This is a genomic window from Albibacterium profundi (assembly GCF_042159835.1).
Taxonomy (GTDB): domain Bacteria; phylum Bacteroidota; class Bacteroidia; order Sphingobacteriales; family Sphingobacteriaceae; genus Albibacterium; species Albibacterium profundi.
Genome location: NZ_JBBVGT010000002.1, coordinates 1,211,101 through 1,441,786 on the forward strand (window position 1 = coordinate 1,211,101; position 230,686 = coordinate 1,441,786).

Consider the following 230,686-nt stretch of genomic DNA (forward strand, 5'->3'; position numbering starts at 1 on the left):
TTTACAGCTCGAACAACGCCGCAATATCGATTTTTGGCAGGACACCGTAAAAGAAATTCTTGTTAAGAACGGACGCGCCGTCGGTGTAAAAACTTCACTAGGGATGGAGATCTCTTCCGATGCGGTTATTCTTACCAACGGAACCTTTCTAAATGGACTAATTCATATCGGAGAGAAAAAACTAGGGGGTGGTCGTGCAGGAGAAAAAGCCGCGACGGGGTTAACTGAGCAATTAGTAGAATTAGGATTTACATCGGGTCGAATGAAAACGGGCACACCGCCACGAGTAGATGGAAGGACGCTCAACTACGATTTAATGGAAGAGCAATGGGGTGATGAAAAGCGTGGACGTTTCTCCTTTTCAGATATTGCTCTACCAGAGGAACAACGTTGTTGCTGGATTACATACACTAATGATAGTGTTCATCAAACGTTACGAGAGGGATTCGAAAAATCCCCAATGTTCACAGGAAGAATTAAAGGATTGGGTCCAAGGTATTGCCCATCTATTGAAGACAAAATAAACAGATTTGCAGAAAGAGATAGGCACCAAATATTTGTTGAACCAGAAGGATGGAATACTGTAGAAATTTATGTAAACGGATTTTCTACTTCTCTTCCGGAAGATGTCCAATATAGAGCACTTCAAAAAATACCAGGTTTCGAAAACGCTAAAATGTTTCGGCCAGGTTACGCGATTGAATATGACTTTTTTCCCCCAATGCAACTCGATGCCACATTAGAGACTTTTTTAATCAAAAATCTATTTTTTGCGGGTCAAATCAATGGCACAACTGGGTATGAAGAAGCAGCTAGTCAAGGACTCGTTGCCGGTATCAATGCACACCAGCGAATTAACGATCATCATGAATTGATATTAAAAAGATCAGAATCATATATAGGTGTATTAATAGACGATCTCGTAACAAAAGGCACAGATGAACCGTATCGCATGTTCACTTCACGAGCCGAACACAGGTTACTACTTCGGCAAGACAATGCGGATGAGAGGTTAACCCCAATGGCGTTCCAATTAGGTTTAGTTTCTAACGAACGCTTCGATAAAGTAAATGAAAAAATTAAGAATACTAACCGCATTATTTCCTACCTTCAAAAGACATCGATTGATAAGGATAGTATCAATCCGATTTTAGAACGTAAACACAGTAGTCCACTAACGCAGAATATTAAAATGATCAACTTGTTAACTAGACCACAGTTGAATATTTACGATCTAGCGGAAGCACATCATTCGTTTAAAGAATTTTTACATCCATTAAACGAAGAAACTATTGAACAAGCCGAAATTAAAATAAAATACAGTAGTTATTTTGAAAAAGAAGTTGAACTTGTGAATAAAATGAAAAAAATGGAAGACCAGAGTATCAACCCGGATTTTGATTATTCGATTCTCAAATCCCTGTCGAAAGAAGCGCGCGAAAAATTGACACGAGTAAAACCACGAACCATTGGACAAGCATCGCGGATTTCGGGCGTGAAACCCTCAGATATTAGTGTTTTAATGGTTCATTTATCGTAACTGATTAAAAATCAATACATTACAGAATATAATAAACAACTTATTTTAAAGCGATGTCATCGATTATTTTAAAAAATATGACTTGTAGTATTAAAAAACATATAAATCGCTTAAAACGCTTAAAAATAAGTATGCGGGCGTTTACACTCTTTTTACTGATATTAACGGTAGGCTCATCGTTTATCACTGGTTGCGCCAGTATACAACAGCCTACTGGAGGTCCGAAAGACTCTATACCTCCGAATGTCATAAGTGAAACCCCTAAAAATCTTACACGAAATTTCACAACACGTGAAATAGTAATCGAGTTCGATGAATATATAAAGCTTAATAACCAATTTCAGGAATTTAGTATTTCACCAGACTTAGATGAGGCGCCCGAGTATAAAATCAAAAAGAAATCACTTATTATTACCCTTCCAGATACATTGGCTGAAAATACTACCTATTCTATTAACTTCGGAGAGGGACTGGTCGACTTCAATGAATCAAATCCGCTAGTGAATTATCGATATGTCTTTTCAACCGGAGATGAAATTGATTCCTTATCAATTTCAGGAACCGTCATCAACTCCATTTCTCTTGAACCGGAAACTGACATAAATGTACTCCTAATTCCTGTTTCACAAGATTCGATTTTCGGAAAAAGAAAAGCAAATATTTTCACCAAAACAGATAGTTCGGGTAATTTCACTTTACAGAATTTAAGTGAAACTGCATATCGTATTTATGCGTTGAAAGAAGAAGCTTCAGATAGAATTTATAATAACCCAGGAGAGCTGATAGCATTCCAACAGGACAGCATATACCTTGACCGGAATATCACGGGAATTAAACTTAAAACATTCAAAGAAATACCGAAAGACTTCCGGGTACTTGATAGAAAGATAGAAAGCAGCGGGAGAATTATGTTCGTATTCAATAAATCGCTAAAGAATCCTTCGTTAACAATATTAGACGATAACGAACTAAATACTAATAAAATAGCTAAATTCACACCGACGCGAGACAGTGCTTACATTTGGCTACCAATACTTGAATTCGATTCCGTTAATGTGGAGATAGCCGACGAAAACATCGCGCTTGATACGATTACCTTAAGACGGAACCAAAACGACGAATATGATCGTTCCATTACGATTACTGATAATTTAAGCAATCAACGAGTAGACCAAGTCCGGAATGTTATTTTTACAGGATCAGCACCTATCCAATCGGCAGATCTATCCAAAATTACTCTAATAGAGGATACTACAGCTCAAACTAACTTCCAATTATCACTCGATAACGAGAATATGAGGAAGGCCTATCTACGATATAGATGGAAACCAAAAAGGACCTATATACTTGAACTACAAGAGGGTGCATTTATCGGTCGCTTTGGAGAATTATCTAAAGCAGGGCAAAGAAAATTCACATTCGATGATTCGGGTAACTATGGAGATATTGTCTTAGATATTAAGCTACCCGATTCTAATAATTATATTGTCGAAGTAATAAAAGAAGATAAATCACAGGTTATAAAAGCAGATGTAATCAACCGCTCGCAAAAAATCACATACAAACAATTACCCGGTCAGAACTATACAGTACGCGTAGTTTACGACGAAAACAAAAATAATAAATGGGATACAGGTAATCTCGAAACAAAAACGCAACCAGAAGAACTATGGTATTGGAATAAAATTATCACAGTCCGACCGAACTGGGAACAGGAAGAAATTGTAACCGTACCTAGTTTGGAAACAACAAAAACTTTAATTCCGGAAAACAAACCAGATACTACGAATCAAAGTAAATCAAAGGATGATTCTAATAATCCATTAAATGAACCTTATATAAAATCGGGTACCGTAGTTCCTGCGACAAATCAAACCAATTCCCAGCAACCAGAAGAAAAAATAATTGAGGGTGTCGAAACACGAACAGAAGAAGAAGAAGTTCAGAAGTATTAATCTTCTTTGAACCAAGTTGAGTACATGACATAGTTATGAGGTAGTTTATCAAGCATCTCTCTTTGTTCATTTGTAATTGCTTTTATCTTTTTAGCAGGGATACCGGCGTATATATAACCTGATTCACATCGAGAATACTCTAATACAACAGCGCCTGCCGCTATGATTACATATTCCTCTATGATGGCATGATCCATAACAATCGCGCCCATCCCAACTAATACATGATCTTTCAAATCACAGCCGTGTATAAGTGCTTGATGCCCCACCGAAACGTAATTCCCTATTTTTGTTGATGCACCTTTGTAAGTACAGTGGATAACCGAACCGTCCTGAATATTACAATAATTACCAATCCTAATTGAATTAACGTCACCTCTAACGACCGCATTAAACCAAATAGAACAAAACTCTCCAACAACGACGTCTCCAACAACTGTAGCATTATCAGCTATAAAACAAGTTTCCGAAATGCTAGGCCGAAGGCCTCTTACCGAACGTATAAGTGCCATAATCTATTTAAAAAATTGTATCATGAATTTCCTGAGCATGCTTAGCGTAATCAGTTGTAAAATGTAATCCTCTGCTCTCTTTTCTAAGTAATGCACTTTTAATAACAATGAAAGAGACTTGAATTACGTTCCTTAATTCGCAAAGTTTCACCGAAAGGCGTGTATTTTTATAAAAGCTCTCGGTCTCCTCATACAATAAGCCCAATCTCCTCATAGCACGATCCAAACGAAAATCAGAACGGACTATGCCTACGTAATCACTCATAATCTTTTGAGTTTCGCGTAAATTATGCATAACCAAAATATCCTCGTTAGAAAGTTGCGTATTGGATTCATCCCAATCCGGAATATTAGTTGGAAAATTATAAGTACTAAATTTCCTCGAAGAATCCTCATAAATTCTGTGCGCAAAAACTGTAGCCTCTAATAAAGAGTTTGATGCTAATCTATTAGCACCATGCAAACCTGTAGATGCACATTCGCCACATGCATAGAGTCTATTAATACTTGTTTTTCCCCATTCATCTACACAGATTCCACCACACAAATAATGTGCAGCTGGAGCCACTGGAACATAATCTTTCGTTAAATCAATTCCAATACTTAAACATTTCGCGTATATATTAGGGAAATGAGATAATATCTCGTCTTTTGATCGATGCGTAACATCTAAATAAACATAATCTTCTCCTGATTTTTTCATTTCTGCATCAATCGCACGTGCTACTATATCTCTGGGTGCAAGTGATCCACGATCATCATATTCATACATAAATTCATCCCCATTCAACCGCCTTAATATAGCACCAAACCCTCTCAATGCTTCTGAAATAAGAAATGCTGGATACTCACCCGGATTGTAAAGAGATGTAGGATGAAATTGTATGAACTCCATGTTTCTAACCTTTCCTTTTGCGCGGTAAACCATTGCTATTCCATCGCCCGTTGCTATTACCGGATTGGTTGTACTTGAATAAATGTGGCCGGCACCACCACTGGCCATAACGGTGACTTTACTCAAAAACTTTTCTACTTTATTATCCTTAGTATTTAATGCGTAAATACCGTAACAATCTATATTTTCCGAATCTTTACCCACATACTCACCCAAATGATGTTGTGTAATCAAATCTATAGCAAAGTAATGGGTTAATACCGTAATATTCTTATTGTCATGTACCTTAGCCAGTAAAGCTCGCTCAATCTCAAAACCGGTAATATCTTTATAATGAAGAATCCTATTTTCTGAATGTCCTCCCTCTTTCGCAAGATCGTATTGTCCCGTTCCCATTTTATCAAAATGGGTTCCGTACTCGATAATTTCTTGCACTCGCGATGGCCCTTCCTTAACAACTATTTCCACAATATCAGGGTCGCATAATCCGTCTCCAGCAGCCAGAGTATCAGCGATATGCTTTTCAAACGAATCAGACTTATCAACAACCGCTGCTACACCTCCTTGTGCATACTTCGTATTGGATTCATCTTCATTTGATTTCGTAATGATAAGAACCTTACCATGTTGCGCAGCTTTTAGCGCGTAATTTAATCCGGCTATTCCTGAACCGACAACTAAGAAGTCAACATTGTGCATTAAAAAAAAATCTATTTACTATTTATTCACGATCACGGTGAATAACCCGATGATATATGTGAAATGAATGTGAATTAATCGTTAACTAAAACTCTCAAACAATAAAATTAGACAAAAAACATAAGTACTGAACAAAACACATACAAATTATACAGCGAAAATAGTCATTTATTAACGTTCGTCAGCTCTTACTTTATTCCACATAACAACTTTTCTAAATAAATATTTGAAATGAACTATCGTTATATATCAGTATTTTACAAACGAGCACCTGTTAACAACCTGTGGATAAAAATAGAATAAACAAAATAACAATTTTTAAACCTCTTATCTTTTCACAATACCAACATCCTAATAAACAATAAGATTCTTTTATAAAAATAAATTATTATTTATTGTTGGCTATGTGGACAAGAGGGTTGGCTCTAAAAGCGGTAATTCATTTTCTTTATGTATTTTTGTGAAAGGGACAATATAAAAATGGAAACAGGATACGAGATTGATTTAAATGAAAAAGGATTTATTGATGAACCGATAGATCCGAGTTTAGATATTGTAAAAGCTATACAACAGCTGAAAATGGAAAAGAACGCTGTTATTTTAGCTCATTATTATCAAGAATCAGAAATACAAGATATTGCGGACTACATTGGAGATAGTTTGGGCTTATCACAACAAGCTGCGAATACCGAGGCGGATGTGATTGTCTTCGCTGGGGTTCATTTTATGGCTGAAACAGCTAAAATCTTATCGCCAAGCAAAAAAGTATTATTACCAGATTTAAAAGCTGGTTGCTCTTTATCCGATAGTTGTCCACCGCATTTGTTTGCTAAATTTAAAGAGCAATATCCCGATCATTTAGTTATTACGTATGTTAATTGCACAGCAGAGTTGAAGGCGTTAAGTGATATTGTATGCACTTCATCCAATGCGGTTCAAATAGTGGAAAGCCTACCGGACAATCAAAAAATTATCTTTGGTCCCGATAAAAATTTAGGTGATTATGTCATAAAAAAAACCGGCAGAGATAATATTGTACTTTGGAATGGTGCATGTATGGTTCATGAGATATTTTCGGAAGAAAAAATAGAAGCGATTCGGGAAGAATATCCCGAAGCAAAATTAATAGCTCACCCAGAATGCGAGAACCATATATTGGATAATGCCGATTTTATTGGTTCAACGTCAGGACTACTAAAATATACTAAAGAAAATCCTTCTAAGGTGTTTATCGTTGCGACCGAGAGTGGGATTATCTATCAGATGCAAAAAGCTAATCCAGACAAAACTTTCATTCCTGCACCGCCAACAAATGCTTGTGCATGTAATGACTGTCCTCATATGAAATTAAATACCTTAGAGAAGCTCTATAATTGTATGAAATATGAGTTACCTGAAGTTACCTTGGAACCGAAACTAATTGAACGAGCTCGTAAACCGATCGAACGTATGTTAGAAATTTCTGCACGTTTGGGATTATAAGCTCATTCTTTATATTAATATAAGCTCATATGTTTGACAATAGCGAGAGAACAAATTTAGAAGAGTTAGGGGAATTCGGGTTAATTAGACACCTGACTGAAGCCATTAGCCTTAGCCAACCAACTACAGTAAAAGGCGTAGGCGATGATGCTGCCGTTCTCGATTTCTCTAATAAAAAAACGCTAATATCTACTGATCTTTTATTAGAAGGTATTCATTTTGATTTACGTTATGTTCCTTTAAAACATCTAGGCTATAAAGCTGTTCAAGTGAACCTTAGTGATATTTATGCTATGAACGGAATGGCTTCGCAAATTACGTTTTCTATTGGGTTGTCGAGTAAGTTTCCATTGGAAGCAATAGAAGAGATTTACGAGGGCGCGTTATTAGCATGTAAACATTATCAAGTCGATCTTATCGGGGGGGATACTTCATCATCTGCGCAAGGTTTAGTTATTAGTGTTACCAGTATTGGTTATGTTGACGAAAATAAGGTAGTCTATCGAAACGGAGCGGCGGAAGGCAATCTTATCTGTGTTTCTGGCGATTTAGGTGCTGCTTATGTTGGCTTACAATTACTAGAGAGAGAAAAGAAGATATTTCTCGAAAATCCTAACATTCAACCAGATTTAGAGGGTAAAGACTACATCGTAGAAAGACAATTAAAGCCCGAAGCGAGAAGGGATGTTATTGAACTTTTGGACGAAAAAGAAATATTACCTACTTCCATGATCGATATATCAGATGGGTTAGCTTCAGATATATTGCATATATGTTCTCAATCTAAAAAGGGCTGTAAAATATATGAAGATAAAATACCAATCGATCAGATGACTTTTGATACAGCTTTTGAATTCGGATTAGATCCAACTGTCTGTGCGTTGAGTGGCGGGGAAGATTACGAACTGCTTTTTACGATTTCTCAAAATGACTATGAAAAGGTGAAAAATTTGATGGATATTACGGTGATAGGTCATATCACTGAGGAAGCAGCCGGTTGCGAGTTAATATCAAAATCCAATAAGGTTCATCCACTTAAAGCTCAAGGATGGAACGCCTTTAATAAATCAGAATAACATATTTTAAATAATATTTTTATCGCAGGATTTTATCAGTCTTCATCTAATAAGCTAGGATCGAGCTGTTTAGTTGTTTTTGCACCAAGTTTTTTTAATTTTTCAATTTTCGAAATGAGATTACCACGACCGCTATCCAACTTTCGTCTAGCTTCTTCGTGAGTCCTACTTAAAATTGAAATCTGTTTTTCAACTTTATCCATATCTTCGATAAAACCGACAAACTTATCATACAGCAGCCCTGCTTCCCTGGCAATTGCTATCACGTTTCTGCTTTGTTTCTCTTGTTTCCAAAGACCAGCAATGGTTCGTAATGTAGCTAAAAGAGTGGATGGACTAACTAAGACAACTCGTCTGTCCCAAGCAAAGTTGAAAAGATCGTTGTCCATACTGATAGACATACTAAAGGACGACTCTATAGGAATAAACAATAGTACAAAGTCCGGCGAATTTATTTGATAGATATCGCAATAATTTTTTGAGGACAAATCTACTATATGATTTCTAAGTGATTGTAAATGTTGTTTCGCAAAAGATGCTTTCTCTTCCTCCATCTCTGTAGCTACCCACCGCTCGTAAGCCACTAAAGATACTTTTGAATCGATTATTAAGTTTTTATTATCGGGTAAGTCGATAATGGCGTCTGGCTGTAGTCGTTTACCTTGATTGTCCGTGAAACTAGCTTGTAAATGGTATTCCTGATCTTTCAACAAGCCAGAGCGTTCCAGTATGCGTTCTAAGATAATTTCTCCCCAATTTCCTTGTTTTTTACTGCTCCCTTTTAGTGCTTTAGATAGGTTATTCGCTTCATCTTGTATTTGCTTACTTTGTTCTATCAGTAAATCTACAGCCCCTTTCAGGGAGTTTCTATCTTTGGTTTCTTCATTGTAGACTCGTTCTACTTTGTCCTCAAAACTTTTTAAATTTTCTTTAAGAGGATTTAAGATTTGAAAGATATTTTTTTGGTTAGTTTCCGTAAATCGCTCAGACTTTTCTGTAAGAATCTTATTAGCTATTATTTCGAAATCCCTTACCATTTGAGTTTTCAGATCATCTATTTCCTTACGTTGATCCCTAATTTTTTCTGCCTGTGCGTCATAATATGATTGTGTCTTATCTAAATTCTTTTGTACTTCTAGGTATTTATCTCTTTCACTTTCTAAATCGTTCTGTAATGCAATGATTTGTTGTTTCAATAGCGAGGTCATTGTCTCTTTTTCTTTCTCTAATCCGTTGACTTCCTGTTCAGAACGAGCAAGATCTACAATGAGATTTTCTCTCTCATTGTTCATTGCTTCTATTTTGGCCTTGTAACCGTTGGATATTCTTTTAATAATAAGTAGAAAAATCACGACCGTGCCGATTAACAATAAAAAATGTAGTAAATAATCCATTGATAAATTTATTAGTATTACAAAGCTAATAAATTTAGTTTACCAATAAAATCGGATATTTTGTCAGTTTTTTCCAAAACACTTAGTAAATGTGAGAAAACTATTACGTTATTATTTATCCGATTAGGTTTTTTTGCGCTATTTTTATTGCGGTATATAAATTGATAATGGTTTTTGTAAAACACTAAAACAAAAAGGAAAATAAAATGGGATTGATATTATTTATCGTCATTGCAATCATCAGCTTTGGCGTGCAATGGAAGTTTAAAAATAAATTTAAAAAGTATTCGGAGACTCCGCTCATGAGCGGAATGAGTGGAAAAGATATAGCATTAAAGATGCTTCATGACAATGGTATTTATGATGTACAAGTACAATCCGCTCAAGGTAGATTATCGGATCACTACAATCCGGCCGACCGTACTGTAAATTTAAGTCCGGAAGTATACGAAGGAAGAAGTGTCGCCGCTGCCGCCGTTGCAGCACACGAATGCGGACACGCTGTTCAACATGCTAAGGCGTATTCGTGGTTAACGTTGCGTTCAGCAGTCGTTCCAATAGTGAGCATCGCGTCCAATTTAACTTCGGTAGTATTAATGATTGGTATTTTCATGTATTTCGCTTCAGGAAATATTCTTTTACTAGGTATTGGAGTGGCTGCTTTGGCCATTACAACTCTATTCGCATTTATCACACTACCGGTTGAATTTGATGCTTCTAAACGTGCTCTAGCATGGTTAGATATGAATCCATCAGTTATGGGTGATAGTATTGAGCATAGAGGTGCTAAAGATGCCTTAAAATGGGCTGCTATGACTTACGTAGTTGCTGCATTATCAGCTTTAGCGACATTAGCATACTATGCAAGTTTCCTGTTTGGCGGACGTGACTAATAGAAGATGTCTGTCAAATAATAAACGTAACATTAAAAGAAAAAGGATAATACATTGTTCATGTATTATCCTTTTTCTTTTAATGGTCAACAGTAATATTCCTAAGGATTAGATAATAAATTGGTTTACATATTACCGCATTCCTTCCGCATTTCACCCGCATTCCATCCGTATTTTAGGCTCAAAATGCGGATTTGATATATATGAGATAGACTTGGATTTTCGGATAAGGTAAGACAAGAGTTTATGAAGTTATTAAAGACGTTGGGTCAAATAATAGTCTTCCTTGGATGTCATAATTACTTTTTCTTCTCTTTTTTTATCCGGATAGCCCATCAGATGCAATACGCCATGGATCATGACTCGATGGAGTTCGTTATCAAAATTAATTTGAAACTTTTCTGCATTTTCAATAATCCGGTCAATGCTAATAAAAATATCACCTGAAATGATTTCGCTAAGCTCGCTATTATCAAAGGTTATGATATCTGTGTAGGTATCATGTTTTAAATACTCTTGATTTATTTGCAACAAATAGCCATCTGAACAAAAAATGAAATTTAATTCCCCGAGCTTAAAACCTTCATTTTCTATCGATTTTCTGATCCATTTTCGTATTTGGATCTTATTCTTTAAGGTAAATTGAATATCTTCGTTGAAGAAATTAATTTTCTGACTCATAATATGCTGTTTATTCAGCGAATTTATAGTTTTTTATTTCAACTTTCCACTGACACAGATTCTTTCGTTTTAATCTTATCTTTGCCAGTCTATGAAAGCAGAATTTTATAATCCATTTGAAGACTTTACCTTTGATGGCACGCGCTGTTTTTTAACTGGGGAGAAGTTAGAAAGACCTTTATATTTTCCGGTCTTCCCACGTTGGATACTAAAAGAATACGGGCTGGAAGAAATGGCGTTTAAAATGCTAGATGAAAATTTTAAACGCTATGGTGAGCTTACTCTTCCTTGTTGCAGCGAAGTTTATAATCGTCTAGAAATTCTTGACAGACAAGCCGAAGAGGGTTTTAAAGGGGGATATGAGAAGGTCGTCCGGTTAGATTCGGTCTTTCTTTTCAAATGGATTGCTAAATGGGTATATGGAATTATTTTCAATGAAATTCAGATGGGTATCCGCCAACAAGTAATGAGCGGAGAACCGTTGAATTTTTCTCAAACCTTAATGCATAAATTTAAGAACCTTCATACGATGCTCCAGTCGCTTATTTACGATGTTGAGTTTGAAAGTCAGAACCCTTTTAGTATACGGGTTTTTGAGATAGACAGCCCAGAAGACACATATAATTACCGCGATGAAATTAATACACTGGTATTCTCTTTGAAAGTGAAGAATCTTGGTATTATCGCTTGTTTACAGGATAACGAAGCAAATCTTCGCTACCATGAACAGGTTCTAAAAGATGTGGAAGGCGAAAAGTTGCATCCTATTCAATTCGAAGAATTATGCGGGCGGTTTTTTTACTCTAGTTATCTATTTAACCGTCTTCCAGACTATATGATTTCATTTTTAGAAAATAAACTGTATATCGAACCGATGTCTCTTTTGGGCGTAAATTCGAGACCAGTTTTTGATCACTGGCAAGTGAAAACGTATGGACAGGTATTGGAAAATTTTTGGAAACCATGGGGGTATACTTTATTTGAAATTATCAAAGATCCAGAAAATCCGATGTCTTTTATTTATAACGAGGACAGGGAATTTATTCAAGTAAAGGATGGAGATATTCCAACCATCTCTGTATCTAATTAGAAATTCTTCAGTCTATGTAAAACTTGGGTTAAAACATGTTACCCAGTTCATTTATAAAGTTTCCTAGAACCTGCGGATAAAGAATGATCGTAATAGCGACTCCTGTTAATGCTCCGTAAAAATGGGCATCGTGATTAATGCTATCATTAGCTGAGTTTGCCGCCCAAACACAATATGCCAAATAGAGTGGCCCAAAAATGACGGCCGGAATTGGTATTGGGATGAAAAAGAGATAGATGGACATACTCGGGTCAAATAATATATAACTAAAAAGTACTGCCGAAATAGCTCCCGAAGCACCAAGGCTATGATAACCGTAATTGTTTTTATGCTTAAAAATCGTAGTAATGTCGCTCAAAATTAAAGCTAACACATAAATCACAAGAAACTGGATATGTCCCCAGGAGCTCACGCTCGCTAAAATACGTTCCAAAGGAAATCCGAAAAAGAAAAATGTCAACATATTGAACAACAAATGCATCCAATCACGATGGATTACACCGCTGGTAATCACCGTATAAAGATTTTTTCCCCTGCTAACACTATAAGGGTGTAACATAAATTTTCCAAATAGTTGAGGGCTAGAAAAAGTATAGATACTGGTGATTAATGTAAATACGAGTATAAAGCTTGCGACAGGATTATAAAGAATGTATTCTTGCATTGTCTGTTCTGATTATTATCTGATTTTGAAAGGTAATAAAAATACTTCAATCCGGTATTTTAATCGCCGAACAAATTTAATTGCTTTCCTTTTTTGGGTATGAATAAATCGGTTCGAAGTGGACCAGGTGTCCTGCCTTTCATATAGCGGTCTTTAGCAATCTTGAACAGAGAGTGTATACTTTCGGCCAGATGACCATCGCCTCGCATCCTTCTGCTCCAATCACTATCATTTAAATGACCTCCATGCGAAGATTGAATGCCATGTAATATTTTTTCAGCGCGATCGGGGAAAGTTTTGTTTACCCAATCTGTGAATATATCAGCTATAGCACCATTTAGTCTGACCATGGTAAACGACGCAGAACAGGCGCCTGCATCGGCAGCAGCTTTGATCAATTTTGGCATTTCATCACTATTTAATCCGGGAATAATTGGTGCGCACATCAACATGACCGGGATTCCTTCTTTGCTGAGCTTTTCAATGACGTTAAGTCGTCCTTTTGCTGTAACTGTACGTGGTTCCATTTTTTGCCGCAAGCTTTCATTTAATGAATTAATTGTGATAGCAACGCTAATCAGATTTTTTGCCGCTAACTCCTTCAATAAATCGCTGTCGCGTAGGATAAGATTATTTTTTGTAATAATCGACACTGGGTGTTGATAATCATTGAAAATCTCCAGAAGTGATCTTGTAATTTTAAGCTTTCTTTCTATCGGCTGATAGCAGTCGGTATTACCTGAAAGGACGATGGTCTTTGCTATATACCCTTTTTTATTTAATGCATCCTCCAAAAGTTGTGCTGCATTGTGTTTTACAATGATTTTTCGCTCAAAATCTAATCCCGCGCTGAAACCCCAATATTCGTGTGAGTTTCGTGCATAACAGTAGATACAACCGTGTTCACAGCCCTGATAAGGATTGATGGACTGACTAAAAGAGAGATCCGGACTATTATTAATACTGATTATTTTTTTTGGGGTTTCCTTGAAGAATTTCGTCGGATTATTTTTAATGAACTCTTCATCGAGCCCCTCAACAAATTCTTGTACGTATTTCTTTTCCAAGAATTTGTTATTTGGGTTAATCTGCGATCCGCGACCTTTTATAAATTCAGTATGTATACTCATTCAATAAAAATCCTAAATATTTTAGTATTTTTGTTGAATGAGTATTTTTATTAAGCTTCGTGTTTTGTAGCGATAGAGTCGTCGAGAAGAAATACAAAAAGTTCACGCGGTCCGTGAGCACCCAGAACCAATGTTTTCTCAATATCTGCAGTTCTACTCGGTCCAGTAATTAAATTGACCATAGAGGGTAACTTGTAATTGTATTTCTCTTTCATAAAGTCTAGGCCATCTTTGATGTCTGGTAAAAGCTGTGATGTATAGGCTATAACGATGTGGATATGCGGGAAGATGGCCAATCTCCTTCCCATCGGCGTTCCGTTGCTGATTAGGATGCTCCCGTTTCGTGCTATGAGTGCTTCACAAAAGGTAATACCAGCATCTGCTTTATCAAAATCGGTATCAGTGCTGTAGTAGGGGAAGTCGTATTGATCCAACAGCTTTTTCAACTGTGGCTCCCAAGCATACATTTTTCGTAAAGTAAACTGGTCTGCTAGTAGGATCAAGTTCTCCACTAAGTCGAGTTCATCTTCACAGAAAATAAATTTTCCCGATACAGCAGAAAACTGTTTAGCGAATTCAATTTCCAAAGGTTCTGTAAAAGGAAGATAGAGGGACGTTTCTTCCATATTCAAATACGGATTATCTCTTTTTTGCAATAAAGCAGCCCTAACTTTTTTTAAGATTTTTTCTTTGGATGTGGATTGCTTCATAGTTTAGTCTCGCTTGCTGTATCGTCCTTTTCTGGCTTATCAAACGTATCGGAATTATCACCTACACCGTCATGGATCAAGTTCTCTGCAACCGGTTTCTGGTCGGCTTCATCGTTGCCGCTATTTACAAATTCGTCGTAAGCGGTACGTTTATCAAACGGTCGTTTGCCCAAGATTTCTTCGAGATCCGATTGGAATAAGATTTCTTTATCGAGTAATTTTTCGGCAAGTTTTTCTAAACCTTCTTTATTAGTTTGCAACAACTTCTTAGTCCGGTCGTAGCATTCAGCAATAAGCATACGAACTTCATCGTCAATCAGTTCCGCAGTTTTTTCAGAATACGGTTTACTAAATTGATTGCCTTCTTGAGCCTCGTTAAAAGAAACGTTTCCTATCCGGTGGTTCATACCATAGACTGTTACCATAGCATATGCCAGCTTCGTAATACGTTCCAAATCATTCTGAGCGCCCGTTGAAATTTTACCAAAAGTCAAGTCTTCTGCTACACGACCACCCATAGTCATACAGATTGAATCAATTAACTGTTCCGTAGTGTATAAGAATTGTTCCTTAGGCAGGTATTGTGCATATCCTAAAGCAGCTACCCCGCGCGGAACGATCGAAACCTTAACAAGCGGATCAACGTGTTCTAAGAACCAGCCGGCTATGGCATGTCCCGCTTCATGATAAGCTACAATGCGCTTTTCCTCAGGAGAGATAATTTTATTTTTCTTTTCAAGCCCACCAATTACCCGGTCGATCGCATCTTGGAAATCTTGCATATCTACAGCTTCTTTGGCCCTTCTAGCTGCAATTAGTGCGGCTTCGTTACAAACGTTGGCGATTTCTGCACCTGCGAAACCGGGCGTTTGAGCCGATAATTTTTTGGCATCGACGTCTGAAGCTAGCTTTATTGGTTTTAAGTGTACTTTAAAGATCTGTTCGCGACCTACGAGATCTGGTTTATCAATAGAGATCTGTCTGTCGAATCGTCCCGGCCGAAGTAGTGCGGCATCCAATACATCTGGGCGGTTCGTAGCTGCCATAATGATAATTCCAGAATCAGTTCCGAAACCATCCATTTCAACCAAGAGTTGATTTAATGTATTTTCCCGCTCATCATTCCCCCCCATCATACTATTTTTTCCACGTGCGCGACCGATAGCGTCAATCTCATCAATAAAAATTATGCAAGGTGCTTTTTCCTTGGCTTGTTTAAATAAGTCCCGAACGCGAGACGCACCAACGCCGACGAACATTTCGACGAAGTCAGAACCTGAAAGAGAGAAGAACGGAACCTGTGCTTCCCCTGCAACAGCTTTTGCTAACAAAGTTTTACCTGTTCCTGGCGAGCCTACTAATAATGCTCCCTTAGGGATTTTACCTCCCAAATTCGTGTATTTTTTTGGATTTCTAAGGAAATCGACAATTTCCATTACCTCCTGCTTGGCTTCTTCCAGCCCCGCTACATCATTGAATGTGATGTTAACTTGAGATTCTTTATCAAACAGTTTGGCTTTTGATTTACCGATATTGAAGATCTGTCCACCTGGGCCGCCACCACCGCTGCCCATTCTGCGCATAAGGTATATCCAAAATGCGATAAGCAACACAAAAGGCAATAAAGTCAATAACCAACCGGTCCATGGACTATTTCGCTCTTCTAACTTAACACTCACACGCTCATTGGCCGGTAAATCAGCTTGTGCTGCATTAAGCTTTCTCTCCAAAGCATCAAAAGAACCCTCTTGAAAGACATATTGTGGGCCTTGTGCGTTGCTTAGATTAAGCGGACTCTCTTGCGGTTGTACCTCTTTGTACTTGTCTGTTGATAGTTTGTCCTTTTTTATAAATACTTCTACTGCAATTAACTCGTTTTTTTTGTAAGCAATTAGATGATCTACATCTCCTGGCTTTAACATATGCTCTTCGAAGCGTTGATAAGTTATTTGTTTGGCGGTGTCACCACTGAAAACATATTGAAGTACGAAAAACCCTAATAATAGGATCATCCACAGCCACATAATGTTAAACCGAGGCGGTTTAGGCGTTATCTTTTTACTAGGTATTTTCTTATTACCTCTTGCCTGGTTTGAAAACTTTTCTTCCATTCTTAGTCTTTATATCACAACTTGTTGTTGTTTTTCTTTTTTATCTTAATATGATTATTTATTATTTTATGCGCTTTGGTAGTTTTCTGTTTTAGCGTCGCCCCATAGATCTTCGATGCCGTAATATGAACGTTTTTCAGTTTTGAAAATATGAACGACGACATCGACGTAATCTAATAAGACCCATTCTCCTAACTCATAACCCTCTTTTCTCCATGGGTTTTGCTTTAATGAATTATATATTTCCTTTTCCACGCTGTCTGCTAGGGCACGTACTTGCGTAGACGAGTCCGCATGAGCGATTACAAAAAAATCAGTTACAGATGCTTGAAGTTTTCTCAGATCAACACGCACAATTTCGTTCCCCTTCTTCTCTTGGAGGCCATGGACGGCTATCTCCGAAATATAAGTGGATTCATTAGAGTTTTTATTTTTTGTCATTAAAAATATTAGTTTTGACAATTATTAACATATAATAAGTACTCTTGCAAAGTAACACTTTTTCAGCATTTTTTTCGGGTCAAAAATTAATTACACTGAATGAGGTTTCATCTACAAATGACTACTTGAAAGATAGACTGTCAAAATCTGCGCCATTTAAGGAAGGGACTGTAATAATGGCAGTTGACCAGTGGAAGGGGCGAGGTCAACGTGGCAATAAATGGTTAAGCGAGCCCGGCAAAAATCTTACCTTTAGTCTCCTACTCAAGCCGACATTTTTAAATATAGAAAGGCAATTTGACTTAAATATTGCAATTAGCGTCTCCGTAATTCAGTGTTTACAGATGCTGCTTGGTAATCGGATATTGATAAAGTGGCCGAATGATATTTATATTGGTGACCAAAAGCTTGGTGGTATGTTGATTGAGAATACGATTTCTGGTGCGGAATGGAAAGAGTCTGTCGTTGGAATTGGTATTAATGTCAACCAAGATCATTTTGGAGAGTTGACTCGGGCTTGCTCTATAAAGCAATTATTACAGGAAGAATACATTATAACCGACTTATTGTACGAACTTTGCGGACGGATTGAAGCAAATTATCTTGAGCTGAAAGCAACAGGTATTTCACAGCTTAAGTCAATTTATATCCAACATCTTTTTGGACATAATCAAGTTCGTGAATATAGTATTGATGGTGTTCGGGTACTGGGAAAAATTATTGACGTATCCGGTGAGGGTCACTTGATATTGGACTTTCAAGGGCATCATGCGAGTTTTGACTTTAAAGAAATAGTATTTGTTTTTTAAATTTTGTTTATGAAGAAGTTTTTAGTATCGCTGGTTTTTAGCTTACTAAGCCTAAGTTCGATTGCACAGATTTATGATCCGGTCGATTGGAAGTTCAGCGTTAGAGATATCGAAGGCAATGAGGCGACTTTGGTAATCACGGCTCATATAGAACCAGGTTGGCATGTTTATTCCCAATTTATTGATGAGGGAGGACCGATCCCGACTAGCTTTAGATTCGATCCTGATGATGGATACGAGCTTAAGGGGACAGTGAGCGAAAGTCCGAAAGCGATCTCGGCTTTTGATCCGAATTTCAATATGCAGATTGCTTGGCATAAAACAAGAGTAGATTTTCGCCAGAAAGTTAAACTTAATGAACCAGTGATGACCATTAATGGTACACTTGAGTTCATGACTTGTAATGATACAAACTGTTTGCCGCCAGAAGAAGTTCCTTTTTCTATTGATATAGATGCTTCTGAATCGTTCGCATCATCGCAGTCTGCTCCCGCTGCTAATAATACCTCCAGCGAAGCCATTGTTGAAAATAAAGAGATTGCCTTGGATGTTGATGAGAAGAAGCAAGATACATTGGAAAGTCAACTTATAGCTGCCAGTCGGGATTCAATTGCCGAAGACACCTTGTTGGCAGCAGCCAACTCACGGGATGTAGTTGCACGGGATATGGAGGCGGAAACTACCAAATCCCAAGGTAATGAAGAAAGAAGTCTATGGGCTATTTTTATTGCTGGTTTAGTGGGGGGATTTGCAGCATTTCTTATGCCTTGTATTTATCCGATGGTACCTTTAACTACTTCCTTTTTTACGAAACAGAGTGGCAGTCGGTCGAAGGGTATTTGGAACGCAATTGTCTACGGTGTATCTATTATTGTGATCTACGTCGCATTGGGGATGGTTATCACATTGATATTCGGCGCCTCCGCTTTAAACCAAGCCGCTAGTAGCGCTTGGTTTAATCTCGCCTTTTTCGTCATTATCGTCATTTTCGCCATTTCATTTCTAGGTGCATTTGAAATTACGCTACCATCTCGTTTTGTCAATAAGATCGATAACCAGTCGAACCGTGGAGGATTGATTGGTATCTTTTTTATGGCATTTACATTGGCTTTGGTGTCATTCTCGTGTACTGGTCCGATAATAGGCTACTTGTTGGTAGAAGCTGTTTCTAAGGGCTCGTTATTAGGTCCTGCTGTTGGTATGTTAGGCTTCTCGGTAGCACTGGCGATACCATTCATCATCTTTGCGTTATTCCCAGCTTTTTTAAAAGAAATGCCGAAATCTGGTGGGTGGCTGAACACAATTAAAGTTTCTTTAGGGTTTCTAGAATTAGCTTTAGCCTTTAAATTCCTTTCAAATGTCGATTTAGCTTATCATTGGGGGATCTTAGATCGAGAGATATTTTTAGCTATCTGGATTGTCATCTTTGCGATTTTTGGGTTTTATCTAATGGGTAAAATTAGATTATCAGAAGCAGATCAAATTAAAATAATTTCTCTTCCCCGACTATTCGTAGCGATGTTGGTATTAACTTTTACGGTCTATATGGTTCCGGGATTATGGGGTGCACCGTTGAAAGGCATTAGTGCGTGGTTGCCTCCACAGCCCACGCAGGATTTTGATCTGAATAAATTAACCTACGGGGGTTTCAGCTCTGTAGAATCGGGCGGAGAATCGGCCGTAGAAAAGAAATATGCAGATATTTTCCATGCTCCGCACGGACTTGAAGCGTTCTACGATTATGAAGAAGGTTTAGCATACGCTAGGAAAGTGGGCAAACCTGCGCTAATTGATTTTACCGGATGGAGTTGTGTAAACTGTAGAAAAATGGAAGCGTCTGTTTGGCCAGAACCCGAGGTGCTTAAAAGATTAAAAGAGGATTATGTGCTTATTTCCCTGTATGTTGATGATCGGACGGAACTCGACGACTATGAAAAATACATTTCGGATTTTAGTGGAAAGAAAATCTCGAGGATTGGTCAAAAATGGAGTGATATGCAAGCTTCGGTATACGGTACGAATTCACAACCCTATTACGTTATCGTAGACCATGACGGCAATAAATTGGTTCCTCCGCAGGCTTTTAACTTGGATGTACAAAATTACGTAGATTTTCTTCAGTCGGGGATCGAAATGTTTAAAAAAAGTAAGTAAAAAATCCGTGTTTATAGTTAAGATTCCTTATTATAGCAGTTATATTAAAACACCAGCAGTACATGAATAAAATTAAAAGTATAGGCATTTTAACTTCGGGAGGTGATTCTCCTGGAATGAATGCTGCCATTCGAGCTGTAGTGAGAACAGCGTTATATTATGATCTAAATGTATATGGGATAACGCGAGGTTATGATGGATTAGTGAAAGGCGATATTGTTGAAATGGGAGCAAAGTCTGTTGCTAATATTATTCAGCGTGGGGGGACTATCCTTAAAACCGCTAGAAGTCAAGAGTTTCTTACCGTGGAAGGAAGAGCGAAGGCTCGCGAACAACTTCGTAAACACAATATAGATGCTTTGGTAGCGATTGGCGGCGATGGGACCTTTACTGGAGCTAAAGTGTTTATGGAAGAGCAGGATATACCGGTTATCGGAATTCCCGGCACAATTGATAATGATTTACAAGGAACTGATTTTACTATTGGTTACGATACGGCAATCAATACAGTTGTGGATGCAGTTGATAAAATACGTGATACAGCTGAATCACATGACCGCGTATTTATCGTCGAAGTAATGGGTCGAGATTCTGGTTTAATTGCATTGCGTAGCGGCATAGGAATAGGAGCTGAGGCGATCTTGATTCCGGAGGCTAAAATAGATTTTACCGATGTGCTCAACCGGATGGATAGCATACGTAAAAATAAGTCTTCAAGGATTATTATTGTTGCTGAAGGGGAGAATGAAGGAGGAGCATTTGAAACTGCAGAAAAGGTAAAAGGTCGTTTTCCGCACTATGATGTTAGGGTTTCCATTTTGGGACATATTCAGCGTGGAGGCAAACCTTCTTGTATGGATAGAGTGCTAGCGAGCCGCTTAGGTGTCGCCGCGGTAGAAGGATTGATTGCTGGCAAATCTGGTGAAATGGCGGGGATTATATGTGGCGATATTGCGTTCACACCCTTTGATAATGCCATTAAGCATATTCATACCGTGAACCCCAATTTATTGAAAATCGCTGACATTCTTTCTTTATAGTGGCTCTACCTGATTAGGTTTTACTCCTCTTCTCTCGATCTTGAAAAGTTGGGTGGGAACTATTCTCGTCCTCTTCAATTTCTTGTTGAACTACCCTTACTGCAAATTTGGAAGGATGTATTTCGCCACACTTTCGTTTGGTGTAAACCTTGGTAAACTCAGCACCGAAATAGAGGATAGCTGCGGTGTAGTAAACCCACAATAGGATAATAATAATAGCGCCTGCCGCCCCGTAGGCACTTTCTGGTGCGGTATATTGCATGTATAGGCTAATTAAAAATTTCCCGCCGATAAAAAGTAACGCAGTAAAGATAGCGCCACTCCTTACATATTTCCATTTTACCTGGGCGTCGGGTAGAAATTTAAAGATGATCGCAAATAAGGACGAAATCACGAGAAAGGTTATTCCGAAATTTACTAAGTTGAACAAGGGACCCATGATGTCTGGTAATATCTTGATTAGATAATCACTTAATATTTCAATAATCGTACTAACTAATAACGATACGATTAATAGGAACCCCAAGCCGATAATCATAGAAAATGAAAGGACGCGGTCGAGCAACATTTTCCTCCATCCTTTCTTGGGTTTGGCTTTGACTCCCCAAATAGCATTTATCGAATCTTGGATTTCGATGAAGACGGTTGTTGAGCCAACAATCAGTGTTCCAACTCCAATTATAATCGCCATTCCTGATTTTTCAGATAGGCTGATCTGTTTAATAATGTCTTGAATTTGGGCAGCGGCTTTGGCTCCAACAAGCTCATTTATTTCCGAGAAAATCTGGCCGTTAGTGGCATCTTCGCCATAGAAAAACCCGACAGTCCACATGAGAATGAGTATAACCGGTGCCAAAGAAAAAATAGTGTAGTAGGCTAAAGATGCACTTTTTTTCATCACCTTGTCGTCTGAAAAACCTGAAAATGTTTCTTTAAGGAGTGAAAAAATACTTGTGAAGAATTGCTTATTTAACGCCATATACTAACTCAGTTTTAAAGGATAAACGGTGAGATCGTAATTTGGTTTGTATTATCTTTGGGAGAAAGCAATCAATTCAAGGTCTTTCGGGCTCATATTAAATCTTTCTCCAATGTCTTTATTCGTTAGTGAACCTTGATATAAATACACAGCATTACGTATACCCGGCCGATTCCAAATGAGATTCATCATGCTGCCTCGTTCGCCTATCTCTAAAAGAATAGGAGTGAAAATATTGGTTAATGCATAGGTTGCAGTACGTGCTACTCGAGATGCAATGTTGGGAACACAATAATGGATGACGTCATGTTTCCGGAATGTAGGTTTTAAATGATTTGTGATCTGTGATGTTTCGAAACAACCGCCCTGATCAATGCTTACGTCGATCAATACAGAGTTAGGTTTCATTTTTTCAACTGTGGCCTCATCAATAATGCAAGGACAACGCCCATTATTGGAGCGTACTGCCCCGATGACAACATCTGAGTTAAGCACTGCTTTGCGTAGGACTATCGGTTGAATAACGGATGTAAATACTAAGCTGCCAATATTGGTTTGCAGTCGACGCAGCCTGTAAATGGAACTGTCGAAAACTTTAACTTGTGCGCCCAAAGAAAGGGCTGTTCTTGCTGCATACTCAGCAACTGTGCCCGCGCCGAGGATAACTATTTCTGTTGGCGGAACACCGGTAATGCCTCCCAACATCAGGCCCTTTCCTTCGAAAACATTGCTAAGATATTCAGCAGCAATTAGAACAGACGTTGCACCGACAATCTCGCTCATGGCACGTACCACAGTTAGGATGTTCCCCTCGTCCCGTAGATACTCATAGCTAATGGCCGTAATCTTTTTCCTCATCATAGCTTGGAGATGGTTTAGGCTTAGGAGGGAAGGTTGTTGTGATGAAAAAAGAACCTGCCCGTTTTTCATCAAATCGATCTCTTCCATCGTTGGAGGCGCGATTTTCACGATGAAGTCTGCTTTGTATACACTCGCTTTATCAGGTACAATTTCAGCTCCTTGTTCGCTGTAATGGTGATCAAGAAAGTTTGCTGATTTCCCTGCACCACTCTCCATCACTACTCGATGTCCATTTTCTACTAGAAGTGCGACTGATAGTGGAGTAAGAGCAATCCTCTTTTCCTGAAACGAGACTTCTTTTGGAATTCCGATAAATAACTCATTTTTTTTCCTGCCCGTTTCCTGCAACATTTCTTGTGGTTGCCTCAATGCCTGTTTAGCTAATTTGGAAAACTCATTCATACATGAAATTATTCATAAACGGGGATTAAGATACGAAAAAGAAACCGTAAATATTTTAAAACGAACGCAGAACTAATCTAATAACTTGATTATACGAGTTTCAGAGCCAGTTACTTCTATCTTAACAGAAAGTGCGTCATCGGGGATGAGATTGGATATTTTCTGTGGCCATTCGATGAAACAATAATGGCCGGAATAGAAATATTCCTCATATCCTAAATCATAAGCTTCTTTCTCATCTTTTATCCGGTAAAAATCGAAATGATAGACAGGCCCATCAATCCCGCGGTATTCATTTACGATTGAGAATGTTGGACTACTTACATTTTCTTGTACTCCAAGATACCGACAGAGAGCTTTAATGAATGTCGTTTTTCCTGCACCCATCACAGCATCAAATAAGAAAATTCGACTTTTGCTATTGACGGTCTCAAGAATTTTCTGGGCAGCGTGATGCAGGTCCTCTGGATTATTAACAACTATTTCTTTCAATTTACTTCGAACTATATGTTATATATGGAATGATAACCTCCTCCATTGAAATGCCTCCGTGTTGGAATGTCTCATTATAATAATTGACAAATTGATTATAGTTATTTGGATAGACAAAATAGGTGTCTTCTTTAGCGAAAATAAAACTGGAGCTAACGTGGAGCTTAGGAAGCATCGCATCATGTGGGTTTTTAATATGGAACACGTCCTTTGCGATATAATTGAGGTTCTTGCCTTGTTTGTATCTCAGGTTTGTGTTCGTATTTCTGTCGCCGATTACTTTACTCGCATGTTTCACTCGTATTGTTCCGTGGTCGGTTGTGACTACAACTCTGACATTTTTTTGCGATAATTTTTTGATGGCCTCTAGCAAAGGCGAGTGTTCGAACCAAGATAGCGTCAAAGAACGATAGGCAGACTCGTCGTTTGCAAGCTCACGGATCATGGCCATATCAGTCCGAGCATGGGATAGCATATCAACAAAGTTATAAACTAACACATTGAGGTCATTATCCATTAGGTTGTATATGTTATCGGCTATTTCACGACCCTGTTCTAAAGTAAGGATCTTATTGTATGAAAATTTGCTGCTTTTCCGTAATAGTCGCTTAATTTGGTCGGCTATGAAATCTTCCTCATGCAGGTTTTTTCCGCCTTCATCTTCATCGTTCTGCCACATATCTGGATATCGTTTTTCCATATCCAATGGCATTAATCCACTAAATATAGCATTTCGAGCATATTGGGTAGCAGTAGGAAGGATACTATAATAATGGTCTTCATCATCCAAACGGAAGTAATTGCTGATGATATTATTGATAATACGCCATTGGTCATAGCGTAAGTTATCGATTAAGAAGAAGAACGTCGGTTTATCGGTTTCTAATGATGGGAATAATTTTTTAGAAAAAAGTTGATGAGACATAACCGGTCCATCCTCAGGTGACTTTATCCAGTCGAGATAGTTGTTTTCGATAAACTTTGAAAACTGGGCATTCGCTTCTGCCTTTTGTAAGGTTAATACTTCGTGCATACCTGCATCTTCCAGTTTCTCTAATGATAGTTCCCAGTAAACTAACTTTTTATAGACCTCTGCCCACTGTTCGTGATTCAAGCGGTCGTTGAGGGTCATACCCAGTATTCTGAAATCCTGCTGGTATGCTGTAGACGTTTTTTCGCTTACCAAGCGTTTATTTTCAGTAAGCTTTTTGATTGTTAAGAGTATCTGCTTGGGATTAACGGGCTTTATTAAATAATCATCTATTTTTGATCCAATAGCATCTTCCATCAAGTGTTCTTCCTCGTTTTTTGTGACTAGAACCATCGGTACCGCCGGGTTGATACTTTTCAATTCAGCGAGCGTTTCAAGTCCGGTTAATCCCGGCATATTTTCGTCTAGAAAGACTAAATCAAAGTACGCATTTTTGAAGGCATCGACCGCATCTCTTCCATTTGTAACCGTTTTAACAAAGTATCCTTTTTCGTTTAAAAGAAAGATATGGGGTTTTAATAAATCTATTTCGTCATCTGCCCACAATATGTTGGTTTCTTGCATTGTCTTATTTTTATTTGTAAGTTCACGAACTTAAGGGAATGTTAGCTGATCTCGCTTATTTTTAACAAAGATTAACAAAATATTTCCGTCTACCGTAAATAAAAATAGGTATTTACTCAACCTTATGCAAACGAAAGCTAAACGTCTCTTGTCTCTCGATGTTTTTCGAGGTGCGACTGTTGCTGCAATGATATTAGTGAACAACCCCGGCAGTTGGGGAAATATTTACGCAACCTTGAAGCATGCGGAGTGGAACGGATGTACGCCGACAGATTTAATTTTTCCATTTTTTCTTTTTATTGTAGGTGTCTCAATAGCCTATGCATATGGTACTAAGAAGATGGATAAACCCCTACACCCGGCGTTGTTATTAAAAGCCGGTAAACGGACGCTTATCTTGTTTGGTTTGGGGCTGATGCTGTCTTTATTCCCACGGGTTTTCGTTGATCCGATCGGGGCTTTTGAAGTTGTGCGTATACCTGGCGTTTTACAAAGAATTGCCGTCGTCTTTTTTATTTCCGCATTTCTTTTTCTTAAGCTACCACCCAAGAAAATCTTATTTGTTGGCGTGGCCCTATTGGTAATTTACTGGATTATTATGACGTTTATTCCTGTACCCGGTATCGGTCCTGCGAATCTTGGTAAAGAAACCAATATGGGTGCATGGCTTGATCGGACACTCTTAACAGAGGCACACTTGTGGAAGTCCGTGAAAACATGGGATCCAGAAGGTATTTTAAGTACAGTTCCTGCAATTTCTACGTGTTTATTTGGAATTTTGGTGGGCGTTTATTTAAAGAGAACTGATGTTGACCACCCCACAAAGGTTGCTTGGCTATGTTTTTATGGGTTCCTTACATTTATCATAGGGATGGCATGGGCATTGCAATTCCCCTTGAATAAATCATTGTGGACGAGCTCGTTTGTTTTGTATACTGGAGGGTTGGCCACGCTGGTTTTAGCTTTGACGTATTGGATTATCGATTATAAGGGTTATAGACGATTTACTAAACCATTTGTTATATTCGGTATGAATGCCATTACGGTTTTCTTTTTATCGGGGATTATGGCGCGATGTCTAGGTTTGATAAAAGTATCGGAAGACCTCAGTTTAAAGGCGTGGATATATAATACATTCATGACTCCTTATTTTTCGCCGACGAATGCATCTTTGGTATATGCTCTTTTCTTTGTTTCAATTTGGGGAATCATCGCGTTGATTATGTTTAACAGAAAGATCTTCATAAAAGTTTAATCCTAAAACAGCACTTTTGTATCAAGCATTTTAAAAATTGAAGAAGAAAAAAATCATCAACGATCCGGTTTACGGCTTCATATCTCTACCTAGTGGTCTGATTTATGAGCTAATAGAGCATCCTTATTTTCAGCGTTTACGGAACATTAAGCAGGTTAGTCTAACTCATATGGTCTACCCAGGAGCGCTGCATACCCGTTTTCAACATGCTTTGGGCGCAGTACACCTGATGGGTCTTGCTATTGAAACATTAAGAGGTAAGAATGTTGAAATTAGCGGTGAAGAAGAGGAGGCCGTTACAGCGGCGATTCTGTTGCATGATATTGGGCACGGGCCGTTTTCTCATTCCTTAGAGCACTCGATTGTAGAAGGCGTATCGCATGAGTACATTTCAGGTCGTATCATGGATGACTTGAATAAAAGCTTCAATGGGCGACTCGATTTGGCGATTGCAATCTTTCGGAATGCGTATTCAAAAACGTTTCTTCATCAATTGGTGTCAAGCCAACTTGATACTGACCGAATGGATTACCTGATTCGTGATAGCTTTTATACAGGTGTTACGGAGGGTGTGATCAGCTTTAATCGCATTATAAAAATGCTGACTGTTGCCAATAATGAATTGGTTGTAGAAGAGAAGGGTATTTATTCGATTGAGAAATTTTTGATTGCACGTAGGCTTATGTACTGGCAGGTGTATCTGCACAAAACGGTTGTGAGCGCCGAGCACATGTTGATTAAAATCTTGCATCGTGCAAAGCAATTAGGCTTAGCGGGCGAGACATTATTTGCAACGCCTCCTTTGCAACACTTTTTAAATACGCGGGTTACCAAAGAGTCCTTCGAAGTAGACCCCTTGCATTTGGAAACCTTTCTGAAGTTAGATGACGTTGATATTCTAGCTAGTATGAAGGTTTGGAGTTCTCATCAGGATAAAACATTATCTCTATTGTGTAGACAATTATTGAGTAGGCGTCTTAACCGAGTAGAAATTATGAATAACCGGCCAGACAAGGATTATCTAATGCGGATAAAAGATGCGGCCATGAGTTACTATTCGCTATCCGATGATGAAGTGGATTACTTTGTTTATTACAATATTATATCGAATAGCGCCTATGATATTGGGAACGAAAGCATTAAAATTCTAATGAAAGATGGGGCACTAAAGGATATAACAGAGGCTTCGGATTTATCGAACTTGGAGGTTCTATCTCAAAAAGTAGAAAAATATATTGTTTCCTTTCCAAAGGAACTTCATTCAAAAGCTTTAATTTAGCGTCTTGATTATTTGATTTTAATTGTTTGTTCATAAATTAATAACATTTAGATTTGCAGATGCAATTTACCGCACAACAAATTAGCGATATCGTTAACGGAACTGTTGAAGGAGATGTAGGCCGAACGGTTTCAGAGATGTCGAAAATCGAAGAAGGGCAAGCTGGGAGCATATCCTTTTTGGCGAACCCTAAGTATGAAAATTATTTATATACGACAAACGCATCTATTGTAATCATAAATGAAGACCTCATACTGAAGCAAGCGGTTAAACCTACTCTTATCCGAGTTAAGAATGCATATACTGCCTTCTCAATCTTGTTAGATGCATATAACCAGCTAAGAGCAGATAAGAGTGGGATTGAAGAGCCTTCGTTTATTCACCCCACAGCTACCATCGGAAAAAATGTATACATAGGAGCCTTTGCTTACATCGGTCCTAATGTTCGTATTGGTGATCACACAAAAATTTATCCGAATAGCTATATAGGGGACTCTGTGGAGATAGGCTCCTTTTGTACGATTTACGCAGGGGTGAAAATCTATTTCGACAGTATTATTGGTGAACGGGTTATCATTCATGCCGGTGCGGTCATTGGAAGCGATGGTTTCGGATTTGCCCCCCAGGATGATAGATCGTATAAAAAGATTAGCCAAATCGGGAACGTGCTTATAGGAGATGACGTCGAGATCGGAGCTAACACAACTATCGATCGTGCTACATTAGGGTCGACGAAAATCAATAATGGAGTGAAGTTGGATAATTTGATTCAGTTGGCTCATAATGTTGAAGTTGGGAAGAATACTGTGGTTGCGGCACAAACTGGAATTTCCGGTAGTACCAAAGTTGGAGAAAATGTAGTTTTAGGTGGACAAGTCGGAGTTGCCGGCCACATTACTGTGGCAAATGATTCACAAGTACAGGCGCAATCTGGAATCAACCGATCTATTACCGAAGTCGGAAAAAAATGGGCTGGTACTCCAGCTATTAAATATACCTCTCAAATGCGAATACAGGTTACGTTGCAGAAGCTGCCTGGGCTTGAGAAGCGGATAGAGCAATTGGAAAACTTAATAAATAAAAGTTAACTTTAATCTAGAATCGAAAGCGAAGTTTGAAAGAATGAATGCTAAACAGAGAACTATTAGAAATGAAGTGAAGATCTCAGGCGTAGGATTACACACCGGAAAGCCTGCTTCTTTAACATTTAAAGCCGCTCCGGAGAACCACGGATATAAATTCAAAAGGGTTGATTTAGAAGGAACTCCTATTATTGACGCCGATGTTGATAATGTTAGCGATACTTCAAGGGGGACTACTATTTCACAGAACGGTGCTAGTGTTAGTACAATAGAGCATTTATTGGCTGCATTGGTTGGTATGGAAATCGATAATGTATTAATCGAGATCGATGGGCCTGAGGTTCCTATAATGGATGGAAGCTCATCTTTCTTTGCCGACGCCATTGAAGAAGCGGGCTATGTTACGCAAAATGTAGATCGTGAGTACTATGTAATCCCACACAATATGCACTATTCGGAGCCGGACCGGAAAGTGGAAATGGTAGCGATGCCTCTTGATGATGGTTATCGATTGACTTGTATGATTGACTACAATTCTCCGGTATTGGGCAGCCAGCACGCATCTATATCAAATATTGACGAGTTCAAGACGGAGATCGCTTCATCTCGGACTTTCTGCTTCCTTCATGAATTAGAAGCTCTCGTAGAGCATAATCTTATTAAAGGAGGAGATCTTAATAACGCTATTGTTATTGTTGATAAACAGGTTAATGAGGACGAACTTACAGAGCTTGCTAAACTGTTCAACCGTAAAGATATCAAAGTTGCTAAAGAAGGAATTTTAAATAATATAGAGTTAAGGCACCAGAATGAACCAGCTAGGCATAAGCTCCTAGATATGGTGGGTGATCTTGCTCTGATTGGAATGCCAATAAAAGGGCATATTATGGCGGCAAGACCTGGTCACGCCGCAAATGTTGCATTCGCTAAGAAAATTAAAGCTGCCATTAAAAAGGAAAGAAATAAAAAACGGGTTCCGACATATGACCCATCCGCGAAACCATTGTATGACGTGGTTCAAATTATGGATATTTTGCCACATCGGCCACCGTTCTTGTTTATTGATAAAATAATGGAGCTGTCTAAAACTCACGTAGTCGGAGTGAAAAATGTGACAATGAATGAAAGTTTCTTTCAGGGACATTTTCCGGGAGCACCTGTTTTCCCAGGTGTAATTCAGGTCGAAGCGATGGCACAAACGGGTGGGATTTTAGTATTAAGTACGGTGCCGGATCCTAGGAATTACTTAACTTTGTTCTTAAAAATCGATAACGTAAGGTTCCGTGCGCAAGTTTCTCCTGGAGATACTGTTGTCTTTCGTTGTGATCTGATGGAACCTATTCGAAGAGGTATTGCACAAATGAAAGGTGTTGGGACTGTCGGTGAGAAGGTAGTTGTAGAAGCCGAGATGATGGCTCAAATAGTTAGAGTAAAAGACAGCGAAACTACGTAAATATGATTCAACCATTAGCTTATATTCATCCTGAAGCAAAAATCGCTAATAATGTAGTTATTGAGCCTTTTGTTACGATTCACAAAAACGTTGAAATCGGCCAAGGTACTTGGATTGGTTCCAATGTTACTATTATGGAAGGCGCTAGGATCGGTAAGGGGTGTAAGATTTTCCCCGGTGCTGTTATTTCGGGAATACCACAAGATTTGAAATTTGACGGTGAAGAGACTACTGCTGAGATTGGTGACAATACAACGATCCGGGAGTGCGTAACCATTAACAGGGGTACAAAAGATAGATGGAAAACCGTTGTCGGCAAAAACTGTCTGATTCAAGCCTACAGTCATATTGCACATGATTGTGTTGTTGGTGATAATTGTATCTTTTCAAATAGCAGTACATTGGCTGGACACATAACGGTAGGAGATTATGTGGTTTTGGCAGGAATGGTGGCTGTACACCAATTTTGTAGCATTGGCTCTCATGCTTTTATTGCCGGAGGCACGTTAGTACGTAAAGATGTTCCGCCATTTGTGAAGGCTGCAAGAGAACCTATTGCCTATGTTGGCATCAACTCAGTGGGACTCCGTAGAAGAGGCTTTTCATCAGAGATGATTAATGAAATCCAAGATATCTACAGAACATTGTTCGTGAAAAACAATAATTTGTCAAAAGCGCTAGGGATTATCGAGACCGAATATAAACCAACGGAAATACGAGATGAAATTATAGATTTTATCAGAAATTCTAACCGTGGTGTAATGAAGGGCTTTGGACAAGGCAAATTAGGGGTCATGTAGATAAATGGACATTATACTTGAAAATGTCGGTAGACGATTTAATCAAGAATGGATCTTTAGGAAGATTAACTGCCATTTCATTCAAGGAGAATCTTATGCGATTCTGGGTCCTAATGGCTCTGGGAAGTCAACTCTATTGCAAATTTTATCGGGCAGTCTAAGCGTATCGGAAGGCAAGATTAACTATTTATCTAACTCTAGGCCTGTCGACATCGAGTCTGTGTTTGGTTATCTCTCAATCGCTACACCTTACCTTGAGCTGATAGAGGAATTCACATTGAGTGAGTTAATCACATTTCATTTTCGGTTCAAAAACATCCTTGAAGGGTGGGACGTTCAGCGAATGGTCGACTTTCTCGGGCTAGTACGATCAAAGAATAAAGAAATTCGATATTTCTCTTCCGGAATGAAACAGCGTGTCAAGTTACTGTTAGCTTGTTGCACAAACAGTCCGGTTTTATTGCTTGACGAACCGACCACTAATCTTGATCGAGAAGGCGTTGATTGGTACCTTCATTTAATAGAGAAGTTTTCACAAAATCGTTTGCTTGTTGTCTGCTCAAATCAACCGGAAGAATATACTTTTTGTAATAATCACTTATTGATTGATAGTTATAAATAAACTTGTCGGCAGGCCTGTTTATTGATGAAAAAACTATCTTTGTATAAATGATCAATGTTAAATTAAATTAAAGGAAAAATGGCAAAAGCATCTGATGTAAGGACGGGAAATGTTTTACGGTTTAACGGCGAGTTGGTTACAGTAGAAGAGTTTATTCATCGAACGCCTGGTAACCTCCGTGCATTCTATCAGGCCAAAATGAGGAATGTAAGAACCGGTAAGTTGGTTGAATACCGTTTTAGAACGGACGAGGAAGTAGAAATTGCAAGAGTAGAAACCAGCGATTATCAATACTTATATGACGAGGGTGATTTTTTCGTGGTGATGGATAACAATACATTCGATCAGTATAATATACCAAAGCATTTATTTGGTGATTCTGCCAAGTTTTTGAAAGAAGGTATGAATGTAATCGTAGCTTTTGAAAGCGAAGAGCCCATCATAGCCAGCATACCTGCTAACATAGAACTTGAGATTACCTATACCGAACCAGCGGTTAAAGGAGACACATCAACCGGTGCGATGAAAAATGCAACTGTTGAAACGGGAGTTGAGATTAAAGTCCCATTGTTTATAAACCAGGGCGACCGGGTTAAAGTGGATACGCGTACCGGAAGCTATGTTGAAAGAGTAAAATAGTTCACTTTTATAGATTCAAAGAGGATTCCTGCTATTGTTGGGTCCTCTTTGTTGTTTTGTGTAAAATGGAAGGTACTAAAAAGGAATTACGAGCCTTTTTTAAGGAAAGACGATCTAAGTTAACTGGTTCGGAGGTCGACCTATTCAATGATGGACTGCTTACTCAATTTCAGCAATTTGATTGGCGAGGACTGGAATATGTGCATACGTTCCTTCCTATCAAAAAGCAAATTGAGCCCGATACTTATCGCTTGATAGATTGGCTCCGGAAAGCTTTTCCAGAACTCAAGCTCGTTATCTCAAAATCGGATTTGAAGACAAATTTAATGGAACACTTTGTCTGGGAAGATGATCTTGCTTTTGAAGTAAACCTCTGGGGAATTGAAGAACCTATCGAAGGCAAATCGATTGTTCCTCAGCAGCTTGACGCCGTTATTGTTCCCTTGCTCGCCTTTGACCAAACGGGGCATCGCGTTGGTTTTGGGAAAGGCTTTTACGACCGGTTTCTGGCTGCATGTAGACCTGATTGTCTAATCATTGGCCTTTCCTTTTTTGCTCCCATAGCAAAAATTAAAGATATAAATCCCTTTGATATTAAGTTAGATTTTTGTCTAACACCAGAGCGAATACACAAATTCGAAAACAATCGGACCTAGCTAATACACCTCTTGCGGAACACAGGTCGTTGTTTTTGTCTTATGCAGTCGAAAAGGATTATGACTGAATCGGTTTTCTAGCGACAGGGAGTCCTTTGTCTGTTTTATGATCTTAAAACGAGGGAGGTATTGGCCGATGTGATGGCAACCGCTGAGCTTTTGGCGCCAATTCTCATGTGTGTACGTAGCTTGGATAAATAAGCTATCGTCGCGGACTTCATAGACTCCACGTGCATATTCAACCCACTCACCATTGCCATAGCAAGAGTCGACATCCATTTTTGCTTTCGAGTACGTTTTGATTTTAACGAATACCGAGTCGCAATTAAAACGGAAATCGATCTCTTCATATCGAAGAAGCTGATCTTGGTTAGGTATCGAATCAGTGGTCCAATTGCCCTGAAGAAAAACTGCTCCTTCTCCTTGCATATCTGAATTGCGCCTACACGAACTGATAGCAATAATCAGCATACAAGAAAAAATAATTCCGTATGCTGATTTAAATGATCTTATTGAGCTGATTCCCATCTTTATTTTAAACCACCGATCATGTCTTCGGGGCGAACCCATTCGTCAAACTGTTCATTTGTTAATAAACCTAAGGACAAAGCAGCGTCACGCAACGAAGTGTTCTCTTTATGCGCTTTTTTTGCAATTTTTGCCGCATTTTCATAGCCGATATGAGGGTTTAAAGCCGTAACTAACATAAGTGAGTTGTCGAGATGTTTTTTAATACCATCATAGTTTGGCTCAATCCCTGAAGCGCAAAGTTCAGTAAATGAAACGCAGGCTTCTCCTATCAAACGAGCACTTTCTAAGAAATTCGACGCCATCATGGGTTTAAAAACATTTAACTCGTAATGGCCATTTGAGCCACCAACAGAAATCGCCACATCATTCCCTATTACTTGAGCAGCAACCATAGTTAATGCTTCACATTGTGTTGGGTTCACTTTACCTGGCATAATCGAAGATCCCGGCTCATTTTCAGGGATGATGATTTCACCAATCCCGGAACGCGGACCAGAAGCTAATAAGCGAATATCATTAGCTATTTTCATCAAAGAAACAGCCAGTTGCTTTAGAGCACCGTGGCTTTCTACGATCGCATCATGTGCTGCTAAGGCTTCGAACTTATTTTCAGCGGTAACAAAAGGTAGTCCTGTGAAATCAGCGATATATTTAGCAACATTAACGGCATAACCTTTTGGCGTATTGATTCCCGTCCCTACAGCAGTGCCTCCCAAAGCGAGTTGTGATAAATGATCCAGAGTATTTTTTAGAGCTTTTAAACCGAAGTTTAACTGAGCTGTATAACCGGAAAACTCTTGTCCTAAAGTCAGCGGCGTAGCGTCCATAAGATGTGTTCTTCCGATTTTTACAACATCCTTGAAAGCTTCGGACTTTGCTTGTAATGAATCGCGAAGCTTTTCGACTCCTGGAATAGTTGTCTCGACAATCATTTTATAAGCAGCAATATGCATCGCTGTAGGGAACGTGTCGTTTGAGGATTGTGATTTGTTAACATCATCATTAGGGTGGATAAAAGGGCTGCCTTTCCCCAGTTCATTTCCTTGGATTACATGGGCACGGTTGGAAACCACCTCATTCACATTCATATTTGACTGTGTGCCCGAGCCAGTTTGCCAAATTACAAGTGGAAACTGGTCATCTAATTTGCCATTGAGGATTTCGTCGCACACTTGCGCTATTAAATCACGCTTTTCATCAGGTAAAACCTTCGCATCAGCATTCGTAAATGCAGCTGCTTTCTTCAGGTATGCGAAAGCGTTTATTATTTCTTTCGGCATGGATGAAGGCGCGCCTATTTTAAAATTGTTTCTAGACCGTTCTGTCTGGGCTCCCCAGTATTTATCAGCAGGTACCTGGACTTCACCCATGGTATCATGCTCAATTCTGTATGACATAGTATTAAGATTTATTTAAGCAAAGTTAACAATAGTAAACGTTTAGGAGGAATGGACCACATTTTAAATTGTATTTAAAATGATATAAACTCGTGTATTTAAAAATATTTACGCATTTTCGTTATTTCAAAAATCAAGTTTCCACGATTACATGCTTAGAAAGTTAAAATTACTATTTTTTATTGTTCTATGTGTTTTTGTCGCCTGCTCCTCTGCTGAAAGCAAACGGATTAAGGCGGAAAAAAAGCAACAACTAACCGATAGTATACGGCTTATTTACGATCCTGCAAAGGCGGATGCTCGCATTGACGATTTTATGCAACGATTGCATAGTCGATCCGGTTTCAACGGAAACGTTTTGGTCGCTAAAAAAGGAAAGATCATATATCAGAATTCGTTTGGTTGGGCAGATTACTTGTATCGAGATAGTCTTGATATCGATTCCCAATTTGAGTTAGCATCGGTATCGAAACCGTTTACTGCTACGGCAATTCTAATGCTCGTCGAACAAGGTAAAATAAATTTAAGTCAAACAGTCAATGAATTTATACCTGACTTCCCTTACGAGGGAGTCACCATTCAGCAATTGTTGACTCATCGCTCAGGTCTTCCGAATTACATATATTTTATCGATGGCATTTGGAAGGATAAAACAAAAGGTCTTACCAATAAGGAAGCTATAGATTTGCTTATCGAAAAAAAACCAGCCAGATATAACACTCCCGACACTCGCTTTTTATATAATAATAGCAATTATATGGTCCTTGCGGCTATCATCGAAGTGGTTTCTAAACAGTCTTTTACCGTATTCATGCAAGAAAACCTGTTTCGGCCTTTCGGTTTAAAGAATACCGCGGTTTATTCTAAGGCTGATTACGAGGAGATTCCAACAGACGTGGTAGGTCACGACAAAGTTTTTCGACGCTCTGTGGTTCAGAATTTTTTAGATGGGCCAGTCGGAGATAAGGGCATCTATAGCACAGTGGGTGATTTGTTCCTGTTTGACAGAGCCCTTTCTGAAGGAAGAATAATAGGGAAGGAGTTATTAGATTCGGCTTATCAAGGCTATAGCGAACCTGTCCGTGGAGTTTTTAATTATGGGTATGGGTGGCGGCTCTATAAAGAAGGTGACCATACAGTGGCCTATCATACTGGTTGGTGGCATGGCTTTAAAAATCTTTATGTCAGAGATCTGAAAAATGATATCACCATTGTGCTTCTCTCCAATATGGCCAATAGTAGCTTAAATCATTTGGATGAAATATATGAGATATTGGACATGCCTGTTATTAGGCGTGGAGCATATAATAGCAATGGAGAGCTAATAGAGTAATATTAAGAACAATTAGTTGAATACAGTGTTTAATCGTTGAAAAACCGAATGTTATGTTTGATAAATTAATGCAGGCTCAGCAGAAAGCTGAAGAGGTAAAAAAGAGGCTTGACGGGATCAGTGTCTTTGGAGAGGTAGAAGGTGGAAAAATCAAAGTGATAGCCAATGGCAATAAGGAGATAAAAGAGATTTCGATTCAGTCGGATTTTTTAGAAGGGGCTGATAAAGAGGAACTAGAGGAGTTACTTGTCATTGCCGTAAACAAGGCGCTTTTACAAGCCGATCAGGTAAGTCAAAGTGAAATGCAAGCGGTAACTAAGGATATGTTAGGTGGGCTAGGAGGGATGTTTAACAAATAAAAAATAATAGCGGAATGAAAGCAACATATTTTGGTCATTCGACGGTTCATTTGGACCTAAACGGGACTCGGATTTTATTTGATCCTTTTATTACGCCGAATGAGCTTGCAAAAGACATTGAAATAGGCTCGATTAATCCTCATTATATTTTTTTAAGTCATTGTCATGGAGACCATGTCCATGATATGGCGCAAATACAACAGCAAAGTGATGCCCAGGTCGTCGCCATTGTTGAAACTGGGGACTGGGTACAAAAACAAGGAGTTCCTGAAGATAAGGTTACTGCAATGAATTTTGGAGGGACTATGAACGGTGGGTTTGGGTCGGCCAAAATAGTCTATGCATTACATACGAACGGAGCGCCGGATGGGAGCTATGCGGGTGCACCTGCGGGATATTTGCTTAAATCACAAGGTAAGACAATTTATTTCGCTGGGGATACTGCCCTAACACTCGAAATGCAACTGTTGAAAGACGAACAAATTGATTGGGCTTTTCTGCCGATTGGGGGATACTTCACAATGGATGTAAATGACGCCATTCAAGCCGCTAAGTTAATTAATTGCCAAAATATTATCGGAATCCATTATAACACGTTTCCGCCAATCAAGATTGACGAAGCAGATGCACAAAAGCGGTTTCAAGATGTGGGACTTAATCTGCATCTATTAGAAATAGGATCTTCGATCGATTTATAAGGGCAGACGAAAACTTAAAAGGCTTGTCCAGCTAAACTGGACAAGCCTTCGTATACAAGTTGCTCAATTACCTTATTCAACATTAAAAGAAAGCACGGCGTCACCCCAAAGTAGATTCACTTTGCCTTTTTTATCAACGCGTATCGTAAACTGTTCTACCATCGGATTCCCCAGACTTGTGGTAGTTTTTACCCGTAATGCATCTGCTGCTTCATCGTATTTAGTACCCCACTGATTCCAGGTTTTGTTAAATATAATAGTAGATTGGCTCTCTCCGGGTATCGTGTATAGACTATATTTTCCCGCTGGTAATTTCTGGCCGTTAACTTTGACATCCTTGTCGATTTCAAAAGTCGTAGCTTCGTTTGCACCAGTTCGCCATACCTTGCCAATTGGGGTCAATGTAGCCAAATCACGTCCTTTTAGATAAGGGCGACTGTAATCGATTGTTATTGTAACTCCATTGTCGGTTGTCACCGTTATTGAGTCGGGCGGGCTTGCCCTTTTTGTTTTGTCCTGCTGTGCCATAGAATTTAACGTAAATCCGATGGTCAGCGCTAGGAGGAAGATTATTTTTTTCATAATTAATGGGTTATTTGTGATACCTAATTTAGCAAAAGAAAAATAAAAATAGCAATTTTTCATATTGCAGAGATCAACTTATTTTACAATGGACTGTAATGATTACCTTTGCGAATATGGCAAAGATAAAACCATCAATACCGAAAGGCACACGTGACTTCTCCCCATTGGAAATGGAGAGACGTAATTATATATTTGATACAATAAAAGGCGTTTTTAGAAAGTTTGGTTATAGTGAAATACAAACACCTTCTTTTGAACACTTGACAACACTCACCGGAAAGTATGGAGATGAAGGCGATCAGTTGATATTCAAAATATTAAATTCAGGGGAGTTCCTATCGAAGCTTACAAAGGGCCAACTGACCACAGTTGATTCTAAAACTCTGATACCTTTCATATCAGAAAGAGCACTTCGTTACGACTTGACCGTGCCATTCGCTCGCTATGTGGTTATGCACCAAAATGATATAACTCTTCCATTTAAACGTTTTCAGATACAACCTGTCTGGCGCGCAGACCGCCCGCAGCGCGGTAGGTATAGAGAGTTCTATCAGTGTGATGCGGATGTCGTTGGTTCAGACAGCCTACTTAACGAGGCTGAGTTTATTGCGATTTATTATGAAGTACTTACATCATTAGGACTAAGAGATTTTAGCATTAAGATCAATAATAGGAAGGTTTTAGCTGGTATTGCGGAAGTGTTGAATCAGACGGATCGTCTAATTCCTATGACAGTTGCGATTGATAAGCTGGATAAGATCGGCGTGGAAGGTGTAATTCGTGAACTATCGTCTAATGGCTTCGGTGAAGAAGAAATTAGTCAGCTACGGCGAATTCTAGAATCATCGGGGAGCGTAGAGTCACAATTACAGGTTTTAAAAGATACATTGAAGACTTCAACTATTGGGCAAAAGGGGATTGATGAGATTGAGCAAGTGCTGGAATATGTCACACTTCTTAACAAAGATATCTTCAAGTTTTTGGAACTCGATATTACTCTGGCGAGAGGCTTGAACTATTATACCGGGACCATTCTGGAGGTCAAAACTAACGAGGTTCAAATGGGGAGCATCGGAGGGGGAGGAAGATATGATGACCTGACAGGAATGTTCGGCACATCGGGACTTACTGGAGTAGGTATTTCTTTCGGCGCAGACCGGATATACGATGTATTATTGGAGCTTGGTCTCTTTCCAGAAGAGACTAGTATCGGAACGCGTGTCTTGATAACTAATTTTGATAGTGCAACCGAGGCCTACGCCTTACCCTTGTTGACGAAGCTACGGACACACGGGGTATCAGCTGAACTTTATCCTTCGGCGGCCAAGCTAAAAAAACAAATGACCTATGCGAATGCCAAGAATATACCTTTTGTCGTGCTCATCGGTGAAGATGAAATGAGAGCCGGTATCTATACTCTAAAGAATATGATTGACGGCTCCCAAGTGCAAGTTTCCGAAGCCGATCTGTTTAAATTGATTTAAAGATAGAGAACGCTTCTTTTTCAATTTGTTCTTGATGGTCAGGGTGAGCGATTCGAATCAATTCTTTTGCACGATCGCGAAGGTTTTTTCCGTGTAAATAGGCTACACCGTACTCGGTAGCAACATAATGGACATGAGCACGCGTGGTAACCACGGATGCTCCAGGTTTTAATAGAGATACAATCCTTGAAATCCCTTTATTTGTCACGGAAGGAATCGCAATAATGGGCTTGCCTCCTTTTGAAAGAGCAGCCCCTCTCATAAAGTCCACCTGGCCTCCTACACCGCTATATTGTCTGGTCCCAATGGAGTCAGCACATACTTGACCAAAAATGTCCACTTCGATTGCACTGTTGATTGCTGTCACTTTCGGATTTTTAGAAATGGTAACAGGATCATTTACATATTCGATGTCCAGCATTCTTACCAAAGGGTTATGGTCTAGAAAGTCGTATAGTTTTTTTGATCCAATTGAAAAACTGGAAACAATAGCTCCGGGATGACTTTTCTTTTCACGGTTATTTATAATTCCTTTTTCAAACAAAGGCACAACACCGTCCGAAAACATTTCAGTATGGATGCCCAAGTTCTTATGATTGGTCAAACACTGGAGTACTGCATTAGGGATACCACCGATACCCATCTGCAGAGTAGCTCCATCTTCAACTAGTGCAGCCACGTTCCTTCCAATAGCTAATTCAATCTCAGTCGGCTCTTTTAGTTGTTGTGCATAGATTGGATAATCTACGTCAACATATGCAGTTATTTCGGAAATATGAATTACTCCATCGCCCATTACAACTGGCATATGCGGGTTTACTTCTGCAATGATGATGGATGCTTTCTCAACAGCTGCGCGTGAAATATCACACGAAACACCCATGGAACAATACCCATTCTTGTCTGGTGGTGAAACGGATATTAACGCAACATCCAACGGAACTAGGCCGCTTCTGAAAGCCTTGGGTATCTCACTCAAAAACATAGGCACATAGGCCGCACGTCCTTCGTTGATAGCTTTGCGTATATTGGCTCCTACAAAAAAGGCATTGATGTCAAATGATTCGGCGTGTTCGGCATCTCCATATGGAGCTTCCCATTCCGTATGCATACTATACACTTTCACATTTTTAATTTCAGAGCTTCGATTAGACATCGCCTTCACTAATTCGCGCGGCGTAGCAGCTGCTGAATGAATAAAAACACTATGATTTGACTCAATTAGCTTTACAGCTTCTTCTGGATTCTGATATTTCATGAGGCGTTACTTTACAAGATTCTCAATTGCAGTATGTACTTTCTCAAAGTTAAACGAATTATAGACTTGGGTGAAGTCTTCACGAATTTCTTTATGGCACAAATTGCCAATACTCCCTTCATGTGTGTGCTTAACCGCGCGTATCGGCTGGAAAGTTCCAGACTCGATTGCTGCACCAATGTTTTTATATGCTTCACGGAACGGAACGCCGTTTAAAACCTCATTATTCACCACTTCCACACTAAATAAATAGTCATACTTTGAGTCGTCGAGTATGTTGTCTTTAATAATGATGTGTTCGAGCATATATTTGCTTATCAACAGACATTCATTGAGGGACTCGAAGGCCGAAAATAGATTTTCCTTTAAAAGTTGTAGGTCGCGATGATAGCCTGACGGTAAATTAGTTGTCATCATCGCGATTTCATTCGGTAGTGCCTGAATTTTATTGCAGCGAGAACGAATTAATTCAAAAACATCTGGATTTTTTTTATGCGGCATAATGCTTGACCCAGTAGTTAATTCGTCCGGAAATGAGATGAACCCAAAGTTCTGATTGATGTATAAACATACATCCATTGAGAACTTTGCCAGAGTTGCGGCAATTGATGAAATGCCCTGTGCAATAATTCGTTCTGTTTTGCCTCGTCCCATTTGTGCGTACACAACATTATAGTTTAAACCATCAAAGCCCAACAGTTCAGTAGTGAGCGTTCTGTTTAAAGGGAAAGAGGATCCATAGCCAGCTGCAGATCCTAAAGGGTTTTTATTGCTCACTTTCCACGCGGCTAACATCATCTCTAAGTCATCAATCAGACTCTCGGCATATGCGCCAAACCATAGTCCGAATGAAGAAGGCATGGCTATTTGTAGATGCGTATAACCCGGGATCAGTACATCCTTATATTCTTCACTCAAGTTGTTCAGCTGATCGAACAGAAGCTTGCTATTGTTTACAATTTTTTCGATCTCAGATCTAAAAAATATTTTCAAGTCGACCAGTACTTGGTCATTTCTGGATCTACCACTATGAATTTTCTTACCTGCGTCGCCAATGCGCTGTGTTAGGATGAGCTCAACCTGAGAATGGATATCTTCGACACCCTCTTCAATCTCAAAGTTTCCATCGTTGATCTCACGATAAAGCTTTTTTAACTCCTTATGGATACTTTCTAGTTCGCTCAACGATAATAATCCAATAGTATGGAGCATCTTCGTATGAGCAAGAGAGCCAATAACATCTGCTGTGGCTAATTGGAGGTCAAGTTCGCGATCATTACCTACAGTAAATTTTTCTATTATATTTTCAGTTTGACTACTTTTTTCCCAGAGTTTCATTTTTTAGAGTGTTTTATTAGATAAGTACGGCTTTAAGCATCTCGATATATAAATTAATGCCGTCCTCGATTTCGTGGATGTAAATATACTCATTTGCCGTATGGGACCGCGCGGAATCACCCGGCCCTAATTTTAGCGAAGGAACATCCAAAAGTGCTTGGTCGCTTGTCGTCGGTGAACCATAGGTTTTCCTGCCAAGATCTAAGCCTGCCTGCACGATCGGGTGTTCGGGTGCGATTGCGGACGGTTTCAAGCGAGTAGACCTTGCCACCGCATTTGATTTGATACTCGCTTTGATAATCTCGAGCACCTCTTCATTCCGATAGGCATCCGTTACTCGGACATCTACCGTAAATTTACAGCTTGATGGGATAACATTATGTTGAGACCCTGCCTCTATTATTGTAACGTTCATTGAGATTGGGCCAAATAAAGTCGATTCTTTAGGGAACCTATGATTTCTAAACCAATTGATATCCTCGATTGCGTTATAAATCGCGTTATCTCCTTCATTTCTGGCTGCATGTCCCGCCTTGCCAGGTGCTTCACAATCAATAACCATAAGTCCTCTCTCAGCAATAGCAAGATGCATCAAAGTCGGTTCTCCGACGATCGCAAAACTGATTTCACCAATTTCGGACAGGATCGATTCTATTCCGTTTCTTCCAGAAATTTCTTCTTCAGCTGTCGCAGCATAACATAAGTTGTATTTTAAATTTCGTCCGTCATAAAAGTACAGAAAGACAGCCAGCAAGGAAACGAGGGCACCTCCTGCATCATTACTTCCCAGTCCATATAACTTTCGATCATCTACTATTGGACTAAAAGGGTCATGAGTGTATCCAGCGTTAGGCTTTACCGTGTCGTGATGTGAGTTGAGGAGAATTGTAGGTTTACTTTCATCGAAATGTTTATTGTAACACCAAACATTATGATCCTTGCGGTGGGTTTTCACTTTTCTGTCGGCTAAAAAACTAGCAATTGCATCAGCTGTATTTTTTTCCTCTCGACTGAAAGAAGGAATACTAATAAGCCTTTTAAGAAGTTCAATGCTGTCGTTTGTAAGCGTTTGTAAGGATTTCATCACATTTTGTTTTCGTTCTGATATAGACCGCCAGCTTTTTGCGCAGATAGTTTAATCCCTTTGATCATGGATGAACTAAATCCGTTGTGTTCCATTTCGTTGAGACCTGCAATCGTACAACCCTTTGGCGATGTTACTTTGTCGATTTCACTTTCTGGGTGACTTTGCATTTGTAATAATAAATCTGCAGCGCCTTTAGCGGTTTGTATTGCCATCTTTAAGGCCTCATCTGCATGGAATCCGACCTCTACACCCCCTTGGGATGCTGCTCTAATAGATCTTAAAAAAAATGCAATTCCACATGCACATAATGCAGTAGCAGCTGTCATTAGTTCTTCATTGATTTTGATAACTGAACCAACCGTTTTAAAAAGAGTTGCTGCCTCTTCGATAGCTTCAGGAGGGGCATGGTCGCCCGCAATACAGGTCATCGACTGTCCAATTGATATCGCCGTATTAGGCATGGCGCGGATAACCTCAACATTGTTGCCCAATTGGCTACGGATGTCCTGACATGTTACACCTGAAACTACAGATACTACCAACTGCTTTTCGGGAATGATATTCCCGTCGATTTGACTAATAACTTCATTCAATTGCTGAGGCAAGACAGCTAATACGATGATATCAGCTCCTTTGATAGCATCAGCGTTGTTGTCGCTTGTCAAATAGCCTTCTGCCGATTGTGCAGAAAGATGTTTGAGGTTTCTTCGGGTGAGTGTAATGTCTTCTGCCTTACAATACGACCTATTTACCAACCCACTGGCTAATGAGAGGCCGATATTTCCGGATCCGATGATCGTAACTTTTTTCATTTTAGGTTTTTATTTTATGATTCGTGTGCCAAACTGGCTGCTATCTACAAATTTTAAATCGGACGCCTGGCCAACTAGGACCTCACAAACCCCCTTGTCAATCGCATCAAAGGCGTTATGAAGCTTCGGAATCATTCCACCAGCAATTACCCCTTCCCTTTGTAAATTGTCGAAATCTTCCCTTTTGATTTCAGTTACGAGCGATTTTTCATCGTTTACATCTCGCAACACTCCTTTTTTTTCAAAACAATATATTAGTGATACTGAATATGAAGTAGATAGTGCGGTGGCAATACTGGATGCTATTGTATCTGCATTCGTATTAAGAAGTTGGCCTTTCCCGTCATGGGTTATCGCAGAAAACACTGGAACGAGACCATTCTCTAGAAAAATAGACAATGTGTGTGTGTCAACCGAATCGTCCTGAATATCGCCCACCAAGCCATAATCAATTGACTTCACCGGACGTTTAATTACTCTGATAGAATTTGCATCAGCTCCCGAAAGACCCACAGCATTACAGCCAGTAGCTTGCAATTGAGCAACGACCTTTTTATTTACCAACCCCGCGTACACCATCGTCACTATATCCAACATGGCCTCATCTGTGATTCGTCGACCCTCAACCATTTTTGCCTCAATACCCATCTTAGAAGCAAAATCGGTTGCAATCTTACCGCCTCCGTGAACCAATATCTTTTTCCCTTCTATTGCATTGAAGTCCGATAAAAACTCTGTTAATAGAGAAGGGGAATCGATAATATTTCCCCCAATCTTGATAATTCTTAGTTTATCTTTATTCATTTGCTAAGAATCAGAAGTTAATATTTCTTTTAAAACCGTTTGAGCGGCCCACAAGCGATTTCCTGCTTCTTTTTGAACAAGCGACTGAGGCCCGTCTAATATAGCTGAAGCCAATTCCACATCGCGGCGCACCGGCAAGCAATGCATTACCTTGGTGTTTTTTGATAATTGATCTGGAGCGATCATCCAATTTTTATCTGTGCTAATGACCTTGCCGTAGTCATGGTAGCTCGACCAGTTCTTAACATACACAAAATCGGCGTCATTGATCGCTTCTTCTTGATCGTAGATAATGCGGCTGTTTCCCGTAAATTCATCTGCCAGTTCGTATCCTTTCGGATGAGTAATACAAAAATCAATCATTCCTTCTTTTTCAGCTCGATTCATCCATTCAGCAAACGAATTCGGGACAGCCTGAGGTAGCGCTTTTACATGCGGAGCCCAGGAAAGTACAACTTTTGGTTTGGTGACCGTTTTGTGCTCTTCTATGGTTAAAAGGTCGGCAAAACTTTGTAGAGGATGTCGAGTTGCGCTTTCTAGGCTTATTAATGGAACCGCACAAAACTCCATAAACTTGTTGAATAGTGTTTCATTATAATCTTCCTCACGATCTTTCAGTGAGGGGAATGACCGAAATCCAACCACATCACAATACTGGCCAATAACGCCGGCTGCCTCTCGTATATGTTCCACGGTCGTGCCGTCCATAGCAACACCGTCGCGTGTCTCGAGCGCCCATCCTTCTTGCCCCATATTCATTACCATTACCTGCATCCCTAAATTTAACCCTGCTTTTTGAGTACTCAAACGGGTTCTCAAGCTGGGATTCAAAAAGATGAGCCCTAATGTTTTATTTTCTCCAAGTGTTTTATCCTCAAAAGGAGATGCTTTTACCGCCTTTGCTTTTTCAACAAATTGTTTTAGGTCAGGTACATCGTTTACAGAGAAGAAATTTTTCATATTATATTGTTTTGAGATTTGGATCTAAGAAAAGTGAATTAAGCCATGGATAAACGCTTGTTTAGTGCCTCTAGAAAAAAATCAGCATCCTTTTTGGTGATATTCAAAGCCGGAAGCAGACGTATAACATTGGGGTTGGCTGTTCCGGTGAATATATGATCCTTAAAAAGGAGATCCTTTCTGATGTGCTTTAATTCTTCAGGGAGATCGATTCCAATCATTAACCCGCGACCTCTGACCGCAAGAGTTTTATCAAAAGTCCGTAATTCATCTAATAGGTACGCTCCTATATTTTTAGCGTTGTCAATTAAGTTTTCAGTTTTGATCACTTCGAGAACCGCGATACCGGCAGCACAGGCTAGATGACTGCCACCAAAGGTCGTCCCTAACATGCCATGCCAAGGTGTAAATTTAGGAGACAGTACGATGCCGGCGATTGGATATCCATTGCCCATACCTTTCGCCATAGTGTAAATGTCGGCTTTGAGATTAGAATCATCCTGCGCATAAAACCGCCCTGAACGGCCATATCCGCATTGTACCTCATCGGCTATAAACACCGCATCATAGGCGCTCGTAAGTTCTCTGATTTTTGCAAGAAATAGGGGGGTAGCTTCTTGGATACCTCCGACCCCCTGTATACTCTCAACGATTACCGCTGCGATCTCTTCTCCATATGTTTTAAATGCACTTTCTAATGCATCTTCGTCATTGAACGGAAGAAACTCAATATCATGCTGATTTACCGGCGCAACAATTTTTGGATTGTCGGTGCAGGCCACTGCCAAGGATGTACGACCATGGAATGCACCTGTAAAAGCGATGATTTTTTTTCTGTTATTATAAAAAGAAGCAACCTTAAGCGCATTTTCGTTGGCTTCGGCACCTGTCGAGCAAAGGAATAGCGAATAATCTTGTTTATCAGAAGCTTCTCCTAGGAGGCGCGCTAATTCTTGTTGAAGAGGATTTAGAACCGAGTTGGAATAAAAAGCAACGGCATTTAACTGATCGGTTAGCTTTTGTACATAATGGGGGTGTGTATGCCCGATAGAGATAACAGCGTGCCCTCCATATAGGTCGAGGTATTTTTGACCAGCAGCATCCCAGACATTGAGCCCAGCAGCCTTTGCGATCTCAATAGGGTTCAGTGGATATACGTCAAAAACTTTCATAGGTTTCTAATATACAATAGATTTCAAATTCAGTCCTGTTTTTTCTTCGAAACCAAACATTAAGTTCATGTTTTGTACTGCCTGACCGCTTGCTCCTTTGAGGAGATTGTCGGTCATGCTGATAATGAGTAACAGATCTTCATGTTTAACGAGATGCAACAACGACTTATTGGTGTTAACGACTTGCTTCAAGTCAATATTTCTTTTACTTACATGTGTAAAAGGATGATCTGCGTAGTAGGTTTCATATAGGTCATAAGCTTCCTCAATACTCAAGTCGCTTTTCAGGTAATTCGTTGCGAATATGCCGCGGGGGAAGTCACCTCGCTGTGGTATAAAGTTAATTTGTGGACGTGGCATCGATGGCTGGGAAAGAACCTCACCTATTTCTGCCAAATGTCGATGCTGAAACATATTATAGGTGGATAAGTTATTGTTCCGCCAGCTAAAATGCGTTGTAGAGCTTGGACTCTGACCTGCGCCGGTAGCCCCAGTCGTTGCATTCACATGAACTTCGCTTTGTATCAAGTCATTTTGAGCCAGCGGCAATAAAGCCAATTCTATTGTAGTCGCAAAGCAGCCAGGGTTAGCAATATTCTTGGCAGATTGAATTGCCCTTCGCTGTAGCTCAGGCAACCCGTACACAAACTCACGACCCTCAAAATGCGCATTGTCTTTTAACCTGAAGTCCTGACTTAAATCAATGATGCGAACCTCTTCCGATATTTTATGATTTGATAAGAATTTTCGTGCATTGCCATGTCCTACGCATAAGAACAATACATCAATATCCTGATTAAGGCTCGTTGAGAAATGGAGATCGGTCTCCCCCAACAAATCCAGATGGATGTCGGATATCGGGTTACCACCATTGCTTTCACTGTGAGCGAAGGCTATTTCTACCGACGGGTGATTTAAAAGTAATCTAATCAATTCGCCGCCAGTGTAGCCTGCAGATCCGACGACACCTACTTTCAGTGGCTGTTTACTCATTTCTCACCTCCTTTATTCACTTTATGCCAAATCATGACCTGATTCCCAAAAATCTTAGAGAAGCCTTTCACATCGTCTCCTGTCCATGCATTATTCATTTCACCATAACTGCCAAATTTATTAGACATCAAATCGTTTTCAGACTCAATCCCAATTATATGGAAGCGGTGTGGGTTTAGTTCGATCGAAACAGTGCCGTTTACAACCTGTTGTGAACTGGTTAAAAACGCCTCGATATCGCGCATAACTGGATCGTGGAACTGTCCTTCATGTAGCCAGTTACCATAGAATCCGGCAAGTTGGTCCTTCCAGCTCAATTGCCATTTTGTTAGTGTATGTTTTTCTAAGGTGTGGTGTGCTTTAATAATGATGATAGGAGCAGCCGCTTCAAAGCCTACTCGGCCTTTTATTCCAATAATCGTATCGCCGACGTGAATATCTCGACCGATGCCATAAGGCTGGGCGATTTCTTGTAATCTCTGAATCAAGGAAACCGGTTTTAGTCGTTCGCCGTCTAATCCTACAGGCTCTCCTTGTTCGAAATCAATTCGCACAGTCCTTTTTTCTTTAGCTGTTAAAGGAGTTGGCCATGCCTCTTCCGGTAATGTTTGGTCGGATGTTAATGTTTCTTTTCCTCCAACAGAGGTTCCCCAAATCCCTTTATTAATTGAATATTTAGCTTTTTCTGCATTCAGCTCTATTCCGTGCTGCTGCAGGTATGCTATTTCTTCTTCCCGGCTCAGTTTCTTATCTCGTATCGGTGTGATAATCTCAATATTCGGTATCAATATATTGAAAATCATATCGAATCGGACTTGGTCATTCCCAGCTCCGGTACTGCCGTGTGCCACATAGTCGGCATCAATTTCTTGAACGTATTTAGCGATTGCTGTTGCTTGCGAAACACGTTCTGCGCTTACTGAGAGAGGGTATGTCGCATTTTTAAGAACATTACCGAAGATTAAATATTTGATACTTGATTCGTAATAGTTTTCAGACTCGTCGACGGTATGATGGGATGTTACACCCATCGCATAGGCGCGTTTTTCAACTTGTTTTAATTCGTCCTCAGTAAAGCCACCTGTATTCACCAAAACAGAATGTACTTCTAGATCTAGTTCACGCGTTAAATAAACGACACAATAAGAGGTGTCAAGACCTCCGCTATATGCTAATACTACTTTTTTCTTCATTGCTAAATTTATGTTTTAATGCAGAATCATTGTAAAAATCATTTTTGTTGACCGCCGGAGCTTTATTCCAAGTCTCTTCAGGAGTGACGATTTCTTTGTTATTTGCTTTAGACGTTCTCGCGCACGCGCTTTTTCCTCAATTTTCAGGCGGATTTCTTTTTCCTTTTCCGCCGGATCCCAAAGCATAGCAGTGCAAAGACAATTCTTGCGGCCTTTACTTTGCAAAACATCGTAATTTACACAGCTTTGGCAGCCTTTCCAAAATTCTTCGTCTTGAGTTAATTCTGAATAGGGGACAGGCTCATAACCTAAATCTGAGTTGATTTTCATAACAGCAAAGCCCGTCGTCAGTCCAAAAATTTTAGACTTCGGATATTTTTCTCTCGAAAGGTTGAAAATCCGTTTTTTAATGGCTTTGGCTAATCCAACATTCCGATATTCCGGGTTTACTATTAAACCTGAATTTGCAACATATTCGCCGTGACTGAATGTTTCAATATAACAGAAGCCAGCCCAGAGGGAATCTTCTCTAGTTAAAGCAATTACGGCTTTACCTTCCCGCATTTTCTGACTGACATATTCAGGTTTCCTACGAGCTATACCCGTACCACGTGCTTTTGCCGATTCGGCCATTTCATCGCATATTTGCTCTGCATACTTGATATGTTGCTCCGTCGCGGGGATCACAACAAAATCTGAAAGATTCATTGACAAAGACTCATTAATTGTTAATTACAATTGTTTACTAAATATTTTTTGTGAGAGCTTCCAGTAGACGGGGCTTATCTATGGAAGATGAAGAAAGATTGCCAAATACTAAGCCCTTGGCTTTAGCGGTCGTCGGACTCTAAAGGTTAAATTATCAATAGAACGAGGATCATAAATACCAGCATGCGGCGTCCGTAATGGAGCCTGCAAGGCATGATATGTATCGTTTAATAATAATTCCATTGTCTTTTGAATTGCCAAAGATACAAATGTAGTGATTATTATTTATAAATCTCCATATAAATTGCTATATTTTTAATAATATCATGTAGCTATTAATAAAATGTTAGCTCTTTAAGTTGACTTATTGTTTTTTTTCATCTAAATAGCAGCATTGTAATGAAAGTTACAACAATGTTTTTCTCACACCAGATTGGGATTTATTGATACTTGCTTGTTATCTTTGACGTCATTATAAAAATGTTATGAAAATTAGGCTGGTATTTTTGGTCGGACTGTTTTTATCTTTTAATAGTCTTGTTTCAGGTCAACAGCGACCGAATTTCGTTGAGTTTATTAATAGCCAGCACGACTGGGTAGACTCCGTATACAATAAATTGAATAAAAAGAAGCGAATCGCGCAACTTTTTATGGTTAGAGCTCATACGAATTTGGGACAAAATTATATCGACTCAGTCGCTAAAGTCATTAAGAAAGAAGGGTTGGGTGGAGTTGTGTTATTCCAGGGAGGACCGGTTAGGCATGCTAACCTGATCAATGAATATCAGGCTGTTTCTGAAGTTCCTCTTTTGTTCGCACTTGATGGAGAGTGGGGTTTAGGTATGCGTTTGCCTGATTCTACCGTTTCTTATCCTTACCAGATGGCTCTAGGCGCGATACAAGATAATGATCTCATTTATCGGATGGGTCGCGAAATAGCAAAAGATTTTAAGCGTTTGGGCTTGACTGTGAATTTCGCACCTGTTGTCGATGTAAATAACAATCCACGGAATCCGGTGATAAATTATCGTTCTTTTGGAGAGGATAAAAGAAATGTTACTCGAAAAGGAGGAGCCTATATGAAAGGAATGATGGATGAGGGCATCATTGTATCGTTGAAGCACTTTCCAGGACACGGCGACACTGATGTAGATTCGCACCATGATCTGCCGGTACTTTCCTTCAGTCGCGAGCGGCTCGATTCTCTCGAAATGTATCCATTTAGAGAACTAATTAAAGAAGGGGCGTCGGGCGTCATGGTCGCTCATATGAATATTCCAAGCTTAGACAATACGCCTAATTTGCCCTCGTCTTTGTCCGAAAAGGTGATTAGTGAGATACTAAAAGGCGAATTAGGGTTTAAAGGCCTCACATTTACGGATGCGATGGACATGCGAGGTGTAGTCAAATACTTTAAAAATGGCGAAGCTGATGTTCGTGCTATCATCGCGGGAAATGACATCCTTGAACTTTCACAAGATAGTAAACGTGCGATTAAAGCAGTTCGTAAAGCAGTTCGTCAGAAGCGCATCGATAAAGACGACCTAGAGCGCCGTGTTAAAAAAGTATTAGCATCGAAATATTGGTTGGGCTTGGATAATATTAAGCCTGTAAATCTTCAGAACCTGTATTCCGATCTTAACAGGCGAGCGTCTTTGCAATTAAGCCAAACATTAGCTGATCACGCAATTACGGTGTTGAAAGGAAAAAGGAAACTGTCTGAGCTTTCGTTCACTCGAAAAACAGCAATTATTAGTATTGGCACAAATGAGCTTAGCCCATTCCAGAGAATTCTCAACGATCGTTTAGACAATGAACTTCCATTCCTTCTAAGCGAAAATGCTACCGCCGATGAAGTTTCAAGGGTGAGTTCTGCGCTAAGGAACTACGATCAGGTGATCGTCGCCTTACATGATTCTAGGACAAGACCAGGTAGTACACTCCGTTACAATAGCACGGTTAAGTTGTTTATTAGCCAGCTCGCAAGTACGAGTGCTCATTTTGTTTTGTTTGCGAATCCTTATACACTAGCATCCTTGCCTGGGATCGAAGCTGCTAACTCGCTGATGATAGGCTATCAGAACGACGAAACTTTACAACGGGCTGCAGCAAAGGTGATTTTGAGAGAAATTGAAGCTACCGGAAAGTTGCCGGTTACCGTCAATACTTTTTTTAAATATGGAGATGGTCAATAGATGCGAGTCGCTAAAAAATGACGTGTTATTTGCTTTTTCTTAAAATATAATTTTGTCAGAATTTCTGTTTATAGATATTTTTTGTGCATGTTTGTACTTTATTAATATTATATTTAAAATCATGCAAGAAGGAGTAGTAAAATTCTTTAATGAAACTAAAGGTTTCGGTTTCATCATCCCTAATTCCGGAGAGAGTGAAATCTTTGTTCATTCAACAGGTCTAATTGACAGCATACGTGAAAACGATAACGTAAGTTTCGACGTAGAGCAAGGCAAAAAAGGACTTAATGCGGTAAATGTTAAAGTTATCTAAGACTAAATCATAAATCGTTTAAAGAGGCCATCCATCGGGTGGCCTCTTTTTTTATTCTCAAAATGTGGTGTTTACAATTAGTTTGGCTTTTTTGGCAAACAGTTTGTAATAAAATTTGTATTATTAAATAAAGATTATTCAACAATTTTTAAAGAACAACCTTATGAATGATAACGCAAAAGTAGTAGCGGCGCTATTAGCAGGATTGGCTGCGGGAGCTGCGGTGGGTTTGCTTTTCGCACCAGAAAAGGGTGCAGACACACGTGAGAAATTAAATGAATCATTGAAAGATCTAGGCGATGCTATCAAAGAACGCTCAGCAGAACAAAAGGAACATTTAAACGAGCTGAAAGACAAGCTTGTCTCTACGATAAGAGGTAAAGTAGACCGTGGGGTCGATAATCTGGAAAGTGAGATTGACGAACACGCCTGAATATAAATGAAAGAGGAACGTATCGAGCGTAGGTTCCTCTTAAAAAACACACTATGGAAGACCAAAAATTCTCACTTCATGGAACAATCCAGAAGTTTAAAGAATACCTTGAAAATACAAAGAATATAACGATTCTAAAGATCGTCGAAAAAATTTCCAGCGTCATCGCTACCGTTATTACTGATGGGTTAATGCTGGTATTTGCCGTCTTTATTCTTTTGTTTGCAAGCATTGGGCTCGGCTTCTATTTTGGAGATTTATTCGATAGTGATGCACTCGGATTTTTAGCATTAGCCGGTGTTTACCTACTTCTGATTATTATTCTTTTAATTTCAAAAGGTGGTGTCGAAAAAGGATTAATGAATCTTTCTATACGGAAACTACTAAAAAAATGGAACGAAACTGATGGCGACAAATAGAAATATTACTAACCTAGATGAATTGCGAGCGGAAATAGCGCGACTAGAATCTTTAAAGAAAGAACAGGAAGGTTACCTAGGGGATCAGATGGGATTGTTACAGTATAAAGTGGAGGCTCCTGTACGGTTCATTAAAAGATTCACTTCATGGCGCCCTACCCCCAATAATATATCGCGCAAGCTAAAAGGAGATAATGATCAATCCGATTGGTTAACGAAGGCGCTCCGTGTTGGCCTACCAGTAATTTTCAATCGAGTTCTATTTAGAAAAGCGGGATTTATTAAGAAGACACTTCTACTCCTTGCATCACAGAAGGCTGCAGGAGCTATCAATCAGGATCGCCTTACCAGCTTCATTAATAAACTGGCTACCATTATTCGTCCGTCAGAAGGCAAGAAGAGAAAGAAAAGAAAACAGCGCGATTACGGTATCCCCCCGGATAGTGAGACCTATTAATTCCCTAGGAAATCTTTATACGCTGCTCTGACACCCTGCTTCAGATCAATCTTATATTGCCAGCCTAACTCAGTCAGTTTTGAAACATCCATGAGTTTGCGAGGTGTCCCATCAGGCTTACTAGAGTCAAAGCTTATATTTCCTGTATACCCAATCGTAGTTTTAATCAATTCGGCTAAGTCGCGAATAGAGATATCGATGCCTGAACCTATATTAACAAACTCTTTCCCATCGTAATGGGTCATTAGGAAAACGCAGGCGTCAGCCATATCATCTGCGTTCAAAAATTCACGTAGAGGCGTGCCTGTCCCCCAAATAACTACTTGTTCTTTTTGATGTATTTTCGCTTCATGAAAACGTCGGATAAGAGCTGGTAATACGTGGGAGTTTTCGGGATGATAGTTGTCATTTTTACCATATAGATTGGTAGGCATAGCAGATATGAAATTACATCCATATTGATCACGATACGCTTCACAGAGCTTAATACCGGCTATTTTGGCAATCGCATAAGGCTCATTGGTCGGCTCTAATTTGCCCGTTAATAAATATTCTTCTTTTAACGGCTGCGGAGCTAGTTTAGGATAGATACAGCTAGATCCAAGAAATAAAAGCTTGTTGACTCCGTTGATAAACGAACTATGGATAACGTTGTTCTGTATACATAAATTGTCATGGAGGAATTCTGCTCGGTACGTGTTGTTAGCATGGATGCCACCTACTTTAGCCGCTGCCAAAAAAACGTAGTCGGGTTTTTCTTCTTCAAAGAAGTTACTTACCTGCTGTTGGTTCCTCAAATCAAGTTCGCTCGACGTTCGCAAGATAAAATTAGAATAGCCTTTTTGAATTAAATTTCGATGGATCGCCGAGCCAACCATCCCGCGATGCCCCGCAATGTATATTTTAGCGTCTTTTTCCATATTTTAAAGCGTATATCCAAAGATAAAATTAATTTTGTCGGCAGAAACAAATAATCATATACAAGACTCACAATGGGTAAAGATAAGTTAAGGAAATTCGCGGAAATCGGGACCTTCCCAAATGTATATCAACTTGAGGCTGGAGCAATCAACAAAGGACAGTGGGCCATGAAACACTTTAGAAACAATAAGCCGATTGTTCTTGAATTAGCTTGTGGGAAAGGGGAATATTCAGTGAATATGGCAAAGGCGTTTCCTGAAAGAAATTTTATTGGTATCGATTATAAAGGTAATAGAATTTGGAGGGGTGCAAAGACTGCTATTGAAGAGGGGATTCAGAATGTGGCTTTTCTCAGAATCCAAATTGAGGATATCCTTACTTATTTTTCACAGGGAGAAGTCTCAGAAATATGGATAACGTTTCCAGACCCGCAACCACAATTAGGCAGGGAAAAGAAACGTCTTACTTCGGATCGTTTTTTAGATAAATATCAGGAAATCCTGATTCCAAATGGATTTATTCATTTGAAAACGGATAATGACGGCTTGTATCAATATACTCTCGGTAAACTGCATGAAAGGAAAGAGACCGTCCTTGAAGCAACGGAGGATCTGTACCACGACGCAATTCTTGACGATATTCTTTCTATAAAGACGTATTATGAGAAAAAATACCTGATGGTAAATAAGAGTATCAATTATCTTAAATGGTCATTTTCAAAGTAATCAAAAAGTTCTTCGCTGATTGAACGAAGAACTTTTTGATTAATTTTATTTTTGTGGAGTCTCGAGTAGTTTAAAGAACTGATCGAGTTCCGGGAGAATCACAATTCTGGTCCTTCTATTTTCGGCCTTTCCGTCTTCAGTTGCATTGCTTGCAATCGGAACGTACTCGCCGCGACCAGCCGCGGTCATTCTAGCAGGATCTAAGTTATAAGTGTCCTGAAGAACCCGTACAATCGTAGTAGCTCTTTTTACACTTAAGTCCCAATTGTCTAACAAGACTCCTTTTCTATAAGGCACATTGTCGGTGTGTCCCTCGACCAAAAACTCAATATGAGGCTGGTTCGCCAATACTTTTGCTACTTTGCCGAGTACCTCTGGGGCTCTTCCGCTGAGTTCATAACTTCCACTTTTGAACAAGAGCTTATCCGAAATATCAATGTAAACAACACCTTTATCAACTTTAATATTGATGTCTTCGTCATCTAAATTTCCGATTGCTCCTTTTAGATTCATTACGAGCGCCATGTTTAATGAATCTTTACGAGAAATAGCGGACTGTAAATCTTGAATGTATGCGTCCTTGTTGCTGATATTTTCCAAGGACTTGTTGATACTTTCAGCCTGTGAACTTGAAATTACTGAAAGGTTCTTCAATTGCTCTACCATCTGGTTATTGCTAGACTTCTGATCTTGCAATAAACTTTCAAGGCGTTCATTTTCGTTTTTATACCGACTGGTAGAATCCTTGTATTGCGCTAACTCCTGTTGAGTCATTCTATAACTACTGTCAAGCTGAGAATATCTATTCTCTGCGTCTTGCAGTTTCTTTTTTGCGCCGCATGAGCTCAAAACAACCATGACGGCGGCTGTGAATAGGAACAAATATTTAGTTTTCATATCACTTTTTGTTGATTACAGACGAAAAAGTACAAAGACCGTGCAAAATCATTTTTATAAAAGAATAGCACCTAAAAAAAGGTGCTATTTAACAGTATTTAACAGAAAAATGATTTCTGTTAAAACATATCTTTCATTTTATCGATAAAGCCTCCGCCATTTTCTTTGTTTTGATCGGATGATTCAGTCGACGAATTACCTCCTTGATTGAAAAGGTTGGTCAGGTCTGAAAGTTGGAATTTGCCATCTGGACCCGCCACTTGTGTTACGATATCCTGAAAGTCAAATGAGCTGTCGTTCGGGTCATTTGTCTTTTGATTAAATTTAGCTAAAATTGCAGGTATAATAGACGCTGCCACCGCTTTTGCAGAGTCCATATTAATTCCCAACCCCTGTAATTTATTTGTAAATGTATCGCTAACTTGATTTGCTGTAGCGCTCTGTTCTGAAGGGTTTTTAAAGGAGTTGACCAAACCATTAATATCACCCGAAGATACCTTTTGGCGTAGCACGTCTATGATCGACGTAGAAGCCGCTTCAATAGCCGCTTCGTTTTTTTCATTTGGAATCTCATTGTTATCAACAATGGCCGCTTGTGCATTTTCCCGCACTAGGTTTTCTAAATTCTTTAACATAACAAAATTGTTTTTTCTTGCATAGAAGACAAATGAAAAGTAAGAAAAGTTTTAAGTCGAATATTAACCCTTTGTTACTTAGTTGATTAAACTATATCTCATTGGGAAGCCAGTGCGAGTCGGATCAAAACTTATTAATTTCGCAATTTTATATTACTTTTGGGAGTCAATAATATCAATTTAATAAAACACCATTCATGGAAGTAAAAGATAGTAATGGCAATCCACTAAATGATGGGGATACTGTTGTTACCATTAAAAGCCTAAAAGTAAAAGGTTCGTCGTTAACGATAAAGAAGGGAACAGTCATTAAGAATATTCGTTTAACAGATGACGAGGATGAAGTAGATTGCAAAGTCGACAAAATGAAGGTCGTCCTTAGGACAGAGTTTCTAAGAAAAAAATAAAAAAGCAGATTTCCTAATTAAAAAAACAACCAATGAACAGTAAATCTTTTTTAAGTATTACAAGCATCCTTTGCGTTTTGATTTTTTCTGCCTCGTGCAAAGAAGGTCAAAATGACGTTTCCTCATCGCCATCCACAAATGATCGTGAATTTGCCGATCTGCAAATCTTAACTTACGAAGTGCCTGGTTGGGAAAACCTCGATGCCAAACAAAAGGAGCTAGCCTATTATTTATATGAAGCGTCGCTCTCGGGAAGAGATATTATCTATGATCAACGCGGTAAATACAACTTAATGGTTCGTAAAACTATTGAAAGTATTTGGGCAAATGACGAGACGGATAAGAACCACGCTGATTGGGATTCTTTTAGAACCTATTCTGGCCAAGTATGGTTTGCTAATGGCGTTTATCATCACTATTCCAACGATAAATTTGCCCCTAATTTCAGCAAAGACTATTTCGTTAGTCTGGTAAAGGCTGCAGATTCCACATTGCTTCCCCTTCAAGAAGGTGAATCCGTTGATGAATTTATTACGAAAATAGAACCGATAATCTTTGATGCCACCTTTATGCCTAAGATGGTTAACCTAACGGCAGGCGTCGATAATGTTAAAGAATCTGCAAATAATTTTTACGAAGGCGTTAGTGCAAGCGAAGTTGAAGAGTTTTACGCTAGTTTTCCACAAAGCGACCATGAACCTGAATGGGGGCTAAACAGTAAGGTTGTTAAAGAAGACGGCCAAGTTGTGGAAAAAGTTTGGAAGTCGGGAGGGATGTACGGCGCTGCTATTGATAAGATGATTTTCTGGCTTGAAAAGGCAGTAACCGTTGCTGAAAATGACCAACAAAAAAACTCGTTGGAATTATTGATCGAGTATTATAAAACAGGCGACCTGAAAATCTGGGATGAATATAATATATCATGGGTCAAAGATACAACCAGCGTAATTGACTTTGCCAACGGTTTTATAGAAGTTTATAATGATGCTTTGGGTATCAAAGGAAGTTTTGAAAGTGTCCTTTCCTTACGTGATTTCGAAACGACCAAACGAATTAAAGCCATTGCCGACGAAGCACAATGGTTTGAAGACAATTCGCCTTTACTTCCACAGCACAAGAAGGCCGAAGTAAAAGGTATCAGTGCAAAAGCAATCACTGTGATTGTTGAGTCTGGCGATGCAGCTCCAAGCACGCCGATCGGAATTAACCTGCCAAACTCAGATTGGATTCGCAAAGAATATGGTTCTAAATCTGTTTCTCTCAGCAATATTATTCACGCTTATAATGAGAGCAGCGCTAACAGTGGCTTCCTTGAAGAGTTTGTGGCCGATCAAGCGGTGATTGATCGAATGAAGAAGCATGGAAATCTAGCTAGCGACCTTCACACAGATATGCACGAATGTATTGGTCATGCATCGGGGCAGATCAATCCAGGCGTGGGTACACCTGATAAAACACTAAAAACTTATGCTTCTACATTGGAAGAAGCGCGGGCCGATTTGGTAGCCCTGTATTATCTACTGGATGAAAAGTTGATCGACATCGGCGTCATGGAAACATTAGAGGTCGGTAAGGCTGAATACGATAGCTACATGATGAACGGTTTGATGACGCAGCTATCGCGTTTAAAATTAGGTGATAATATTGAAGAATCACATATGCGTAATCGTGCCCTGAACGCCTACTGGGTATATGAAAAAGGAAAGGCTGATAATGTGGTTGAGTTCGTAAAAAAAGACGATAAAACCTATGTTCAAATCAATGACTACGAGAAGCTACGGGAGCTGTTCGGCAAATTACTTGCAGAGATTCAGCGAATTAAATCGGAAGGCGATTATGAAGCAGGCAAGGCCCTTGTAGAAACTTATGGAGTAAAGGTAGACCATGAGCTTCATAAAGAAGTGTTGGAACGCTATGAAAGCTTAAACCTTAAACCCTACAAAGGCTTTATTCAACCTCGTTTAGTCGCAGAAACGCAAGACGGCAAGGTTGTAGATGTCAAGTTGGAATATCCAACATCATTTTTTGAGCAAATGATGGAATACGGCAAGAATTATTCGTTTCTACCCGTGGTAAACTAGCGCATACTATAATTTAGATAAAAGACCATCTTAATGTGCATTGAGATGGTCTTTTTATATTATTATCTTTGTTAGACGTATAACAGGAAATTCTACGTTTATCGACTTCTTTGATGACAGAATCTATGGATCGGAAAATTTTTAGCTTGTCGCAGGTTGCAAAAAGTATTCAGAAAACTCTTGCCGATAGATATGGTAGTGCGTATTGGGTAAAAGCCGAAATGAACAAGCTGAATCACTATTCCCATTCAGGACATTGCTATCCCGATTTGGTGGAGAAGCGGGACGGAAAAGTTATTGCCGAGATGCGATCTATTCTGTGGAAAAGCGATTTTCAAGGTATCAATCAACGGTTTCTGGAAATTCTTAATGAACCCCTAAAGGATGGAGTGGCCGTATTGATGCTCGTCAACATTTCGTTTGACCCCATTTACGGTATGAGCCTTCGTATTTTAGATATTGACCCCTCTTTCTCATTGGGTGAATTGGCACGAGAAAAACAAGAGTCAATCGCAAGACTTCAGAAAGAAAGAATTTTTGACGCAAATAAAAGACTTAAATTTCCAGTTCTTCCCAAACGCTTGGCGATCATTTCTGTTGAAACGAGCAAAGGCTATGCTGACTTCCTTAAAATCATTGACAATAATCCTTATAATTACAAATTTGAGTATAAGCTATTCCCGGCCCTACTGCAAGGGGATAAGGCCGTTCAGTCGATTATTGAGCAATTGTATACGATATCGAGCTTGACGGAAGAATTTGATGCTGTAGCTATTATTCGCGGCGGCGGCGGCGATATCGGTCTGTCTTGTTATAACAATTACGACCTAGCAAAGGAAATAGCAATCTTTCCGTTGCCGGTATTAACCGGTATTGGTCATTCAACCAATGAAACCGTGAGTGAGATGGTTGCATTTAAGAATGCGATTACCCCGAGTGAGCTTGCCGATTTACTCATTCAACGCTTCCATGAATTTGCGGTACCCGTATTGAACGCAGAAGAGTACCTGAAGACCCGAATTGGAGAGTATATTAAAGACAGAAAAACGGAGGTTGATCAGGCGACTCGGCAGTTTCAGTTGGCGAGCGGTAATTTAATCGGGATAGAGACTTCGAGATTGTCAACATTTGAAAACTCTGTACATCTTTTAGTAAACCAACATTTGCGTACGGAATCGAAAGCCTTGGAATCGCTTGAAAAACAAGTCCGCCTATTAAGTCCAGAAAACGTTTTAAAGAGAGGCTTTAGCCTGAGCTATCAAAACGGCGAGTTAATCAAGAGCAAACATCAGATCGATACTTCAGTGCCATTAGTAACTAAATTACATGATGGCGAAGTGAAAAGTACAATTAACATTTAACCGCAAATATATGGCAGATAAAATTACCTATACAGAGGCGTTCGACGAGTTGCAAACCATTATATCTCATTTAGAAAAGGGTGATGTTGCTGTTGATGAATTGGCTGATAAGATTAAAAGAGCATCTCTTTTAATTGAAGTATGCCGGGCGAAGCTCACGGCAACAGAGGATGAGGTGAAACGGATTATAGATCAACTGTAAATTCCGAACGTTATTGCAGTTAGAAACAAACAATAAAGGAGTAGAGTGATTCGACGTTTTCCCTCAGTCGCGTCTAGCCAGAATGCTGTTAACTATCAATTTCAATTAAATAGTACGCATGGAATTGGGAGTTGATTGCAAACCAATTGCTTACCACCCTAACCGAAGTCAAGCCAATTAGTATACAAATTTTAAGCAAACTGGATTCCCAACAGTGATTTTTTCTGGTGTAGGCGCTAAAAGACCTGTCTCCACATCACGCCTAAAGACAAAAATGTCGTTTGTGTCTTGGTTTGCAACCAAAAGGAATTTTCCCGACGGGTCAATTACGAAATTTCTTGGTGTTTTTCCGCGAGATGTTTCGCGACCCACAAAGTTGAGTTCACCGGTTGCCGGGTCAATCCCAAAAATAACAATTTCATTCAGTCCGAGCCTGTTGGATCCGTAAAGAAACTTGCCATCAGGAGAGATGTGAATATCAGCGGCTGCGAATTTATCGGCAAAACCTTCAGGTAAAATGTTTACCTGCTGCTTCTCGGTTAGTCTGCCGTCTTTGTAATCAAATAACGTTATTTTGCCGTTGAGCTCGTGAATCGCATATGCGTATTTCCCATTTGGATGAAATGTGAAATGTCTCGGGCCACTGCCGTCTTCTAATGAGACGGTTCTCGCTTCCGTCGTGTCTAAGGGAAATGTCTCGGCGTTTGTATTAAGTGGATAGCCGATAATTTTATCGGTTCCCAAGTTGGTAACAAATAGAAAACTGTGATCTGGTGAAACGACTGCTGCATGCATACGAGACGATCCTTCTGTGCCGTCGACTATATTGCCCCTATGGTAAATCTCCTGAATTTCGCTGCCGAGTGAGCCATCAGGTTCGGTCGGTATTGCAGCTAGGCTACCGCTACCATAATTAGCTGTATAGACGTAGGACCCAGTAGGATCTGTCGCTACATAACAAGGTCCGTTTCCTCCTGAAGATTGTTTATTTAAAAACGTCAGTTGGCCTGTCTGTCGATCGAAATCATAAGCATATACAGTCCCCACAGAATCTTTACCCCACTCAGATACTGCATACACGTGATTGAGATCTGGAGAAAGCGCAAGATACGAAGGGTTATCAATACCGGTAACTTTATTTTTGTAAACTAATGTACCACTGTCTGTATCGAACGTATATACATAAATTCCTTCACTGTCACCTGAGTCCGTATAGGTGCCAATGAGCAAGTCAACCTTTTCCGTGCTCTCGCTGTTTGATTTGATGTTGCATGACGTAAAAAGAATACAAACAAAAAGAAGTGCTCTCATAATATTTAGCTGATGGTTATCCAAACATAGGCTTTGACTGGAGTTTCTGCAAGAAATATTTTCATTTAATTGGAAGCGGGTTTATTTGTAAAAGCCAAAATTATGGGTAACTTTATTTTGTCAAATACCTGAATGTATTAGTATCGGGTACGTACCAATAAGCAAATAACTAAATTATTATTATCTAATTGTTTTCTAAAATGGCTAAAAAGGCAGTAACACTCGGAGAAATTATGTTACGACTATCAACTCCTGGATTCAAGCGGTTTGTGCAAAGCGATAGTTTTGATGTCACCTATGGCGGTGGAGAAGCTAATGTTGCAACATCGCTGTGTAATTATGGATTAAACGGTGTGTTCGTGACTCGCGTTCCCGACAACCCGATCGGTCAGTCTGCTATTAATCATTTGCGTCGGTATGGCGTGGATACTCAATTTATAGCCCGAGGAGGGGACCGACTTGGGATCTATTTTTTAGAGACTGGTGCTTCCATGAGGGCATCGCAAGTTGTGTACGATCGGGCCAATACAGCGATTTCTGAAGCGAAGATAAGCGATTTCGACTTTGATAAGATATTTGATGGAGCGGATTGGTTTCACACAACGGGAATTACGCCAGCTTTGAGTGATCAAGCGGCTGCTTTGACAGAAGCGGCGTTGAAGGCTGCTAAAACGAAGGGCATCACAACGAGTATCGATTTAAATTATCGTAAAAAGCTCTGGAGTAAAGAAAAAGCAAGAGAGGTAATGACTCGTCTTTGTCAGTATGTCGACGTCTGCATCGGGAATGAAGAAGACGCTCATGACTCTTTAGGGTTTACGAGCGAGGGAACTGATGTAACCAAAGGCGAGTTAAACCTCGATGGGTTTAAGGACGTATGTCGTCAGATGATTGACAAATTTAATTTCAAATACGTAGCTTCGTCTCTGCGCGAGAGTCATAGTGCTTCTGATAACGGTTGGTCTGCACTGGTGTATGATGGCAAAGAATTCTATCATACGAAGAAATATGAAATCCGTATCGTCGACCGTGTGGGAGGTGGCGACTCGTTTGCTAGCGGCTTGATTTATGGACTGATGACCGATAAATCATTACCCGACGCGGCAGAGTTTGCGGTGGCAGCTTCGGCATTGAAACATACAATTCCCGGAGATATGAACCACGCTACACTTGCGGATGTGGAGACACTATTAAAAGGCGATGGCTCTGGTCGTGTTCAGCGTTAACGTTGAGCCTGCTTCTTCGTAAACTGAATCTGTTCGTGGGAATGAAAAATTTATTATTACTATCACTTCTTTTTTGTGCTGTGCATCAGTGCTTCTCACAGGCTACTCTTTCGGGTCCTGTAGATTCCTCTGTCTTTGAAATTGATTTTCAAGTGGAGCCTGCTGACGATTGGACTTCTCTTTTTAAACGAAATGAAGGTTGGTTTGGAGGAGACGGGATCTACACGATTCCGATGGACGGCATTGATTCCTCTGGCCGTCAGACAGACATCAAAACACTTTTTATTTTTAGCGATACGATGTTTGGCGAGATTGACGATGGAAAACTGCAATCGGGTTCCAAAATGGTAAATAACTCAGTTGCGATTTTAAACGGTAAACAACCCACGAACCAGTCTATGCAGTTTTACGGTGATGATGGAGCGATTGAAGAACTTAGCACATTGTTTATTCCCCAAACACCACAATCAAAAAAGGGGGAATATTATTGGCTGGGTGATGGTTTCGTCAATCATGCTCTTGACAATACCACCTATATTTTTGGTTATCGGATACGAAATACTGGAGCAAAGGTATTTGGCTTTGAGGAGGTTGGAAATACATTGATCGCTATTCCCGAGGGAAGCAAACCTCCCTTTGCTGATTATCGGCAGTTCGACACCCCTTTGTTTATTCAGAAAGACGATAAGCAAGGAAGTGGCTCCTTTGGAGCCGGAATTTTGGTGAATACGGAACAGGCAGGCGCTACGGATTCCGACGGATTTATTTATGTGTACGGCCTTCGAGGTTCAAACAAAGAAGTGCTGGTTGCCCGAACACGACCCGAAGATTTCGAGGATTTTTCAAGTTGGCGTTATTGGGATGGATCACAATGGACAAGCGATATCGGGGAAGTCGAAAGCATCGTAGACCGAGCTTCAAATGAATTGAGTGTTACTCCCATGCCTGATGGGCGTTACGTCATGATTTTCCAGATGGACGGAATCGGTTCATCGGTCGGTTTACGCATAGGACTTAGTCCCGTAGGCCCTTTTGGTCCTATACAGGAAGTCTGGAAATGCCCTGAAGTGCAGGTCAGTAAAGACTACTATGTCTATAACGCAAAAGCACACCCCCATTTATCAGAAAAAGGAGAACTGCTGATCAGTTACAATGTAAATTCTTTCGATTTTATAAATGACCTGAATGAAAATCCTCAGTTATACCGACCGCGTTTTATTCGGATTAAATTTGACTAGTTATTCAAACGTTTTGTAAAGTCATCAACCCTCTTGATGAAAGCTTCGAGTTCGGTTTTTTGAGTTTTTATAAATGAATTGTCTTCAAATTTACCTAACACCTCGTTTAGTTCTTCTTGTGTATCGTACATCATTTTTCGGAAGGGATTGGTATAGTCTTTTTTCCGCGAACTCTCGACTGAATCAACCATCCATTGTTTGGTCCGTTTAACCTCCTCGCACCAGGTTAGTGTACGTTCTTTTGTAATTTCCTTTAATTTCAACTTCTCCAATTCCAATAAGGATGTGATGGCGTGCTGTCGTTTTTGTGAAGCATAGTTATCGCCTTCTTGGCGATAGAAATCATGTACATCGTCCCATGATTTTATTTTTTCGGTGTGGACTTTCTCCCGGAAGCTTCCGATGGTTTCTTCACTCATTAGCTGACCTCCAATGTTTAGCCAATTATTCCTTCTGAGACTCGATTTTGCTAACGACTTTTCTAATTCTGAGATTGACGTGTTTTCTAGTTCTTCAATATGATTTATGAGGTAATTAATACCATAGAATCGGATCATCGTTTTGAAAATATCATAAGCTTGTTGGATTTTGATAATTTTAACCGGTCTTTTGGCGTTTTCAATCCCCTTTGCTGTGATCTCTAACTCTGAGATGATAGGATCTTTTTTCTCTAGCATCGCTTTGCCAAGCTCATCGGCTGTTTTTTTAATGTCGTATGCAGCTTCCGTCTTCGTTTCGTTGATGTATCTGATGTAGGACTCGCCGATTAGTTGTTCGAACAGGCTCAAAGAAGAAAACATTTCGTTAACCGTGTCAGGTGCTAGGTAGTCAAATTCGATATTTTGTATTTTTTCGTATCGCTGATCCCTGTCTTGGTATTTAAAAGTATTACGCTGTAACGCATACATATTATACATAAACCAATAAGCCGGCATGATAACGAGAGAGTTCGTGTTTTCCTGAATACTTACCAGAGAGAAGGGGATAGGAATGTTTAGTTCATAATCATAATCCCCTTTAGCTAGGATTGTAAAATTGGCAAACTTAGAATTATGTTTCAAGGAGACACATAGCCCCGGCCAGAAGCCTCTGCCCGCAATGATTTCTCCGTCGGCTCCTCGCGAGTTATGGTTCGACCCGATCGTTGCGCCCGCAGGAATGTTGCTCTGTCCAGATACTACTGCAGCGCATAAGAATGAGTTGTTATGATGTTGTTCATGTGCCGGAAAAATGAGTGAATTTAGTACTTCACAACATGAAATTGTTGCATTGCTACCCAGATAAGAATTAATGAGTCGAGCTCCATACTTCAGTTGCGAGTTGGAAGCAATTACAAAACGTACTGCTTTGACACCATAGAAAATACGACAACCAAAATCGATGATACCATTCACCAGCTCACAGCCTTCACCGATCTGCGATTTCCCCCGTGCATTCGATTTGATGGTTAGGTTCTTGAGCTTATTGGCCCCTTTAATATACGCATCAGAACCAATCCATACATCATTGATGATATTGGTATTTTTGATTACTGTACGGTCGCCAACCTTACCATAATACCCCGGCTCGGTTTTATATTCAGTTTCTGTGAAGGTTATAAACTTCTCCAGAAGTGCGGAGTCGTCTCTGTATTTGCTCCATAACCATGCGTCGCCCGGCTGCATACCGTTAAACGGGATAACCTTTCTCCCTCCGTTCTCGTTGCACAATTCCAACCAAATACGTGAACTTTCTTCTTCGCCATCCTTTAGTATTCCGTTGCCAAACTTAGCGTTGACACTTGTTTTCATCTCATCTACCTGGACGATAACCACCTCGTTTCCAATAATATAATGCGAGATGTAGTTAACATGATTAATCGCCACATTATCCCCCAGGTCACAGCTAATAATGGTTGAGTTGTATAGGCCAACTTCTGCTTTAAGACCATGGAATTCTAGATAATAAGGTTCCAGCTTCCCGATACGTATCAAGCCATAGAATTTACAATTTTTTACAAGCTCTGGATTAAATGCGTCTGATACCAGTATGTTGTTCCAATTGTCTGTCGTATTGCCATTTTTTACAAGCACCTCAATTTCGAAAGCAGAAAGATTTCGGTAGTCGATGCCGCTCCTGTTTTGAATGTTACGAAGGTGATATTCATCTTTCCCGTCGGGAATGAATTCTTTACTGATAAAATCATATCCGAGACGAGATAAAGGAATTTTTCGAATGTTATTCATGCGTATTCTATTACTGATTTATGTGATGGATTCGTAAGACCAACGCTGAAATTACAAAAACTGTATTTAAAATCATCTATTTTTATAATTTCATCAGGCACAATTTTTGTATCGTTCATGGCTGAAAACCAATTAATTCTAATTTATGAAACGTATAAAAGAAACTCTGTTGCCAATTTTGGCTATCTTACTACTGTTCTCCATTACATCCTGTGACAAAGAAGAAGAGAAAGTTGAGAACGATAAACAGAAGTTAATTGAAGGAACCTGGTTGTTATACGCAGCCGGACAGGATGATAATGAAGATGGACAGATCAGCGAGAATGAACGAGAACCGGCCGAGGAAGGTCGTGTTTTTGAACTCACGCTGAGCGCCGATGGGAATGGATTGATTTATGAGAACTATACAGATGAAGGTGAGACCACTACTCCCTTTAAATGGAAATGGTCTGGGGATTCAACGATCATATTGACCAATACACAGGGAGCAGGTGAAACGATTCTTGTCAACGTTTTAATACTCACTGATAACGAATTAGGGGTCTATGGTGGGATAGACGATTCAAATATGATTTTATTATTCAAGAAAAAAGTATAAATTTTGATCTGATAAATAATGAGCAAAACAGATTTTGATGCGGTTGTTGTAGGTTCGGGGCCAAACGGGTTGGCAGCGGCAATAACCTTACAGCGTCAGGGTAAATCTGTTTTATTGATCGAAGCAAATAATAAAATAGGCGGGGGGCTGCGCAGCGAAGAGCTTACTCTGCCCGGGTTTTTACATGACGTTTGTTCTGCAGTGCATCCAATGGCGTCTGTTTCACCTTTTTTAAAAAGTGTACCGCTCGAAGATTATGGTGTCGACTTTATCTATCCAGATGTATCCATCGCACACCCCTTAGAAAATGGCAGTACTGCCGTGCTAACCCGATCATTAGACTATACAGCTGCGTCATTAGGTGAGGACAGGCAAGCTTATCTGGATTTGATGACACCCATCTTGAAAGATTGGCCCAAATTGACCAAAGATATTTTAAGTCCTTTGCTCAAAATTCCTACAAACCCTCGTGCTATGGCTAACTTTGGCTGGCTGGGATTATCGTCGGCCATGCGTTTGTCGCGTCGTTTTAAAACTCCTGAAGCTAAGGCATTATGGGCGGGAATGTCCGCACATTCCATGCAGCCACTTTCTAAATTTACAACATCGGCGGTCGGCTTAGTTCTTCAAGCCACTGGTCATGTCAAAGGATGGCCACTCGTGATCGGAGGATCACAGCGTATAGCCGATGCACTTTCGGCTTACTTTACATCCTTAGGTGGCAAGATTGAAACGGGCTTCTATGTGAAATCCTTATCACAGCTTCCATCAAGCAAACTCATTATGTTCGATGTCACGCCAAGGCAACTATTGGAAATTGCCGGGCACCGATTTTCAAGAAGCTATCAGTGGCAGTTAAAGAAATTCCGCTACGGAATGGGCGTCTTCAAAGTGGACTGGGCACTGGACGCGCCGATACCCTTTACGGCCGCCGATGCCCGAAGGGCTGGAACACTTCATTTGGGTAATACAATTGAAGAAATTCAAGCGAGCGAAGACGCCGCTTACAAAGGAAGACATGTTCAACGACCATTTGTTTTGTTGTCTCAGCCGAGTTTATTTGACTATCATCGTGCGCCAGCGGGCAAACATACGGCCTGGGCATATTGCCATGTTCCCGGTGGCAGTACGGTGGATATGAAAGACGCGATAGAAAGCCAAATAGAACGATTTGCTCCCGGATTTAAAGACCGAATTTTGGCGAGCCATACGTTTAACACCGAACAATTACAAGCATATAATCCCAATTACATTGGCGGCGATATCGGTGGCGGAGTTATGGATATACGACAGCTTTTTAATCGTCCGGCACTTTTTTCCCCCTATCGTACAGGAGTGAAAGGGATTTATATCTGTTCGTCTTCTACACCACCTGGAGGTGGCGTTCATGGAATGTGTGGCTTTCATGCTGCGAAACGGGCGTTGAGCGATGTTTTTGGAATTAAAATAGATTAGAAGAGCTAACGAAATTTGTGTGCTAATTCCTTTTTGTATATTATTGTTTGGCTGAAAGGAAAACACGTACGACGCCGTCTAATTCAATTGTATTTATGAAAAGATTTTATATCAGTTTTATTATTGTTTTGTTTTCGAATTGTGTGGTCTTCGCACAAGCTCCAACGAAAAAAGATCCCGTTGATTATGTCAACCCGACGATGGGAAACATCAGCCATTTGCTGGTGCCGACGTATCCGACTATCCACTTGCCTAATGGTATGCTGCGTGTTTACCCTGAGCGGCCGGACTATACCGCTGATCAGATTAAGGGCTTGCCGTTAATCATCACCAGTCACCGTGGTCGTTCTGCTTTTAATTTAAGTCCAGTTCAGGGAATAAGCGAGGCTGATTTGCAGGTTGTGCATCGTTTTACCTATGATAATGAAGAAATCCGCCCTTACTATTATGAGGTAACATTGGATGAAGAAAACACCAAAGTAGCTTATGCTCCGTCTAGTCAGTCCGCTCTATATCGAATTCAATTCACGAAAGATGAGCCGGCTTTCCTTGTCTTCAATACCATCGACGGTGATATTCGAGTTGAAGGCAATAAAGTATATGCTTCGCAGAAATTAGCAAATAACACCATTGTTTATCTGTTTGCAGAAACTGATGTTAAGCCTGAAAAAGCCGGCTTTTTAAAAATTGGTGAAGGTATTGATGCTCAGATGCTTGAAAAGGAGGGCAGAAATGTAGCGATGGCTTTTCGTTTCGGTCGAGGCACAGATAAGGTAAATATCCGTTACGGTGTTTCATTTATTAGCTCGGAACAGGCAGAAAACAATCTGCGAAGAGAGATAGCTGATTTTAATCTCGATGCCTTAGCTCAACGGGGTCGTTCCATATGGAACGAAGCTTTGGGCTCGATTGCAGTTGAAGGCATACTTGATGACGATAAAACAGTTTTCTATACCTCACTTTATCGTTGTTTTGAGCGTCCTGTTTCTATTACCGAAGATGGCAGGTATTTTAGTGCTTTTGATGGTCAAGTCCATACAGATAAAACTCCATTTTATACAGACGACTGGATATGGGACACCTACCGGGCTACCCATCCGCTGCGCCTCTTGATCGACCATGAAACCGAATCTGATATCATCAATTCTTTTTTGCGGATGACAGAGCAAATGGAAAGCTTTTGGTTGCCTACCTTTCCGGAAATTACTGGTGATTCTCGACGGATGAACTCCAATCATGGTATTGTCACCATCGCCGATGCGTGGGCAAAGGGGCTTCGGACCTTTGACTTGGAAAAAGCCTACACAGCCTCGAAGAACGCAATCTTAGAGAAAACACTTGCTCCTTGGTCGGCCGACTCTGCGGGGTGGCTCGACGAGTTTTATCATACCAAAGGCTATATTCCCGCCTTAAATCCGGGAGAAGAAGAAACGGTACCCGAAGTTCACTCATTTGAAAAAAGACAACCCGTGGCGGTTACCTTAGGCACCTCTTATGATGAATGGAGTCTTGCACAAATCGCTACCATGTTAAATAAGAACGACGATGCAAAATATTTCTTTGAAAAAGCACTGAATTATCGCAATCTTTTTAATGCAGAGACCGATTTTTTTCATCCCAAAGACAAAGACGGAAACTTTATAGAGCCCTTTGATTACCGTTATTCTGGAGGACAAGGCGCACGTGAATACTATGGGGAAAACAATGCCTGGATCTATCGCTGGGATGTGCCTCATAATGTCGCTGATCTGATTGAGTTAATGGGCGGGCGAGAACAATTTAACAAGAATCTTGATCAAACGTTCCGAGAGCCACTAGGAAAAAGCAAATACGATTTTTATAGTCAATTACCAGATCATACGGGAAATGTCGGTCAGTTTTCCATGGCGAATGAGCCGAGTTTACACATTCCCTATCTTTATACCTACTCGGGTAAACCATGGATGACACAAAAGCGGATCCACACACTAATGGATCAGTGGTTTAGAAATGATTTGATGGGTGTACCCGGAGATGAAGATGGCGGCGGAATGTCGGCTTTTGTTGTTTTTTCAATGATCGGATTCTATCCGGTAACTCCAGGACTGCCGGTTTATACAATCGGTTCGCCCTTTTTTGAGAAAGCGACTATCCATATGAGCAATGGAAATGATTTCTCAGTCGTTGCAAAAAATTATTCACCAAAGAATAAATATATTCAGTCCGCGGTGTTAAATGGCAAAGCGTTGAATAAACCATGGTTTTCTCATAAAGATATTCAGGACGGTGGCGTACTGGAACTCGTCATGGGTGATACTGCCAACAAAGACTGGGGCAGCGCGGTAGATGCCGCACCTCCTTCCTTTCAGCATTAATCGATATGGCACAAAGCCCGTAGCCGCTTAAGTGGCTACGGGCTTTGTGTTTATTGTGTGTTTTAACATAAGTTTCTCGGTTTAGGAGGCGTATGTTACAAGAAAAATTGCGCAACCGTTTGTGTTTGCAGTAAATTTTGATATTTCATTTCGATGATGTAATCTTGTTCAAAGCGTCACATTTTTGATGCCTATAATCCAATTAATCTGAATGTTATTGCCTATGAGTAAGTTTTTGTTTCTTGTTAAAGGTAAACAGTTTCCTTGTAGGAGAATTTTATGTTTTTTCAATTGTCGCCAACAAACCAATTAAAATATGAAACACTTTTATGAAAAAAATGTGACCAGGTTCCAGAACCATAGAAAATGGATAGCTTTCTGCATATTCATTTTTACTATTTATGGGGGGAAGGTTACGTTCGCAAAGGGCATCGTGCCTCCCATGGCGGTTGAGTTGAGCCGTCTGGACTTAACGAATTATCATACAGAGTCAGCCGACATTGAAGTTAGAGGAACGGTTGTCGATACCGCCGGAAACACTCTGCCCGGCGTTAGCGTACAGGTTAGGGATGATGCGAGTATCGGAACTGTGACCGATTTGAATGGTAAATATATCTTGGATGTTCCGGACGACGCGGTTTTAGTTTTTCGGTTTATGGGTTTCCTGCAACAGGAGATCGAGGTTCGTGGACGTCAAGTAATTGATGTGACGATGATGGAAGACGTTGCAGGATTAGAAGAGGTTGTCATCGTAGGGTTCGGTACACAAAAGAAACAGAGTGTGGTAGGTGCGCAGTCAACGGTCAACGTAAAGGACCTAAAAGCGCCTGTTGCAGATCTTACGACTGCCATCGCTGGGCGGTTAGCGGGTGTGGTTGCCACGCAAAGAGGTGGCGGACCAGGGGCAGACGGAGCAGCATTATTTATTAGAGGAGTCGGAACGTTCGCATCAAGTCCGCAGGGTCCGCTACTGGTGGTAGACGGTGTTCCTGATCGAGATATTAATAATATTGATCCAGAAGATATCGAGTCGTTTACCGTACTAAAAGATGCGACGGCGACAGCTGTTTATGGAACAAGAGGTGCGAATGGGGTAATCTTGATAAATACAAAAAAAGGGAAGGCTGGAAAGCCAACTATAAACGCTGAGTTTAATCAGGCGGTAAACAAATTTACATTCTTACCGGAATTTATTGACGGCCCTACCTTTATGACACTCTATAATGAAGGACTTACTATGCGTGGCCGGACCCCTCAATATACACAAGAGAGAATCGATAAACACATCAGTGGCGAAGATCCAGATCTATATCCTAATGTTGATTGGTATGACGTTCTTTTTAACGACTATGGTAGCAATAATCGAGCGACACTGAATGTTAATGGTGGTTCTGAAAATGCTTCATATTATATTTCTGCAGGTTATTTTGGAGAGGTGGGACAGTTTAAACGAGATAATGTTCAATCTTATAATTCGACCTTAAAGCTGAATCGGTTTAACTTTACCAGTAATGTTGATGTTAATATCACTAGAACGACCGAGTTGGAGCTCGGTGTAAATGGTTACATCACCAACCTAAACCGCCCTTACTATGGTGTTAATCAAATATTTTCATTGGCTACGGCCAGCGCACCTCACATTATGCCACCTCAATATTCCAATGGGGAATGGCCTCAATTAAAGGGTGCTCTGATCAGTCCTTATATGGCATTAACCCAGTCGGGTGTCACGAATTCGTACAATAATACAGTACGTTCAAACCTGCGGGTTAATCAGGATTTGGATATGATCGTAGAGGGCTTGAGTGCCACCGCTATGTTTGCATTTGATGTAAATGTGAACAATAATCTGAATCGTGGGCGTACTTTACAAACTTATTGGGCTCTGGGCCGTGACGAGCAAGATAGTTTAATCACTGAAATCAGTACTGCTGGTTCTAAAGAGCTCGGTTTCGACCTTACACGATATGGTGATCGCCGGTTCTATACCGAGTCGGCCGTTAACTATTCGAACCGTTTCGGTGTACACGACGTTTCAGGAATGTTGTTGTTCAATCAGTCTGATTATAGTGATGCCACATCGCGAGTTGGAAGTTACAAAGCGGCTATACCTTATCGTCAAAGAAACATCGTTGGTCGTGCTAACTACGGGTATGACGACAAGTATTACGCAGAAGCGAACTTTTCATATTCTGGCTCAGATAATTTTGTCGACAGCGAACGTTATGGTCTTTTCCCATCCTTCGGTGTAGGATGGTTGGTTTCGAATGAGAAGTTCTTCGAGCCCTTGAAAGATATTTTCCCTCACTTCAAGCTGCGCTATACGTACGGGCTTTCGGGGAATGCAGCATTGAACAATCCTAATTTGAGGTTTCTGTATCTGACGACAGTGGGAGACGCAGGTGGTTATACATTTGGTCGCCCAGGTTCAACTCGCTCCTTTACAGGGTACAATGAATCCAGAATCGGTGGAAATGTTAGATGGGAAACCTCGTATCGTCAAAACCTCGGTGTCGAGCTCAACCTCTTCCGCGACGATTTGCAGCTTATCGTCGAACTCTTTAAAGAGCGAAGAGAAGGTATCTTACTTCCGAACTACGTGATACCGTATAACTCAGGCTTTACCGTAGGAAATATACCTTACAATAACATTGGAAAAACAAATAACAAGGGTATTGATGTAACCCTAGATTACAATAAAAGCTGGACCGATCAGAATTTCCTATCCTTTCGTGGAACCTTCAACTACAATAAAAACCTGGCTGTATTTGATGGCCTACCGCCATGGCGTTACCCTTATCTCGATAGAATCGGCAAACCGATTAGTCAGCGTTTCGGCTATATTTCCATGGGTTATTTCAATAATCAAGACGAGATCGATAATGCAGCTATACAGGCAGGTGATGTTCGTCCAGGTGATATCCGTTATAAAGATTTAAACGGTGATGGAGTGATCAACAGTAATGACCAAACCGCAATAGGCTATGGTAGTACACCGAGAATAGTTTATGGTTTAAGTTTAGGAGGTGGTTTTAAAGGTTTCGACATCAGTCTATTCTTCCAAGGTGTCGGCTTAGTAGACTTTAACTATGCAAGTGGATTTGCAACAAATCCTTTTTCGCAAGGAGCTACTTACGGGAATATGTATAAGCAGATTCTTGACCGCTGGACTCCTGATAATCCGAGTCAGGATGCGTTTTATCCTCGCCTTTCTACCAGTCAAGATCAGACAACCAATTACTATACAAGTACACACTGGATACAACGCGCTGACTATTTGCGCTTAAAACAGGCGGAGTTTGGATATACGTTTACAGACACCGGCTTCCTTGACAGAATCGCAGTTCAGCGATTAAGGTTATTCGTTAGCGGGACCAACCTCCTGACATTATCGCCGTGGAAGTTTTGGGATCCAGAGCTGGGAGATGGAACCGGTGCGGTATATCCTAATATAACAACTTACAACTTCGGTATTCGTGTAAACTTTCAATAAACAACACAATGAAAAACATACTAAGAAAATATAACTATAGGCTTTTATTGTTGGTGGGGGTATTCTTGTTGCCGACTGCCTGCAAAAAGGATTACTTTGACACGCAACCTGACAATATAGTCAGCGTAGACGAAATATTTGCCAACCGTGGGCAAACTGAACGATGGTGGGCCGGTTTATTTACCAATATTCCTGACATCTGGAATCAACCTTATGCTTTTTCTTATAGCATCACGTCCGATGAAATGGATGCGAGTAACTGGACAAATCCAGGAATGAACAGCGGTGCGATCAATGCTGATGCAACGCCATCAGATTTTACAGCCCTATACGAACGTATACGACTTGCCACCATCTTTCTTGAACGTGTAGACGGGAATCAAGAAATACAGAATCTGGCCAATGGCGCGGAAATCATCAAACACTACAAAGGAGAGGCTAGATTTCTCAGGGCTTATTATTATTGGAAAATGATGAAAGACCTAGGCCCCGTTGTGATAGCGCCTTTACAATCGGCTAAGCCTGAGGATGACTTTCAGATTCCACGGAGCTCATGGGACGAGTGCGTTGAATTTGTCTTATCAGAATTAGCGCTGGCGAAGGCTGACTTGCCGGTCGACTATTATTTGTCAGGGACAACCACAGTCGATGGAACCCAGGTAGGGCGTATCAACAAGATGATTGTAGAAGCATTAGAGTCTCAAATTCTGTTGTTTAATGCAAGTCCGCTTTACAATGGTAATACAGAATTAGGGGATTTTAAGAACTACGACGGGAAACAGCTCATCAGCCAGACCTATGACCCAGCAAAGTGGGATAGAGCTGCCGCCGCGGCAAAAGAAGCGATTGACATTGCAGAAGCTAATGGTAAGCATTTATTCAGAGTTCAAAACGAAGATCCGTTCAGAGCGGGGTACTTGTCTGTCCGGAATCTTTTTTGGGATGGATGGGAAGAAGAGGGAATCTGGGTTAGACCGTCTTCCAACACATGGCAATGGGAAATCCACTCGTCACCACGGTCTACGCAGGGAACAGCTTATAATGGACTGGCTGTAGTGCAGCAATTGGTTGACGACTTTAGGATGAGTAGCGGAGAGTCGATTGAAGAAAGTGATTCCTATACAGAAGAAGCCTATGTAGCAGAAAATACAGATTATTATGTTGCAGGAACCAACCAGATGTATGCGAATCGCGAACCAAGGTTTTATGCCTATGTGACCTTTAACGGTGCGTTCAATCCCGGTGCATCCAAGACTGGTGCAAACAACAGTCGTGTAGAGTTCTTTTATACAGGAACATCGGGTAAGTCGAGCGCTCCGAGAGATTGGCCTAAGACAGGCTATACTGCACGTAAAAATATACACCCCACCTTCAGTGTTAATCCAGGTGTGAATGTGGCCAGACCGGCCATGTTGATCCGCTTAGCTGAGCTGTACTTAAACTACGCAGAGGCACTAAATGAGTCGTCACCCGGAAACCCAGAGGTATTGGAGTACTTAAACCGTGTGAGAGAACGTGCGGGGTTAGATCCATTGGCTCCAGGCTTGAGCCAATCGCAACTTCGTGAAGAGATCCGTTTAGAAAGACGATTAGAACTATGTTTTGAAGGTCATCGATATTTCGATGTTAGAAGGTGGAAAATACCAGATGAACCAGGTTCCAACCAGGGAGGTGTATTCTATGGGATGAACATGGATGCTGGGACCAACTTGTCCGATCCTGCATATCACGAAAGAGTTCCAGCTTTCAGTCGCACCGAATGGCAGCGTAGATATTATTTCATGCCATATGGGCAAAACGAAATGGATAGAAACAAGGCCTTGGTACAGTTTCCAGGCTACTAAAGTATAATCTGTACTTATAATTTATTTAATCCTCATTTGAGATGAAAAAACATTCAATCTATTATATTATCGTATTCTCCTTCCTTGCCATTGTTGGGTGCAAGGAAGACACGCCTCCCTATGAGCAGCTAACAGACAGTAAAGAGGGAGCAAATGTATTTATTGCTAAAGCTAAAACGGGCGAACAAATGCTCACGATGTTTCCAATAGAAGAGCGTGCAGTCAATTTTGGAGTCGGTTTTGGTGCGGTAGGCCTCCCTGCCAGTGATATCGCAGTCACCTTGACTAAAGACAATCATGTACTTGACAGTCTGAACAATATTCGTGTTTTAAACAATGAAGAACCGTATCTCCCCTTCCCAGACGCCGGTTATTCGATTGACAAGCTGAGCCTGGTTATCCCATCGGGCACAATCTCTTCAGATTTGGCAAATTTGACTTATGACCCAAGCCAATTTGATACAGAGAAAGACCATTTATTGGCACTGACTATTTCCGATGCTTCAGGCTATGATATTAGTCCGAGTGCAAAAACACTGATTTTTATTGCACCAAAGTTAGAAGCGCGGCCAGCTAATACTGATGGATGGGTGGCAACGGCATCGACCGAGCAACTATCAGGTGAAAATACCGGTCTTGCTTCAGCTGTTTTAGATGGCGACTTAAATACCATTTGGCATTCTAGATATGCTGGTGGACCAGTTAGCTCCTACCCGCACTGGTTGAGTTTTGATATGCAAGAAGCTATTTACGTAACAAAAATAGAGATGGCTCCTAGACAAAACAATTCGAGAGGATTTACCAAATTTATATTAGAAGGAAGCTTAGATGGAGCAGAATGGTTTCCTTTAGGAGGGGAACGTAGTTTTGACCCAGGAAATACTGCATACCAGTCTTATGATATTGAACCTCAAATGCTGAAGAACATTAGGATCACGATGCTTGAGGGGCTACAAGGACTGACCTTCTTGTCAGAATTTGTGGTATATACTTACTAAGTTCTACAAGGCGTAGTTTTGCGACTATTTTTTAATCTCTAGACTACGCCTTTTGTTTTTCCTTATCTAGTTAGATACCTTCTCAGGGGCTTATCGACGAACCTCATCACCACGTATGCAAAGGCGAGCATGAACAGGGTGCCACCTATAATGATCCAGGTTAGCTCTGAAGCGCTAGGTTGCCGGCTCATATAATAGTTTCCAAATATCCAGATCCCTGCATAATGGGTCATGTATAGCGGATACGACATGTCGCCAAAAAATAAACAAAGTTTTTTGACGGAAGAATTCAATACTGTTCCCGCGCCCAATGAAACAAGCAATGGGAAATAAAAGATTACAATTAGGAACTCTAACAGCCAGTTCCAGCTCGGATAAGGAGCGAGGAACGCAAATGACAGTAGCACGGCAAGACCTATAAAACCAAGTTGATTCTTGATAATCCAATTCAATCGATAGATAAGGAGCCCGGCTGAGAAGGAATAAAAAATACGTGCACCGCCATGCCAAAAGGTGTCGCCGTTCCAACCACCCAAAAGATTTCCCGTATTATAGCTTACTGAATAAAGAACAACAGCAGCAATAAGTGCAAGAGCAGCCAAAACCTTTCTGTTCACTCGACATAGGAAGAGAGCATAGACCATATTAGCTATATACTCCCAGAACAATGACCATGAAGGAGCATTCAACCCAAAATTGTTGAAAGCCCTTTCTTCCATTGTTGGAAATGGAATAAGCAAAGCCGAACATATAAAGATTAGAATAATTCGTCCCGCACTGTATAGTTCAGACTCACCACCAAAAGGATCAAACAAGAATGCCAAGAGACCCAGTACCGACCCGAAAACCACCATGGGGTGCAATCGGGTTAATCTCAGCTTAAAAAATTCCTTTAGTCCCATGCTCTTGATCCGGTCGTCATAAGCATAACCCACTACAAAGCCCGATAAACAGAAGAAAAAGTCCACTGCCAAAAAACCATGACCGATAAAATTTAGACTGGGTTCAGGAATTATCCATTCCATGAAGTGGAAGATAACAATAGCCAGGGCCGCTACTCCTCGTAAACCGTCCAGTACTTCAAAATGTTTCTTGCTCTGGAACAACTGAGGCTTTGCGTGCGACATAGATGGTGTTGATCTATTGGGTTTGAATCGTTTGGATGTGAAGAAACTAAATTGATAGCAAGATAACAAAATATTTTATTTTATATTTACGGATACCACCGACCTAGATCATGATGCGCAACGTTAGAACGACCCTTGTCTTATTTTTTATTCTGCTTAGTGTATTTGAGTATTCTTATGCTTCGAAGGACGATGCGAAGCGCTACGAGGCCGATGTTATTATCTACGGTGGAACCTCGGCCGCCATCATCTCAGCTGTACAGGTTGTCCAACTGGGTAAGTCAGTACTCGTCGTATCGCCGGATAAGCACTTAGGTGGATTATCTTCAGGAGGACTCGGTTTCACCGATACGGGCGACAAGTCGGTCATCGGGGGCTTAGCCAGAGAGTTTTACCATCGTGTGTATCTGCATTATCAAGATACGGATGCTTGGAAATGGCAAAAGAAATCCGAATATGGTAATAGGGGACAAGGAACTGCAGCTATCGACGGTGAGGAACGGACCATGTGGATTTTTGAGCCTCATGTAGCTGAATCCATATTTGAAGATTTCGTGAGAGAGAACACTATTCAGGTTCATCGCGACCAATGGCTAGACCGGGAGAATGGAGTTGAAACCTTGGATGGTAAGATCATGGCTATTAAAACACTAAGCGGGAATGTCTATTCGGGAAGCGTGTTTATTGATGCTACCTATGAGGGAGACCTAATGGCTGCTGGAGGAGTCAGCTACCATGTCGGTCGCGAATCTAATGACACCTATGGCGAAACCTGGAATGGCATTCAGGTCGGCATCTTACATCATCAACACTGGTTTCACGCAGATATTAGTCCGTATAAGATTGCCGGAGACCCCAGCAGCGGAGTGCTCCCTCGTATTTCCACAGCGCCACCAGGGGAAAAAGGAGAAGCAGACCATCGGATTCAAGCCTACTGTTTTCGTATGTGCCTTAGCAACCATCCAGAAAATAGAGTCGAATTTCCGAAACCGGACGCCTACGATCCAAGCCAATATGAGTTATTACTGAGAGTCTATCAAAGCGGTTGGAATCAAACTTTTAATAAATATGATCCGATACCCAACAGGAAGACCGACACCAATAACCATGGCCCTTTCAGTACTGATAACATCGGGATGAACTACGATTATCCTGAAGCATCTTACGAACGGCGAAGAGAAATCATCAAAGAGCACGAAAACTATCAGAAGGGGCTTTTATATTTTATGGCCAACGACGAACGAATGCCTTCTGATGTGCAAGAAGAAATTAAAAAATGGGGCTTGGCGAAAGATGAGTTTGTCGATAATGGCAACTGGCCTCATCAATTGTATATCCGAGAAGCAAGACGAATGATTGGCCATGAAGTTATGACAGAGCACGAAGTCCTCAATACACGTGATGTCAATAACTCCATAGGTATGGGATCATACACCCTTGACTCCCACAATGTGCAGCGCTATATCAAAGAAGATGGCTTCGTCCAGAATGAAGGAGATATTGGAGTCCCTACCAAGAGCCCTTATAAGATCTCATTGGGTTCTATCATGCCCAAGAAAGAAGAGTGTAGCAACTTGATGGTTCCGGTTTGCGTTTCCAGTTCTCATATAGCGTTTGGTTCAATCAGGATGGAACCCGTGTTTATGATATTAGGACAAAGTGCTGCAACGGTAGCTGTGATGGCGATTGATAACAATCAAGCGGTGCAGGACATCGATTACCCGTCATTAAAAAAGCAACTAATAGCTGATAAACAGATATTAACCCAATAAATTTCGACCATGATCAAAACAAAATTAAAACTTCAAACGCTTCTTTTGCTTCTTTTATGTTCCTTGTTTACTTCGGTAAACGCACAGGATAAGAAAATTACAGATTATCAACACTATCCCGAAGAAAAACTAGGCTGGCATTTAGGAACACAAGCCTATAGCTTTCGTTTGTTTACTTTCGCAGAAGCTTTACAGAAAACCGATAGTGCAGACTTAAAGTTTATTGAATCCTTTCCCGGGCAGACCATCGGCGGCGGCATTGAGGGGAAAATGGACTATACGATGACTCCTGAAAAAAGAGAGCAGGTTTTAAAAATGGTTAAAGACCATGGCATTAAGCTGTACGCTTATGGGGTAGTTAACGCGGATTCCGAGGAATCTTGGCGACAACTTTTTGAGTTTGCCAAGGCAATGGGGATCCAGAACATAAATTCAGAACCGAAGCGAGAAGATCTTCCCCTTGTCGGGAAGTTAGCCAGTGAGTTCAAAATCAAGGTTTCCATTCACAATCACCCTAAACCGTCAATTTATTGGAGTCCTGATTCTGTGTTAAGCGCCATTGCCCTAGCGGACAGTAAGTATGTAGGTGCATGTGCCGATATTGGCCACTGGATACGTTCTGGACTTGATCCTGTCGAAAGTTTGAAAAAACTAAAAGGTCATATCAATCACCTGCATTTTAAAGACCTGAACGCTAAGTCCCGAGAAGCTAAAGATGTGCATTGGGGCACTGGCGTTGCTAACGTTCCTGCATTAATCAAGGAATTGAAGCGTCAGAAATTCAAAGGAATGCTTTCTGCTGAATATGAAACCAACTGGTCACATAACACACCAGATATAACCGCTAGCGTGGTCAATTTCCGAGAAATAGTGCGGGAATTGGACTAAAGTTCGGATATTGAATGATAGATTGCCACCGCAATGTTTGTTTCGCGTTTGGCTTATCCGACTGTCGTCTTAATTTTCGTATTTTTGTAGCATGGCAGAGCGTAGTAAACAAGAAGTTCTTGACTATCTTTCCAGAGCGGAGGTTGCCGCTGTGGGGACTTCAAACATGGGAACTCCGAGACAGCGAATGATGCATTTCGGGGCAGATGAGGATTTTAACATCTATGTTAGCAGCATGAAGGGGGATCCAAAGGTTATCCAATGGAGTAACATCCCCGAGACCGCATTGCTTATTCATCAAGGCGATAAGTTCTTGGAGATGGAGGAGTGTGAAATTATCGGTCGCGCTGAAGTTATACGTGAAAGAGCGGAGCGCAATAGGATCATTGACATCATGTCCACCCGGTCTCCGTTTGTAGAACATATGATAAAAATTGATGCTACAGACCGATTAGAGTTCATTCGGATCAAACCATTCACGGTCAAGTATCGTTTTGTTCCGGAGATATTGCAGGGCGAGAAACCGACCATCTTTGAATTTCCTCAAAATCGGCAATCTTACAGTTCCTGGGATGACGTGAAAGCCAAAGCTAGAGCTTGGAAACAAGCCGTGCGACCGCTATCGCTTACCGCATCATTGGTTCCCATATTAGTAGGTGGAGCCGTAGCCTATGCTGCTACCGGTACGTTCAATTTTATGTTGTTTCTCTTAACACTGATTGGCGGTTTACTCGTCCAAGCAGGTACCAATATGATCAACGATTGGAAGGACGCCGAACGGGATAGCGAAAACGCCGAAGGCATCCGACCGTTTACCGGTGGCTCCAGAATGATACAGTTAGGGTTAGTCTCGAGGGGCGATATGGGTTTTGTAGGTCTCGTACTTAGTTTCATAGCTCTTCTCATCGGAATTTTTCTTATTACAGCCAGTGGTTGGGGGCTAGTACCATTAGTCCTTTACGGGATATTGGCCGGCTTATTCTACACCAACGAGAGCGGCAAGTTTTCATTCATCAATTTAGCACCGGGAATTGCCGAATTCCTCATCGCTACCACCTTTGGCGTAATGATGACGATGGGTGCGTTTTATGTGCAAACAGGATATTTTTCGATTGAATCATTCTTAATCTCGTTGCCAGTTGCCCTATTCATTTCCAATGTGCTATTAATAAATCAGTTCCAAGATGCCAATTCAGATATCAAGGCTAATAAAAACACCTTGGTTGTACGTCTGGGAAAAAGGCGAGCGAAGAATGTATTGATTGGCAACTTCATACTGGCCTATGTGATCATAGCTTTACTCCCGATATTGGGTTTTGCTCCTACAACGTTTTACGTGGCATTTTTATCTGCTCCATTTGCGATTCAGGCCATTCGTTATGCCCAAAACCATTACGACGGAACGCCTGGTGATTTAGTACCAAGCAATGCGCACACGGCTATAACTCATCTTTTTACAGGGCTTCTATTCGTGTTTGCTTTCTTGCTGAATGGATTAGGATTTCTTTATCCCTTCCTTTATTTTGTGGCGTCCGTTGCCTTCATCTTCTGGGTTTGGAACTATATAGAACGCCAACGAAAGACAATGACGAACTTTAGAGTTTCGATCACAGAAAAGGGGTAAAAACAAACAGTATTATAATATCATATTTATAACCAAAACCGAAAACGTGGAAACTAAAATTTTAGGACTTAGAACGACAATTTATCGAGTAGCAGATATTCAGGCTGCCACAGAATGGTATATCAAGGCATTTGAGACCCAACCTTATTTTAGTGAATCTTTCTACGTAGGGTTTGAGATTGGCGGGTATGAGCTCGGGCTTCAGCCGGAGGTAGATCCGGAAAAAGATAAAACTGACAACGTGGTAGCATATTGGGGGGTTAATGATATCCACGCGGAATTCGACAGGTTTTTAGGACTAGGAGCCACAGCGCATGAAAAACCGAAAGAAGTTGGTGGCGGCATCATGGTAGCTATTCTAAAAGATCTCTGGGGAAATGCTATCGGCCTGATTTATAACCCGCATTTCACGTAAATGCTACGTCTCGAGAAATATAATAATAATAATTTCGCAGAATATTATTCTTTGGTCAAGGAAGATGAGGTAATGAAATACATTACCGGGAAGGGGATGTCAGTTAGCGAAGCTAAAGACAAATTTCAATCAATTATAAAAATTAATAAAGAAGAGTCGGCGTTCGGATATTTTCGCGTTTTGGATACCGATTCTAATATTCTCGGAGAATGTAAGATGGTTCATTACAAACGAGACAGTTCATTACTTGAGGTCGGTTATCTTCTGAAAAAAATCTATTGGGGAAAAGGTCTAGGCACGAAGATTTGTGAGCGTATGATAGCTCTGGCATTTTCTGTAGCCCCCAAAAGTTCAATCGTCGGAATCATACATCCTGATAACTATGGCTCAAAAAAAATTCTAGAAAACTTTGGCTTTGAATCTTATTTTAATGGAACCGAAGATAACATTCCAACTGAAAAACTTATCTTACGACGTTAAAGATTTTTTATAGCTAACTTGTTTTCACGTAAACAACCGATGCCCAACAACCAAGAACCTACTGTATTCATTCGCTCCAAAAATGTGTCCTATCGCGTTATTTTAAATGTCGTGGTAGCCATTGCTATGATTTGCCTTATCTGCACACCTTTCTACAGGGAATATGTCGAACACATTCCAATTTCAGATGACTTCTTTGAAAAGTGGATTGGAATGGCGGTTATTGCCGGTTTGTTTCTCTTCTTGACCATAGGGTTTTTGATCAAAGGACTTCAAGCTTTATACAAAACCACTAAACCGATAACTTTTCGCGCTGATCGTATAACCATCGGCAATGATATCATTTCATTATCAGAAATATCGCGTATTAAGGTTATGGACATCGGCCGAATTACCTATGAATCATTTTACGGAGCAACGATTTATTTATTGAATGGGGAAACGAAGTTTATCCCAGAAATTTTCTACGATCAATCTTCTTTGCTTTTCCAACGTTTAGAAAAGTTAAAGCGCGAACATTTGGTAGAAAATACTGAAGATGATGAAGTTCCGCAATTGAGCCAAGAAGAGACGGTGACTGATCGTTTTGATTTTAACATTTTAACATCATTTGATCATCTCTTGTTTCTGTCCCTTCTTATCATGTTACTGTTTGGCGTTGTAAGAATCACGTTTAACCCCGCTTATCCCTGGTATTTCGCATCCTTTTTTTTGTTGACTTGTCTTTTCATTTACTACTTTATTAGCAAAATTTCATACTATTTTGTCCTCGATGATCACCATATTGAAATCAGAAACAGATTCCCATTCCGTTCTTCGAAGGTTTTTAAACTAAATGAAATTAAAGGGATCATTCTTCATCCATTGGGTTTCGGTCGGAATATGAGATATGGAACACGCGTTGTTCTGAGCAACTACAAAAGTTATTACTTCGCCTCTCCCTTTACCAACAAAAAATGGCGCTCTCTTGCTGAAGTTTTACGAAAGAGAGGGTTGCTTGTGGAAAATAGAATATCTGGCTCAGAAAGCTGATGCACTGATAAACTTAGTCTTAGTCGACCGCTCCGAATACTTTCTTGAGTAGCGAAGTCGTACGGAAGATCGGATTATCACGCAATTCATTCTCTTTTTCAGCTACCATCTTGAATACCCCGCTTACTGTTTCCTGCGTTACGTAGGCATTGAGGTCGGTTTCGATCGATTGGCGTGTAAAACCATTGTATTTTGTGATAATCTGTTCCCAGACCTTATCGGCACCCACTTTTCCCAGTGAGTTTTCCACCTTCGGCTTAAAAGCCGCAAATAGCTGTTCAGAGGTTTTGTTCTTTAGATAATTAGTCGCCGCCACACTATCTCCCAACAAAATATCTTTCGCATCATCGAATGTCATGGAAGTAATTGCATTTGCGAAAATAGGAGCACCCTCTTTAACGGCGTCTTCTGCCGCGCGGTTAAGTAGCAGAAGTCCTTGATCAGCTAGACTTGAAAGGCCAAATCTTCTAAGGGCTGCATCTACTTTTTGCAGTTCTTTAGGCAATAATATTTTGACTAATTCATTCTTAAAAAAGCCATCTTCAGCACCAAGTTTTTGAATACCCTCCTTTACGCCCATATTTAAAGCTTGCTTAAGCGCATCAGAGGTTTCTCCAGTTGATATGCCAGACAGGTCCACGTTCTTTTTTCTTTCTGTTGTTGAATCCTGATCGGTCATCTTGTCCTCCATAGCCTTCTTTACGCGGTCGAAAATACTTTGTGCATTCGCGGCAGGGATGGTAAATGTTGCGGACAAGAATATTGTTAAGATGATCGTTTTAATACTAGCCATTCTTTTATCGTTTATATTTTTATTCAACAAAGATACAAATAGAATGGAAAAAGCTTTTTCACTTCATCATTTCCGTATATTTGCGGTATGAGATCCATCCTAACTTTACGCAGTATTATCATCGTTTTGTTTTTCTTAAGCTTGAATGTCAGCCTCTATGCACAGGTTAAACCTAGGAACCTAAAGAAGCACATTCAGTACTTATCGGCGGACAAAATGAATGGACGTGAAACTGGAAAAGAAGGCTCCCATAAAGCCGCTGATTATGTGGAAAAATATTTTAAGAAGTATAATCTGAAACCGATGGGTGAGGATGGCTATCGTCAGTCTTTTGAAGCGAGAGTTACCAAAGTGAAAATTGCCGATTCTCTGAGAATGTCAGATAATATCATCGGCTTTCTAGATAATGGGGCAGAGTTTACGATTGTCGTTGGCGCACATTATGATCATCTCGGAACTGCTGAAATTGGAGGCTCTAGAGATTCCTTGGGAGTCGGGAAAATTCACAATGGTGCAGATGATAATGCTTCTGGGGTGGCAGGTTTACTAGAGCTAGCACGACATTACACATCTAACGATACGACGGAACCTTTTAACTTTTTATTTATTGGGTTCGGAGCTGAGGAGCTTGGCTTAATCGGATCCAACTATTTTACAAATAACCCTACTCTGCCTTTAGCAGACATCCACTGGATGCTGAATATGGATATGATTGGTCGTTATCAGGAACAGAACGGAGGATTGGCTATCATCGGTCATGGAACCAGTTCTGCATTCCCGGCGATCTTCGAAGGGGTCGAAAGCTCAATAAAATTCTTTACCAGTAAAGACGGTAATGGTGGATCCGATCAGACTTCCTTTTATAAGAAAGACATTCCCGTTCTATTTTTCCATACGGGCGGTCACGATGATTATCATAAGCCTAGTGATGATGAACATAGAATCGACTACCAAGCCATGGAAGCCATTCTTAATTTAGGGATTGACGTGATTGATAATTCAATGGAGCAACCCAAGATGGATTTTCAGTGGACTAACTAATTCTCCTTTTAAGGCCATTATAATTCCTACCGCTTAGCTTTCATTTTTTTGTAAAAAAAACTTGCGTAGCCGAATAGCTACACTTATATTTGTAGTCAAATGACTTCATAATGAATCTAAGACGTGATGTTTTTCAGGCTATTGCCGATCCCACCAGAAGAGCCATTCTTCTGTTGGTTGCAACACAATCCATGACCGCCGGTGCGATAGCAGCTAATTTTGATAGTGCGAGACCGACGGTTTCCAAACACATACAAATTCTGGCAGAATGTGAGCTATTAGAAGCTGAACAAAGCGGCAGGGAAATCTATTATCATTTAAATCCGAATAAAATGAAACAGGTTGCAGATTTCATCGAGCCTTTCCGAAAGATGTGGGATGATCGTTTCAACAAGTTAGAATCTGTAATGAAAACGTATAAAGACAGAAAATAAGATGGAACTAAAAACAAGAATCCACGCTGAAGAAGATAGACAGGAACTTTTTATCATTAGGGAGTTCGATCTACCCTTAGAACTGCTTTTCAAGGCCTATGAAGACCCTGAGATTGTAGAACAGTGGATGGGAACAAAAGTTGTCAAGCTTGAAAACCATAAACACGGTCTCTGGCGTTTCGAGACCTCCCATGAAGAGCAAGTAGTTTTCGCGGCAAACGGCGTTATCCTCGAGTTTGTGCCCAACGAGAAAATTACCAGAACCTTTGAAATGGAGAACAGCCCCTTTCCTGTTCAGCTAGAGTTTTTATCCTTCGAAGAAATAAGTGAAGAGAAAAGTAAAATCACCATTCAGCAGATTTTCAAATCCGTCGCATTTCGCAACCAACTTTTAGAAATGCCCTTTGCAAAAGGGCTGAATATGGCACACGACCGACTACAAAAGATTGTTAACCAATTAAAATAGATTATTATGAACAAAAGAAACAAAATCATCTACTGGATTGTAACGATATTCCTTTCGGTTGGAATGTTGGCCGGCGGAATACAGCAGCTGCTTCAAATTGGTGGTTATAATGAAATTGTTAGCCAATTGGGTTATCCATTATATATGTTGAGTATTCTTGGTGTGTGGAAAATATTGGGTGTTATTACCATTCTCATGCCCAGATTCTTATTGCTAAAAGAATGGGCATATGCGGGCTTCTTCTTCGCCATGTCTGGCGCGGCCGTTTCTCATTTTGTTGTGGGTCAGTCGCTTACAGAAGCCGTTCCATCTTTGGTTCTATTAACTGTGACTGTCCTTTCGTGGTATTTTAGGCCGGCTGATCGAAGAATTACTTCAACTCAAAATTAATCGAGTACCTAATGAATTTACAAGCAGATCGCTTTTTCGAAAAAGCACGCAAATGGAGTGAAGAGTATTCCTTGCTTAGAGAGATTATTTTAGAAACCAAATCCTTAGAAGAAGACTTTAAGTGGAAACACCCCTGCTATACTTTTAACGGAAACAACGTTGTCCTAATTCATGGATTTAAAGAATATTGCGCACTGTTGTTCCATAAAGGTGCGTTGATTCAGGATAAAGAAAAAGTGTTGATACAACAAACCGAGAATGTACAGTCGGCTAGACAGCTTCGTTTTACAGATGTCGGGCAAATCATAGAGATGCGTCCCCTTATCGAAAAGTATATTCGAGAGGCCATAGCCATTGAAGGATCCGGAAAGAAAGTAGAATTAAAGAAAGTCTCAGACTATCCAGTGCCGGAAGAGTTCCAACGAGCGCTTGACGAAGACGCGGCATTTGCCAAAGCATTTTATTCCTTAACTCCAGGCAGGCAAAAAGGTTACCTGTTCTACTTCAATCAAGCTAAACAGGCAAAAACCAGAGAAAGCAGAATTGAAAAATACTATCAGCAAATTTTAGAAGGAAAAGGGTTGGATGATCTCAAGAAAACTAAAAAGAAAGAGTAAAGAACTCGGTTAGGACTCGTTCGAGCAAACCCCGATGCTAGGAGCAGGGTAGCTCGTTGTTAACTCGCTATTTTAGCCAAAAATGACGAGTTAACAACGAGGGATGATACTAGCTACACCGAGAGATCGTAATACGAGGTCAGACCAAGATCGGATGGTTTCTTATTATTTTATTTTAAACGGATGATTTTTTTGCGTCAATCGTTCCTAACGATCGTTCTCGTTTTCTTCATTGATCTCTTTCATAATCTCGCCGAAGAGCCTAACAGACTTGATACGATCCTCGACATCATACGTGGAAGAAACCACAATAAGCTCGTCAACCCGTGTCTCCTCTAAAAACGATTGCACCTGTGCCTTAACCGTCTGTTTATTCCCTACAAAGGAATACTTCAGCATCTTATGTAAGGCCGGATGTTGTACCAGTTCTTGTAGTTCGGAAGTGAATTTCGTTGGTGGTTGTAAAGGCCCTGAATTCCCTGTTAACACACCCATAAACATTCGGATCAAGGTCGTGAAAAGTTGTCGTGCTTCATCGTCAGTGTCCGCGACAAAAGCGTTAATACCGGCAATGGTATAAGGCTTCTCTAAGAACTCAGAAGGTTGAAATTCCTCGCGGTAAATTTTCAGTGCGTCAAATAGATGCGTAGAGGCAAAGTGACTGGCAAATGCATAGGGCAGTCCTTTTTTGGCAGCCAAATGAGCACTGTCCATACTGGAGCCCAAAATGTAAAGCGGTACCTCAGTACCTTCTGCAAGCGTCGCTCGAACAGGAGAGCGACTGTTGTCCAACGAGAAGTAATCTTGAATCTTTTCTACTTCTTCGGGGAAAGCCTGCGCTGCCTGGAAAAAATCAGAACGTATTGCACGAGCAGTTTGAGGGTCCGTGCCTGGCGCACGTCCTAAACCTAGATCGATACGCCCTGGATAAAGGTGAGCCAGCGTTCCGAACTGTTCCGCCACAATGAGAGGTGAGTGGTTTGGTAACATAACGCCTCCAGAGCCTACTCTGATTTTCTCAGTATTGTCAGCAACGTAGCCTATTAAGACCGACGGAGCGCTACTGCCTATGTTTCCCGAGTTATGGTGTTCAGCAAACCAATAACGTTTGTAGTTATATGATTCTGCTTTTTGAGCAACTGCTAATGAGTTATTGAGTGTCTGTTTGATTGTACTGCCTTGTGGGACAAGTGCTAATTCTAATATGGAGTAAGCTATATTTTGTTTAATCATTATATCACAAAGGTCGCTATATTTTCATGCACTTCGAATAGTGCTTTCCCAGAGGAAAGTAAAATTTTGTGATATATATCAAATGCTTTGGATATGGCGGCGCTTATTTTTCACAACGTTTATTATGATACTGATCAGTATCAGTAGCGCGACGGCATAACACGCGTATACGACCGTAGAGCTACCCTCATTGTTGTTGTTGGCCACAGAGATAGCAATTAACGCCCAAATACCAACCGCACCAAATTCGCGAAGATTTCGTATCGTGATCATCAGGATATTCACCAGACCGGCGGCACAAATCATGACAATCGCCCAGCTTATTTCCGAGAACCCCCATCCATCCCAATTGATCTTCGTTAACCAGGCCGCGATATTCGCAATTAAGGCAACAGATACCCATCCAGAATATAGTGCAAATGGCCAAAATATAAATAGGTACTTGGGAAGCGGATGATGATCTAACTCCATTCTCGTGTTCACTATTATCTTGAGCAAACATATAAGAAGGAAGAGCATGATTAAGACCGAAATGCCAGTATAGTCATAAAGCCAGGTGATAACCCATAGCGAATTGGCTAGACAGGAAAGAACAAACCACCAACCAATTTTAAGCAGAATCGGTTCTGCCTTCTGTTTATCGAAGACCCCTCGTCCAGTGTGTATAACGAAGCCTAACAAGCCCAAGTAGATGAGGCCCCAGATCGAAAAAGCATATCCTGCAGGCGTAAAGAGATTAGAGTACTTATCTGAGATAGTCTCCATGGTATTACCATTGAAGATCCCTGTATTAGAAAGATAATTGACCACGATCGTAACGATCAAGGCTATGCTGTTGGCTATTGGGAGAGTTACTTTCATCAGGCTGAGTTTGAAATGAACGATCACAATAGTAAAGAGTTGACACACTATATTGTTTTCAGAAAGTTACGTGTGTTAAGCTTCCCTGTCACAATTTACTCTTAAAAATGTCGTAATTACGACTGTTACTTTTTTGTGCTTTGTATTATTTTTGAAATGCAAACCATTTCATAATTAAGAATATGAAGAAGAATAAAGTTATTTTCTGGGTGGCAACCATTCTCATAGTCCTCTGGGAGGGCGTTATGCCACTAAGCACCTTGTTGTTTGCACCAGAGCAAGCAACTATAGGTACAAAACCCTTAGGTTATCCTGACTACTTTGCCTATGCACTAATTGTCTGTAAAGTGCTCGGTGTTATTGCAATCGCTTATCCCAAAACCCCGGCAAAACTAAAGGAGTGGGCTTATGCGGGGCTTACCTTCAACCTGATCTTCGCTTTCATAAGTCATGCCTGTGTGGATAAGAACATCGGTTTTATGATGATGCCTTTGGTTGTGTTAGGCATTCTGGCAATTTCATATGTGTATAACCAAAAAATCGTAGCTTACCGAAATGGCAACAGTTGATAAAATACGTAACGGACTTATTGATAAGATTCTAACCATAAGAAATAATTATCACCGCTTTCTGGGATAACCATCAGAACCCTAAAAGACTTCTTCGGATCTTAAGTGGAAATAATAAATAGTTATAATCCCTACAAATACTTAATGCTTCCATTACTTTTTCCGCCATAGCATTGCAATAAACCGTTTTGTTTTTTTTAAGTTCTAGTACTATTTATTTAGAGTAAACGAAATTTGGAAAGGTTACAGAGTTTTATAAACCGACCGAGATATCGTTCATCAATAGTTATTAGATTTACATGTGAGAAATAATAATTTTTATATCATTACGGGTGGACCAGGAGTTGGAAAGACGGCAGTCATAGATGAACTCCAACATGTAGGTTTTCTTACGATTAGGGAGGAAGCTAGAAGAATTATTAAAGAACAGTTATCCCTTGGCGGCGACGGTGTACCATGGAAAGAAGCCGTTTATACCTTTGCTAAGATGAAAGAAACTCGAGATATCGTTTACTTTTTGACGTTTAACAGAGAAGCTCGTATATTTGGTAGAGCCAATCATAAAACTGATCTAAAATGATAGATATGAAATACTCTTCACAAGCTCAAGACATCTTGGATCAAATTAGTACCAAAACCAGGTTAGGAGATCTGCGAAAAATTGCCAAAGAAATTAAGAAAGACCATGAACTGGCTATGGAGTTGTGGTCAACCGGCCAATTTTTATCCCGACAGTTGGCCATTCTGATTATGGATAAAAAACAGCTTTCACAAGAACTCATTAATAAGTTAGATCAGGACATTCGACACCATAGCGAGGATGAGAAACTTCAATTAATTGACTGGTTAATGGCAAATCAGCTTTCCAAAGACAAGAAGACGATTTCATTGATGGAAACTTGGGAGAACAGTCAATCTTCATTGCAACGGAGAATCTTTTGGTATTACCAGGCCCGTTTACGGTGGGTAGGGCAAACACCGCCGCCCAATAGCGAAGAATTACTTTCCAAAATTGAGGCAAGCATCGAAAAAGAAGTACCGGAAGTACAATGGGCTATGAACTTCACAGCGGCTCAAATTGGAATCTTTGAGAAGAAATATCGTTCGCGGTGCGTTGCGCTGGGAGAACGTACCGGGCTGTACAAGGATGAAATCGTTGCCAAAAAATGTACACCTAATTATTTGCCGAAATTTATCGCCATCCAGGTCGATAAGTTGAATAAGTAAGTCGTATGAGATAAGTTAACGGCTAAAACAGGCCCATTAACGGCGATATATTAGCTTTTCGTGGGAATATTGTGTATATTCGTGACTTCGAAAAATTACCGTTGATTTTTGCAACCGTAAATTTCGTACAAATTTCTTTAGGGCTACACTACTGTAGCTGTGTTTTATGAGAAGCAATTCTCACCTGAGCATATCTCATTTTGGGATATCTGAAAATCGTTTGATTTGGATTAATAAGATTATTAACAGCATGCTTTTGCATGCATAAAAATTCGATATGACTAATTTTAAAGTTGGAATTATTGGGGCTGGTCCGAGCGGGCTTGCCATGCTAAGGGCCTTTGAATCTGAGCAAAAAAAAGGAAACCCTATTCCTGAAGTTAAGTGTTATGAAAAACAAGAGGATTGGGGTGGAATGTGGAATTATACCTGGCGTACAGGCGTCGGTAAGTATGGCGAACCTATCCATGGTAGCATGTACAAATACTTATGGTCAAACGGTCCGAAAGAATGTTTAGAATTTGCAGATTATACGTTTACCGAGCATTTTGGTCAAGCCATCTCTTCGTATCCGCCCAGAGAAGTGCTTTTTGATTATATTCAAGGGCGTATCAAAAAAAGTAATGCACGTGATTTTATCCAGTTCAATACCGTAGCGCGTTGGGCTGATTACTTAGAAGACAAACAACAGTTTCGTGTCGTATTTGATAACCTGGTAGAAAATGAGACCTTCGAGGAGTACTTTGACTATCTGGTTGTTGGAACCGGACATTTCTCTACGCCTAACATGCCTTATTTTGAGGGCATTGACGAGTTCCCGGGAACTGTTATGCACGCTCATGACTTTAGGGGAGCGGATCAGTTTATCAATCAAAAACTATTACTTGTAGGTAGCAGCTACTCTGCAGAAGATATTGGTGTACAGTGCTACAAACATGGTAGCAAATCCATCACAATTTCATATCGTAGTGCACCAATCGGAGTCAAATGGCCGGACGGCATTGTAGAGAAACCATTGATAACCCATTTTGAAGGAAATAAAGCCTTTTTCTCCGACGGAACTTCAGAAGAGTTTGACGCAGTGATTATGTGTACGGGCTATCAACATAAATTTCCTTTCCTGCCAGACGAGCTGCGACTTAAAACTAAAAACTGCTTGTATCCTGGGAATTTATATAAAGGGGTCGTTTATAACGAAAATGAACGCCTGATATACCTTGGCATGCAGGATCAGTACTACACTTTCAACATGTTTGACACACAGGCATGGTTTGCAAGGGATTATATGCTAGGACGCATCCCGTTGCCGAACAAGGAGGAGCGAGATGTGGATATACAGAAATGGATTGATAATGAGGCTAAGACGGCGAGTGGCGAAGATCATGTAGATTTCCAGACAGACTATATCAAGGATTTGATCCAGTTTACAGACTACCCACCTTTTGATTTGGATAAAGTAGCTACCATGTTTAAGAGCTGGCTACATGACAAGGAAGTAAACATTCTGAATTACCGAGACCAGGTTTATACATCCGTTATGGACGGCACCCAAGCCGCACCGCATCATACCCCTTGGATGGACGAAATGGATGATAGCCTCGAAAGGTATTTGAATGAGGAAGCGCCAGTATCAGAGGAAGTTAGTGAAACTGTGTAGATTTAATGATCATTAGTCAACAAAACCGATTTTCTGTTAATGGGAAATCGGTTTTGTTGTTTTAATCCGTCTAAAAGGCATATTCATAGGACACTGTTGTTGATTGAGTTTGATGACTTACCAAATGTGAAGCTGACAAGTGCTGATTTGGTATTATCTTCATAAACTCTCTATCTCCTTAGGTACATCGATCTATCTAGGCTCATTATCATCCTGTAATGGCTATTCGGCGTGCTAAAGCTGACAACCGATAATATGTATTCTTATATCTTCCTCGGCGGAAGATCGAACGCAATGGCTTCATGCTCAAAATGCCCCTTGTGGGCACCATCACAAAATGGTTTATTTTTTGAAAGTCCGCAGCGGCAAATTGAAAGCACGGTTCTACCTTGCAGTCCATAGGCATTTCCATTTTTATCTACGATTTCAAAATCGCCTTCTATTTTCACTGATCCGTTGTTGTTTATTGTAAGTTTTGTTTTCGACATGTTATTAAGATTCTATGTTTTTCCCAAAAATAAAACAATGAAATGAATACTGTACAATCTCAACGCTGTTTAGAAAGGTTCCTCATTGTTCGACAACGTAAATGAAAGGACCACTCTCAAACTCATAAAGGCCAAAACGTTTAACGGTGGTTCAGTTATTCTTTATTATGAACCGACAAATGAACATTAAACGGCGCACTGTTCACCATTAATGTAACGTCTATTACTCACATGTTGATTGTTCCTCCTTTCAGTTGTACCAGTTGCTGGTCAAATATACGGTTCATTTTCAAGTCATTAATATGACAAAAAATTCGTAGGTCATGAAAGTGTATGACCTCATTCCACTTAGTAAACAGACGGTTTGACCGAGAATCCTGTCAGGTGGACTTGATCGACCCGCTTTCCACCACTTAATCATTTAAACACGCAAGATACTCGCTGACTTGGAGCGTTTACACAATGGCTGTTGATTGTCCACTTTCCCTTTTGGACTTTTGAGCCGTAGCTATACATCATAGCTTAATATAATCAAGTTAAATTGTAAACTATAAAAATGATGAGAAAAGTAAGATTATTTATGCTGGCAATGGCGACGGTTGTCATGTTCAGTCAATGCAGCAAAGACGGCTCTATTGGGCCACAAGGCGAACGTGGCGAAAGGGGTGAAAGAGGCGAGCGTGGTGAACGCGGAGAGATTGGTCCGGCGGGCGAAGATGGTAGTGTGATTTTTGCTGGAAACGGAGCACCTGAAGCGAAGATAGGGAGGAGTGGCGACTATTATCTAGATAAAACAACGGGTTCCCTATATGGGCCGAAAAGCAGCGGTGGCTGGGGAAAGCCGGGAGTAGTACTCATGGGGAAAGACGGTAGGGATGGGACGAATGGTAAGGACGGTGCAGATGGTAAGGACGGTGCAGATGGTAAAGATGGTGTAAACGGAAAAGATGGCAGCACTATATATGCTGGTGCTCTTGCGAAACAAATTAGCCCGACCCGGCCGCCGCTTCCTAGTCCTAAAATAGGTAAGCCGGGTGACTACTTTCTTGACAAAACCAACTATAACCTATTTGGACCTAAGGTCGGTGTGGATTGGGGCGATCCCGTCAACCTAAAGGGCGCTAAAGGAAATGATGGTGCAGACGGGAAAGATGGGAAAGACGGTACCAATGGTAAGGATGGAAACGCGAATGTCACTCAATATGTCTTTGGTAAGTTTACGGTTGGTAGGCTTTCAAATATGTTTGAAATCCCTGTCAGTAAAAGTATTATAGACCGCGCCATGGTGTATGTATATGTCAAGAGAGCTAGTACATGGGTTCCTATACCGTCACGCGAATTCAATTCCGTATATATTAACGGTTATCAAGATTATACAAGAATATTTATAAGCCAGCCGAGAGAGGCAATTGGTTTTGAATATACCGGTTTGCGAGTAATCGTTGTTAGAGGTACTAAAAGTATAACGATGAGCAGTAAAGCTGCGCCAACATTGAATTTCAAAAACTATCAGGCAGTTTGCGACTATTACGGATTACCAAAATAAAATAATTAACGGATAAGAATAAAGCTGCTGCTGGCAAGAAGCCGTCAGTTATACCTATTTCGGATATGATTAAATAAGTCGTAAATTTATGCCTTTAATAAAAATAACATGAGCATTAAAGACGGTATTTTAGCAGAAATTACACATGAGACGCAGAACACCAAACGGATTTTGGACAGTCTCACCAACGAGCATTGGAATTACAAGCCACATGAGAAGTCAATGACTTTGGGAGAATTGGCATCGCACATTGTGGAACTTCATAGTTGGGTGCATTTGGCGGTGTCTAAAGGTGTTTTTGATTTCCACACAGATTATCAGCCGAGTACGGCCACTACCATCGAAGAACTGAAAGCAATCTTAGCAGACAATTTGCAGAAAAACAAAGACTTTGTGGCTGCGCAAACTGATGAATTTTGGTTGACCAACTGGAAATTACAAGCCGGAAGCCATGTGCTTTCAGACCTGCCGAAATTGGGTGCTTTCAGATATATCATTACCAATCATCTCGTTCATCACCGCGGGCAGCTAACGGTTTATATGCGGATGCTGGATATCCCACTTCCGGGTCTTTACGGTCCTTCGGCCGATGAAAAGTAAGAAGAGATCTTTTTTACGCCAGACAACGGATTCGTAACAAAAAGGTGATTCCTTAAGAAATTTTAAACAAAGGGGATGCTCTAATCATTATTCCATATAAAATAAGGTATATGATTATGGGAATGAAATATCAAAAGCAGTCGACTAAGAAAATCGGCCGAGCAGCGTCACGTTTCAAGCAGCATTTTTGTTTCATGTGGAAGAGAGAATTTGGGAATATGCCTACGGAGTGGATTATCAAGGATTACCTAAAATCCCTTACGGAAAGGCACTCTACAAGCTCGTCACTGAATCCGGACAAAGATGTGTCCGAGTTTACAATTCATTACATCGATGAATACATGCCTAAACGAGATTAGAGTTAGATAAGGCATGACGGTATCCGCTGGGTGGCTCGTATTACATGACCGAAGGGTCACCAGCGGATACCTATCGGTAGCTTCCCTGATTTCACCTGTTTGAACGAGAGGGATAGGGAGCTAATAGAAAGTTAATAGATAAATAACAAATACAAGGTGTTTTCATTACAACATCTTTCGCAAAGTGAATATAACTGAATATAACAATGACTTTTCATGGGTAAAGAGGGGCAGAGTCGGCTCCATCTATTCGGGCTTATCATCGTTATCTTGATTGCGGGCAACCTTCGTTCGCCTATAACGGCGGTTAGTCCCGTTTTAAGCGAGATCATGGACGTCTTGAACCTAACGAACGTTCAAGGTAGCCTGCTGACGTCGATACCCCTGCTTGTTTTTGCGGGCTGCTCCATGCTGGTAAGTAAAATAGGTGCCCGAACGAACATTCTGTATAACTTGATGCTGTCGGTGGTCTTGATGCTCATAGGCTTGTACCTCCGGGTTCTTGGAAATGTCACCATGCTTTATGTTGGCTCCTTGTTGATTGGCTTGGGCATATGTATTGGAAATGTGATGACGCCGGCCTATATCAAAAAGGTATTTCCGAATCGAATCGGGCTGATGACGGGTGTGTTTTCGGTGACGATGAACGTGTTTGCGGCGCTAGCTGCTGGTTTTAGTATTGCCATTGGGGAGTGGACGCAGTTGGGCTGGCAGGGCTCGTTGGGTATTTGGTTGGTCTGGTCTATACCAGCGCTCCTGGTGGTGGGAATTGAGATGTTTTCAGCACGAAACAGGAGGGTGCAAGAAAAGACAGCGGAAACGGAAAAGGCACGCTTTAATGTTTTTCGTTCGAGGCAGGCATGGAACATCAGTGTGTTTATGGGTATCCAGTCTTTGGTATACTTTTGTGTGATCGCGATGCTGCCGACTGTATTGGTGGACTATGGAATGGAGGAGTCGAAAACGGGATTGGTGCTCTCCGTTTTTCAATTGATCATGGCTCCTATTGTGTTTATCTGCCCGGTTGTCGCTGCGAAGATGAAAGACCAGAAGTTATTGGTGTCTCTTACGGGTGCTTTTATGCTGATAGGTCTGGTCATGTTGTTGATATTTAAGGCTGAATTTATTTATCTGTCGGTGATTCTGGTGGGGATATCTACTGGATTGGCGTTTAGTCTTTCGATCCTGTTTTTCTCGTTGCGAAGTAGGACAACGAGTGGGACGATTAAGGTTTCCGGCCATGCGCAGTCGGTAGGCTACTTGATAGCGGCCTTCGGGCCGCCAATTTTCGGTATGTTGCACGATTGGGATTCGAGCTGGAATATCTCCTTTTATTTTCTAATGCTAATGGCGGTGATTATGACCTTCTTCGGGATAGGGGCTGCTAAACGGCGGTTTGTAGAGGACTATTGAATGTCGTTACAAATGTCATTTAAACAAAAAATCCCCGGAAGAGACTTCCGAGGATTTCGCGGTCTGGACGGGACTCGAACCCGCGACCCCATGCGTGACAGGCATGTATTCTAACCAGCTGAACTACCAGACCTTTTCCCTTTTGGGAATGCAAATATACTGCGATTTCTGTATATCGCAACATTTTTTGATAAAAATTTTTAAATTTCGCTCTCCTTCATTTTTTCGGCATTTTCAGCAAACTGAAGAGCGTCGATGATTTCCTGAATTTCGCCATCCATAATAGACGGGAGATTGTAAAGTGTCAAACCGATACGGTGCTCGGTTACACGACCTTGCGGATAATTGTAGGTTCTGACCTTGGCCGACCGGTCGCCTGATGAAACCATGGTCTTTCTTCTGGCAGCGATATCGCCATTCTTTTTTAGTAGCTCCTGCTCATATAATTTGGATCGTAGCATCTCCATCGCTAGTTCCCGGTTGGCAAGCTGAGAACGCTCTACCTGGCAAACTACGACAATCCCGGTAGGTTTGTGCGTTAACTGTACTTTGGTTTCTACTTTGTTCACATTCTGACCACCGGCACCGCCTGAACGAGAGGTGTGGAATTCGATGTCGCCGGCGTTGATTTCAACGTCTACGTCTTCTGCCTCTGGGAGTACAGCAACGGAGGCAGCCGATGTATGCACACGCCCCTGAGTTTCCGTGTCCGGAACACGCTGTACACGGTGTACGCCCGATTCATATTTTAATGTACCGTAGACATCTTCGCCGGTAACTTTCAATATGACCTCTTTATAGCCGCCTGCTGTACCTTCGGTCACGTCCATGACTTCGACTCTCCAGCCTTTATCTTCAAAATAACGGGTATACATGCGATAGAGATCACCAGCAAATAAAGCAGCTTCATCGCCACCGGTTCCTCCTCTGATCTCAATCATGGCGTTTTTGGAGTCTTCGGGATCTTTCGGGATCAGCATAACGCGGATGCTTTCTTCCATTTCTTCTTTTTGCTCTAAAAGAAGATCAAGCTCCTCTTTTGCCATCTCACGCAGTTCCTGATCTTTCTCGTTGGCAAGGATGTCGCGGTTGCTATCGATATTGCTGACCACATTTTTATAGATATGATATTGGTCTACAATTTTACCAAGATCTTTGTATTCCTTATTGAGCTTGGCAAAACGTTTCATATCGCTAACCGTAGCGGGGTTACTCAGTTCGCGTTCAATCTCTTCCCAGTGCTCCTTTATCGCTTGTAATTTTTCTAACATTATGCTGCTTTTGCTGCAAAATTAGTGTTTTTTCTCCATTTTTCTTTTATAGGATTATTGTTTTATATTTGCAGCATCTGAGGGGGTGTCCTGAAACACAATCGATTTTCAGGGCTGAGATTATACCCATCGGCAAAACAGGCTTTTCTGAGTTGTGTTTTGTCGGGAACCTGATCCGGGTCATGCCGGCGTAGGGAAGGTAAAATAAAATAGGTGCAGTAACGAACCCCTTGTTTCTGCTATGTTTTATTAAAAAATCAAATTTAAGATGAAAAAGACAATTGCGCTGATGGCGATTGTATGGCTTCCGTTATGGTTGCTGGCACAGAATGATGTTCGTATTTCGGTGAGAGATGCAAAGACAAAGGAGCTGCTTGTTGGGGCTTCCGTAGCACTGAAAAAAAGCTCGTTAAACGGACAGACGAACGCGGAAGGTGAGTTTCGACTAAACAAGTTGGAGTCAGGGCACTACACGGTGGTGGTGAGCTACCTAGGTTATCGATCGGTAGAAAAAAGTTTTATTGTACCCGATGACCGTCGGGTTGAGGTGCTGATGGAGCCAGCGAGCTTCTTGGCCGATGAGGTGGTTGTTCAGGCGACCCGAGCGTCGGCAAATGCGGCGACAACCTATAAGAATTTGTCGGAAGAAGAGATCGCTAAGAACAACTTAGGACAGGATATCCCGTATTTATTAAATCAAACCCCTTCGGTGGTAGCTTCTTCGGATGCGGGAGCCGGAGTAGGATACACCGGTATTCGGATTCGGGGGAGTGATGCGCAGCGTATCAACGTGACGGTGAACGGGATCCCGTATAATGATTCCGAAAGTCAGGGCTCCTTTTGGGTGAACATGCCTGATTTTGCATCGTCGGTAGATAACATTCAGATTCAGCGGGGTGTGGGCACGTCGACCAACGGAGCGGGCGCTTTTGGCGCGAGCATTAACATTCAGACCAGCCAGCTAATTGATACGGCCTATGCCGAACTGGACAATTCGTTCGGTTCCTATAATACGTGGAAGAATACCGTGAAGCTGGGAACGGGCTTGATCAATGATCAGTTTACCTTTGACGCGCGACTTTCCCGGATTGAGTCTGACGGGTATATGGATAATGCGTTTTCCGACTTGAAGTCGTTTTACGTTTCGGGAGCATGGTATGGGAAAAGCAGTTTTTTACGTGCGAATGTTTTCTCCGGAAAGGAAAAAACCTACCAAGCCTGGAATGGGGTTCCAGAAGAGTTGTTGGAAACCAACAGAACCTACAGTGAGTTTTCTTATGAAGACCAAACAGATAACTATACGCAGACGCACTATCAACTTTTGTATTCTAATCAGCTGAACGAAGAGTTCTTGTTGAATGGGGCATTGCACTATACGCGTGGAAAGGGCTATTATGAGGAGTTTAAGGAAGATGATGCGTTGGCGGACTACCAGTTATCTCCTGTGGTTATCGGCGGTGAAACAATTGAGACAAGCGACTTGGTAAGGCAGCGATGGTTGGATAATTATTTTTACGGTTTAACCTATTCTGTAAATTACCGGCCGTCGGCGACTCTGAACTTGACCCTTGGTGGTGCTTATAATGAATATCGGGGCGACCATTATGGTGAGGTGATATGGGCGCGGTATTCGTCGGATTTGAACCTGGGTGATCGATATTACATCAATGACGCTGAGAAGAATGATTTTAATGTCTATGCGAAAGGTGATGTTCGTCTGGGTAGTTTGAACTTGTTCGGTGATGTGCAGTATCGGAAGGTACATTATGTGTTGGAGGGCATCGATGACGATCTGAGCATGCTGGATCAGCAGGTGGATTATGATTTTATAAATCCGAAAGCGGGCTTGAGTTACAGTTTTGATAACAATAGTCAGGTGTATGCATCGGTCGCCATAGCTAATAAGGAGCCGGTTCGTGACGATTTCACGGAATCGTCGGTTCTCAGTAGACCTTCGGCAGAACGTTTAACCGATTTTGAAGCGGGGTACCGGATATCGGCACGCGATTTTAACATCGGGTTGAATGGTTATGCTATGCTTTATAAAGATCAATTGGTGTTTACCGGTCAGATCAATGATGTGGGTGCTGCGGTAAGGGAGAATGTGGATCAAAGTTATCGCATCGGTGTAGAACTGGATGCGAGTTGGCGGCCAGTTGAAGATTTTACATGGAGGGCAACGGCAGCCTTTAGTCAAAATAAGATTAAGGATTATACGTATTACGTAGATGTGTATGATGATAGTTGGGTGGTGACCGAGCAGAGATCGGAAACCCTTTCTTCAACGGATATAGCGCTGTCGCCGAATACGGTTTTGTCGAACGAGTTTGCCTATGTGCCCTTTGAGCGTGCGGAACTGGCTTTGATCAGCAAATATGTGTCACGTCAGTATCTGGACAATACGGGCGACAAGGCCAAGAGTATCGATCCGTTCTTTGTGTCCGACCTTCGGTTGCGTTACAATACCTCCATAAGAGGCGTGAAAAATATAGGGATAACGCTGAGGATTAATAACATCTTTGATGAGCTTTATGAGGCTTCCGGTTATACGTTTGGTTATTATAATCCGGGAGGTGAGCTAGAGACCTATAATTATTATTTTCCACAGGCAACGAGAAACTTTATGTTGGGAGTGAACCTGAAATTTTAGCTCGGTCGGATGCTTAGGCATTGAAACTTGTTATGTGCGTGAAACCCCGGAATCTATTTTCGGGGTTTTTTGCAATTACGGCGTAATGACGTATTTTTACACAAAATTTTAGAACTATGTATAAAACGCTCCAACCAGTATTGCAAAAGGAACTTGAGGAAATTAAGAAAGCCGGTCTTTATAAGAAAGAACGGGTTATTGTTACTCCACAAGGGGCAGAGATCAAAGTAGAAGGTGGACAGGAAGTGATCAATTTCTGTGCAAACAATTATTTAGGATTGTCTTCACATCCGAAAGTAATTGAAGCTGCTAAGGCAGCGGTTGATTCACACGGTTATGGAATGTCTTCCGTGCGCTTTATTTGCGGTACGCAAGATATTCATAAAACGTTGGAGGAAAAGATATCTACTTTTCTAGGTACAGAAGATACGATTTTATACGCTGCTGCTTTTGATGCAAATGGTGGGGTTTTTGAACCGCTTTTTAATGCTGAAGATGCGATTATTTCTGATGAATTAAATCACGCTTCGATTATCGATGGGGTGCGCTTGTGCAAGGCTCAGCGTTTTCGCTACAAGCACAATGATATGGCCGATTTGGAGGCTCAGTTGCAGGCAGCGAAAGATGCACGCCATCGGATTATTGTAACGGATGGTGCTTTTTCAATGGATGGAACCATTGCGCAGTTAGATAAGATATGCGATTTGGCTGATCAATACGAGGCGTTGGTGATGATCGATGAATCTCATTGTACGGGCTTTCTCGGAAAGACGGGTCGCGGTACGCATGAGTATTGTGGTGTGATGGATCGGATTGATATCATTACGAGCACCTTGGGTAAGGCACTGGGCGGAGCGTCTGGCGGTTTTACTTCGGGTAAAAAGGAAATTATCGATATGTTGCGTCAACGTTCACGTCCTTATCTGTTTTCTAATACGCTTGCACCAGCCATTGTGGGTGCATCTATCGCTGTATTGGATATGCTGAGCGAGGCTACGGATTTACGGGATAAGCTAGAAGAGAATACAAAATACTTCCGTTCGAAAATGACGGAAGCTGGTTTTGATATCCCGCAAGGAGAGCACCCTATTGTTCCGGTAATGCTGTATGACGCGAATATCGCTCAAGAATTTGCCGCTAAGATGTTGGACGAGGGGATTTATGTTATTGGCTTCTACTTTCCGGTGGTTCCGCGCGAAAAAGCGCGTATTCGGGTGCAACTATCAGCTGCCCACGAGAAGGAGCATATCGACAAAGCGGTAGCCGCATTTACGAAAGTTGGTAAGGAACTGGGGGTAATCAAGTAATGAGTATTCACGATAAAATACAGGAATATACGGCGGAGATCAACGCATTTTCAGCATCTTCTGCTGAAGAGGTGGAAGCTTTCCGCTTGCGTTTTTTGGTAAACAAAGGCATTGTTCGATCATTGTTCGATGAGTTTAAAACAGTTTCTGCTGACGAGAAACGTACGCTCGGGAAAGTTTTAAATGAGTTCAAGCAGTTAGCTGAATCAAAGCATCAATCGCTTCTCACTAAACTAGAGGGAGCGGCCGATCAGCATGTTGGAAGCTCGGAGGATTTGACATTGCCCGGTAGGGGCTTTGAGCTGGGGTCACGACATCCACTGTTATTGGTGCGGAAGGAAATCGTTGATATCTTTAAGAAGATGGGATTTATCGTTGCTGAGGGACCCGAAATTGAAGATGACTGGCATAATTTCAGCGCTTTGAACTTTCCGGAGGAGCATCCGGCGAGGGATATGCAGGATACTTTCTTCGTTGAAAAGAAAGAAGGCAACGATATTGCTTTACGTACTCATACCTCTTCGGTTCAGGTGAGGATGATGGAGATGGGGAAACCGCCTTTTAGGGCTATTATGCCAGGGCGCGTGTACCGTAATGAAGCCATATCGGCTAGAGCACACTGTTTCTTCCATCAGATTGAGGGCTTGTACGTAGATGAAAATGTGTCTTTCGCAGATTTAAAACAGACGCTATATCAATTTGTTCAGGAGCTTTACGGTGAGGGGACTAAGGTTCGCTTCCGACCATCCTATTTTCCGTTTACCGAGCCTTCTGCCGAGATGGATATATCATGTTCGATCTGTAAAGGTGATGGTTGTGCGATGTGTAAAGGTAGCGGTTGGGTAGAGATCCTAGGCTGTGGTATGGTAGACCCTAATGTTCTGGAAAACTGCGGTATTGATAGTAAAAAATATAGTGGTTTTGCATTTGGAATGGGCATCGAACGCGTTACGAATCTGAAATACGAGATTAAAGATCTACGCTTGTTTTCTGAAAATGATATTCGGTTCTTAAAACAATTTGAGACCGAAATAATATAGTTCCATGGAAGCAGATAAGGTTAAAGAGTGTATCAAAAATTCTGCTAGGGAGCTGTTCAGACGCTATGGTTATAATAAAACCAACGTGAATGAGATAGCTAAGAATGCTAAAATTGCGAAAGCGACCATCTACAAGTACTTCGATAGCAAAGAATTAATTTTACACGGCATTCTGATGGATTATGTGCGGAAGGGAGTGAACGACCTGATTCATAAATCGCCTCGTGATTTGGAACTGGAATTGTATCTGAGCAACTTGATCTTAAAGGTAAGTCGCCTGACTTATACCATCTGCAATGAGTTTATTGGCTGGGACTTTATTAGAGAGTCGGCTAATGCGCAAGAATATCTTAAAACGCTTTCTGATGATTTAGAAAACTTATTAGTACAGTCGTTTCAGCAAAGTGAACGTGTGAGGATTCCTCTTGATAATCTTATATTTTTAGTGAAATCGAGCAAGAGCATTGTCTTTTCGTTTGCATTTACATCGGTGAGCGTGGCTGATGTGAGAAAAAATTTCGTTTCTTTTCAGAACGATTTATTACCTTTTCTGGTAAAAGGAGCGCTAGTTTAAGGGCAGAGAGTTCAACGTCGTTTTTACGCTAATAAGTTGTAGTTTTGCATCAATAATGAGAAAAAATAAAAGGGAAAGAATCAAAATTGACCAGCTTGAGGTTATTGATATCGCAGAAGAGGGGAAAGGGGTAGCGAAGGCAGATGACCTGGTTTTGTTTATTCCACGAGCAGTGCCGGGAGATGTGGTGGATGTGGAGGTGACTCGAAAAAAGAGGAATTTCGCGGAGGCTAATATCACTACATTAAGGAGAGCGTCTGAGCATCGAGTTGAACCTTTCTGCGCTCATTTTGGGATTTGTGGTGGATGTAAGTGGCAGCATATGTCTTATGCAGCACAACTGCTGTATAAGAATAAGAGTGTTGAGAACGCCCTTTCCAGAATTGGTAAGGTGGATACTTCGATTATGGAGGATATTCTGCCTTCACAGCAGGCAACTTATTATCGAAATAAATTAGAATATACATTCTCTAATCAGCGCTGGCTGACGCAAGAGGAAATTGACAGTGCAGAAACGCTGGAGCGAAATGCACTGGGCTTTCATGTGCCTCAGCGGTTCGACAAGATTTTGGCAGTAGAACATTGTTATTTGCAAGCTGAGCCTTCTAATGATATTCGTAATTCAATAAGCGACTTTGCCATTGAAAATGGTATTAGTTTCTATGATCTTCGCAAGCACGAGGGCTCACTTCGGAATTTGATTATCCGGAATACGTCGACCGGTGAGCTTATGGTCATCATTGTCTTCGCCTATCCGGAAGAAGGGCAAATCGAACAACTGATGTCGTTCATATTGGAAAAGTTTCCTACGGTCAACTCGTTGTTATATGTAGTTAATCAAAAAAAGAACGATACCATATTTGATCAAGTTGTCCATGTCTTTCACGGTCGTGACCATATCTTCGAAGCAATGGGGGATCTGACCTTTAAAATAGGTGCCAAATCGTTCTATCAAACAAATTCGCTTCAAGCGCACGAGCTTTATAAGATTACGAAGGAATTTGCTGGCTTGACGGGTCAGGAGCTCCTGTATGACTTATACACAGGTGCGGGAACAATAGCTAATTTCGTTGCAGGCGATGCTAGAAAAGTAATCGGTGTTGAATATGTGCCGACGGCGATTGAAGACGCGAAAGTTAACTCGGATATCAACGGGATTGAAAATACTGATTTCTATGCAGGAGATATGAAAGATGTTTTGAATGACGAGTTTATAAACACTCACGGAAAACCTGACGTGATTATCACCGATCCGCCGCGAGCGGGTATGCATGCCGACGTGGTGAAGAAGTTGTTGGAAATTGAAGCGGAAAAGATAGTCTATGTGAGCTGTAACGCTGCAACGCAGGCGCGGGATTTGTTGATGTTAGCCGAGAAGTATGATATGCGGAAAAGTAAGGCCGTCGATATGTTTCCGCAAACACAGCATGTAGAGAATGTGGTTTTGTTGACATTAAAGAAATAGGATATGGATTTAGAAGATTTACTGAAAGCAGGATCGGAGGATGGAAATACTAACAAAAAGAAAAAAGTAAGCCCCCTAGAAAGTCTAAAAACTGACCTAGATTTCTATAAGGAGTCAATCAAGGAGGTGTCAACCGAGCTCATGACCGAGAAATATACTCAGTTTCCTATTTTTATAGCTCATCAACATGAAGTAAGCGTCGGAGAAGTTATCTTGGACAGAACTGAGCTAGGTACTGAATGGACGATACAAGTTTCGAGCTTAGAAGAATTTTTGGAGGTTGGTATTGTTAAAGAAGATAAAAAGGAAAAATTTATTCAAAAGTTTAAAGATCCGGCAAAATATATGTGTTTGTTTGTGATTGTTCCGGAAGGTGCTAATTTTGTTTTTTATCCATTCGAGAAAGATTAACCTACAGGAATGACGTACTATAGCTTTGATAATGAGAGCAATTTAGTTGCGGACGAATATTTTATGAGCGAGGCTTTGAAGGAAGCCCAGAAAGCGTTGGATTTGGACGAGGTGCCGATCGGCGCCGTCATAGTATATAAAAATAGAATTATAGCACGAGGGCATAATCTGAGTGAGACCTTGAACGACACAACAGCTCACGCAGAAATGCAGGCCTTTACAGCTGCGACAAATCATATCGGCGGAAAATATTTGCAACAATGTACCCTCTACGTGACACTTGAACCTTGTGTCATGTGTGCCGGTGCAGCTTTCTGGACGCAGATTGGGAAGATCGTTTATGGAGCCCGTGACGAGAAGCGTGGTTATTCCATCTTTAATGAAGCTATCATTCATCCTAAAACTACTATCATAACTGGAATTTTGGAACAGAGGTGTGCAGCTTTGATTAAGGGCTTTTTCCAGAAAAAGAGATAGTAATTAATGATATTAAACTGACGAATCTACCAAACATTTGTCGTACATTCTGGTTATATTTGTATTATTCATTTTTTAAAACCAAAACTATTATGGCATTCGAATTACCGGCGTTACCATACGCCTCAGACGCTTTAGAACCACATATTGATAAAGAAACTATGGAAATTCACCATGGGAAGCATCATCAAGCTTATGTTGATAACTTGAATAAGGCTTTAGAAGGGAAAGATGCAGAAGGATCCATAGAGGATATTATAAAAAATGTATCAAAATATGATGGAGCTGTTCGTAATAACGGTGGTGGCCACTATAATCACTCTTTGTTCTGGACCGTCTTGTCGCCAAATGGCGGTGGCGAGCCTACGGGTGATTTAGCTACAGCAATTAGTGACGCATTTGGATCATTTGACGAATTAAAGAAAAAATTGCAAGAAGCTGGTGCGAAGCGTTTCGGATCAGGTTGGGCATGGCTCATTGTAGATGGTTCTGGAAAGCTGCAAGTAACTTCTACACCAAATCAAGATAATCCGTTAATGGATGTAGCCGAAGTAAAAGGTACTCCAATATTTGGTATAGATGTATGGGAGCACGCTTATTATCTTAAATATCAGAACAAACGACCGGCCTACTTAGAAGCTATTTTCAACGCAGTTGACTGGAATGCGGTAGCCGACCGTTATGCTAAAGCAAAATAAAAACTGATAATTGAAAGTTTTACTAAAGCGATGCGGAACTCCAGCATCGCTTTTTTATTTAGAACTAAAAATTGAAAAGATGAAATACTTACAAAAGATGATATTAGGTTGTGTGATCATTGGGTTGATGACAGCTTGTGCTTCGTCAAATGGTTCGAATCGAGATGAGAAAATCAATAACGAACTTATGACAGAAGCAATGCTACCGAAAGACTTTTTAGCAGAGAGTGATGGAGGTATTGATACAGCGACTTTTGCTGCTGGTTGTTTTTGGTGTATAGAAGCTCAATTTCTTGAACTGGCCGGTGTTGAAGAAGTTACACCCGGTTACATCGGTGGTCATACAAAGAATCCGACATATAAACAGGTGTTAACCGGGAAAACGGGACATGCAGAATCGATCAATGTAATATATCACTCTGATAGCATTAGTTTCGATGAACTATTGGAGGCATTTTTTATCGCACATGATCCTACGCAGTTGAATAGACAAGGTAATGATGTGGGAACTCAATACCGGTCGGCTATCTTCTATCATAACCTGCATCAAAAGGAACGGATTGAGTATTATATGAATGAGCTAACCGAACAACAAGTGTATTCGAAACCTATTGTTACTGAAGTAAGCCCTTTTACCGTGTTTTACGAAGCGGAAGACTATCATAAAAATTATTACGCCTTAAATCCTAGCAACCCATATTGCCAACGCGTTATTCAACCAAAATTAGAAAAGTTTAAAAAGATTTTTGCGGATAAACTAAAGAAATAGGCCTAATCGATACTCATGAGCTCTTTGCGCTTGCTGCTTTTGAATTTTTCTGGAACTACTGATAATATCTCATCTTTCAGAAATGAGATCGCTTTCTTTTTTAGGGAGTTCTTAGTTGTCACCAATGATATTTCCCGAACCGGTTCGGGTGATTTAAAATAGCGTACATGTTCTAAATCATCTTCACCGAAATCGAGAATGCTCAGTTCGGGAAGGATAGTTACTCCCGAGTTCATGTCCACCATTCTTTTGAGTGTCTCTACACTCCCTGTGTTGTACTCAAGGGTCTGTTCTGGATTTAGCATTCGTTTCTTATGACAGATGTTGAGCACCTGATTCCTCATGCAGTGACCTTCATTTAAGAGCCATAGCTTTTCCTCGAGAAGGTCCGCAGCGTTGACAGTGACTGTATTATTTAAATTGCTATCACTAGAGATATAGGCTACAAAGCTTTCATAAAAGAGCGGATTTTCGGACAATTCATTGTCGTCTAATGGAGTTGACAAGATGCCACAATCAAGCAAGCCCAGTTTAAGCTCCTGGATAACTTTGGTGGTCGTAGATTCCCAGATCTGTAATTTCATTTTTGGATATTTCTCCATAAATGTACCGAGTATCTTCGGCAATAAATAAGGTGCGAGGGTTGGAATAACACCAATCCTAATTTCGCCGCCGAGCTCATCTTGTGTTTCAGAAATAAGCTCTTTAATTTTGTCTCGCTCTTTTAGGACATTCCTTGCTTGGTTTATAACGACAGCTCCTATATCGGTGGGCACGATCGGCTGTTTGCTTCGATCAAAAATTCGAACGCCCAATGATTTTTCAAGCTTTTGAATTTGCATGCTAAGCGTCGGTTGGGTTACGAAACTTTTTTCTGCAGCGAGTACAAAACTTTTATAGGTGTCTACGGCTATAATATATTCTAATTGAACCAGTGTCATTTATATTCTCATTAATCGATAAATATAAGAAAATGACTTGGATTCAATTCTTGTTTTTTTTGCTACTTTTGTCATAGTCAGCTTTCGATAAAACTAGAATGAGAGATTATAGATTGTTTTTTTTATTTATTGCTTTAGGGCTAGGGTTTCTTGTGTCGTGTGAGCGTAACGATGACGAACCTGTATTGCCACAAACACCTATTTCTCGTTTATATGTCTCTTTTTCAGATGTACAGAGCAGTGATCTAGAAGAACCTTATCGTAATATTGAGGTCTTTGATCCGGTTCATGAAACCCCTATTCCAATGCCAGTAAGATATAATTCAGAGGTAGAAGAGGGCGCCGGTATTTTTTTCGATCCATTTTCGAGTCGCATTTTCCAAGGAAGTTTACGTAATCAGACGATCAAAACATTTTCTGTAAATGCGCAAGGCTCTATTGGTACGGGGGTGAGTTTTAGCGACTCAACTTTACTTTCTCAACGCGATTTAGCATACGACCATTCGTCGAAATATCTATACGTATCGGATAATCTTGCCGGAAGTATCTATGGTTATGCTCAAGCATTAACTAATAATGGGCAAGTGCCACCCAATAAGATATTTGCATTAGGTGGTGCACCTTGGGGAGTTTACTTTCAAGGGGACACTTTAGCTGGAGATAGCTTGTTTATCACGATGGCTGGTCAATTAAAAGAAGTTTGGCTATTAGATGCACCACATTCTATCGATTCTGGTCAGGTTGACGCTTCTAAGAAGATATCCATTACTGGTGCTGCAGATTTACGAGGAATTGCGTTTTCAAGTAAGTTGAATCTTCTGGTTCTTTCTGATTTTTCTAATAATAGCATATATGTTATTGAAAATGCAAGAGAAGCATTTAATTCCGAAGGTGCGGTAAGCCCAACACGAATTATTGTAGGGGCAGAAACATTGCTCGACGGCCCGATTGATGTAGCGATTGACGACCGCGATGAACGAAACCTTCTTTATGTTATCAGTCGTAATAATAAGAAACTGTTGCGTTACCCACTTGCCAGCGAGGGGAATATAGCTCCGGAGGCTTCGCACAATTTTACATTAGAGCCCGTTTCTATCTATTTGGATGCTCGCTAATGTTTCTCTCATTCTCTGTATGTCACGTGCCTTTGGACTTGAATTTTCCTTATAATACGCTAGCAAATTAGCCAAGACTCTCTCGATAATACTAATATTACTGCAGGGGAGGTAAAACTCCTTTTTTCCGGGCAGCTTTAGCTGTTGTAAGAAAGATAATACATCATGTTTTCCTAAAACTTGTCCCTTATTGAATGCATTGATATAGAAAAGGACTTCGTTTTCTTCGTAATTGGTTTGGTAATTGTCGGTATAAGCTAAAATAAAATGCTTGGGCAGGTTTACACCGTAGACGGGCATATCCAATTTCTGAGCAACGATGCTATAGATGCATGATAAAAGAACGGGGTTCCCCTTCCTCGTGTCAAGCACTTGGCCGATGTAGGAGTTTTGCGGATCGTTATAGTTTCTGATGTTTCCCGAAAACCCTTCTATATTGTAGAAAACGTTGTTAAAGAGACGGATCTTCTCGACAGGTGTCATACTATAGTGCATCTGTAGCCAGACCTCTCTTTTAATATCTTCGATTTGGTTGATTATTTTCTGTTCGTCCCCGTCGGGATATTGATATTTATGAACAATAATTAACCCCTCCAATAGATCGAACGACCCACTTATAGCCCACAGCTCTAGCGACGATAGTATTTGTGAAAATTGAATTTTGTGTACGATATCCTCAATCCTTTGTTGCTGAAGCGGATCAAATGACTGTTCCCAAGCGGTTTCTAGCGGCTCTATAGCAGACTCTCCAAGCGAAAGGAGTTTTGCTTCGACATGGTTAAAAACGATATTGTCGGGATCGTCTAGAAGCCTGATCAGGGAGTCTATTTCTTCTTCTCTCATATTCTTCCTCTATATTACGGGATATTATAAATCTCAATTGCAAATTTAATAATAATACTTGGCGCTTGGACGGGAACACGTATCTTTGCCTTATGGCTAATGTCCGTTTTTTTAGAGATTACCTATCACATTGCATCCGATCGAAAACGAGGCACGGAACCCATTCCCCTTTTTTATATAACTTAGTTGATCGGGTTGTTTACGATTTCGATAAGCGGGATTATTATGATCCGATAGAGTGTTTGCGCCGGCAGTTAGCGGATGATCATCGGACGCTGAACATTACTGATTTGGGTGCAGGTTCCATGCTGAATAAAAAGAAGACGAAGAAGGTCAGTACCTTAGCTACAAATGCATTAAAGCCGCCTCGGATTGCAAAACTGATTGCCCGTCTCGCTCAAGAATTTCAACCAAACAATATAATTGAACTAGGAACATGTCTTGGAATAACGACATTGTATTTATCCAAAGCATGCCCCTCTTCATCCATCATCACGATGGAGGGTTGTCCGGAAACAGCACAAATCGCTCGAGAGAATTTTGAAAAATCGGGCGCTAATAATATCGATATTAAAGTTGGTAATTTTGATACGCTCTTCCCTCAATTTATAGCCGAAATGCCGGCGATCGACTTTCTTTTTGTGGATGGTAACCATCGCAAATCAGCAACATTAGACTATTTTTATCAAAGCCTGCCAAAGGTTCATGAGGGATCTTTGCTAATATTTGATGATATCTATTGGAGCGAAGGAATGAAGGAAGCTTGGGAAGAAATAAAGAGTCATCCTTCTGTTAGGGTCACGGTTGATCTATTCTACATCGGGCTTGTCTTTTTTAAAAAGGATCAAGCGAAAGAAAACTTTAAGATTCGTTTTTTCTAATGGATTAGAATGCTTGTCCGAGCGCTAGATAGAAGCCCCCTTGTCGTTTTTCACCAGCCCGTTTCTGGCCGATGGCATAATCTAGTCTGATGCTTGACCCGTGTCGTAAATCAAAGAAGTAGCGTATGCCTCCCCCTCCCGAAATCTTCAGTTGCGAAAAATCGATCTTTTTATCATACACTGAACCCACGCCAAGAAACGTAGCAAGGCCGAAGCGTGGATGAACTCTGTATCGTAATTCGGCTTGAGATGCGATATAATTGTTTGCACGATAACGTCCTTGATAATAACCTCGCATCATACTGTCGTTTCCGAGCTGTCGAGTCATATAAAATGGAACATCACTTGCCATAACGGATTCGAAATATCCTTGTAATCCCAAAACGAAATTCTTTTTTAGGTCAAAGAAGCTGCGTAAGTCCGCAGAAAAAATTCCTCCATGAAAGTTCGTTCCTCGCCAGAGATCAGGTGCATATGCATATTTTAATCGCCCATATAAACCACTTGTAGTTTCGGTATTTGAGTTTCTTGAGTCGTAAGACTGCGAAACACCTAAAGCGAGATACTTGCCGCCTTCCGAGCCGTATACGAGATTTGGATCAAAGATACCTTCATCGCTATAGTCGCTAAAGTCAAAGTTTTCGAAGATAGCGTTCAGGCCGCCGTAAAAATTCTTGAGAATCTTCTTCTCGGCTTCGAAATTAAGCTGGACAAGATTTTGTGTAAGTACAGTCTTGTCGCTTTCTCGTGTCAATCCTCCCAAGCCGTAATAGTTGAACGGGTATTTCTTATAGCGTAACACAGTTATAAAGTGGTAGTCGTTGTTTTTAGTCCATACGTCACTTTCTAGTTTCAGATTAATTTGGCTTTCTGTTGTCAATGAAGCGAGTGCAAGAACGCTTGAGGTGTAAATAGAAGTATCTTTCTTGTCCACATAAAAGTTATACATTCCGCTCAGACCATATTCCAGCCCCGTTTCTTGCGAATAACTTAACGTAGGTAGCACCAAGAGGGTTGGCTTCCTTGAAGTATCGGGAGCAGAGGATGTTAGTCTTTTGATAATGGGTATGTCCCAAAGTTTTTTTTGCGCATATAAAGGGCTGGTACCCAAAAGGAAAATAACCAGCATTGATATAAAGTTCAGGCTCGCTTTCATTGCGCACAAAGGTAAGGAATGTCGATTATAAGATTAGCTTATTTATCTTTAACTTTGACGATTACTAAATCTTATTTATTTATTTGTTATGGAAAGAGGTCCAGTCTCTCAGTTTATTGAAAAAAACTATCTGCATTTCAATTCTGCAGCTCTTATGGATGCTGCTAAAGGCTATGAAGCCCATCTTGATGAAGGGGGTAAGATGATGATCACTTTGGCAGGTGCCATGAGTACAGCTGAATTGGGGATCTCTTTAGCAGAGATGATTCGACAAGACAAAGTGTCTATCATTACCTGTACTGGTGCGAACTTAGAAGAGGATATTATGAATTTAGTAGCCCATTCGCATTACAAACGTGTGCCGAACTACCGAGATTTAAGTCCGCAAGAAGAATGGGATTTATTAGAAAATCATTATAATCGAGTTACGGACACTTGCATCCCTGAAGAAGAGGCTTTCAGAAGGTTACAGAAGCATATTTATAAAATATGGAAGGATGCTGAAGATGCTGGGGAGCGTTATTTTCCGCATGAGTATATGTTTAAGATGCTGAATAGTGGTGTTTTGGAACAGTATTATGAGATTGATCCTAAAAATTCGTGGATGCTAGCTGCTGCAGAAAAGAATCTGCCGATTATTGTACCAGGCTGGGAGGATTCCACAATGGGTAATATTTTTGCATCCTATGTTATAAAGAGGGAATTGAAGGCCTCGACAACCAAGAGCGGGATAGAATATATGGGTTATTTGGCAGATTGGTACATTAAAAATTCGAGCGGTAAGGGTATTGGCTTCTTCCAGATCGGGGGCGGTATTGCTGGTGATTTCCCTATTTGTGTTGTCCCGATGCTATACCAAGATCTAGAGATGGAAAATATACCGTTTTGGAGTTATTTCTGTCAGATATCGGACTCGACGACATCATACGGATCTTATTCCGGTGCCGTCCCTAATGAAAAAATAACCTGGGGCAAGCTAGATATTAATACACCAAAGTTCATCGTGGAATCTGATGCAACAATTGTTGCACCACTAATCTTCGCGTGGATTTTGAAACAATAATATATACTTATTTTCGTAAAACACAAACCGACTATATTTTTATTTTTTATAAAAATTGCCTTATTAGTATGATAAGGGCAATTATATGATTGTTTAGAATAATTATAAATTAGTAAATTAGGTCATGAAATTGTCAACGATACACTAATAAGTTATACTTTTGTCTTTTGAGTTGACTCCCTTATTAACGTTCGGAGGTTAGCTCGTTCAATTTGTCAAACATTATATCGTATAAAACTCTCAAAATGAGAAACATCTCTTTAATTTTTAGACGTGTTGTAAAGTCTGTAGCCTTAGTGGTAGTGCTAAGTATGACAACTTTATTTGCGCAGGCGCAGGATATCAAAGCGGGGGAATCGCTTTTTAAAGCAAATTGTACAGCCTGTCATGGTATTGATAAAGCGCTAATTGGTCCCGCTTTAGAGGGAACCACAGAAAGGCATGACGAGGAGTGGTTGATTTCTTGGATTAGAAACTCCCAAGCTATGATTGCAGCCGGAGATGAGACTGCAGTTCGGCTTTTCGAAGAACACAATAATCTTGTGATGACGGCGTTCCCTACGCTATCCGATGACGATATAAGAAATATTCTAGCTTACATCGATGATGCAGCTGCTGCTCCAGCTGGCGATGCGACTGCGGATGGAACAGCCGGTGCAGCTGGCGGGTCGGGCCAAAGTGGAGATGTTAGTAACTTCATGTTTGGTGGATTGGTCCTCGTATTGATTATCGCTTTCTTAGTGATTCTTGTGCTGAATAGAGTTATTCGTACTCTCGATCGAATTATTTTAAAGAACAAGGAGACAATTGTAGAGCAAGTTCAAGAAGATGAGGGAGAATCTTCAGGTCAGATTTTCATTGGAAAGTTGAAAAAGTTCTCCAAAAACAAGAAGCTTGTATTCTTTGTAATTTTGGGTCTCGTTGCTATTTTGAGCAGTGCAGGCTGGAACGTAATGTGGAATACAGGTGTACATGAAGGATATCAACCGGTTCAGCCGATTAAGTTTTCACATCAACTACATGCTGGGATCAATCAAATTGACTGTCAATATTGTCACTCAGGTGCCGCTACTTCTCAAAATGCATCAATCCCCTCACCCAATGTTTGTATGAACTGTCATAACTACGTTACGGCGTCGGAGAAATATGGTGGAGAGATTTCGCCTGAAATTCAAAAAATCTACAATGCGATTGATTGGGATCCTGAAACTCGTACGTATGGGGATGATCCTAAGCCGATCGAGTGGATTCGCATACACAATCTCCCTGATTTAGCATATTTTAATCACTCGCAGCACGTCACCGTTGCTGGTATTGAGTGTCAAAAATGTCACGGTCCAATTGAAACAATGGAAGAGGTTTATCAATATTCGCCGTTAACAATGAAATGGTGTATTGAATGCCATCAAGAAACCGAAGTTAATGCACAAGGTAACGCTTATTATGATCAGTTAATCGCAGCACATGAGAAACTAAAAAGTGGTGAAAAGATAACGGCTGCAGTTTTAGGTGGCTTAGAATGCGGTAAATGTCATTATTAATCGAGTATAAAACAAACGTAGCAATACGATTATATAATAGCTTAAATGGATAGCAACAAAAAATACTGGAAAGGTTTAGAGGAATTACAGCAAACTCCCGCTTTTGTAGAAAACAAAAGTGCAGAGTTTTCTGAAAATATTCCGATTGAAAACGTGTTAAATGAAGCTGGTTTAAGTACGAAAACTCCTCGTAGAGACTTCTTAAAAGCTTTAGGTTTTGGAGTAGGGGCAGTTACATTAGCTGCTTGTCAGCGCACGCCTGTTCATAAGTCTGTGCCTTATATCATTAAGCCAGAAGAGGTAACACCCGGTGTGCCGAATTATTATGCTTCAAGTTATAAAGGACAAAGCCTAATAGTGAAAACTCGAGAAGGCAGGCCAATATTTATAGAGGCAAATCCGAAAGCTGTATTTGGTGGAAATGGGGTAAGTGCGCCAACACAAGCATCTATTCTAGACTTGTATGACATGTCCAAACTTAAAGGTCCACGTGCTGGGTCTGAGGATATTTCATGGGAAGAAGTAGATAAGCAAGTCACTTCAGCATTAACTTCGGCTTCAAATGCAGGCAAACAGATTGCGATCGTATCTAGTACACTTAATAGCCCATCAGCTCGGGCAGCAATCACCGAATTTATTGCGGCATATCCAACTGCTAAGTTGATTGAAGTTGATGCGGTGTCTTACTCAGGTATCATTAGAGCTAACGAGCGTAGCTTTGGTAAAGCTGCGCTACCGCAATATCGTTTTGATAAAGCTGATGTAATCGTAAGTGTTGGTGCAGACTTCCTAAATACATGGATAGATGAAGTTGAGTTCACAAAACAATATATGACCAACCGAAACCATGCTTCATTGAAGAATGGTAAAATGTCGCGACATATCCAATTTGAGAGTGGATTAAGTGTAACGGGTACGAACGCTGATGTAAGGGTTACGATTAAACCTTCTGAGGAGGGGGCGCTATTAATATCGTTGTATAATGAATTAACAGGGTCATCGTTGCCGAATGGACTTCAGGGAAATGAAAAAGCGGCAACTGCTGTCAAATTAGTAGCGAAAGAATTAGGTCAGGCAAATGGAAGGTCTCTTCTTGTCTCTGGCTCGAATGATATTAATATACAGTCGCTCGTTAATGCGATCAACGTACATTTAGGAAGTTACGGAACTACCATTGATCTTGATAACGCAGCAAATCATTTTAAAGGGGATGATGGAGCTTTCGCTCAATTCTTAACGGACGCTAAAGGGGGGAACGTTGATGTTGCATTCTTTATTAATAGTAATCCTGTTTACGATTATTTTGACTCCAAAGCAGTAGAAGAGGCTTTGGAAAAGATTGAATTTAAACTTTCGTTCGCAGAACGTGAGGACGAAACAGCATCTAAATCGACGATTATAGCACCGGGACGCAGTTATTTGGAGTCTTGGGGTGATTCAGAGTCGTATGCAGGTTATTTCACAATTGTACAACCGACAATTAATCCAATTTTCGACTCCCGTCAATACGAAGAAAGTTTCTTGATTTGGTCTGGAAATACTACGCCTTACCATGATTACGTTAAAGCCTATTGGGAAGCTAATATTCTTGGGGCATCAGGTAAAACGTGGATCGATGGCTTGCAAGAAGGATTTATTTTTAATGGTCGCCAAGGCGGAGCCGCGAAAGCCTTCAATGGTTCGGTTAGTGACATCGCTAATCAGATTGGAAGTCTAGGCAAAGCAATCGCAAAAGATGTTGAATTAGAGCTATACCAAAGCGCACTGGGTGATGGGAAACAAGCAAATAACGCATATCTTTTGGAGCTTCCAGATGCTGTTTCGAAGGTGACTTGGGATAACTATGTGGCGATTGAACCTAAATACGCTGAATCTTTAGGCTTAGGGGAAAAAGACCTAGTGGAAGTGACTGCGGACAACGGTTATTCAATTACTTTGCCAGTGTTGTTACAGCCTGGACAAGCGCAAGGTACCGTTTCTATTGCAGTTGGGTTTGGAAGGACAAAAGCGGGACAAGCGGGTAATGGAGTTGGAAAAAACGCGTTCCCTTTTGCACGTTTAGTAAATGGCACCCTTCAGTTTAATAATTCGGTTAAGATTGCAAAAGCATCTGGCTCTTACGAATTAGCTCAAACGCAGACTCACCACACGATTGAGGGGCGTAACGTGATTCGCGAAACGACTTTTGCAGATTATAAGAACGATCCGACCCATAACAGTGGTAACTCCGGTCACAAACATAAAACTTACGATTTATGGAATAAATATGAGCAACCTGGACATAGCTGGGTGATGGCAATCGATTTGAATGCTTGTACAGGCTGTGGCTCATGTATAGTTGCTTGTAGTATTGAAAACAACGTTCCTGTTGTTGGACGTGATGAAGTTCGCCGTCGCCGAGAAATGCATTGGATACGTATCGACCGTTACTATTCATTTGACAATGGTAATAATAAAGGGGTAACTAGAGAAGGGGAAATTGATGATCTTGAAGATCTTGGTAATGTATCGGTAGTGCACCAACCTATGTTATGTCAGCATTGTGATCATGCCCCTTGTGAAACTGTTTGTCCAGTGTTAGCAACGGTACACTCATCTGAAGGCCTAAATCACATGGCGTACAACAGATGCTTCGGTACTAGATACTGTGCAAACAACTGTCCATATAAAGTGCGTCGCTTCAATTGGTTTAACTATTGGAATGATTCAAGGTTTGATAATTATTTGAATAACGAATTTACACAGTTAGTCTTGAATCCAGATGTAACTTCAAGATCTCGTGGGGTTATGGAGAAATGTTCAATGTGTATACAACGTATTCAAGCGGGTAAATTACAAGCAAAAGCTGAGAAGCGCCCAATTAAAGATGGGGATATCCAAGTAGCGTGTGCTGCGGCTTGTCCTGCAAATGCAATTATCTTTGGAGATAGGAACGATCCTGAATCGGAAGTTTCCAAAGCACTGCAAAACGAACGCGTTTATTACGTGTTAGAAGAATTAAACGTTCAACCGGGTGTTGGTTATATGACAAAAGTGAGAAACACTTTAGACGCATAATCAATATTAAATATATCTGAAATAAAAAGAATATGTCATCGCACAACGAATCTATTATTAGAGAACCCCTTGTAACCGGGGAAAATATTACCTACGCAAAGGTTACAGACGACATTCTCGTTTCTGTAGAAAATAGGCCGAACAAGGCATGGTGGATTGGTTTCATCGTTGCCGCGTTAGGTGCATTGCTGTGGGTTGTGAGCGTAGGGTACACGTTTTGGACAGGGATTGGTGCTTGGGGCTTAAATAAGACCGTAGGCTGGGCCTGGGACATCACTACATTCGTATGGTGGGTAGGTATCGGTCACGCCGGGACACTAATTTCGGCGGTTCTGTTACTCTTCCGCCAGAATTGGCGTAATTCGATTAACCGATCTGCTGAAGCTATGACGATTTTTGCGGTAATTTGTGCGGCGACCTACGTTGTGGCTCACATGGGTCGTCCCTGGTTAGCTTATTGGATATTCCCGCTACCAAACCAATTCGGTTCCTTGTGGGTAAACTTCAACTCACCTCTTGTGTGGGATGCATTTGCAATTTCCACATACTTTACAGTATCGTTAGTATTTTGGTATGTTGGTTTATTACCTGATATTGCTACCATCCGTGATAGAGCTATCGGTGTTAGAAGAAGAGTATATTCAATTTTATCATTCGGATGGAATGGATCAGTAAAAACATGGCAACGATTTGAGATCGTTTGTTTGATACTTGCGGGTATTGCTACTCCATTGGTGCTTTCGGTACACACGATTGTATCCATGGACTTTGCTACGTCGGTAATTCCAGGTTGGCATACGACGATTTTCCCTCCATATTTCGTGGCGGGTGCGATTTTCTCGGGATTTGCCATGGTGCAGACTCTCCTTTTGGTGATGAGAAAAGTGCTGAATTTGGAACACTACATCACGATGTTTCATATTGAGTCAATGAACAAAATCATATTGGTTACGGGTTCAATTGTCGGTATCGCGTACTTAACCGAATTATTTATTGCTTGGTATTCAGGGTCAGAGTATGAGTTGTACGCTTTTCAAAATCGTATCGCTGGACCATATTGGTGGGCTTACTGGACCATGATGACTTGTAACGTAATTTCACCACAATTATTCTGGTTTAAAAAGATTAGAACGAGCATCGCATTATCATGGATCTTATCGATCGTGGTTAATATTGGTATGTGGTTCGAACGTTTTGTGATTATTGTGACATCTCTTCATCGTGATTACCTTCCTTCCAGTTGGGTTATGTTCTACCCAACATGGGCAGACGTAGGTATCTTTGTTGGCTCAATAGGTTTGTTCTTCACGATGTTCTTATTGTTCCTTCGTGTATTGCCTCCAGTGGCTATTGCGGAAGTGAAATTGTTGTTGAAGACACAAAGTCATGCAGTTAAGAAGAAAATAATCTTAGAAGGCAAGGAAGAGAGAGAGTACGAAGAGTTTTACAAAAACTCGTTGGATAAATACGACTCGGTAACAGAGCGCGAAGTTAAAGAACTAGTAAAATAAAAGGATGAGCACTACAAAATATATATTAGGAAGCTTTGGAGATCCTGACGAAATGATGCACGGCATCGAGAAATTACAGGAGAATAATATTAAAATATATGATGTTTTTACACCAATGCCGATTCACGGAATTGAAGCAAAGTTAGGTGTTCCGCCATCTAGGTTACCTATCGTAGCATTTTTGTGTGGGCTGTTAGGTTTTATATTAGGTTTTTCCTTACTCTACTATACCATGGTATATGATTGGCCTATGAATATAGGAGGTAAGCCTGCTTTTGCAATACCGAACTTTGTTCCAGTGACTTTTGAAGTGACAATACTTTGTACCGCACTTGGTATGGTTGCTATATTCTTTTATAGAAACCATCTTTTCCCGGGCCGTGCACCAAGAGTAATGGACTTCAGAGCAACAGACGATCGCTTCGTTATTGCTATAGACGCAAAAGAGAATACTGACCACGATAAAATTGAAACTTTATTAAAAGAAGCTGGTGCAATTGATGTAATGCACAACGAGAGAAAATATGTTAGCTATGAATAAGATTAAGATAATAGGATCTGCATGTATTGCTGTAGCTTTAGCCGCCGTTGTTTCTGCTTGTGGAGATGGAACGACAAGAAGTACAGGCATGGAATTTTCTCGGAATATGTATGATCCGATTGGGTATGATGCAGATCAGGTAAATGAAAACTTTGCCAATAATATTACTGCTCAGACCCCTCCTGAAGGTACGGTTCCCATCGGTTTTGAAAATTTTGGGCTTCAATATGAGAATACCCCTGAAGCGTATGAGGCTGCGGGTGCAAATTTCCATAACCCACTTGAAAGAACAGAAGAAAATCTGAAGCAAGGTGAAGTATTGTATTTGCGCTTTTGTCAACCATGTCACGGTGAATCTGGTGCGGGAGATGGAAGTATCGTTCAATTGGGGAAATTCCCACCTCCTCCATCATATAGTACAGGTAATTCATCACGAGGAGGAATGATGAAAGACTTATCAGATGGTAAGATTTATCATACCATTTATTATGGACTAAACTTAATGGGATCTCATGCTAGTCAAATTTCTCCAGAAGATCGCTGGAAAATTGTTATGCATGTTCATGAATTACAAAACCGATAGTATAAATAGATATCTAACAAATGGAAACTCATCAACATTCGTATAATTTCAATGAACAGTTCGACTTTTCAGGTAAACCAAAAACCTGGAGTCTGATTGCAATTTTGATTGGAGTAATTGCTATCGTTTACGGTTTTGTATTCAATGGCGCTGAAAGAACCTTTGCCAATCTATTGTTAATGAGCTATTACTTAACTTGTATCTGTGCAGCAGGTACTTGTTTTCTAGCGATACAATATGTCACTCAATCAGGATGGTCAGCTGGAATGATAAGAATACCTCAGGCATTCTCTAGTTTATTACCTCTGGCTTCGCTTATTCTATTAGCCGTTTGTACCATCGGGCTATTTTCTCATAATCTGTACCATCACTGGTTTGGAGAAGGCTTGACTGACCCCAATAGCTCTCACTTTGATCCTCTAATAGCAAAGAAGGAAGTATATCTGAATGCACCAGCTTTTCTTTTACGGGAAGTAATTTTCTTGGCTGCTTATAGTTTTTTTGCTGTTGCGCTGACGAAGTTCTCTTATAATGAAGATTTGGCTGGAGGCTTAAATTCATATAAGAAAAGCTTCAGATACTCCGCTATTTTCTTGGTGATTTTTGGTTTTACATCGCCGATATGGATTTTTGATACCATCATGTCTTTGGAAGCACATTGGTTCTCTACGATGTTTGGATGGTATAACTTTGCTGCACTTTGGGTGAGCGGTTTATGTGCGATTACGTTGACAATTATATTATTGAAGAAGGCGGGATATATGAACTGGGTCAATATCAATCACCTGCATGATATGGGTAAACTTATTTTTGGTTTTTCTATTTTCTGGTGTTATGTTTGGTTCGCTCAGTTTATGTTGATCTGGTATGCAAACTTACCGGAAGAAACAGTTTATTTCTACAAACGATGGGAGCCTGAGTATAAACCATGGTTCTGGTTGAATATTGTGATAAACTTCTTAGCCCCTATCTTGATTCTGATCAATAGGTCATGGGTTAGAAACATAAATGTTTTAGCAGGTGTTTGTATTATGCTATTACTGGGACATTGGCTTGATTATTATTTGATGATTATGCCAGGAACTGTAGAGCAACACAGAGGATTTGGCTTAACTGAAATTGGGATGGCTATTGGTTTTACAGGCCTGTTTGTTTACTTAATGTTAAACAAATTAAGTAAACATGCATTAGCACCACAGAAGCATCCATTTTTGGAGGAGAGCTTACATCATCAAATTTAATTTACTTTACTTTAAAAAGTTTAATCGAACAATTAAAATGAAATTAAGACAATTCGTTCATAGTAAGGGAATTCTAGGACTGGTATTAGGATTATTGTTCTTGCTTCAGGTTCCAGTTTTTGCCCAGACAGATACTGCTGGGGTGGCAATTGAAACTGAGCAGACTGAAGCCGCTCAGACGGACACAACTGAGGCAACCGCAACGGAGGAAGCTACGGGAGATGCTACCGCAGACGAGGCAACGGAAGCTTCGGCAGGAGATGAAGTTTCAACTACACCTGCTAGTTCTTCAACGACGGCCGCAGCAGCGACAGCTGAAGAAGAAGCAAGTATACCAACTCAGGTTTATGTTAACTTCTTTTATTATTTGCTGCTGTTTGTGTTGGTGTGTTTGATTGTTACTATAATCGGACAAATTGGTAGCGTTTATGAGCTTACACAAAGAATGCAAGGCAAGATCGTAGGAGACAAATGGCACTCTAGTCAAGGGTGGTTATTCTTGATATCTTTGCCGTTGTTTTTATATGGGGTGTACTGGTCCTATGTCCACCATGGTTCCATGAGCTTTCGCGAGGCAGCGACAGAACACGGCGCTCGGATTGATACGTTATTCATTATTACAACCGTTATTACGACGATCGTTTTAGTACTTACACATATCGCGCTATTTGGATTTAGCTGGAAGTACAGAGGATCCGATAAGAGGAAAGCATATTTCTATCCACATAATAATACGTTGGAGAAAATTTGGACGATTGTTCCAGCCGCAGTGCTAACCGTATTGGTGCTCTCGGGCTTTTTTACATGGAGAGGCATAACGAATATTCCTGAAGAGCAACAAAAAAATGCTCTCCAGATTGAGGTAACCGGTGAGCAGTTTTTATGGACCGTGCGCTATGGCGGCCGTGATAACGTTATTGGTAAAAGAGATTATAAATTAACAACGCCAACCAACAGTTTAGGTATAGATTTTACCGATAAAACTGCATTAGATGATATTCGTGCTGGTGATATTGTAATACCTGTAGGTAAGCCGGTGCATTTTACAGTTAATGCGAAGGACGTTTTACACTCATTCTATATTCCTGAATTCAGAGTTCAAATTAATGCTGTACCTGGAATGCCAACTTTCTTCCATATAGTTCCAAAATATACGACAGAAGAAATGAGAGAAAAGTTAGATGATCCGAACTATGATTATATCTTGCTTTGTGCGAAGATTTGTGGTGGTGGTCATTACAATATGCAAAAGAAGGTAATCGTTGTTACTGAGGCTGAATATAAAGAATGGTTATCTGATCAAATATACTTCTTTGATGAGGCAATGCAGAAGGAGTTTAAAGAAACTCAGCAGCACGCTGGCAATTCGGAAATAGAAGGAAATCAATTGGTATTAAACAACTAAATATAGAGTTAAAGAACTTATGGCAACTACATCAACTCTGTCGTCGGCAGATTTTAATCACAACGATCACCATGGTGATCATGGGCATAAGGAAACATTCATATCTAAATATGTTTTTACTTTAGACCACAAGATGATAGCCAAGCAATTCCTTGTTACGGGGATTATTATGGCTTTTATCGCATTATTTTTATCGATCCTGTTTCGTCTTCAACTCGCTTGGCCTGAGACGGACTTTCCGATATTGGAAGTTTTTCTTGGCAAATGGGCTGAAGGGGGACGAATTAAGCCGGAGTTTTTCTTGGCTTTGGTGACAATTCACGGGACAATCATGGTCTTTTTCGTATTGACCGCTGGTCTGAGTGGGACCTTTAGTAATCTTTTAATACCGTTGCAAATTGGAGCTCGTGACATGGCAGCCCCATTTGTTAACATGTTGTCTTATTGGTTTTTCCTAACGGCATGTATTATCATGTTAGCGTCGTTCTTTGTAGAAAGCGGTCCCGCATCCTCAGGATGGACTGTGTACCCGCCTCTATCAGCAGTGCCAACTGCAATTGCAGGTTCCGGAACGGGAATGACTCTATGGCTAGTAAGTATGGTCTTTTTCATTGCTTCGCAGGTGATGGGAGGTATAAATTACATTAGTACTGTACTTAATATGCGTACGAAAGGTATGAGCATGTGGCGAATGCCATTGACTGTTTGGGCTTTACTTTTTACCGCCGTGTTAGGACTACTGTCGTTCCCGGTACTAGTTTCGGCTGTCGTTCTTCTATTTTTTGATAGAAGTATGGGTACGAGTTTCTATCTTTCTGACTTAGTAGTGCAAGGTCAAATTCTCGCTAATGAAGGAGGAAGTCCAATTTTATTCCAGCATTTATTCTGGTTCTTAGGGCACCCTGAAGTATATATTGTGATCTTACCGGCATTCGGTATCACTTCCGAAGTAATTTCTACTAACGCTCGTAAACCAATTTTTGGTTACCATGCGATGGTTTATTCATTAGCGGGTATCGCCGTATTGTCGTTTATTGTTTGGGGGCACCATATGTTCGTGACGGGCATGAACCCATTCTTAGGAGGTGTCTTTATGATTACTACCTTGATTATCGCGGTACCATCAGCTGTAAAGGTGTTTAACTATCTTGCTACGATTTGGCGAGGTAATATACGTTTTACACCGGCAATGATGTTCGCTATAGGAATGGTGTCATTCTTTATTTCTGGCGGTTTGACCGGTCTATTCGTTGGTAATGCGGCAATAGATATCAATGTCCATGACACGTATTTTATTGTAGCTCACTTCCATTTGGTAATGGGTTCAGCTGCAATCTTTGGTATGTTGGCTGGTGTTTATCACTGGTTCCCGAAGATGTATGGGCGACTAATGGACAATCGTTTAGGCTATCTACACTTTTGGCTGACATTTATCGGCGCATACTTCGTGTTCATGCCAATGCACTTTATGGGTATTGATGGAGTTCCCCGTAGATATTATGCATTTACGTCATTTGAGTTTATGGAGAAATGGCTATCTGTAAACGTATTTATAACGTGGTCTGCAATTATCGCGGGATTAGCACAAGTAGCTTTTGCTTGGAACTTCTTCTGGTCTATGAAACATGGTAAATTGGCGGGACCAAACCCATGGGGCGGTAATACATTGGAATGGACAACCCCAGTTGAGCGTATTCATGGAAACTGGCCAGGAGATCTTCCGACTGTACACCGTTGGCCGTACGACTATAGTAAGCCAGGACATCACGAAGACTTTATCCTTCAGACCGTTCCTTTTTCAGAAACAATGAGCTCAAATCTCCCTCATGATTTTGAGGGGAATCCAGAAGCAGAGAGAATACAGGCGGAGTGGGAAGCTGAACAAGCAGTAAATGAACGACAAGAGTCCAAGTAGCAATAAAAACGTGTAAAGAAGAAGGGGCGCGAGAATGTACTTACCGGCTGAAAGAAGATTTATAATGGTGAATCGGATCACTATTGTGGTTCTTTACATCGTGATTCTAGCCGGTGGTATTGTAAGAAGTACGGGATCTGGAATGGGATGTCCCGATTGGCCGAAGTGCTTTAATCGCTTCATCCCTCCAACACATGTCTCTCAATTGCCTGATAATTATGAACAGGAGTATATTGAGGGGAGAGCTGAAAAGAACGAACGCTTTGCTCAATATTTAGACAAGTTGGGTTTTAAAGAGCTGGCGTTGAAGATTCGGAATGATGAGAGCATTCTTCATCACGAGGAGTTTAATGCGGCGAAGACCTGGACGGAATACGTGAACCGTTTGGCGGGAGCAACACTTGGTGTATTCCTTTTATTGTGCGTGATATTTTCAACTGCCTATTGGAGATTTCGAAAGCGGATATTTTACTTCAGTTTATTGAACGTCGTTTTAGTTGTATTTCAAGCATGGATGGGCTCCGTTGTCGTTTCAACGAATCTCACACCATGGGTGATAACCATTCACATGGTATTGGCACTTGTGATATTGTTGATCGCAATCTATACCTATTTCCAGGCCAAAGTTATAAGAGACCGAGGAATGCTTTTGAACCAAAGTTCAGGTTGGATTAAGTGGTTGGCCGTTTTAGTACTACTCGTCACTTTTATACAAGTGATTATAGGGACGGATATCCGAGAAAGTATTGATATGATATCAGCAAGCTTGAACGGTCAAAATCGTGATCTCTGGGTTGACCAGTTAGGGTCAAGCTATATTTGGCATCGTGAATTAGCATTGGTATCCTTTATTCTGAGTCTATTATTGTTCTTTACAATACGATCAAGATTTGCGGGAGATAGTGAGCAGAGTAAAATGATCAATATCATGATGATATTAATGGTTTTACAGATCGTCACCGGGTTGGTTTTAGGCTATATGGGAATGCCTGCTTATATGCAAACTGCGCATCTTGTTTTGGCAACGCTTACTTTTGGCGCCCAATATTATATTATTCTGTTATTAACTAAAACAAGCCAATATATTGGGCATTAGGATAGAAAGTGAAAGAATTTATAAGTGATTTTAAGAAGCTGGTAAAGCTTAGGCTGACTCTGACAGTCGTATTTTCTGCGTCCATTGCTTTTTTGGTGGGTAGTAAAGTCCAAGGTGATATCAATTGGGTCAACTGGGCAATATTAACGATTAGCGGTTTCTTCGTCACAGGCTCAGCTAATGGATTTAATGAGATTATTGAGCGTGATTTAGACAAGTTGATGTCTAGAACTGCAGATAGGCCGCTGCCTTCGGGAAGAATGAATACAGGTCAGGCATTGGTGCTAAGCTTATTCATGGGGCTGATCGGAACGATACTTTTATTCAGATTGAATCTCCTTACAGGTGCATTGTCCGTATTCTCAATCATTCTTTATGCATTTGTATATACACCTATTAAGCAGAAATCCCCGATTGCCGTTTTTGTAGGTGCATTTCCCGGAGCCCTACCACCACTAATAGGTTATTTTGCAGCTTTCGATGAACCTGTAATTTCATGGATACCGATTATTTTGTTCACAATCCAATTTGTTTGGCAGTTTCCTCATTTCTGGGCGATCGCATGGGTGCTGGATGAAGATTATAAACGTGCTGGTTTCCGATTGCTACCCACTTCTAGGAAAGATAAGATTAGTGCTTTCATGGTACTATTCTCCTCGATTCTGTTAATTCCAGTCGGTTTGCTGCCAACCTTAATGGGTTTTGGTGGGTATGTCGTTGGTGCCGTATCAACCTTAGGAGCGTTAATGTTTGTTTGGTACTCGGTCCAATTGTATCGTCGACTGGATACAGCGTCAGCAAAGAAAGTGATGTTCACCTCTTTTTTTTATTTACCAGTGATACAGTTAACTTTACTGTTTGATTTTATAGCGATATGAGCACGAAGGATATTACGAACGAACAAAATTCTTTAGGCATATTCAAGGCCAAAAAGTTTGCATTATGGCTATTTATTATAGCCTCTATCATGATCTTTGCCTCTTTAAGTAGTGGGTACATTGTGTATACGGCCAATGGAGTAGACAAAGGGATTAAGATTCTATTGCCACAGGCATTTATTTGGAGTACCGCGTTCATTGTGCTGAGCAGTGCAACAGTGCACCTAGCCTACGATGCGACAAAGAAGGATGACGGAGGGAAGCGACGTATCTTTTTATTGATATCAATTGTCTTAGGTATTGCATTTTTTATTTCTCAGTTTAGTGCATGGAAGACCTTGGTTGATCAAGGTGCTTACTTTATCAATAATAATGCTTCGCAATCCTTTATTTATGTCTTTACAGGGTTTCACCTAGCACATATTTTGGGTGGGATTATTGTTTTGCTGGTTGCCTTTTTTCGGAAAACCGATCGGTACTCCCTTAAGCAGAATATTGGAAGTACCGAGCTTGCCGCGATGTTCTGGCATTTTCTAGATATTTTATGGATATATATATATGTTTTCTTACTTTTGAACCAATAAAATTTTTATAATGAGCACAACTATATCAAAATTAGATGAAGTAAAGACTGGCAAATGGTCAGGTGGAACCTCACCTTTGAAGGCTGAATATGGTAAAGTAATGATGTGGCTATTTTTGCTTTCAGATGCTTTTACATTTACAGGCTTCCTTACTGTGTACGGGGCGCAAAGAATGTACGTGCAAGATACATGGCCTAACCCAGATATCATTTTCCAATCTATTCCGTTCATTACGGACACCGGAGCTCCTTTGGTATTTGTTGGTATAATGACTTTTATTCTGATTGTAAGTTCTGTAACGATGGTTCTTGCGGTTGAAGCAGGACACAGACACTCGAAGAAAGAGGTTGTGTTATGGATGATTTTAACAATTATCGGGGGCTTAACATTCTTGGGTTGTCAGGCCTTGGAATGGAGTCACCTAAGCCATCAAGGTTTCTGGTTTGGCGCTATTCCGGAGTCTATTCCCTTGGCAGAACAACAAGGAGCTACTCAATTTTCTAGTTTCTTTTTTGCCATTACCGGTTTTCACGGTTTCCACGTTACAGTGGGTATTACGCTGAATATCATCATTCTTTTAATGACCCTGGCTAATGTGTTCGAACGTCGTGGAACCTATTTGATGATCGAGAAAGTAGGTTTATACTGGCACTTTGTCGATCTGGTATGGGTATTTGTGTTTACATTCTTCTACTTGGTTTAAATTTTAAAATTATATAGATCATGTCTACTGAAAATAATACTGCTGAGAATAACTATGAACACCACGAGCCTGATATGACCAAAGGTCGTATTTGGAAAGTGTTCTTTTATCTATTAGGTCTCACTGCATTGGAGTTTATTATAGCTCTTGGTTTTGTTGAAACAGGTTTGATAGAAAAAGGTATTGCGGTAGTCGCTGTATACATCATTTTAACGATATTAAAGGCGTTCTACATCGTAGCATATTTTATGCACCTTAAGTTTGAAACAAAAGTGTTTCAATTAATACTGGGTATCCCGCTTTTTCTCCTAATTTATATGATTATCTTGATACTCATTGAAGGAGATTACATCGGACTATACCTTTTTAAATAGGAGATATACAGCTCCCTGAGCATACATGGCTGAAAGGAATAAACGGTATTCTTTAGGTAAAATAATAACCCTGGTATTGATTTTATTGATACCAGGGTTATTGCATTTTTATTTGCGCCAAACGGGTGAGAATGTATATCTAGATTTACCTTATCTGGGTTCTCCTCTTTCTGACACCACACAAGTGCAGCCTTTTCAGCTGATAAATCAAGACAGTCTTCTCGTTCGCTTTCCTGAAAGAGAAAGTATTACCGTTGTTCAATTTATGCATTCTGATTGTCAGCAGTTTGGTGTTTACATGAATTTGGCAATGGCTCGGGTTGCAAAGAAATTTGGTGAACATCCCATGGTAAACCTTTATAGCATTTCTATTGACTCGAATGATACTCCATCCGTCTTAAAAGAAATGGCTAAACAGTATGGCACTGAAGGAACGAATTGGCAGTTTCTGACCGGATCAGAGGCTGAAACTTCGCGCATAGCACAAGACGAATTTTGGTTAGATGGTTTTGCTGATCACCGTAACAATTCTTTCATACACAGTCCGTACTTTATTCTGCTAGACTCAAAACAGCGCATTCGTGGCTATTACGAGTTTTTTACAAAGGATGAGGTCGATCGCCTTGTCGGTGAAATGATTCTACTAGTAACCGAACTATCCAGAGAAAACAAGGTAAATTTGTAAAATGAATGATAAAGCAATATTTAGATTAGTTGGTGCGGTTTCGATGATCGTTTTATTAGTTGTTATCCTTCTTCAAGCTAATATTGTCAATTTGTTTCCCAACCATGATGTCCTCCCAAAGTGGGTCCAATTTTTGCCGACTCTTAACGCATTGATTAATGGTACTTGTACTATCTTATTGTTGATATCTTATTATTTCATTCGGCGAAAAAATATTCAAATGCATAAGCGGTTAAATATCACAACCTTTATTTTGTCTTGTTTTTTTATGATCTCGTATTTGATCTTTCACTCGGCGGGAATGGAGACAAAATTCGGTGGCCAAGGACCGATACGGTATGTATATTTCTTCATTCTGATAACTCATATTATACTCGCCGCTATTGTGCTTCCGTTAGTCTTATTGAGTTTCTATCGTGGCATGATGCTGCAAGTTGAAAAGCATAAAAAGCTGGTTCGGTGGAGTTTTCCGATCTGGTTATACGTGACAATTAGCGGAGTTTTAGTATATTTGATGATATCTCCTTATTATTCATTTTAGGGGGTTAGATTAAAGAAAATGAAAAGTTCAGTAAAAAAAATCTTAGGAATTCTTTTACTAGCGGTGGCGTTAGCGAGTTCGCCGCTTTCGGAAGCACAAGCGCAATGTGCCATGTGTTCATTGACAGCTGACAGTTCTGTAAAAAATGGTAATACGCAAGGCGATAATTTAAATAAAGGTATATTGTTTCTTTTAGCAATGCCGTATACCGCCGTTGCTCTGGTTGGGTTTCTTTGGTATCGAAAATATCGTAAGAAACAAGAAGCGGAAGCCCCCAATCCTTTTTCTCAAGGCTAGTTTTTAGCTGTGAAAGCTAGAGGACTATTAAGCGCAATGGCATCTTGTCGATGCCCTCGTTGTCGTACAGGGAAGGTCTTCTATGGACATCCATATTCCTTTAGAAGACAGCGAAGTAATCAAGTGTGCGCTCATTGCGGTCTTTATTTTGAGGTCGAGCCCGGATATTTTTATATATCAATGTATATCAGCTATGGTTTTGCTGTTTTTGAAGCGCTCATCGCAGCTTTTATACTTTACTCACTAACACATAGTGAGTCGCCTTGGCTATATGGTTTTGTATTAATCAGCATTATTATTTTGATGGCACCTATCAACTATCGATACTCGAGGATCGCCCTGCTCTATATGACACCTAAAATTAAATACGATCCGCGCTATCATATAGATGATTAATAGAAAGCGATGTACTCCATTCTACTTTCAAAAAGATAAAGCTGATTTTTCCAGTGCTGTTCTATTTTTTCTTGGATACGATTAAAGAAACCAGTTTTAAAAAGATCAATCTCTTTCTCGCTCGCACTCATCATTTGAAGGCTATATGTTTCCCCTTCGTTTGGAGAATCTAACACCTTTAAAAACGATTGGCCTTTAAAAATTGATTCATTAGCTAATTTCGGAAGAAAATCATATCGGATCCATGCTGTGAACTCAGCGTCGATATCCTCGTTTACCAGGAATGTGATGTTATACAATATCATGATGCGAAGATAGGATATCTGGAGCGTTAAAACCAAGACCTATATTTCGCCAGAGTGCTGTATTTTAAATGTTACCAATATACATTTCTCATCAAAGCTTATTTTTCCTAAATTCACAAAGGTATCTATCTAGCTCGAAGCAAAATTTTTAATGTAGCATTAAATGATAGATTGGCCGATGGAGGACCTATATGATAAAAAATTTACTTAAACTGTTTATTTTCGGATGTGTTTTAGTGTCGTTTTCCTGCGGTAAGTATAGCGCCAATCAGCCAGATGCTGAGCTTTTTTTCCATACGGCTGAGAAAACTCATTTTAGAATCTCCCCAAGCGGTACACACATCTCCTATCTTCAGGAGCATGAAGGGCATAACTCAATTATTATTCTTGATATTGCTTCTGGCAATACACAAACCGTACCTGCTAATAGCGACGTTGAATCAGCATTTTGGGCAAATGATGACGAACTAATCTTTCTTTTAAAGAGAAGGCCAGGAGATAGCCTGCGTCTGATGTCCGTGAATCGGGAAGCATTAGCGATACGATCTATCCTTCCGCCAACCGATGCTCATCTTCGTTGGATTGCTCCGATACAAGTGAAGAATAACGAGATTCTGATATCGCTCAATGATCGAGACTCATCGGTTTTTGACGTATACAGGCTTAATATCGTTACGGGAAAGCGTAACTTAGTAGCCGAAAACCCCGGTAATATAGTTAGATGGTTGACGGATGTGGAAGGTTCGTTAAGGGTGGCTGTCGTTTCAAATGGCCTGCAGGAAACAATCCTCGTTCGAGAAAATGAATCAGATGACTTTCGGCAAGTAATCAACACGCGGTACAAAACAAGAATAACACCACTCGGTTTTACCACGCATGATCGAAATAATATCTATGCTCTTTCAAATCAAAATAGAGACAAATTGGCACTTGTCGAGTTCGACCTTAGCACAGGTAAGGAGGTACGTGTTATCTATGAAAATGCTAAATACGACTTGGGTACCCAAGGTTACCTGAAACAGACGGGCGAAATGGGCTTTGTTGAATACAATGGTGCCCGACGGGAACGACATTTTCTTGATACTAGATTAAAAGAAATTTTCGAACGGTTAAGTTCACATGTGCCCAATTACTCCCTCGATATTATAGCGAGAGACAGTACATTTACGAGTTTTTTAATAAAAACAGAACTGGATGTCGATCCTGGCGCAACTTACTATTATAATTATGACTCGGACGATCTGATCCTCCTGGCAGATGAAAATCCAGATTTAGATACAAGCTTGTTATCTCCAGTACAAACCGTAGCCTTTGAAGCGCGAGACGGCTTTGAGCTTAAAGGTTATTTGACACTCCCTAAAAACGGAGACTCCAACCTGCCGGCTATTATCATTCCGCCTTCCGATATTTATTCCCGCACGGTCTGGGGGTATAACCCCGAGGTGCAATTCTTTGCTTCGCGTGGCTACGCCGTGTTCCAAGTAGATACACGCGGCTTGCAGGGATATGGTAAACAATACTGGATCGATGGTTTTAAAAAGTGGGGAACCGCCATGCAGGACGATATCACCGATGCCACCCGATGGTTGATTAATGAAGGAATAGCAGATTCTTCTAGAGTCGGCATCTATGGTTTTAACCTTGGTGGATATTCTGCTTTGCACAGCGCCTGTTATCAACCCGACCTCTATGCATGTGCTGCGTCCTATTCAGGTATTACAAATTTATTTACCTATTTGAAGGAAATACCCCCTTATTTCAAACCTTATAGACAAATGTTCTATGAGATGGTGGGGAACCCTACTATAGATAGTGATTATTTCAGGAAACATTCACCCATTTTCCATGCCGGAAAAATCAAAAAACCTGTCTTCATTGCCCATGGAGTCAAAGACAGTCGCGTCAACGTTATGGAGACCAATCACTTTGTAAAAGACTTGCGGAGCCGAAAGGTTCCCGTTGAATATATCCTTGAAGCGGATGAGGGCCGACTTTTTACCGCCAACGAAGAAAAGGTTCATTTATACAATGAATTGGCCGAATTCTTTGATACCTATCTACAGAAAGAACGATAGTATTCAGATATGAGACCTCAAAAAGCGATTAATAAGAAAAATGCTCTATTGATCATTACCTTTTTAGTACTGATTACTCTGACCTATGTAATCGCTTTAATACTTGGATATAGCCTTACAAGAAACTACGTTGAGAATGAATTTAATACTGTAAAAGTAGAAGTTTTCGACCAAAGCTTGAATCTGTATAACGACTTTTTCCAGAATCGTATTGGAGAAGTGTCGTATTACCAAGGATATTTAGACTCTACCAGCGCTAAGCGATATGCTGATTCCGTTTTAAAGAATTATCCGATAGTAGAACGTATCCTGTTTGCTGATGTGCAGATAAGTAATTACTATTTGAATCATGGATTCTCGATACATGAAATGTATTTAGCTCCCAAAGCGATTTATCAATTTGGAGACGAGGTGCATCCCGATTCAGTTGTATACTACAGCGCGGCTAAAGACTCTACATTAAGTCTGACCAAGGCAGATGAATTTAATACTATGGCCGTTAAATTTGCGTCTTTTATTGAAGCAGCAGATTCTGCCAAGGTGCTGAGCGGGAGTGAAGTGTTCAATTCTTTCTATTCGGTTAATTCAGCAAAGATCTCCTACATGACGATTCCTCGTCGAGATGAAATACGAATATTTAAACAATTCATGGAGGGAAAGCTTCAAGACACGTCGATCTACGAATTCGATATTATGACTTTCTATTTGAATCCGCAGAATCTCGATATACGAAATGTGCACCCCGAACTTTATCAGAATATATCTATTCAACCATTATTCTTCGATTCTTATGAAGCAGACCCTTCCGTAATCGTCACTCAAATGCCTCTTTCCGGCGCGCTTTCGGATTATAAATTATATTTCCGCTCCTCTAAGACCTTTCTCAAAAAAGAAATTAACAATCTTTTCACACCGATCGGTATTGCCATTTCGGCTATTTATTTATTTCTAGTGCTAATAGGTTACTTGATCTATAAAAACCTGAAGATTAATTTCCGAATGTTTAAACTGCAATATGATTTTGTCAATAATTTATCGCACGAATTTAAAACACCCGTCAGCGTCATCAAAATCGCCGGTAGCAACATTCGTAATGGAAAAACCCTGACCGATGTCGAACGAAATTACTATGGAAAGATCCTTGATGAAGAGTCGGACAAATTGAACAATCTCCTAAATACGTTGCTTTCTTTCACGCAGTTAGAGAATAAAGTATTTAAGCTGAAAAAGAAGGAGGTCGAACTCGATGAATTCTGTCGAAATATGGTTAACAGTTATCGAGTCAAGCATCCAGACTTCGATATACAGTACACGATTCAAGGCGTAGAGGTTATCGAAACCGACGAAACTTTGCTAATCAGCCTGTTCCAAAACCTTATCGATAATGCTTATAAATACTCCTCTTATGAGAAAAAATACCTCAGAATCAATATTTATAAGCAAAAGAGAGAAATCTTTTTTAAATTTGAGGATAAGGGTATTGGAATACCTAAAGATGAACAGAAACATATCTTTAAAAAGTTCTATCGAATCCAATCGCAGCACAATCAACAAGGCAGCGTTGGCTTAGGGCTCGCTTTTTGTAAGGAAGTTGTAAATTTGATGAATGGCGAGATCTTTGTAGAGAGTAAGAAAGGTAAAGGGTCTACCTTTACAATTGCCTTACCAGCAGAATTGAACCATAAAGGGAATTCCCTTGTAAATGAATAATATGCACACTAATATTAAAATAGCAGTAATAGAAGACGACGATAACCTAAGGTTCTTGGTCGTACATAGACTAGAAGCAGAACAATTTCAAGTTATTCAGGCAGATAACGGAGAGGACGGAGAAGAATTGATTCTCCGCGAAAAACCCGATATCGTGCTCTTAGACTGGATGTTGCCCAAAAGACCCGGCTCCGAGGTTTGCGAAAACGTTCGTGATAAGGGGTTTTCCAACCTGATCATTATGATGACAGCAAAGTCGCAAGACTTGGATAAAATTGATGCCTATAGCTTTGGTGTGTCTGATTACATTACCAAGCCATTCAATATGGATGTGCTGGTTGCGATGATTGAAAATAAAGTTAAGTACTTTGTCAGTCAGCCGGTTGAGAACTTTACGTTTGGAGATACAGAGCATCATCCGTCTATCCACACATTAATTCGCGATGGGAAGCGAATAGAATTGACGATTTTGGAAAACCGTATCTTACTTTATTTTCTTCAGAATATTGGACGAGTTATCAGCCGCGATGAACTCATGGAAGTGGTTTGGGGCTATAGTTCCAATGTCAATACTCGTACTTTGGATATGCATATTGTACGTCTAAGGAAAAAAATTGAGATCAACCCAGATCGACCAGCCTACTTAATAACGGTAAGGGGGATGGGTTACAAGTTCGTAGAGGACGCTGAATAAGCTTTTGAATTTATATAAATAGTTTTTTATATTTGTTATCACGGCAAGATCATACGCTAGTATGGTCTTGCCGCTTTTTTGTACAATTTCATTGAAAATAATTATGGCGGAAATAACTTATTACACAGAAGAAGGTTTAGAGAAGTTGAAGCAAGAGTTGCATCAGCTGAAAACTGAGGGACGAGCAAAAATAGCCAAAGCAATAGCTGAAGCCAGGGATAAAGGTGATTTGTCAGAAAATGCTGAATACGATGCCGCAAAAGATGCACAAGGTCACCATGAAAGTAAAATAGCTAAATTGTCGGAGATTCTGGCTAATGCACGTCTAATTGATGAGTCGAAGTTAGACGCCTCCAAAGTACTTGCCCTGTCCATCGTTAAATTGAAGAACACGAAAAATGGGATGGAAATGACCTATCAATTAGTTTCTGAGACAGAAGCTGACTTGAAGTCTGGCAAAATATCTGTGAAATCACCAATTGCACAAGGTCTATTGGGTAAATCAGTAGGAGACAAGGCAGAAATTGATGTGCCAGCTGGTAAGATCGAGTTGGAAATTCTCGAAATATCACGTTAGATAGAATTGGTTATGTGCGGTAAGCCATAGCCGTACTAAATGAAAAAATATGAAAAAGCGGTTAGAACTAACCGCTTTTTCGTATTTTCGGATAAAACTATTTTTTTATGTCAACTATTTTTTCAAAGATAATATCCGGTGAAATACCCGCACACAAGGTTGCAGAAACAAATGATTTTCTTGCGTTCTTAGACATCAATCCATTAACCCATGGCCATGTATTAGTCATCCCAAAAAAGGAAACCGATTATATATTCGATATGAACGACGACGAATATATTGGTATTTGGATGATGGCCAAGATCATATCCGCTGGTATTAAGGAAGCGTTTCCTTGTGAAAAGGTGGGTATAGCCGTGGTAGGTTTAGAGGTGGCACATACGCATATTCACCTAATACCGATAAACGAGGTAAATGATATGGACTTTAGTCGCAAGAAGCTACAGTTAACTGATGAAGAATTGGCTGCTGATGCACTGAAGATCCGCTCAGCGCTAAATAAGTCGCTTGAGTCGTAATATTACTTTATACGATCTTGATTATCCTTCACAAAAGCAGACCAACCTGAATAATTTTGAAGATTGCTATTGCCTCCTACCTTCTGAAATGAATGGCATACTGCTGCAGCTAATCCGTCCGTAGCGTCTAAAAATTTCGGGCTTTCCTCAAATTTTAACAGGCTTTGAAGCATGGCTGCTACCTGTTCCTTTCCTGCGTTACCGTTTCCCGTTACTGATTGCTTGATTTTTCGCGGAGCATACTCGAATATCGGAATATCTTGCGCTAGTCCCGCAGCCATGGCCACGCCCTGTGCTCGGCCCAATTTTAGCATAGATTGGATATTCTTACCGTAGAAGGGAGCTTCCAATGCAATACAGTCTGGTTTATAGGCATTAATAATTTCCGTCGTTTTTTTAAAAATCGCCTGTAACTTTAGTGCATGGTTACTCAAATGCCCTAATTTAATAATCCCCAATGTGATCAGGGTTAATTCCTTTCCACGTTCCACCACTAAGCCATAACCCATAACCGAGGTTCCGGGGTCTATTCCTAAGATGATTCGTTCAGCTTCGGGTTTTATTTTCATTTTACAATATTACGTTTATTTATAGATAATGCCACGGGAAATGCGAGGGGTTTAATTTTAAAGGTTTTTGCATATCTTTACCCACCATAAAATCGGACCTGAATAGGCCAACATAATCCACATTGAGTAATAAATAGGAAAGGCTTGAATCCTTCGTTTAAGAAAATCATCGGCTATCTATTAAAGACAGGTATTTTCGTCCTAGTAGTTTGGTATTCCTACAGATTACTTACTAGAAACGATGCACTTCGCGACTTCACGCAGCTGATCCATAGCATATCGTCGGCAGTCATTTGGTTCACTATTACCACGGTTGTCGTGTTGATGTCTGTTAATTGGTTTCTTGAAGCATTAAAATGGCGTTACATCTGTTGCCAGTTTCAACCAATTAGGTTACGGATGGCTGTTGAGTCCGTGCTTTGTGGCTTATCATGGGCCGTGTTCACGCCCAACCGTATCGGCGAGTATGGGGGGCGCGTGCTATTCCTGCGTCCTAGGAAGCGTGTTTTCGGAGTCATCGGTATGCTTATTGGCGCTGTTTCGCAGATGGTGATAACCAACGTACTCGGGAGTATCGCTATTTGCTGGTTTGTTGGTCAGTTTATTGAAGTTGAAGGTTGGCTGTACGCAGTGATATGCTTATTTGGTTTTATCTACATGCTATTTTTCTTAATATTGTATTTTAATATTTCCTTGATTAATCGTTGGCTATTAAAAATCCGCTTCTTAAGGAAATATAAGCGTTTTTTTGATTTGTTACTACGGTATAATAAAAAGGAACTGTGGACTATCTTTGTATATTCCGCGGGACGGTTTGTTATTTTTACGTTACAGTATTGCATCTTAATACAGATACTTCTGCCTGAAATTCCGGTTATCCAGATGGTGTTGCTCATATTTATTTTATTTTTCGTACAATCTGCATTACCTTCGCTCGATTTATTTGATGTAGGGGTACGAGGAATTACCGCAAGCTACTTCTTTGGTTTTATCACCGATGAGATTGTTGCAGTAATGGCTATTACAGCTTGTGTGTGGTTTATAAACTTGATTGTCCCTGCCATCATCGGATCTTTTTTTGTATTTAAAATTAATTTCTTTGGTAGCAGAAATCATTAGTGTATTAACGGTTCTTTTTACCGTCATTTATGTCTTGGTAATTCTGTACCTTATCCATGGATGGCGACAAATTCCTCGATTTCGTGTATCACAAGAAGCACCATCATTTCAGACGAAGGTCAGCGTTTTAATAGCCGCTAGAAACGAGGAAAAAAATATTGGGGTAACGCTGACTGATATTATTAATCAGAATTTCCCCAAAGATCTATTGGAGATAATTGTCGTTGATGACCATTCGACCGACCGAACGGCAGATGTGATTCGTTCTTTTGCAGAGCAGGGCGTCATCCTGATCCAATTGGACGAAAGTGAGCCCTTAAACTCTTATAAAAAGAAAGCGATTACCGAGGCAATTAATTATGCAAATGGTGAGCTAATGGTCGCCACCGATGCTGATTGCCGAATGGGGCCGGACTGGTTGAAATCGATCGTGACAATGTATGAGGAAAAAGAACTAAAGCTTATATCCGGTCCGGTTGTATACGACCATGAAAAGAGTCTTTTCGAACGATTGCAGACCTTGGAGTTTCTTTATCTCATTGGTTTAGGAGCTGCAGGTATTGGCAATGGTCGTTCTTCCACATGTAACGGAGCAAATTTGGCCTATTCAAAAGATGTCTTTTTAGAGTTGGGAGGCTTTCAAGGAATCGATGATTTAGCATCGGGAGACGATGAACTCTTTCTGCATAAAGTTGTCAGCAAGTACCCCAAGCAAATTGCATTCTGCAAAAGTAGAGAGGCTATTGTTCATACAGATGCCAAGCATACCATAGGCTCGTTCATAAGCCAACGCAAACGCTGGGCATCAAAAAGTACAAAATACCAAAACAAGAGCTTGGTGATGTTAGGTGTGGGAATTTGGATATTCAATGTGCTTTTAGTGGCTAATATCATTGGAGCCATTTTCTTCAAGGGAGCTTTAATGGTAGCAATTTACTGTATTTTCACGAAGATGGTGGCAGAGTATTTTTTTCTAGTGCCGATAAGTCGTTTTGCTAAGCGAACCAATTATTTGTTGTATTTACCATTGCTATCCATCGTTCATGTTTTCTATCTTATCTATATAGGTCTTGCTGGCAACAGCGGCACCTATCAATGGAAAGGACGTGAAGTTAGATAGTTCCGGATTTCATCTTCCGCTTTACTCACTATTTCCTCAATCTCTATCCCTTTTGGTTCAATAGGCTCCAGAACAGTCCAGCTCATCGTATGAAAGGTGCTTAGCGGGAACTTACCGTGTTGAACCACTTTCCAGGAATTGTTGATTGCGATTGGCACGACCAAGATATCGGGTACCTTTTTGATTATGGTGGCAATACCTCCGATGGAGAAAGGCTTGATATTGGCAGATTTGGCTCTGGTGCCTTCCGGGAAGATAACAGCCGACCAGTTCCGCTCTCTCATCCGTTTGGCTAATTTTAGAATTTCAGCTATTGACTGCTTACTGTCTTTTCGGTCGATATTTGCTCCGCCACCATGCTTAAGATTAAAAGAAATACTCGGTATTCCCTTCGTGAGTTCTATTTTTGAAATAAATTTAGCATGGTGCTTCCTTAAGAAAAAAATCAATGGTGGAATATCGTAAAGGCTTTGATGGTTCGATACAAACAGAATCGGCCTGTCAGTAGGCAAATCATATCGGTTGATAAATCTTACACGATTCCCTAATAGATAATAGGCCCCTATTAAGCAAAGGTTGAGAATGTCTACCGAAACCTTATGACTCTTGTACCCGCCGAGCTTCAAAGCAAGCCACTGAATGGGTTGAAAGATCAATAAGATAAACCCGAACGCAATGTAATGTATCGGGCTAAGTATGTATCCAGCTATTTTCCTTAACATACATCCAAGTTAGTCGAAAAACTTAAATATTAAATGCTTGCTTGATCTTTTCTACGTAATCCAGTTTTTCCCATGTAAATAGTTCAACTTCAACTGTTTTTTCTTCTCCTAACGTGTTTTTGAACGATTTTGTAACACTTTTCGGTTTACGGCCCATATGTCCGTAAGCAGCTGTTTCCGAATAGATAGGGTTTCGTAAGCCAAGCCGGGTCTCAATACCATATGGAGTCATATCGAACATTTCCTCGATCTTTGCGGCGATAGCGCTGTCACTAATGTCCAGTTTCGAGGTTCCGTACGTGTTCACATAAATCCCCATTGGATCTTTGACCCCAATAGCATAAGATACCTGAACTAATATTTCGTCTGCAACACCTGCTGCAACCAAGTTTTTCGCTATATGCCGTGTTGCATACGCACCAGAACGGTCTACTTTTGAAGGATCCTTTCCAGAGAACGCACCACCACCGTGTCCGCCTTTCCCTCCATAGGTATCTACGATAACTTTCCGACCAGTAAGTCCGGTGTCACCATGCGGACCGCCAATTACGAATTTGCCAGTCGGGTTGATATGATACTTAATTCCATCGGTAAAAAGATTTTGGAGTTCAGGCTTTAATCCTTTTTTTACACGCGGTATTAAAATGTTGATTATATCGGCTTTAATTTTTTCCAACATCGTCGGCTCCGTATCAAAGTCGTCATGCTGAGTAGAAATAACGATGGTATCGATCCGTAAAGGCTTGTGATCATTGTCGTATTCGATGGTTACTTGAGACTTTGCATCCGGTCGTAAATATGTGATATCTTTATTCTCTCTTCTCAATGCTGCTAGTTCAATCAACAACTTATGTGACAAATCAAGTGCTAACGGCATGTAGTTTTCCGTCTCGTTGTTTGCATAGCCAAACATAATGCCTTGGTCTCCAGCTCCTTGGTCTTCTTTATTTTCTCGGTTCACTCCTTGGTGGATATCGGCCGACTGTTCGTGGATAGCAGAGAGAATACCGCAGGAGTCTGCCTCGAACATATAGGCCGACTTGGTGTAACCGATCCGACGGATAACATCGCGCGTAATCTGTGGTATATCAAGGTAGGTATTGGATTTAACCTCGCCCGCTAAGACAACTTGTCCTGTGGTTACCAGTGTCTCTACTGCAACCCTTGAATCTGGGTCCCAAGCCAAGAAATTGTCAATTAACGCATCAGAAATTTGGTCAGCTATTTTATCTGGATGACCCTCAGATACCGATTCAGAAGTGAATAAATAAGGCATATTAATCAAATTTAACCGTTACAATATTTAAAGTTAAGAGTTGATTTGCTTGCGTATAAGTATTAAAACAAACGAGGGTAGGTTTTAGCACTTTTTTATCGTGGTTGCAATCTTTTGATCCTTAACCGGATAAGCAAATCAATCCACATTTATTTGCTACAAAAATACAATAATTTTTCGATTATCATTTTCAAATCCCGCTTATTTAAGAAGAACAGTGGTCAAACAGTCCTGTAACAGTGGTAAAAGGTCTGTTTATATACTGCTTAATGTCGGTTTTTATACTGTTTGATACGAATATGTTTAGATGAACGGAAGGTGAATGAGCCTCCGTACTTTAAGTTTGTGTTATATTTTTGCAAATGGTGTGAATAAGTCTTTTGTTTCTTAGTTTTGTGTTTACGAGTTCTTGAGAAATGGTTGTCACGAGAAAAAAGCTATTATTCATCATAAATCCTATTTCGGGAGGAAAAGAAAAGAAGGACTTTGAAAAGCGTTCGGCCCAATTTCTTGATGCAGATTTGTTTGAGGCGCAATATCGGTTTAGTGAAAAGCCCGGGCATGCAGCTGAGCTAACGCAACAAGCTATTAGCGATAGTTATGATGTCGTTGTCGCTGTCGGGGGTGATGGAACAATCAACGAAGTCGCCCGGACCTTGGTTAACACATCGGTCGTGCTGGGTATAATACCTGAGGGGTCCGGGAATGGTCTCGCAGGATACTTAGAGATTCCCATGATTATGAAAGAGGCGATTCTTTTGCTTAACAAATTTCGAGTGAAACGAATCGATAGTGGTAAGTTGAACGATCACTACTTCTTCAACATGGCGGGGATCGGGTTTGATGCAGTCATAAGCGATCGATTCGATAAAGACAGCATACGGGGGCCCTTTGGCTATATGAAGACAGTGGTTTCCGAAATTGGGCATTACAAAGCAGAGGACTATGAGTTTGTCATCGATGGGAAGCATTATAAAGAGGAGGCGTTTATGATCAGTTTAGCAAATTCTCCACAATATGGTAATAATGCGTATGTTTCGCCAAATGCGTCGGTAAGCGATGGCTTGCTTGACGTATGCATCGTTAAACCTTTCCCACTTTTCCTTTTGCCCAAAATGTTGTTCCATTTGTTTAGTCGCACAACCGATAAGTCGGGTTATGTGGATATCATCCGTGGAAAGGAGATTTTAATAAGAAGAGAAAAGGAAGGCTATGTTCATGTAGATGGTCAACCTATACATTTGGGAAAGGATCTTCGTTGTTCGATTCTTCCCAGCTCTTTGTGTATTATTTATTAAGGACTAGCACTGAAAGTCTAGACCAGACTCGTGGTACACTAAGAGTTAAAGTTTCATTTGAAAGAAAATTTATCTAAGTTTAAAAATAAATTTGATGGCAAAGGGTAAAAAGAAACAATATACAGGGGTGGTTTATTCCACAGATCCGTCCTATGAATATGAGGAAGAGATAAATGAAGTAGCAGAGACGCTTGCTCCGAGGCAACAGAACTTACGGGTGATGCTAGATAAAAAGCAACGGGGCGGAAAGGCGGTCACTCTTGTAACGGGCTTCGTGGGCAATGGTAACGATTTAGATGCACTAGGCAAATCGTTAAAGCAAAAATGCGGCGTTGGCGGAACCGTTAAAGAGGGAGTTATTTTAATTCAGGGGGATTTTCGGAAGCGGGTCTTAGAACTACTTCATGCACAGGGATATCAAGCAAAACAATCCGGAGGTTAGTTTGTGCCGTTTTATAGCTTTACGAATATTGTTCAGAGCCACAAACGGAAAAAATCGCACTGTAAACTCGATATACGAGTTTGGTGTTGTTGCATTTTTTTGATGTAGAAACTTGCATAATCAAAAAAAAATAGTTTCTATTGTAAAATATTGTTAAGAAAAGTTGAGGAATTTGTATAAGATCAACAATTTTGAATTCGGCGTTGATGCCGCTGTTGCACGCCGGATAGAGGGAATAACTATCGAAAAAACTTTATTTGTTTTTATTTTGTAAAATCTTAAGTTTGCTTAAGCTTTTCTAAAATCGGAGAGTAAACAATTGAACTAATTAACATAAATCATTAAAACTAAAAACTAAAATTTAAGAAAATGGCAAATGCACCAAAACCAAACACTGCAAAGAAACAAGGTAGCTCTTCGGGTTCGAACGTTTTTGCAAGTTTAGCAATCATTATCTGTTTTATTATCGGATATCTTGTTTGGAAGTTCATCATGGGTAATCCCACAAACTTTGAAGGAGGCGATCCAGAACTAGGACAGCCACTTCCAGGAAACTACTTCGGCATGGTATACAAAGCTGGTTTTGTTGTACCAGTATTATTAGGTCTTTTATTAATGACAATCGTATTTTCTTTTGAGCGTTACTTTGTAATCTCCAGAGCAGCAGGAAAAGGGAACGTAGATGCTTTTGTAACTCGCATCCAAGGTTTCTTAGCTACTGGTAATATCGATTCAGCTGTTGCAGAATGCGATAAACAACAAGGTTCTGTGGCGAACGTTATTAAGGCAGGCTTGCTGAAATACAAAGAAGCTTCTGCTGATACGCGCGTTAATCCTGAGCAGGCGACAATCGCTATTCAAAAAGAAATTGAAGAAGCGACAGCGCTTGAAATGCCGATGTTAGAAAAGAACATGACCGTAATTGCAACATTAGTTTCGATTGGTACGCTAACAGGACTATTAGGTACAGTAACCGGTATGATTAAAGCATTCTCGGCTCTAGCAACCGGTGGTGCTCCTGACCAAGCGCAATTAGCAAATGGTATTTCTGAGGCTTTGATTAACACGGCGACAGGTATCTTTACTTCTACGATTGCGATTGTTATGTACAACGTATTTACTTCTAAAATTGATAAATTAACCTACTCGATTGATGAGGCTGGTTTCTCAATTGTTCAGACTTACGCTTCAACACATAATTAATTTTTGAAAAAAAATCAGATGATTTATGGAATTGTCTGAGTTTGATCATCTATTAATTAAAACACAATTTAACACGATAACAAATTTGAAGCATGGGTAAGATAAAAGTAAAAAGGAGCACACCTCTGACGGACATGACCGCGATGTGTGACGTAGCTTTCCTGCTGTTAACGTTCTTTATTTTGACAGCGACCGCCCGTCAGCCAGAGCCAATGCCTGTTGACATGCCGGCATCTACTGTACAGATTAAGGTTCCTGATACTGATTTAGGTACGATCACTGTAGGCGATGGAGGCAAATTGTTCTTCGGCGTAGCCGGACCAGACATTCGAATGAATATGCTGGATCGTATGGGTGAGCAGTACGGGTTAACATTTACTCCGGAAGAGAGACAGCGTTTTTCTTTGATCGACGGTTTTGGTGTTCCATTAAGTCAGTTAAAGCAGTTAATCGCAATGGATAATACGCAACGAATTGAGTCTGGGATTCAGCAAGGTATACCAGCAGATTCTACAGATAATCAATTGAAAGAATGGATTTTGGCCGCACGTAAAGCAACGGCCGAAGTCAATGACAAGCAGATGCGTATTGCTATAAAAGGAGATAAAGAAGAAGAGTATCCGGCTATTAAGAAAGTAATCGATATTCTTCAGGATCAGAAATTGAATAAATTCAGTTTAATCACGAGTTTACGAGTGGCTGAGTAATAACACTTAAAAAAATATAGCAAATGGCAGAATTAAATACCGGCGACGGCGGAGGCAAAAAAGGCGGTAAGATACGGGCGAAAAAGGCCGGCGGTCGTGTAGACTTGACCGCGATGGTGGATTTGGCTTTCTTATTGATTACCTTCTTTATGTTGACAACCTCCATCTCCAAGCCTTATGCAATGGACGTCGCCATGCCGGATAAGAACAAGGAGAACCAAGAGGATCAACTTGATGTGGCTGATAATCGGACCATGACCATTTTGTTGGGAAGTGACGATAAGATTGGCTACTATATGGGACTACTCGATTCGCCGATCGAAGGTCCAGAAGTAGTTGATTATGGGAAAAACGGCATTCGTCCGATTCTTTTAGAGAAGATCAAAGAGGTGCCGCAAATTACGGGCGATCCTGAAAAAGGACTGATTGTAATCATACGACCGAGCGATCGATCAAACTATAAGAACTTGGTGGATATCCTTGATGAGATGAAAATTGTAAATGCTAAGCAGTATATGATCGGCGATATCGGTGATTCAGAAATAGAATTACTTGAGAGTCAAGGTATATACAATGAATAATAGGTTTTACCATTAAATAAAAAAGCATGTTAGGGTCTAAATTAGACATATTTAAAAAAGAGTGGCTCGATGTAGTATTCGCCGGTCGGAATCAAGCCTATGGGGCATATGATTTGCGTAAGACGGCGGATTCGAATACCTCAAAAGCCTTATTTATTGGTGTAATATTATTTACTATTGCAGTTAGCGCTCCGATAATATTAAAATACATCAAGGGTAATGAGGAACCAGAGACCGAGCGAATTATTGAAACGGAAGTTGTTCTTTCGGAACCACCTCCAGTGAATGAGGAGGAACCACCCCCACCTCCGCCACCTGTTGAGCCACCTCCACCACGCGTGGATCAGGTACGTATGCCGCCACCAGTGGTAGTGAAGGCAGAGGAAGTTCGTGATGAAGAACCACCAACCGTTGAGGATTTGAAAAAAGCTGATCCGGGACCAAAAACATTGGCCGGTGATCCAACTGCAGATATTCGGATTGACTTACCTGTAGGCGATGGACCTAAGGATCAGGAAGTGACTGAAGCTGTTCCTTCAAATCATGTGTTTACTTCGGTTGAGGTTGCACCGACGCCACAAGGCGGAATGGAAGAGTTCTATAAATTCGTAGCGAATAATTATAACTACCCTCCGCAAGCTGTGGAACAAGGCGTTAACGGACGTGTTCTCTTACAGTTCGTTGTAGAGAAAGATGGCTCCTTAACCGACATAAAGGTTCTTCGTGATTTGAAATACGGAACCGGTGAGGAAGCGATAAGGATGCTAAAGAAGGCTCCGAAGTGGAAGCCAGGCATTCAGAACGGACGACCAGTGCGCGTTCAGTTTACATTGCCAATTCAGTTAAATTTGGCGGCACAATAAATGGTGGATAGAAATAATATTCATAATGATAAAAGACAGAAATCGCCCGCAAAGCGATTTCTGTCACTTTTAGGCCTTTTCATGTTTGCCCTATATTTTGTATTAGGCATCATTATTATCTTTTGGTCTGACTTTCCTATCGAAATGGATAAGACGTACCGAATCCTTTTCGGTATCCTATTAATCGTATATTCGTTTCTACGCTTTGCCAGGCTATGGAGTAATCGCGTCAATGAGATTTAACAGCCAGTTTTATGAAATTAGCAGCAAAGTAGCATCTATGTTAAAAAATGTTAATAATTCACTAAATTTTCAGGTTGTGTTCTTGAACTTCATAAAAAAAAATGCATATTTGTTAGTGGTGTTGACCACTGTTTTTATGCTTACAGCCTGTAGTGACTCGTCTAAAACCGACCGAAAAGATGTACAAACGATTTTGACGGGAAGGTTAACCGTGGTTGTAGACGAAAGTCTGGAACCTATAGTGGAAGATCAAACAGCGGTTTTTGAAAGCACCTATGTCGATGCTGATATTACGCTAAGAAATGAGCCCGAGAAGCGAGCTGTTAACTTATTACTAAACGACTCGATAAACGTTGCTGTTCTTGCGAGAAAGTTGACAAAAGAAGAAAGATCGTTCTTTGAAGCAAAAAAAATAATACCGAGAGAGGCGCGATTCGCGATTGACGGTATTGCTTTAATCGCAAATCGAAATAGCACGGATTCAGTGGTACATGTAGATGATTTAATTAATAGTCTGCGCGGGAAACCCACTGCCATCGAGACCTTAGTGTTTGATAATCCTAATTCAAGTACCGTCCGGTATCTGCAACAATTAGCCGGAGTTGATAAATTACCTGACGAGGGGGTTTATGCATTGAGTTCGAACGCCGACGTAATTAAATATGTGGATGAAAATACACATGCCGTTGGCGTAATTGGTATTAATTGGATTTTCCAGCCTGATCCCGATTTAAAAGAATATGTTGAGGGAGTGAAGGTAGTAGGAGTTAAAAATCAAGAAGGTAAAGAAGGAGACGATGCTTTTTATAAGCCGTCGCAAACGAACTTAGCACTTGGTAAATATCCTTTGGCTCGTGATTTGTATGTTATTAACGTTCAAGGGATCAAAGCGCTTGGGTTGGGCTTTTCGGCGTTTTTGACAGGTGAGCGGGGGCAGCGAATTGTATTAAAATCGGGTTTGATGCCCGATAGCATTCCGCCTCGAGAGATTAACATTATAGAATAAATAAATTTAAATTAATTGAATAAGAATTAGAATGAAGATGAAAAAAGCAATAAACATAGGTTTAGCCTTGTCTTTTGTAGCGTCGGGCGCGTTTGCTCAAAGCTTAGATGACGCAAAAGCTGCTATCAAACAAGAGCAGTATGCGAAGGCGAAAGGTATTCTGCAAAACCTCGTCAAAAACGATAGTAAGGAAGGTGATAATTACTATTATTTGGGTAGTATTTATCTGACTTCAGGCTATCCGGATTCCGCTAAAATGGTATTTGACCAAGGTATAGCAGCAGATTCGAAGAATCAAATTAACAAGGTGGGAATTGGTGCGCTCCAGTTCCTCGATGGAAATGCTAGTGCGGCCGAGACAACTTTTAAGGAAGTAGAGGACGATATCAAGAGAAGAGACTACGAAGAGCTGCTTGAAATTGGTAAGTCGTACTTAAGGGGAGAGAATCCCGATTATAATAAAGCGATTGAATATTTGAATAAAGCTAAAGAAAAAGAAGATGAAGATGCAGCTATATTCTTGCAATTAGGGAATGCCTACTTCGGCCTAGGAGATAACAGTAATGCCTATGTTAACTACCGTGATGCAACGAGTTTAGATAACTCTTTAATTAATGCACAAGTACAGATGGCCGTAATTAGCAAGGAGGCTTATGCGTTTCCTGAGGCTTCGAGTTCTTTGAAAGAAATAGCATCGCAACATCCAAATTTTGCGCCTACCTACCGTGAATTGGCTGAAACTTACTATCTGTGGTCTAGACGATCGACGACCGTTGAGGATTACGACGCTAAATTACAGGAAGCTTTAGAGCACTATAAGAAATACATGGATTTGACAGATTACTCATTGGATTCTCGTATGCGTTATGCCGACTTCTTGATTTTGGCGAAAGACTATGAAACGCTGGAAGTTCAGGCAAACGAGATGGCCAAAATTGATAAGATGAACCCACGTATCTTACGTTATCTAGGTTATGCAGCTTACGAAAATGGTAACTATCAAGAAAGTAAGCGCGGGATAGAAGAGTTTATGGCAAAGGTAGAGCCTGAGCGTTTGATTCCTCGTGACTACATGTTCTTAGGCTTAGCGGACTTACGTTTGGCTACAGACACAACCTTGGCAACTCCTGATGAGGCTCTAATGAGTGAGGCAGTCGCAAATTTAGAGAAATCGGTGAAGGCCGATTCCCTAATTGCGGAGGACTTGAACGAAATCGGAATGGAGATTTTTAAAGCTGGACAGTATGGTGCTGCTGCTAAAGTGTTTGAAGTGGCGACAATGAATTCTGAATCCAAAAACTACGTTGTTGACTTGTTCTATTTGGGTTATGCAAATTATTTTGACTACGTAACTAGAATTAACGATGAAATTAAGCCCGATAAAGCATTGTTAGAAAAGGCTGATGCAGCTTTCGCTAAAGTTACCGAGGAGGTGCCTACAACTGAAGCGGCATACTTATATCGTGCAAAAGCTACACGTCTCTTAGATGATGCAGAGACGCCAGAAGGTTTATTTGTTCCTCATTATGAGAAGTATATTGAAGTCGTAACCGAGAAAGGCGATGACGCTGTGAATCAAAACAAGCAGTCGTTAATAGAAGCTTATAATGTAAATGGAGCTTTCTACTCAATGAATGATGAATACGAAAAGGCTCGTGAAAACTTTAGAAGTACATTGGAGCTAGATCCAGCGAATGAGTATGCGGCACAAGCTTTAGAAAACTTACAACCGGCTCAACAGCCTGCGCAGTAAGATATCTAAATATTTAACGTGAAAAGCGTCAGTAACTTAGGTTATTGGCGCTTTTTTCATAAAAATATGTATATTTGACGGTAACTATTTATCAAGGAAAATACTATGGAAAATGAGGTTGTAAGTACGTCGGCCAATTATTTGCCAATTCTTTTTCAGATCATCGTGGCAGCTGGATTTGGTATCACCACCATAATCGCGACTCACCTCATTGGGCCGAAGGTTCGTACGGAAAATAAATTGTCTGCCTTTGAATCTGGCGTAGAGGTAATTGGTAATGCACGGCAGCCGTTTTCTATTAAATATTTTATGGTTGCGATCCTGTTCGTGATTTTTGATATCGAAGTTATTTTTATGTATCCTTGGGCTGTAAATTTCAGGGAATTCGGTATTAATGGCTTGATAGAAATGTTTGTATTTATGGGGCTGCTGCTGTTAGGATTTATCTATGTAATAAAGAAGAAGGCCTTAAATTGGGATGAATAGTTTCGTGGCTTATTAGAAGAAAGGAAACAGAATGAGTGATATAAAGTTAGGGACACCGCCACCTGGTGTAGAGGGAGCTGGTTTTTTTGCCACGTCATTGGATAAAGTGATCGGCTTAGCGAGAGCGAATTCTTTATGGCCTTTACCATTTGCAACATCCTGTTGCGGTATCGAATTTATGGCTACTATGGGAGCAGACTATGACTTGGCTCGTTTCGGTGCAGAAAGACCTAGTTTTTCGCCGCGTCAATCGGACATGCTGTTGGTTATGGGAACCATAGCAAAAAAAATGGCACCTGTTTTAAAACAGGTGTATGTTCAGATGGCTGAACCACGCTGGGTAATAGCGGTCGGTGCGTGTGCCAGCAGTGGCGGAATCTTCGATACCTATTCAGTATTACAAGGTATCGATGAAATTATACCGGTGGATGTATATGTTCCTGGATGCCCACCTCGACCGGAGGCAATTTTAGACGGGATCATGCAATTACAAGAGATTGTAAAGAACGAATCGTTAAATCGTAGAAATACACCAGAGTATAAGGCGCTTTTGGAAAGGTATGGGATTCAAACGATGATTGAGAAATGAGTAAGTTAGACAATAAAACCCTTCTAGTACGACTTCAGGACCGTTTTGGCGACCTTATCAAGAATGAGACCGAACCCTATGGCCTGCTTACTGTTGAGACAGATAGAGAGCATATTATTGAGGTGCTCGAATTTTTAAAAAAAGATGAGGATCTTCAGTTTATTTATCTAACGGATATTACAGCTGTGCATTACCCTGAGCAGGAGGTTTCAATAGCAGTCGTTTATCATCTGCACAGCTTTGTACATAATGTCCGAGTGCGATTAAAAGTATATATTGACGGTCAACGACCCGAAATTCCGTCCGCAACATTGCTTTGGAAGGGTGCTGACTGGATGGAGCGAGAAACCTATGATTTCTTTGGTATTCAGTTTCAAGGGCATCCGAATTTGCAACGTATTTTGAATGTTGATGATATGGATGTTTTTCCAATGCGAAAGGAATATCCATTAGAGGACCCGAACCGCGTTGATAAAAAAGATTATTTCTTTGGGCGTTAACGTGTGTTAAACTTTGATTTTTATGGCCAAGACGATAACAAAAATAACACCTAATACACCAGTTTATACCGATAATGATCCGCAGGAAGAGTTGATTACGTTAAATCTAGGTCCAACCCACCCCGCGACGCACGGTGTATTTCAGAATGTTTTGCAAATGGATGGCGAGCGCATTGTTAGTGGCGTTTCAACCATCGGATATATTCACAGGGCTTTTGAAAAGATCGCGGAACATCGACCATTTTATCAAATAACACCTTTAACTGATCGTCTGAATTATTGTTCATCACCTATAAACAATATGGGGTGGCATATGACCGTCGAAAAGTTATTGGATATTGAGATGCCTAAGCGTGTGGACTACATGAGGGTTATCATCATGGAACTGGCACGTATTACAGATCATATTATTTGCAACGGTATATTGGGTGTGGATACAGGTGCCTTTTCTGGTTTCCTCTATGTTATGCATGAACGTGAAAAGATTTATGAGATCTACGAAGAGATTTGCGGGTCGAGACTAACGACCAATATTGGTCGGATCGGTGGCTTCGAAAGGGATTTCAACAAATCTGTATTCGAAAAAATAAGGGCTTTCTTGAAGCGGTTTCCACCAGTACTTGACGAGTTTACCCAGTTGTTTGATCGGAATAGAATTTTTATTGAAAGAACTTCAGGAGTTGCTGCGGTAAATACTGAAACAGCATTGGAATATAGTTGGAGCGGTCCATTATTACGAGCAACGGGTCTGGATTATGATGTCAGAGTGATGGAACCGTATTCATCCTATGAGGAATTTGATTTCGAAATCCCGGTTGGAACCAATGGTGATGTCTATGATCGGTATATGGTTAGAAACGAGGAGATGCGTCAGAGCATGCGAATTATAGAACAGGCGCTCGATAAGATTGAGAAGGAGCCTGCTGGCATTTTCCATGCCGATGTTCCTGAATATTATTTACCACCTAAAGAAAAGGTCTACAATAACATGGAGGCATTGATCTATCACTTTAAAATTGTGATGGGAGAGGTGGATACACCGAAGTCAGAAGTCTATCATGCAGTTGAAGGTGCGAATGGAGAGCTCGGGTTTTATCTGATAAATGATGGGGGAAGATCTCCGTATCGTTTGCATTTCCGTAGACCTTCCTTTATCAATTACTCGATGTATGCGCCGATGAGCAGAGGGATGCTTCTTTCCGATGCAATTATTAATATGAGTAGTTTAAATGTAATAGCAGGAGAGTTAGATGCTTAGTGTAAATAAAACCGAAGAAATAGAGTTTTCGCCGGAACTGTTGACAAAGTTTGGCGAAATAGTTTCCCGATATCCAGAGGGAATGCAAAAGTCAGCCTTACTGCCTATTTTGCATGAGGTGCAAGCTGTTTATAACTGGTTGAGTACCGCGATGATGGATAAAGTAGCACAATATTTAAACATTAAGCCGATCGAAGTTTATGAGGTTGCTACTTTTTATACCATGTTCTTGCTTAAGCCTTCAGGGAAATACGTATTGGACGTTTGTCGTACCGGACCCTGCTGTTTGGTTGGAGCAGAGAGAATTATGGGACACATTGAAAAGCGTTTGGGTGTTAAAGAGGGTGAAGTCACAGAAGATGGAATGTTTAGTTGGAGAGGGGTAGAATGCCTAGCAGCTTGTGGCGGTGGGCCGGTACTTCAGATTGGCCCTGAATACACATTTTATGAGAACTTAACCGAGGAGAGTGTAGATCGGTTAATTGAAGAGTTAAAAAATAAATAAGGGGAGATGGCGCGTCAAATATTACTCGAACATATCAGTGAGCCTGGGATCGATACTTTTGAAGTGTATCGTAAAAAGGGAGGATACAGTGCTGTTGAGAAGGCATTAAAAACGATGAGCCCTGAACAAGTAGTGGAAGAAGTAAAAACTTCTGGGCTACGAGGCAGAGGTGGTGCGGGTTTCCCTACCGGAATGAAATGGAGCTTTCTAGCAAAACCTGAGGGTGTTCCACGTTATTTAGTTTGTAATGCGGACGAATCAGAGCCCGGAACTTTTAAGGATCGGTACTTGATGACGCGTAAACCGCATATTCTGATCGAAGGGATGATTGTGTCTAGCTATGCTCTGGGTGCCAATACATCCTATATCTATGTGAGAGGGGAAATGATGCCTCAAATCCGTATTCTTGAACGCGCCATCGCTGAGGCGAAAGCAAATGGCTTCCTAGGTAAAAATATCTTGGGATCGGGCTATGATCTTGAAATTTATGTTCACCCTGGAGGAGGCGCCTACATATGTGGTGAGGAAACAGCGTTGCTGGAGTCACTGGAAGGAAAGCGAGGTAACCCGAGAATCAAACCTCCATTTCCCGCCGTGGCCGGTTTGTATAACCGACCAACGGTCGTTAATAATGTGGAATCAATTGCCGCTACGGTGCCGATTATCAATGACGGAGGTGCTGAATATGCAAAGCTAGGTATCGGTAGAAGTACAGGAACAAAACTAATTTCCGCTGGAGGAAATGTGGCGAAACCAGGTGTTTATGAAATTGAACTGGGTCTTCCTGTTGAAGAGTTTATTTATTCTGATGAATATTGTGGTGGTATCGCTAATGGTAAACGACTTAAAGCTGTGGTTGCCGGAGGTTCCTCCGTGCCAATACTGCCAGCAAATCTGATATTGAAGACAATTGAAGGAGAAGCACGGCTAATGAGTTATGAATCACTTGCAGAGGGTGGCTTCCAAAGTGGGACTATGATGGGATCTGGGGGATTTATAGCTTTCGATGAAGATCAGTGTATTGTTCGAAACACTTGGAATTTTACGCGCTTTTATCACCATGAAAGTTGCGGGCAGTGTTCGCCATGTCGAGAGGGAACAGGATGGATGGATAAGGTACTATACAACATCGAACACGGTTTGGGTAAATACAGTGACATTGATTTATTGGTTAATGTCGCTAAAAATATAGAAGGAAATACGATTTGTCCTTTAGGAGATGCTGCTGCTTGGCCTGTGGCCAGTGCAATCCGGCATTTCAGAGATGAATTTGAGTGGCATGTAAGTAATCCGGATGAATCGATGACACGTAATTTTGGACTGGCACATTATGCAGATGAGCTAAGCCCAGTGGTTAAGGATTAAAGAAAATTTATAGCTAAAGAGTTAGGCTATGGCGGAAGAAAAAGTAAAGGTAACGATAGATGGAATCTCGGTTGAGGTTGCACCAGGGACGACGATCATGAATGCAGCTCGTCAAATTGGAGGAGACATTGTCCCTCCAGCAATGTGCTACTACTCAACGCTGGAGGGCAGTGGCGGTAAATGTAGAACCTGTTTGGTTAAGGTAAGCAAAGGCTCTGAAAAGGATCCTCGTCCGATGCCTAAGCTCGTAGCTTCATGTCGTACAGGTGTGATGGACGGGATGGAGGTGCAGAACATTACCTCGGAAGAGGTCGTAGAAGCGAGAAGAGGCGTGGTGGAATTCCTATTGATAAATCATCCACTAGATTGCCCAATTTGTGATCAGGCTGGAGAGTGCCATCTGCAAGACTTAAGTTACGAACATGGTCTTGAAAATACGCGATATGATTTTGAACGTCGGACATTTGACAAGATTGACATCGGCGACAAGATTAAGTTACATATGACTCGTTGTATTTTGTGTTACCGTTGTGTGATGGTGGCAGATCAAATTACTGACAATCGGGTTCATGGAGTGCTTGGCCGCGGTGATGCAGCGGAAATATCCACGTATATTAGTCAAGCTGTTGATAATGATTTTTCAGGAAACATGATCGATGTATGTCCTGTAGGTGCATTGACAGATCAAACATTCCGTTTTAAAAACCGTGTGTGGTTCACCAAACCGGTGGAGGCACATCGTGATTGCCCGACTTGCTCTGGTAAGGTTACCCTTTGGTATAAGGGGGAAGAAGTACTTCGGGTAACGGGTAGAAAAGATGAATTCGGTGAGGTAAAGGATTTTATCTGTAACGAATGTAGATTTGATAAAAAAGCTACTTCAGATTGGGTAATTGAAGGACCTCGCAAAGTAAAGAATACATCTGTCATCTCGGCGAACCATTATGAGCAGATGGTTCCCGAACCGGTTATAAAGAAGAATCTTACGTTGCAGGAAGGCAATATGAAACAATTGCAGCGTTCCGAGAAATTAAAATAAAAATAATCCGCAAAGAAAATTATGGAATTAGCTTTCGTATTAGAAAAATTTATACTGATTGTGGTTGTATTTGTAATCACGTTGGTTATAGCTATGTACTCAACCTTGGCCGAACGGAAGGTTGCGGGTTTTATGCAAGACAGGTTCGGACCGGAGAGAGCGGGTCCCTTTGGTATTCTACAGCCCCTTTGCGATGGAGGGAAGTTCTTTTTTAAAGAAGAAATTATTCCTGCGGGAGCGCATAAAACACTCTTTGTATTGGGGCCTACATTGGCAATTATTACCGCATGCATAGGGAGTGCAGTTATTCCTTGGGGTCAGAGTTTGACAATTGGAGATCGGGTCATTGAACTTCAGGTTGCAGATGTCAACGTAGGTATATTGTATATATTTGGTGTTGTAGCATTGGGCGTTTATGGGATTATGCTGGGAGGTTGGGCCTCGAATAACAAGTTTTCATTGATGGGAGCTATTCGTGCAGCTTCACAAAGCATTAGTTACGAGCTGGGAATGGGTCTATCTATTATCGCTTTGCTGATGGTAACTCAGTCATTATCGCTAGGTGAAATTGTGGCACAGCAATCCGGCTTTTTAAATTGGAATATTTGGGCACAACCTCTGGGTTTCTTGATCTTCTTAGTTTGTGCTTTTGCCGAAACGAACCGTGTACCATTCGATTTGCCGGAATGTGAGACTGAGTTGGTGGGAGGATATCATACAGAGTACTCATCTATGAAGCTCGGATTGTATATGTTCTCCGAATATATCAACATGTTTGTTTCGTCAGCACTCATGGCAGCTTTGTATTTCGGTGGATACAACTTCCCTTTCATGTATGATTTAGGCTTATCGGAAAATTGGATTACAATTATTGGCGTCATTGTATTTTTTATAAAGATTTTTGCCTTTATCTTCTTCTTTATGTGGATTCGCTGGACCTTACCAAGGTTTCGTTACGATCAGTTGATGAATTTGGGGTGGAAGGTTTTAATACCATTGGCTATCGCCAATATTATGCTCACAGGCATATTTATTATTTTAAAGGATAAATTTTTCTAATATCGATCGCTATGCAATCACTTAGTAATAGAAAGAAAGTTATAGAACAAGAGCCGATGAATTTCTGGGAGAGGATGTATCTTCCGGCGATTTTCAAAGGGCTGGGAATTACATTGCGACATTTCTTTATGAAGAAGAATACGGTGCGATACCCAGAGGAGCAACGAGAATACTCAAAAAACTTCAGAGGGATGCACTCGTTGAAACGCGATGAATATGGACGGGAGCGTTGCACAGCATGTGGTTTATGTGCTCTATCATGTCCAGCGGAAGCCATTACAATGATTTCGGCAGAACGGCAGAAGGGTGAAGAACATTTGTACCGCGAGGAAAAGTATGCTGCGGTTTATGAAATCAATATGCTTCGTTGTATATTTTGTGGACTTTGCGAAGAGGCCTGCCCCAAAGAGGCAATCTATCTTGATGGCCCTCACGTTCCACCGGCTAGCCTAAGGAAGGATTTTATTTATGGTAAGGATAAGTTGGTAGAACAATCTTTTATTAACGTGGATAAGCTCCCTGTAAATAGATAATCTTTATGACTATATTTTATTTTGTAGCTTTCCTTTCACTGTTTTTTGCAGTTATGACAGTGGTTAGTAAAAATCCGGTTCACAGTGTTCTGTACCTCGTTGTCACTTTCTTTACTTTCACCATTCACTATATCTTATTGAACGCACAATTTTTGGCGGTTGTTAACTTTATCGTGTATATGGGTGCAATTATGGTCTTGTTTTTATTCGTTCTGATGCTTTTGAACATGAATGAAGATAGTGAACCGATGAAATCTGCTCTATTGAAGGTGATGGGTGTAATTGCGGCGATGTGCTTAGTCGTGACATTGGCAGGCTCATATAAATTTTTACACACCTCAGCACCAGTTGAAATAAAAAATCAGGAAATTGGTTTAGTTGGCAATCTTGGGAAAGTATTATTTAAAGAATTCTTGTTGCCATTCGAAATCTCTTCCATTCTGTTATTAACCGCAATGGTAGGAGCTGTGTTATTGGGTAAAAAAGATAAAAAAAAGGCGTAGGTTATGTTTGAAGCTATACAAAGTGTCCCGTTAAACCACTATATTCTTTTTTGTAGTTTGATTTTTGCCGTTGGTGTCATTGGTGTATTGACACGTCGGAACGTTATTGTTATTATGATGTCTGTCGAGTTGATGTTAAATGCTGTTAACTTGCTCTTGGTTGCATTTTCAGTATTTCATGGCGATGCCTCCGGTCAGGTGTTTGTGTTCTTTATCATGGCGCTGGCGGCTGCAGAAGTTGCTGTTGGTCTGGCAATCATTATGATGGTATATCGGAACACCCGTTCAATCGATATCAATATTCTAAATAGACTTAAGTGGTGATATTAATTATAGAAGTTTTATGATAGATTTAATTTGGTTAGTTCCATTATTACCCTTAGTCGGATTCTTGATTATCGGCTTATTCCGTAATCTGCTACCGAAGAGCGTCGTTGGAGTCATTGCTTCGGGAACTGTGTTCATGTCATTTTTAATTAGCTGCAGTATTTTTTACGAGGTATATCAAGCTCGTCAATCTGGTAATAATGCTTCGTTTGAGATTCATGTTTTCGACTGGATTCGAGCGGGGTCGCTTGATATAACTTTGTCGTTTTTAGTGGATACATTGAGTTCGATCATGCTCTTGATTGTAACCGGTATCGGTTTTCTAATTCACGTTTATTCTTCCGGCTATATGAAGGATGATGCAGGGTTCAATAAGTTTTTCTCGTATTTGAATCTCTTTATCTTCTTTATGCTTTTCTTGGTTCTGGGATCAAACTACCTGGTTATGTTCATTGGGTGGGAAGGAGTAGGGCTATGCTCATACCTTCTTATTGGTTTCTGGTATAAGAATCCTGCCTTTGCGAGTGCCGGTAAGAAAGCATTCGTCATGAATAGAATCGGTGACCTAGCTTTCTTGATAGCTGTGATTTTAATGTTTGTCAATTTTGGTAGTATCGAATTTAGTGGTGTGTTTGGAGAAGCTAAAAATGCAATATCAGGTGATACCGGTATCGTATTAATTAGTTTACTGTTGTTTATAGCGGCAACTGGTAAGTCTGCGCAAATCCCACTATTTACATGGTTGCCTGACGCGATGGCTGGTCCTACACCCGTTTCAGCATTGATCCACGCAGCTACGATGGTAACTGCTGGCGTTTATATGATTATTCGTTCGAATATTCTTTTTGCGCTTTCCCCGGTTGTGATGGATATTATTGCAATTGTAGGTCTGGCGACGGCAATTATCGGTGCGGCGACCGCAATAACGCAAAATGATATAAAAAAGGTTCTTGCGTATTCTACGGTTTCGCAGCTAGGGTATATGTTCTTAGGTTTAGGGGTAGGCGCTTTTACAGGCGCGCTGTTCCATGTTATAACGCACGCCTTCTTCAAAGCATTGTTGTTCCTTGGAGCCGGTTCGGTTATTCATGCTATGTCGGATGAACAGGATATGCGATTGATGGGAGGCTTGAAAAGAAAAATGCCGATTACATTTGTCACGATGGCGATCGGGACAATCGCTATTGCTGGAATCCCTCCTTTAGCCGGATTTTTCTCAAAAGATGAGATTCTTGCTCATGCATTCGCCAGTAACCCAATCTTATGGGTAGGTGGGTTTATCGCTGCGCTCTTTACGGCATTTTATATGTTCCGTTTATTATATCTTACATTCTACGGAACATTTAGGGGAACGGAAGAACAAAAACAACATCTCCACGAGTCGCCTGCCTCAATGCGAATTCCGTTAATTATATTAGCGATCTTGTCGATCGTCGGAGGATTGATTAACGTACCGGTTGCTTTGGGAGGAGGGGCGTCCTTGGCGACATTCTTAGAACCAATATTCGTTGATTCGTCGACGATTGTTGAACCTTTCCATTTAGCGCATAGTACCGAATATATTTTGATGGCAGCCTCTGGTATTGCAGCCATCGTTATGGCTATTGTCGCTTATACACGTTATGTGAAAAAACAGGTGATGCCAAAATCAGAACAAGATCACCGTGGTACACTGGAACGTCTTTCTTATCATAAGTTCTATGTAGATGAGCTGTACGATGCGTTGATTGTAAAACCGCTAAACGGATTGTCTGTCTTTTTTTATCGGATTGTTGATAAGGCTGGAATTGACGGATTAGTTAAGGGCATAGGGAGGGGTGTTTCTGAATCCGGAAAGGGGATCCGACTGCTACAATCCGGAAATGTAGGCTTTTATATATTTTTAATGGTAATAGGTGCAATTGCTTTATTACTGTATGGTATTTATACGATTTAAGTGAAATAACAAAATAAATGGATAATCTATACCTTCTTTTATTATTGCCAGTAATAGGCGCAGGGCTTCTTGCATTTGTTAAGCAATCGAGACTAGCAAAGCAAATAGCCTTCGTTATTTCAATTTTGACATTGGCATTAACAGTTCCCTTTTTGATAAATTTCGTGCCCGATGCTTCGATGCAGTTTGTGAGTTCGATACCCTGGTTACCAAATTACGGTATCAATTTTCATATCGGTGTGGATGGGATCAGTCTGCCACTAGTTCTTTTGACTAATCTTCTAATTTTTCTGATTATTCTGTCGAGTTTTCGCTACGATTATAACGGAGGATTATATGCACTCGTGTTATTTATGCAGGCGGGAATGTTATTGGTCTTCATGGCTTTGGATGCTTTCGTCTTTTATGTAGGCTGGGAAGCTGCCTTAATACCTATCTATTTTATTTGTGCAATATGGGGTGGAGAAAATCGGATTAATGTTAACCTGAAGTTTTTTGCTTATACATTCCTAGGGAGTTTATTGATGCTTATTGCTATCATATTTTTATACTTCCAAACACCAGAACGGAATTTTGAGCTCACTTCCTTTTATCAGTTAGCACTTGATGCTGATACTCAAGGTTGGGTATTTCTTGCTTTCTTCGCTGCGTTTGCTATTAAAATGCCGATTTTTCCTTTTCATACCTGGCAGCCAGATACGTATACAACTGCACCTACAATAGGGACGATGCTGTTATCGGGTATTATGTTAAAAATGGGTGTATACGGTCTCATCCGCTGGTTGATCCCGGTGTCTCCACTGGGCTTCGCTAAATATGGGATGATCTGTTTAGTTTTATGTATTATCGGCGTTGTTTATGCTTCGATTATCGCTTTAAAACAACAGGACATGAAGCGTTTAGTAGCATATTCATCGATTGCGCACGTTGGACTGATTGGCGCTGGCGTATTCGCTTGGAATGTTCAAGGGTTGCAGGGGGCGATGATCCAAATGTTCAACCACGGTGTCAATGTTGTCGGACTCTTTTTTGTAGTTGATATCATTCTTCAGCGAACCGAAAGACATACACTTACTGAGTTGGGTGGCCTGGCCGCATCGGCACCTAAATTAGCAATTGCTTTTTTAGTCATCGTAATGGGTGCCATAGGCCTGCCTATTACTAACGGTTTTGTAGGTGAATTTTTATTACTAGTGGGGGTCTATGAAGCCGGTATATGGTATGCTGTCTTGGGTGGTTTAACATTAATATTAGGAGCTGCTTACATGCTGCGCTTTTATCAAAAAACGATGTTGGGCAATCGTGAAAATAGGTTAGAAATCGCCGATCTGCGAGGATCGGAAACACTGGTATTTGCCATTCTAGTGATTTTCGTCATCGGTTTAGGGGTGTATCCTCAGCCTTTGCTGGATATTTCCGAAGCAGCGGTAACAAATTTAGTCAATCAAATAACAATTAAATAAAAAATATTTCGAGCTGTTCTCGAATAAAAGATATCAACATATGGGTGCAATTATCACGCTTTCTCTATTAGCCATTCTCGTATTGTATTTGGGTGTCTTTAAGGCTCCAAAAACTCTTTTGCCTGTATCTGTATTGGGGTTATTCGTGTCGGGCGGGTTTTGCGTTTATTTGTGGTCTAGCCCTGCGACCCCATTATACAGTGGTATGGTGTTGTTTGATCATTTTTCTTTGGTTTTTTCGCTCTTAATGATTGGTTTGACGATTTTGATCTTTATTTTATCGAAAGGCTATTTTGATTCGGTAGGTGAACATCTCGCTGAGTATTATGCGCTAATGTTGTTCTCGTTGACGGGCGCGTTGATTGTAGTTTCTTTCTATAACCTGTCGATGTTGTTTATAGGCTTAGAGATCATGTCGGTTGCCCTTTATATTTTGGCGGGGATTCGAAAGAGTGATTATGCCTCTAATGAAGCGTCATTAAAATATTTCCTGATGGGTGCATTTTCCACCGGATTCTTGTTGTTTGGAATTGCATTATTGTATGGTGCTACCGGCTCTTTCGGTATGAAAGAGATTCAAGATTACGTAATTAATAGTAGTGGTCAGATTTCTCCCATGTTCTATACCGGTATCATTTTGTTGATTGTCGGATTAGGTTTTAAGATTGGCGCTGCGCCTTTTCACTCTTGGGTTCCTGATGTGTACGACGGTTCGCCGATACTCGTGACTACGTTTATGAGCACGGTTGTAAAAGTGGCCGCGATAGCCGCCTTCTTACGTCTCTTTTGGTTTTGCTTTGAACCACTACAAGAGTTCTGGACACCGGTGCTTATTGTTATGTCAATTTTGACACTGTTTATCGGAAATATAAGTGCTTTAATGCAACAAAGCTTTAAGCGGATGCTCACCTTTTCGAGCGTATCGCATGTAGGCTATATGTTATTTGCAATTTTGAGTCTCGGAGGCGGATCAGCAAATGCTATTTTTATCTACGTGGGAGCTTACTCTTTAGCTACGATCATTGCTTTCGGCGCCTTGATTTTGGTGAAGCGCTCACATGGGGGGGAGTTATATGAGGCATTCAATGGCTTAGCAAAGAAAAACCCTTTCTTGTCGCTAACTGTTGCGATTGCGATGTTATCCTTGGCCGGAATTCCTCTCACTGCAGGCTTCATTGGGAAGTTTATGATGTTTTCAGCAGCCTTGAGTGATTTTCATACGATTCTTCTTGTCTTGGCAATCATCAATGCCTGTATTGGAATCTTCTACTATTTCCGTGTCATTATAGCTATGTATTTTAGAACTACTGAGCGGGAAGCCATCCAATTAAACTCGAACTATAAGCTGGTATTTGGGATTGCAGCGATCTTAACTTTATTGGTCGGTTTGTACCCAGCGATTATTTCTGGTATCGTATAAACTCCGCTTAGTCAACGATCTTGTTATAAAGTGGTTTTCTGAGCTTACTATTTCAGATTATCATAAAATCTAGCTATTAATTTTTTATATTCGTAGCATAAGTATTTGTATGCACGAGTTTTGGTCATCATTTCAACAATTGATGGACGCGGAAGCCCTATTGAAAACAGGGGGCTTCTATCTTCTTTTGATTGTGGTTTTCGCGGAAACGGGCTTGTTCTTCGGTTTCTTTCTACCAGGCGATTATTTGTTGTTCCTTGCAGGGTTGTTTTGTGCGTCTGGCCTGTTAGACGTTAGCATTTACACCTTATGTGGCGGCTTATTGGGTGCCGCAATCTTAGGTAACTATACAGGGTATTATTTTGGGCGTCGAACGGGACCCATGTTATTTAAAAAGAAGGACTCATTATTATTTAAAAGGAAATACATAGTTACGGCTGAAGAGTTTTATCATAAATACGGAGCTCTTGCTTTAATTTTGGGAAGATTTATGCCAATTATACGTACATTTGCTCCAATATTTGCAGGGGTCGTGCGAGTTGACCTGAAGAGGTTTACACTCTTGAATATTGCGGGTGCGATACTCTGGGTGGCAGTACTCACTCTATCTGGCTACTTTCTCGGCCAGCAATTCCCTCAGATAGTGGATTATATTGAGTATATAATAATAGGTTTCATTTCAATTACAACTGTGCCTATTCTTATTACTATTGTTCGTAAGAGTTTAAAAAAAGATAAAAATAAATAATAGTAAATAAATATGAGTTACAAGCATCCATGGCATGAAGTTTCTCCCGGAAACAACCTGCCTGCGTCGGTTAATGCAATTATAGAAATCCCTAAAGGCTCTAAAGCGAAGTATGAAATAGATAAAGAAAGCGGACTAATGAAATTAGACCGTGTGTTGTTTTCTTCTGTGATTTATCCGGCTAACTACGGATTTATACCACAAACCTATTGCGATGATAAAGATCCGCTCGATATTTTAGTGTTGTGTTCTGTGGACGTGTATCCGATGACGTTGATTGAAGCTCACGTGATAGGTGTGATGCACATGATCGATAATGGAGAGCAAGATGATAAGATCATTGCGGTGGCAAAAAACGATATGTCTGTTAATTATATTAACGATCTAAGTGAGTTGCCTCCACATACGATGAAAGAGATCGTGCGTTTTTTCCAAGATTATAAAGCCTTGGAGGGTAAGAACGTTACGGTTGAGCAGCTACTTGATAGGTCCTATGGCTTAAAGGTCATTGAAGAGAGCTTGGAGCTCTATCAAGAGCTATTTGTGAACGAAAAATAACAATATGGGTTTTCAAATTTTTGTTACCTTTTTCTTAGTTTTCCTGAATGGATTTTTTGTTGCTGCTGAATTTGCTATCGTTAAAGTCAGGGCATCTCAAATAGAAGTTCGTGCAAAAGCTGGTAGCAATGTAGCAAATATTGCGAAACACATAACGAACCACCTAGATGGTTATTTGGCCGCAACACAGCTAGGAATTACACTAGCTTCGCTGGGGCTTGGTTGGGTCGGAGAGGCTGTAATGACACAGATTGTAGTCAACTTTTTCAGTTTATTTAATGTTGAACTATCTGGGTCTTTACAAACGAATTTAGGCCATGTTTTGGCATTTAGTATCATCACTATTCTCCATATCGTATTCGGGGAATTGGCGCCTAAGTCGATTGCGATTCAACGTCCGGTTGGTACAACCATGGCTCTTACGCTTCCTTTACGTTTCTTTTATATGTTATTCAAACCCTTTATATGGGTGTTGAATGGCTTTGCAAATTTATTGTTGAAAGTATTGGGTTTTGGACCGACAAAAAACGAGGTTCATCACTCGTCCGAAGAACTTCAATACTTACTGGATCAAGGACGTGAGTCTGGTGCACTCAATTTGACTGAACATGAACTTATAAAAAATGTATTTGATTTTAATGAGCGTGTAGTTAAAAACGTGATGGTTCCACGTACAAAAATCACAGCAGTTGATATAGACAGCCCAAAGGAACTCCTACTGAACACCATTATAAGCGAAGGCTATTCGCGAGTTCCTGTGTACGATGGGTCTATTGATAAAGTCGTAGGTATTGTACACGCTAAGGATCTATTGCCTCAATTAGTCGATAAGGAAGAAATAGAACTCAAAAATATTATCCGGAAGCCTTATTTTATTCCTGAGACTAAGAAAATCAATGATTTGCTAACTGAATTCCAGCTGAAGCGTATTCAGATTGCAATTGTACTGGACGAGTTTGGCGGCACCTCAGGAATGGTCACATTAGAAGACATAGTTGAAGAGTTGGTCGGCGAAATTCAAGATGAGTACGACGAGGAACATCCTATAGTCGAGCAGGTGTCTCAGACTGAATATGTTGTGACAGCATCCGCGAATATTCATGACGTAAACGAATTTTTGCCACATGAGCTTCCGCCGAGCAACGATTACGATACGGTTTCGGGGTTGGTAAGCGAGCTATTTGACAAGATTCCAGATGTGGGAGAGTGTAAGCAATATCATGGCTACGCTTTCACGATTTTGAAGAAAACGGAACAAAATATTGAATCCGTGAAGATGGAAAGACTCGAATTGCCTGAAGAGGAAGACGAAGAATAATCATTATAACATTGCATATATTCTATACGCCGGACATTCATTCACAGACTTCATCACATACCCTGCCTGAAGAAGAAAGCAAGCACTGTGTTCGTGTAATGCGTTTGACAACATCTGATCGAATCATGTTAATTGATGGTAGAGGAGGCAGATACATAGCCGAGATTGTTGATCCGCACCCTAAACACACCTTACTAAATATTGTATCTTTCTCGCAAGACGAACCGCGTCAGGGGAAAATCCATCTGGTGGTAGCGCCCACAAAGAATATCGATCGTTATGAATGGTTCTTAGAGAAGGCAACTGAGATCGGGCTTGATGAAATAACGCCGATTATATGTGAGCATTCTGAAAGGAAGGCTGTTAAATTGGATCGATTAGCAAAAGTTCTGATCGCCGCGATGAAACAATCTAAACAGAGTTTTCTTCCGCAGCTTAATCAGGTAACAAAACTTAGCGACTTTCTGAATACTGAGACGAGCGACAAGTGCTTCATCGCCCATTGCGAAGAGGATAGCAAGTCTTATATCAACGAAAAGCTATCCGCTGGAGAAAACGCCATGATTTTAATCGGACCGGAAGGCGATTTTAGCTCGCAAGAAATAGCAATCGCGCTCGATAAAGGATACGTACCGATCAGCTTGGGTTCGTCTCGACTAAGAACTGAAACGGCGGCGGTTGTCGCCTGTATAGAGGTGGCATTAATAAATCGGTAAAATTTCACTATCTTGATGGCGATACCTGCTATGATCGTTGCCAATGAAGAAAGTACTAGTTAATGATTCTCAATCATTCGAAATTGAAGAGGAAGGCGGCGCCGTTATGATTGACGGTGCACAAGTAAAACCAGATCTGTATACCATCTCAGAAAACCGCTATCATCTCATCTTGGATCATAGAGGCTATCAGGTTGAAGTCATCGAAAAAGACGATCAGGCTAAATCCGCTGTGATTATGGTGAACGGGAAAGTGTATCGAGTTGAACTGAAAGATGAAAAAGACCGATTATTAGAAACCTTGGGTTTTGAGACAAATGTAAGGTCGTCGGTCCGCGACCTAAAGGCACCTATGCCCGGTATGGTATTAGATATTTTAGTTGATGCCGGGCAGCAGGTAAAGAAGGGTGAACAGATACTCGTGTTGGAAGCAATGAAGATGGAAAATTTGATTAAGTCACCGTCGGATCTCATCGTGAAGTCGATTGAAGTGAACAAAGGTGATAAAATAGAGAAGGGGCAAGCCCTTCTCTATTTTGAGTAGACTATTTTATTATACGCTTGATTTTGTTGGCTTGTTTAATCAGTTTGAGAACCGCAGGATAGTCTTCTTTTTCAAGCAAGTCATGGAAAAGTTTCAACTGCCGTACATGTTCTTCTAAAACTTCAAGCACATGTTCTCTGTTTTGTTTGAAAATCGGAACCCACATTTCAGCTGAACTCTTAGCTAGACGCACAGTCGACGCGAAGCCCCCGCTAGCTAGTTCAAAAATGCGACCCTGCGATTTCTCCTTTTCAAGAACCGTAAGCGCAAGACCGAATGACGTGATGTGGGAGATATGCGAAACATAAGCAGCATGTAGGTCATGCTCCTTAGCATGCATAAATATAGGGTTCATTTGAAGTTCCTCGCATACCGATTCCGCTAGTTCAAAGGCGTCCTCATCTGTTCTAGTGATGTCACAGAATACCATATTCTTACCCTCAAATAGATCACGGAGTGCTGCCTCAGGTCCTGAGTACTCGGTACCGGCCATCGGGTGACAGGCTACCAAGCGCCCGCGATTTTGGTGACGGTCAACGGAATCGAGAATCTCTTGTTTTGTTGAGCCCATCTCCATAACTACCTGGTTTTTTGAGATGAGGTCAAGTACATTTGGGAGCAGCTGTTGAATCGCGTCGACTGGAATAGCTAAGACAATTAAATCTGCTTCCTTCACTCCGGCTTCTAAATCCGATAAACTGTCGATAATATTTAACTGGAGTGCTTTCTCCAGATTTTCTTTATTATTATCAATTCCTATAATTGCTGAAGCAAAATTCGTTTCTTTTAGTCGCATGGCGAGGGAGCCACCGATAAGTCCCACGCCGATGATGGTTATGTTCATGTTTTTATTGTTTGACCGAGTTAATACGATTGAGAGCGTTTTGAAATAGAGACTCTTTTGCGCAAAGACTTATGCGGATATAGCGGTTTCCCTGACTGCCAAAAATGCCGCCGGGCGTTATGAACACATGAGCCTGATCCAGAATTTTATCTGCTAATTCATACGAATCGCGATAATGATCCGGTATTTTAGCCCATACGAACATCCCTACTTGCTCTTTGCTGTATGTACATTTTAATGCATCCATCACTTCGTATACTTTGACTCTTCTTTTTTTATATTCAGAATTTATATCATTGTACCAATTCTGTTTAAGCGACAATGCTTTGCTCGCAGCAATTTGCAGTGGATAAAACATCCCTGAATCCATATTGCTTTTAAAACGTAATATCTCTGAAATGCGCTCTGATGCACCTAAAAGCATCCCTATTCGCCAGCCTGCCATATTAAAGGTTTTGCTGAACGAATTTAATTCCAATACGACTTCTTTGCTACCTTCAATGGATAAAAGGCTTAACTGGTCTTCATTTAAAATAAAACTGTACGGATTGTCATGGCAGAGCAGTATTTGATGCTTTTTTGCAAACTTAACTAGCGCAACAAAAAAGTCGCGATTCGCCTTGGCGCCCGTCGGCATATGGGGGTAGTTCACCCACATGATTTTAACTCGACTTAAGTCTTGTTTGGATAGCTCTTCTAAGTTGGGGAGCCAGTTGCTTTCTTCTGATAGATTATAAAACCGAGCTTTGGCCCCACTTAGGTTAACGGCGGCAGCATAGCTCGGATAACCAGGGTTGGGAACCAAAGCTTCGTCCCCAGCTTGTAAATAGGTCATACAGATATGCATAATCCCCTCTTTCGACCCTATTAATGGGAGTATTTCTTTTTCCGGGTCTAGTGATACGTGATATTCCCTTTGATACCAGTCCGATATCGCATTTCTTAATTCAGGCGTGCCGGTATATTTTTGATAGGCATGATTATGCGGATTCTGACTCTCCTTGATGAGTGTCTCTATGACAATAGGAGGGGGAGGAAGATCGGGACTTCCAATCCCAAGATTCAAGACATCAGCCCCGTTTTTGTTCATTTCTGCAATCTGACTCAATTTTTTAGAAAAGTAATATTCTTCCGTTTGTTGGAGTCTATCCGCAATCGTTACTTGCATGGTAATTTTATTTTAAGCACGTAAACTTAGTAATGATTTACTGAATATTAATAAGGATTTGATAATTATATGATGAACTTACAAAAAAGCTTGTTTGTTATTGATATATTCATGACGGGATAGCGTTTTTATGATCAAGATTCTAAATTAATTGAATTGCCTATGGTTTTCTTACCTTTGTAAGATTTTATATGATTTATGAAAATATACTTTAGACTACTTTCTTTTGCTAAGCCAATAGAAAAATTTGCTATACCCTATATACTCTGCGCACTCCTTTCGGTTTTATTTGGTACGTTTAACTTGGTGTTGGTCGGCCCCTTATTAAACACATTGTTTTCAGCAAACGAGGAAATGGAGGTGCTTACGCGGCCTGAAGGCTGGAATGCAATCGACTGGTTTAATTATTATGCGCAACAGATGAGCATAAATTTCGGACCTTACGAGGCTCTAAAGATTGTATGCATAGTGATTGTTGTATCCGTGTTACTGAGCAATATTTTTCGTTATCTGTCACAACGGATTATGGAAAACTTAAGGATTCATACTTTGCTGAACCTAAGAAAGACGGTATTCGATAATGTAATGAATATGCACGTCGGGTTCTTTAACAACCAAAGAAAGGGTGACATCATTTCAAAAATATCTTCTGATGTCCAGGTCGTGCAGTTTTCGGTTACCGGCACATTGCAAGTTGTATTTAAGGAGCCCTTGCAGCTGATCTTTTATATCGTTTGTCTTTTAATGATGTCTTTAGAACTCACATTATTCGCATTGCTGATTATTCCTGTGTCTGGCTTTTTTATTTCGCTGATCGTAAAAAGGCTAAAAGAACAGGCTACGGAGGCACAGACAGTATACGGTAGAATGATTAGTTATCTAGATGAAGCCTTGTCCGGTGTCAAGATTATCAAAGCCTTTAATGCGACCAACTTTGTTAAGAAGCGATTTGACGACGAAAATGTGTACTACTCGAAGATTGGTCGGCGTATGGTGCGGAGACAGCAGCTGGCCTCTCCTGTATCTGAGTTTCTAGGCGTGTTAATGGTGGCTATTATTATGCTATATGGAGGGAATCTAGTCATCAATAAAGATCCAAGCTTTACAGCTGGTACGTTTATAGCCTACATCGCGTTATTCTCGCAAGTGATGCGGCCGGCGAAGGCCCTTACAGGCGCTTTTAGTAATATCCACTCAGGAATAGCAGCCGGTGAACGAGTACTAGATTTAATTGACGAAAAGCCGGAGGTTGTTGATTCTGAGAATGCGGTTGCAGTTGAGGACTTTCGGTCTGAACTACGTATAGACGATGTAAGTTTCAACTACGGCGACAGAGTCATACTTTCTGACGTTGATCTTGTTCTGCCCAAGGGTGAGACAATTGCATTGGTAGGTCCGTCAGGCGGAGGAAAGTCTACCTTGATGGATCTCATTCCTCGTTTTATGGACCCATTAAAAGGTCGAATACTATTGGACGGGCACGATATAAAGGACGTTCAAGTTGATTCGCTGAGACAACTAATGGGAATTGTAAATCAAGATCTCGTACTATTTAATGATACGATCGCTAATAACATTGCGTTTGGTTTAGAGAATGTGTCAGAGGAGCGTATAATTGAAGCGGCTAAGATCGCCAATGCACACGGGTTCATTCTTGACACCGAAAATGGATATCAGACCACGATCGGGGACCGTGGAGTTAAGCTATCGGGCGGACAAAAACAGCGTCTGTGCATTGCTCGTGCAGTCTTGAAGAATCCTCCCATTCTATTATTAGATGAAGCTACATCTGCGTTGGACACTGAATCCGAACAATTGGTTCAAGAAGCGCTAAATAAGTTGATGAAAAATAGAACGAGTTTAGTCATCGCCCATCGCTTAAGTACAATACAGCAGGCAGACCGAATCTTTGTCCTTGATGGCGGACGTATTGTGGAACAGGGAACGCACAGTCAGCTGCTTGAGAAGAAGGGCTTGTATTACAGGCTGATCGAAATGCAGCAGTTCTATAGCTAATTAACCTAGCAGAGCGGCAAAACAAAAAAGCGCAAGATGTATCATCTTGCGCTTTTTTGTTTTCAGGGTCTAGTCCTTATTATAATTTACGTTTCACTTCCACTTGTTCGTAAGCTTCAACAATATCGCCCACTTTAATATCGTTGAACTTGTCGATATTCAAGCCGCATTCGTATCCTGCAGATACTTCTTTAACATCATCTTTATAACGCTTAAGTGAAGCAAGTTTACCAGAATACACTACGACACCATCTCTAATTATTCTGATATCATGATTCCTGTTAATCTTACCGTCTAACACCATACAACCGGCAATGGTACCAACTTTACTGATTTTAAACGTTTCACGGATTTCTACGTTAGCAACAATCTTCTCTTCGAATTTAGGCGCTAACATACCCTCCATTGCTGACTTCAACTCATCAATAGCATCGTAGATAATTGAATAAAGTCGGATGTCTATTTGCTCTTGTTCGGCCAATTTTCGAGCACCAGTTGACGGACGTACTTGGAATCCGATGATAATGGCGTCCGAAGCAGATGCTAATAGAACGTCTGATTCTGAGATTTGTCCAACAGATTTATGAATAACATTCACTTGGATTTCTTCCGTAGACAGTTTGATCAATGAATCGGAGAGCGCTTCAATAGAACCATCCACGTCCCCTTTGACGATCACATTCAGCTCTTTAAAGTTGCCGATTGCCAATCGTCTACCAATCTCATCCAGCGTAATATGTTTTTGAGTACGTAAACCCTGTTCGCGTTGTAGTTGTAAACGTTGATTTGCGATACGTCGCGCTTCAGACTCACTTTCTAATACATAAAGTTTATCTCCAGCAGTTGGAGCACCTGTCATACCTAAAATTTGAACAGGAGATGAAGGACCAACAGCCGTCACTTTCTTTCCACGTTCATTGGTAAGCGCTTTTACCTTACCGCTATGGGAGCCTGCAAGGATCGCATCCCCAATATGTAAGGTACCAGCCTCAATTAGGACAGTCGTGACAATTCCTCTTCCTTTGTCTAACTCTGCTTCGACAACCGAACCAACCGCGCGTTTATCAGGGTCTGCTTTCAGTTCCAGCATATCTGCCTCCAAAAGAACTTTCTCTAACAACAGGCTAATATTCTGCCCAGTTTTTGAAGAGATTTCCTGCGCTTGGTATTTTCCACCCCAGTCTTCAACCAGGATATTCATATTTGAGAGTTGCTCTTTTACCCGATCGGTATTAGCTCCCGGTTTATCTATTTTTGTAAATGCAAATACAATAGGAACATTGGCAGCTTGTGCATGATTTATTGCTTCCTTGGTTTGAGGCATCACACTATCGTCCGCCGCTATTACGATAATAGCTATGTCAGTAACTTTTGCACCACGGGCACGCATGGCCGTAAAGGCTTCGTGTCCAGGTGTATCAAGGAAGGTGATTTTTCGTCCATTCTCAAGCGTTACCTCGTATGCTCCGATATGTTGAGTAATACCCCCCGCTTCACCAGTAGTCACATCAGACTTACGTACGTAGTCGAGTAGGGAAGTTTTACCATGGTCAACGTGTCCCATAACAGTGACAATTGGAGACCGTGGAATCATATTATCTGGATTGTCTTCTTCCTCTAGATCGTAGGTTTCTTCCTCGTCCGGTTTGATAAACTCTACTTCATAACCAAACTCTTCTGCTACAATGCTGATCGTTTCAGCATCCAAGCGCTGGTTGATTGATACGAATAAGCCGAGACTCATACAGGTGGAGATAACCTGTGTTACTTGAACGCCAAGTAAAGTAGCTAGTTCGTTTGCAGTAACGAATTCGGTAACACGCAGAACTTTTGATTGCAGTTCACGTTCCATTGCTGCCTCTTCAGCAGAAAGGGCAACATCGTCACGTTTCTGTCGTCTGAGTTTTGCACGTTGAGCAAATTTTCCTGACTTACCTGCACCGCTTAGACGTGCGAGGGTAGCTTTAATTTGATCTTGAATCTCTTTTTCTGTAGGTTCTTCTTTTTTGACGGTTGGCTGGTTACGGCCTCTTCCACGTTGGAAATCATGTTTCCCGCGTCCCTGACCTCCTTTATTGGGCCCGCCACCACGATGCGGCGCATTTCCGCCAGTTTGGTGCTGTCCACCAGTTCCTGGTTGATTACGATTTCCAACTTCCTTGCGTTTTCGCTTCCGCTTATGATCTGTCCCTGCTCCCGTTGATGAAGCGATAGGTTGGCTTTTCTTACGAGTATTAGTCGGAAGTTCTATCTTTCCGACTACATTCGGCCCGGTCAATCGAACCGTCTTTGTCCGGTAAACATTATCGCCGGGCTTATTATCACTCGGCTTGGTTTCTTCTTTCGAAGTATTTTCCACTGGCTTTGACTCCGGTTCTACTTTCGGAAGACCCTTAGCAGCCGGTATGGTACTATCATCCTTTTCTGTAGGAGCTTCTGCCTTGGTTTCTTCAGCAGACCTTGCTTTTTCTTCTTCTTTTTCCTTGTCTTGTTTCTCCTCTTGTTCTTTTATAGATGGAGCTTCTGGAGCTTTAGACTCAATCGGTGCTTCTTCCGGCGCAACTGCGTCAACTTCTTTAGATTCCGCTTCTTTTGCATCCTCTTTTTTTGCTTCTTCAGCTTTTTCGGTCTTTGGTTTAGTTGATTTAGAACGTTTAAGACTATCCAAATCAATTTTACCTACTACTTTTACACCTTTATGAGTCGACGTTGTATCTTCTTCTTTGACTGGTTCCTGAGGCGTTTTTGCCTGTTCTTTTGCAGGCTCAACAGGAGGAGTGAACGTACTGTTCTTAATAAGAATTTCTTCTGAGTCAGAGCCTTTTCCGGTATCGGGAGAGTTCGTTTCAGCAGGAGTTTCATCACGGCGAATTTTACCAATTACAATTTGGTTCGCTTCCTCCTTTACAATTTTATCCCCTTGATACTCTTTCAGAAGAACATTGTACATCTCACTGTTCAGTTTTGTATTGGGTTTTGATTCAATATCATAACCCTTTTTATTCAAAAATTCAACAGCAGTTGCGATGCCAATGTTCAGTTCTTTGGCTGCTTTCAGTAAGTTTATGCTTTTACCTTCTGTCATTTATAATTATTACCTCTTTTATTTAGTTGCTACAAAAGTATGCTTTTTTAGTTGTTTATTACCAATGATTTACAGAAAACGTGTTTTTTGCAAACATTTATTCAAATTCCGATTTGAATATCTGAATAACATCGATAATAGTCTGTTCTTCTAAGTCTGTCCGCCTTAGCAGTTCGTCAACATTCAAGGCCAACACAGATCTAGCTGTGTCTAGTCCAACCCGTTTAAATTCATCGAGTATCCAGCTCTCGATTTCATCAGAAAACTCTTCGATGTCGACATCTTCTTCCGTTTCGTCAGATTCGCGATATACGTCGATTTCATATCCTGTAAGTTTGCCGGCAAGTTTAATATTATGCCCTCCTCGTCCAATTGCTAGCGAGACCTGATCGGATTGAAGGTAGACTTCGGCTCTCTTTTCCTCATCATCAAGTTTGATTGAGGAAATTTTGGCCGGACTCAACGCACGGGTTATATATAATGAAATATTATTGGTGAAATTAATCACGTCAATATTTTCATTTCGTAACTCACGTACAATACCATGAATTCTAGAACCTTTCATTCCCACACAGGCTCCTACCGGATCAATACGATCATCGTAAGATTCAACAGCAACTTTCGCTCTTTCGCCCGGTTCACGTACAATTTTCTTAATGGTAATTAAACCATCAAAAATCTCAGGCACCTCTAATTCGAACAGGCGATGTAAGAATTCAGGAGCAGTCCTAGATATAATAATTTTCGGAGATGCATTTAACATGTCTACCTTGTGGACAACAGCCCGTATGCTATCACCCTTTTTAAAGTAGTCGGCTGGGATCTGTTCTGTTTTAGGAAGAATTAGCTCATTTCCTTCATCATCAAGAACGAGTGTTTCTTTCTTCCATATTTGGTATACTTCTCCTGTAACTAACTCACCTACACGATCTTTGTATTTTTTGAAAATTTCATCTTTTTCGAGTTCTAGCACCTTCGAAACCAGTGTTTGTCTTGCGGCTAAGATTGCACGACGGCCAAAACTTTCTAATGTTATTTCTTCGATATAATCATCTCCTACCTCTAAGTCCGGATCAAGTTTTTTAGCCTCTGCAAGTTCGATTTCCAGTTCATCGTCTTCTGAAAACTCATCCTCGACTACTACTCGTGTTCTCCATATCTCCAAATCCCCATTGTCTGGGTTCACGATCACATCACAGTTTTCATCTGTACCAAATCGTCTACGGATCATGCTTCTGAAAACTTCCTCTAATACACTGATTACCGTCGGCCGGTCAATGTTCTTAAAGTCTTTAAACTCTTGAAATGAGTCTATTAAATTTATATTGCTCATTTTATTTAAATGAAATTAACACCTTTGTTTCAACTATACTATCAAGATCAAAAAAGGACTCTTGCTCTTTTGCTTTCTTTCCTTTTTCTTTCAATAATTCTTTGATTACGATACCTTCAGGCGAGTAGCTCAATAATTCGCCTTCATGTTTTTTACCATCTTTCAGCTTAACATTTACACGCCGTCCAATGTTTTTAACAAATTGACGCTCAAGATGCAAGGGGCTGTCTAAGCCAGGAGAAGAGACTTCAATATTATAGGCAGTTTTTATTATTTCATCTTCTTCTAAATGAAAACCTACGTGCCGACTAATCGCCGCACAATCCTGTATACTGATCCCTTGATCCCCATCCACTAGAATAGAAAGCTTTCCATTCGAAGCAAATCGAACATCGACCAAAAAGAGTTCTGGCCTATCTGCGATTTTCTCCTGAACTAAATTCGCTACGTGCTTTTCAATATCCATCTTAAAACCTACTTAAAAAAAAGAGGGAACAGTCTGTTCCCTCTCAACTAAGATATTGCAAAGGTATGATAAATAAAATTAAATTCAAAACAAATGAACGAGCTGGTTTATTGCGGAATATGAGTAAAAAAATTATGCAGACATAGTAAATAATAATTTTTTTGTATTATTGTTTATAAAAAACCAATTAAGAACTATTAACGGACATTTCATTGCCTGCACATGCAGCGGGCTCTTTAAGAACCTTTAAATACTATGATATGAAAATAGTTAGCCTAAAAAGGATCGCATTACTATGGATGGTAGTTCAGATCACATTTTTGGCCTCCGCATTTGCGCAAACAGTTGTTTCAGGCCGAATAGTTAATGCAGCGGGTTCCACACCTTTGGTTGGTGTCAGCGTGCAAGTCGAAGGGAAAATTATGGGAACCTCCACAAATCAGGACGGTACTTTCTCGCTATCAGTTTCTTCCGACCCGCCAATTGAGCTCATCGTCAGTTCAGTCGGGTTTGAAACACAGCGAGTAACTGTTAATCGTTCAGAGGAGAACCTGACGATCTCTTTAATAGAGAAGGCAATTATGGGAGATGCTGTCGTTATTTCCGCATCGAGGGTGCCGGAAAGCTTATTGAAATCTCCGGTAACTATTGAGCGTCTAAGTACGAGGGCAATACAAACATCGCCCCAGGCTTCATTTTACGACGCTTTACAGAACCTTAAAGGAGTTGAAATGAATACGCAATCATTGACATTCCGATCAGTCAGCACCCGCGGTTTCGGAGCAAATGGTAATGTCCGGGTTGTGCAATTGATGGATGGCATGGACAACCAAGCGCCTGGGCTCAACTTTCCGGTTGGAAACGTAGTGGGCATGTCTGAGCTGGATGTTGAAACTGTTGAATTGTTACCAGGAGCTGCTTCTGCACTCTATGGGCCTAATGCGATCAATGGTATTTTATTGATGAACAGCAAATCACCTTTTGAGTATCAAGGCGTAAGTGCCTATGTTAAGAGTGGCGTCATGAGCGCATCCAATCGGACAAGGGAAAATACAGCGTTCTATGATGTAGCATTACGCTTCGCTAAATCATACAATAATCGCTTTGCTTTCAAAGCAAACGTAGCTTACCTTTCGGCAGACGACTGGCAAGCCACCGACTACCGTGACCAGAGTTTTAATGGTACAACCCTTGAAAATAACGTCGGCAACATTCAAAACAACCCATATTATGATGGTGTAAACTGGTATGGGGATGTCGGAACAAATGTCTACGATATTCTTCGAGGCAATGGGATGCCCGGTGATGGTTCGAATGGTACATCGGCTACGCTCGGAGCAATTATGACGACAGAAATCCCGCAGGCGGGTAATCTTACATTGCCACAATTGTTGGCCGGTTCTGATCCGCAAGCGCAACATGCAGTGGCCAATAATATATTTAATGCCATGGTCCCTCAATATTACTTTGCCGCGCCTGGTTATTCCGAACAACAGTTGACCAAATACCCGGCTAAGAGCCTGAAATTAAATGCTTCTTTTCACTATCGGGTTACGGACGATATGGAAGCCATTGTCCAATTAAACTGGGGGAAGGGATCATCCGTTTATACCGCTGCAGACCGCTACAATATTCAGAACTTTACCATGGGTCAATACAAAGCAGAACTGCGAGGAGATAATTTCTTTCTTAGGGGTTATACTACACGGGAAAATTCCGGTGATGCACATGCAATCGGCGTACTGGGAAGTCTGATGAGTAAAGGATGGTTGGAGACCGCGATCGGAACCGGCGCCCCCGGTTTTGTACAGAACTCGTTTGCCCAATATGCAGGAGCTCTATTGCAAACCTATCAAACCAACATGATGAGCGGAATGGATCAGCAACAAGCAATGACCAATGCCTATCAGACAGCAAATGCATTCGCGGAAGCCAATAGAAACGAATGGATGACCAATGCTCTGGTTCCTGGAATAGAGGCGGCAAATGGTTTGTATGGCGTGAACGGAACGGGGTTCGAAGCAGCAATGACAGATATTAAATCAAAACCGATACCTGTAGGCGCTCAATTCCTTGACCGGACAAACCTCTATCATGTGGAAGGGATGTATGACTTCAAGCGTCTTATTGACCCTGAAACTGTAGAGTTATTGGCAGGAGCTAACTATCGCGTATATGACCTTAACTCTGAAGGAACTCTTTTTGCGACGAAAGATGGGACACCGGAAGGTGAAGAATTTAATATCAGCGAATATGGTGCATACATACAAGGGGCCAAGAAGTTTGCTGACGTTTTTAAACTTACCGCATCCATTCGCTACGATAAAAATGAAAACTTTGCAGGTCAATTTAGTCCCCGGATCTCCGGTGTTTACACGGTCGCACCTGAACAGAACATTCGAGCTTCATTCCAGCGAGGCTTCAGAATACCTACAAACCAAAACCAATATATCGACTTGCTCACACCGCAGGCGCGGTTAGTTGGAGGTCTACCCTTATTTAAGGAGCGATATAATATGATTGATAATCCGGTCTATCGTTTAGCCAGCGTGCAAGAAGGGATGATCGAGCCGTTCCAGTTTAGAGAATGGGAGCCAGAGCGTGTCGAGACCTATGAACTCGGCTATAAAGGATTGATAAACGAGAAGCTATTCGTCGATTTGTTCTATTATTACAATCGCTTTTTAACCTTTGAAGGTAGTACGATACTAATACAAAAGAAGGATCCGAATGGGCCGATAACCGATTTAGCTGATGCGACAAAGCGCAATGTGTATAGCATGCCAATGAATGCAGAGCAGACTGTTAAAAATTCTGGTTGGGGGATCGGTATAGATTACGCCTTAGGCAAGGGCTTTTTGTTTAATGGAAATATTACACAGAATGTTCTTTTAAATGAAGACGAATTAAAGGAAAATGACCCTACGTTTGTAACTTCCTTCAATAGTCCGAAATTCAGATACAATCTGGGGATTACCAATCATGATATCAATAAGACAGGTTGGGGTTTCGGCGTGACTTTCCGTCATCAGACAGAGATGGTCTGGAATGCAGCTTTAGCTAATACCATCGCCAACATTGGCGGGTATACGGTTATACCGGCCTACTCGACCGTTGATGCACAGGTGAGTAAACGCCTGCCTGCTTATAAGTCCATTATTAAGTTAGGTGCCACAAATATTGGGAATAAGCTCTATACGACAGGTTGGGGTAACCCTTCAGTTGGTGGGTTATACTACGTATCAATTACATTTGATGAGTTACTAAATTAGATTTTTTTAATACATTCGTCCTTCAGTTGAAACAAGAACTATGAGAACGAAGATCATATTAATAAGCTTATTTTGTATTTATCTATCAATTGATAAAACCTATTCACAATCTGAAAAAGTTGGCAATCCTGTTTTTCCGGGTTGGTATGCAGATCCGGAAATTGCTATTTTTGACAATACCTACTGGATTTTTCCAACTTTTTCTGAAGAATACGGCGAGCCAGATCCATCTACAGAATTCACTGAGCAGCAACTTGCATTACAGAAAAACACAATTAATCCACAGTATCTCAGACAAACTTTTCTCGATGCTTTTTCGTCCAAGGATCTCACGAATTGGAAAAAACATCGCCATGTTCTGGATATAAAGAATGTCAAATGGGCCGCGTATTCAATTTGGGCGCCTTCGATTATCGAAAAGGAGGGCAAATATTATCTGTTTTTCGGTGCGAACGATATCCAGAATGACGATCAACTTGGCGGTATCGGTGTAGCGGTAGCCGACAAACCTGAAGGTCCCTATGTAGACCATATTGGCAAGCCATTGATTGATAAGTTCTATCACGGCGCACAGCCAATCGACCAGTTCGTTTTTCGCGATGTTGATGGGCAGCATTATCTAATTTATGGAGGATGGAGAAATTGTAATATCGGGAAACTTAATGATGACTTCACAGGCTTCATTCCCTTTGAGGATGGGAGTTTGTTTAAGTCTATTACGCCTGAAAACTATGTAGAAGGAGCCTTTATGTTTGTTAAGAACGGGAAATACTATATGATGTGGTCAGAAGGCGGATGGATGGGGCCAGACTATTCCGTAGCCTATGCCATCGGAGACTCGCCATTAGGACCTTTCAAACGTATAGGTAAAATTCTGGAACAAGATCCGGAAGTTGCAAAAGGAGCCGGCCATCATTCTGTACTCAATTATCCTGGTAGTGACGACTGGTACATCGTTTATCATCGGAGGCCGTTAACAACCGATGTAGGATATCATCGAGAAGTATGTATCGATCGGATGTATTTTGATGAGAATGGATTTATACTTCCTGTGAAAATAACGGAAGAAGGAGTAGATCGGCGTCCTTTATAAATATTAAAGAGCCGCGCTTTTCGTTGAGCCTACTACCTCTTTGTAATAATTTTCATAGATAGGAAGGATTAAGCTCAGTTCAAACTCCTTCGCCCGTTGAAGTGCCTTTTCTTTAAAGTCTTCTAAGCGCTTGCTGTCTTCTAGGATGTACATCGCATTTTTTGCCATGTCATCAATATCTCCTAGATCAGACATAAAGCCACTTTCTCCCTGAGTTACTAACTCTGGCAAGCCACCGACATTGGTAGCAATGACCGGGACTTTGCAGGCCATAGCTTCTAAAGCCGCTAAGCCGAAACTTTCTGATTCCGAGGGCATCAGAAAAAGGTCGGATACAGAGAGGATTTCTTCAATGGCATCCTGTTTCCCTAAGAAACGAACATCATGACAGATTTCTAGTTCACGACATATCCTTTCATTATTTGCTCTTTCTGGACCATCGCCAACCATGAGCAGCTTGGATGGGATCTTTTCATTTATCTTTTTGAAAATTCGGATGACATCAGCAGTCCGTTTTACTTTCCTGAAATTAGAAGTATGTATGATAATACGTTCCTCTTCGGGAGCAATTGCACGTTTAAAGTGATCTCTCGGTTTCAAACTGAAACGAGACAAGTCGATGAAGTTAGGAATAACCTTAATGTCCTTCGATATATTAAAATGCGCCAGTGTATCCTTCTTCAAGTTTTCAGATACAGCAGTTACACCATCGGATTGATTAATCGAGAAGGTAACCACCGGATTGTAACTGGGGTCTTTTCCTACCAAAGTAATATCGGTTCCATGAAGTGTTGTTATTACAGGGATATCAATACCATAGGTTTTGAGAATCTGCTTTGCCATAAATGCTGCCGAAGCATGCGGAATGGCATAATGTACGTGTAACAGATCTAAATTTTCGAAACGAACGACATCCACGAGCTTGCTTGAAAGCGCTAATTCATAAGGAGGGAAGTCGAATAACGGATATTTTGAAATACTAACCTCATGGTAAAATAAGTTCGCTGAAAAGAAATCCAATCGGGCGGGTTGGTTGTAGGTTATAAAATGCACTTCATGCCCGTGAGCCGCTAGAGCCTTTCCCAGTTCCGTAGCCACTACACCACTCCCCCCGAAGGTCGGATAACAAACAATGCCTATTTTCATTCGTCAATATTATAATAAAGTGTTCTTCTAGAAATATCGGACAAAGTTCCACTATTTTTTTTGAATTGCCTTGTAAATGGCATCCATAATTCTGGAACGAATGTCTAATTTTGATAAATAAGGGCTTACCGTTGGTTGAACTCGGTTTGAAAGGAATATATAAACTAATTGATGCTCAGGATCCATCCATATACAAGTCCCTGTATACCCTGTATGTCCAAATGTTGCCGGTGACGCTAACTTCGAAGGGTATTCGCTGTCTGGTTCTGGGCTCCAACGATCAAAACCCAAACCGCGACGGCTTTTGTCAGAAAACTGAGCGGTGTATTTTTCAATTGTAGCTGCCTGTATATAGCGCTCACCACCATACGTACCCTTATTCAGCAACATCTGTCCATAAATTGCCAAATCGTTGGCGGTTGCAAATAGACCGGCATGTCCGGCTACGCCTCCGGCCATTGCTGCCCCTTGGTCATGAACAAAACCAATAAGTTGTGATTTTCTAAATGTTTTATCCAATTCAGTCGGTACGATCCGCGTTTGCGGAAAGCGCTGCCAGGGATTAAAACCCGTAGAGTACATGCCTAATTTATCATAAAAGTTCTTTTTAACGTAGAACTCTTCTGGCACTCCGGTTTGTTTCTCTATTACATGCTGCATTACATACATGCTGATATCACTATATACATATTCGCCCGGAGGTTTTACTTTCGAAGCGAGCATTGTCGGCCACATAACATCTTCATAGTAGTTTTTTCGCAGATAATAATTTTCACCCACTTTTACCGGAAAGGCGTCTGAAGAATCCGTACGATAATCAGCCTCTGTTAAATCTCGATAAAATGGAATAAAAGGGATAAAGCCACCTTGGTGCAGCATAACGTCTTGTAATTTGACATCTTTCTTATTGGATTGGGCTGCATCCTCAAGATAGAAACCCATTGTTTTCGTTAAATCGATTTTATTTTCGTCCTCCAGCTTCATCACCGCCAAGGTAGTTGCAGCAATCTTTGTTACCGATGCCAGGTCGAAAATATCATAAATATCAGTAGGTTCATCTTTATCATAATAGTGATTGCCATAGGCTTTTTGGAAAATGACATGTCCGTCCTTAACAGCCATTACCACAGCGCCCGGTGCGGCTTTCCCATCGATCATCTCCTGAGCGATTGCGTCGATTTCCTTTTCCAGCTGCTCACCATTAATGCCCAGTTGATCGGGATGCGTATAATCTAATCTTATTTTTTCAGTTTTGTAACCGTCTCCCCTTTTGAAGTTGGCTGAAACATCGCTCGGTAAAGCACCGTCGGCTGCGAGACCGCCGAAAATTACCTGAGCATTCATTGCTGATGCTTGCCGACTGGTATCGGTCGACCAGATAATGGGAGTTTCTATGTCGTTCAGTTTGGCAAGCTTATCATAGGATCCTTTTCCGACGATGATTAAATCTTCTGTTTTATTATATCCCTTCAGTGATTCAATAAATTGGGCATCTGCCAAGAGTCTATCATTGAGCTCTACTATTAGTGTATTATACTCCCTTACATCGTCGCCCGGAAGGATAGGTGAAACAGCCGCATAGAAGTTAAGTAAACTGTCGAACGTTACATCCGCGTTCATGCTGGCTATTTTTCTTTCGTCCAACTGTTTAAGCGGGATTTTACTAGTTGAATTGTTCAGAACGACGGTGGTCGGTGCAGTTTCTGCTCCGCTAGAGTGGTTATCTGTTTGTTTTTTTTGTGCGCATGCATAATAAGAAACGCAGGTAAGTAGACAGATAGCAAGAATGATGTTACGCATAGTATTTTTCTTATTCAGATTCTAAGTTATACAATTTTTAAATAAGTTCGGTCTAAAAGGTGAACCCCGCTCTTTTAAATATATTTGCAACATGAACACATCTCGGGATGCATTCAATGTTTTGATTCAGCAGCTGGAAAATCGCTGCTCTACGTCGTTTCAAGTAGCGGAAATAAGTTCGAATATCTATAGCATAGATTTTCCATACCACAATTTAGTAATTTATTACTATCTGCCTGAGTCGAGCCGCATCCATTTGGATCGCGCTTCGTCTAAAAAAGCGATTATCCATCTTGACGAAGATCGATGGTTAAACAGGGGCGATCTAGTTATTAACAGGATTTTAAACCGCCTGGGTCAGGTTGAGCGACTCTATGCAAGGAAGGGTGTCGTAGCGCGGATTGATAAGAATACCGCTTTATCCTTTCTAGAAGACCATCACCTGCATACGCCCATTCCCGGTAAATATCGATATGGGTTGTTTATCGACGGCGAACTCATGAGTATCGGAGTGTTTAGTGGAGGGCGACTCATGCGGCATACCGAAGGGTATCGCTCATTCGAGTGTATCCGTTTCTGTACGAAACAAGGTTATGTAGTGGTCGGAGGTCTCAGTAAATTATTGAAAGCCTTTTCCCACGATTTCAAACCCAGCGATGTGATGACCTATGTCGATTGCGATTGGTCGGACGGGAAGGTCTATGAAAAGATAGGTTTTGAACGGGAAGGCTATACAGAGCCTCAATATTATCTAATCGATTGGAAGAACCACCAACGCACTGCTTATCAATTAGAATCTGCTGGAACAATGGAGATTCTCAAGAAAGGAAATCACTATCTGTTGGCTAACTCGGGGAGTATGAAAATGATTAAACGCTATTAAATTAATCGTATTTAAATAAGATTGTATATATTTAACTGAATAAACGTTCAACGAATAAATAATAAAAATAATGAAGAGAAAATTAAGAATGGGTATGGTCGGCGGTGGCAAGGATGCTTTTATTGGTTCTGTGCATCGCATCGCAGCTTATATGGATGGTTTGGTAGAGCTAGTTTGCGGATCCTTTAGTATTGACCCGCAAATTAGTAAGGACTCAGCTGAGGCGCTTTTTGTAGCTCCCGATCGGGTTTACAAAGACTACAAGGAGATGATCGAAAAAGAAAGTCAGCTTCCCGAAGATGTCCGTATGGACTTTTTGACCATTGTTACACCCAACTTTATTCATTTTGCGCCAGCCAAAATGGCATTAGAGCATGGCTTTAACGTGGTTATCGAAAAGCCGATGACTTTTTCAACGGAAGAGGCTATCGAATTACAAGAAATTGTAGAGCGTACAGGTCTGACGCTTGCGCTAACCCATACATATAGCGGCTACCCAATGGTTAAGCAAGCGAAAGCTATGGTAGCAAACGATGAATTAGGAAAAGTAAGAAAAATTATCGTTGAATATCCTCAAGGTTGGTTAAGTCGTCTCTCTGAGCGCGAAGGAAATGCTGGCGCAGCTTGGAGAACGGATCCGAAAAAATCGGGTAAGAGTGGCGCTATGGGTGATATCGGTACCCATGCGGCTCACCTAGCGGAATACGTATCGGGTTTAAAAATCAGTGAGTTATGTGCTGATCTTTCGATTGTTGTAGAAGGAAGACATTTAGACGACGACGGGAACGTGCTATTACGCTTTAACAATGGCGCCAATGGGGTACTGATTGCCTCGCAAATTGCGGCCGGAGAAGAGAATGCACTGACCTTACGCGTGTATGGCGAAAAAGGCGGTATCGAGTGGAAGCAACATGATCCTAATAATTTGTATGTTAAACTCTTAGACCGTCCATTACAGGTTTACCGTACCGGGAATGCATATGAAGCACCTTACACATTGAGCAGCTTTGCTACTCATAATACGCGAATTCCTGCGGGGCACCCAGAAGGGCTATTAGAGGCTTTTGGTAATATTTACCGCAACTTTGTGCTGACTGTATCAGCGAAGTTGGACGGAGAGACGCCTACGCCGGAAATGCTGGATTTTCCACAGGTAGGTGAAGGGGTAAGAGGGATGGCATTTGTTGATCGAGTAGTTGAAAGCAACCAAAGTTCTGATAAGTGGGTTAAAGTTGATTAATCACTTCTAGTTGAAATAAGGGTTTGATTCATAACGATTTCGAACTTATTACTATTCTTGGACCGACAGCTTCAGGGAAAACCTCCCTGGCTGTCGCTTTGGCAAAGGAAATTGGAGGAGAGATCATCAGTGCCGACTCGCGACAAATTTATCGTGGGATGGATATCGGCACGGGTAAAGACTTGGCTGAGTATGACGAGGTTCCCTTTCACCTGATTGATATCTTAGATGCTGGTGAAATTTACGGCGTTGGTCAGTTCCAGAAAGATTTTCATCACGTTTTCGAACAAATTAAGGCTCGTAAAAGAGTTCCTATTCTTTGTGGTGGAACGGGCCTTTATATTCAATCTGTTTTACAGAACTTTGAATTCACCAGCGTTCCGCGGAACGCTGAGTTACGTGAGGCAATTGAAAGCAAGACGATCGAAGAACTTAGACTCGACTTTAAGGATATGCCGGAACATGCTTCGTTTGATGCCGACACCAGCACTCACAAGCGTCTGGTGCGGGCAATCGAAATTGCCAAATGGTTAGAGAGTAATAGCCTTGAGCATTGTGATGTACAGCCGCCAAAGTCCTTGACTTTCGGAATTCACCCAAATTGGGAGGTGCGTCGGGCGAATATTACAGCCCGTCTGCATGAACGATTTGAACAAGGGTTAATTGAAGAGGTGGAACAACTATTAAAAACTGGCGTTTCTGAGGAAATGCTGATTTTTTATGGCTTAGAGTATAAGTTTATTACTCAATACTTACAAGGGCACTTCGATCGCGAAACGTGTTTTAAACGCTTGGAAATCGCTATCCATCAATTTGCAAAGCGCCAGATGACCTATTTCCGTAAAATGGAGAAAGATGGCTTGGCTATTCAATGGCTTACAGAAGCCAGTTTGGCGTCACGATTGGCACGTATCAAATCATTTTTTCCTATCAAATTTGTACCTTAGCAGCGTATGTCTGATATAATAAATCTGCTACCAGATTCGGTAGCAAACCAGATAGCAGCAGGAGAGGTTGTGCAAAGGCCAGCCTCGGCAGTAAAGGAGCTGTTGGAGAATTCGATTGACGCGGGAGCAGACAAAATTCAACTCATTGTGAATGATGCGGGTAAATCATTGATACAAGTCATTGATAATGGGTGCGGCATGAGTATTACGGATGCGCGGCTCTGCTTTGAACGTCACGCAACCTCAAAAATCAAGCTTGCCGAAGATCTGTTTGCTATCCGTACCATGGGCTTTAGGGGTGAGGCGATGGCTTCCATCGCCGCTATTGCGCAGGTAGAGTTGAAAACCAGGCGACATGAGGACGATTTAGGCACCTGTGTTGAAATTGAGGCTTCGAAAGTTGTAAATCAAGAACCCGTTGCTACACCGGCAGGGACTAGCATTAGTATCAAGAATCTCTTTTACAATATTCCGGCCAGAAGAAACTTTCTGAAAAGCAATCCTGTAGAGTTAAAACATATTATCGACGAGTTTCAACGTTTGGCATTAGCAAACCCGAAGATATTTTTCAGCTTACATCATGATGGGAATGAACTCTTTCATCTACCGGCTTCGGGACTAAAGCAACGTTTGGTTCATGTTTTCGGCAGCTCGTACAACCAACGTCTTGTGCCGGTGGAAGAAGAAACATCCATTATTCGTATCCAGGGATTCGTGGGTAAACCCGAATTTGCGAAGAAGACCCGTGGGGAGCAATATTTCTTTGTAAATAAACGCTTTATCAAAGATCCTTATCTGAACCATGCGGTTATGGGGGCTTATGAGGGCCTGCTCTCATCAGATACCTTTCCGCTGTATGTCTTGTTTATCGAAATTGATCCTTCGAAGATTGATATTAATGTGCATCCGACAAAAACAGAGATCAAGTATCAAGACGATCGGTCCATCTATGCTATCGTCCGGTCGGCAATCAAGCGTTCCTTAGGTCGATATAATATTACACCGTCGCTCGACTTTAATCAGGAAACAGCTTTTAGTCAGATGATCAGTCCAAAGCCGATAGACGAGATTGTAGCACCATCTATTAATTTCAATCCTTCTTTCAATCCCTTTGACACCGACGAATCAAAAGGAAAATCACAAAAAAGTGAGGGAAACCCTGAGAGACCAAGTCACAGTCCATATAAAACAGCGATACCTCAAAACTGGGAATCGCTGTATGAAGTAACTGAAAAAGTACAGGTGAATCAATTAAAGCTGCATGATCATGAAGAAGCTCAGACTGAAAAGCAGGGTGGCAAGCAAATATTTCAGATTCATAACCGCTTCATAATCTCTCAGATTAAATCAGGCTTTCTGGTTATTGAGCAGCAAGCGGCGCATGAGCGTGTATTATTTGAACGTTTTATGCGTCATCTTGAAAATAGACAAGGGGCCAGCCAGCAAAGCTTATTCCCCCAAACGGTCAATCTTAACCAAGCAGACTTCGAATTGGTGCAAGAACTGATGCCACATATTGAAGCACTTGGTTTTCAGATCAGGCCTTTTGGCAAAACGGCTTTTATTGTAGAAGGTATTCCGGCAGATATCGGCCCGGGGCTCCATGAACTACAGGTAATCGAACAGTTGCTTGAGACATACAAGAACTATCAAGCGGTAGATCGCATAGCTAAACGCGAAAATTTGGCACGGAGCCTTGCTCGTAATGCAGCAATAAAAAGCGGCACCCATCTAAGTCAGGACGCGATGGCCGATTTAATTGATCAGCTATTCGCATGTGAAAGTCCAAACATTTCACTGAGCAATAAGCCCATAATTATTACCTTTACCATCGAGGAACTTTTAACAAAGTTTGGAAAATTAAGTTAGCAAGCATGTTCACAAACTCTACTTCGCCTTTTGGCAATATATCACCCGTCGTTAAGAATCTTCTTGTTTTTAATCTGATAGGCTTTGTTGGTTCCATGATTTTCGATCAGGCGAATCGATTATTCGGGGTATATTATCCCGATTCCTCCATGTTTCATTGGTGGCAGGTTATTACCTATATGTTTATGCATGGTGGCTTTGCTCACCTCTTTTTTAACATGTTTGCGCTTTTCATGTTCGGGCCAATTATTGAGCAAGTCCTCGGACCCAAACGATTTATCAATTTCTACTTAATCACTGGATTGGGGGCTTTAGCATTGCAATTTTTGGTGCAGGGGATTGAAGTATATCAGATTGTAGGTACGCCTTTCGCTGAGAACTATTTCAGCTATGATCCTATTTCGGGTATGATTTCAAGTAATTATCCGGGTATGTCGAGTGAGGAACTTAGGACACTGGCCGGTACTTACAACATTCCGATGGTGGGTGCTTCGGGTGCTATCTTCGGTCTTTTAGTAGCCTTTGGTTATCTTTTCCCAAACACTTCTCTTTATTTAATGTTTATTCCAGTACCCGTTAAGGCGAAGTATTTTATACCAATCTATATTTTAATAGAGCTTTTCCTTGGGTTCTCGCGCTTTGCAGGTGACTCCGTGGCTCACTTTGCACATTTAGGCGGTGCTTTGTTTGGCTTTATTCTTCTAAAAGCGTGGGGAATCAATAAAACACGCCTGTGGTAGATGCAAGAGAATTATTTGTTTATTGTTTAAACGATTTGTAAATTCAACATACAGAAAATTAATTGATTATTTTTTAGTTATTGATGAAAAACTCAATTATAAGTGACCTTAAATACAAGGTGTTCAAGTCGGGCAATCCTTTATATCTCTTTATTGCTATCAATATCGGGGTGTTTCTTTTGCTTAATTTTTTGTTGCTTTTTGAATTTCTTTTCAGTTATCAAGGGCTTATTAGCGGTCCCCTTCGCGAACAGTTGGTCATGCCGGCTAACCCCATGTTGTTTATTCTAAAACCATGGACGCTTTTTACCTACATGTACACTCAACAGGAATTCTTTCATTTGTTGTTTAACATGTTATGGTTGTTTTGGCTTGGACAGATCTTTCTGGACTTCCTAAACAAGCGGCAGTTTATATTCACCTATATATGCGGCGGTCTTGCAGGCGGTCTGGTCTTCCTTTTCCTATATAACTTTATACCGGTTTTTAGCAATCAGGCTCAGTTTACGTTCTTGCTTGGATCTTCGGCTTCGGTGAGCGCTATTGTTGTGGCTACTGCAACATTACTTCCAGATTATGCCATTCGCATGCTGTTCTTTGGGAATGTTAAGTTAAAGTATTTGGCTTTGGTGTTTATTGTGCTCGACCTAATTGGGATAGCCGGTGCAAATCCCGGTGGTAGCATATCTCATTTGGGCGGGGCTTTGTTTGGCTTCTTATATATCCGAAGTTTACAGAACGGTAAAGACTGGAGCAGAGTGTTTACCAAAAGAAGAAAGAAACCCGTAATGCGTGTTGTCCCGAAGGAAGAACCACGAAGAAGCAAACCTGTGAATCGCGTTCCAGATCAAGAGTATATTGACACGATACTCGATAAGATCTCTCAGCACGGCTATGATAAATTAACAAAGGAAGAGAAGGAAGCTCTCTTTAAAGCCAGTAAGCAAGGTCAAAATTAGAGAAATGCGTTCTAGGAAGAAATCGTTAGGCTTTATAAGCACCGTTGTTCTTTTATTCAATATCATGGCGATTGTTGCTTTGCTATTGAGCTATCTCGCTCCAATTGTTAAGCCTCAAACATTTTGGCCCATAGCTTTTTTAGGGATAGGCTATCCGGTTATACTGGCCGTAAATATTCTATTCATTTTATTCTGGTTAATCAAAAAGCCAAAATTAGCCTTATTATCACTTATCAGTATTATTGTTGGTTGGGGAGCTTTGAGCAAAAACATTGGCGTCGGTCGTGCAGCCAGTCCACATCCTGATGACGACACATCGGCTATTCGTATCATGAGTTATAATGTGCAGATGTTTCAGGGTTTAAAAGAAGATGCAGCTCATCGCCGAGAAGAGACCGTTGCCATTATCGATAGTGTCTCCCCCGACGTATTATGCGTGCAAGAGTTTTATACAAGAGCGAAGGGTCTAAGCGACATGAAACAGCTCTTCGAAAGAAAACTTGACTTACAATATTCTTATTTTATTCCTGCAGCGGAAAACGAATACGATGCTTACGGGATTGCGATCTTCTCAAAATACCCTATTATTGACTCCGGAACATTGAATATTAACAAACATGAACGCATTGTTAATCGCATTGTCTATGCCGATATCAATAAATCCGGTAAAAACTTTCGTGTTTATAACGTCCATTTGCAGTCTATTGGTTTCGATCAGCAAGACTATGATTATATCAAACAAGGCCCGGGAACCAGTCAGGCTGATGTTGAATCTACCAAGCGTATCGGACGTCGCTTGAAGCGAGCGTACTTGAAGCGCAATGAACAGGTCGATATTCTTTATTCTCATACCCAATCGGTTTCCATACCTTATGTGGTTGCCGGTGACTTTAATGATACGCCCTTATCGTACTCAGTTAACCGCCTATCGTCTGGTATGACCAATGCATTTGTAGAAAAAGGGGAGGGTTTAGGTGTTACTTATAATGGAGCGTTCCCCAATTTTCAAATAGACTATATTCTAGCGAGCCAAGAGTTTCAGGTCAAAAACTTTCAAATCGTTCCGCATAAACTATCAGATCATTTTCCTATTTGGAGCGACCTTCAACTGTGATGTCAAGCCTTCGTCTTAATACGCATGCAAAACTTTAATTTCAATTCTCTTTAGTAAATTTGCTGAATGAAAGATGCCCTTATCATTTACAATACGATTAGCCGGACAAAAGAAAAATTCGAACCGCTCAATGATCCATTTGTGGGAATGTATGTATGCGGACCTACCGTATACAGCGATGTTCACTTAGGAAACTGCCGGACTTTCGTGTCTTTCGATCTGATCTACCGTTATTTATTGCACTTAGGATACAAAGTTCGTTATGTTAGAAATATTACAGATGCAGGACATTTAGAAGGCGATCGTGATGAAGGTGATGATAAATTCTCAAAAAAGGCCAGATTAGAGCAATTGGAACCCATGGAGATTGTACAGCGTTATACTGTTGGCTTTCATGACGTATTAAAACTATTCAACGCGCTTCCTCCTTCCATTGAACCTACTGCAACCGGGCATATTTCAGAGCAAATCGAGATGATTAAAGAAATCATTGACAATGGTTATGCGTATGAGGTAAATGGGACGGTGTATTTTGACGTTGAGAAATATAGCAAAGAGAATAACTATACCATTCTAACCAACCGCAACTTGGAGGAAATGCTAAATAATACTCGCGATTTGGGAGGGCAGGATGAAAAAAAAGGTCGGCTAGATTTTGCCTTATGGATTAAAGCAAAACCAGAGCATATCATGCGCTGGCCATCACCATGGAGTGTTGGTTTTCCAGGATGGCATATTGAATGTTCAGCCATGAGTAATAAGTATCTAGGCGCTCAGTTCGATATTCACGGCGGGGGTATGGATCTTGCCGCTACGCACCATACGAATGAAATAGCACAGTCGCAAGCCTGTAATCATACCAACCCTGCAAAATATTGGATGCATACCAATATGCTAACCGTCAACGGTGCACGCATGTCTAAGTCGGCTGGCAACGGATTCTTGCCGCACGAGTTATTCACGGGTGATCATCCTTTGCTTAACAAAGGTTACTCACCGATGGCAGTTCGCTTTTTTATGTTACAAGCGCATTATCGGAGTACCTTAGACTTCTCGAATGAGGCGTTAGATGCGGCAGAGAAGGGTTATAAACGTCTGATGAACGCTATGTTACTTTTGCCCGACCTGCAAGCAAGTGATAAAAGCAATGATATTCAAATAGGCGAACTGAGAGAGCGTTGCTATGCGGCTATGAATGACGACTTCAATAGCCCTGTTCTTATAGCGGAACTATTTGAAGGTGTTCGGATCGTTAATAGTGTTTTTGATGGTAAGGCATTCTTAAACGGCACGCAAATTGAAGAACTGAGAGATCTAATGGAGCAGTTTGTCTATCAAGTATTAGGCCTGACACTTGATACACTTGGTGCTAAAGAAGATTTGGAAGCGGTTATGAGTATCCTCATCGAACTAAGGAACGATGCAAAAACAAACAAAGATTATGTTAGTTCAGATCGTATTCGCGATGGATTACAAAAAATCGGCATCCAACTGAAAGACAACAAAACGAAAACCCATTGGGTAAAAGGCTAGTATTTATTTAAACAAACATTATGTCCCAATCACTCTCCAGAGTATGTAGAATTTTTATTCTCTTTATTTTTCCTCTTGCCAGCTTTGCGCAAACCGATAATCTGGTGGGACAGATTGTTGCCGCAGATATCTACGATTCTGAGTTAAGTCTCAACAAAGGTCCGTTAGAAGGACTCACAAATTCGATCGATAAGAACACGATTTACTTTAAACCGGCACCAGAACCTGCATCTAAGTATTTCAGTACGCGACCAAATATTCCTGATGTGGTAAGTTGGCGTCCTGTATTTGCCAAGATCGCCAAAAGCAATGAATGGGGCTTTACCACCGGACCCATCAGTTGGCAGAACAGTGGTTTTACTAAAAAGAACGGTGAGTATTTAAGTATATGGAAAAGAGATCGAAAAGGGCGCTGGAAAATTGCACTTCGAGCAGAAATTGAGCATCCTAATGCATCTCGTGAAAAGACCTTTAAATTCGTCAACCCTGAGGATACAAAGTATTTCAAGCAGAAATCGAAAGTACGGCTGGAACAGCGTGCAGAGATTGTTACGAGTACCGACCGACTGATGGGTACTGTATTGCGTGCCGATAATGCGGTAGCCTATAAGGAGTTCTTATCTGACAATGCTCGCTTATTATTTTCAGGCTTTTCCCCTCAAATTGGTAAAGAAAACATCATCAACTTCCTAAAGGAAAATAAAATCGACATCAAAACCGAAAATGTTGCTGTCGATCGCTCATACAGCGGCGAGCTTGCCTATTCCTATGGGGATGCAAAAGTTATCAAGGATGATCGTGTCCAGAACTTCTACTACATCCGTGTCTGGGAAGTCAACGATGAGTTCAAATGGAATGTTCTAGTCGAGATGCTATTCGAAAAATAATCTAATCGGTTTATAAGCTCTACGATCCTCCTTTAATACGTCCTATTTTACGGCTGTTAGCATCCATTTAAACCAATCATTCCATTTCTTTTGATTCTTGATGTCGTTTCCATGTCGTGTTTCTTTATCATATATCAAATATTCATTATAGTGTCGCTCTAGCAATTCGTGAAACTTAGATCGAACCTCTTCTTTCCAGTTCTCCGTAAACTTATGCTTCAACATATCTTTCTCTATGCTGTTAGCGGCAATATAAGCTAGGTATAAATGTCCTTGCTCATGTTCCAGCATTCTCGCTTCATCTTTGGGTTTTACCTTTTCATGATCCCAAAAGCTTTCGTTCTTCTGCATTTCCACCGTTGTCCGGATTCCAACTCTATAAGACCTACGCTTTTCGATGACCGTGTCAATACGATAGTAGATTCTACTATTGATATAGATAGGCATCCAAGCATCTTCAGGCACCTCGGCCTCGAAGTCGCTTACCTTAATCAAAGGGATATCTTCCCATCTATGCTGTGCTGAAGCAGCACTTGAAATACAGAAAAAAAGTAAAGAAAGAATAAATGTGTTCTTCATGTTATCGGCTGTTTAGGTTCATTATTTATACTGTCGGTCGCCAAGATGTCTGTTATTTTACTGAAACAAACTTCTTCACTAAAATTTCTTTTTATAAAGCTTTTCGCATTTGTCGCTAATCTCTTCCTAAGTCTATTATCTCGTGATATTTCTATCAATTTATCTTTGAAAACCCGCGGATTATCAGCTACAACAAAAGCATCATGCATACCTCCTTCCAATCCGCTCGAGCCGTGTGCCGTCGTGATTAATGGTAGCCCATTAGCAAGTGCCTCTATATTTTTTATTTTAATTCCAGCGCCCGCCCTTACCGGGTTAATTATAATATCGATATCATTGTATATTTTGTTACAGTCAGGAATGAACCCTTTCAACAGAACATTATCTAACTCAGCAAACCTTTGCGGGATCCTTCTGCAAACTAAACCATAGATATGAAGGACTAAATCTGAACTTTCTTGAATATCGCACCAGACATTCTCTAAAAACCAAACAATAGAATCAACATTAGGAAAATAATCACTCGCTATAAAACCTACGACTTTTGCTCGTTCTCTAAATTGGTTATTCACAACGCTTACCGGATGTGGTGCCAATACAGCTTTCTCAGATGGAAGAAGCGCCAATGACTTGTCATAATCTTTTTTTGAGATGAATATAACATAGTCAAAATAACTATATATCTTGTATTCTGTTGTTCTGACCAGTTCGTCTTTATTAAACGAATATCCTAACTCTTTGAAAGTCGCATTACGGTCGCTAATGATATCATGGACATCGAGCATCGTCAGAACATGATCCGGGATGCTACTAAGAAAATACGCATGATTAATATACTCTATTATACAATATTTATAGTTGTCAAATGATAATAGATTATGAACGGCGGCGAGGTTTGATTTTTTGTCGTGGTCGTTAGCGTTCAGCAGAAAAATAACGTTGATATTCGGTAAAGAAACGGTGGTATGTTCTTGTTCCGATTTAATGAGCACCACGACAGTGAGATAGCTTTGATGCGAAAGATAGCTGACGAGTGTAGAAATTCTAGAGAAGCTACCTGCCGCATTGAGCCAGAATTTCACATCGGTTATCATTAAAACTTTTGGTTTCATATTGGTTCTTCTCGGCTATTAGCAATTTTTTTCCTTGGATGATGCAGCCCCTTGTATTTTAGGTCGAACAGACCTGTATACCGCCAGTTCAATGAGCGGTTATAAACGGGGTTTACTACCGGATCCAGATTCAGCATCGTTCCGATCGTCCCCAGCCGCAATTCACTGTTTAAGCCCTCGAACTCAGGTCTGGTAATTAGTTTTCCTATTTGTTGCATCGCATTGTTTGATAACATTATTCCACAGAGCGGGGTTACGCCCGTTGCATGAAGCTTTGCGTATTCGGGTAACTGGTCGATCGTTCTAAACCAGTACCAGTCGTCCCTTTCAGGATATTTAACGTTTGGAACGACGAAATCACAGTCCCATACACGCTGATAATAGTCTTTTAGATTGCAATCACACCAACAGTCCCACTCGACTATCAAATATCTTTCAGACTTATATCTGTCCAAATGTTCACTATACCATTGAAAAGCACAGAGATCCGAACTGAGCCAAGCTTTAGAAGTGTTCCCAAAAGGGTTTTTTGCCACGACGATATCAATACCAGGATTATAATCGATGAAAGATTGTTTATTCTGTTCAAAAGCCACCCGCTTTTCGGCGTCTGCTTCATCATGCCAAGTCATTATAATAGTAAGCTCTTTCATTAAAATATACTTAGTTTGTTTTGATATTCTTTTTTATCACAAGCCTGAAAAAATCAATTAAACGATCGGCATGGAAATCAAAAGAGAATTCCCTTTTATTGTTCTTCACGTCTTGAGTAATCTTAATCATTGTCCGTTTATCTTTCAGCTTCGCAGCGAGCTCATAAAATGTTTCAAAATATATCCCCATATTTAGTCTTTTGGTAAGCGTTTGGGAAGCAACCATATGCATAGCATTGCTTTTTTGTATCATTGGTAATCCTGCCGCCGCAAGGGTAGACATACGTGCCGGCAAATTTAAATCTGGCCAGTCCATTCTCATTACTTCCCCAAAATTTGCACTATCAAAAACATGTAACCACCCTGCGTCATATTTAGAATACTCTGATGTCCAATTTTCTGCATCACAATGCGGGTGTACATGAAAATAATCCTTTGCAAGCATTTGTGACTTTGTCACCCAGCCCCTATAAGAGTTATTGATAAAGTCACCATAAAGGTGTACATGCACTTTGTGCCGTGCCAGCTCACCAACATCTTCAGGCTTTAGACCAAATGGCCTTCCAGGTATAACTGTATGAACCTCGTGGTCTTGATCGGACAACAGCGGGGCCTCTGTGGCTTTAAAATATTGTCCGAGCGGCAGATCGCCGTCAAGAATCATGGATTCAGTTTCATCATTATTCAAAAACTGATCAAACCAGAGCTTGGATTCATGATTGATAAAAATTCTTCCTTGAGCTTTCTCGAATAAATCCACCAATAGATCCCATATACCAAGCTGCCTGCAATAAAATGGGCTTTCTTTAAAATGCCAAACAAACGGAATTTGCCGGTTGGCACTCATGACCTCATGCACAAAGGGTACAGCCGGATGGTTAAGGAGACCATATATTATGTCTGGCTGGATCTCCTGTATCTTTTCTTTCCACTGACCAAAGGGCACATCGATAACAGAACCGAAGTGTAATGGTCCGGTTGTATTGTAAAAATAGGGGTCGCGCATCCATAACCCATATAAAGTATGCCCTCGCTCTTCGAGTGCACAGATCCTTTCAGCATTATAGGCCAGTTCTCCTACAAGTAAAATCTTTAACGGTTCACTGCTTACTGTGCTGTCAACTTTAGAAAGCTCTTGCTTTTTCTTGATTTCATCTATATAGTTTCCGCTCCTGGATTGGAAACGTACGGGATATTTGACCCCGTAGTGTTGCTTGTATTTATAGATTCCCCCATCCAATTGCTCGTTGATTATCCGATGACGTTGATTGGGATGTGTTACCCATTCTGCTGAAATCCGCTTAGAAGGACAAAAGACCCCATGTTCCCTTAAGGTATCCCAGTACATTCTGTCCAAATCATCCGTAACCAGCTCTTTACGTTCAAGCCAGTTCTTCTTAGTCTTACGGTGCATTACTTGAACAAGCTGAAGGCCACGACCCGGCACACCGCCCAATGCCACTTTTCCACTGCTCCGACCACTGGAATCCAGGTAATCGTACTTGACTCCAGAATAAGACAGTATAGCCTGTTGGTTGCCGGTCAATGTTTCAAAAAGCGTTGCCAAGTGCGAAGAATAATAAACATCGTCCGCAGGTAGATAGGCAATGTAGTTATACTTAGCCAACGAAATGCCTTTGTTAAGTGAATAACCTAAGCCCTGGTTGGATAGGTTCTCATAATATCGGACCCGGTTGTCATTTTCAAATCGCTGTACTACATCTTCCGTCCTATCATTTCCACCGTCATTAATTATGATAAGCTCCCATTCGCTCAGTGTTTGTTCATAAACACTTTTGATAGCTCGACCGATAAATGACGAGCGGTTAAATGTTGGCATAATGATGGAAACTCCTATTTCGTTTATTGTTCGAAATGTTAAGTCCATGCTCCAAAAACGATTTTGTTCCATATCAATGCAAAAGCAAAAGGTGAAACAAATGAAAAAATCACAAACGCCCAAGCAATTGCTTTCCCTGTTTTACTATTTAGGAACTGATCATCTTTGTAACGGTTGTAAATTTTCACATATCGCTTATTAAATACGAAAAAGACACAATACAGCACAGAATAAAAGATATAAATTAACATCCAAGTGTCTTTGATTTGGCTTGGGAGTCTCGCCGTTGGCTTTAAAAGCGCATGAACAGCGAAAATCCCGAAAACTGTTAAACTGGCAAGCGATACAACTAAAATACCCCAAACCGTAACTAAAGGAACATCATTCCTATATTCTCCATGTTTATAGTACGAGTTATAGACAATGTAAAATAGTTTCTGCATCATTATTCGAACTCTCCTTTAATTAATAACCAACCAAACGAAACTGTAACGCCGATTAAATTCGACTTAATAAACAACGATCCTACACTTATTGCAGCATCAGCCACATTCATCATTGACACCCCGCCTCCATCCAGAATGTCAACGCCTAAGTTAGTAAGAGATTCCACAGCTTGCGTCGCTCCCAAAACTCTACCAGCTGTACTCAATATAGCAATACCATTGAACTTACTAGCACTTTGTAAATCATCAATAAGGCCTCGAACCGGATTGGATTCTAGTGCATTCTTAAGGAAATCGTTCGTATTAGTCGGCACACCGCCTAGTCGCCATGCTTCTAGTGTGGTATAAGCCGTGCTAAACGCTAGCCCATTAGCGATCGCCAAGGAAGCAACCTCTATCCCATTGCTCAGTCCAGGGCCAAAAAGAGGTTCGCCATACCCGCCGTATCCGCCAGATCCTCCATCATCACCGCCCATACCTGGCAGATAGTTATCATCGCCTGGGTCATATGGTGGAACGTATCCCGGAGGGAAAACATTCCCGCCTCCACTACCGTAGTCATCGTAGCCTCCGTAGATCTCTACGGGGTCTAATTCTATCGGGTTGTCCGGTCCGCCATAACCACCGTAGTTTCCGTAGTCGCCATCTCCGCCGTCCGGGGTGCCGTACCCGCCCTTAATACCCTTTAGGTAATCAATTTTCAGGATTTCAAGCTCGCTGCTCAGTTCATCTAAGTTTAGTTTTAGTCTTTTCATTTTGTTTTTTTACGGTTATATAATTTAGATACAATGAATCGCTATTATTAGTCGATATCCTGACCACTTCATCGGGCAGTGCACCGAGGGTTAATAGCTTGTCGACCTTTGTCGACTGAATCTCCTCGCTCAACAGTCTATGCTTTTTGAAAAACGGTAAATAATGAACTTATCATTAAAAATAATCTTAATGTAGAGGGACTTTTTGTAAACTTCGGTTAGAATTTCCTCGCTTCCCTACTTTATAAGGTTAATAATAATTAGATTCCGTCATAATAGCAGTTTATCTAATACAATATAAAGAATCAACGCTAATGGCAGAAAGAAAAAGACAAAAAGCAAATAAACGAGGTAACAGTACCTCGTGTAACTATGCAATTTATTAAAGTCACTTAACTTTTTGGAATCCGCTACGTATTTATATTTACTGTTTGAATAATAAGAAAATATGCTAATCGCAACTAGCGCAAGTGCTCCGAATAACATATACCCTAAGGCAACGTTTACAAAAAATTGAATGAAATAGACGAAAGCAAAAACCACAACACTGGTAGTTACCTCGATCACTCTATACCCCCAAAGCGATCTAGCGTACTTTCCCCAAATTTTCGTTTGGACGTACATCGAAGCTCCTTCAATATTATAATAAAAGCTATGGATCCAGCTAAGCATTTATTCTACCAATGTTTATTAATCAGATTTCGAATTTTCTGTTCCACAATTTCGTCATAGCCCGCCATGTCATATACCGTTGCCAAGAAACCACCAGCAAAAGGAATCGCTCCTATTGTACCACCAACGACTTGATCTGTAACAAATGTAACAAATTCATCCCTCGTTATCTGGCCATCTTGAAGCGCTTCATATAGTGAAATAGAAATATCTAATGCCGTTCCAATACCGCCCGAATAACGAGAAATACTTTTCAGTACATTTTTAGCCTCTTCTGCAAAGTCACTTATCTTAGCTATATCGTACGCCATGTCCATTGTTCCGTGAAACGAGTTTACAGTAAGATCTGTTGCTTGGAGCAATTTTGTATACTTATCCTCCAATGTCAAACTTCCATATCCGCCATACCCGCCAGATCCCCCATCATCACCGCCCATACCTGGCAGATAGTTATCATCGCCTGGGTCATATGGTGGAACCCACCCCGGAGGGAAAATACTCCCGCCGCCACTATCGTAGTCGTCGTAACCTCCGTAGATCTCTACGGGATCTAATTCTATCGGGTTGTCCGGTCCGCCATAACCACCGTAGTTTCCGTAGTCGCCATCTCCGCCATCCGGGGTGCCGTACCCGCCCTTAATACCCTTTAGGTAATCAATTTCCAGGACTTCAAGCTCGCGGCTCAGTTCATCCAAGTTTAATTTTAGTCTTTTCATTTTTTTATTGGTTAATAACTAAAGAATTTTTACATCGAAATGCGATGTTAAATGTTTTTTTAACCTATTATATCTCCGTATATATAATTTAGATATCATGAACCGCTTTTTGCCAGTCGATATTCTGATGACCTCGTTGGGCAGTGCACCGAGGGAAAATAACTTGTCGACTTTGATCGCCTGAATCTCATCTCGCGATAGTATGTGCTTCTTGAAAAAGCGGTAGATAATGATCTCATCGTTCGAAACGATCTTAATATAGAGGAACTTCTTGTAAACTTCCTCAATCAATCCCATGATAATAAACAGGACAAATACAGCGGTGGTGAATAGAGGGTCTATATTGTTAGAACCGTTCTCAAATAAGTTAATGGACGTATCAAGCCATCCAAAGTGGTAATACAGGTTACGGGTAAAAACGGCCACACATCCTAAGATTAATACGATAGGCAAGATGGCAGTCAGACCCGGATAAAATTTCAATCGCTCAGTTCTCATTATGCTTTTTAACCCGAAGTTTTACAAAAAATTAATTTTTTGCTTTTATAATTGCTATTCCCACGCTTATACCTGCCCCAACAACACCCCAAGGTCCAGGGACAAAAGCTAAACCTCCCGCCAATGTTCCTGCGAGCGATAACCAATCGTCTCCCGTGATTTCACCGTCACTAAATGCCACAATAGTTTGCAGTCCATCAAACACAACTCCAGCCGCACAAATCCTTCCTAAACCAGTTTTGGATGCGAGATCTTCCAAAATCGTTATTCTCTCCTCCAGTCGCCGTGATTAATGCATTGATTGCGGAGTGGTTTAGCTCTTGAATTCCATTTGCTAATCCCATAGCGTTCATAACATCACTCATCTGACCAACGGGATCGGAATTAAAAAAGTCTTGCACATCTTGCATGAAATCGGGATCATATCCGTTATAACCCCCATATCCCCCATCATCACCGCCCATACCTGGCAGATAGTTATCATCACCGGGGTCATATGGTGGAACCCATCCCGGAGGGAAAACACTCCCGCCGCCACTACCATAGTCGTCGTAACCTCCGTAGATCTCTACGGGATCTAATTCTATCGGGTTGTCGGGTGTGCCATACCCGCCATAAAAAGTGCCATAGTCATCATCTCCGCCGTCCGGGGTGCCGTACCCGCCCTTAATACCCTTTAGGTAATCAATTTCCAGAACCTCGAGCTCGCGGCTCAGTTCATCTAAGTTTAGTTTGAGTTTTTTCATTAGTTTTTTTAATTGTTATTGATCACAACAACGCCGGACCATAGATGGAAGCATTGAGGCAAAATCAGCGCCATCAAACTTAAAGCTTTTAGCATTCATGGAACTAAATAATACCATTGGCGAAAAGAGCGACGATAAAAAAGAATATTGGCCCGCTCATGAAAAACCAAATCCAGTACTTTATTTTGATCTTCTTGTTGGTCTCAAAGTGAAATCGATCAGATTTTCCATCAATTTTTGAAATCTTAAGATGGTGGTATAGTAAATAGTATGTAAGCATCGCTGGTAAAATGATAAAAAGAATACCATAAGCAACCTTGTTTAGTGAACCTATAAGATACACCGCATCAAACAACATCAAGATTACGGTTAGAATACTAAATGAAGTCAAGAATAAACTCAGAAAGAATTGAAAAAACGCACTGCACCATGCAGGGCTTTTTATTCGACCGCTGTCAGTGTCCCTCTTGTGGTATTCGAACATGAAAAAGTAATAGCGATAAAAATATTTCATTTTACTGATTTCTAGTTTGATATGCTTCATAAATTGTACTTGCAAACAAGACAGTTCCCAATCCAATTGCAACCGCACCGTTTAATCCAGGAATCAAGAGAGCAACACCCGCGGCGACTTGGGCGTAGTCCAGCCAATCCCCATTTCCAGTCGCAATCTCAGCCACATCAAACCCTACTCCAACTACACCGAAACCCCGACTCGCCCAAGTGAACCCTCCCACCGACTCCAGCTTCGCTATCGTTGCTAATACATCAGCGTGAGAAGCAGCAACACCCATTGAAGTCAACATCAGCAATTTAAGGAAAACTGGTATAAAATCGAACACGAATCCAAAAAAGGAGTATTATTGGCTCTTGAGCCACACCCGAAGAAGCAAGAAACAAAATAGCGGAACAAACCTCAGCGATTAAAATAGATAAACCAACTAATTTAGAAGAGCAAGCGATCAAGATGGTCGGCCCAGAGGTTTATGAAAAATTCATTAAACATTATACCGAGAAGCAATGGGGCAGAAAAGCTACAGAGCTGCCTACATCGATTATTAAAAGACTGCCTATTCGGTTCATGTTTAACAACAATTATTTCAATGACCGATACCAAGGAATACCTATAGGGGGTTATAATGTTATTATCGATAAATTAATCAAAACTAGTGAGGTACGCCTCGATACGTGCTACTTCGACAACCGAGACTATTTTGATCGTATCGCACGAAAAATTGTCTTTACTGGAAAGATAGATGAGTTTTTCAATTTTAAGTTCGGTGACCTTGAATATCGAAGCCTGAAATTTGAAACTGAGATATATCCGGTGGAGAATTATCAAGGCAATGCGGTTATTAATTTCACAGACAGAGAAACGCCATTCACTCGGGTATACGAACATAAACATTTCGATTTTGGTGATCAACCTCATACGGTCGTAACGAAAGAATACCCGATCATCTCTTCTAGAAAATCAGATCCGTTCTATCCAGTTAATGACACCAAAAACATGAATAATTACAAAAAATATCAACAGTTAGCTTATAGACAATCTAACGTAATTTTTGGAGGTCGTTTAGGAACTTATCGTTATTATGATATGCACCAAGTCATTGCATCGGCATTAAAAACAGTAAAAAACGAAGTAGAGACGCTAGCAACTTGATGATTATTTCAATATTGCAGTTGCTTAATACATATAACCCATGCTAAAACTCAAGCATATTCGGTCTGAACTTGTTTTACTTGATGATGGATATAGGACGCACCTATCCCGCATTAGTCCCGCATTTTGGGCTAAAAATGCGGGACTAATGCGGACAGTTTGCTACTTGATCTTATCCTGAAGTAATCCATGTTATAAGCAAGAGAGCACTATTTCCAAACATCAAGTACGTCGCAACTTTGGTAGTCTTCGTCAATTCTGATATAGGATGATTTCCTTCTTTCCTCAAACCAGTCGGCTACAATCCCGTTCATTTTTTCATCAAGAGCTGCTTCTTTAATTTTTGCATAATCCTGTTGCAAGCTTGCCTGGTGTGGCGCAGTTCGTGATTTTAGGTAGACAAGTCGATACGCATCTTTCCCATCCGGACCGGTAAATTTACTTGCTCTGGAATACTCACCCGGTTCGAGCGTGTCAATAGCCGTAAATATTCCAGCATCAAGTTGCTCCACAGGGATATAGGTGGTTCTCGTATTCACGTTTTCTGCGTTCAAGATCATTCCACCATTGTATTTGGTTTCCTTGTTATCAGAATAAATAGCCGCGGCAGTGTAAAAGTCTAGGTTGCCGGCTGTGATCTCGTTGTAAACACTATCGGCTAAATTTTGCGCTCTGTCCAAACTGGCTGGGGTCGGCACCATAGAAATCAAGATATGGCGGACTTTAACCTGTTCCCCACGACGCTCAATCACCTGTAAAAAATGATAGCCAAATTCGGTTTCAAATACTTTGGATATTTCGCCAGCTTTTAGACGGAACGCTACGGCAGAAAATTCTTTCACAAATGTGCTACGGTCAGCAAATGGCATTTCTCCACCTTCAGATGCTGAACCTGGATCCTGTGAATAGATCCTCGCCATGGTTCCAAAATCTTTACCGCCCAGAACTTCTTGTCGAATAGATTCTGCTCTATCGTAGAAGGGTTTCTTTTCCTCGTCAGTTAATTTGGGCTGGAAAACGATTTCGCCTACTTCAACTTCGGTTCCGAAGTTAGGCAGACTGTCAGTCGGGATGCTTTCAAAATAGGTTCTTACTTCGTTGGGTGTTACATCAATGCCTTCGGTAATTTTTTGTTGCATCCGGTTGGCAACCATCATTTCACGAACCGTTGCGCGCATCTTCTCGCGGTACTGAAGAAGGGACATGCCTAAAAATTGCTCCAGTCTTTCTTGGCCGCCAGCCTGATTAGACATGTAGCGGAGACGTCGGTTGATATTGTCATCTACTTCATCTTCGGTTACTTCTATTGAGTCAATTACCGCCTGTTGCGCTAATAGCTTTTGGGTCAGTAATTGATGCAGTATAACGCATTTTACCGAACTGTCGTCTGGATTACCTTGGGCTAAATATTGAGAATATTGATCTTCAACTTCCGATTTTAATATGATATTATTACCGACCACGGATACAACTTTGTCAATTTCTTGAGCTATTGCTGAATACCCGAAGGCAAGAAAGATGAATACCAGTACGCTTAAAGACTTCTTCATTGGTTATATATTTCTATTTTATTGTTATTTCTAGCATTTTCTAATATCTCTTTTTCTTCACGGTTGATTAAGTCAATTTTTCTCCAGTTCAGAATCAGATTACGAATATTTGTACGCTCAATATCCAAGGGCGAACGACTGTCCTTGAATTTTGAATTACGCAAAATTATCAGATATATTTTATTGTTCTCATTTATTTGAAAGATATGTCCGTAATTACGGTAATTATTTTCATCAATCTGCTTAATGGGCACTTTTTTCGCAATTTCTTCTAGATAATACCAAGATGTGTCGCTTAGAGAATAGTTGGTCGAATAGTTTTGACTGTATTGCCGCAATAGATTTCGCGACTCAAGCTCGTCCGATGCGAACCATTTTTTCACCCGATCCAGTTCCGGGGCGTCTGATCCTAACTCGATGAAAGACACTTTGAAGATCGGACGTTTTAAAATAAAGGTATCTTCATTTTCGGCATAATAATTAGCAATCTCTTCTTCCGTAACAACCGTGTCTAACCGTTCTTTGATCAAGGCTTGTTCTAGTTCATAAATAATCAATGAATTGCGGTATTCATCGATCTGCTTTTCAATTTGTTTGACATCAATTTTGATGTTGGTCTGTGCATGATGAAGCAAGGCTTTTTGGCGTTGCCACTGCTCGATATAAGCATTCACCATATTAGCACTATCTGCTTCTGAAATATCGGGATTAATGATGCCGTCTAAATCACTTTGATATAAATAGGATTCATAAGCCCTAGCAATTGGCGCGGGTGAACCCTTGTCCCTGCAAGCGCTCAGTAGCAGCGTGATGATAACCACTGCGCCGCTGATTCCAACGATGAATTGTGTATGATGTCCCAAATTGCCCTTTTACCCTTTCCTTTTGTATAAAAAAGAAGAACCGCTAAGTTAATTATTTCTAGTATAATAGGATTCATTTTAACGATTTTTAACAAACATCGCCTCTACATTCGACCGGGATTAGCTAACTTTGAAAAATGAGTTTGTTGAATACGAAAAATCCACACGCTATCCAATCACTGATGACGGAGACCGTCTTTGATATCGGTTTTACGGAGCCGATGGAACCTGATGAGTCTTTGCCGGTGGATAATGCTGAGATCTCGAATTCAGACTCTGCTATCCAACAGCATGAGGTAAAAGCCTTGAATCAGGCCGATCTTGATCAAAATGCGGTAGCGAACGATCAGAAAGAACCGAAATCGGTACCCCACCTAGATGATCCGGTACCACATCTTAAGCTATATGGTGATAATAATCGGAATATCTTATTTATTGTTGACACTCCGGGTGAGCAGTTTTTCTCGAGAGCGGCCGAATTGGCCTTTCTGAAGACGCTCGCCGCCATGAAGCTAGCTTTGGACGACGTTGCGGTAATCAACCTTGCCTCTTTCGATCAGCAAATTGAATTTGATTTTATCCAGAAGGAATTAGCTCCTTCTTATTGGGTTTTTCTGGGCGCGAATCCGTCAACTATTCACTTGGGTGAATATCCGGAGAACATCTGGTCGAAAAAGGACGACTCACAGATCCTTAGAACTTACAGCTTCGATGAAATGCTAACGGATATAAATAAGAAGAAGTCTTTTTGGAATGCTGTAAAATTAATTGATCGATAATGAAAGAACTTGTATTTGCGACGAATAACGAACATAAACTGCAGGAGGTCCAAGCGATTCTGGGCGATAGGGTTCAGTTGAAGAGTTTGGCTGAAATCGGCTGTGAAGTGGACATCCCGGAGACTGGCTCAACGTTCGAAGAAAATGCGGGGCTGAAGAGCAAGTACATTGTGGGTCATTACCGTGTCGATTGCTTTGCAGATGATTCGGGTCTTGAGGTTGATGCGCTCAATGGAGAACCGGGTGTTTATTCGGCAAGATATTCCGGTTCACGCGAGATGGAAAAAAACATTGCGTTTCTACTTGAACAAATGGAGGGAAAATCGAACAGACAGGCTCGCTTTAAAACCGTTATTTCGCTAATCATTGATGGACAAGAACACCTTTTCGAAGGAACGATAGCAGGTGAGATCTTGCATGCAAAAACTGGAAAGGGAGGCTTTGGCTACGATCCTATCTTTAAACCCAACGGTTACTCAAAATCGTTCGCCGAAATGGCGGCGGATGAAAAAAACGCCATCAGCCACCGCGCGTTGGCGGTCGCCAAACTAACGGACTTTCTCATCAAATTATAGTTTACTACCTAAGTAGGCTGATATCTTTTGGTCGACTTCTTACTAACTTGCTTTACATTCTTGAGCGGTGCTTGCCGAAGCCTTTGCTAATAAATCCCAATATTCGGCCGAGTATGCGGGTGCACTGCGGGACGAATTGAGAACTGATTGGTAACTGAGTAGACCAAGCCCTTTATCATTCTTCGCTTTGCTCTTCACTTTCAAGAAGTATATTCATCTGTTCCTCAGCTTCTTCCATTTTTTCTTCAGTGTCTGCGGTAGGTTGGGCAGGATTCTCAAGCTCCTCATCGTTATCGGGACTAGGTTTTCTATCGACCGCACCGGTAGGGATGATTTCTTCCTTAGATTTTGGCCTGAGCTCTGGTTTCCAGATAAAGCCTTCCAGGATTTCCAGGTCTCGAGGGATCATGCCAATCGGATGATAGACATTTTCGACCTTGCGAATGGATGTGACGGTCGACATCTGTTGGTTTTCGAAGTTGACTTTGATGCGACTGCTCAGGCTTCGCAGCATACCTGTTCGTACACTATCCTCTACCGTATAATAGATGCTTTCTGCATTGCCGTCGACGTAGATTCGGTCGAGCTCGCCGTTTTCGAAATAGCCGGTAATCTTGCGACCTTTAATTTGGTTGAATTTCGTGGAATCCAGCTCGGTATTGACAATGAAGGCGTTTCGATCGAACAGCACATTCTCCATTTGTTGGTCTTTCAGAAGCATATAAATGCTGTCGGCGCTTATTTGTGAGCCTTGCGACCAGATCATCGGATCCCCATAGGTTCTGATGATGGAATCAGCATAACTGTAGAACGCAGAGTCGGCAATAGCTTGTAGATCGGATTTAAAGATCTTAACATTATGGAAGGCGAGGACAATACGCGTTTCCGCTGTATCCGATTGCAGCGAGTCGGGTCTGCCACTTAAGGCTCTTTGCGTGGCATCATTGAGGATGCTGTCGGCTGTGGTCTGCGTGGGGATATTGAGGCTGCTATCTTGCGCGACCAGCGAGTCAATCTTAACGGCGCTACTGTCTATCCGTGTGAGACTATCGGTCAATATCGAATCCGTACTTTGTTCGGTCAGACTGTCCGTGATATTTTTTTCGATGTTATTTTCTGCGTTTTTCAGGCTATCAGCCGCTGCTTTCTCCAAACGCTTAGCTTCCCTCTTGGCTTCTTTTTCTTTTTGTCTTTCTAATTTTCGGAGGGCTCTGCGCTCTTTGCGACTTAACTCTTTCTCAACGACGGGTGTGTCAATTGATGTTGTATCAATACTTACTGCTTTCTTCAGAGAATCGCTTGTGATCGAGTCAGGAACCGAAAGTGAGCGGACGAGTGAATCTGTTTTCAGTGAGTCGCTGACAATGCGATTCGAATCTCCCGGCATCAGTTGCGCTGTAGAATCACGGCCGACTACCCTTGCGGTAGAATCGGGTAGCCCTGGAGCGCCACCGTCGGGCTCCCTGCGGATGATGGAGCTTCCTTCGTCGTAATTACCCTGTTCGAACTCTTCCACGTCCTCCTCCAAGGTGTCGTCTTCCTTGCCGAGCTTTAGATTAAGTGGTATAAAGTCTTTTAGAGGGATAACCTGGGAGATCAAGGTATCCGCCGTCATATAGGTAGAATCGGTTTTGTTGCTCTCGGGAAGATCAATGCTGCCGTTAGTCTGCGCTTCCAAGCTATCTGGCGGGTTTGCCAAACTATCACCGTCAGCTTGGACAAGCTGATTGTCAGCAGTCGAAACAATCAGTGTGTCACTGGCAGCACCTGTCGTGTCGCGATTGGCCGAGTCTTTTGTTGCAAACACAATATAGGCATTTTGTGTCATGAGCGTTGTTTGGGTCGCTTTTTCATAGGTGCCTAACTGGCTATACATCACAATTTGCTGTGCGGTGTCGATAAATACCACATTCTTGATTGCGCGACCGTTGCCCGTTATTCCATCGTAATAGAGACTGTCGCCGCGGAAAAACTTGCTTCCTTCCGTGTACAAGTTGTTTTTCCCAAAGCGAGCTTGTTCGCTTTCTGTATTATAATCGCCGTTCTCCGTATATAGATTACCGTTGTCGCTTTGAATATTGGTTGGGCCGTAAAAGTAGGTCATCTTCGATCCCGTATTATAGCGCATGGTGTCAGTGAGGATGACCGCCCCTTTTGAATGAACAACGACATCCTCGCGGAAATAGGCATCGCGACTGTTTTCGAAGTAAAACCCTTTGTCGCTGGTGAGCGTATCGGTACCGTTAATGATCGTCCCCCCCCCATAATAGGAGCCGATTTTGGTTCGTAAGTTATACGTTAGGTAATTTGTAGTCAGCGTTGCTTGTTGGTCGACCATCCGGACATTGCCGGTTAACAACGCCTGTTGGGTACTTTCTGTATAGTGTAATTTATCGGCGTAGACGACCGTCCCATTAGGTTGCGTGATAACCACGTGTCCATAAGCGTCGAAATAATTGTCGCCTTCATTGAAATCAGAGCTATCGGCAGCAAGCGTGCTGCCTTCATGCGCAAAAACCGGCCTGTACCAGCGAAAAGAGCCGCGACTCTGATCGTACGTCACCTTGATGTTGGAGACAACCGTAATCGTCTCCTGCGCCCATAAAATGCTCGGGAAGACGATAAGGAACAGAAATAGGACGATTTTTTTCACAGCCTCAAAAATACGGTTTTGCTTGATATCAAATTGGATAATCTGTTAAATTACTTGAATTAGGTCTGCACAAATGTTTTGCCAAAGATAAAATTCCATAACTTTGACTATGCGCTTTGTAGACAAATTTATGGCCTTTATTGCTGACAATCATCTTTTTGAAGAGGAGCAGCGCGTCATCTTGGCCGTTAGTGGTGGTAAAGATTCTGTTTTGATGGCGGATCTTTTCGCGGAAGCGCGATTCAACTTTGCTATTGCTCATTGTAATTTCCGTCTGCGTGGAAAAGACTCCGATCAGGATGAAGAATTTGTCAGGAACTTAGCTCAGCATTATAAGGTGCCTTTTTATTCGGTTCAGTTTGCTACGGAAACGTATGCGTATGAGAACCATATCTCTATCCAGATGGCTGCACGAGATCTCCGTTACGATTGGTTGGAGTCGCTTCGGCAAAAAGAAGCTTATGATTACGTCGCGGTAGCTCATCATCAGACGGATTCAGTAGAAACTGTTTTGCTGAATCTATTGCGCGGAACGGGTGTGGCAGGTTTGGTAGGTATTGCGCCAAAACGTGATTTTATTGTTCGTCCGCTTTTGGCGTTTAGCGGTCGGGAGGTCAAGGACGAACTTGTTAAGCGGCGTTTAGAATATCGTGAAGATATTAGCAATGCTAGCACAAAGTATAAGCGAAATAAGATCCGACTTGATGTACTGCCTCATCTTCGGGAGCTAAATCAGGATCTCGAGAAAGTATTTGATAACAATGGTAAACGCTTTTCACAGCTTAATCGTTTGCTAACGAAGATGGTCGATGAATTTCGTGCCGACAATTTTCAGGAGCAGAAGGATGGACGAATTGAGGTTAGCTTGGATGCTCTGAAAAAATTGGACCCGGTCGATTTATGGATCTACGAACTGTTTCATCCCTATGGCTTTAGTGAAATGGTGCTGGGCGACCTGATCTCTTCTTGGGATCATGGGTCTGGGAAACGTTTTCTGTCAGCGGAATACCAGCTGTTACTTGATCGTGGGCGACTTATTATGAGTTCTATTGAGCCTTGTCAAGATGTTCGGAGTAGAATAGTGGTCGATGAACTGCCATTTGAGTTTACTTGGTATGGCGAACAGTATGTCATTCGAACGGGAGAGAAAGACGGGGTTGAGTTGACCGAGTTTCCGGTGATGATTGACGCGGTCGCCTTAAGCATGCCACTATTTATTCGTTCTTGGCAGCAAGGAGATAAATTTCAGCCGCTGGGGATGCGCGGGAAGAAAAAGGTGAGCGATCTTCTCATAGAACAAAAGGTTCCCTTGACTAAAAAAGCGGAGGTGCCCTTGTTGGTTGATTCGAATGATAATATTCTAGCAGTCTGGCCATGGCGTATTAACGACCAAGTCAAGATTACGCCAAAAACTAAAAAAGTTCTTATCTTCGAAAAACTAAAAAATGGATAAGCCACTGTATATAGAAAAGCAGTTCCTTGGTCGCGACCGGGGTTGGTTAAGTGTACGTTTGCTATTAGCACTTTTCTGTTTTGTAGCTTATTACTTGAATATCGAACGGGAGGAAAACAGTCGACTTTTCCTGGTAGCCGGAGCTATCATTGTCTTTGTTTCTATCGTCATGATGTATATGCTCCATTACCAGATTGTGGTGGTTAATCACAGTGTTAAATTGAGCGGGTTGTGGACGACAAGGCTGGTGAAAATCGATTTAAATAGCATTGTCAGTGTTGAGCGGAAACCCTATAGTACCTTCCTGATTAATAATCCAGTCTATAATCTCCATCAGAAAGGTAAGATTCGTTTTTACGCGGGAGGCAAAGACGCTGTCTGGTTAACTGATCATGAAGGCTTGGTTTATATAATTGGTAGTCAGCGATCTAACGAGCTTGTTTCTGCAATAAAAAAGATGATGGCGACTAATAAACCGAGAGAGTGACGTATTTTTGACTTTTAGAAAGAAGCAAACTAAACTCTTTTTTATTAAATTTGTTATCTATCAACTAGAAGAAGACTTTTTTTACATATGGCAGGATTTTTGAAATTTTTATTTATTGCAATCGTCGTTCTTTGGATTGTCCGACTGATAGCTTCGAGGTTACTGCCTTGGCTATTGCGACGCTTTGCGACAAAAATGCAAGAGCAGGCATATCGTGAGTTTCAGGCACAGAGCCAGAGACAGGCACGTGGCCCGCGTGAACACCAGCGCAAAGCTGAAGGAAAAATCAATATCGAGTATATACCACCCAAACCTTCTAACGAACGTGGATCAAAAGAAGCCGGCGAGTTTGTCGACTTTGAAGAGGTAAAATAAGCCTTTATTTATTAAATCATATTCTCTTCATAAAAAGTGAATTCTATTCTATATTTTTGAGCTTTTAGAAATTAGGATTCATAGAATGAAACATTGGTTTACGAGGAACTCAATACATTTCGGCGTAGTCGCGGTCTTTATAGCTATTTGCTTTATTTATTTCGCTCCTGCTTGGCAGGGTAAGACCTTGGTCCAACAGGATGTGATCCAGGCGCAAGCTATGGCAAGGGAGATCATGGAATTTAAAGAGAAGGACGGAAAAGGTCCACTGTGGACAAATTCTATGTTCAGCGGTATGCCATCCTACCAAATATGGGTGTCCTATCCGAAAAATATTGGGACCCATATTACGGGTTTCTTTAAAAATGTGTTCCCTAACCCAATTGACACCATTCTATTTTATCTATTAGGAGCCTACCTCTTGTTTAGTGTGCTTCGCGTCAAACCGTGGATTGCTGCCTTGGGAGCTATTGCTTTTACGTTCTCATCCTATAATTTTATTTACATCGAGGCTGGGCATGCGAGCAAGGCGTATGCGATTGCTTTTTTTGCACCGGTAATAGCGGGCGTGTGGTTAACTCTACGAGGGAACTATCTATGGGGTGGAGCTTTGACGGCATTATTCCTTGCATTGGAGATCAGAGTGAACCATATTCAGATGACCTATTATCTGTTTATTGCGATGCTGATTTTAGTGGGAATTGAGATCTATCATGCTTATAAAGACAAACGACTGGCACAGCTTGGGAAGGCGTTTGGATCTATTGCGGTAGCTTGTATTATAGCTTTAGCTGTCAATGCCGGCCTGCTGTGGACTACCTATGAGTATAGTCAGGAGTCAATCCGCGGTACCTCGAACCTGTCGACAGAAACGAAAGCTGCCGATGTGCAAGGGGTTGATCGTGAATATGCGTATCAATGGAGTCAGGGCGTGATGGAAAACATAACCTTCTTGATTCCTGATGCTTATGGTGGTGGATCCGGACCTAAGTTGGATGGTGATTCAGAAGTAGTAAAATTATTGACAAGCCAAGGGGTTCCGGCAGACCAAGCAACGGCTTTTGCCAGACAGTTGCCTACCTACTGGGGGGATAAACCCTTCACTTCAGGGCCGTGGTATTTTGGCGCCATCGTTATTTTCTTGTTTGTGCTGGGGCTTTTCATTGTCAAAGGTCGTCTGAAATGGTGGCTGCTGAGCGCGACTTTATTGAGTATATTTCTAGCTTTTGGAAGGCATCTGCCATTTATTTCAGATATTTTCTTTGATTATTTCCCACTTTATAATAAGTTCCGAGCAGTTGAGTCTACGTTAGTATTAGCATCCTTGTTTATCCCAATACTCGCAGTATTAGCTCTGAATGAGATTGCCAATAGGTATAAGGAGATACCACAGCTTGATAAAAAGGTACTGTATAGCTTCTATATTGTGGGTGGTCTTAGTTTGTTGGTGGCACTTTTGCCGAGTTTGTTCTTGAACTTCCGCGTCGCAAACCATCAGGCTATGACACAACAAATGGGTCAACAGTTGGGAGATCCAGCATTCGCACAATCGATTATGAATGCATTAGTCGATGATAGAATGAGTATTGCTCGCAATGACGCTTTCCGTTCGTTGATCTTTGTATTGATTGGCGCCGGGCTCGTTTGGCTATGGGTTAAAGATAAACTGAAAGCATCTATAGCTGTTATCTTATTGGCCTTGGCCGTTCTGATTGATATGTGGGGTGTTAACCGTCGCTATTTAAATAAAGATAATTTTGTTGAAGAGCGTTTGATTAAGCAGCAGTTTCAGGAGCGGGAGGTGGATAAGTTGATTGCCCGTGATACTTCGAACTATCGGGTGCTAGATTTGACCATTCCAACATTTAACAGTGCAAGTACTTCGTATTATCATAATACGATTGGTGGGTATCATGCTGCGAAACTGATGCGTTATCAGGAGTTAATTGAAAGGCAGTTTAATGGTGCAATCAACCAGGACGTATTGGATATGTTGAATACGAAGTATTTGATCGCCGATGATGATAAAGGCTCGTTGCGGATCCAAAACCGCAGCTCGGCTGCCGGGAACGCCTGGATTGTTAATAGGGTGACGTTTGTTGATAGTGCTGAAGATGAAATGAGGGCTTTGGACGCTTTTAATCCGAAGGATCTAGCCATCGTGCATAGTGAGTTTAAGTCGCTGATCGACTCGACAAAGGTGGGGACCTCTGCCAACTCCAACATCGAATTGGTAAACTATCGTCCAGACCATTTGGTATACGAGTATTCTGCACCTCAGGCTGTGTTAGCTGTTTTTTCAGAAGTGTATTATGACAAGGGCTGGAAAGCTTATGTTGATGGGGAAGAGATACCCTATTTCAGAGCTAATTACGTGTTGAGAGCAGCCCAACTGCCGGGAGGGAACCATACCGTTGAATTCAAATTTGAGCCGCGATCGTACTATATGGGAGAAAATATATCACTGGCGGCTTCTGCAATTTTGGTGCTTGCCTTTGGCTTCGCAGTATGGAGGAGGCGAAAAGAGAATGCGTAGCTAATCGTTTGTTCTTTTATTCTTAAGATAGTACCAGCCTAGCCTTGCGGCGATAACGGCGTGATGAACAAGGTTGGGGACGAAGCCATAATATTCGGTGAATATTTCAAAACGTTCCATAAGACTTTGACGATGTCTTTTCTTGGACATGCCGCCGACTAGGTATTTGGCTACGTAGAGATGGGTATTTACAATATTTTTTGCTTTCTGAGCAGCTTTTAAAATCCAGTCGATATCAGCACTGAGCTTGTAGTACTCATCGTAAGGTTCGGTAATGGATCGGCGAATGTAGATAGCCTGGTGGCTGATGGTCATTCCATACTTAAAACTCTGCCAAGTGAAATTTTCCGGTGTTTTATGCCGGCGTCTTCCTAGACTCTGCCAGTTTGAATCGAACATTTCTGTCTCGCCATAATAGATATCCGCATCCGGCGAGGTAGCGAAAACTTTTTCCACGGTGGTGTGATCATAGATCTCATCGCCTGAGTTCATAAAGAGGATATAATCACCACTTGCCATCGCTAGACCTTTGTTCATCGCATTATAGATGCCTTCGTCTGCTTCGCTAACCCATTTGCTGATGTATTGCTGATGTCTTTTAATGATGTCTACAGTTCCATCGGTAGATCCTCCGTCAATAATGATATATTCGATATTGCGGTAGCTTTGTTGGGTTACGGACAAAATGGTACGTTCAATATCCTTTACATTGTTATATACAACGGTGATGACAGTAAGACGAGGACGGAAATCGTGAGGCATACGTAACAGTTTTGAAGCGTAAAATTACTCGCTTTGAATGAATTTTTCCCAAAACTGGGGCTCATATTTTTCCCAAGCATGACATGTGAATGGTAAGGTCTGTTCAATAAGCTGATATGATCTACTGGGTTCCATCTCAAATGCGAATCGCAAAGCATGAATGGGTTTGGGTTTTTTAAAAGGAACGAGTAAGGACCAAAGCATGTCTTCGTTCTTCGGAAAAAATTTGAAAACGAAACTTAGCCAAGGTGCCCAGCGAAGGTGACTTTGTACGTTCCGGAGGGATACACCGCCATTTCCAACTTTATTCTTTAAGAGAGGGCCTAGATTGATAAAAGGTTTCTTTGTAGTCGCTGGAGGGGCCTCTAACCAAGGCGCTCCGATATAGTCGAATCCCTGTTGACACCAATCAAGAAGTTCGTCCCGGAAGACCCACGCATCTAGTTGATATATTAGGATATAGTTGTAGTCCGTGAACTTTGAATAAAAGTGGCGGTGAAGCAGGAGTTCCGAATAGCCTTTAACAGATTCAAAGAAACGATGGTCGAATGTAATTACTTTGAGCGGACGACCGGCGAGTTGCTTATAAATCGTACTATCCAACTGGTGGGGCGTGACTAGGCAGATAGGATGAGTTCCCAATATTTGTATGCACTGTTGAAACGACCGTTGTTCCGCCCGTGTTGGTTGTGATTTATAGATGGGTATGGCGACTGCTGCTGTGGTCATATTAGTCGAAATATTGATGCCATTTGTTGACAAAGAACTTTTTGGCACGCTTGAAAAGGCTGCCTTTTCGGTGCTTGAAAAAGTATTTAATAGCCGCTAAGGCTTCCGGGTTCTCTTCAATCTGGTCAGGGAACGTTTGAAAGATCTTCTTCGATATACTAACTTGATAGGTATCCTCGATAATGGAATGGACGCCTGTGCCGTCATGGCCGATATTCTCGATCAACGATTCGTGGGGATGGAGCACCAGTCCGTTATTTAGAAAAACGGAAGCATACCAGCGAATCGACCACGAGTCATTTTTACCGTTTTTAAAATCTATAAACTGCTTCCAATAATTCATACTGCCGTCGACCGTAAAGGATTTGATTTTCCTTTTGTCGAATTGCCGGTATAGGGTATCGATATCGGGTTCGAAATGCTTCCACGCCCGCTCCCATGTTGCCCAGCCCCAGCTGGTAGTAGCCCGAAAGAAGAACGTCTCAGGCAGCTCTTCTGCTTGTTTTAGCGGGAACATATATCCGCTGATTTGCATGACCTGTTCCTCGTCTTGATATTTACGAAGCGCTGCGTTGAAGTATTTGAGCGTATAAGGCGATGTTAAGAGATCATCTTCTAAAACGATTACTTTACCATAAGATTTGACCAGTTCACTAACACCATCGATAATATTTGCAGCTAGGCCTAAATTATCTTTTCGCTCGATGATCTTAATCGACTTGAAGCCCTCAATATCCTTGATTAACTCCCGCGTTTCATTGACCTCCTCCTCGTCTTGTTGGTTGGCTGCTGCATCAGAGAATATAAACAAGCGAGACTCATCAGCGAGTAAGTTTCGTTTCAGAAAGGCGAGCGTCCTGCGCGTATGCTGCGGTCTGTTGTATACAAATAAAGCGATGGGAGCTAAGTGAGTCATTGTTCTTTCTGTTTAATTCTCTATACGAGTGGAATTGCGAATTTAAGAGTTATAAGTCAGTATTTTATTTTTTTACGGGATTAGCTTATTTTTTCTACATTTGGTTTTGCATATTCTTTGTAAACACGATAAACATATGAAATCTTTGCGGAAAGCGATTCGTTCGATTGTAATGATCCCGGTAAACATTATTCAGTTTCTAAGTTTAAAGTCGCAGATCAAAAAGAATAACGGCTTGCTGCAAATCATTATCGGCTCCGCGAAGACGAAGTATGAAAACTGGTTAGCTACTAATATTGAGTGCCTCAATATATTAAAAGTAAGTTCGTTTGAAAGCCTATTGGGTGAAAAGCGAGTAGATCGCTTCCTTGCAGAACATGTTTTTGAGCATATTCGTTACGATGATGCGATTGTCGGACTTAAGAACTGTAATCGCTTTATGAAACCAGGAGGGACGATTCGGATTGCTGTGCCTGACGGCTTTCACCCTAATCCGGATTATATTGACATGGTAAAACCAGGTGGATATGGCTGGGGCTCTGACGATCATAAATTGCTTTATACATACGAAAGTCTGAGCCGTGTATTGGAAGAAGCGGGTTTTAAAGTCCGTTTATTGGAGTATTACGATGAAGCAGGAGAATTTCACTACAACGATTGGAAGAGCGAAGATGGGCATGTGATGAGGTCGATGCGCTACGACAAGCGCTTTCATGAGCCTTTGGGCTATTCTTCATTGATTATTGACGGTATAAAAAGTGAGTAAATTTGAAAAATAAACTTTCACCTTTTAGCTTATTGAATCCAGGGAAACTGAAAGTACTCCTATCATTGGGTGTAAAAGGTTATTTAGCAGATAGGGGTTGGTTCGATGCCTATCGTACTAAATCCGCTATCGATGAAAATGGGAAAGCAATTCCGTGGGTGACGTATTCCTTTATAGATTTTATTGGGGATCGTATTAGCAAGGAGCACGATGTGTTTGAATTTGGTTCTGGTAATTCAACTCGTTTTTATGCGGCGCGGGCCAAGTCGGTGGTTTCGGTAGAGCATGATCAGGGATGGTTTGAACAGAGCTCAAAATTAAACTTGCCGAATGTGGACATGATTCAATGTGATTTGCAGCCGGGCGGAGACTATAGTCGTTCTGCTACACGGACGGGCAAACGCTTTCATATTATTATTGTCGATGGACGTGACCGAGTAAATTGCTGTAAAAACGCGCTTGATGCATTGACGGATGATGGAATTGTGGTGTTAGACGATTCAGAAAGAGCGAAATACAAGCAGGCCTTTTACTTTTTTGAAAGCAATGGTTTTAAACACTTGCCTTTTACAGGGATGGCTCCGGGGGCTATTATCTCTAAATGCACGAGTATCTTCTATAGACCGTCTAATTGTTTGGGTATCTAAAATGATTCATTGCTTTATTTTCTTAGCTGAATATCCTCTTGAAAAATGAAATTTGAAAGATTGATTTAAGCATCATGATGCCCTGTTGCCGAGTTTTAGGGATTAAGATGATGTAGAAAGTGGATATACCATAGGCGATTAGCGACGCCCAAGCTGCTCCCTTAATGCCGTAGAGGGGGATCCACCAAATATTAAGGATGATATTGACTATGGCTCCGGCGGCGGTCCGACTTAGTGACAATTTGGTGTAGCCTTCTGCTATTAAATACTGGCCACTGGCACTTCCTAAGAAAACGAAGACGCCCGCCCAGATGTGAATTGCGAGAACGTCAGCACCTCCTCCTCGTACATAGTCAGCGCTGTAAAGCAATTGATAGATCCACGGTGCGGCGAAGGTCACGACGATTGCGATACCCAAACTGATGAAAGACATGAGGTCATATAGATTTTGCAGGCGATGGATATATCGTTTGGAATCATCTTTTCGGGCATTCATGATTGCTGGGAACAGGGCGCTTACTGCGGCCACGGGGATAAAGTACCAACTCTCACTCAGACTAACGACCGTCGAGTAAACTCCCAAAGCACCGTTGCCTAGGTAACTACTAATCATCACTTGGTCAATCTTCATATAAAGGGATACCAAGATTGCTGAGAACGCTAAGGGCCAAGCCTTTCTGAATAAGTCGATCGCAACACCGCGGCTAAAAGTCCACTGAAATATAGATTCAGAGCTTTTTGAATACATCAGAATGTAGCCGGCTGCTAGGAATATCGCATCAGCTAGGAGTGCGTACACAAAATAGGTTAAAGGTGCTTGTGTGACGATTAAACCAATCTTTAACAGGGCCGATATTAGGTTCCCGACGATCTGTACGATCATGATCTTCTTCCCTTGCACTTGCGATTGGAAATAACTGTCGATTATATTGATGGACTGGATGATACAAACGAAAGAAACGATGATGATGAATTCAAAAGGAATTCCAAGATTGGGACTGGAAAAATTAATCACAAGGAAATACGAGAGATAGATTAACGGCAACACGAGGAGCCCCGCCAGCAGTCGCATACCGAATGCAGTTCCCAACAAGGTGTTCTTGGCTTGCGGCCGGTGTAATAATTCGCGTGTCACGTAGCTATCTAAACCCAGAGCAGAAGCAGCCATAAAGAAGGTAATAATGGCCATGGGAAAATTGAGCATGCCGTTTTGTTCGCTCCCCAGGAAGTTGGCCACAGCAATGCCGGTAAACATTTTAATGAGTAAGCTTCCGATACGGGCTAGCATTAACCAGCTTGTGTTTTTAAAATATTTCTCAAAAGCTTGAGGGTCAAAGCCTGGGAGCGTAGGTAGCTTCATGAAACAAACCTAATAAAAAATAGTAAATGTATTGGGAAAATATATTTTAATCTGTTTTTGGATTACGAAAGTATTCGCTACCTTTGCAGTCCTTAATTTTAAGGAGCATTATATATTATTCATATTTAAAAGAAAAGCAAGTGAATACGTTAAGTTACAAAACTGTCTCAGCCAACAAGCAGACCATTAACAAAGAATGGATTGTCGTTGATGCCGAAGGTGAGATTTTGGGGCGCTTGTCTTCTGAGATCGCTAAGATCATTAGAGGAAAACACAAGCCGACGTTCACCCCAAACGTAGACTGCGGAGATAACGTGATCGTTATTAATGCAGACAAAGTTAGATTGACTGGTGATAAACTAGAAGACAAAGTTTATACGTCTTATACTGGTTATCCAGGAGGTCAACGTTTTATTTCTCCCAAGGAATTGTTGGCGAAACACCCAACACGCGTTGTAGAAAAAGCAATTCGTGGAATGTTGCCTAAAAACAGATTAGGTCGCGCTTTATTCAAGAACCTTTATGTGTATGCTGGTAATGAGCATCCTCATGCGGCTCAAAATCCTAAAACAGTTAAATTCTAAGGAGAAAAGAAATGTCAGTTACAAACACTTCAGGAAGAAGAAAAACAGCTGTAGCGCGTATCTATTTGAGCGCGGGCAGCGGAACAATTACCGTAAACGGTAAAGATTATAAAGAGTATTTCCCAACATTGCCATTGCAGTACATCGTAACTCAGAGTATTGAGGTTGCTGGTGTAGCTGGAAATCATGATGTTAAAGTTAACGTTGCAGGTGGTGGAATTAAAGGCCAAGCAGAAGCGGTACGTTTAGCGATTGCTAAAGCTTTGGTTGAATTAGACCCGGAAGTTAAATCAGCATTACGTGCCAAAGGATTGGTAACTCGTGACGACCGTATGGTTGAGCGTAAGAAACCAGGGCGCGCAAAAGCTCGTAAGAAATTTCAATTTAGTAAACGTTAAAAGGAGGACCAAACAATGGCAAGAACAACATATCAGGACTTACTGGATGCAGGTGTACATTTTGGGCACCTTACTCGTAAATGGGATCCGAAAATGGCTAAGTACATTTTCATGGAGCGTAACGGCATCCACATCATCGATTTAAATAAAACTTTAGTAAAATTAGAAGAAGCTGCGTCGGCAATAAAACAGATTGTGAAATCTGGTCGTAAAGTTTTGTTTGTTGCGACAAAGAAACAAGCAAAGGAGATTATCGCAGAAGAAGCAAGGGCAGCTAATATGCCTTTTGTAACCGAGCGTTGGTTAGGTGGAATGCTTACAAACTTTGCTACAGTACGCAAATCGATCAAGAAAATGTCGAATATCGACAAAATGACAAAAGATGGTACATACGATGTTTTGTCCAAAAAGGAAAAATTAATGATTCAGCGTGAAAGAATCAAATTGGAATCACTTCTTGGTGGTATTGCTGATTTGAATCGTTTGCCGGCTGCTTTGTTTATTGTTGATGTTAAGAAAGAGCATATTGCAGTGAGCGAAGCGATGAAATTGAATATTCCTACTTTCGGTTTAGTAGATACTAATTCGGATCCGTCGAATATCGATTTCCCGATTCCAGCGAATGATGATGCTTCAAAATCCATTTCTTTAATTGCTCACATTATTGGAAAAGCAATTCAAGAAGGTTTAGATGAGCGCAAACGCGATAAAGAAGAGGAAGCTGAAAAAGAAGCAGCGGCTGCGAAAGCGCAAATTGACAACGCGAAAGAGGAATCAGCAAAGGACGACAAGAAAGAGTCATCTGCTAAACGTCCGCGTAAATCTGCAAGTCAAGATAAGTCTGAAACTGTTGAATCATCAGTAGAGGATAAAAAGGATTAAGTTTTATATTGTGGGTTGTTGATTATGTGTGTAGCGTTTTTGTAAACACTTAATCGACGACCCATAATTATTTTATAATAAATTAAAAAGAAAAGAAATGTCTACAGTACAAATTTCTGCATCAGACGTAAATAGACTGCGCCAACAGACGGGTGCTGGTATGATGGATTGTAAAAAAGCATTGGTTGAATCAAACGGTGATTTTGATCAGGCGGTTGACTACCTTCGTAAAAAAGGAGCAAAAGTTGCGGCTAATCGTCAGGATCGTGAATCAAACGAAGGTGTGGTAATTGCTAAGACGACGACTGATGGGAAAAGAGGTGTTGTTGTTGAGGTGAATTGCGAGACTGACTTTGTTGCAAAGAATGAAGACTTTATAGCATTTGCCGAACGTATTGCTGAGGTTGCCATTCAGGAGAACCCTTCGAGCCTAGATGGATTAAAGGCATTAAGCATTGACGGTACTGCAATCAACGATTTGATTGTTGAGCAAACCGGTAAAATAGGCGAGCGTATTGATGTTTCTAACTATGAAGTTGTAGAAGCTGAAAAGGTTGTTCCATATATCCACGGAAACTACCGTATCGGTGTGTTGGTAGGCTTGAGTCAAGAGGTTGAAGGTGCTGACGATGCAGGAAGAGACGTAGCAATGCAGATTGCAGCTATGAATCCTTCAGCAATTGATAAGGATGGTGTGGATGAGGCGACGGTTCAACGTGAGCTAGAAATTGCAAAAGAGCAAATTCGTGCTGAAGGAAAACCAGAAGCTATGTTGGATAAAATTGCTCAAGGTAAGCTAAACAAGTTTTTTAAAGAAAACACTTTGTTGCACCAAGAGTTCGTAAAGGATCCGTCAAAAAGCGTTAGCCAGTTTTTGGGTAGCGTATCTAAAGACTTGACCGTGACTTCGTTTAAGCGTGTTCAATTAGGCGCGTAAGCATAAGAAACTAATTAAAAAAGCCCTGTCTTCTAACCGAGACAGGGCTTTTTTTGTGCCTTTGTGTCTAAAGCGATGCCAGTGTCGAAAGGTTTTGCTATATTTAATGCCATTTTTCATTTTAGAGGAGTAGAATTAATAGTTGAAAGAACTAAGACGATGACGAAAGCATATAAAGGGGGCCATGAGAGTAGATAGTAGCAAACCCTTTAAATTAGTTTATTCTTTATGTAAGCACGAGTTCTTAGGATATTTGGTGGAACCGCATGTGGTACAGATAAATCAAGACGGTAGCCTGTCTTTGACCTACAATCGTCTTTTTACCAACACGGCCAAGGAATATAGTAAAAGCTTTGATGAAGGCGATTGGGATTTGATACGCTTGTGCGAGGAGATTGAGCAAGGCCAAATAATCAAGCGTTTTTATAAAAGAAGTATACGTCCTTCTGAGTATTTTAGTGGCGTTTTCGACGAAGATCTTTATGCGGTGATACGACCAAAGATTGAAGAAAAATTGCTTCGTATTTTCGATTTACTTCGTGGAAGGCCGTTTTATCTGATGAGTAAAGAAGGGTGGCCGGTTGAGACTCCGATTAACTTTGCTGAGCATCGGGTATCCGTATTGTTCCATTTTAGACGTTCGGAACACGAGTTACGCTATTTCCCTACCTTAAAGTACGATGGATACCGAATTGAATTTATGTACAAAGGCGCCGAGATCATTACGAATGAACCCGCGGGATTATTGTTGGAGAATACACTTTATTTCTTCGAGAAGAATATTGAAGGTAGAAAGCTAGCGCCGTTTCTAAATAGGCGATTTATTTCTATTCCTCGCTCGGCAGAACAGAATTATGTTAAAAAGTTTATCGCCCCTTTAATTGAGCGCTATCACGTTTATGCCGAGGGGTTCGATATTAAAACTATTCAATATCAAGCGATACCCGTCATTGAATTCCAGTACCATTCTGAGAATCATTATGATTTGAGATTGAAGTTTAAATATGGCGATTATCTCTTCTCGGAGATTGCCAGTAAACCAATAAGTGTTAAACTTACGTATACCCCGGATGACGATCGCTACATTTTTTATAGGATAAAGCGGTCAATAGGCTGGGAGCAAGGTAAACTATTAGGCCTTGAAAGTTTAGGTTTGCAACGGAAAAGATCTTCTTCGAATCAATTGGAATTGCTTTCAGACGAAACTGAACAAAGCAGTTTGCTGGACTGGCTAAATAACCACATAGATGAGTTGAGAGATGAGGGTTTCGAGGTCATTCAAAAAAAGTCTGATAAAAGGTATGTTTTTGCCAAGATGGAATTGAACCTCGAGGTGGAAGAGGGAATTGATTGGTTTGATATTAAGGCGATCGTTCGCTTCGGTGAATACAGTATTCCTTTTGTAAAATTGAAGAAACATATCTTAAATCACCAACGGGAGTTTACGCTCCCCTCAGGTGAGGTAGCGATTATTCCAGAGCATTGGTTCAGTCAGTTTAACGACTTGTTTTATTTTGCCGAGAGCGATGAGCAATTACGTTTGCAGAAGCAGCATGTAGGTGTTATAAATGGCCTTGATGAGACTGAGATCACTGGGCTGAGCATGAAACGGAAGATGGCAAAACTGTCGCAATTTGAAACACTGGAAGATATCGGAGAGCCGCAATTGTTCAAGGGCACGCTTCGACCCTATCAGAAGGCAGGCTACAATTGGTTTTGGTTTTTAAAGCAATACCAATTCGGAGGATGTTTGGCTGATGATATGGGCCTTGGGAAAACGGTTCAGACCTTAGCTCTTCTGCAGAAAGAAAAGGAAAATGCTCAGGAATTGGGAACAACAAAAACTTCATTAATCGTGATGCCGACTTCTTTGATCTATAATTGGTTGAAAGAAGCAGAACGATTTGCTCCTGACTTGCGAATACTAAACCATACCGGCACATTGAGGGGTAAGTCGGCTTCAATCTTTGCGGACTATGACGTAGTTATAAGTACGTATGGAATTGCTAGGATAGACACCGATTTACTTGAAGACTTTTTCTTTCATTATATTATCCTGGATGAAAGTCAAAATATCAAGAATGTTGGGTCGAAAGCCTTTAAGGCTATTCAGCGTTTGAGATGTTCGCACCGTTTAATCTTGAGCGGGACTCCCATCGAAAATACGGTTGCCGATTTATGGTCACAGATGTCTTTCGCCAATCCAGGTCTTTTGGGAAGTTATTCATTCTTTAAACGTGAATTCGTGACGCCAATCGAGAAAAAGAAAGATGAAGCGGTCGCCAAACGCTTACAGGCGCTCATCAAACCCTTCGTTCTTCGTAGAACAAAAGATCAGGTTGCAAAAGAACTTCCCGAAAAATCAGAAAAGGTGTTTTATTGCGGGATGACTGAAGAGCAGAGCGCATATTACGACCGGGTGAAGGCTGAATATCGAAATCTTATGCTCAAGCAAATAGAAGAGGGTTTGTTTAAAAAGAGCGGTATTCAGGTGATTAAGGGCTTGAGCCAACTCCGACAGCTTGCTAATCATCCGAGGATGATTGATGAAGATTACAAAGAGGCATCGGGGAAGTTTGAAAGTGTTATCCAAACGCTGGAAAGTGTTTTATTGCGAGGACACAAGGTGCTTATATTCTCCCAATTTGTGAAACAAATGAAAATATATGCCGATTATTTCGCCAAACAGGGAATTACGTTCTCTTATTTAGATGGTGCTACTCAGAACAGACAAGACGTAATAGAAGAGTATCGGACGAACGAAAGTATTAAGGTGTTTTTGATATCGATCAAAGCAGGCGGGGTAGGACTGAACCTAACGGAAGCAGATTATGTTTTTATACTCGATCCGTGGTGGAATCCCGCCGTGGAGATGCAGGCAGTCGACCGAACGCACCGAATCGGTCAAACTAAAAAGGTGTTTATCTACAAGTTTATTACTCGAGATTCTGTGGAAGAGAAGATATTGGCACTTCAGCGAAATAAGCAAATGCTGGCAACGTCACTTATCCGCGTCGAAGAGAGTTTCGTTAAGTCGCTTACAGAAGAAGATATCGCGGAGCTGCTGAGCTAATACTAACTGTTAAAAAGGTGTGCAGATATAACCTTTTTTTATTTTAATTGTTGAATCAGAAGGTGATCAATAATTGTATATTTGCGCAATGACCAAAGAAAATATTCAGGACTTGAGGGATCGAACTGCTTCCCTGAGGAGGCATCTTTGACATCGACAAGAAGAAAGAAGAACTCCATAAAGATCAAAGTTTAACATTAACGCCAAGCTTTTGGGATGATCCTAAAGCAGCTGAACAGGTGATGTCTGCTATTCAGGGCCGAAAGGTGTGGACTGATGCTTACGATGAGCTTGCAACGCTTATCGAAGATGTATCGGTAATGCACGAGTTTTTCCAATCGGGTGATGCAAGTGAAGAAGAATTGGATGAAACGTATGCAAAAGCAATAGAGGCTCTGGAGGAATTGGAGTTTAAAAATATGCTCAGCGCTGACGAAGATCAATTTAGCGCTATTCTGCAGATAACTGCGGGTGCTGGTGGAACAGAGAGTTGCGACTGGGCTGAGATGCTCATGCGTATGTATCTGATGTGGGGCTCTAACAACGGCTATAAGGTAAGTGAACAAGATTATCAGGCGGGAGATGTAGCTGGCATAAAAACCGTAACACTTCAATTTGACGGCAGTTTCCCCTACGGCTATTTGAAGGGTGAAACCGGCGTACACCGTTTGGTTCGCATCTCGCCTTTTGATTCAAATGCAAAAAGACATACTTCGTTTGCCTCCGTATATGTTTACCCATTGATCGATGACAAAATTGAGATCGAGGTGAAAGACTCGGAAATCGACTGGGATACCTTTCGTTCTGGAGGAGCCGGCGGTCAAAATGTGAATAAAGTAGAAACGGCTGTTCGCTTGCATCATAAACCGTCTGGTATTATTATCAAAAACCAAGAGTCACGATCTCAATTGCAGAATAAGGAAAATGCGTTGCGTTTACTTAAATCGCAATTATACGAAATTGAGATGCGAAAAAAGATGGAAGCAACGGCGGCCATCGAGGGTAGCAAGAAAAAGATAGAATGGGGCTCCCAAATCCGCAACTATGTATTACACCCCTATAAATTGGTGAAAGATCTGCGTACCAATTACGAAACATCCAACACACAGTCGGTGTTGGATGGTGAAATCAACGATTTCTTAAAGGCTTACTTAATGGAATTTGGGAGCGATTAATTAAAACTCATTCTTCCACATCATGCTTTCTACTGGTCGCGTCGTCTTACGGTTGTACTTAGCGTTCCCCTTCGTGTTATAGAACGTTTGTACATCGCCTTCCACAGCAAAGTATATTAACTGGCCAATAGGCATACCGGCGTATACACGAACCGGTTGTGTCACGGATATCTCGAGTGTCCATGTATTGCAAAAGCCGACGTCTCCTTTTCCGGCAGTGGCATGGATATCGATTCCGAGTCGCCCAGTACTAGATTTACCTTCCAGAAACGGCACATGGCGGTAGGTTTCGGTATATTCAACAGTTACACCTAAATATAACGTATTAGGTTCTAAGACCAGTCCCTCTTTGGGAATCTCAAAATGAATAACCTCATTGTGTTCTTTTGCATCTAATACCCGGTTTTTATAGGTTGCAAGGTATCGACCTAGATGGACATCGTATGAGTTGGTTCCAAGACAACTACGATCGAAAGGCTCTATGACAATATGCCCACTTTCGATTTCTTCCAAAATTCTTTTATCAGATAAAATCATGTGGTAAAATTATAAAATATCACGTGCTATTCGCCTATTTAATGAAAATAAAGCTGCTTAAATAAGCATGGGACTCTTAATTTAAAGGATTAGTTCGTAATTTGTGATATTAAACATGATTTTGAGATAAGTATAACAGATGCCGATACGTTTTATCAAAGAGATAGAAGATGGTAGTACCCTAGCTTTGTGGTATATCGACGAAGATGAGGTGGTGTTGAAGAAGGGCTTAAAGATGAGTGAAGTCGAAGAAAGAGAGTTGTCTAATATACGCGCACCCTATGGACGGATTCGATGGCTTGCAGTTAGAAGAGCTCTTAACAGCCTCTTCTCACAAGATATTACGGAATGTCTTAAGGATGAACATGGGAAACCATTTGTGAAGGATTTCGATGGTTACATATCGTTGAGTCACTCGAATGAATACGCCATTGCGATTATGCATCCAAAGCATCCGGTGGGTGTTGATATCGAGATCGTTCAACCTAAGATTAAACGTATTAAGCGAAAATTCATGACGGATAAGGAGCTTTCATTCATTCAGGAGGAGCATGAGATCGAACAATTGTATGCCTGCTGGTGCGCCAAAGAATCGATCTTCAAATGGCAGGGAAGGAAAGGGATTTCCTTAAAACAAAACATAGACATTGTTCCTTTTGAATATCAACACGAAGGGCAGCTGCAAGCGCGCTTGAATACGTCAGAAGGAAGTCAATTATTAACTGTAGAATACGAAAAGCTAGAGGGGTATTTTCTTGCTTATGTTTCTAATCCGTAATTTTGGAAGTCTAAATGATCGGTAATGCAAAATAAAGAAGTTATTTTTCAAGATTGGGGTTTGGTAGATTATGAGGAGTCGTGGAACCGACAGGAAACTCTTTTTTCGGAAACGGTAGCTTTGAAAATAGCGAACCGGACACACGAGCAACCAACGGCAACGAAAAATTATTTGATTTTTGTAGAACACCCGCACGTTTACACACTCGGTAAAAGTGGAAAACCCGAACACTTGTTGCTGGATGAAGACGGACTAAGAAGTAAGCACGCTACCTATTATAAAATTAACCGCGGCGGAGATATTACTTACCATGGACCGGGTCAGATTGTAGGATACCCGATCTTAGATTTAGATAATTTCTTTACAGATATTCATCGTTACTTGCGGACTTTGGAGGAGGCAATTATTTTGACTTTGGCTGATTACGGACTAAAAGCAGATAGATATCCCGGTTATACGGGAGTTTGGCTGGATGCAGACAATGATAAAGCAAGGAAAATCTGTGCAATGGGGGTTCGTAGCAGTCGTTGGGTAACCATGCATGGTTTTGCTTTGAATATCAATTCAGAGCTTGATTATTTTAACAACATCGTACCCTGTGGAATTGAGGATAAAGCTGTGACGTCCCTAGCTACTGAATTGGGCGGTACACAGGACATAAAAGAAGTGAAGAACCGGTTAAAAGGTTATATTGGACAGGTATTTCAGATGAATTTTGTTGAATCACCATGAACACATCAACTATAGTGATTCAACAAAATCGAAATTATTCTTAATACTCCTACCTGTGTACTTTCAGTTGATCGATGATTGCAGGGTTAACTTGATACCTGTCGAGTAATACAGGTACTGGCTTAATACTACGTTTCTTAAACGCTTCTACCAGTCCGAAGTCTGCCTGTCGAGTTTGATTGCGTAATATTGACATTTGTTTCGCTAGAGAAGCGGTCGCTTCAGTCGGATCTATTATACGAAGTGCCGTTAGTATAAGTGGATCTTCTTTTGAACCTATCGGCGATAGAGGCAAATACTCGTATTCGTCAATCTCTTCGTCTGGAATTAAACCATTAACATAATCACCATCCCCATCTTTGTCAGCAAGCTTGACGATAATGGGCTGGATAGCCCAGTCAATTTGACGCGGTTTCCTTTCATCTTCAATGGTGATTGACCCTTCATTCTTGCCGACTGTTGTACCGCCAATATGAATAACATTTACATACGGTGCAAGATTGTGAATGACTAACTCACTT

221 protein-coding genes and 1 tRNA gene (2 of these 222 running past the window's edge) are annotated in these 230,686 nt (G+C 40.9%); 150 read left to right on the forward strand and 72 right to left on the reverse strand.

Annotated elements, in window-relative coordinates; genetic code table 11:
* On the forward strand, positions 1 to 1,540 hold the 3' portion of the coding sequence (mnmG, locus tag WKR92_RS06780) for a tRNA uridine-5-carboxymethylaminomethyl(34) synthesis enzyme MnmG (RefSeq protein WP_375557063.1). 320 nt of this gene lie to the left of the window's left edge; 1,540 of the gene's 1,860 nt are visible here — the last part of the coding sequence; the start codon falls outside the window, past its left edge; its stop codon occupies positions 1,538 to 1,540.
* Between the two features lie 131 nt (positions 1,541 to 1,671).
* The gene (locus WKR92_RS06785; protein ID WP_375557064.1) at positions 1,672 to 3,495 is read left to right on the forward strand and encodes an Ig-like domain-containing domain; all 1,824 of its coding nucleotides are present in this window, start codon (positions 1,672 to 1,674) and stop codon (positions 3,493 to 3,495) included.
* Here WKR92_RS06785 and WKR92_RS06790 read toward each other — a convergent pair.
* Entirely contained in the window at positions 3,492 to 4,007 is a 516-nt protein-coding gene (locus WKR92_RS06790; protein WP_375557065.1) for a gamma carbonic anhydrase family protein, read from the reverse strand. The two genes, WKR92_RS06785 and WKR92_RS06790, sit on opposite strands and share 4 nt — an antisense overlap.
* Before the next feature lie 7 nt (positions 4,008 to 4,014).
* The gene (nadB, locus tag WKR92_RS06795; protein WP_375557066.1) at positions 4,015 to 5,601 is read right to left on the reverse strand and encodes an L-aspartate oxidase; all 1,587 of its coding nucleotides are present in this window, start codon (positions 5,599 to 5,601) and stop codon (positions 4,015 to 4,017) included.
* 480 nt (positions 5,602 to 6,081) lie between these two features.
* Between nadB and nadA the strand changes: the two genes are divergently transcribed.
* Positions 6,082 to 7,083, forward strand: coding sequence for a quinolinate synthase NadA (nadA, locus tag WKR92_RS06800; protein WP_375557067.1), 1,002 nt, complete (start codon positions 6,082 to 6,084; stop codon positions 7,081 to 7,083).
* A gap of 29 nt (positions 7,084 to 7,112) precedes the next feature.
* Positions 7,113 to 8,159, forward strand: coding sequence for a thiamine-phosphate kinase (gene thiL, locus WKR92_RS06805; protein ID WP_375557068.1), 1,047 nt, complete (start codon positions 7,113 to 7,115; stop codon positions 8,157 to 8,159).
* A gap of 35 nt (positions 8,160 to 8,194) precedes the next feature.
* Here the strand turns inward: thiL and WKR92_RS06810 are convergent, their stop codons facing one another.
* Entirely contained in the window at positions 8,195 to 9,553 is a 1,359-nt protein-coding gene (locus WKR92_RS06810) for a DNA recombination protein RmuC (protein ID WP_375557069.1), read from the reverse strand.
* A 206-nt stretch (positions 9,554 to 9,759) separates the two neighbouring features.
* Between WKR92_RS06810 and WKR92_RS06815 the strand changes: the two genes are divergently transcribed.
* Positions 9,760 to 10,446, forward strand: coding sequence for a zinc metallopeptidase (locus WKR92_RS06815; RefSeq protein ID WP_375557070.1), 687 nt, complete (start codon positions 9,760 to 9,762; stop codon positions 10,444 to 10,446).
* A 255-nt stretch (positions 10,447 to 10,701) separates the two neighbouring features.
* On the opposite strand, the gene ybeY is transcribed toward WKR92_RS06815, so the two are convergent.
* Entirely contained in the window at positions 10,702 to 11,127 is a 426-nt protein-coding gene (gene ybeY / locus WKR92_RS06820) for an rRNA maturation RNase YbeY (protein ID WP_375557071.1), read from the reverse strand.
* A gap of 91 nt (positions 11,128 to 11,218) precedes the next feature.
* Here ybeY and WKR92_RS06825 point away from each other — a divergent pair, with 91 nt between their 5' ends.
* Positions 11,219 to 12,217: a hypothetical protein gene (locus tag WKR92_RS06825; protein ID WP_375557072.1), complete on the forward strand. Its 999-nt coding sequence runs from the start codon at positions 11,219 to 11,221 to the stop codon at positions 12,215 to 12,217.
* Positions 12,218 to 12,245: 28 nt separating this feature from the next.
* Here WKR92_RS06825 and WKR92_RS06830 read toward each other — a convergent pair whose 3' ends face one another.
* From WKR92_RS06830 to rsfS, 5 genes are all read right to left on the reverse strand, one after another.
* Positions 12,246 to 12,881 (reverse strand): rhomboid family intramembrane serine protease, encoded by a 636-nt coding sequence (locus WKR92_RS06830; protein WP_375557073.1) that lies wholly within the window; start codon positions 12,879 to 12,881, stop codon positions 12,246 to 12,248.
* A 59-nt stretch (positions 12,882 to 12,940) separates the two neighbouring features.
* Positions 12,941 to 14,011, reverse strand: coding sequence for a PA0069 family radical SAM protein (locus tag WKR92_RS06835; protein ID WP_375557074.1), 1,071 nt, complete (start codon positions 14,009 to 14,011; stop codon positions 12,941 to 12,943).
* Between the two features lie 50 nt (positions 14,012 to 14,061).
* Positions 14,062 to 14,721 (reverse strand): LutC/YkgG family protein, encoded by a 660-nt coding sequence (locus WKR92_RS06840; protein ID WP_375557075.1) that lies wholly within the window; start codon positions 14,719 to 14,721, stop codon positions 14,062 to 14,064.
* The gene (gene ftsH, locus WKR92_RS06845) at positions 14,718 to 16,832 is read right to left on the reverse strand and encodes an ATP-dependent zinc metalloprotease FtsH (protein WP_375557076.1); all 2,115 of its coding nucleotides are present in this window, start codon (positions 16,830 to 16,832) and stop codon (positions 14,718 to 14,720) included. Before ftsH ends, WKR92_RS06840 begins: the two co-directional genes overlap by 4 nt.
* A 66-nt stretch (positions 16,833 to 16,898) precedes the next feature.
* The gene (gene rsfS / locus WKR92_RS06850) at positions 16,899 to 17,273 is read right to left on the reverse strand and encodes a ribosome silencing factor (RefSeq protein WP_375557077.1); all 375 of its coding nucleotides are present in this window, start codon (positions 17,271 to 17,273) and stop codon (positions 16,899 to 16,901) included.
* 44 nt (positions 17,274 to 17,317) lie between these two features.
* Here rsfS and WKR92_RS06855 point away from each other — a divergent pair, with 44 nt between their 5' ends.
* From WKR92_RS06855 to pfkA, 3 genes are all read left to right on the forward strand, one after another.
* Entirely contained in the window at positions 17,318 to 18,082 is a 765-nt protein-coding gene (locus WKR92_RS06855) for a biotin--[acetyl-CoA-carboxylase] ligase (RefSeq protein WP_375557078.1), read from the forward strand.
* Positions 18,083 to 18,091: 9 nt separating this feature from the next.
* Entirely contained in the window at positions 18,092 to 20,236 is a 2,145-nt protein-coding gene (locus WKR92_RS06860; RefSeq protein WP_375557079.1) for a protein-disulfide reductase DsbD family protein, read from the forward strand.
* A gap of 62 nt (positions 20,237 to 20,298) precedes the next feature.
* A complete protein-coding gene (gene pfkA / locus WKR92_RS06865) occupies positions 20,299 to 21,276 on the forward strand; it encodes a 6-phosphofructokinase (RefSeq protein ID WP_375557080.1) in 978 nt (325 codons plus the stop codon).
* Between the two features lie 13 nt (positions 21,277 to 21,289).
* On the opposite strand, the gene WKR92_RS06870 is transcribed toward pfkA, so the two are convergent.
* The 4 genes from WKR92_RS06870 to porX form a co-directional block, all read right to left on the reverse strand.
* The gene (locus WKR92_RS06870) at positions 21,290 to 22,255 is read right to left on the reverse strand and encodes a YihY/virulence factor BrkB family protein (protein ID WP_375557081.1); all 966 of its coding nucleotides are present in this window, start codon (positions 22,253 to 22,255) and stop codon (positions 21,290 to 21,292) included.
* 51 nt (positions 22,256 to 22,306) lie between these two features.
* The gene (locus WKR92_RS06875; RefSeq protein WP_375557082.1) at positions 22,307 to 23,518 is read right to left on the reverse strand and encodes an alanine dehydrogenase; all 1,212 of its coding nucleotides are present in this window, start codon (positions 23,516 to 23,518) and stop codon (positions 22,307 to 22,309) included.
* A gap of 72 nt (positions 23,519 to 23,590) precedes the next feature.
* On the reverse strand, positions 23,591 to 24,010 hold the full coding sequence (gene tsaE / locus WKR92_RS06880; protein WP_375557083.1) for a tRNA (adenosine(37)-N6)-threonylcarbamoyltransferase complex ATPase subunit type 1 TsaE: 420 nt from the start codon (positions 24,008 to 24,010) through the stop codon (positions 23,591 to 23,593).
* Between the two features lies 1 nt (position 24,011).
* Positions 24,012 to 25,565 (reverse strand): T9SS response regulator signal transducer PorX, encoded by a 1,554-nt coding sequence (gene porX / locus WKR92_RS06885; protein ID WP_375557084.1) that lies wholly within the window; start codon positions 25,563 to 25,565, stop codon positions 24,012 to 24,014.
* A gap of 124 nt (positions 25,566 to 25,689) precedes the next feature.
* Here porX and WKR92_RS06890 point away from each other — a divergent pair, with 124 nt between their 5' ends.
* From WKR92_RS06890 to WKR92_RS06925, 8 genes are all read left to right on the forward strand, one after another.
* Positions 25,690 to 26,820 (forward strand): acyltransferase family protein, encoded by a 1,131-nt coding sequence (locus WKR92_RS06890; RefSeq protein WP_375557085.1) that lies wholly within the window; start codon positions 25,690 to 25,692, stop codon positions 26,818 to 26,820.
* Positions 26,821 to 26,857: 37 nt separating this feature from the next.
* Positions 26,858 to 28,099: an HD domain-containing protein gene (locus tag WKR92_RS06895; protein WP_375557086.1), complete on the forward strand. Its 1,242-nt coding sequence runs from the start codon at positions 26,858 to 26,860 to the stop codon at positions 28,097 to 28,099.
* Positions 28,100 to 28,158: 59 nt separating this feature from the next.
* Complete coding sequence (lpxD, locus tag WKR92_RS06900; protein WP_375557087.1) at positions 28,159 to 29,187, forward strand: UDP-3-O-(3-hydroxymyristoyl)glucosamine N-acyltransferase; 1,029 nt, start codon at positions 28,159 to 28,161, stop codon at positions 29,185 to 29,187.
* A 34-nt stretch (positions 29,188 to 29,221) separates the two neighbouring features.
* Positions 29,222 to 30,634 (forward strand): bifunctional UDP-3-O-[3-hydroxymyristoyl] N-acetylglucosamine deacetylase/3-hydroxyacyl-ACP dehydratase, encoded by a 1,413-nt coding sequence (locus WKR92_RS06905; protein ID WP_375557088.1) that lies wholly within the window; start codon positions 29,222 to 29,224, stop codon positions 30,632 to 30,634.
* A 2-nt stretch (positions 30,635 to 30,636) separates the two neighbouring features.
* Entirely contained in the window at positions 30,637 to 31,434 is a 798-nt protein-coding gene (gene lpxA / locus WKR92_RS06910; RefSeq protein WP_375557089.1) for an acyl-ACP--UDP-N-acetylglucosamine O-acyltransferase, read from the forward strand.
* Positions 31,435 to 31,438: 4 nt separating this feature from the next.
* On the forward strand, positions 31,439 to 32,056 hold the full coding sequence (locus WKR92_RS06915) for an ABC transporter ATP-binding protein (RefSeq protein ID WP_375557090.1): 618 nt from the start codon (positions 31,439 to 31,441) through the stop codon (positions 32,054 to 32,056).
* A gap of 78 nt (positions 32,057 to 32,134) precedes the next feature.
* Positions 32,135 to 32,695 carry an elongation factor P gene (gene efp, locus WKR92_RS06920; protein ID WP_375557091.1) on the forward strand — a complete coding sequence of 187 codons (561 nt, stop codon included), beginning with the start codon at positions 32,135 to 32,137 and terminating at the stop codon, positions 32,693 to 32,695.
* 65 nt (positions 32,696 to 32,760) lie between these two features.
* The gene (locus WKR92_RS06925; RefSeq protein ID WP_375557092.1) at positions 32,761 to 33,351 is read left to right on the forward strand and encodes a 5-formyltetrahydrofolate cyclo-ligase; all 591 of its coding nucleotides are present in this window, start codon (positions 32,761 to 32,763) and stop codon (positions 33,349 to 33,351) included.
* Here the strand turns inward: WKR92_RS06925 and WKR92_RS06930 are convergent, their stop codons facing one another.
* Complete coding sequence (locus tag WKR92_RS06930) at positions 33,352 to 33,780, reverse strand: fumarate hydratase (RefSeq protein WP_375557093.1); 429 nt, start codon at positions 33,778 to 33,780, stop codon at positions 33,352 to 33,354.
* A gap of 101 nt (positions 33,781 to 33,881) precedes the next feature.
* Positions 33,882 to 35,279, reverse strand: coding sequence for a class II fumarate hydratase (gene fumC / locus WKR92_RS06935; RefSeq protein ID WP_375557094.1), 1,398 nt, complete (start codon positions 35,277 to 35,279; stop codon positions 33,882 to 33,884).
* 151 nt (positions 35,280 to 35,430) lie between these two features.
* Here fumC and WKR92_RS06940 point away from each other — a divergent pair, with 151 nt between their 5' ends.
* The 3 genes from WKR92_RS06940 to WKR92_RS06950 are packed head-to-tail and all read left to right on the forward strand — an operon-like array spanning position 35,431 to position 37,669.
* The gene (locus WKR92_RS06940; RefSeq protein WP_375557095.1) at positions 35,431 to 36,612 is read left to right on the forward strand and encodes a serine hydrolase domain-containing protein; all 1,182 of its coding nucleotides are present in this window, start codon (positions 35,431 to 35,433) and stop codon (positions 36,610 to 36,612) included.
* A 53-nt stretch (positions 36,613 to 36,665) separates the two neighbouring features.
* Complete coding sequence (locus WKR92_RS06945; RefSeq protein WP_375557096.1) at positions 36,666 to 36,971, forward strand: YbaB/EbfC family nucleoid-associated protein; 306 nt, start codon at positions 36,666 to 36,668, stop codon at positions 36,969 to 36,971.
* 14 nt (positions 36,972 to 36,985) lie between these two features.
* Positions 36,986 to 37,669, forward strand: coding sequence for a metal-dependent hydrolase (locus WKR92_RS06950; protein ID WP_375557097.1), 684 nt, complete (start codon positions 36,986 to 36,988; stop codon positions 37,667 to 37,669).
* 72 nt (positions 37,670 to 37,741) lie between these two features.
* On the opposite strand, the gene WKR92_RS06955 is transcribed toward WKR92_RS06950, so the two are convergent.
* Positions 37,742 to 38,251, reverse strand: a complete 510-nt coding sequence (locus WKR92_RS06955) for a DUF2911 domain-containing protein (RefSeq protein ID WP_375557098.1) — start codon at positions 38,249 to 38,251, stop codon at positions 37,742 to 37,744.
* 116 nt (positions 38,252 to 38,367) lie between these two features.
* On the opposite strand from WKR92_RS06955, the gene hisS reads away from it, so the two are divergent.
* The gene (hisS, locus tag WKR92_RS06960; protein ID WP_375557099.1) at positions 38,368 to 39,738 is read left to right on the forward strand and encodes a histidine--tRNA ligase; all 1,371 of its coding nucleotides are present in this window, start codon (positions 38,368 to 38,370) and stop codon (positions 39,736 to 39,738) included.
* On the opposite strand, the gene WKR92_RS06965 is transcribed toward hisS, so the two are convergent.
* From WKR92_RS06965 to WKR92_RS07010, 10 genes are read right to left on the reverse strand one after another with little or no spacing between them, the layout of a single operon-like run.
* The gene (locus WKR92_RS06965; protein WP_375557100.1) at positions 39,725 to 40,996 is read right to left on the reverse strand and encodes an acetyl-CoA hydrolase/transferase family protein; all 1,272 of its coding nucleotides are present in this window, start codon (positions 40,994 to 40,996) and stop codon (positions 39,725 to 39,727) included. The genes hisS and WKR92_RS06965 overlap by 14 nt on opposite strands.
* A 6-nt stretch (positions 40,997 to 41,002) precedes the next feature.
* Positions 41,003 to 42,334, reverse strand: coding sequence for an argininosuccinate lyase (gene argH, locus WKR92_RS06970; RefSeq protein WP_375557101.1), 1,332 nt, complete (start codon positions 42,332 to 42,334; stop codon positions 41,003 to 41,005).
* 16 nt (positions 42,335 to 42,350) lie between these two features.
* Positions 42,351 to 43,418, reverse strand: a complete 1,068-nt coding sequence (locus tag WKR92_RS06975) for a M20 family metallo-hydrolase (RefSeq protein WP_375557102.1) — start codon at positions 43,416 to 43,418, stop codon at positions 42,351 to 42,353.
* Entirely contained in the window at positions 43,418 to 44,233 is an 816-nt protein-coding gene (gene proC / locus WKR92_RS06980; protein WP_375557103.1) for a pyrroline-5-carboxylate reductase, read from the reverse strand. Before proC ends, WKR92_RS06975 begins: the two co-directional genes overlap by 1 nt.
* A gap of 9 nt (positions 44,234 to 44,242) precedes the next feature.
* Positions 44,243 to 45,037, reverse strand: a complete 795-nt coding sequence (gene argB, locus WKR92_RS06985; protein ID WP_375557104.1) for an acetylglutamate kinase — start codon at positions 45,035 to 45,037, stop codon at positions 44,243 to 44,245.
* 3 nt (positions 45,038 to 45,040) lie between these two features.
* Entirely contained in the window at positions 45,041 to 45,997 is a 957-nt protein-coding gene (locus tag WKR92_RS06990; RefSeq protein ID WP_375557105.1) for a Rossmann-fold NAD(P)-binding domain-containing protein, read from the reverse strand.
* A gap of 38 nt (positions 45,998 to 46,035) precedes the next feature.
* Entirely contained in the window at positions 46,036 to 47,169 is a 1,134-nt protein-coding gene (locus WKR92_RS06995) for an aspartate aminotransferase family protein (RefSeq protein WP_375557106.1), read from the reverse strand.
* A gap of 6 nt (positions 47,170 to 47,175) precedes the next feature.
* A complete protein-coding gene (argC, locus tag WKR92_RS07000; protein WP_375557107.1) occupies positions 47,176 to 48,162 on the reverse strand; it encodes an N-acetyl-gamma-glutamyl-phosphate reductase in 987 nt (328 codons plus the stop codon).
* A complete protein-coding gene (gene argG / locus WKR92_RS07005) occupies positions 48,159 to 49,355 on the reverse strand; it encodes an argininosuccinate synthase (protein WP_375557108.1) in 1,197 nt (398 codons plus the stop codon). The genes argC and argG overlap by 4 nt, the downstream gene beginning before the upstream one ends.
* Before the next feature lie 15 nt (positions 49,356 to 49,370).
* Positions 49,371 to 50,063, reverse strand: a complete 693-nt coding sequence (locus WKR92_RS07010; protein WP_375557109.1) for a GNAT family N-acetyltransferase — start codon at positions 50,061 to 50,063, stop codon at positions 49,371 to 49,373.
* A 485-nt stretch (positions 50,064 to 50,548) separates the two neighbouring features.
* Here WKR92_RS07010 and WKR92_RS07015 point away from each other — a divergent pair, with 485 nt between their 5' ends.
* From WKR92_RS07015 to WKR92_RS07035, 5 genes are all read left to right on the forward strand, one after another.
* Complete coding sequence (locus WKR92_RS07015) at positions 50,549 to 52,258, forward strand: glycoside hydrolase family 3 protein (RefSeq protein ID WP_375557110.1); 1,710 nt, start codon at positions 50,549 to 50,551, stop codon at positions 52,256 to 52,258.
* A 121-nt stretch (positions 52,259 to 52,379) separates the two neighbouring features.
* A complete protein-coding gene (locus tag WKR92_RS07020) occupies positions 52,380 to 52,571 on the forward strand; it encodes a cold-shock protein (RefSeq protein WP_118193652.1) in 192 nt (63 codons plus the stop codon).
* Positions 52,572 to 52,734: 163 nt separating this feature from the next.
* Entirely contained in the window at positions 52,735 to 53,004 is a 270-nt protein-coding gene (locus tag WKR92_RS07025) for a YtxH domain-containing protein (protein ID WP_375557111.1), read from the forward strand.
* A 53-nt stretch (positions 53,005 to 53,057) separates the two neighbouring features.
* Complete coding sequence (locus WKR92_RS07030) at positions 53,058 to 53,423, forward strand: hypothetical protein (protein WP_375557112.1); 366 nt, start codon at positions 53,058 to 53,060, stop codon at positions 53,421 to 53,423.
* Positions 53,410 to 53,880, forward strand: a complete 471-nt coding sequence (locus tag WKR92_RS07035; protein WP_375557113.1) for a hypothetical protein — start codon at positions 53,410 to 53,412, stop codon at positions 53,878 to 53,880. Before WKR92_RS07030 ends, WKR92_RS07035 begins: the two co-directional genes overlap by 14 nt.
* Here the strand turns inward: WKR92_RS07035 and fcl are convergent.
* A complete protein-coding gene (fcl, locus tag WKR92_RS07040) occupies positions 53,877 to 54,800 on the reverse strand; it encodes a GDP-L-fucose synthase (protein WP_375557114.1) in 924 nt (307 codons plus the stop codon). The genes WKR92_RS07035 and fcl overlap by 4 nt on opposite strands.
* A gap of 72 nt (positions 54,801 to 54,872) precedes the next feature.
* Here fcl and trmB point away from each other — a divergent pair, with 72 nt between their 5' ends.
* Entirely contained in the window at positions 54,873 to 55,526 is a 654-nt protein-coding gene (gene trmB, locus WKR92_RS07045) for a tRNA (guanosine(46)-N7)-methyltransferase TrmB (protein WP_375557115.1), read from the forward strand.
* 45 nt (positions 55,527 to 55,571) lie between these two features.
* Here the strand turns inward: trmB and WKR92_RS07050 are convergent, their stop codons facing one another.
* Together WKR92_RS07050 and WKR92_RS07055 are read right to left on the reverse strand one after the other, a co-directional pair.
* Positions 55,572 to 56,423, reverse strand: a complete 852-nt coding sequence (locus WKR92_RS07050; protein WP_375557116.1) for an OmpA/MotB family protein — start codon at positions 56,421 to 56,423, stop codon at positions 55,572 to 55,574.
* 119 nt (positions 56,424 to 56,542) lie between these two features.
* Positions 56,543 to 57,058: a hypothetical protein gene (locus WKR92_RS07055; protein WP_375557117.1), complete on the reverse strand. Its 516-nt coding sequence runs from the start codon at positions 57,056 to 57,058 to the stop codon at positions 56,543 to 56,545.
* 197 nt (positions 57,059 to 57,255) lie between these two features.
* Between WKR92_RS07055 and WKR92_RS07060 the strand changes: the two genes are divergently transcribed.
* The 4 genes from WKR92_RS07060 (at position 57,256) to xseB (ending at position 61,109) form a co-directional block, all read left to right on the forward strand.
* Positions 57,256 to 57,465: an alkylphosphonate utilization protein gene (locus WKR92_RS07060; protein ID WP_375557118.1), complete on the forward strand. Its 210-nt coding sequence runs from the start codon at positions 57,256 to 57,258 to the stop codon at positions 57,463 to 57,465.
* 32 nt (positions 57,466 to 57,497) lie between these two features.
* Entirely contained in the window at positions 57,498 to 59,546 is a 2,049-nt protein-coding gene (locus tag WKR92_RS07065) for a dipeptidyl-peptidase 3 family protein (RefSeq protein WP_375557119.1), read from the forward strand.
* Between the two features lie 125 nt (positions 59,547 to 59,671).
* Entirely contained in the window at positions 59,672 to 60,907 is a 1,236-nt protein-coding gene (gene xseA, locus WKR92_RS07070) for an exodeoxyribonuclease VII large subunit (RefSeq protein WP_375557120.1), read from the forward strand.
* 10 nt (positions 60,908 to 60,917) lie between these two features.
* Positions 60,918 to 61,109 (forward strand): exodeoxyribonuclease VII small subunit, encoded by a 192-nt coding sequence (gene xseB / locus WKR92_RS07075; RefSeq protein WP_375557121.1) that lies wholly within the window; start codon positions 60,918 to 60,920, stop codon positions 61,107 to 61,109.
* Between the two features lie 177 nt (positions 61,110 to 61,286).
* On the opposite strand, the gene WKR92_RS07080 is transcribed toward xseB, so the two are convergent.
* Complete coding sequence (locus tag WKR92_RS07080; RefSeq protein ID WP_375557122.1) at positions 61,287 to 62,420, reverse strand: lactonase family protein; 1,134 nt, start codon at positions 62,418 to 62,420, stop codon at positions 61,287 to 61,289.
* Positions 62,421 to 62,620: 200 nt separating this feature from the next.
* Here WKR92_RS07080 and WKR92_RS07085 point away from each other — a divergent pair, with 200 nt between their 5' ends.
* Both WKR92_RS07085 and WKR92_RS07090 read left to right on the forward strand, forming a co-directional pair.
* A complete protein-coding gene (locus WKR92_RS07085) occupies positions 62,621 to 63,646 on the forward strand; it encodes a PfkB family carbohydrate kinase (RefSeq protein WP_375557123.1) in 1,026 nt (341 codons plus the stop codon).
* Positions 63,647 to 63,687: 41 nt separating this feature from the next.
* Positions 63,688 to 64,884, forward strand: a complete 1,197-nt coding sequence (locus WKR92_RS07090) for a DUF5005 domain-containing protein (protein ID WP_375557124.1) — start codon at positions 63,688 to 63,690, stop codon at positions 64,882 to 64,884.
* Here WKR92_RS07090 and WKR92_RS07095 read toward each other — a convergent pair.
* Positions 64,881 to 67,109: a DUF4954 family protein gene (locus WKR92_RS07095; protein ID WP_375557125.1), complete on the reverse strand. Its 2,229-nt coding sequence runs from the start codon at positions 67,107 to 67,109 to the stop codon at positions 64,881 to 64,883. The genes WKR92_RS07090 and WKR92_RS07095 overlap by 4 nt on opposite strands.
* Before the next feature lie 145 nt (positions 67,110 to 67,254).
* Here WKR92_RS07095 and WKR92_RS07100 point away from each other — a divergent pair, with 145 nt between their 5' ends.
* From WKR92_RS07100 to WKR92_RS07125, 6 genes are all read left to right on the forward strand, one after another.
* Positions 67,255 to 67,707: a hypothetical protein gene (locus WKR92_RS07100; RefSeq protein ID WP_375557126.1), complete on the forward strand. Its 453-nt coding sequence runs from the start codon at positions 67,255 to 67,257 to the stop codon at positions 67,705 to 67,707.
* 18 nt (positions 67,708 to 67,725) lie between these two features.
* A complete protein-coding gene (locus tag WKR92_RS07105) occupies positions 67,726 to 69,162 on the forward strand; it encodes a phytoene desaturase family protein (RefSeq protein WP_375557127.1) in 1,437 nt (478 codons plus the stop codon).
* 95 nt (positions 69,163 to 69,257) lie between these two features.
* Complete coding sequence (locus tag WKR92_RS07110; RefSeq protein WP_375557128.1) at positions 69,258 to 71,516, forward strand: GH92 family glycosyl hydrolase; 2,259 nt, start codon at positions 69,258 to 69,260, stop codon at positions 71,514 to 71,516.
* A 316-nt stretch (positions 71,517 to 71,832) separates the two neighbouring features.
* A complete protein-coding gene (locus tag WKR92_RS07115) occupies positions 71,833 to 75,009 on the forward strand; it encodes a SusC/RagA family TonB-linked outer membrane protein (protein WP_375557129.1) in 3,177 nt (1,058 codons plus the stop codon).
* Positions 75,010 to 75,017: 8 nt separating this feature from the next.
* On the forward strand, positions 75,018 to 76,853 hold the full coding sequence (locus WKR92_RS07120; RefSeq protein WP_375557130.1) for a RagB/SusD family nutrient uptake outer membrane protein: 1,836 nt from the start codon (positions 75,018 to 75,020) through the stop codon (positions 76,851 to 76,853).
* Positions 76,854 to 76,894: 41 nt separating this feature from the next.
* Complete coding sequence (locus tag WKR92_RS07125; RefSeq protein WP_375557131.1) at positions 76,895 to 77,851, forward strand: discoidin domain-containing protein; 957 nt, start codon at positions 76,895 to 76,897, stop codon at positions 77,849 to 77,851.
* A 62-nt stretch (positions 77,852 to 77,913) separates the two neighbouring features.
* Here WKR92_RS07125 and WKR92_RS07130 read toward each other — a convergent pair whose 3' ends face one another.
* Positions 77,914 to 78,978 carry an acyltransferase family protein gene (locus WKR92_RS07130; RefSeq protein WP_375557132.1) on the reverse strand — a complete coding sequence of 355 codons (1,065 nt, stop codon included), beginning with the start codon at positions 78,976 to 78,978 and terminating at the stop codon, positions 77,914 to 77,916.
* Positions 78,979 to 79,088: 110 nt separating this feature from the next.
* Here WKR92_RS07130 and WKR92_RS07135 point away from each other — a divergent pair, with 110 nt between their 5' ends.
* The 6 genes from WKR92_RS07135 (at position 79,089) to WKR92_RS07160 (ending at position 85,189) form a co-directional block, all read left to right on the forward strand.
* On the forward strand, positions 79,089 to 80,750 hold the full coding sequence (locus WKR92_RS07135) for an FAD-dependent oxidoreductase (RefSeq protein ID WP_375557133.1): 1,662 nt from the start codon (positions 79,089 to 79,091) through the stop codon (positions 80,748 to 80,750).
* A gap of 9 nt (positions 80,751 to 80,759) precedes the next feature.
* Entirely contained in the window at positions 80,760 to 81,638 is an 879-nt protein-coding gene (locus WKR92_RS07140) for a sugar phosphate isomerase/epimerase family protein (RefSeq protein ID WP_375557134.1), read from the forward strand.
* Positions 81,639 to 81,729: 91 nt separating this feature from the next.
* On the forward strand, positions 81,730 to 83,262 hold the full coding sequence (gene menA / locus WKR92_RS07145; RefSeq protein ID WP_375557135.1) for a 1,4-dihydroxy-2-naphthoate octaprenyltransferase: 1,533 nt from the start codon (positions 81,730 to 81,732) through the stop codon (positions 83,260 to 83,262).
* Positions 83,263 to 83,308: 46 nt separating this feature from the next.
* On the forward strand, positions 83,309 to 83,677 hold the full coding sequence (locus WKR92_RS07150) for a VOC family protein (RefSeq protein WP_375557136.1): 369 nt from the start codon (positions 83,309 to 83,311) through the stop codon (positions 83,675 to 83,677).
* A complete protein-coding gene (locus tag WKR92_RS07155) occupies positions 83,678 to 84,157 on the forward strand; it encodes a GNAT family N-acetyltransferase (protein WP_375557137.1) in 480 nt (159 codons plus the stop codon).
* A gap of 39 nt (positions 84,158 to 84,196) precedes the next feature.
* The gene (locus WKR92_RS07160; RefSeq protein WP_375557138.1) at positions 84,197 to 85,189 is read left to right on the forward strand and encodes a hypothetical protein; all 993 of its coding nucleotides are present in this window, start codon (positions 84,197 to 84,199) and stop codon (positions 85,187 to 85,189) included.
* Positions 85,190 to 85,208: 19 nt separating this feature from the next.
* Here the strand turns inward: WKR92_RS07160 and WKR92_RS07165 are convergent, their stop codons facing one another.
* Positions 85,209 to 85,982 (reverse strand): DUF4197 domain-containing protein, encoded by a 774-nt coding sequence (locus tag WKR92_RS07165; protein ID WP_375557139.1) that lies wholly within the window; start codon positions 85,980 to 85,982, stop codon positions 85,209 to 85,211.
* An 87-nt stretch (positions 85,983 to 86,069) separates the two neighbouring features.
* On the opposite strand from WKR92_RS07165, the gene WKR92_RS07170 reads away from it, so the two are divergent.
* The 5 genes from WKR92_RS07170 to WKR92_RS07190 all read left to right on the forward strand — a co-directional run bounded on the left by WKR92_RS07170 (position 86,070) and on the right by WKR92_RS07190 (position 88,930).
* Complete coding sequence (locus WKR92_RS07170) at positions 86,070 to 87,023, forward strand: M20/M25/M40 family metallo-hydrolase (RefSeq protein ID WP_375557140.1); 954 nt, start codon at positions 86,070 to 86,072, stop codon at positions 87,021 to 87,023.
* A 110-nt stretch (positions 87,024 to 87,133) separates the two neighbouring features.
* Positions 87,134 to 87,457 carry an ArsR/SmtB family transcription factor gene (locus WKR92_RS07175; protein ID WP_375557141.1) on the forward strand — a complete coding sequence of 108 codons (324 nt, stop codon included), beginning with the start codon at positions 87,134 to 87,136 and terminating at the stop codon, positions 87,455 to 87,457.
* A gap of 1 nt (position 87,458) precedes the next feature.
* The gene (locus WKR92_RS07180; RefSeq protein WP_375557142.1) at positions 87,459 to 87,923 is read left to right on the forward strand and encodes an SRPBCC family protein; all 465 of its coding nucleotides are present in this window, start codon (positions 87,459 to 87,461) and stop codon (positions 87,921 to 87,923) included.
* Between the two features lie 6 nt (positions 87,924 to 87,929).
* Positions 87,930 to 88,313 (forward strand): DoxX family protein, encoded by a 384-nt coding sequence (locus tag WKR92_RS07185; RefSeq protein ID WP_375557143.1) that lies wholly within the window; start codon positions 87,930 to 87,932, stop codon positions 88,311 to 88,313.
* A gap of 11 nt (positions 88,314 to 88,324) precedes the next feature.
* Positions 88,325 to 88,930, forward strand: a complete 606-nt coding sequence (locus WKR92_RS07190) for a YdeI/OmpD-associated family protein (protein WP_375557144.1) — start codon at positions 88,325 to 88,327, stop codon at positions 88,928 to 88,930.
* Between the two features lie 207 nt (positions 88,931 to 89,137).
* Here the strand turns inward: WKR92_RS07190 and WKR92_RS07195 are convergent, their stop codons facing one another.
* Complete coding sequence (locus tag WKR92_RS07195; protein WP_375557145.1) at positions 89,138 to 90,163, reverse strand: LLM class flavin-dependent oxidoreductase; 1,026 nt, start codon at positions 90,161 to 90,163, stop codon at positions 89,138 to 89,140.
* A 78-nt stretch (positions 90,164 to 90,241) separates the two neighbouring features.
* Positions 90,242 to 91,024 (reverse strand): TspO-related membrane protein, encoded by a 783-nt coding sequence (locus WKR92_RS07200; RefSeq protein WP_375557146.1) that lies wholly within the window; start codon positions 91,022 to 91,024, stop codon positions 90,242 to 90,244.
* 182 nt (positions 91,025 to 91,206) lie between these two features.
* On the opposite strand from WKR92_RS07200, the gene WKR92_RS07205 reads away from it, so the two are divergent.
* The 4 genes from WKR92_RS07205 to WKR92_RS07220 all read left to right on the forward strand — a co-directional run bounded on the left by WKR92_RS07205 (position 91,207) and on the right by WKR92_RS07220 (position 94,477).
* Positions 91,207 to 91,593, forward strand: coding sequence for a DoxX family protein (locus WKR92_RS07205; protein WP_375557147.1), 387 nt, complete (start codon positions 91,207 to 91,209; stop codon positions 91,591 to 91,593).
* 301 nt (positions 91,594 to 91,894) lie between these two features.
* Positions 91,895 to 92,173 carry an AAA family ATPase gene (locus WKR92_RS07210; protein ID WP_375557148.1) on the forward strand — a complete coding sequence of 93 codons (279 nt, stop codon included), beginning with the start codon at positions 91,895 to 91,897 and terminating at the stop codon, positions 92,171 to 92,173.
* A 5-nt stretch (positions 92,174 to 92,178) separates the two neighbouring features.
* Positions 92,179 to 92,820: a DNA alkylation repair protein gene (locus WKR92_RS07215; protein WP_375557149.1), complete on the forward strand. Its 642-nt coding sequence runs from the start codon at positions 92,179 to 92,181 to the stop codon at positions 92,818 to 92,820.
* Between the two features lie 277 nt (positions 92,821 to 93,097).
* Positions 93,098 to 94,477 carry a trimethylamine monooxygenase gene (locus tag WKR92_RS07220; protein WP_375557150.1) on the forward strand — a complete coding sequence of 460 codons (1,380 nt, stop codon included), beginning with the start codon at positions 93,098 to 93,100 and terminating at the stop codon, positions 94,475 to 94,477.
* A gap of 263 nt (positions 94,478 to 94,740) precedes the next feature.
* On the opposite strand, the gene WKR92_RS07225 is transcribed toward WKR92_RS07220, so the two are convergent.
* Positions 94,741 to 94,965: a CDGSH iron-sulfur domain-containing protein gene (locus WKR92_RS07225; RefSeq protein WP_375557151.1), complete on the reverse strand. Its 225-nt coding sequence runs from the start codon at positions 94,963 to 94,965 to the stop codon at positions 94,741 to 94,743.
* 556 nt (positions 94,966 to 95,521) lie between these two features.
* Between WKR92_RS07225 and WKR92_RS07230 the strand changes: the two genes are divergently transcribed.
* From WKR92_RS07230 to WKR92_RS07245, 4 genes are all read left to right on the forward strand, one after another.
* On the forward strand, positions 95,522 to 96,511 hold the full coding sequence (locus WKR92_RS07230; RefSeq protein ID WP_375557152.1) for a collagen-like domain-containing protein: 990 nt from the start codon (positions 95,522 to 95,524) through the stop codon (positions 96,509 to 96,511).
* Positions 96,512 to 96,619: 108 nt separating this feature from the next.
* Positions 96,620 to 97,111 (forward strand): DinB family protein, encoded by a 492-nt coding sequence (locus tag WKR92_RS07235; RefSeq protein ID WP_375557153.1) that lies wholly within the window; start codon positions 96,620 to 96,622, stop codon positions 97,109 to 97,111.
* Between the two features lie 122 nt (positions 97,112 to 97,233).
* A complete protein-coding gene (locus WKR92_RS07240) occupies positions 97,234 to 97,470 on the forward strand; it encodes a hypothetical protein (RefSeq protein WP_375557154.1) in 237 nt (78 codons plus the stop codon).
* A gap of 216 nt (positions 97,471 to 97,686) precedes the next feature.
* A complete protein-coding gene (locus tag WKR92_RS07245) occupies positions 97,687 to 98,883 on the forward strand; it encodes a CynX/NimT family MFS transporter (RefSeq protein WP_375557155.1) in 1,197 nt (398 codons plus the stop codon).
* Positions 98,884 to 98,942: 59 nt separating this feature from the next.
* Here WKR92_RS07245 and WKR92_RS07250 read toward each other — a convergent pair.
* Both WKR92_RS07250 and prfA read right to left on the reverse strand, forming a co-directional pair.
* Positions 98,943 to 99,016 (reverse strand) — tRNA-Asp (locus WKR92_RS07250).
* Between the two features lie 67 nt (positions 99,017 to 99,083).
* On the reverse strand, positions 99,084 to 100,154 hold the full coding sequence (prfA, locus tag WKR92_RS07255; protein ID WP_375557156.1) for a peptide chain release factor 1: 1,071 nt from the start codon (positions 100,152 to 100,154) through the stop codon (positions 99,084 to 99,086).
* Positions 100,155 to 100,422: 268 nt separating this feature from the next.
* Between prfA and WKR92_RS07260 the strand changes: the two genes are divergently transcribed.
* The 9 genes from WKR92_RS07260 (at position 100,423) to msrA (ending at position 109,545) form a co-directional block, all read left to right on the forward strand.
* Positions 100,423 to 102,804 (forward strand): TonB-dependent receptor, encoded by a 2,382-nt coding sequence (locus WKR92_RS07260; protein WP_375557157.1) that lies wholly within the window; start codon positions 100,423 to 100,425, stop codon positions 102,802 to 102,804.
* Positions 102,805 to 102,920: 116 nt separating this feature from the next.
* A complete protein-coding gene (gene kbl / locus WKR92_RS07265) occupies positions 102,921 to 104,111 on the forward strand; it encodes a glycine C-acetyltransferase (RefSeq protein ID WP_375557158.1) in 1,191 nt (396 codons plus the stop codon).
* Positions 104,111 to 105,151, forward strand: a complete 1,041-nt coding sequence (pheS, locus tag WKR92_RS07270) for a phenylalanine--tRNA ligase subunit alpha (protein ID WP_375557159.1) — start codon at positions 104,111 to 104,113, stop codon at positions 105,149 to 105,151. The genes kbl and pheS overlap by 1 nt, the downstream gene beginning before the upstream one ends.
* Positions 105,152 to 105,155: 4 nt before the next feature.
* Complete coding sequence (locus tag WKR92_RS07275) at positions 105,156 to 105,725, forward strand: TetR/AcrR family transcriptional regulator (protein WP_375557160.1); 570 nt, start codon at positions 105,156 to 105,158, stop codon at positions 105,723 to 105,725.
* 55 nt (positions 105,726 to 105,780) lie between these two features.
* On the forward strand, positions 105,781 to 107,190 hold the full coding sequence (gene rlmD, locus WKR92_RS07280; protein WP_375557161.1) for a 23S rRNA (uracil(1939)-C(5))-methyltransferase RlmD: 1,410 nt from the start codon (positions 105,781 to 105,783) through the stop codon (positions 107,188 to 107,190).
* 3 nt (positions 107,191 to 107,193) lie between these two features.
* Complete coding sequence (locus WKR92_RS07285) at positions 107,194 to 107,601, forward strand: hypothetical protein (RefSeq protein WP_375557162.1); 408 nt, start codon at positions 107,194 to 107,196, stop codon at positions 107,599 to 107,601.
* Between the two features lie 9 nt (positions 107,602 to 107,610).
* Positions 107,611 to 108,078, forward strand: coding sequence for a nucleoside deaminase (locus WKR92_RS07290; protein ID WP_375557163.1), 468 nt, complete (start codon positions 107,611 to 107,613; stop codon positions 108,076 to 108,078).
* A 92-nt stretch (positions 108,079 to 108,170) separates the two neighbouring features.
* Complete coding sequence (locus tag WKR92_RS07295; RefSeq protein WP_375557164.1) at positions 108,171 to 108,776, forward strand: superoxide dismutase; 606 nt, start codon at positions 108,171 to 108,173, stop codon at positions 108,774 to 108,776.
* Positions 108,777 to 108,855: 79 nt separating this feature from the next.
* A complete protein-coding gene (gene msrA, locus WKR92_RS07300; RefSeq protein WP_375557165.1) occupies positions 108,856 to 109,545 on the forward strand; it encodes a peptide-methionine (S)-S-oxide reductase MsrA in 690 nt (229 codons plus the stop codon).
* Positions 109,546 to 109,547: 2 nt separating this feature from the next.
* On the opposite strand, the gene WKR92_RS07305 is transcribed toward msrA, so the two are convergent.
* A complete protein-coding gene (locus WKR92_RS07305) occupies positions 109,548 to 110,486 on the reverse strand; it encodes a hydrogen peroxide-inducible genes activator (protein WP_375557166.1) in 939 nt (312 codons plus the stop codon).
* A gap of 98 nt (positions 110,487 to 110,584) precedes the next feature.
* On the opposite strand from WKR92_RS07305, the gene WKR92_RS07310 reads away from it, so the two are divergent.
* Positions 110,585 to 111,601 (forward strand): YncE family protein, encoded by a 1,017-nt coding sequence (locus tag WKR92_RS07310; protein ID WP_375557167.1) that lies wholly within the window; start codon positions 110,585 to 110,587, stop codon positions 111,599 to 111,601.
* Here WKR92_RS07310 and WKR92_RS07315 read toward each other — a convergent pair.
* Positions 111,566 to 112,444, reverse strand: coding sequence for a transglutaminase-like domain-containing protein (locus tag WKR92_RS07315; RefSeq protein ID WP_375557168.1), 879 nt, complete (start codon positions 112,442 to 112,444; stop codon positions 111,566 to 111,568). The genes WKR92_RS07310 and WKR92_RS07315 overlap by 36 nt on opposite strands.
* Positions 112,445 to 112,536: 92 nt before the next feature.
* On the opposite strand from WKR92_RS07315, the gene WKR92_RS07320 reads away from it, so the two are divergent.
* Positions 112,537 to 113,325: an O-methyltransferase gene (locus tag WKR92_RS07320; RefSeq protein ID WP_375557169.1), complete on the forward strand. Its 789-nt coding sequence runs from the start codon at positions 112,537 to 112,539 to the stop codon at positions 113,323 to 113,325.
* 4 nt (positions 113,326 to 113,329) lie between these two features.
* Here WKR92_RS07320 and WKR92_RS07325 read toward each other — a convergent pair whose 3' ends face one another.
* Positions 113,330 to 114,481: a BamA/TamA family outer membrane protein gene (locus WKR92_RS07325; protein WP_375557170.1), complete on the reverse strand. Its 1,152-nt coding sequence runs from the start codon at positions 114,479 to 114,481 to the stop codon at positions 113,330 to 113,332.
* Positions 114,482 to 114,569: 88 nt separating this feature from the next.
* Here WKR92_RS07325 and WKR92_RS07330 point away from each other — a divergent pair, with 88 nt between their 5' ends.
* From WKR92_RS07330 to WKR92_RS07415, 18 genes are all read left to right on the forward strand, one after another.
* Positions 114,570 to 115,544: a deoxyhypusine synthase family protein gene (locus tag WKR92_RS07330; RefSeq protein WP_375557171.1), complete on the forward strand. Its 975-nt coding sequence runs from the start codon at positions 114,570 to 114,572 to the stop codon at positions 115,542 to 115,544.
* A 245-nt stretch (positions 115,545 to 115,789) separates the two neighbouring features.
* Complete coding sequence (locus WKR92_RS07335) at positions 115,790 to 117,085, forward strand: cytochrome c3 family protein (protein ID WP_375557172.1); 1,296 nt, start codon at positions 115,790 to 115,792, stop codon at positions 117,083 to 117,085.
* A gap of 45 nt (positions 117,086 to 117,130) precedes the next feature.
* On the forward strand, positions 117,131 to 120,142 hold the full coding sequence (locus WKR92_RS07340) for a TAT-variant-translocated molybdopterin oxidoreductase (protein WP_375557173.1): 3,012 nt from the start codon (positions 117,131 to 117,133) through the stop codon (positions 120,140 to 120,142).
* Positions 120,143 to 120,174: 32 nt separating this feature from the next.
* Positions 120,175 to 121,653: an NrfD/PsrC family molybdoenzyme membrane anchor subunit gene (gene nrfD / locus WKR92_RS07345; protein WP_375557174.1), complete on the forward strand. Its 1,479-nt coding sequence runs from the start codon at positions 120,175 to 120,177 to the stop codon at positions 121,651 to 121,653.
* 4 nt (positions 121,654 to 121,657) lie between these two features.
* Positions 121,658 to 122,194 (forward strand): DUF3341 domain-containing protein, encoded by a 537-nt coding sequence (locus WKR92_RS07350; RefSeq protein WP_375557175.1) that lies wholly within the window; start codon positions 121,658 to 121,660, stop codon positions 122,192 to 122,194.
* The gene (locus WKR92_RS07355; protein WP_375557176.1) at positions 122,187 to 122,777 is read left to right on the forward strand and encodes a c-type cytochrome; all 591 of its coding nucleotides are present in this window, start codon (positions 122,187 to 122,189) and stop codon (positions 122,775 to 122,777) included. Before WKR92_RS07350 ends, WKR92_RS07355 begins: the two co-directional genes overlap by 8 nt.
* Before the next feature lie 20 nt (positions 122,778 to 122,797).
* Positions 122,798 to 124,018: a quinol:cytochrome C oxidoreductase gene (locus WKR92_RS07360; RefSeq protein WP_375557177.1), complete on the forward strand. Its 1,221-nt coding sequence runs from the start codon at positions 122,798 to 122,800 to the stop codon at positions 124,016 to 124,018.
* 37 nt (positions 124,019 to 124,055) lie between these two features.
* On the forward strand, positions 124,056 to 125,423 hold the full coding sequence (locus tag WKR92_RS07365) for a cytochrome c oxidase subunit II (protein ID WP_375557178.1): 1,368 nt from the start codon (positions 124,056 to 124,058) through the stop codon (positions 125,421 to 125,423).
* A 19-nt stretch (positions 125,424 to 125,442) separates the two neighbouring features.
* Complete coding sequence (locus tag WKR92_RS07370; protein WP_375557179.1) at positions 125,443 to 127,338, forward strand: cytochrome c oxidase subunit I; 1,896 nt, start codon at positions 125,443 to 125,445, stop codon at positions 127,336 to 127,338.
* A 64-nt stretch (positions 127,339 to 127,402) separates the two neighbouring features.
* Positions 127,403 to 128,434 carry a COX15/CtaA family protein gene (locus WKR92_RS07375; protein ID WP_375557180.1) on the forward strand — a complete coding sequence of 344 codons (1,032 nt, stop codon included), beginning with the start codon at positions 127,403 to 127,405 and terminating at the stop codon, positions 128,432 to 128,434.
* Between the two features lie 8 nt (positions 128,435 to 128,442).
* Positions 128,443 to 129,312: a heme o synthase gene (cyoE, locus tag WKR92_RS07380; protein WP_375557181.1), complete on the forward strand. Its 870-nt coding sequence runs from the start codon at positions 128,443 to 128,445 to the stop codon at positions 129,310 to 129,312.
* Positions 129,309 to 129,896: a cytochrome c oxidase subunit 3 gene (locus WKR92_RS07385; protein WP_375557182.1), complete on the forward strand. Its 588-nt coding sequence runs from the start codon at positions 129,309 to 129,311 to the stop codon at positions 129,894 to 129,896. Before cyoE ends, WKR92_RS07385 begins: the two co-directional genes overlap by 4 nt.
* A gap of 10 nt (positions 129,897 to 129,906) precedes the next feature.
* Positions 129,907 to 130,599 carry a cytochrome c oxidase subunit 3 gene (locus WKR92_RS07390; RefSeq protein ID WP_375557183.1) on the forward strand — a complete coding sequence of 231 codons (693 nt, stop codon included), beginning with the start codon at positions 129,907 to 129,909 and terminating at the stop codon, positions 130,597 to 130,599.
* Between the two features lie 20 nt (positions 130,600 to 130,619).
* On the forward strand, positions 130,620 to 130,973 hold the full coding sequence (locus WKR92_RS07395) for a cytochrome C oxidase subunit IV family protein (protein ID WP_375557184.1): 354 nt from the start codon (positions 130,620 to 130,622) through the stop codon (positions 130,971 to 130,973).
* A gap of 25 nt (positions 130,974 to 130,998) precedes the next feature.
* Positions 130,999 to 131,658 (forward strand): SCO family protein, encoded by a 660-nt coding sequence (locus tag WKR92_RS07400; protein WP_375557185.1) that lies wholly within the window; start codon positions 130,999 to 131,001, stop codon positions 131,656 to 131,658.
* A 43-nt stretch (positions 131,659 to 131,701) separates the two neighbouring features.
* Positions 131,702 to 132,199, forward strand: a complete 498-nt coding sequence (locus WKR92_RS07405) for a DUF420 domain-containing protein (protein WP_375557966.1) — start codon at positions 131,702 to 131,704, stop codon at positions 132,197 to 132,199.
* Between the two features lie 18 nt (positions 132,200 to 132,217).
* Positions 132,218 to 132,496: a CAMCR motif-containing small membrane protein gene (locus tag WKR92_RS07410; protein ID WP_375557186.1), complete on the forward strand. Its 279-nt coding sequence runs from the start codon at positions 132,218 to 132,220 to the stop codon at positions 132,494 to 132,496.
* Positions 132,497 to 132,505: 9 nt separating this feature from the next.
* Positions 132,506 to 132,892 carry a DUF983 domain-containing protein gene (locus tag WKR92_RS07415; RefSeq protein ID WP_375557187.1) on the forward strand — a complete coding sequence of 129 codons (387 nt, stop codon included), beginning with the start codon at positions 132,506 to 132,508 and terminating at the stop codon, positions 132,890 to 132,892.
* Here the strand turns inward: WKR92_RS07415 and WKR92_RS07420 are convergent.
* Positions 132,889 to 133,197 carry a DUF4286 family protein gene (locus tag WKR92_RS07420; RefSeq protein WP_375557188.1) on the reverse strand — a complete coding sequence of 103 codons (309 nt, stop codon included), beginning with the start codon at positions 133,195 to 133,197 and terminating at the stop codon, positions 132,889 to 132,891. The two genes, WKR92_RS07415 and WKR92_RS07420, sit on opposite strands and share 4 nt — an antisense overlap.
* 191 nt (positions 133,198 to 133,388) lie before the next feature.
* Here WKR92_RS07420 and WKR92_RS07425 point away from each other — a divergent pair, with 191 nt between their 5' ends.
* From WKR92_RS07425 to WKR92_RS07445, 5 genes are all read left to right on the forward strand, one after another.
* Positions 133,389 to 135,272 carry a S9 family peptidase gene (locus WKR92_RS07425; RefSeq protein WP_375557189.1) on the forward strand — a complete coding sequence of 628 codons (1,884 nt, stop codon included), beginning with the start codon at positions 133,389 to 133,391 and terminating at the stop codon, positions 135,270 to 135,272.
* A 9-nt stretch (positions 135,273 to 135,281) separates the two neighbouring features.
* Entirely contained in the window at positions 135,282 to 136,982 is a 1,701-nt protein-coding gene (locus WKR92_RS07430; RefSeq protein ID WP_375557190.1) for a sensor histidine kinase, read from the forward strand.
* A gap of 1 nt (position 136,983) precedes the next feature.
* Entirely contained in the window at positions 136,984 to 137,676 is a 693-nt protein-coding gene (locus WKR92_RS07435; RefSeq protein ID WP_375557191.1) for a response regulator transcription factor, read from the forward strand.
* Positions 137,677 to 137,779: 103 nt separating this feature from the next.
* Complete coding sequence (greA, locus tag WKR92_RS07440) at positions 137,780 to 138,253, forward strand: transcription elongation factor GreA (RefSeq protein ID WP_375557192.1); 474 nt, start codon at positions 137,780 to 137,782, stop codon at positions 138,251 to 138,253.
* A gap of 107 nt (positions 138,254 to 138,360) precedes the next feature.
* Positions 138,361 to 138,771 carry an HIT family protein gene (locus WKR92_RS07445; RefSeq protein WP_375557193.1) on the forward strand — a complete coding sequence of 137 codons (411 nt, stop codon included), beginning with the start codon at positions 138,361 to 138,363 and terminating at the stop codon, positions 138,769 to 138,771.
* 2 nt (positions 138,772 to 138,773) lie between these two features.
* Here the strand turns inward: WKR92_RS07445 and ruvC are convergent, their stop codons facing one another.
* Positions 138,774 to 139,340: a crossover junction endodeoxyribonuclease RuvC gene (ruvC, locus tag WKR92_RS07450; RefSeq protein ID WP_375557194.1), complete on the reverse strand. Its 567-nt coding sequence runs from the start codon at positions 139,338 to 139,340 to the stop codon at positions 138,774 to 138,776.
* Between the two features lie 144 nt (positions 139,341 to 139,484).
* On the opposite strand from ruvC, the gene WKR92_RS07455 reads away from it, so the two are divergent.
* Positions 139,485 to 140,459, forward strand: a complete 975-nt coding sequence (locus WKR92_RS07455; RefSeq protein ID WP_375557195.1) for a hypothetical protein — start codon at positions 139,485 to 139,487, stop codon at positions 140,457 to 140,459.
* A complete protein-coding gene (locus WKR92_RS07460; protein ID WP_375557196.1) occupies positions 140,440 to 141,579 on the forward strand; it encodes a glycosyltransferase family 2 protein in 1,140 nt (379 codons plus the stop codon). Before WKR92_RS07455 ends, WKR92_RS07460 begins: the two co-directional genes overlap by 20 nt.
* On the opposite strand, the gene WKR92_RS07465 is transcribed toward WKR92_RS07460, so the two are convergent.
* Positions 141,552 to 142,301, reverse strand: coding sequence for a lysophospholipid acyltransferase family protein (locus WKR92_RS07465; RefSeq protein ID WP_375557197.1), 750 nt, complete (start codon positions 142,299 to 142,301; stop codon positions 141,552 to 141,554). The two genes, WKR92_RS07460 and WKR92_RS07465, sit on opposite strands and share 28 nt — an antisense overlap.
* 22 nt (positions 142,302 to 142,323) lie before the next feature.
* Entirely contained in the window at positions 142,324 to 143,577 is a 1,254-nt protein-coding gene (gene metK, locus WKR92_RS07470) for a methionine adenosyltransferase (protein ID WP_375557198.1), read from the reverse strand.
* Between the two features lie 416 nt (positions 143,578 to 143,993).
* Between metK and WKR92_RS07475 the strand changes: the two genes are divergently transcribed.
* From WKR92_RS07475 to WKR92_RS07605, 27 genes are all read left to right on the forward strand, one after another.
* Positions 143,994 to 144,875, forward strand: coding sequence for a diacylglycerol/lipid kinase family protein (locus WKR92_RS07475; protein ID WP_375557199.1), 882 nt, complete (start codon positions 143,994 to 143,996; stop codon positions 144,873 to 144,875).
* Between the two features lie 94 nt (positions 144,876 to 144,969).
* On the forward strand, positions 144,970 to 145,317 hold the full coding sequence (locus tag WKR92_RS07480) for a translation initiation factor (protein ID WP_375557200.1): 348 nt from the start codon (positions 144,970 to 144,972) through the stop codon (positions 145,315 to 145,317).
* Positions 145,318 to 145,686: 369 nt separating this feature from the next.
* Entirely contained in the window at positions 145,687 to 146,520 is an 834-nt protein-coding gene (locus WKR92_RS07485; RefSeq protein WP_375557201.1) for a MotA/TolQ/ExbB proton channel family protein, read from the forward strand.
* A gap of 92 nt (positions 146,521 to 146,612) precedes the next feature.
* A complete protein-coding gene (locus WKR92_RS07490; RefSeq protein WP_375557202.1) occupies positions 146,613 to 147,227 on the forward strand; it encodes an ExbD/TolR family protein in 615 nt (204 codons plus the stop codon).
* Between the two features lie 23 nt (positions 147,228 to 147,250).
* The gene (locus WKR92_RS07495; RefSeq protein ID WP_375557203.1) at positions 147,251 to 147,808 is read left to right on the forward strand and encodes an ExbD/TolR family protein; all 558 of its coding nucleotides are present in this window, start codon (positions 147,251 to 147,253) and stop codon (positions 147,806 to 147,808) included.
* A gap of 26 nt (positions 147,809 to 147,834) precedes the next feature.
* On the forward strand, positions 147,835 to 148,671 hold the full coding sequence (locus tag WKR92_RS07500) for an energy transducer TonB (RefSeq protein ID WP_375557204.1): 837 nt from the start codon (positions 147,835 to 147,837) through the stop codon (positions 148,669 to 148,671).
* 232 nt (positions 148,672 to 148,903) lie between these two features.
* Positions 148,904 to 149,920, forward strand: a complete 1,017-nt coding sequence (locus WKR92_RS07505) for a PstS family phosphate ABC transporter substrate-binding protein (RefSeq protein WP_375557205.1) — start codon at positions 148,904 to 148,906, stop codon at positions 149,918 to 149,920.
* Positions 149,921 to 149,957: 37 nt separating this feature from the next.
* Entirely contained in the window at positions 149,958 to 151,673 is a 1,716-nt protein-coding gene (locus tag WKR92_RS07510) for a tetratricopeptide repeat protein (RefSeq protein ID WP_375557206.1), read from the forward strand.
* A gap of 105 nt (positions 151,674 to 151,778) precedes the next feature.
* Positions 151,779 to 152,159 carry an NADH-quinone oxidoreductase subunit A gene (locus tag WKR92_RS07515; protein ID WP_375557207.1) on the forward strand — a complete coding sequence of 127 codons (381 nt, stop codon included), beginning with the start codon at positions 151,779 to 151,781 and terminating at the stop codon, positions 152,157 to 152,159.
* A 31-nt stretch (positions 152,160 to 152,190) separates the two neighbouring features.
* Positions 152,191 to 152,748, forward strand: a complete 558-nt coding sequence (locus tag WKR92_RS07520) for an NADH-quinone oxidoreductase subunit B (RefSeq protein ID WP_375557208.1) — start codon at positions 152,191 to 152,193, stop codon at positions 152,746 to 152,748.
* Positions 152,745 to 153,248: an NADH-quinone oxidoreductase subunit C gene (locus WKR92_RS07525; RefSeq protein ID WP_375557209.1), complete on the forward strand. Its 504-nt coding sequence runs from the start codon at positions 152,745 to 152,747 to the stop codon at positions 153,246 to 153,248. The genes WKR92_RS07520 and WKR92_RS07525 overlap by 4 nt, the downstream gene beginning before the upstream one ends.
* A gap of 22 nt (positions 153,249 to 153,270) precedes the next feature.
* Positions 153,271 to 154,506, forward strand: coding sequence for an NADH-quinone oxidoreductase subunit D (locus WKR92_RS07530; RefSeq protein WP_375557210.1), 1,236 nt, complete (start codon positions 153,271 to 153,273; stop codon positions 154,504 to 154,506).
* Positions 154,499 to 155,011, forward strand: a complete 513-nt coding sequence (locus tag WKR92_RS07535) for an NADH-quinone oxidoreductase subunit NuoE family protein (RefSeq protein WP_375557211.1) — start codon at positions 154,499 to 154,501, stop codon at positions 155,009 to 155,011. Before WKR92_RS07530 ends, WKR92_RS07535 begins: the two co-directional genes overlap by 8 nt.
* A 6-nt stretch (positions 155,012 to 155,017) precedes the next feature.
* Positions 155,018 to 156,376 (forward strand): NADH-quinone oxidoreductase subunit NuoF, encoded by a 1,359-nt coding sequence (gene nuoF / locus WKR92_RS07540; RefSeq protein WP_375557212.1) that lies wholly within the window; start codon positions 155,018 to 155,020, stop codon positions 156,374 to 156,376.
* A gap of 28 nt (positions 156,377 to 156,404) precedes the next feature.
* Positions 156,405 to 157,415 carry an NADH-quinone oxidoreductase subunit G gene (locus WKR92_RS07545; RefSeq protein WP_375557213.1) on the forward strand — a complete coding sequence of 337 codons (1,011 nt, stop codon included), beginning with the start codon at positions 156,405 to 156,407 and terminating at the stop codon, positions 157,413 to 157,415.
* 21 nt (positions 157,416 to 157,436) lie between these two features.
* Positions 157,437 to 158,474 (forward strand): NADH-quinone oxidoreductase subunit NuoH, encoded by a 1,038-nt coding sequence (nuoH, locus tag WKR92_RS07550; RefSeq protein ID WP_375557214.1) that lies wholly within the window; start codon positions 157,437 to 157,439, stop codon positions 158,472 to 158,474.
* Between the two features lie 11 nt (positions 158,475 to 158,485).
* Positions 158,486 to 159,007 (forward strand): NuoI/complex I 23 kDa subunit family protein, encoded by a 522-nt coding sequence (locus WKR92_RS07555; protein ID WP_375557215.1) that lies wholly within the window; start codon positions 158,486 to 158,488, stop codon positions 159,005 to 159,007.
* 5 nt (positions 159,008 to 159,012) lie between these two features.
* Positions 159,013 to 159,510 carry an NADH-quinone oxidoreductase subunit J family protein gene (locus WKR92_RS07560; RefSeq protein WP_375557216.1) on the forward strand — a complete coding sequence of 166 codons (498 nt, stop codon included), beginning with the start codon at positions 159,013 to 159,015 and terminating at the stop codon, positions 159,508 to 159,510.
* Positions 159,511 to 159,513: 3 nt separating this feature from the next.
* On the forward strand, positions 159,514 to 159,834 hold the full coding sequence (gene nuoK, locus WKR92_RS07565) for an NADH-quinone oxidoreductase subunit NuoK (RefSeq protein ID WP_375557217.1): 321 nt from the start codon (positions 159,514 to 159,516) through the stop codon (positions 159,832 to 159,834).
* Between the two features lie 19 nt (positions 159,835 to 159,853).
* On the forward strand, positions 159,854 to 161,773 hold the full coding sequence (nuoL, locus tag WKR92_RS07570; RefSeq protein ID WP_375557218.1) for an NADH-quinone oxidoreductase subunit L: 1,920 nt from the start codon (positions 159,854 to 159,856) through the stop codon (positions 161,771 to 161,773).
* Positions 161,774 to 161,790: 17 nt separating this feature from the next.
* Positions 161,791 to 163,236, forward strand: coding sequence for a complex I subunit 4 family protein (locus WKR92_RS07575; protein WP_375557219.1), 1,446 nt, complete (start codon positions 161,791 to 161,793; stop codon positions 163,234 to 163,236).
* 40 nt (positions 163,237 to 163,276) lie between these two features.
* Positions 163,277 to 164,656, forward strand: a complete 1,380-nt coding sequence (locus WKR92_RS07580) for an NADH-quinone oxidoreductase subunit N (protein ID WP_375557220.1) — start codon at positions 163,277 to 163,279, stop codon at positions 164,654 to 164,656.
* 109 nt (positions 164,657 to 164,765) lie between these two features.
* Positions 164,766 to 165,404, forward strand: coding sequence for a DedA family protein (locus WKR92_RS07585; protein WP_375557221.1), 639 nt, complete (start codon positions 164,766 to 164,768; stop codon positions 165,402 to 165,404).
* A 12-nt stretch (positions 165,405 to 165,416) separates the two neighbouring features.
* Positions 165,417 to 165,962, forward strand: a complete 546-nt coding sequence (locus WKR92_RS07590; protein ID WP_375557222.1) for an inorganic diphosphatase — start codon at positions 165,417 to 165,419, stop codon at positions 165,960 to 165,962.
* A 4-nt stretch (positions 165,963 to 165,966) separates the two neighbouring features.
* The gene (locus tag WKR92_RS07595; RefSeq protein ID WP_375557223.1) at positions 165,967 to 167,280 is read left to right on the forward strand and encodes a hemolysin family protein; all 1,314 of its coding nucleotides are present in this window, start codon (positions 165,967 to 165,969) and stop codon (positions 167,278 to 167,280) included.
* Between the two features lie 11 nt (positions 167,281 to 167,291).
* Positions 167,292 to 167,996, forward strand: a complete 705-nt coding sequence (locus WKR92_RS07600) for a 16S rRNA (uracil(1498)-N(3))-methyltransferase (protein ID WP_375557224.1) — start codon at positions 167,292 to 167,294, stop codon at positions 167,994 to 167,996.
* Positions 167,997 to 168,039: 43 nt separating this feature from the next.
* Positions 168,040 to 168,540 carry an acyl-CoA carboxylase biotin carboxyl carrier protein subunit gene (locus WKR92_RS07605; RefSeq protein ID WP_375557225.1) on the forward strand — a complete coding sequence of 167 codons (501 nt, stop codon included), beginning with the start codon at positions 168,040 to 168,042 and terminating at the stop codon, positions 168,538 to 168,540.
* A 1-nt stretch (position 168,541) separates the two neighbouring features.
* On the opposite strand, the gene WKR92_RS07610 is transcribed toward WKR92_RS07605, so the two are convergent.
* Both WKR92_RS07610 and WKR92_RS07615 read right to left on the reverse strand, forming a co-directional pair.
* Positions 168,542 to 169,384 carry a prephenate dehydrogenase gene (locus WKR92_RS07610; protein ID WP_375557226.1) on the reverse strand — a complete coding sequence of 281 codons (843 nt, stop codon included), beginning with the start codon at positions 169,382 to 169,384 and terminating at the stop codon, positions 168,542 to 168,544.
* Positions 169,385 to 169,388: 4 nt separating this feature from the next.
* Positions 169,389 to 170,552 carry a pyridoxal phosphate-dependent aminotransferase gene (locus WKR92_RS07615; RefSeq protein WP_375557227.1) on the reverse strand — a complete coding sequence of 388 codons (1,164 nt, stop codon included), beginning with the start codon at positions 170,550 to 170,552 and terminating at the stop codon, positions 169,389 to 169,391.
* A 198-nt stretch (positions 170,553 to 170,750) separates the two neighbouring features.
* Between WKR92_RS07615 and WKR92_RS07620 the strand changes: the two genes are divergently transcribed.
* Positions 170,751 to 172,568 (forward strand): ABC transporter ATP-binding protein, encoded by a 1,818-nt coding sequence (locus WKR92_RS07620; protein WP_375557228.1) that lies wholly within the window; start codon positions 170,751 to 170,753, stop codon positions 172,566 to 172,568.
* A 79-nt stretch (positions 172,569 to 172,647) separates the two neighbouring features.
* On the opposite strand, the gene infB is transcribed toward WKR92_RS07620, so the two are convergent.
* The 3 genes from infB to rimP form a co-directional block, all read right to left on the reverse strand.
* Complete coding sequence (infB, locus tag WKR92_RS07625; protein WP_375557229.1) at positions 172,648 to 175,653, reverse strand: translation initiation factor IF-2; 3,006 nt, start codon at positions 175,651 to 175,653, stop codon at positions 172,648 to 172,650.
* Between the two features lie 97 nt (positions 175,654 to 175,750).
* Positions 175,751 to 176,986, reverse strand: coding sequence for a transcription termination factor NusA (nusA, locus tag WKR92_RS07630; RefSeq protein WP_375557230.1), 1,236 nt, complete (start codon positions 176,984 to 176,986; stop codon positions 175,751 to 175,753).
* Position 176,987: 1 nt separating this feature from the next.
* Positions 176,988 to 177,452 (reverse strand): ribosome assembly cofactor RimP, encoded by a 465-nt coding sequence (gene rimP / locus WKR92_RS07635; RefSeq protein ID WP_375557231.1) that lies wholly within the window; start codon positions 177,450 to 177,452, stop codon positions 176,988 to 176,990.
* Between the two features lie 260 nt (positions 177,453 to 177,712).
* Between rimP and WKR92_RS07640 the strand changes: the two genes are divergently transcribed.
* Positions 177,713 to 180,724, forward strand: coding sequence for a TonB-dependent receptor domain-containing protein (locus WKR92_RS07640; protein ID WP_375557232.1), 3,012 nt, complete (start codon positions 177,713 to 177,715; stop codon positions 180,722 to 180,724).
* Positions 180,725 to 180,764: 40 nt separating this feature from the next.
* Positions 180,765 to 181,817, forward strand: coding sequence for a glycoside hydrolase family 43 protein (locus tag WKR92_RS07645; RefSeq protein WP_375557233.1), 1,053 nt, complete (start codon positions 180,765 to 180,767; stop codon positions 181,815 to 181,817).
* A gap of 3 nt (positions 181,818 to 181,820) precedes the next feature.
* On the opposite strand, the gene bshA is transcribed toward WKR92_RS07645, so the two are convergent.
* Both bshA and WKR92_RS07655 read right to left on the reverse strand, forming a co-directional pair.
* Complete coding sequence (gene bshA, locus WKR92_RS07650) at positions 181,821 to 182,963, reverse strand: N-acetyl-alpha-D-glucosaminyl L-malate synthase BshA (RefSeq protein ID WP_375557234.1); 1,143 nt, start codon at positions 182,961 to 182,963, stop codon at positions 181,821 to 181,823.
* A 51-nt stretch (positions 182,964 to 183,014) separates the two neighbouring features.
* Positions 183,015 to 184,763 (reverse strand): serine hydrolase domain-containing protein, encoded by a 1,749-nt coding sequence (locus WKR92_RS07655; protein ID WP_375557235.1) that lies wholly within the window; start codon positions 184,761 to 184,763, stop codon positions 183,015 to 183,017.
* A 91-nt stretch (positions 184,764 to 184,854) separates the two neighbouring features.
* Here WKR92_RS07655 and WKR92_RS07660 point away from each other — a divergent pair, with 91 nt between their 5' ends.
* From WKR92_RS07660 to WKR92_RS07700, 9 genes are all read left to right on the forward strand, one after another.
* Positions 184,855 to 185,646: a hypothetical protein gene (locus WKR92_RS07660; RefSeq protein WP_375557236.1), complete on the forward strand. Its 792-nt coding sequence runs from the start codon at positions 184,855 to 184,857 to the stop codon at positions 185,644 to 185,646.
* A 70-nt stretch (positions 185,647 to 185,716) separates the two neighbouring features.
* On the forward strand, positions 185,717 to 186,886 hold the full coding sequence (locus WKR92_RS07665) for a Gfo/Idh/MocA family protein (RefSeq protein ID WP_375557237.1): 1,170 nt from the start codon (positions 185,717 to 185,719) through the stop codon (positions 186,884 to 186,886).
* A 23-nt stretch (positions 186,887 to 186,909) separates the two neighbouring features.
* Positions 186,910 to 187,833 (forward strand): tRNA (adenosine(37)-N6)-dimethylallyltransferase MiaA, encoded by a 924-nt coding sequence (miaA, locus tag WKR92_RS07670; protein WP_375557238.1) that lies wholly within the window; start codon positions 186,910 to 186,912, stop codon positions 187,831 to 187,833.
* 6 nt (positions 187,834 to 187,839) lie between these two features.
* The gene (gene mutL, locus WKR92_RS07675; protein ID WP_375557239.1) at positions 187,840 to 189,702 is read left to right on the forward strand and encodes a DNA mismatch repair endonuclease MutL; all 1,863 of its coding nucleotides are present in this window, start codon (positions 187,840 to 187,842) and stop codon (positions 189,700 to 189,702) included.
* Positions 189,703 to 189,707: 5 nt separating this feature from the next.
* Positions 189,708 to 190,442 (forward strand): rhomboid family intramembrane serine protease, encoded by a 735-nt coding sequence (locus WKR92_RS07680; RefSeq protein WP_375557240.1) that lies wholly within the window; start codon positions 189,708 to 189,710, stop codon positions 190,440 to 190,442.
* An 83-nt stretch (positions 190,443 to 190,525) separates the two neighbouring features.
* Positions 190,526 to 191,401, forward strand: coding sequence for a rhomboid family intramembrane serine protease (locus WKR92_RS07685; RefSeq protein ID WP_375557241.1), 876 nt, complete (start codon positions 190,526 to 190,528; stop codon positions 191,399 to 191,401).
* Between the two features lie 4 nt (positions 191,402 to 191,405).
* Complete coding sequence (locus tag WKR92_RS07690; RefSeq protein ID WP_375557242.1) at positions 191,406 to 192,515, forward strand: endonuclease/exonuclease/phosphatase family protein; 1,110 nt, start codon at positions 191,406 to 191,408, stop codon at positions 192,513 to 192,515.
* A 66-nt stretch (positions 192,516 to 192,581) separates the two neighbouring features.
* The gene (gene cysS / locus WKR92_RS07695; protein ID WP_375557243.1) at positions 192,582 to 194,048 is read left to right on the forward strand and encodes a cysteine--tRNA ligase; all 1,467 of its coding nucleotides are present in this window, start codon (positions 192,582 to 192,584) and stop codon (positions 194,046 to 194,048) included.
* Between the two features lie 20 nt (positions 194,049 to 194,068).
* The gene (locus tag WKR92_RS07700) at positions 194,069 to 194,935 is read left to right on the forward strand and encodes a hypothetical protein (RefSeq protein ID WP_375557244.1); all 867 of its coding nucleotides are present in this window, start codon (positions 194,069 to 194,071) and stop codon (positions 194,933 to 194,935) included.
* A 42-nt stretch (positions 194,936 to 194,977) separates the two neighbouring features.
* Here WKR92_RS07700 and WKR92_RS07705 read toward each other — a convergent pair whose 3' ends face one another.
* From WKR92_RS07705 to WKR92_RS07755, 11 genes are all read right to left on the reverse strand, one after another.
* The gene (locus WKR92_RS07705; protein ID WP_375557245.1) at positions 194,978 to 195,514 is read right to left on the reverse strand and encodes a DUF922 domain-containing protein; all 537 of its coding nucleotides are present in this window, start codon (positions 195,512 to 195,514) and stop codon (positions 194,978 to 194,980) included.
* Positions 195,511 to 196,626: a glycosyltransferase gene (locus tag WKR92_RS07710; RefSeq protein WP_375557246.1), complete on the reverse strand. Its 1,116-nt coding sequence runs from the start codon at positions 196,624 to 196,626 to the stop codon at positions 195,511 to 195,513. The genes WKR92_RS07705 and WKR92_RS07710 overlap by 4 nt, the downstream gene beginning before the upstream one ends.
* Positions 196,623 to 197,279, reverse strand: coding sequence for a hypothetical protein (locus WKR92_RS07715; protein WP_375557247.1), 657 nt, complete (start codon positions 197,277 to 197,279; stop codon positions 196,623 to 196,625). Before WKR92_RS07715 ends, WKR92_RS07710 begins: the two co-directional genes overlap by 4 nt.
* A 10-nt stretch (positions 197,280 to 197,289) precedes the next feature.
* The gene (locus WKR92_RS07720; RefSeq protein WP_375557248.1) at positions 197,290 to 199,167 is read right to left on the reverse strand and encodes a glycosyltransferase family 2 protein; all 1,878 of its coding nucleotides are present in this window, start codon (positions 199,165 to 199,167) and stop codon (positions 197,290 to 197,292) included.
* Positions 199,158 to 199,565, reverse strand: a complete 408-nt coding sequence (locus WKR92_RS07725; RefSeq protein WP_375557249.1) for a hypothetical protein — start codon at positions 199,563 to 199,565, stop codon at positions 199,158 to 199,160. The genes WKR92_RS07720 and WKR92_RS07725 overlap by 10 nt, the downstream gene beginning before the upstream one ends.
* On the reverse strand, positions 199,565 to 200,320 hold the full coding sequence (locus WKR92_RS07730; protein ID WP_375557250.1) for a hypothetical protein: 756 nt from the start codon (positions 200,318 to 200,320) through the stop codon (positions 199,565 to 199,567). Before WKR92_RS07730 ends, WKR92_RS07725 begins: the two co-directional genes overlap by 1 nt.
* Positions 200,321 to 200,997: 677 nt before the next feature.
* Complete coding sequence (locus tag WKR92_RS07735) at positions 200,998 to 201,708, reverse strand: hypothetical protein (RefSeq protein ID WP_375557251.1); 711 nt, start codon at positions 201,706 to 201,708, stop codon at positions 200,998 to 201,000.
* Positions 201,709 to 201,726: 18 nt separating this feature from the next.
* Positions 201,727 to 202,206, reverse strand: a complete 480-nt coding sequence (locus WKR92_RS07740; RefSeq protein ID WP_375557252.1) for a hypothetical protein — start codon at positions 202,204 to 202,206, stop codon at positions 201,727 to 201,729.
* 31 nt (positions 202,207 to 202,237) lie between these two features.
* The gene (locus tag WKR92_RS07745) at positions 202,238 to 202,465 is read right to left on the reverse strand and encodes a hypothetical protein (protein ID WP_375557253.1); all 228 of its coding nucleotides are present in this window, start codon (positions 202,463 to 202,465) and stop codon (positions 202,238 to 202,240) included.
* A complete protein-coding gene (locus tag WKR92_RS07750; protein WP_375557254.1) occupies positions 202,404 to 202,952 on the reverse strand; it encodes a hypothetical protein in 549 nt (182 codons plus the stop codon). Before WKR92_RS07750 ends, WKR92_RS07745 begins: the two co-directional genes overlap by 62 nt.
* Positions 202,953 to 203,467: 515 nt before the next feature.
* Positions 203,468 to 203,758 carry a hypothetical protein gene (locus WKR92_RS07755; protein WP_375557255.1) on the reverse strand — a complete coding sequence of 97 codons (291 nt, stop codon included), beginning with the start codon at positions 203,756 to 203,758 and terminating at the stop codon, positions 203,468 to 203,470.
* 161 nt (positions 203,759 to 203,919) lie between these two features.
* Here WKR92_RS07755 and WKR92_RS07760 point away from each other — a divergent pair, with 161 nt between their 5' ends.
* Positions 203,920 to 204,618 carry a UDP-galactopyranose mutase gene (locus tag WKR92_RS07760; protein WP_375557256.1) on the forward strand — a complete coding sequence of 233 codons (699 nt, stop codon included), beginning with the start codon at positions 203,920 to 203,922 and terminating at the stop codon, positions 204,616 to 204,618.
* A gap of 209 nt (positions 204,619 to 204,827) precedes the next feature.
* Here WKR92_RS07760 and WKR92_RS07765 read toward each other — a convergent pair whose 3' ends face one another.
* Both WKR92_RS07765 and WKR92_RS07770 read right to left on the reverse strand, forming a co-directional pair.
* Entirely contained in the window at positions 204,828 to 206,168 is a 1,341-nt protein-coding gene (locus WKR92_RS07765; protein WP_375557257.1) for a peptidylprolyl isomerase, read from the reverse strand.
* Complete coding sequence (locus WKR92_RS07770) at positions 206,165 to 207,031, reverse strand: hypothetical protein (protein ID WP_375557258.1); 867 nt, start codon at positions 207,029 to 207,031, stop codon at positions 206,165 to 206,167. Before WKR92_RS07770 ends, WKR92_RS07765 begins: the two co-directional genes overlap by 4 nt.
* Positions 207,032 to 207,168: 137 nt before the next feature.
* Here WKR92_RS07770 and WKR92_RS07775 point away from each other — a divergent pair, with 137 nt between their 5' ends.
* Together WKR92_RS07775 and WKR92_RS07780 are read left to right on the forward strand one after the other, a co-directional pair.
* The gene (locus WKR92_RS07775; RefSeq protein WP_375557259.1) at positions 207,169 to 207,810 is read left to right on the forward strand and encodes a hypothetical protein; all 642 of its coding nucleotides are present in this window, start codon (positions 207,169 to 207,171) and stop codon (positions 207,808 to 207,810) included.
* On the forward strand, positions 207,810 to 208,385 hold the full coding sequence (locus tag WKR92_RS07780) for a non-canonical purine NTP diphosphatase (protein WP_375557260.1): 576 nt from the start codon (positions 207,810 to 207,812) through the stop codon (positions 208,383 to 208,385). The genes WKR92_RS07775 and WKR92_RS07780 overlap by 1 nt, the downstream gene beginning before the upstream one ends.
* A gap of 175 nt (positions 208,386 to 208,560) precedes the next feature.
* On the opposite strand, the gene WKR92_RS07785 is transcribed toward WKR92_RS07780, so the two are convergent.
* Positions 208,561 to 211,038, reverse strand: coding sequence for an OstA-like protein (locus WKR92_RS07785; RefSeq protein ID WP_375557261.1), 2,478 nt, complete (start codon positions 211,036 to 211,038; stop codon positions 208,561 to 208,563).
* 109 nt (positions 211,039 to 211,147) lie between these two features.
* On the opposite strand from WKR92_RS07785, the gene tilS reads away from it, so the two are divergent.
* The 4 genes from tilS (at position 211,148) to WKR92_RS07805 (ending at position 215,889) form a co-directional block, all read left to right on the forward strand.
* Positions 211,148 to 212,491: a tRNA lysidine(34) synthetase TilS gene (tilS, locus tag WKR92_RS07790; protein ID WP_375557262.1), complete on the forward strand. Its 1,344-nt coding sequence runs from the start codon at positions 211,148 to 211,150 to the stop codon at positions 212,489 to 212,491.
* A complete protein-coding gene (locus WKR92_RS07795; protein WP_375557263.1) occupies positions 212,484 to 212,978 on the forward strand; it encodes a hypothetical protein in 495 nt (164 codons plus the stop codon). Before tilS ends, WKR92_RS07795 begins: the two co-directional genes overlap by 8 nt.
* 87 nt (positions 212,979 to 213,065) lie before the next feature.
* Positions 213,066 to 213,353, forward strand: coding sequence for a DUF4834 family protein (locus WKR92_RS07800; protein ID WP_375557264.1), 288 nt, complete (start codon positions 213,066 to 213,068; stop codon positions 213,351 to 213,353).
* An 85-nt stretch (positions 213,354 to 213,438) separates the two neighbouring features.
* Positions 213,439 to 215,889: a YfhO family protein gene (locus WKR92_RS07805; RefSeq protein ID WP_375557265.1), complete on the forward strand. Its 2,451-nt coding sequence runs from the start codon at positions 213,439 to 213,441 to the stop codon at positions 215,887 to 215,889.
* On the opposite strand, the gene WKR92_RS07810 is transcribed toward WKR92_RS07805, so the two are convergent.
* Genes WKR92_RS07810 through WKR92_RS07820 form a run of 3 tightly spaced genes read right to left on the reverse strand, consistent with a single transcriptional unit; the run spans position 215,890 to position 218,296 of the window.
* A complete protein-coding gene (locus tag WKR92_RS07810) occupies positions 215,890 to 216,651 on the reverse strand; it encodes a glycosyltransferase family 2 protein (protein WP_375557266.1) in 762 nt (253 codons plus the stop codon).
* Between the two features lie 24 nt (positions 216,652 to 216,675).
* The gene (locus WKR92_RS07815) at positions 216,676 to 217,380 is read right to left on the reverse strand and encodes a DUF5672 family protein (protein WP_375557267.1); all 705 of its coding nucleotides are present in this window, start codon (positions 217,378 to 217,380) and stop codon (positions 216,676 to 216,678) included.
* Position 217,381: 1 nt separating this feature from the next.
* Positions 217,382 to 218,296 (reverse strand): sugar transferase, encoded by a 915-nt coding sequence (locus tag WKR92_RS07820; RefSeq protein WP_375557268.1) that lies wholly within the window; start codon positions 218,294 to 218,296, stop codon positions 217,382 to 217,384.
* A gap of 136 nt (positions 218,297 to 218,432) precedes the next feature.
* Here WKR92_RS07820 and WKR92_RS07825 point away from each other — a divergent pair, with 136 nt between their 5' ends.
* Together WKR92_RS07825 and WKR92_RS07830 are read left to right on the forward strand one after the other, a co-directional pair.
* The gene (locus WKR92_RS07825; protein ID WP_375557269.1) at positions 218,433 to 219,062 is read left to right on the forward strand and encodes a class I SAM-dependent methyltransferase; all 630 of its coding nucleotides are present in this window, start codon (positions 218,433 to 218,435) and stop codon (positions 219,060 to 219,062) included.
* 2 nt (positions 219,063 to 219,064) lie between these two features.
* Positions 219,065 to 219,709 carry a class I SAM-dependent methyltransferase gene (locus tag WKR92_RS07830; RefSeq protein WP_375557270.1) on the forward strand — a complete coding sequence of 215 codons (645 nt, stop codon included), beginning with the start codon at positions 219,065 to 219,067 and terminating at the stop codon, positions 219,707 to 219,709.
* Positions 219,710 to 219,731: 22 nt separating this feature from the next.
* Here WKR92_RS07830 and WKR92_RS07835 read toward each other — a convergent pair whose 3' ends face one another.
* Positions 219,732 to 221,069, reverse strand: a complete 1,338-nt coding sequence (locus WKR92_RS07835) for a flippase (protein ID WP_375557271.1) — start codon at positions 221,067 to 221,069, stop codon at positions 219,732 to 219,734.
* Between the two features lie 140 nt (positions 221,070 to 221,209).
* Between WKR92_RS07835 and rplM the strand changes: the two genes are divergently transcribed.
* The 6 genes from rplM (at position 221,210) to prfB (ending at position 228,118) form a co-directional block, all read left to right on the forward strand.
* On the forward strand, positions 221,210 to 221,653 hold the full coding sequence (gene rplM / locus WKR92_RS07840) for a 50S ribosomal protein L13 (protein ID WP_375557272.1): 444 nt from the start codon (positions 221,210 to 221,212) through the stop codon (positions 221,651 to 221,653).
* Between the two features lie 11 nt (positions 221,654 to 221,664).
* Positions 221,665 to 222,051, forward strand: coding sequence for a 30S ribosomal protein S9 (gene rpsI / locus WKR92_RS07845; protein ID WP_375557273.1), 387 nt, complete (start codon positions 221,665 to 221,667; stop codon positions 222,049 to 222,051).
* Positions 222,052 to 222,066: 15 nt separating this feature from the next.
* A complete protein-coding gene (gene rpsB / locus WKR92_RS07850) occupies positions 222,067 to 222,933 on the forward strand; it encodes a 30S ribosomal protein S2 (protein WP_375557274.1) in 867 nt (288 codons plus the stop codon).
* Between the two features lie 97 nt (positions 222,934 to 223,030).
* Positions 223,031 to 223,870 (forward strand): translation elongation factor Ts, encoded by an 840-nt coding sequence (gene tsf, locus WKR92_RS07855; protein WP_375557275.1) that lies wholly within the window; start codon positions 223,031 to 223,033, stop codon positions 223,868 to 223,870.
* A 184-nt stretch (positions 223,871 to 224,054) separates the two neighbouring features.
* Positions 224,055 to 226,943 carry a DEAD/DEAH box helicase gene (locus tag WKR92_RS07860; protein WP_375557276.1) on the forward strand — a complete coding sequence of 963 codons (2,889 nt, stop codon included), beginning with the start codon at positions 224,055 to 224,057 and terminating at the stop codon, positions 226,941 to 226,943.
* An 88-nt stretch (positions 226,944 to 227,031) separates the two neighbouring features.
* Positions 227,032 to 228,118, forward strand: a protein-coding gene (prfB, locus tag WKR92_RS07865) for a peptide chain release factor 2 (RefSeq protein WP_375557277.1) whose coding sequence is annotated in 2 segments (ribosomal slippage) — positions 227,032 to 227,091 and positions 227,093 to 228,118 — 1,086 coding nt in all. Because the reading frame shifts where the segments join, the coding sequence is not laid out codon by codon here.
* Here prfB and dcd read toward each other — a convergent pair.
* Positions 228,119 to 228,655, reverse strand: coding sequence for a dCTP deaminase (gene dcd / locus WKR92_RS07870; RefSeq protein WP_375557278.1), 537 nt, complete (start codon positions 228,653 to 228,655; stop codon positions 228,119 to 228,121).
* A gap of 139 nt (positions 228,656 to 228,794) precedes the next feature.
* Here dcd and WKR92_RS07875 point away from each other — a divergent pair, with 139 nt between their 5' ends.
* Positions 228,795 to 229,433, forward strand: coding sequence for a 4'-phosphopantetheinyl transferase family protein (locus WKR92_RS07875; RefSeq protein ID WP_375557279.1), 639 nt, complete (start codon positions 228,795 to 228,797; stop codon positions 229,431 to 229,433).
* Between the two features lie 24 nt (positions 229,434 to 229,457).
* A complete protein-coding gene (lipB, locus tag WKR92_RS07880) occupies positions 229,458 to 230,165 on the forward strand; it encodes a lipoyl(octanoyl) transferase LipB (RefSeq protein WP_375557280.1) in 708 nt (235 codons plus the stop codon).
* 49 nt (positions 230,166 to 230,214) lie between these two features.
* Here lipB and WKR92_RS07885 read toward each other — a convergent pair whose 3' ends face one another.
* On the reverse strand, positions 230,215 to 230,686 hold the final stretch of the coding sequence (locus tag WKR92_RS07885) for a S41 family peptidase (protein ID WP_375557281.1). Its footprint extends 1,109 nt past the window's final position; 472 of the gene's 1,581 nt are visible here — the last part of the coding sequence; its start codon lies off the right edge, out of view; it ends in the stop codon at positions 230,215 to 230,217.

Coding starts and splice junctions, on each gene's coding strand:
- WKR92_RS06785 (WP_375557064.1), top strand. CDS start 1,672: ATGCGGGCGTTTACACTCTTTTTACTGATATTAACGGTAGGCTCATCG.
- WKR92_RS06790 (WP_375557065.1), bottom strand. CDS start 4,007: ATGGCACTTATACGTTCGGTAAGAGGCCTTCGGCCTAGCATTTCGGAA.
- nadB (WP_375557066.1), bottom strand. CDS start 5,601: ATGCACAATGTTGACTTCTTAGTTGTCGGTTCAGGAATAGCCGGATTA.
- nadA (WP_375557067.1), top strand. CDS start 6,082: ATGGAAACAGGATACGAGATTGATTTAAATGAAAAAGGATTTATTGAT.
- thiL (WP_375557068.1), top strand. CDS start 7,113: ATGTTTGACAATAGCGAGAGAACAAATTTAGAAGAGTTAGGGGAATTC.
- WKR92_RS06810 (WP_375557069.1), bottom strand. CDS start 9,553: ATGGATTATTTACTACATTTTTTATTGTTAATCGGCACGGTCGTGATT.
- WKR92_RS06815 (WP_375557070.1), top strand. CDS start 9,760: ATGGGATTGATATTATTTATCGTCATTGCAATCATCAGCTTTGGCGTG.
- ybeY (WP_375557071.1), bottom strand. CDS start 11,127: ATGAGTCAGAAAATTAATTTCTTCAACGAAGATATTCAATTTACCTTA.
- WKR92_RS06825 (WP_375557072.1), top strand. CDS start 11,219: ATGAAAGCAGAATTTTATAATCCATTTGAAGACTTTACCTTTGATGGC.
- WKR92_RS06830 (WP_375557073.1), bottom strand. CDS start 12,881: ATGCAAGAATACATTCTTTATAATCCTGTCGCAAGCTTTATACTCGTA.
- WKR92_RS06835 (WP_375557074.1), bottom strand. CDS start 14,011: ATGAGTATACATACTGAATTTATAAAAGGTCGCGGATCGCAGATTAAC.
- WKR92_RS06840 (WP_375557075.1), bottom strand. CDS start 14,721: ATGAAGCAATCCACATCCAAAGAAAAAATCTTAAAAAAAGTTAGGGCT.
- ftsH (WP_375557076.1), bottom strand. CDS start 16,832: ATGGAAGAAAAGTTTTCAAACCAGGCAAGAGGTAATAAGAAAATACCT.
- rsfS (WP_375557077.1), bottom strand. CDS start 17,273: ATGACAAAAAATAAAAACTCTAATGAATCCACTTATATTTCGGAGATA.
- WKR92_RS06860 (WP_375557079.1), top strand. CDS start 18,092: ATGAAGAAGTTTTTAGTATCGCTGGTTTTTAGCTTACTAAGCCTAAGT.
- pfkA (WP_375557080.1), top strand. CDS start 20,299: ATGAATAAAATTAAAAGTATAGGCATTTTAACTTCGGGAGGTGATTCT.
- WKR92_RS06870 (WP_375557081.1), bottom strand. CDS start 22,255: ATGGCGTTAAATAAGCAATTCTTCACAAGTATTTTTTCACTCCTTAAA.
- WKR92_RS06875 (WP_375557082.1), bottom strand. CDS start 23,518: ATGAATGAGTTTTCCAAATTAGCTAAACAGGCATTGAGGCAACCACAA.
- porX (WP_375557084.1), bottom strand. CDS start 25,565: ATGCAAGAAACCAACATATTGTGGGCAGATGACGAAATAGATTTATTA.
- WKR92_RS06890 (WP_375557085.1), top strand. CDS start 25,690: ATGCAAACGAAAGCTAAACGTCTCTTGTCTCTCGATGTTTTTCGAGGT.
- lpxD (WP_375557087.1), top strand. CDS start 28,159: ATGCAATTTACCGCACAACAAATTAGCGATATCGTTAACGGAACTGTT.
- WKR92_RS06905 (WP_375557088.1), top strand. CDS start 29,222: ATGAATGCTAAACAGAGAACTATTAGAAATGAAGTGAAGATCTCAGGC.
- lpxA (WP_375557089.1), top strand. CDS start 30,637: ATGATTCAACCATTAGCTTATATTCATCCTGAAGCAAAAATCGCTAAT.
- WKR92_RS06915 (WP_375557090.1), top strand. CDS start 31,439: ATGGACATTATACTTGAAAATGTCGGTAGACGATTTAATCAAGAATGG.
- efp (WP_375557091.1), top strand. CDS start 32,135: ATGGCAAAAGCATCTGATGTAAGGACGGGAAATGTTTTACGGTTTAAC.
- WKR92_RS06925 (WP_375557092.1), top strand. CDS start 32,761: ATGGAAGGTACTAAAAAGGAATTACGAGCCTTTTTTAAGGAAAGACGA.
- WKR92_RS06930 (WP_375557093.1), bottom strand. CDS start 33,780: ATGCAAGGAGAAGGAGCAGTTTTTCTTCAGGGCAATTGGACCACTGAT.
- fumC (WP_375557094.1), bottom strand. CDS start 35,279: ATGTCATACAGAATTGAGCATGATACCATGGGTGAAGTCCAGGTACCT.
- WKR92_RS06940 (WP_375557095.1), top strand. CDS start 35,431: ATGCTTAGAAAGTTAAAATTACTATTTTTTATTGTTCTATGTGTTTTT.
- WKR92_RS06945 (WP_375557096.1), top strand. CDS start 36,666: ATGTTTGATAAATTAATGCAGGCTCAGCAGAAAGCTGAAGAGGTAAAA.
- WKR92_RS06950 (WP_375557097.1), top strand. CDS start 36,986: ATGAAAGCAACATATTTTGGTCATTCGACGGTTCATTTGGACCTAAAC.
- WKR92_RS06955 (WP_375557098.1), bottom strand. CDS start 38,251: ATGAAAAAAATAATCTTCCTCCTAGCGCTGACCATCGGATTTACGTTA.
- hisS (WP_375557099.1), top strand. CDS start 38,368: ATGGCAAAGATAAAACCATCAATACCGAAAGGCACACGTGACTTCTCC.
- WKR92_RS06965 (WP_375557100.1), bottom strand. CDS start 40,996: ATGAAATATCAGAATCCAGAAGAAGCTGTAAAGCTAATTGAGTCAAAT.
- argH (WP_375557101.1), bottom strand. CDS start 42,334: ATGAAACTCTGGGAAAAAAGTAGTCAAACTGAAAATATAATAGAAAAA.
- WKR92_RS06975 (WP_375557102.1), bottom strand. CDS start 43,418: ATGAAATCCTTACAAACGCTTACAAACGACAGCATTGAACTTCTTAAA.
- proC (WP_375557103.1), bottom strand. CDS start 44,233: ATGAAAAAAGTTACGATCATCGGATCCGGAAATATCGGCCTCTCATTA.
- argB (WP_375557104.1), bottom strand. CDS start 45,037: ATGAATAAAGATAAACTAAGAATTATCAAGATTGGGGGAAATATTATC.
- WKR92_RS06990 (WP_375557105.1), bottom strand. CDS start 45,997: ATGAAAAATTTCTTCTCTGTAAACGATGTACCTGACCTAAAACAATTT.
- WKR92_RS06995 (WP_375557106.1), bottom strand. CDS start 47,169: ATGAAAGTTTTTGACGTATATCCACTGAACCCTATTGAGATCGCAAAG.
- argC (WP_375557107.1), bottom strand. CDS start 48,162: ATGAGTAAACAGCCACTGAAAGTAGGTGTCGTCGGATCTGCAGGCTAC.
- argG (WP_375557108.1), bottom strand. CDS start 49,355: ATGAAGAAAAAAGTAGTATTAGCATATAGCGGAGGTCTTGACACCTCT.
- WKR92_RS07010 (WP_375557109.1), bottom strand. CDS start 50,063: ATGAATCTTTCAGATTTTGTTGTGATCCCCGCGACGGAGCAACATATC.
- WKR92_RS07015 (WP_375557110.1), top strand. CDS start 50,549: ATGAAAATTAGGCTGGTATTTTTGGTCGGACTGTTTTTATCTTTTAAT.
- WKR92_RS07020 (WP_118193652.1), top strand. CDS start 52,380: ATGCAAGAAGGAGTAGTAAAATTCTTTAATGAAACTAAAGGTTTCGGT.
- WKR92_RS07025 (WP_375557111.1), top strand. CDS start 52,735: ATGAATGATAACGCAAAAGTAGTAGCGGCGCTATTAGCAGGATTGGCT.
- WKR92_RS07030 (WP_375557112.1), top strand. CDS start 53,058: ATGGAAGACCAAAAATTCTCACTTCATGGAACAATCCAGAAGTTTAAA.
- WKR92_RS07035 (WP_375557113.1), top strand. CDS start 53,410: ATGGCGACAAATAGAAATATTACTAACCTAGATGAATTGCGAGCGGAA.
- fcl (WP_375557114.1), bottom strand. CDS start 54,800: ATGGAAAAAGACGCTAAAATATACATTGCGGGGCATCGCGGGATGGTT.
- trmB (WP_375557115.1), top strand. CDS start 54,873: ATGGGTAAAGATAAGTTAAGGAAATTCGCGGAAATCGGGACCTTCCCA.
- WKR92_RS07050 (WP_375557116.1), bottom strand. CDS start 56,423: ATGAAAACTAAATATTTGTTCCTATTCACAGCCGCCGTCATGGTTGTT.
- WKR92_RS07055 (WP_375557117.1), bottom strand. CDS start 57,058: ATGTTAAAGAATTTAGAAAACCTAGTGCGGGAAAATGCACAAGCGGCC.
- WKR92_RS07060 (WP_375557118.1), top strand. CDS start 57,256: ATGGAAGTAAAAGATAGTAATGGCAATCCACTAAATGATGGGGATACT.
- WKR92_RS07065 (WP_375557119.1), top strand. CDS start 57,498: ATGAACAGTAAATCTTTTTTAAGTATTACAAGCATCCTTTGCGTTTTG.
- xseA (WP_375557120.1), top strand. CDS start 59,672: ATGGATCGGAAAATTTTTAGCTTGTCGCAGGTTGCAAAAAGTATTCAG.
- xseB (WP_375557121.1), top strand. CDS start 60,918: ATGGCAGATAAAATTACCTATACAGAGGCGTTCGACGAGTTGCAAACC.
- WKR92_RS07080 (WP_375557122.1), bottom strand. CDS start 62,420: ATGAGAGCACTTCTTTTTGTTTGTATTCTTTTTACGTCATGCAACATC.
- WKR92_RS07085 (WP_375557123.1), top strand. CDS start 62,621: ATGGCTAAAAAGGCAGTAACACTCGGAGAAATTATGTTACGACTATCA.
- WKR92_RS07090 (WP_375557124.1), top strand. CDS start 63,688: ATGAAAAATTTATTATTACTATCACTTCTTTTTTGTGCTGTGCATCAG.
- WKR92_RS07095 (WP_375557125.1), bottom strand. CDS start 67,109: ATGAATAACATTCGAAAAATTCCTTTATCTCGTCTCGGATATGATTTT.
- WKR92_RS07100 (WP_375557126.1), top strand. CDS start 67,255: ATGAAACGTATAAAAGAAACTCTGTTGCCAATTTTGGCTATCTTACTA.
- WKR92_RS07105 (WP_375557127.1), top strand. CDS start 67,726: ATGAGCAAAACAGATTTTGATGCGGTTGTTGTAGGTTCGGGGCCAAAC.
- WKR92_RS07110 (WP_375557128.1), top strand. CDS start 69,258: ATGAAAAGATTTTATATCAGTTTTATTATTGTTTTGTTTTCGAATTGT.
- WKR92_RS07115 (WP_375557129.1), top strand. CDS start 71,833: ATGAAACACTTTTATGAAAAAAATGTGACCAGGTTCCAGAACCATAGA.
- WKR92_RS07120 (WP_375557130.1), top strand. CDS start 75,018: ATGAAAAACATACTAAGAAAATATAACTATAGGCTTTTATTGTTGGTG.
- WKR92_RS07125 (WP_375557131.1), top strand. CDS start 76,895: ATGAAAAAACATTCAATCTATTATATTATCGTATTCTCCTTCCTTGCC.
- WKR92_RS07130 (WP_375557132.1), bottom strand. CDS start 78,978: ATGTCGCACGCAAAGCCTCAGTTGTTCCAGAGCAAGAAACATTTTGAA.
- WKR92_RS07135 (WP_375557133.1), top strand. CDS start 79,089: ATGATGCGCAACGTTAGAACGACCCTTGTCTTATTTTTTATTCTGCTT.
- WKR92_RS07140 (WP_375557134.1), top strand. CDS start 80,760: ATGATCAAAACAAAATTAAAACTTCAAACGCTTCTTTTGCTTCTTTTA.
- menA (WP_375557135.1), top strand. CDS start 81,730: ATGGCAGAGCGTAGTAAACAAGAAGTTCTTGACTATCTTTCCAGAGCG.
- WKR92_RS07155 (WP_375557137.1), top strand. CDS start 83,678: ATGCTACGTCTCGAGAAATATAATAATAATAATTTCGCAGAATATTAT.
- WKR92_RS07160 (WP_375557138.1), top strand. CDS start 84,197: ATGCCCAACAACCAAGAACCTACTGTATTCATTCGCTCCAAAAATGTG.
- WKR92_RS07165 (WP_375557139.1), bottom strand. CDS start 85,982: ATGGCTAGTATTAAAACGATCATCTTAACAATATTCTTGTCCGCAACA.
- WKR92_RS07170 (WP_375557140.1), top strand. CDS start 86,070: ATGAGATCCATCCTAACTTTACGCAGTATTATCATCGTTTTGTTTTTC.
- WKR92_RS07175 (WP_375557141.1), top strand. CDS start 87,134: ATGAATCTAAGACGTGATGTTTTTCAGGCTATTGCCGATCCCACCAGA.
- WKR92_RS07180 (WP_375557142.1), top strand. CDS start 87,459: ATGGAACTAAAAACAAGAATCCACGCTGAAGAAGATAGACAGGAACTT.
- WKR92_RS07185 (WP_375557143.1), top strand. CDS start 87,930: ATGAACAAAAGAAACAAAATCATCTACTGGATTGTAACGATATTCCTT.
- WKR92_RS07190 (WP_375557144.1), top strand. CDS start 88,325: ATGAATTTACAAGCAGATCGCTTTTTCGAAAAAGCACGCAAATGGAGT.
- WKR92_RS07195 (WP_375557145.1), bottom strand. CDS start 90,163: ATGATTAAACAAAATATAGCTTACTCCATATTAGAATTAGCACTTGTC.
- WKR92_RS07200 (WP_375557146.1), bottom strand. CDS start 91,024: ATGAAAGTAACTCTCCCAATAGCCAACAGCATAGCCTTGATCGTTACG.
- WKR92_RS07205 (WP_375557147.1), top strand. CDS start 91,207: ATGAAGAAGAATAAAGTTATTTTCTGGGTGGCAACCATTCTCATAGTC.
- WKR92_RS07215 (WP_375557149.1), top strand. CDS start 92,179: ATGAAATACTCTTCACAAGCTCAAGACATCTTGGATCAAATTAGTACC.
- WKR92_RS07220 (WP_375557150.1), top strand. CDS start 93,098: ATGACTAATTTTAAAGTTGGAATTATTGGGGCTGGTCCGAGCGGGCTT.
- WKR92_RS07225 (WP_375557151.1), bottom strand. CDS start 94,965: ATGTCGAAAACAAAACTTACAATAAACAACAACGGATCAGTGAAAATA.
- WKR92_RS07230 (WP_375557152.1), top strand. CDS start 95,522: ATGATGAGAAAAGTAAGATTATTTATGCTGGCAATGGCGACGGTTGTC.
- WKR92_RS07235 (WP_375557153.1), top strand. CDS start 96,620: ATGAGCATTAAAGACGGTATTTTAGCAGAAATTACACATGAGACGCAG.
- WKR92_RS07240 (WP_375557154.1), top strand. CDS start 97,234: ATGAAATATCAAAAGCAGTCGACTAAGAAAATCGGCCGAGCAGCGTCA.
- WKR92_RS07245 (WP_375557155.1), top strand. CDS start 97,687: ATGGGTAAAGAGGGGCAGAGTCGGCTCCATCTATTCGGGCTTATCATC.
- prfA (WP_375557156.1), bottom strand. CDS start 100,154: ATGTTAGAAAAATTACAAGCGATAAAGGAGCACTGGGAAGAGATTGAA.
- WKR92_RS07260 (WP_375557157.1), top strand. CDS start 100,423: ATGAAAAAGACAATTGCGCTGATGGCGATTGTATGGCTTCCGTTATGG.
- kbl (WP_375557158.1), top strand. CDS start 102,921: ATGTATAAAACGCTCCAACCAGTATTGCAAAAGGAACTTGAGGAAATT.
- pheS (WP_375557159.1), top strand. CDS start 104,111: ATGAGTATTCACGATAAAATACAGGAATATACGGCGGAGATCAACGCA.
- WKR92_RS07275 (WP_375557160.1), top strand. CDS start 105,156: ATGGAAGCAGATAAGGTTAAAGAGTGTATCAAAAATTCTGCTAGGGAG.
- rlmD (WP_375557161.1), top strand. CDS start 105,781: ATGAGAAAAAATAAAAGGGAAAGAATCAAAATTGACCAGCTTGAGGTT.
- WKR92_RS07285 (WP_375557162.1), top strand. CDS start 107,194: ATGGATTTAGAAGATTTACTGAAAGCAGGATCGGAGGATGGAAATACT.
- WKR92_RS07290 (WP_375557163.1), top strand. CDS start 107,611: ATGACGTACTATAGCTTTGATAATGAGAGCAATTTAGTTGCGGACGAA.
- WKR92_RS07295 (WP_375557164.1), top strand. CDS start 108,171: ATGGCATTCGAATTACCGGCGTTACCATACGCCTCAGACGCTTTAGAA.
- msrA (WP_375557165.1), top strand. CDS start 108,856: ATGAAATACTTACAAAAGATGATATTAGGTTGTGTGATCATTGGGTTG.
- WKR92_RS07305 (WP_375557166.1), bottom strand. CDS start 110,486: ATGACACTGGTTCAATTAGAATATATTATAGCCGTAGACACCTATAAA.
- WKR92_RS07310 (WP_375557167.1), top strand. CDS start 110,585: ATGAGAGATTATAGATTGTTTTTTTTATTTATTGCTTTAGGGCTAGGG.
- WKR92_RS07315 (WP_375557168.1), bottom strand. CDS start 112,444: ATGAGAGAAGAAGAAATAGACTCCCTGATCAGGCTTCTAGACGATCCC.
- WKR92_RS07320 (WP_375557169.1), top strand. CDS start 112,537: ATGGCTAATGTCCGTTTTTTTAGAGATTACCTATCACATTGCATCCGA.
- WKR92_RS07325 (WP_375557170.1), bottom strand. CDS start 114,481: ATGAAAGCGAGCCTGAACTTTATATCAATGCTGGTTATTTTCCTTTTG.
- WKR92_RS07330 (WP_375557171.1), top strand. CDS start 114,570: ATGGAAAGAGGTCCAGTCTCTCAGTTTATTGAAAAAAACTATCTGCAT.
- WKR92_RS07335 (WP_375557172.1), top strand. CDS start 115,790: ATGAGAAACATCTCTTTAATTTTTAGACGTGTTGTAAAGTCTGTAGCC.
- WKR92_RS07340 (WP_375557173.1), top strand. CDS start 117,131: ATGGATAGCAACAAAAAATACTGGAAAGGTTTAGAGGAATTACAGCAA.
- nrfD (WP_375557174.1), top strand. CDS start 120,175: ATGTCATCGCACAACGAATCTATTATTAGAGAACCCCTTGTAACCGGG.
- WKR92_RS07350 (WP_375557175.1), top strand. CDS start 121,658: ATGAGCACTACAAAATATATATTAGGAAGCTTTGGAGATCCTGACGAA.
- WKR92_RS07355 (WP_375557176.1), top strand. CDS start 122,187: ATGAATAAGATTAAGATAATAGGATCTGCATGTATTGCTGTAGCTTTA.
- WKR92_RS07360 (WP_375557177.1), top strand. CDS start 122,798: ATGGAAACTCATCAACATTCGTATAATTTCAATGAACAGTTCGACTTT.
- WKR92_RS07365 (WP_375557178.1), top strand. CDS start 124,056: ATGAAATTAAGACAATTCGTTCATAGTAAGGGAATTCTAGGACTGGTA.
- WKR92_RS07370 (WP_375557179.1), top strand. CDS start 125,443: ATGGCAACTACATCAACTCTGTCGTCGGCAGATTTTAATCACAACGAT.
- WKR92_RS07375 (WP_375557180.1), top strand. CDS start 127,403: ATGGTGAATCGGATCACTATTGTGGTTCTTTACATCGTGATTCTAGCC.
- WKR92_RS07385 (WP_375557182.1), top strand. CDS start 129,309: ATGAGCACGAAGGATATTACGAACGAACAAAATTCTTTAGGCATATTC.
- WKR92_RS07390 (WP_375557183.1), top strand. CDS start 129,907: ATGAGCACAACTATATCAAAATTAGATGAAGTAAAGACTGGCAAATGG.
- WKR92_RS07395 (WP_375557184.1), top strand. CDS start 130,620: ATGTCTACTGAAAATAATACTGCTGAGAATAACTATGAACACCACGAG.
- WKR92_RS07400 (WP_375557185.1), top strand. CDS start 130,999: ATGGCTGAAAGGAATAAACGGTATTCTTTAGGTAAAATAATAACCCTG.
- WKR92_RS07405 (WP_375557966.1), top strand. CDS start 131,702: ATGATCGTTTTATTAGTTGTTATCCTTCTTCAAGCTAATATTGTCAAT.
- WKR92_RS07410 (WP_375557186.1), top strand. CDS start 132,218: ATGAAAAGTTCAGTAAAAAAAATCTTAGGAATTCTTTTACTAGCGGTG.
- WKR92_RS07420 (WP_375557188.1), bottom strand. CDS start 133,197: ATGATATTGTATAACATCACATTCCTGGTAAACGAGGATATCGACGCT.
- WKR92_RS07425 (WP_375557189.1), top strand. CDS start 133,389: ATGATAAAAAATTTACTTAAACTGTTTATTTTCGGATGTGTTTTAGTG.
- WKR92_RS07430 (WP_375557190.1), top strand. CDS start 135,282: ATGAGACCTCAAAAAGCGATTAATAAGAAAAATGCTCTATTGATCATT.
- WKR92_RS07435 (WP_375557191.1), top strand. CDS start 136,984: ATGCACACTAATATTAAAATAGCAGTAATAGAAGACGACGATAACCTA.
- greA (WP_375557192.1), top strand. CDS start 137,780: ATGGCGGAAATAACTTATTACACAGAAGAAGGTTTAGAGAAGTTGAAG.
- WKR92_RS07445 (WP_375557193.1), top strand. CDS start 138,361: ATGTCAACTATTTTTTCAAAGATAATATCCGGTGAAATACCCGCACAC.
- ruvC (WP_375557194.1), bottom strand. CDS start 139,340: ATGAAAATAAAACCCGAAGCTGAACGAATCATCTTAGGAATAGACCCC.
- WKR92_RS07465 (WP_375557197.1), bottom strand. CDS start 142,301: ATGTTAAGGAAAATAGCTGGATACATACTTAGCCCGATACATTACATT.
- metK (WP_375557198.1), bottom strand. CDS start 143,577: ATGCCTTATTTATTCACTTCTGAATCGGTATCTGAGGGTCATCCAGAT.
- WKR92_RS07475 (WP_375557199.1), top strand. CDS start 143,994: ATGGTTGTCACGAGAAAAAAGCTATTATTCATCATAAATCCTATTTCG.
- WKR92_RS07480 (WP_375557200.1), top strand. CDS start 144,970: ATGGCAAAGGGTAAAAAGAAACAATATACAGGGGTGGTTTATTCCACA.
- WKR92_RS07485 (WP_375557201.1), top strand. CDS start 145,687: ATGGCAAATGCACCAAAACCAAACACTGCAAAGAAACAAGGTAGCTCT.
- WKR92_RS07490 (WP_375557202.1), top strand. CDS start 146,613: ATGGGTAAGATAAAAGTAAAAAGGAGCACACCTCTGACGGACATGACC.
- WKR92_RS07495 (WP_375557203.1), top strand. CDS start 147,251: ATGGCAGAATTAAATACCGGCGACGGCGGAGGCAAAAAAGGCGGTAAG.
- WKR92_RS07500 (WP_375557204.1), top strand. CDS start 147,835: ATGTTAGGGTCTAAATTAGACATATTTAAAAAAGAGTGGCTCGATGTA.
- WKR92_RS07505 (WP_375557205.1), top strand. CDS start 148,904: ATGAGATTTAACAGCCAGTTTTATGAAATTAGCAGCAAAGTAGCATCT.
- WKR92_RS07510 (WP_375557206.1), top strand. CDS start 149,958: ATGAAAAAAGCAATAAACATAGGTTTAGCCTTGTCTTTTGTAGCGTCG.
- WKR92_RS07515 (WP_375557207.1), top strand. CDS start 151,779: ATGGAAAATGAGGTTGTAAGTACGTCGGCCAATTATTTGCCAATTCTT.
- WKR92_RS07520 (WP_375557208.1), top strand. CDS start 152,191: ATGAGTGATATAAAGTTAGGGACACCGCCACCTGGTGTAGAGGGAGCT.
- WKR92_RS07525 (WP_375557209.1), top strand. CDS start 152,745: ATGAGTAAGTTAGACAATAAAACCCTTCTAGTACGACTTCAGGACCGT.
- WKR92_RS07530 (WP_375557210.1), top strand. CDS start 153,271: ATGGCCAAGACGATAACAAAAATAACACCTAATACACCAGTTTATACC.
- WKR92_RS07535 (WP_375557211.1), top strand. CDS start 154,499: ATGCTTAGTGTAAATAAAACCGAAGAAATAGAGTTTTCGCCGGAACTG.
- nuoF (WP_375557212.1), top strand. CDS start 155,018: ATGGCGCGTCAAATATTACTCGAACATATCAGTGAGCCTGGGATCGAT.
- WKR92_RS07545 (WP_375557213.1), top strand. CDS start 156,405: ATGGCGGAAGAAAAAGTAAAGGTAACGATAGATGGAATCTCGGTTGAG.
- nuoH (WP_375557214.1), top strand. CDS start 157,437: ATGGAATTAGCTTTCGTATTAGAAAAATTTATACTGATTGTGGTTGTA.
- WKR92_RS07555 (WP_375557215.1), top strand. CDS start 158,486: ATGCAATCACTTAGTAATAGAAAGAAAGTTATAGAACAAGAGCCGATG.
- WKR92_RS07560 (WP_375557216.1), top strand. CDS start 159,013: ATGACTATATTTTATTTTGTAGCTTTCCTTTCACTGTTTTTTGCAGTT.
- nuoK (WP_375557217.1), top strand. CDS start 159,514: ATGTTTGAAGCTATACAAAGTGTCCCGTTAAACCACTATATTCTTTTT.
- nuoL (WP_375557218.1), top strand. CDS start 159,854: ATGATAGATTTAATTTGGTTAGTTCCATTATTACCCTTAGTCGGATTC.
- WKR92_RS07575 (WP_375557219.1), top strand. CDS start 161,791: ATGGATAATCTATACCTTCTTTTATTATTGCCAGTAATAGGCGCAGGG.
- WKR92_RS07580 (WP_375557220.1), top strand. CDS start 163,277: ATGGGTGCAATTATCACGCTTTCTCTATTAGCCATTCTCGTATTGTAT.
- WKR92_RS07585 (WP_375557221.1), top strand. CDS start 164,766: ATGCACGAGTTTTGGTCATCATTTCAACAATTGATGGACGCGGAAGCC.
- WKR92_RS07590 (WP_375557222.1), top strand. CDS start 165,417: ATGAGTTACAAGCATCCATGGCATGAAGTTTCTCCCGGAAACAACCTG.
- WKR92_RS07595 (WP_375557223.1), top strand. CDS start 165,967: ATGGGTTTTCAAATTTTTGTTACCTTTTTCTTAGTTTTCCTGAATGGA.
- WKR92_RS07605 (WP_375557225.1), top strand. CDS start 168,040: ATGAAGAAAGTACTAGTTAATGATTCTCAATCATTCGAAATTGAAGAG.
- WKR92_RS07610 (WP_375557226.1), bottom strand. CDS start 169,384: ATGAACATAACCATCATCGGCGTGGGACTTATCGGTGGCTCCCTCGCC.
- WKR92_RS07615 (WP_375557227.1), bottom strand. CDS start 170,552: ATGCAAGTAACGATTGCGGATAGACTCCAACAAACGGAAGAATATTAC.
- WKR92_RS07620 (WP_375557228.1), top strand. CDS start 170,751: ATGAAAATATACTTTAGACTACTTTCTTTTGCTAAGCCAATAGAAAAA.
- infB (WP_375557229.1), bottom strand. CDS start 175,653: ATGACAGAAGGTAAAAGCATAAACTTACTGAAAGCAGCCAAAGAACTG.
- nusA (WP_375557230.1), bottom strand. CDS start 176,986: ATGAGCAATATAAATTTAATAGACTCATTTCAAGAGTTTAAAGACTTT.
- rimP (WP_375557231.1), bottom strand. CDS start 177,452: ATGGATATTGAAAAGCACGTAGCGAATTTAGTTCAGGAGAAAATCGCA.
- WKR92_RS07640 (WP_375557232.1), top strand. CDS start 177,713: ATGAAAATAGTTAGCCTAAAAAGGATCGCATTACTATGGATGGTAGTT.
- WKR92_RS07645 (WP_375557233.1), top strand. CDS start 180,765: ATGAGAACGAAGATCATATTAATAAGCTTATTTTGTATTTATCTATCA.
- bshA (WP_375557234.1), bottom strand. CDS start 182,963: ATGAAAATAGGCATTGTTTGTTATCCGACCTTCGGGGGGAGTGGTGTA.
- WKR92_RS07655 (WP_375557235.1), bottom strand. CDS start 184,763: ATGCGTAACATCATTCTTGCTATCTGTCTACTTACCTGCGTTTCTTAT.
- WKR92_RS07660 (WP_375557236.1), top strand. CDS start 184,855: ATGAACACATCTCGGGATGCATTCAATGTTTTGATTCAGCAGCTGGAA.
- WKR92_RS07665 (WP_375557237.1), top strand. CDS start 185,717: ATGAAGAGAAAATTAAGAATGGGTATGGTCGGCGGTGGCAAGGATGCT.
- mutL (WP_375557239.1), top strand. CDS start 187,840: ATGTCTGATATAATAAATCTGCTACCAGATTCGGTAGCAAACCAGATA.
- WKR92_RS07680 (WP_375557240.1), top strand. CDS start 189,708: ATGTTCACAAACTCTACTTCGCCTTTTGGCAATATATCACCCGTCGTT.
- WKR92_RS07685 (WP_375557241.1), top strand. CDS start 190,526: ATGAAAAACTCAATTATAAGTGACCTTAAATACAAGGTGTTCAAGTCG.
- WKR92_RS07690 (WP_375557242.1), top strand. CDS start 191,406: ATGCGTTCTAGGAAGAAATCGTTAGGCTTTATAAGCACCGTTGTTCTT.
- cysS (WP_375557243.1), top strand. CDS start 192,582: ATGAAAGATGCCCTTATCATTTACAATACGATTAGCCGGACAAAAGAA.
- WKR92_RS07700 (WP_375557244.1), top strand. CDS start 194,069: ATGTCCCAATCACTCTCCAGAGTATGTAGAATTTTTATTCTCTTTATT.
- WKR92_RS07705 (WP_375557245.1), bottom strand. CDS start 195,514: ATGAAGAACACATTTATTCTTTCTTTACTTTTTTTCTGTATTTCAAGT.
- WKR92_RS07710 (WP_375557246.1), bottom strand. CDS start 196,626: ATGAAACCAAAAGTTTTAATGATAACCGATGTGAAATTCTGGCTCAAT.
- WKR92_RS07715 (WP_375557247.1), bottom strand. CDS start 197,279: ATGAAAGAGCTTACTATTATAATGACTTGGCATGATGAAGCAGACGCC.
- WKR92_RS07720 (WP_375557248.1), bottom strand. CDS start 199,167: ATGGACTTAACATTTCGAACAATAAACGAAATAGGAGTTTCCATCATT.
- WKR92_RS07725 (WP_375557249.1), bottom strand. CDS start 199,565: ATGATGCAGAAACTATTTTACATTGTCTATAACTCGTACTATAAACAT.
- WKR92_RS07730 (WP_375557250.1), bottom strand. CDS start 200,320: ATGAAAAGACTAAAACTAAACTTAGATGAACTGAGCAGCGAGCTTGAA.
- WKR92_RS07735 (WP_375557251.1), bottom strand. CDS start 201,708: ATGAAAAGACTAAAATTAAACTTGGATGAACTGAGCCGCGAGCTTGAA.
- WKR92_RS07740 (WP_375557252.1), bottom strand. CDS start 202,206: ATGAGAACTGAGCGATTGAAATTTTATCCGGGTCTGACTGCCATCTTG.
- WKR92_RS07750 (WP_375557254.1), bottom strand. CDS start 202,952: ATGAAAAAACTCAAACTAAACTTAGATGAACTGAGCCGCGAGCTCGAG.
- WKR92_RS07755 (WP_375557255.1), bottom strand. CDS start 203,758: ATGTTGACTTCAATGGGTGTTGCTGCTTCTCACGCTGATGTATTAGCA.
- WKR92_RS07760 (WP_375557256.1), top strand. CDS start 203,920: ATGGTCGGCCCAGAGGTTTATGAAAAATTCATTAAACATTATACCGAG.
- WKR92_RS07765 (WP_375557257.1), bottom strand. CDS start 206,168: ATGAAGAAGTCTTTAAGCGTACTGGTATTCATCTTTCTTGCCTTCGGG.
- WKR92_RS07775 (WP_375557259.1), top strand. CDS start 207,169: ATGAGTTTGTTGAATACGAAAAATCCACACGCTATCCAATCACTGATG.
- WKR92_RS07780 (WP_375557260.1), top strand. CDS start 207,810: ATGAAAGAACTTGTATTTGCGACGAATAACGAACATAAACTGCAGGAG.
- tilS (WP_375557262.1), top strand. CDS start 211,148: ATGCGCTTTGTAGACAAATTTATGGCCTTTATTGCTGACAATCATCTT.
- WKR92_RS07795 (WP_375557263.1), top strand. CDS start 212,484: ATGGATAAGCCACTGTATATAGAAAAGCAGTTCCTTGGTCGCGACCGG.
- WKR92_RS07800 (WP_375557264.1), top strand. CDS start 213,066: ATGGCAGGATTTTTGAAATTTTTATTTATTGCAATCGTCGTTCTTTGG.
- WKR92_RS07805 (WP_375557265.1), top strand. CDS start 213,439: ATGAAACATTGGTTTACGAGGAACTCAATACATTTCGGCGTAGTCGCG.
- WKR92_RS07810 (WP_375557266.1), bottom strand. CDS start 216,651: ATGCCTCACGATTTCCGTCCTCGTCTTACTGTCATCACCGTTGTATAT.
- WKR92_RS07815 (WP_375557267.1), bottom strand. CDS start 217,380: ATGACCACAGCAGCAGTCGCCATACCCATCTATAAATCACAACCAACA.
- WKR92_RS07820 (WP_375557268.1), bottom strand. CDS start 218,296: ATGACTCACTTAGCTCCCATCGCTTTATTTGTATACAACAGACCGCAG.
- WKR92_RS07825 (WP_375557269.1), top strand. CDS start 218,433: ATGAAATCTTTGCGGAAAGCGATTCGTTCGATTGTAATGATCCCGGTA.
- WKR92_RS07835 (WP_375557271.1), bottom strand. CDS start 221,069: ATGAAGCTACCTACGCTCCCAGGCTTTGACCCTCAAGCTTTTGAGAAA.
- rpsI (WP_375557273.1), top strand. CDS start 221,665: ATGTCAGTTACAAACACTTCAGGAAGAAGAAAAACAGCTGTAGCGCGT.
- rpsB (WP_375557274.1), top strand. CDS start 222,067: ATGGCAAGAACAACATATCAGGACTTACTGGATGCAGGTGTACATTTT.
- tsf (WP_375557275.1), top strand. CDS start 223,031: ATGTCTACAGTACAAATTTCTGCATCAGACGTAAATAGACTGCGCCAA.
- WKR92_RS07860 (WP_375557276.1), top strand. CDS start 224,055: ATGAGAGTAGATAGTAGCAAACCCTTTAAATTAGTTTATTCTTTATGT.
- dcd (WP_375557278.1), bottom strand. CDS start 228,655: ATGATTTTATCTGATAAAAGAATTTTGGAAGAAATCGAAAGTGGGCAT.
- WKR92_RS07875 (WP_375557279.1), top strand. CDS start 228,795: ATGCCGATACGTTTTATCAAAGAGATAGAAGATGGTAGTACCCTAGCT.
- lipB (WP_375557280.1), top strand. CDS start 229,458: ATGCAAAATAAAGAAGTTATTTTTCAAGATTGGGGTTTGGTAGATTAT.